The sequence below is a fragment of the Actinacidiphila yanglinensis genome (assembly GCF_900107965.1).
GTDB lineage: Bacteria > Actinomycetota > Actinomycetes > Streptomycetales > Streptomycetaceae > Actinacidiphila > Actinacidiphila yanglinensis.
The window spans coordinates 1-229,414 of record NZ_FNVU01000009.1 but is presented as its reverse complement, the minus strand read 5'-3'; the positions used below and the strand labels follow the sequence as shown (position 1 = coordinate 229,414).

Sequence of the window (229,414 nt, the reverse complement as noted above, 5' to 3'; positions counted from 1 at the left end):
CCGGGCCGTCGACCAGGGCGCCGACCAGCACCGGCACGCCGACCGCCTGCACGGCCTCGGTGATCTTGTCGTACGCCTGCGGGTAGGTGAACGGGTCCAGGTCCGAGGAGTTCTCCGGCCACAGCACGATGTCGGGCTTGGCCACCTTGCCGGCCTTGATGTCGGCGGCGAGCTTGAGGGTGGCCTGCACGTGGTTGTCGAGGATCTTCATCGGGCGGCCGAGGAAGTGCAGGCCCGGCTGCTGGACGTTGCCCTGCACGATGGCGACCTTCAGGTGGCCGACCGCGTTGGTGTGGATCGGCACCAGCAGGCCGGAGAGCAGGACGGCCGCGGACAGCACGAGAGCGCCGGCCGCGGGCAGCGCGCCGCGCACGGTCCGGGTCCGGCCGCGCGGGCCCGCGGCGCGGGCGCGGTAGGCGCGGTGGGCGGCGAGCCCGGCCGCGGCCAGCAGGGTGCCGCTGAGCGCCACCGCGAAGCTCACCAGCGGGGCGCCGCCGAGCGCGGCGAGCGGTGTGAAGGGCGAGCCGGTGTTCGCGAACGCCAGCCGTCCCCACGGGAAACCGCCGAACGGCAGCCGGTCGCGCACCAGTTCCTGGGTCACCCACAGGCAGGCCGCCCACAGCGGCCACCACGGCAGCTTGCGGGCCACCACCATCAGGGCGGCCATCAGCACCACGTACAGCGCCTCGATCGCGGACAGGCCCACCACCGCGAGCCAGATCACCGAGCGCAGCCACACCAGCAGCCAGAGGAAGAACGGGAACGCGAAGGCGAAGCCGAGCCAGGCCCCTTGGCGGACCGTGCGGCCCTCCAGCACGAGCGCGAGGCCGGCCACGGCCACCACCGACAGCGGCCACACGCCGTACGGCGGGAACGAGGCGGCCATCATCAGCCCGAACGCGGCGGCCACCGCACTGCTCGGTGCCGCGGCCCTGGCGGTGGCCCTCCACCGGTCTCGGCGCCTCGCCGGCACGACCGGCACGACGGTCACTTCGGCGGCGGTCGTGTCCCCGGTGGGCGCCGCGGGGGCGTTCGGCGGACGCAGGCGCACAGGCGTGGCCTTCCTGCAGGTCGGGACATTTGACGAAGGTGACGGTACCTCCTGTTCCTGGGCCTGCGCCGAGTGCGGGTCCGCCCGGGCCGCTCGAAGCCCCCGGGTTCCCGGACCTCACGGCCGGCGACGGGCTTGTCAGGCCCTCCGGCGGAAGGAGCCGCACACGTCCAGGGGCGCCGGGAGTACCGGAACGCAACGTCCCCTACGGCGCTCAGCGGGCACCCCGGAGAATCGGGGGCAGCAACGGGAGCGGGCCCGGACACCCTTCGGGCCGACCTGGGAACCGCTGGCTGCGGCTCGGCACCGAGGCCGTTGTCTACTGGGCGTCCGGGCCCTTCCCGGGTCGCACCTGCCGATCGGGCGGCACTCCCCCCGCGTTCCGCGCCGCGAACGCTGGACCTGGCTGCCAGTTGCACCGCGCGTGCGGCGCGGCGCCCCATGGCCCAGCGGCGGTCGACGCAACCGCGGAGAGCCCCCGGTCCGACGTCCTTTGGTGGACGTGGCCGAACCTACTCGCCCCCGACCAGCCACTGTCAACAGCCCCGTGACCTGCGGACTTTCGACAAATCAGCAGGTCAGTGGCGAGGCGTCCGCGCGGCGGCGACACGCCGCCGCGGTGTGTCCGCACACCGTTCGGCCGCATCGACGAAAGTGCAGGTCACCCGTTCGGCGGCCGATGGATCGTTCGCCCGCCGACGACCGTGCGCAATGCGGTGGGCAGCGGCTCACCCGGGGTGAGATCGGGCAGCCCGGGCGTGCCGGAGCGGGGGTCGGTGGACCAGTTGGCGACCCGCTCGTCAGGGGTCTGGACCACGAGGTCGCCCACCTGCCAGACGGCGTAGTCGGCGGGCGCCCCGGGGACGAGCACGCCGGCGTCGTCCCGGCCGATCGCGCGCCAGCCGCCGCGGGTGTGGGCGTGGAAGGCGGCGCGCGCGGAGATCCGGTGCGCGGGGGTGCGGTGGAAGGCGGCCGCGCGGACGGTCCCCCACGGGTCGAGGGGGGTGACGGGACTGTCGGAGCCCAGCACCAGGGGCACCCCGGCGCGGGTCATCGCGGCGTACGGGTTCAGGGTGCGGGCCCGCTCGCGGCCGAGCCGCGCGGCGTACATGCCGTCGTCGCCGCCCCAGGCCGCGTCGAAGGCGGGCTGCACGGACGCGATCAGGCCGAACTCGGCGAACGCGGCGATCGACTCCTCGGTCATCAACTCGGCGTGCTCCACACGGTGCCGCAGGGCCCGTACGCGGTCCAGGCCGGCCGTGGAGGCCGCCGCGCGCACTCCTTGGACCACGGCGTCCACCGCGGCGTCCCCGATGGCGTGGAAGCCCGCCTGGACCCCCGCCAGGGTGCAGACGGTCAGATGGCGGGCGATGGTGTCCGCGTCGAGGTAGGTGACGCCGAGATGGCCGCCGCCGGCGTCGTCGGAGTAGGGGGCGTGCAGCGCCGCGGTGCGGGAGCCGAGCGAGCCGTCGACGAAGAGGTCGCCGCCGGCGCCGATCGCGCCCAGGTCGCGCAGCCGCTCCAGATCGGCGGGGCCGGTCGCGGCCTCGGCCCAGTAGGCGTGCACGCGGGGGCCGGGTTCGGCGGCGGCCAGGGCGAGCAGCCCGGTGAGGTCGTCCTGCGAGGAGATGTCGGGGCCGGCGCACTCGTGCACGCTGCCGATGCCGCGGGCGGCGGCGTGCCGCAGCGCGGCCCGCTGGGCGGCGGCGCGCTGGGCGGGGGTCACCGCGGCGTAGGCGGCCGCACGGGCGGCGTGGTGGGCGTCGCGGGTGACCGGGCCGGTCGGGTGGTGGCCGGGCAGGCCGGCCGCGCCGGGGACCAGGTCCAGCAGAGCGGTGGTGACGGCGGCGGAGTGCACGTCGGTGCGGGCGAGGTAGAGCGGGCGGCCGCCGACGGCCCGGTCCAGCTCGGCGCGGGTCGGCGGGCGGCCCTCGGACCAGCGGGTGTCGTCCCAGCCGTGGCCGAGCAGCACCCGGTCGGCGGGGTGCGCGGCCGCGTACGCCGCGGTGCGGGCCAGCGCGTCCGCCAGGCTGTCCGCGGCGCCGAGGTCCAGGCCGGTCAGGGCGAGGCCGGTGGAGGTGGTGTGCACGTGGGCGTCGACGAAGGCGGGGGTGACCAGCGCGCCCTCCAGCCGGACCACCTGGTCCACGCCGTCCGCGAAGGAGTCCGCGGCGCCCTCCGAGCCGACCCAGGCCACCGTGTCGCCGTCGACGACCATGGCGGTCGCGAAGGGGTCGGCGGGGCTGTAGACGAACCCGCCGCGCAGCAGCACGGTGCGGCCGGCGCGGTCGTCGGCCGGGTCGTGCGGGGGGTTCGGGTCGGGCATCTCGGATACCGCTGCGGCGGGGGGCTGGTGCATACCGCCAGTCTCCCCCGGGGCGGACCGTGCTCAGATCCGGGGGGGCCTGGACTCGTAGGCGGTGGACAGGACCACGGTGGTGCGGGTCGAGACGCCCGCCAGCGAGCGGATGCGGGAGAGCAGGTGCTCCAGCTCGATGGGCGTGGACACCCGCACCTTGAGGATGTAGTTCTCGTCGCCGGCCACGCTGTGGCAGGCCTCGATCTCGGGCACCTCGGCGAGCCGGTCGGCGATGTCGTCGGGGGCGCTGGGGTCGAACGGCTTGACCGAGATGAACGCGGTCAGCGACAGGCCGACCGCCTCGGGGTCGATGACGGCCGCGTAGCCGCGGATGACGCCGCGCTGCTCCAGCCGCCGCACCCGCTGGTGCACGGCCGAGGTGGACAGGCCGGTGGCCTTGCCCAGGTCGGTGTAGCTCATCCGCCCGTCGGCGACGAGCAGCTCCACGATGTGCCGGTCCAGCTCCTCCACAGCCGATGACCTTACCGGCACGAACGGGGTCGCGGTCACGGGACCGCCGGTCACGGGACCAGCAACCGGCGCAGGAAGGCGTTGCCGAAGGTGCCGCCGGGGTCGGTGGCCGCGACCAGCTCCTGGAAGTCGGCCATCCGCGGGTAGAGGCCGCGGACGGTGTCGGGGTCGGTCGTGGAGAGCTTGCCCCAGTGCGGGCGGGCCTCGTACGGGGCGAGGGCGGCCTCGATCAGGCCGAGCACCGGGGTGACGGCGGCCGGGTCCTTGTGCCAGGTGAAGTGCAGGGCGACGGTGTCGTGCCCGTACGCGGGGCTGAGCCACAGCCGGTCGGCGGCGACGGTGCGGACCTCGCAGATCTGCAGGACGGGCGCGACGTGCTCGCGCAGGGCCGCGACGGCGCTGAGGGCGGCGGTGGCGTGGGCGCGCGGCACGAGGTACTCGGACTGGAGCTCCTCGCCGCTGCTGGGGGTGAAGTCGGGGCGGAAGTGCGGCAGCCGCTCGTGCCAGGGCCCGGCGCTGCCGTCCTGCGGGGTGCAGTGCACCGGGTCGACGCCGGGCACCGGGTGCAGCGGGCCGGGCGCGGGGACGGTCCAGGGCAGTTCGGGCTCCGGCGTGCCGTCGAGGCGCTTGATCCAGACCTGCGTGAAGCGGTCGGCGCGCCAGTCGGTGAAGAGGCTGACGCTGTGCGCGGCGCCGGTGAGGGTGTCGAAGTGGGCCAGCGCGTCGGGGAGTTCGAGGCCGGTGCGGACGGTCTGCCGGACCCGGAAGGCAGGCAGCAGGTCGAGCGTGAGGTGGGTGACGATGCCGAGCGCGCCGAGCGCGACGACGGCCCCCTCGAAGCGGTCCCCGTCGTTGTCGCGGCTGAGGGTGAGGGTGTCCCCGCCGGCCGTGACCAGGTCGAGGGCGGCCACGGAGGTGGCGAGCGAACCGTTGGCGTCGCCCGAGCCGTGGGTGCCGGTGGCGACCGAGCCGCCCACCGAGATGTGCGGCAGGGAGGCGAGGTTGGGCAGCGCGAAGCCGTGCGCGTACAGCTCCGCGGCCAGCTCGGCGTAGCGCACGCCGGCGGCGACGCGGACGGTGCCGGCGGCGCTGTCGATGTCGATCTCGGCGGGCAGCGCGGTCAGCTCGACGAGGTAGCCGTCGGTGTCGGCGACGTCGTTGAAGGAATGGCCGCTGCCGAGCGCCTTGACCCGGCGGCCGCCGGAGACGAGCGCGCGCAGCTCGTCGAGCGTGGCCGGGCGGTGTACCCGCTCGGCGGCGAAGGTGAGGTTGCCCGCCCAGTTGGTCCGCATGCCGTGCCACTCCTGCCCGCCGGCTCTCCCGCCGGCACAACCCTGCTGGTCCTGCCCTTTCGCCACCCTATAAGGCGTCGGTCCGCCGACCGCCCGGGGGCGCTTCGGAGGCGTCACGGGGGCGTGGGGGCGCACCGCGGGGGCGCATGGACCGGCCCGGCGATGGATGTGACGAAGGCCACACCGCGACCGCGCGGAGCACTCCGGGTGGCGCGATTACCCGCGTAGCGCGGCGGGAAGTGCTCGCTATGGCCGCGTGCGTGAAGCCGGGCCGGCCCAACGGAGGGCATCACCCAAGGGGGAACGCAGCATGCGGAACCATGTGCGCCACAGTCGCAGCGTGCGGATGTCGCCGGCCGTCGAGCGGCCCGACCGCGACCTGGTGCTCGCCCCGGCCGGCATCGCGCCGGAAGCCACCGAGAACGCCGGGTACGCCGGGTACGCCGGAGACACAGCGGACACCGAAGGCGTGGAGACCGCCGAGGCGGCCGAGGACACTGCCGGGCGGATCGGCCCCGAGTACCTCGACGGCATCGAGGACGACGGCATCGAGGAGGACCTGGCCGACGTCGTCCGCCTGGCCTGCCCGGACTGCGGCCGGCCGATCGCGGTGACCGGCGACGACGTCGTGCTGCCCTCGCACGCGGTGTGCCCGAACCCGTGGCAGCCGTTCGGCCTGACCGTCTGCGGCGGTTCCGGTCGCGCGGTCGCCGACGCGGGGCCGCTGGAGCCGCTGGTGGTCGCCGCCGCGGGCGAGCCGCCGGCTGCCGTGCTCCCGAAGCTGCCCACCGGGCTCGACTGGCGTACGCAGCCGTTCTCCCACGTGGGGGGACCCGGCTCGCAGCCGATCCGCGTCCCCCTCCCGCGCGAGGCCGGCCCGCTGGCGGCGTAGCCACCGGAACCGGCGGCGGGCGGGGCGGCCCAGCGTGCAGCCCGCCCCTGCCGGGCCGCCGCACCCGGGACTACGGCATCAGTCGTGGATCTCCGGGCCCACCAGGTGACGGGCGATCACCAGCCGCTGGATCTGGTTGGTGCCCTCCACGATCTGGAGCACCTTCGCCTCGCGCATGTACCGCTCGACCGGGAAGTCCGCGGTGTAGCCGTAGCCGCCGAGCAGTTGCACCGCGTCGGTCGCCACCTGCATCGCGCTGTCGGTGCAGAACAGCTTCGCCATGGCCGCGTGCGCGCTGAACTCCTCGCCCGCGTCCCGCAGTCGGGCCGCCGTCAGGTACAGCGCGCGGCCCGCCTCGACCCGGCTGGCCATGTCGGCGAGCATGAACCGCAGCCCCTGGAAGTCGGCGATCGGCCGGCCGAACTGGCGCCGCTGCCCCATGTAGCCGACCGCCGCGTCCAGTGCCGCCTGCGCCACGCCGATCGCGCACGCGGCGATACCGAGCCGCCCGGCGTCCAGCGCGGCCAGCGCGATGGCGAAGCCCTGGCCCTCCTCGCCGATCCGCCGGTCGTCGGACACTTCGACCCCGTCGAAGTGCATCTGCGCGGTCGGCGAGCCCTTCATGCCCATCTTCCGCTCGGGCGGCCCGGCGCTGAGGCCCGGCGCGTCACCGGGGACGAGGTAGGCGGAGATACCGTGCGCCCCCTCGCCGCCGCTGCGGGCCAGCACCGTGTAGAAGTCGGCGACGCCGCCGTGCGTGATCCAGGCCTTGGTGCCGTCGATCGTCCAGGTGTCGCCGTGGCGCACCGCCTTCGTGCGCAGGCTCGCCGCGTCCGATCCGGAGGTCGGCTCGGACAGGCAGTACGCGCCGAGCAGGTCGCCGCCGAGCATCGCGGGCAGGTGGTCGGCGCGCTGCTGCTTGCTGCCGAACGTGGCGACGGCGTGGCTGGCCAGCGTGTGCACGCTGACGCCGAGCCCCACCGTCAGCCGGGCGGCGGCGAGTTCCTCGAGCACCTGGAGGTAGACCTCGTAGGGCTGGCCGCCCCCGCCGTACTCCTCGGGGTAGGGCAGGCCGAGCAGGCCGGAGGCGCCGATCAGGGCGAAGGTCTCCCGCGGGAAGCGACCAGCCTCCTCCTCGTCGCCGGCGGCGGGCGCGATCTCGCGCCGGGCCAGGTCACGGGTCAGATCGAGCAGGAAGCGGGCCTCGTCGGTGGGCAACTGCCGAACGACCGGCGGCGGGCCTTGCTGGGGCATGGCGGCACATCCTCCCTGTGGGGTGGCGGCGGCCCCTCGCCTGGGTGTGGTGGAGCCGTCCGGTGAGAACTACCCCGTTCCCGTCGGTATCTCCCACGCCGGATTGCGGCAACGGTGATCAACGGGTCCGGCGGATGGAGTATGCCGCATGCGGGCGCGTCCGTCACGGGAGAATCCGCGCCGGGCGCACCCTCCGGACATCCGTCGGCACCCGGTCCGCGGCGCCCTCCGGTTCGACGGGTCCGGCGGCCGGCCGGCGGGAGCGCCGAAAACGTTCGTCGTTCATGGACGGCGTATCGCGGCGTATTCCTATTCCACCGGTCGGCGACGGGTATTGGCCGCGGAACGGAATTCACCGGGCGGTGCGCTCGACGCCATCGAGTTCACCGGTCGCGGGTTGCATTCATGGACCATGCGCATGCTCGAATGGCGTATCGGTGTACCAGGCCACCATCCCGCCGGCCGTGGCCGGGAGGCGTGGGGCCGGCGGCGAGGAGGCGTTCAGCTCACGGGGGGACGCGTTCAGCTCGCGTCGGCGAGCATGAGGGTGCCCAGCTGCTCGGGCGGGGCCGGGCGGCCGTAGAACCAGCCCTGGCCGATGTCGCAGCCGAGTTCGCGCAGGTGCTCGGCCTGGGCACTGGTCTCGACGCCCTCGACGGTGACGGACAGGCCGAGGCCGTGCGCCAGGGAGACGATGCCCTCGACGATCTTCAGGTCGACCGGGTCGGCGGGGTGGTGGCTCATCCCCCGGGAGAAGGCGCGGTCGAGCTTGAGCACGCTGACCGGCAGCCAGCGCAGCGAGGACAGGTTGGAGTAGCCGGTGCCGAAGTCGTCCAGGGCGATGTCGACGCCGAGGTCGGCGATCCGCCGCAGCGGCTTCAACGCGTCCTGGTCCGCGCCGATCAGCGCGGACTCGGTGACCTCCAGGCAGAGCGACTCCGGGGCGAGCCCGGTCTCGTCCAGCACCCGGGTCACCTCGGCGACCAGGTCGGGGTGGTGGAGCTGGATCGGCGAGAGGTTGACGTTGACCCGGGGCGCGCGCGAGCCGTGGTGGTGGCGCTGCCAGACCTCGGCCTGCCGGACGGCCTGTTCCAGCACCCAGCGGCCGAGCGGCACGATCTGCCCGGTGTGCTCGGCGAGCGGTATGAACTGGTCCGGTCCCAGCACGCCGTGCACCGGGTGGCCCCAGCGAACGAGTGCCTCCGCGCCGTGCACGGCGCCGTCGCTGAGCCCGATCAGCGGCTGGTACTCGACGAAGAACTCGCCGCGCTCCAGCGCGCCGGGCAGCCGGTTGGTGAGGCCGTGCCGGGTGATCACGCGGGCGTCGGCGTCGGGGTCGGCCACCTCGTAGCGGTTGCCGCCCAGCTCCTTGGCCCGGTACATGGTGATGTCGGCGCTGCGCAGTACGTCCGCGGCGGCGTGCGAGGCGGTCGGGCTGTACACGATGCCGATGCTGCCGTGGACGGGCAGTTCGCGGCCTTCGAGCATCACCGGGGCGGACAGCGCGTCCAGGATGCGGCCGGCCAGGTCGGTGACCGCGGTGAGGCCCGGCGGGTCGGCGTGGAGGGCGACGAACTCGTCCCCGCCGATCCTGGCCATCAGCTGGTCGGGAGAGGTCAGGCAGCCGCGCAGCCGGTCCGCGACGGCGACCAGCAGCTGGTCGCCCACGGCGTGGCCGAGGCTGTCGTTGACGGTCTTGAAGCCGTCGAGGTCGAGGTAGCACAGCCCGATCCGGCGGCCGTCGCCCGTCCCGCCGTCGCTGCCGGAAGGGGCCGTCGCGGCGAGCGCCTGCTCCAGCCGCTCGAAGAACAGGGCCCGGTTGGGCAGGCCGGTGAGGGCGTCGTGGGTGGCCTCGTGGCGCAGCCGGCTCAGCAGCTGGCGGCGCTCGGTGATGTCCTCCAGCAGCGCGAGCTGGTACTGCGGGCAGCCGGTGGCGTCGCGGAGCAGCGAGACCTGGAGGTTGGCCCACAGGACAGAGCCGTCAGCCCGGGGGTACGCCTTCTCGATGTGGTAGCTGTCGCGCTCGCCGCGGACGAGCTCGCGGTTGAGCCCGCCGATGGCGTCGGTGTTCTCGGGGTGGGTCCACTCCGAGACGGTGCGCTTCATGATGTGGGACTCGCCGCCGAGCATCCGGCTGAGCGCCTCGTTGACCTCCAAAACGTGGCCGCCGAGGTCGGCGATGCCGATACCGATGGCCGCCCCCTCGAAGACCGCGCGGAAGCGGGCCTCGCTGGCGGCGAGCGCGCGTTCGGCGTCGGCCTGGGCGGCCAGCGCGGCCCGGGAGATCGACTCCTGCTCGGTGAGGGTGCGTTCGCGCAGCGCCTGGGAGAAGCCGACCGCGACGGCGTGCTGGAGCCGGGAGCACCGGGCGCGCGCCTCGTCGGCGGGCAGGCCGTCGCCGGGCGGGCAGTACAGCGCGAGGTAGTTGTCGATGATGCCGAGGATGCTGGGCAGTGCCTCGGGGTCGGTGCAATGCGCGTCGACCATGGCGGCGCCCACCGGGACGGCGGCCCGCGGATCGAACCGGTCGGCGCGCAGCGCCTCGCCGAGCACCCGGGCCAACGGCAGGAGGTAGGACTCCAGTTCGGCGCGGGTCATCGAGGTGGCGGTCGACGGGTAGACCGCGCGGCTCCATATGGCGGCGAAGCGGCGCAGGCTGTCCTCGGCCTCCGACTCGGGCTCGGGCTCGGGCTCGGCCACGGTCTCGGCCCGGGGTGCCTCCCCGGCATCGGGCACGCTCCCGGCCCGGGGCGCGAACTCGGGCACGGTCCCGGGCGCGGGCGCGGCCGGCGCGAGGAGCTCGGCGGCGTCCGCCCCGGTCCCGGACTGCCGCGCCCCGCCCCCGGCCGTGCCGGGCTCGGTGGTCACGCCTTCAACCCGACACCGGCGAGCCCGAGCATCACCACGGGGTCGTCGTCGGCGGCGGGCGGGGTCTCCGGCCGCCAGTACGGCAGGGGGACGATGCCCGGTTCGACGATCTCGAACCCGTCGAAGAACGGGGCGAGTTGCTCGGCGGTGCGGTGCACCAGCGGGCTGGTGGTGCGCTGGTACATCGTCACGATGTCGCGCTGCGCCGCGGAGTGGTCCGTCGCCTGGGCCGGGGTGGCGTGCGTCACGACCAGGACGCTGCCGGGGGCGAGGGCGTCGCGCAGGGTGGCGATCAGCTCGGCCGGGCGGTCGGCGTCGGTGAGGAAGTGCAGGACGGCGACGAGCATCAGCGCGACCGGCCGGTCCAGGTCGAGCAGCCGCCTGGTCTCGGGCGCGTCCAGGATCGCCTGCGGGTCGCGCAGGTCGGCGGCTGCGATCGCCGCGTCGGGGTTGCCCTCCAGGACCGCGCGGCTGTGCGTGACGGCGACCGGGTCGTTGTCGACGTAGACGACGCGGGCGCCGGGGCGGGCGGCCTGGGCGACCTCGTGCACGTTGCCGAACGTAGGGATGCCGGAGCCGATGTCCAGGAACTGGGTGATGCCCTGATCGACCGCGAACCCGATCGCGCGCCGCATCACGGCGCGGTTGGCCTGGCCGAGCTTGGGCATGCCGGGCAGGACCTTCATCGTGACCCGGGCCGCTTCCCGGTCGACCTCGAAATTGTGCGAGCCGCCCAGGTAGTAGTCGTAGATCCGGGACACGCTCGGCACGTTGATGTCGATGTTCTGCGGGGCCCAGGAGGGTCGCTCGGTCACGGTCGGAATCTCCAGGGTCGGGGGAGGGGGGCGCGGCAGGCGGGCGGGGCCGGAGCGGTCGGACTCCCGGGTGCTCGAACGAGGTTACTGATCACTTGTTCGGAGTGAAGCACATCACCGGAAATGCGTGGTCCGTTTTGGTCAGCAACCACCGGCATGTGCATATGCGAAAACGCGCACGTGCGGAGACGCGCACTCGCGCGGAAGGGCCCGCGGTGCAATTACACCGCGGGCCCGACCTTAGCGTGCGGAATTGATCGGATCAGTGGTTCCGCAAGGGTGGTTGACCTTCCGAGCGGATCAACAGGCCCCCTCGTCCTTCCACACCCCCCACTCGCCGGTGGTGCCGGGCTGCTCGTTCGTGGTCCACCACTGGGCCAGCCACTTGTGGCCGTTGTAGGAGACCTCGTTGCCGCCGGTGTAGACGGCGGAGGCGCTCCAGGCGGGCACGCTCGCGCATCCGCTGCCGGTCGGGGGCGAGGTCGGAGGTGTGGTGGGCGGGGAGCTGGGCGGGGTGGCGCCGGCGAACTCCACGGAGTACTTGGCGAAGTCCCAGGCGCCCTGCGTCACCGAGCTGCAGGTGCCGGAGGTGGTGCCGTTGTTGTCCGGCGGGCTGCACTGGCGGTCGCGGTTGAGCGACCAGAAGGTGAAGCGGCCCATGCCGTGACTGGTGGCGTAGTCCAGCACGGTCTGGAAGTCCGCCTGGTAGAAGTACTCGCCGGAGTCACTGCGGCCGTTCATGCCGGAGAAGCCCTCGTGCGCGTAGGCGGTGGCGGCGTCCCAGCCGAAGGTGGTCTGGAGCAGGCCGTTGAACGCGGTCAGCGCGGCGGTCTGGGAGGCGGCGCCGTTGAAGCCGCCGTCGAAGGGCATGATGGAGAAGTTGTTCGGGGTGAAGCCGATCGACTTGGCCTCGTCGAGCATCTGCTGGCCGAACCAGCCGGTGCCGGCCGCGGTGCCCGCGGTGGTGACCGAGATGTAGATGCCGGGGTTGTTCTGCTGGAGGATCTTGGCGGCGCCGAGTTCGTTGGCGACGGCCGCGGTGTTCTCGTACTCCGGCTCCTCCAGGTCGAAGTCGATCGCCTTGAGCTGGTACTTGGTGACGACCTGCTGGTACGCCGCGGCGGTGGAGGCCGCGTCGGAGCAGGCCTGGCCGAGCTTGGTGCCGCCGTAGCCGCCGATGGACACCGAGACGTCGCCGCCCTTGGCGCGGATCGCGGCGATGGTGCCCGCGACCGAGGTGTCCGAGGAGACCGCGCTGGTGCCGCCCCATGTCGGGCTGCACCCGCCGCCGTTGGGGGCGAGGATGAAGGCGAGCTGGAACGCCTTGAGCCCGGTGGCGTCCATGATGGCGGTGGCGTCCGGCGGGTTGTTGTCCAGCGGCATCAGATAGGGCGCCGCCGCGTACCAGTTGCTGCTGAGCGCGCTCGCCGCGGGTTCGGCGCCGTTGGCCTGACCGGTGCCGAGGGCGGCGGCGGTGCCCAGCCCGGCGACGGCGAGGGCGGCGGCGGCCACGCCCGTGCCGAGGGCTTTGAGACGGTTCACGTCGGACCTCCTGTGGGGGAACGTGGCAGCAGAGTCCTGCGATGATCGGAACACGTCAATAGTTTGGTCCAGACCTTTGGGTCAACCCACAAATTGGTCTCTACCACTAGACCGTTGGGCGCACGGCACGCGAACGGGCCCGGCCCCCGCACGAAGTGCGGGGGCCGGGCCCGTGACGGCGCGCGGTCGGGCGGAGGTCAGACCGCCACGCCGACGGAGGCGAGCGCGCGGCGCTGGCCCGGGCTCGGCTTCGCCGGGAAGTACAGGTACACCACGCCGCCGGATCCGGAGCCGGTCGAACCGCTGGCGAGGATCCGCTTCGTGCGCAGCCAGACCGTCTCGAACTGGGCGCGCTTGTAGACGTTGCGCACCGCGTCGTCGTCGGAGCTGGCCGGGTCGTTCATGACGACGTCGCCCTCGGCGGTGAAGCCGACCATGCACATCAGGTGGCCCGAGGTGCTGTAGTTCGACCCGTCCAGCTCGCTGGCCAGGAAGGACTGGGACGTTATCACCGGGATTCCGGCCTTCACCAGGCGCTCCGCGTCGTTGAGCGAGCGGAGCTGGGTGACGACGCCCTGGAGGTCCTTGTAGGTGGCCGCGTAGGCCGCGTTGAACGGCCAGTTGCCGCAGCCCTCGTACTGGTAGTCGTACGTGTAGCGGGCGCCCTGGTCGACCTGCGGGTCGGCGTAGGACGGGTCCACCCAGGCCATGGCGGCGGCGGTCGGACCGCGGCCCCAGTACTCGATGCACATGGTGGACGAGGTGGGGCTGCACCACGCCTCGCCGCCGTTGTCGTACTGCGGGTACTGGCCCTTGTGGATGTCCTGCGAGTAGCGCGGCACCGACAGTTCGACGGCGCCGTCCAGGCTGTACACCGACGCGGGGACGGTGAAGCGGTCCGGGACGTTGGAGGCGAACGCACCGACCCGCCACACGGTCGGGGTGTCCTTGCTGCCGGGCTTGCGGTAGAGGGTGACCCGCAGCCGGTAGGAGGCCAGCAGCTTGCCCGCGCTGGGGTCGTCGACGGCGAAGGTGTCGGTGTAGATGCTGCTGGTGTCGTCGCCCTGGTCGTCGACGGAGGTGCGGCGGATGTCCTCGTCGCCGTCGCCCGAGGTCCAACGGCCCATCACGTAAGCGGGCGTGGCGGTGCCGTCGGTGTAGGTGCCCAGCAGCTCGACCTGGATCCAGGTGCCCGCGGGGGTCTGCGCGTTCCACGACGACACCAGCTCGGTGGCCGGGTACGGGGGCTTGCGCACGGGCGAGGTCCAGGAGGCGTACTCGTACGTGGCGGTGGTGCCGGTGTGCGGGTCCGTGTAGTCCAGCGTGCCGACCGGGCGGGCGATCCGCACGCCGGGACGCGACCCGGGCACCGGGAGGGTGCCCTTGTGCTCGCCGAACAGCCAGTCGGGGTAGGTGCTCCAGCCGTGGTAGTCGACCGGTGCGGGGTCGACCGCGGGGGTGCCGCCCTTGCCGCCGCTCTTCGCGGGCAGCCCGGCGGCGCCGGTGCCGGCCGGGGCGGTGGCCGGGGCGGCGGAGGCGGTCTGCGCGTTCGAGGCGGCGACGGCGGCAGCGGCGGCGAGCGCTGCGGTCAGCACGGCCCGTCGGGGCGCGTTTCTGGTCATGTGGGTGGTACCTCGGTTCCCCTCGACGTGAACGGGAGATGGCCCGACCGGGCCTGACTCGGGCACGGCGGGTGTCGACCACTATTGCCGCTCACCTGGCCTTTCCACCAGGGGTGATGTGTTCCCAGCAGGATCAATATTGGTCTACACCACTGGCGGTCAGGCGGGAAGCACCACGAGGTCGCGCCCCGTCAGATTCAGCCGCTCGCCGCCGTCCTCGGTGCACACCGCGATGTCCTCGATGCGCGCGCCGAACCTGCCGGGCAGGTAGATTCCCGGCTCCACCGAGAACGCCATGCCCGGCTCCAGCGGGCGGGCGCTGCCGGACACGATGTACGGCTCCTCGTGCGTCTCCAGCCCGATGCCGTGGCCGGTGCGGTGGATGAAGTGCTCCCCGTACCCCGCCGCGGCGATCCGGTCGCGGCCCACGGCGTCCAGTTCCTCCGCGGTGATTCCGGGACGTACCGCGTCGGTCTGCGCCCCCTGCGCGACACGCAGCACCTCGTACAACTCGCGGAACGCGGCCGGTGGTTCGCCGACGGCGTAGGTGCGGGTGGAGTCCGAGCAGTAGCCCTCGGGGGTGGTGCCGCCGATGTCGACGACCACCGGGTCACCGGCCTTCACCACCCGGTCGGAGACCTCGTGGTGCGGGCTGGCGCCGTTGGGACCGGACCCGACGATGACGAAGTCGACGGTGGCGTGCCCGGCCGCGAGGATGGCGTCGGCGATGTCCCGGGCGATCTCCCGCTCGGTGCGGCCCGGCCGCAGCCACTCGCCCATCCTGCGGTGCACCCGGTCGATGGCGGCGCCGGCCCGGCGCAGCGCCTCCACCTCGGCCGGGCTCTTGCGCATCCGCAGCACCGACAGCACGTCCCCGGCCAGCCCGGCCTGGGCGGCGGGCAGCGCGGCCTGGAAGGCGAGCAGCTTCTCGGCCCACATCTGGTTGTCGACCGAGAACAGGGTGACGTGCGGCGGCAGGCGCCGGGCGATCAGGGCGTACGCGTCGTCGGTCTCGCCGAAGCCCACGATCTCCACCCCGAGGGCCCCGGCCGGGGAGGCTTCGGCCGCGGCCTTCTCCAGCGCGGGCACCACGAGGAAGGGATCCGCGGCCGCCGGGACCACCAGGCAGGTCAGCCGCTCCAGCGGCAGCGCCTGATAGCCCGTCAGGTAGCGCAGGTCGGCGCCGGGCGACACCAGGAGCGCGTCGAGCCCGGCGTCCTCCGCGGCCCGCCGGGCCCGGGCCAGCCGCTCGGGCGGGAAGAGTTCGGCTGCGCCGGTCGTGCCGGTGGATTCGCTCACGCCCCTACGGTAGACGGCTCCCCCGCGCAGCGCCGGGAGGTCGCCCCCACCGGGCACCCGCGGTGCCGTCGGCCCCTGCGGGCGCCCGGCGTCGTAAGGTCGTGCCGTGGCGGACATGACGCTGGCCGAGGTGGCCTCGGGAATGGACGGCCTGCCCCCGTCGTGCGGGCGGACCCGGCTCATCGCGGTGGACGGGCACGCGGGCGCGGGCAAGACCACGCTCGCCCGGGAACTGGCGGAACTGCTGGGCGGGGCCCAGGTGGTGCACACCGACGACCTGGCCACGCACGAGGAGCCGTTCGGGTGGACGGCCCGGCTTGGCGCGCAGGTGCTCGGGCCGCTCGGCGCCGGCCGCTCCGCGGTGCACCAGGTGTACGACTGGCGGTTGCGGCGGTTCGCGAGCGAGCGGGCGGTCGCCCCGAAGCCGTACCTCGTGCTGGAGGGGGTGGGCGCGGGCCGCGCGGCGATCCGGCCGCACCTCGCGCTGCTGCTGTGGCTGGAGGTGCCGGCGGCGGAGGCCAGGCGCCGCGGACTGCGCCGGGACGGCCCGGAGTTGGCCCGGTTCTGGACCGGCTGGACGGCCGCGGAGGACGCCCACTTCGCCGCCGACCCCACCCGCCCCTACGCCGACCTGCTGGTCCACCAGGAGGAGGGCGGCGGTTACCGGTTCGCGCCCGGCCCCGCCGCGCGCGAGCGGCGGCACGAACCCGCTCGTCCGTGACGGACGGTGACCGTCCGGCGGCGGCCTGCTGCCGCCTCGTACGGCCGTTCGGACGATGATCGGATGTGACCGGTGGGCGGCGGCGCGCGATCGTCGACCGATCGCCATCTTGTCGGGAACGGTCCCCCGTGATCGCTTGACCGGCCGGGTCCTTAGCAATTACGTTTTCAACCAGCGGCGCAAAGCGGCCGCTCAGCAGACGCGGAGCCCCCGATTGTTCCCCCGTGATCGGGGGCTCTGCTCTGCTCCCGCGCGCCCCTCACCGCCGCGCGGAGCACCCCGGCGCATCACCCACCGTGACGGACGGACACCGCTGGGTCCTCTCCCCCGCCACGGCGCCCTCGCACGTCCCGCTTGCCTCGGTACCCTACGGTGATCGGACCATCGCGGGTACGATGCGCGAAGGGGTCGGCGCGGTGCCTGGGGGGCATCGCGGCCTGCTCAACTCACGCCCGTCGGCCACGGGTTGGGGTGCGCGTGCCGGCGAGGCGGGGGGACGGAGTGGTGGGGACTTGATGGACTTCGACGCCGAACGTCCGGGTGCCCCGGCCGACCTGGCATGGCTGCGCGGCGTGGACGCCTACACGATGGGCGCGTACGTCCACGCCGAGGAGGAGTTCAGGTCCGCGGTCCGGATGGACCCGGGAATGGCGGACGCCTGGCTGGGCCTGCACGCGCTGCGCGCCGACACCTCCACCGCGCTGCTCCAGATGTACCGCCACCGGGACCGCTTCGGCGAGCAGCGCGCCGCCCATCGCCGCACCCTCAACTCCTGGTACTGGCTGGGCTGGTGGGTGCAGCCGGTGCTGGAGACCAGCCGCGACCTGCTGCTCGCGCACGCCTCGCACTGGCTGGACGGCCGCCATGTCGCCGAGCTCGACCGGGCGCTGGCCGACTGCCCACCGGTCGACACCGACCCGCAGGTGCGCTTCCTGCACGCCTGCCGCGCCTACCTCGTCAAGGACTGGGAACGCCTGGTCCGGCACACCGAGCCGCTGCTCGGCGACCCCGTACTCGGCATCGAGGCAGGGCTGTTCGGCGGGATGGCCCGGGTCCGGCTGGAGATGTGCGGCCAGGCCGAACCGCTGCTCGCCGCCGCCCTGATGCGCTGCCGCAGCGAGCAGCCGCAGCGCAAGGAGCTGCGCTACTGGCTCGCCCGCGCCTACGAGGGGACCGGCCGCAGCGCCGCCGCCGTGCCGCTCTACCGCGCCGTGCACCGGGTCGACCCGGCCTTCATGGACACCTCCGCCCGGCTGGCCGCGATCCACGAGTCGGACGACGGCCTCGACGAGGGCACCGGCCTGGCGGCGGTGTCGCTCGCCGGAGGCGGCGGCCAGGCCGTGCCCGAGGGCGGCGACGGCGACGGCTACCCCGCCGACTTCCCGCCCGACCCCTCCGCGGCCACCGGGCCGGGCCCCGACGCCGAGCTGGACGAGTCGCTGCTGATCACCGGGCCGCTGGACGACGCGGTACGCGACCGGACCACGCAGCCGCCCGCCGCCGGAGCGCCCGGGGCCGCCGGGCTGCCGCTCGGCGGCTCCGACCCGGTGCTGCTCGCCGAGGCACTGGCCGCGCTGGACCGGATGGTCGGCCTGGAGCCGGTCAAGCGCCAGGTGCTGGCGCTGTCCGCACAGTTGCGGATGGCCCGGTTGCGCGCGGCCCAGGGCCTGCCGGTCCAGCCGCCCAAGCGCCACTTCGTCTTCTCCGGCCCGTCCGGCACCGGCAAGACCACCGTGGCCCGCATCCTCGGCCGCGTCTTCTACGCCCTCGGCCTGCTCGGCGGCGACCACCTGGTGGAGGCCCAACGCTCCGACCTGGTCGGCGAGTTCCTCGGCCAGACCGCCGTGAAGGCGAACGAACTGATCGATTCCGCGCTCGGCGGCGTGCTGTTCGTGGACGAGGCGTACGCCCTGTCCAACTCCGGGTACAGCAAAGGGGACGCCTACGGCGACGAGGCGCTCCAGGTGCTCCTCAAGCGCGCCGAGGACAACCGGGACCGGCTCGTGGTCATCCTCGCCGGCTACCCCGAGGGAATGGACCGGCTGCTCGCCGCCAACCCCGGGCTCAGCTCGCGGTTCACCACCCGCGTGGACTTCCCCAGTTACCGGCCGGCCGAGCTGACCCGGATCGGCGAGGTGCTCGCCGGGGAGAACGGCGACGGCTGGGACGACGAGGCGCTGGAGGAACTCCACGCGATCAGCGGGCACGTCGTCGACCAGGGCTGGGTCGACGAGCTCGGCAACGGGCGGCTGCTGCGCACGCTGTACGAGAAGAGCTGCGCGTACCGGGACCTGCGGCTGTCGGAGTACCCGACGACGCCCGCCCGCGAGGATCTGGCGACGCTGCGGCTGCCGGACCTCATGCAGGCGTACGGCGAGGTGCTGTCCGGGCGGGGCCCGGGCACCCCGCCCCCCGAGCCGTCGGAGTAGCCGCGCCGCGGGCGTGCCCGGGCGGGGCCACCCGCCCGGGCCGCCGCCCTACCGGACCAGCTCCCCCGATGCCGTACCGCCCGCCGCCGGACCGGGAACCGACGCGCCGTTCTTCCGGGCGGAGGCCCGGTGCGCGGGGTAGCGGACCTCGCCGACGAGCATTTCGAGGACGTCCTCCAGGGCGACGAGGCCGAGCGTGACACCGTCGGCGTCCGTGACGGACGCGAGGTGGGTGGCGGCGCGGCGCATCGCGGTGAGGGCGTCGTCCAGCGGCAGGTCGGCGCGCAGCGTGGCCATCGGCCGCCAGAGCCGCGCGGGCACCGGCCGGTCGGGGTCCTCCACGTCGAGGATGTCCTTGACGTGCAGGTAGCCGAGGTAGCCCGAGCCGTCGGCGGCGATCGGGAACCGGGAGAAGCCGGTGCGCACCGTCAGTTCCTCGACCTCGCGGGCGGTGGCCGCGGGGCCGAGCGTGACCAACTCGTCCGGCGTGAGCAGGACTTCGGTCACCGGGCGGGTGCCCAGCTCCAGGGCGTCGGCCAGCCGCTCCTGCTCGTCGGAGTCGAGCAGCCCGGCCGCGCGGGCGTCCTCCACCAGGACGGTCAGCTCCGCGCTGGTGAAGACCGCGTCCACCTCGTCCTTCGGCTCGACCCGGAAGGCGCGCAGGGTGATCCGGGCGCAGGACCCGAGGACCGCGATCACCGGCCGGAACACCCGGGCGAAGCCGACCAGCCCGGGGGCGAGCCGCAGTGCGGCCTTCTCCGGATCGGACATCGCCAGGTTCTTCGGCACCAGCTCGCCGATCACCAGGTGCAGCGAGACCACGACGAACAGCGCCAGCACGTACCCGATGGGGTGCACCAGGTCGTCGGGTACGTGGGCCGCGGAGAAGACCGGCTCCAGCAGGTGGGCCACGGTGGGTTCGGCGACCGCGCCGAGCGTCAGCGAGCAGACGGTGACGCCGAACTGCGCGGCGGCCATCATCTGCGGCAGGTGCTCCAGCCCGTACAGGACCGTACGGGCGGCGCGCTGCGTGGCCGCGTGCGGCTCGATCTGGCTGCGGCGGACGGAGACGAGCGCGAACTCGGCGCCGACGAAGAAGCCGTTGCCGAGCACCAGCAGGACCGCGAAGAGGAGTTGGAGTGCGCTCATCGCCCGCCGACCCCCTCGGCCCGCTCCAGGTCGGCGGACTCCCCGGCCCGGCCGCGGTACCCGGAGTCGGCCCCCTCGGCCGGTTCCGGCCCCTCGGCCCCGCACTCGTCGGGTCCGGCCGGTGCGGTCCGTACGATCCGGACCCGCTCCGCCCGGTGGTGGTCGACCTCCTCGACCCGGAGCACCCAGCCGGGCAGGTCGGCGCTGTCGCCGACCTCCGGGATGCGGCCGAGCAGGTCGGCGACGAGCCCCGCGACGGTCTCGTACGGGCCCTCGGGGGCGGTCAATCCGATCCGGGCGAGGGTGTCGATCCGGCAGCCGCCGTCCGCGGCCCAGGCCGGATGGCCGTCCTCGGGCGCCGCCTGGGCGAGTTCGGGCAGGTCGACGGCGTCGTGCTCGTCGCGGACCTCGCCGACCAGTTCCTCGACGATGTCCTCCAGGGTGACCACGCCCGCGGTGCCGCCGTACTCGTCGACGACCACCGCGATCGGCTGCTCGCTGCGCAGCAGTTCCAGCAGATGCTGCACCGGCAGCGTCTCGGGCACCAGCAGCGGGGCGACGGCGATACGGGCCACGGGAGTGCGGGAGCGGGCGTCGGCGGACACCGCGAGGGCGTCCTTGAGGTGGACCATGCCGGTGGTGTCGTCCAGCCGCTCGCTGTAGACGGGGAACCGGGACAGGCCGGTGGCACGGGTGAGGTTGAGGACGTCCGCGGCGGTCGCGGTGTCCTCCAGCGCGCTGACCCGCACCCGGGGGGTCATCACGTTCTCCGCGGTGAGGTCGCCGAGCGACAGGGTGCGGACGAACAGGTCGGCGGTGTCCGCCTCCAGGGCGCCGGCGCGGGCGGAGTGCCGGGCCAGCGAGACCAGCTCGCCCGGGGTGCGGGCGGAGGCCAGCTCGTCGGTGGGCTCCACGCCGAGCATCCGCACCAGGCGGTTCGCGGCGCGGTTGAGCAGTTCGATCACGGGGCGGAACGCGCGCGAGAAGGCCCGCTGCGGGCCCGCGACCATCCGCGCGACGGCGAGCGGCCGGGACACCGCCCAGTTCTTCGGCACGAGTTCGCCGATCACCATCTGCACGCCGGAGGCGACCATCAGGCCGATCACCACAGCGAAGCCCGGGGCGGCGCCGTCCGGTATCCCGGCGGCCCGTACCGGCCCGTCGAGCAGGCGGCCGAGCGCCGGTTCGGCGAGCATGCCGACGACCAGCGAGGTGATGGTGATGCCGAGCTGGGTGCCGGAGAGCTGGAAGGAGAGCTTCCGCAGAGCGGCGACCACGCTGCGGGCTCGGCGGTCCCCGCCGGCGGCGGCCCGCTCGGCGGCGGGCCGCTCCACCGTCACCAGGCCGAACTCGGCGGCGACGAAGAAGCCGTTGGCGAGGATCAGGACAAAGGCCGCCGCGAGCAGCAGCAACGAGGTGATCATGAGGCCGCCGCCCCGCGTTTCCGGTGAGAGTTCCGGGCGGGAGGGGCGGCGCATGTACTACCGGACGGTGCGTCCATCGGGGTGTGGGTGTCACTCCTCGGTCGGGCACGGCGCGGGGCTGCGCCGGGGTGGTGTGAGGGCGCGGTGCGTGCGCTTGCTGAACCAGCGTAGTCATTGCGGGCGCCCCCGCGAAGCGACGGCGCCCACCGGGTGGCGCGGGGCACCGCCCGGCGCGGACCGCGGCCGCCCCCGCGAACCGCCGTGCCGTGCACGGCCGCGGGCGCCGCGCTCACCGCGCGGGGGCTTCGCCCAGCGCCTCGACCAGAGCGCGCAGCCGGCGCGCGTCGCGCAGCGCCTGCTGCGGGGCGATCCCGGGCTGGATCCCCATCACCGCCAGCGTGGTGCCGTCGGCCAGGTCGAGGCGGACCCAGGCGTCGCCGTGTCCGAGGGTGACCCGCAGCACCTGCGGCCAGGCCAGCCGCCGGCTCACCGTGAGGTTCACCACGGTGAGCCCGTCGGCGTCGGCGACGGCCTTGGGCCGGCTCAGCAGCGTCAGCCCCGCGCCGATCAGCACGGCGGTGCCGACCACGGTGCCCCGCTCGGCGGTGCTCCAGGGCGAGTCCCCGTCGTGCGGCATCAGCAGCGCCACGGTGGTCAGCACCGTGACGAGCGTCACGGCGAGCGTGAGCAGCACCACCCGGGTGGCCAGCGGCCGGAAGGTCACCGGCAACCCGCCGGGCACCGCGGCCGCGACGGCGGCGGACCGGGCGTCCGGCGGACCGTCCGGCGTGGGCCCGGCCGCCGCGCCGGGCGGCGTCACAGCCGGGCGGCGTGGATGCCGGTGGTCAGGATGGCGCGGGCGCCCAGGTCGTAGAGCTGGTCCATGATGAGCTGGGCCTCGGCGGTGGGCACCATCGCGCGGACCGCGACCCAGCCCTCGTGGTGCAGCGGGGAGACGGTGGGCGACTCCAGGCCGGGGGTCAGCGCGACGGCCTTCTCCACCTGCTCGACACGGATGTCGTAGTCCATCATCACGTAGCGCCGGGCGACCAGGACGCCCTGCAGGCGGCGCAGGAACTTCCGTACGTTGGCGTCCTCGGGGTCCGCTCCGGTACGGCGGATGACGACCGCCTCGGACTCCATGATCGGCTCGCCGAACGCCTCCAGGCCGGCGTTGCGCAGCGAGGTGCCGGTCTCCACCACGTCCGCGATCACCTGCGCCACGCCGAGCTGGATCGCGGTCTCCACGGCGCCGTCGAGGTGCACGAGGGACGCGGCCACGCCGCTGTCGGCCAGGTGCTTGCCGACCACGCCCTCGTAGGAGGTCGCCACGGTCAGCCCGGCCAGCTCCGCCACGCTGTTCGCGGTGCCGGGCTTGGCCGCGTACCGGAACGTCGAGCGGGCGAAGCCGAGTTGCAGGATCTCCTCGGCGCTCGCTCCGGAGTCCAGCAGCAGGTCGCGGCCGGTGATGCCGATGTCGAGCCGGCCGGAGCTGACGTAGATCGCGATGTCGCGCGGGCGCAGGTAGAAGAACTCGACGTCGTTCGCGTTGTCGAACAGGACGAGTTCCTTCGACTCCTTGCGCTGGCGGTACCCGGCCTCATGGAGCATGGCCGCCGCGGGTCCGGAGAGTGCACCCTTGTTCGGTACGGCGATGCGGAGCATGGGGTCGGGTTCCTTTTCCTCGTGGAGTGGTGCGGGGGACGTGCGGACCTGCGGGCTGTACGGGGTCGTCCGGCTCACAGATGGGCGTAGACGTCCTCCAGGGAGATCCCGCGCGCCACCATCATCACCTGGACGTGGTAGAGCAGCTGCGAGATCTCCTCGGCGGTCGCGTCGGGCCCTTCGTACTCGGCCGCCATCCACACCTCGGCGGCCTCCTCGACCACCTTCTTGCCGATCGCGTGCACGCCCTTCCCGACGAGTTCGGCGGTGCGGGACGTGCTGGGGTCGCCGGTGGCGGCCTTCTGCCGGAGCTCGCTGAACAGCTCCTCGAATGTCTTGTCAGCCATGGTGGTCCTAGCCTACGGGGAAGTGCCCGCGGGTCAGCGCCACGGTTCGGATACTGAACGCAGGATCGCCGCGGTGGCGACCGCCGCGGTCACCGCCTCGTGTCCCTTGTCCTCGTTGGAGCCGGGCAGTCCGGCCCGGTCCAGCGCCTGCTCCTCGTTGTCACAGGTGAGGATGCCGAAGCCGACCGGCACCCCGGTCTCCACCGCGACCTGGGTGAGGCCGTTGGTGACGCCCTGCGAGACGTACTCGAAGTGCGGGGTGCCGCCGCGGATGATCACGCCGAGCGCGACGATCGCGTCGTAGCCGCGGCCGGCCAGCACCTTGGCCACCACGGGCAGTTCGAAGCTGCCCGGCACCCGCAGCAGGGTGGGCTCCTCGATCCCGAGGTCGCGCAGGGCGCGGACCGCCCCGTCGACGAGGCCGTCCATCACCTGGGTGTGCCACTGCGCCGCGATGACGGCGACCCGCAGGTCCCCGCAGTTCTTCACGGTCAGTTCGGGGGCGCCCTTGCCGCTCACTTCTCTCCTCGGTTGGTGCTGGGGGTGGTACGGGGAATGGTGCTGGAGTTGCTGCTGGGGTTGGTGCTGGGAGGGGTCGACTCGCCGTCGAGCCACGGCAGTTCGTGGCCCATCCGGTCGCGCTTGGTGCGCAGGTACCTTACGTTGTGCTCGCCCGCCGCCACCGGCATGGGCACCCGGGCCAGCACCTCGATGCCGTGCCGGGCCAGCGCCGTGGACTTCGCGGGGTTGTTGGTCATCAGCCGCAGCGAGCGCACCCCGAGGTCGGCCAGGATGTGCGCGGCCGCCGCGTAGTCGCGCGCGTCCGCCGGCAGGCCGAGTTCGAGGTTGGCGTCGAGGGTGTCGCGACCGCGCTCCTGGAGCTCGTACGCCCGCAGTTTCGACATCAAGCCGATGCCGCGCCCCTCGTGGCCGCGCAGGTAGAGCACCACGCCGCGGCCCGCGGCGGCCACCTCGCGCAGCGCGGTCTGGAGCTGCGGGCCGCAGTCGCAGCGCAGCGAGCCGAAGACGTCGCCGGTCAGGCACTCGGAGTGCACCCGGACCAGGACGTCGGTGCCGTCGCCGAGGTCGCCGGCGACCAGCGCGACGTGCTCGCCGCCGTCGTCGGTGCCGCGGTAGCCGTACGCCCTGAACTCACCGTAGGCGGTGGGCAGCCGGGTGCTGGCCTCGCGGCGCACCTCGGTCTGCGCCGAGCGGCGGTAGGCGATCAGGTCCTCGATCGAGATGATCGCCAGACCGTGCTTGCGGGCGAAGGGGACGAGTTCGGGGAGCCGGGCCATGGTGCCGTCCTCGCGGGCGATCTCCACGATCGCCGCGGCCGGCCGCAGCCCGGCGAGCCGGGCCAGGTCGACGCCGGCCTCGGTGTGGCCTGCGCGCACCAGCACCCCGCCGGGACGGGCGGCGAGCGGGAAGACGTGGCCGGGCCGGACGAAGTCGCCGGCCGCGGCGGCCGGGTCGGCCAGCAGCCGGATGGTGGCGGCCCGGTCCGCGGCGGAGATCCCGGTGGTCACGCCGTGCGCGGCGCTCGCGTCCACCGAGACGGTGAACGCCGTGCGCATCGACTCGGTGTTGGACTGCACCATCTGCGGCAGTTCCAGCCGGTCCAGTTCCTGGCTCTCCATGGGCACGCAGATCAGCCCGCGGCACTCGTTCATCATGAAGGCGACGATCTGCGGGGTGATCCGCTCGGCCGCCACGATGAGGTCGCCCTCGTTCTCCCGGTCCTCGTCGTCGACGACCACGACCGGGCGGCCGGCGGCGATGTCGGCGATGGCCCGCTCGACCGTGTCGAGCACGAGATCTTCGGTGCCGCCGTCACCGTCCGTGTCGAGGGCGCGGGTGCCGAGACCGGCGCCGGCGAGGCCGTCCTGCCGGGGGTCGTGCGGTGCGGTCATGGTGGTCATGCCGTCGCTCCTTCCGCGGTGGTGGCGGGCCGCAGCGGCTGCGTGCCGTCCCGTTCCGGGACGGTGCGCCGCGTCTGCTGCCACCAGGCGTACATCCCGGCGATCACCAGGACGAAGTAGATGATGTAGACCAGGCCCGAGAACGGCAGCCCGCTGTGGAAGTTCAGCGGCACGCCGACCAGGTCGACGGCCAGCCAGGCGAACCAGAACTCGACCCAGCCGCGGGCCTGCGCGTACATCGCGGCGAGCGTGCCGACGAAGATGTACGCGTCCGGCCACGGGTTCCACGAGAGCTTCGGGTAGGCGAGGAAGAGCGAGGCGACCGCGACGGTGCCCAGGCCGGTGGCCGCCACCAGCACGGCCCGTTCCCGCCAGCTCGCGAAGCGGATCGTCACCCGGCCGGTGCCGCCGCCGCGCCGCCACTGGTACCAGCCCCACACGGCGACGGTGATCACCACGAACTGCTTGCCGACACCCCCGCCGAGGTGCGCGCCCCAGAAGGCGGCCACCAGCACGACGCCGGACAGCAGTTGGACCGGCCAGGTCAGCATGGCCCGCCGCCAGCCGAGCGCGAGCGCGGCCAGCCCGAGCAGGTTGCCGATCATGTCGGACCACATGACGTGCTGGTCGAAGGCGGTGAACGCCTCGCTGTTCAGCCAGTGCACGACGCTCATCGGGCTGTCTCCGCGGGACGGCCGCCGTCGTCCAGCATCCGCTCGACGTACTTGGCGATCACGTCGACCTCCAGGTTGACCGGGTCGCCGGGCTGCTTGATGCCGAGCGTGGTCAGCGCGAGGGTGGTCGGGATGAGGCTGACGGTGAAGTGGTCCCGGGCGGCCTCGACCACGGTGAGGCTGATCCCGTCGACGGTGATGGAGCCCTTCTCGACCACGTAGCGGGACAGTTCGGCGGGCAGCGCGATCGTCACGATCTCCCAGTTCTCGCCGGGGGTGCGCGCCAGCACCGTGCCGGTGCCGTCGACGTGGCCCTGCACGAGGTGCCCGCCGAGCCGGCCGCCGAGCGCCATCGGCCGCTCCAGGTTGACCCGGGAGCCGGGCGCCAGGGCGCCGAGGCTGGAGCGCTTCAGGGTCTCCGCCATCACATCGGCGGTGAAGGCGCCGTCGGGCAGGTCCACCACGGTCAGGCAGACCCCGTTGACGGCGATGGAGTCGCCGTGCTTGGCGCCCTCGGTCACGACGGGGCCGCTCACGGTGAAGCGGGAGGCGTCGCCCAGGTCCTCGACGGCGGTGATCTCGCCCAGCTCTTCCACGATTCCGGTGAACACGTCAGCTCTCCTGGGATGTTGAGGGGACGGCGGTGGCGGCCGCGGGGACGGCGGAGACCCTGAGGTCGGGGCCGATCCGGTCGACGGCGGTCACATCGAGCCGCAACGCCTGCGTGAGGGTGGTGATTCCTGCGCCTTCGAGTACGGCCGGGCCGGCACCGAGCAGCGTGGGGGCGAGGTAGGCGGTGACGATGTCGACGCTCCCGGCGGCCACGAACGCCCCCGCGAGCGTCGGCCCGCCTTCGAGCAGCACGGCGCGCACCCCGCGGGCGAGCAGTTCGGCGAGCAGCGCGCGCACGTCGACGCCGCGGCCCTCGGGGGCGTACGGCAGCCGGACGACGTCCACGCCGCGCAGGTGGGAGGTGTCGGCGTCCTTGCCGACGGCGATCAGGGTGGGCGCGGCGTCGTCCAGCACGCGCGCGCCCGCGGTGGTACGTGCCCGGGTGTCGACGACCACCCGCAGCGGCTGGGTGGCGCCGTCGATGCCGCGCACCGCGAGGTGGGGGTTGTCGGCGGTCAGGGTGCCCGAGCCGACCACGACGGCGTCGGCCTCGGCGCGCAGCCGGTGCACGTCGGCGCGGGCCTCGGGCGAGGTGATCCAGCGGCTGGTGCCGTCGGCAGCGGCGATCCGGCCGTCGAGGGTGGCGGCGTACTTCCAGCGCACGAACGGGCGGCTCTTGCGGACGGACGTGAGCCAGGCCGCGTTGACCGTCTCGGCCTCCTCGGCGAGCAGGCCCTCGCTCACGTCGATACCCGCGGCCCGCAGGGTCTGCGCACCGCCGGACGCCGTCGGGCTGGGGTCGGCCACCGCGAACACGACCCGGGCCACACCGGCCTCGATCAGCGCCTTCGCGCAGGGGCCGGTACGGCCGGTGTGGTTACAGGGTTCCAGGGTGACCAGCGCGGTGCCGCCGCGGGCCCGTTCGCCGGCCGCGAGCAGCGCGTGCACCTCGGCGTGCGGTCCGCCTGCCCGCTGGTGCCAGCCCTCCCCCGCGACCTGTCCGGCCGCGTCGAGGATCACACAGCCCACCACGGGGTTCGGCGCGGTCGCGCCGAGGGCGCGCGCGGACAGCGCTACTGCCCGACGCATCGCGTGGGTCTCTGCACTGGTGGCCACCGGGTCCTCCTGCCTCATCAGGCACGGACTCCGGGGCGAGGGAACTGACGGACCTCCACTCGCCGGAACGCCGCTCTCGCACCCGCGGACCCGCACCTGCGCACGGACCCGCACCTACGGCGGCCTTCTCGAGTGAACGCCCGCCGCGCACTGCCTCCCATCCGGACTTTCACCGTCGGTCCAGGAATTTCACCTGGTCAACCGGCCGCTGGCTGCGGCCGGGTCGCGGACTGTAACCGCCGGTTCGGAATTACACCGACCCCGGAGTGCGCGAACGTCACTACTGCAGTCAAGTCTGCCACGCCGGCGTCCCGGTGATCCACCCCCTCTCTGCGTGCGGTCCCTCACAGGGGTGACCCGCACCCCCCGGGGTGCCCCGGCCCGCCGGTTGAGGGACCACCTCCCGGTGGAGGGTTGGGGGTACCTCCCAGGCGAAGCACTGGGGGAGCGCAGTTCCCCACGCCCCTGGGTGGTTGCCCTCTTTTCGCGGAGGGACCCGCACCAACCGGGGGCGCGGGGAACTGCGCGAACAACCACAGCCGGACCGCAAGGTCCCGAGACGGGCAGGACGGGGCAGCCCGGGGGGACAGGGGCGCGGGGAACTGCGCGACAAGCCACCGCGGACCGCAAGGTCCCGGAACCGGCAGGACGGGGCACCCTGGGGGGTCACCGCACCCACAGCGCACGCTGAGCCGCATCCATGGCCGTGATGACGGCCCCCCGCAGGATCGGCCCGCCGCGGACCGCGGTGACCTCGAACGACGTACGCAAGGGGGAGAGCCGATCGAAGGCCACCTCGACCAGCTCGGCAAGGACGCCCCCTCCGGCCTCCCCGACCTCCCCCGCAAGGACCACCCGTCCAGGGTCCAGCACCGCGCAGATGGACGCGGCCCCCAGGGCGATCCGCTCGGCGAGCTCCGCGAGGAACCCGTCCGCCCCGCCGTCGACCGCGGCCCGAACCGCCGCGGCCGCGGACTCCGCGTCCGACCCCGCCCCGGGCGACAGCCCGTGCGATCGGGCCAGCGCGCAGACCGCCCGGCTGCCCACCCACCCGTGGTACCCGTTGTCGCAGTCCTCCGCGCTGGGCAACTCGCCGTCCCGCGACAGCGGCAGGAACCCCACCTCGCCGGCGCCCCCGGACACCCCGCGCCGCAGCCGGCCGTCGAGCATGACGCCCGCCCCGACTCCCCCGCCGATCCACAGCAGGACGAACGTCGCGTCGTCCGACCCGGCGGACGCGCGCTGCTCGGCGACGGCCGCGAGGTTCGCCTCGTTCTCCAGCAGGACGGGCACGCCGATCCGGCGCCGTACCTCGTCCACGAAGTCCGCGTGCCAGGCCGGCAGCGCCCCGGACGAGCTGAGCCGCCCGGTGACGGGATCGACCAGCCCGGGCGCGCCGAACGCGATGGTGTGCAACCGGGCCGCGCCGGCCTGCCGCGCGGTGCCGAGCAGCAGCGCGATCCCGTCCTCGACGATGCGCGCCGGATCGGTGCCGGGCGCGACCGGCTGCTCGGCGCGCGCGACGCTCCGCCCGAGCAGATCCGCGATCTCCACGCCGATGCTCTCGATCCGGACATCGAGCCCGGCGACATGCGCGCGGTCGGCGACGATGCCGTAGACCCGGGCGTTCGGCCCGCGCCGGTCCGCGCCGGACTCGCCGACCACCTCGATCAGGCCGGAGTCCTGGAGTCGCTCGACGAGGTCGGCGACGCTGGGCCGGGACATCCCGATCAGCTCTTTCAACTGCCCGGCGGTGAGCGGCCCTTCGTCCTGGAGCAGGCGCAGGGCGAGCCGGTCGTTGATGGCCCGGGCGGTGCGGGGCGACGCACCGCGCCCGGGGTGCGCGCTGGTGACGGTCATGGCGGCGATCCTTCCAGACCTGCCTCTGGTGCGGCCGAAAATGCGTTAACCATCAGGCAGGCTTCCTGATAGTTTACTCGCCATGACGACCGCCGCGCCGAGCGAACAGTGGTCCCCCGCCCGGGTCCGCCGCGCCCACCTGACGATGCGCGCGGCCTTCGCCGTGCACGGTGCGGCGTCCGGCACCTTCGCCACCCGCATCCCCTGGATCAAGGACCATCTCGGCCTGAGCGCGGGCACGTTGGGGCTCGCGCTGGTCTGCCCCGCGATCGGCTCCTCGCTGCTGATGCCGCTGGCCGGGCGGCTCATGCACCGCTTCGGCTCGCGGGCGGCCCTGCGGCTGCTGCTGTGCCTGTGGTGCGCGGCCCTCGCGCTGCCCGCGCTCGCGCCCGGGCTGCCCTGGCTGTGCCTGGCGCTGCTCGCGTTCGGCGCGAGCGCGGGCATGGCCGACGTGGTGATGAACGCGCTCGGCATCGCCGTGGAGGAACACAAGGGCAAGTCGATCATGTCCGGGCTGCATGGCATGTGGAGCACGGGCACGCTGATCGGGGCCGCGATCGGTGTGCCCGCGGTGCACGCGGGCCTGGACGGCCGGGTGCACCTGCTGCTGATGGCGGCCCTGCTGGTCACGGCGGCGCTGCTGATCACCGCGCACGCACCGGACACCCGGCCGGACGCCGGCGAGGAGGCCCCGCCGCACTTCTCGCTGCCCCCCAGGGCCGCGCTGGTGATCGGGGCGATCGGGTTCTGCGGGGTGTTCGCGGAGGGCGGCAGCTCGGACTGGTGCGCGGTCTACCTGCGGGACATCGCGCACGCGTCCCCGGCGGTGGCGGCGCTGGCCTACACCGCCTTCTCCTGCACGATGGCCGGCTCCCGGTTGGTCGGCGACGTCGTGGTCCGGCGGCTCGGCGCGGTGCGCACGCTGCGGATCGGCGGAGCGGTCTCCACCCTCGGCGGCGCCCTGGTGGTGGCCTCGCGCCATCCGGGGCCGGCGATCGCCGGTTTCGCCATGATCGGGGTGGGCATATCGGTGACGGTGCCCCTGTGCTTCGCGGCCGCGGGGCGGCGCGGGCCCGTGCCGAGCCAGGCGATCGCGGGCGTCGCCACGGTCACCTACACGTCGGGGCTGGTCGCCCCGGCGGCGATCGGCGGGATCGCCGCGGCGAGTTCGCTCACCGTGTCCTTCGCGCTCATCACCGTCCTCACCCTGGGCCTCGTGCTCGGCGCGGGGGTGGTCCGCCCGACACCCGTGCTGGCGAAGGTCTCCTCCCCCGGCCCTGTGCCCGAGCGCGCTCCCGCGGGCACGGCCACCGAGTAGCCCGCCGCCGGGCGGCATCCCGCCCGGCCCTCCGACCCTCCGGGCCGGGGCACCGCCGACTCAGGGACGGCGGTGTTCCCGGCCCGGAGGTCTTTCCGTCACCGGGGCGCGGGCGCTGCCCGAGATCGGGTCGAGCTGTTCCGGGGCCGGACGCAGCGGCCACAGGTCGCCGCCGGGCGGGGCCTGGAGGTCCGGTACCGCCTCGGCCGCCGCCGGGTCGCCCGCCTCGGCCGCCGCCCGGACCACGTCGCTCGCCGCGAACCGCTGGAAGTCCAGCTCCGGGTGCGGCCAGGGTGCGCGACCGGTGGCAGCGGGCAGAAGATGGCGGACCGCGTCGGGGATGCCCGCGCCGGCGGGGTTGCGGTACGCCCACAGGTCGACGCCCACCTGGCGGCCGACGAGGGCGAGCCGGGTGAAAGCGACCAGGCAGAAGGTCGAGTAGTGCCAGCTGCGGGTGCGGGCCAGTTCCCTGGGCAGGCTGCCGTCCGCCGCGATCTGCGGGTCGATCCGGGCGGTGCGCGCGGCGAGCACGGTGCGCCGGGCCGACTCGGGCTGCCCGATGGCGAGTTGGAGCGCGGCGAGCTGCATGTCGTAGAAGGTGCCGTGGTTGTTGGCGGTGGCGGCCTCCTCGGCCGCGAAGGTGCCGCCGAGCCAGCGGGTGAAGTCCGCGTACCAGGCGTGCATTCCGTCCCGGTCGGCCGCGCTCCAGCCCGGGGCGCCGGTGTCCAGCAGCGCGGTGGCGTCGAGCAGCGAGGTGAACTGCTGGGAGAAGTCGATGATGCCGATCGGGCGGCCGTCGGTGATGCCGGGGATGGCCTGGGCGTGCGCGAGGTGCGGGTTCATCCGGGTGGCCGGGTCGAGGAACCAGGTGCGCAGCACATGGGCGGCCCGCTCGGCGTAGTCGGGGCGGCCGGTGTGGTACCAGGCCAGGGCGAGCGTCTGCACGGCGTCGAACATCGCCCTGCGCCCGCGGTGGTCGGTGATCAGGTCGACCTCGGGGTTGCGCAGCCCGTCCCGCTGCTCGTACGGCAGGCCCTCGGGGTCGGCGGCGGTGCGGGGCCGGCCGGGCCACCAGTACGGGGCCTGGCTGAGGTAGTCGTGGCGGTCCCCGCTCGGCGGGGTCTGCGGTTTGTCCGTCACGGACCACGGCCCCCGGGTCAGCCGGCGGTCGGCGCGGGCGGTGAGGACCTCCAGCGCGGCGGCGGCCTCCGGATCGCCGGCCCGCAGCAGTTCGCGGGCCTGCCGCAGCCGGCCGCCGTCGAGCACCACGGTCAGCGGGACCGCTTCGGCACCGGGTCCCGGCCTCGTGGCCCGTCCCGCCACCGTGTCCGCACCCGGCGTCGGCGCCGCCTCGTTCTCCGCCTCGGGCAGATCCGGCACGACAACCTCCTCGATCACGTCCATGAACAGAGTTCATCCCTGCGACCGTTGGAGCGTAGAGTCCTGCCCTCTTCCCGGCAATGGGGCGGCCGCCGGCGCGCGGCGGTCGGCGCCGCGACGGTAAGCGCGGGACGGACGGGACGCGAGGGATGGGCGGAACGAGCGCGAAGGGGCACGGCGGAACCGGCCGCACCGGAGAAGGGCGACGCCACCGCGAGCAGACGTGGGGACGGCAGCCGCCACGAGAAGAAGGTCCGGCGGGCGCGCACGGGGGAATCGAACCCGCCGGACCGTGCCTCCACGTTAGCGGCCCCTCACGGACCGTTGGAGGCGGAGTCGGACAAATACTGTCGCGCAAACACGCCATGGCACAGGCTCGCGTCATCTCCTGTTCCCCGTAAGGACGTTGAGCCGGTCCGAGGGCCCGCCGCGGACCGCTCGTCCGTCAGCCGACGCTCAGGTCCTGGAGGCCCACCACCTGGAGCAGCCGCAGCCGTTCGCACGAGCCGGACCCGGGGCGGGCGGTGAGCACCACCAGCCGCTGCTCCCCGTCGGGGCTCAGCATCTCCTCGCAGTCCAGCACCAGTTCCCCGACCACGGGGTGCAGGAGGCGCTTCACGTCCGTGCGCCGCACCGCCACCTCGTGCTCGGCCCACATCCGGGCGAACAGTGGGCTGGCGGAGCGCAGTTCGGCGGCCAGCGCGGCCGGGCGGACGTCCTTCGGCCGGGCCGCGACGACCGCGCGCAGCTGCGCCACATGGCTCCGGGCCAGGGGCTCGTAGTCCTCCGCGGGTACCGCCGCGCGCGCCCCGGGATCGGTGAACACCCGCCGCACGAGGTTGCGCCGTCCCGGCGGCCGGTCGGAGACGTCGCCGAACAGCGCGGCGGACATCGCGTTCTGCGCGAGCACGTCGCCGATGTCGTTGACCACCATCGCGGGGGTGTCGTGCAGCCGGTCCAGGATGAGCAGCAGCCCGGGACGGACGTACTCCTCGTCGGCCGGCTCCCGCGGCGGCCGCCCGCCCGCGAGGTGGACGAGGTGGTCGCGCTCGCCCGGCGTCAGCCGCAGCGCCCGCGCGAGCGCCGCCAGCATCTGCCGGCTCGGGCGGGCGCCGCGGGCCTGCTCCAGCCGCGCGTAGTAGTCGACCGACATGCCCGCGAGCCGCGCGACCTCCTCCCGCCGCAATCCGGGCGTGCGGCGCCGCGCGCCCGCGGCCAGTCCCACGTCCGCGGGGGTGAGGCGGAGGCGGCATCGGCGCAGGAAGTCGGCGAGTTCTGGTCGGTCCACCCCACCAGCATGCGGCGGCCGCGCGCGGCTATCCAGGGAGTGGCACTGCCAGGATCACCCGGCCCGCCCGCGGGCCGGCCCGTCGCGTCCGCCGTCACGGGGACACCGCCGCGCGGCGCGGGCGGGCGCCGCTGCCGCGTGCCGAAGCTGGGGGGATGACGACGACGGCGCGATGGACGGCCCCGGGGGACGTGGCGCAGGTGGTGGCACGGATGCGGGCGCTGGCGGCGGGGCTGCCGCCCGGCGACGGGGTGGCGGTGTTCAACCGCGTCTACCTTGCGGTCACCGATGAGGTCACCCGGCGGCTGGCGGACGGGGGATTCTCGGACGGGCCCGAGGCGGCGGCGCTGGCCGTGGTGTTCGCCGGGCGCTACCTGGCCGCCGTCGAGGACGCGGGCGGCCGGGAGCCGGGTGCGGACGGGACGGCAGGGGCGCCCGGATGCTGGCGGCCCCTGCTGGAGGCGCGGGCCGATCCCGGCGTCCACCCGCTCCAGTTCGCCCTCGCCGGGATCACCGCCCACGTCGGGCACGACCTCGCGCTCGCCGTGGTCGACACCTGCCGGTCCACCGGGCGGGCGCCCGCCGAGGTCGCCGCGGACTACGCGGAGGTCGGCGGCGTCCTGCGCGCGATCGAGGTCCGGGTCAGGGAGGAGCTGATGCCCGGCCCCGACCTGCTGGAGCGGCTGGACCCGCTCACCCACGCCGTCGGGTCCTGGTCCCTGGCCCGGGCCCGGGACGGCGCCTGGGCGGCGGCCCGCCTGCTGTGGGCGGTGCGGGACCGGCCGGAGGCGTACGAGGAGTGCGCCGCGGGACTGGACGCGGCCGTGGGCCTGATGGCCCGCGCGCTGCTCGACCCGCCCGGTCCGCTCGGTCCGCGGCCCGCTCAGTCCTCCGGCAGCAGCACGGGCGCGATCTCGTCGTAGCGGTCGCCCGGCCCCGGGTTGAGCGGGTCGGTCCCGCCGTCGAGGTGGTGCATGACGCCCCACACGGCGTTCAGCGCGGTCTGCACCGCGCCCTCGGCCCACCCGGCCGTCCAGGACACGTCGTCCCCCGCGAGGAAGATGCCGCGCTGGTCGGCGGGCAGCAGGTCCTGCACGAAGTGGGTGAACAGCCGCCGCTGGTAGCGGTAGTGGCCGGGCAGGTTCGCCTTGAACGCGCCCATGAAGTAGGGCTCGTCCTCCCAGGAGACGGTGACCGGGTTGCCGATGACGTGCTTCCTGATGTCGACGCCGGGATAGATCTCGCCGAGCGACTTGAGCATGACCTCCATCCGCTCGTGCGCGCTCAGCGGCAGCCACTTCGAGCTGTCGTCGCACCAGGTGTAGGACAGGCAGATCACCGCCGGCCGGTCCGGGCCGTCGTCCAGCAGGTAGGTGCCGCGGGTCATCCGGTCGGTGAGCGTCATGGACATCGTGTCGCGGCCGGTGCGCGGGTCCGGGTCGAGCCAGAACGGCCGGTCGACCGGCACGAAGAGCTTGCTGGACTCCATGTAGTGGGTGCGCTCGATCGCGGTCCAGTGGTCGATCGGGAAGAGCGAGTCGTCGCAGGCGATCTTCGACAGCAGCATCCAGCTCTGCGCGGTGAACACCGCGGCCCGGTAGCTCCGGATGTCACCACTGGCGTCGGTGACGGTGATCCGGTTGCCGGCGGTGCGGTGCAGGCCGGTCACCGCCGGGCGCGGGGTGCCGCCGTGCAGGGAGCTCAGCGAGGTGCCGCGCGGAAAGTGCAGCAGCTTGTCCGGCTCGTGCTCCCACAGCCGCAGCGGGAGCTGCCGGCTGCCGCCGACGATGCTGAAGTGGTCGTCGTCGGCGCCGGTGTAGACGACCCGGAGGATCTCCAGGATCGAGTTGGGGAAGTCGGTGTCCCAGCCGCCGGTGCCGAAGCCGACCTGGCCGAAGATCTCCCGGTGCCGGAAGGACGCGAACGCCGGTGAGGCGCAGAGGAATCCGTAGAAGGTCTGGTTGTCGAGCCGGTCGACCAGCGGGGACCAGAGCTCCCTGATCCTCGCCACGTCCCTGGTGCGCAGAGCGTCCTGCATCGCGGAGAAGTCGGCGCCCTCCTCCAGGCAGCTGTTCCAGGCGCGCATCACCTGGTGGTAGACCTCGGGCAGGTCGTCCACCGATGTGGCGTAGTGGGACTCGCCCTTGAGGTCGACCACGGTCGAAGGGGTGCAGGGCGCCAGCGGGTTGGGGAACGGCTTGGTGTCCAGGCCGACCAGGTCGATGTAGTGGCGCAGCGCGGTGGAGGACGGCGGGAACCGCATCGCGCCCATCTCCGCGGTGAGTTCCGGTTCGCAGCCGTCGAAGCCGACGGTCCGCAGTCGCCCGCCGATCCGGTCCGCCTCGTACACCACCGGACGCAGGCCCATCCGCATCAGCTCGTAGGCGGTCACGATCCCGGACAGGCCGCCACCGATCACCGCGACCTCGGTGCCGTGCGCGGTGGGCGGCACCGCGCCGAGACCGGCCGGGTGCGCGAGGAAGTCGTCGTACGGGAAGGGGAAGTCGGGTCCGACCATGGTGATCGGCGGCTGGGACTGCGCGCGGGCATGCCCTTCGTCGTGAACGGCGGTGGGCACGGACGTCATGGGGTGGTTCTCCTGGCGGCGAGGGAGCCGTACAGCTCGGGGCGGCGGTCGGTCAGGTAGGGGTTCTGCTCGCGGGTGGCGCGCAGCAGTTCCATGTCGGCGTCGGCGACGAGGAGTTCGGGGCCGGCTCCGGCCCGGGCGCGCACCACGCCGTCCGGGCCCGCCAGGCAGCTCCCCCCGACGAAGTCGTACTCGCCCTCCGGGCCGCAGCGGTTGACGTAGGCGATGTGCATGCCGTTCTCGAACGCGCGCGCGGGCAGCAGCGTGTCCGCGACGAACTCGTACGGGCGCATCAACGCGGTCGGTACGGCGAGGAGTTCGGTGCCCGCCAGGGCGTGCGCGCGCACCGCTTCGGGGAACTCCACGTCGTAGCAGATCAGCAGGCCGATCCGGACGCCGTCGAGGGTGGCCTGGACCAGCGGGCGGTCGCCCGGGGTGAACACCGAGCGCTCGTAGTCGCCGAACAGGTGGGCCTTGCGGTACTCGGCGAGCGGCATGCCGTCGGGGCCGGTGAGGCGCGCGGAGTTGTGGACGCGGTCGCCGTCCCGCTCGGGATAGCCGTGCACGATGGCGAGGGAGTACCGGGCGGCGATCCCGGCGATGTGCTGCGCCGCGGCTCCCCCGGCCGGCTCGGCCAGGTCGGCCACGGCGTCGCCGAGCGCGTATCCGGTCAGGAACATCTCGCCCGTCACCAGCAGCCGCGCGCCCCGCCCGGCCGCGTCGGCGGCCGCCGCGTCGAGGGCCGCCAGGCTGGCCGCCGTGCTCGCGGGCACCCCGACGGGCCCCTGCAGCAGCGCTGTCCGCAACGCTCCCACCGCTCCCTCGCTCTCCGCGGCTCCTTGCGGCCCTGCGCCGCCGTCCGCGGATTCCCGCAGCTCACCGCTCCTCCCGGGACGCTACGTGGCGCTCCTACGCCGCAACAAGCCCCGAACATTGCGCCCAGGGCCCCGATCCGTTGCGTCTTTCGGCGGCGAAACGGCGATCCGTTGCGCGACCGGGCGCCCGCCCCCCTGGTGGGGGTGGGCGCCCGGTCGGAACGCGGGGGTCGGGGTCAGCCCCGGCCCTCCTCGTCGCTGGACTTCGCGGAGCGCTCGGTGCCGGGCTCGCTCGCCATGTCGGTCTCGACCCGCTCCTTGCGGACCCTGCCGTGCACGGTCTGCTGCTCGGTGTGCTCCTCGACCTGCATCCGCACCCGCTCCTTGGGCACGACCTCGGTCTCGACGACGGCCTTGTCCTCGTGGAGGGTGACCACCCGCTCCGCCTCGCTGATGTCGCCGGCACGGCTCGCGCGGTCCGCCTCGCTGATCGGTTCGCGGACCAGCCGGACCTCCTCGCGGCGGATCGGTACGACCTCCTCGACCTCCTCGACGTCGACGTACTTGTGCATCCGCGCCTGACCGGTGGCCTGGCGCTCGACCCTGACGTGCATCTCCTCCTCGGAGCGGGTCACCGCCTCGTCCATGCCGGCGGAGGCGGAACGCGACTCGTCGGTGCCGAGCCGCTCGGCGGCGCCGGTCGGTCCCGCCGCGTACGCGGCGGTGCCGGTGCCGGCCTCGCTGCCGGACATCTCCGTGTCGGTGGCCTTCGCGGACGCGGCGCCTGAGTCCGCCATGCCCGCGCTCTCGCCGCGGCCCTGCCGCCCGCGTCCCGCGGCCCCGGCCGCGCCCGCAGCGCCGGCCGCGCCACCGGCCGCCGCGGCCTTCTCCCCGGTGTCCGAGCCGCCGGTCGCCTCCAGGCCGTAGTAGCGGTACAGGTGCCGCTCCTCCTCCGCGGACAGATGCCCCCCGGAGTCCACGTCGACGTTCGGCGCGCCCTTGATCTTGTCCTTCTCGTACGGCACCTCGACGTGGTCCTGCACGATCTTCGCGGCGCGCGTCGGCACGAACGTCTCGTTGTTGCCGAAGAAGCCGGTTTTGACCGTCACCCATTCCGGAAGGCCGGTGGCATCGTCCAGGTACATGTGCTTGGCATCGCCGATCTTCTTCCCCTGTGTGTCGTGGACGGGATGGCCCACAACCTGGGGTATCTGCTCGCGCGTGATCATGTCGCCTCCTCGGGCTGCCGGGGCCGTTTCCCGGCCTCACCTCACCGCGTTACCCCATTGAGGCGGGCAAAACATCTCCAATCGACCCAAGATGGACATTCCATCCGGCGGAAAGGCTCGCCCGAGGGCTCAGGACGGGCCCGCGGCCCCGTACCGGCGCAGCAGCGGGGAGAGCACCAGAACCGAGCGGGTACGGCTCACGAACGGCTCCCCCGCGATGCGTTCCAGCACCTGCTCGAAGTGGCGCACGTCGGCGGCGAAGACCTGCACGACCGCGTCCGCGTCGCCCGTCACCGTCGAAGCGGACGCCACCTCCGGGTAGTGCGCCAGCCCGCGCCGGATGTCCGCGGGCGAGGTGTTGTGCCGGCAGTACAGCTCGACCAGCGCCTCGGTCTGCCAGCCGAGCGCCACCGGATCCACCCGCACGGTGAACCCCGTGATGGCGCCCGCCGCCAGCAGCCGGTCGACCCGCCGTTTCACCGCCGGCGCGGACAGCCCCACCTCGGACCCGATGTCCGCGTAGGAGCGTCGCGCGTCCGCGGCCAGCGCGTGCACGATGCGTTCGTCGATCTCGTTGAGCGCCACAGCCGGAGTGTGCCACGCCGCGGGCCGCACCCCGGGCATCCGGGGTGCGGCCCGGGTCGGCTACTGCCAGCTCGCGTACAGCGGCTTGCCCTCCGCGTAGCCGGCCGCGCTCTGCACGCCGACGACGGACCGCTCCGCGAACTCCTCCAGGGAGCCGGCGCCCGCGTACGTGCAGGAGCTGCGCACGCCGGAGATGATCGAGTCGATCAGGTCCTCCACGCCGGGCCGGACCGGGTCGAGGAACATCCGCGAGGTGGAGATGCCCTCCTCGAACAGCGCCTTGCGCGCCCGGTCGTACGCCGACTCCTCGCTGGTGCGGTTGCGCACCGCGCGGGCGGAGGCCATGCCGAACGACTCCTTGTACAGCCGGCCGTCGGCCGCCTGCTGGAGGTCGCCCGGGGACTCGTGCGTCCCGGCGAACCAGGAACCGATCATGACATTGGACGCGCCCGCCGCCAGCGCCATCGCGACATCGCGCGGGTGCCGGACACCGCCGTCGGCCCACACGTGCTTGCCGTGCCGCCGCGCCTCCGCCGCGCACTCCAGCACCGCCGAGAACTGGGGCCGCCCGACCCCGGTCATCATGCGGGTCGTGCACATCGCGCCGGGGCCGACCCCGACCTTGACGATGTCCGCACCGGCCTCGATCAGGTCGCGCGTCCCGTCCGCGGCCACCACGTTCCCGGCCACGACCGGCACCTGGGGGTCGAGGGCGCGCACCGCGCGCACCGCCGCCAGCATCGACTCCTGGTGGCCGTGCGCGGTGTCCACGACGAGCGTGTCCACGCCCGCGTCGAGGAGCTGCTTCGCCTTGCCCGCCACATCGCCGTTGATGCCGACGGCGGCGGCGATCCGCAGCCGCCCGTCGCCGTCCACGGCCGGGTCGTACAGGGTGGCGCGCAGCGCGCCGGTGCGGGAGAGGATGCCGGCCAGCCGGCCGTCGGCGTCGACGGCGGGAGCGATCCTGCGGTGGGCGTCGTCCAGGCGGTGGAAGGCCTCCCGGGGGTCGATCCCCGCGTCGAGGAGCAGCAGGTCGCGGGACATCACCACGGAGAGCTGGGTGAAGCGGTCCACGCCCGACAGGTCCGACTCGGTGACCACACCGACCGGCCGGCCGTCCTCCACCACCACGCCGGCGCCGTGCGCGCGCTTGGGAAGCAGCGAGAGCGCGTCGGCGACGGTCTGCGACGGGGCGAGGGTGATCGGCGTGTCCAGCACCAGATGGCGCCGCTTGACCCAGCCGATGACCTCGGTGACCACCTCGATCGGGATGTCCTGCGGGATCACGACCAGCCCGCCCCGACGGGCGACCGTCTCGGCCATCCGCCGGCCCGCGATCGCGGTCATGTTGGACACGACCAGCGGGATGGTGGTGCCGGTGCCGTCGGGCGAGCGGAGGTCCACCGCCTGCCGCGAGCCCACGGCACTGCGGCCGGGCACCATGAAAACGTCGTCGTACGTCAGGTCGTACGGGGGCTGGACATCGTTGAGGAAACGCATACCGACTCTCTCACCTGCGGGTTCACCTGGGGGGCGGGCGGGGAGTCAGCACGGGCCGGGACTGGTCCGGCTGCGGCTCCTCGGCCCATCATCCCCGAAGTTCGCTGGTGACGGGACCCGGCGGGGGGCCCTTCGTGCGTTCGGCCGAGACCGCGCGCCCTCGTTCGTGTCTTCGACCAATCCTGCCGCGCCCGCCAAGCCCGCGAATTCCGCCGATCGTGCCGTTCTCCCCCGGGCCCCCGGATCCCGCGGAGGGACCGGGGGGACCGGGGGACCTCCTACTCGCCGCCGGACCGCCGCTTGCCCACCCACAGGCAGACGCCGACGACGACCGCGAGGACCACCAGCAGGATGATCAGCGCCGACGGGCTCGACGAGCCCCCGCCGCTCCCGCTGGTGTGGTGGTGGATGTGGCTGTGTACGCGTGTCATGCCCCCGAAAATCATGGTGCTGATCGTAGGGACCGCGCCCGCCGCAGACCATCATGGTCGCGTCACAGCCGCGCCACAGGAACATCCCGGGAACCGGCCCGGGGCGCGTCACGGCGTCGTGGTGCCGCCGCCCGGGCCCGCGTCGGGTCCCGGGCCGTCGCCGAGGTCGGCGGCCGGGCCGTCGCCCTCCACGACCACGGTCAGCTCGCTGTCGGTGTGCCGCCAGAACAGTTCGGCGTCGCGCAGGATGTCCTTCACGATCCGCCACTCCCGGGGCAGCTCGGCGGCGAAGCCCTGCCAGTTGCGGACGTGCAGCCGCCGGCCGCCGGGCTCGACCGGCCACCAGGACAGGTCGGTGAGGCAGTCCGCCAGCGCGTCCCAGTTGCGCCCGAACCAGCCGGGCAGCCGCAGGTCGGCGGAGACCCGGTCCATGAACTGCTGCCGGTCGCCCACTCCGGCAAGATCGAGCACGAGCATGGGCCGATGCTGCCACAGCCCGGGGCAAAGTCCCTGGTGATCGGTGGTGCGCCGCGCCGGGTCCGTCAATACGGCGGCGGGCGCGCGGCCCGGTCCGGCTCAGCCCCCGGCGAGGGCGCCGTCCGGGTCCGCCCGGTCCAGGGCGGGCCGGGGCGCGGGCCCGGTGGAGTGCAGCAGATGATCGGCGGCGGCGGTGTCGGTGACGAGACTGGTCACCAGACCGGAGCGCAGCACCGCGTCGATCGCCGCGGCCTTCCGCATCCCGCCGGCGATGGCGAGGACCTCCGGGATGCGGCGCAGCCGGTCCGCGTCGATGGTGATGCACCGCTCGCGCAGGTCGCGGCCGACCCGGCGGCCGCGCGCGTCGAAGAGGTGCGAGGACATCTCCGCCGCGACCCCGAGGCTCGCGTAGTGCTCGCGCTCGGCGGCGGACACGGCGTCGTAGACGGTGGAGATCCCGGCCTCCCACGAGCCGATGGACACCACCGCGACGGTGACCTTCTCGAAGTAGCTCATCGCGGCGGCGATCTGGCTCTGGGCGCGCAGCGCGGAGGCCGTGGAGGGGTCGGCGAGCACCATGGGCGCGTACAGCGGGTGCGCCTCGCCGCCGGAGACGGCCGCCGCGGTGCGGACCGCCTCGACCGAGCCGCGCTCGGCGGTCCCGACGTCGTACACGCCGGTGAGCTGGACGACGGTGCAGGGCGCGAGCCGGTCCAGCGCGTTGGCCATGGTGATGATGGAGCGGCCCCAGGCGAGGCCGAGGACGTCGCCGTCGCTGACGAGCTCGCCCAGCAGGTCGGCCGCGACCGCGCCGAGGTTCTCCGGGTCGGGTGCGTCGGCCTGGTCGGCGGGGGTCTCCACGACCACGGCGTGCCGCAGTCCGTAGTGCGCGCGCAGGGCGTCGGAGCGCTCGGCGTCGAGTTCGGCGGGCACCCTGATCTCGATCCGGACCAGGTCGCGTTCGAGCGCGGTCTCCAGCACCCGGGCCACCTTGAAACGGCTGACCCCGAACTCCTCGGCGATCTGGATCTTGGACTTGCCCTCCAGGTAGAAGCGACGTGCCATCGCCGCGGCCTGGACCATCTCCCCTGGGCCCATGCGCACCTGTGCGCGGCCTGTGCTCACGTCGCCTCTCCCCGGTCACCCATCTGATCAGCTCCGCCTGCCATCCTCCCAGACGCCGGGGGTTACGGGCGCGTAGCACGGCCCGAGCAGGCCGCACGGGGCGATCCGTCCCCGGCCGTACGGCAGCCGTTCGGCCGCCGTACCGCGGACGGTCAGCGCGGCTCGGCGGCGGTGGCCTGCGCGCGCAGCGCCCGGATCGCCGCGGCCGGATCGTCGGTGCCGTAGACCGCGGAACCGGCCACGAAGACGTCGGCGCCGGCCTCGGCGCAGCGCTCGATGGTGTCGGCGGAGACCCCGCCGTCGACCTGGAGCCACATCTCGAGTCCGAACTTGTCGATCAGTGCCCGGGTGCGACGGATCTTGGGCAGCATGATGTCGAGGAACGCCTGCCCGCCGAAGCCGGGTTCGACCGTCATGATCAGCAGCATGTCCAGCTCGGGCAGCAGGTCCTCGTACGGCTCGATCGGGGTGGCCGGCTTCAGGGCCATCGAGGCGCGGGCGCCCTTGGCGCGGATCTCGCGGGCCAGCCGGACCGGCGCGGCGGCGGCCTCCACGTGGAAGGTGACCGAGCCGGCGCCGGCCTCGACGTAGGCGGGGGCCCAGCGGTCGGGCTGCTCGATCATCAGGTGGCAGTCCAGCGGGATGTCCGTGGCCCGGCCCAGCGCTTCGACCACCGGGACGCCCAGCGTCAGGTTCGGCACGAAGTGGTTGTCCATGACGTCGACATGGAGCCAGTCGGCGCCCTCCGCCGCCTCGGCCGCCTCGGCGAGCCGGGCGAAGTCGGCGGACAGGATGCTGGGGTTGATCTGCGCGGTCATGGGGCCCAGCAAACCAGATCCGGGCACATCATCACCAATGCGTCCGCCCGGGCGGGACAGCGGGCCGGGCGGGCGTGCGCTCCGGGCCGGCCGGGCGGGACAGCGGGCCGGCCGCGGGGGTCCGGGACGGATCGCCGGGCGGAGTGCCGGACGGGATCCCGTGCGGGCCGGCGGGTGCCCGCGAACCCCCATCTCGCACTCATGTCAGAACACTTGACGGAGTATCAACACAAGCCGACACTTCGACGTGCCAAGTTCCAACACCGCCGGTCATTTTGCAACATGCGGCGGTGGGCGCCGCCCGTTCCGCGCCCGTCGCGGCGCCCCCCGCGCGCCCCTCCCCCACCGAAGGAGACGGCACGATGCGCCCCACAGCACCCGCACGACCAGCGCTCCCCCCACTCCTCGCCATCCGCCCGCTGCGCAGATCGCTCGCGGCGGGCGTCGCGGCGCTGCTGATGCTCTCGCTGCTCGTCCTGCTCGGTTCGAGCCCCCGCGCGCACGCCCTCGACAACGGCCTGGCCCGTACACCCCCGATGGGCTTCAACGACTGGAACGCGTTCGGCTGCAACGTCAGCGAGCAGCTGATCGAGCAGACCGCCGACTACCTGGTCTCCTCGGGCCTGAGGGACGACGGCTACAACTACGTCAACATCGACGACTGCTGGATGACGAAGAACCGCGACTCCGCCGGCAACCTCGTGCCCGACCCGGCGAAGTTCCCCGACGGGATCAGCGGCACCGCGGCGTACGTCCACGCCAAGGGCCTCAAGCTGGGCATCTACGAGAGCGCGGGCACCGCCACCTGCGCCGGCTACCCCGGCAGCCTCAACCACGAGCAGCAGGACGCGAACAGCTTCGCGTCCTGGGGCGTGGACTACCTGAAGTACGACAACTGCAACAACCAGGGCGTGCCCTGGGAGACGCGCTACAACGCGATGCGCGACGCCCTGCACAACACCGGCCGGGCCATCGTCTTCAGCATGTGCGAGTGGGGCGAGGACAACGTGTGGACCTGGGGCGCCGGCACCGGCAACCTGTGGCGCACCACCGGTGACATCAACGCGTCGTTCGGCTCGATGCTGTCGATCTTCCACAGCAACGTGCAGCTCGCGCAGTACGCGGGCCCCGGTGCCTGGAACGACCCGGACATGCTGGAGGTCGGCAACGGCATGTCCTTCACCGAGGACCGCAGCGAGTTCAGCCTGTGGGCGGAGATGGCCGCGCCGCTGATCGCCGGCACCGACCTGCGCAGCGCGACCGCGGCCACGCTGTCGCTGTACGGCAACAAGTCGGTGATCGCGGTCGACCAGGACACGCTGGGCAAGCAGGGCACCGAGGTGTCGTCCTCCGGCGGCCTGGACGTGCTCACCAAGCCGCTCTCCAACGGCGACGTGTCCGTGGCGCTGTTCAACGAGAACTCCTCGACGGCCACCATCAGCACGACGGCCGCGGCGGTCAAGGCACCGTCCTCCTCGTCGTACAAGCTGACCAACCTGTGGACGAACGCGGTCAGCACCAGCAGCGGCGCCATCTCCGCCTCGGTGCCCGGCCACGGCACCGTGATGTTCCGGGTCTCGCCCGGCAGCGGCAGCAGCGTCGGCACCACCCACCCGCTGCTCGGCGCGTCCTCGCACCGCTGCCTGGACGCGGCCGGCGGCGCGACCGACCCGGGCACGGCCATCGAGATCTGGGACTGCAACGGCGGCACCAACCAGGCGGCCACCCTCACCTCGGCCGGCGAGCTGCGGCTGTACGGCGGGACCCAGTGCCTGGACGCCTACAACAACCAGACCACCACGGGCACCAAGGTCGAGCTCTGGTCGTGCAACGGCGGCGCCAACCAGAAATGGCAGCTGAACCCGGACGGCACCATCACCGGCACCCAGTCCGGCCTGTGCCTGGACGTCACCGGCGGCGACAAGCCGGCCGGCAACGTCAACGGCACCGCACTGGAACTGTGGACCTGCAACGGCGGCGCCAACCAGCAGTGGAGCCTGGCCTGACCCCCTCCCCAGGCCGGTGAACGGCGGCCCCCGGCGCGCGCGACCCACCGCGCGCCGGGGGCCGCCGCGCTGTCCGCGGGGGGCCGGTCAGGTGCGGCGGAGCAGCGCCAGGTACATCGCGTCGGTGCCGTGCAGGTGCGGCCAGAGCTGGACGTCCGGGCCGTCGCCGAGGGAGGGGACGCCGGGCAGCAGCGGCCGGGCGTCGAGCTGTTCGGCGGCGGGCGCGTTCGCGGCGCGCAGCACGTCCTCGACGACCGCGCGCGTCTCGGCCAGGTGCGGGGAGCAGGTCGCGTACGCGACGACGCCGCCCGGCCGTACCGCCGCCAGCGCTTCGGTGAGCAGGCCCCGCTGGAGCGGCCCGAAGCCGCCGACGTCCTCGGCACGGCGCCGCCAGCGCGCCTCCGGGCGGCGGCGCAGCGCGCCCAGACCGGTGCAGGGCACGTCGACCAGCACCCGGTCGAACGCCCCGGGCCGCCACACCGGACGGGTGCCGTCGGCGACCACCACCTGGTACGGGCCGGGGTTGCCGTGCAGCGCGCGGGAGACCAGCCGGGCGCGGTGCGGCTGCTTCTCCGCCGCGACCAGCACCGCACCGCGTTCGGCGGCCAGCGCCGCGAGCAGCGCGGCCTTCCCGCCCGGGCCCGCGCACCCGTCGAGCCAGCGCGCGTCCGGCCCCTCCAGCGGCGCCGCGGCGAGCGCGGCCGCCACGAGCTGGCTGCCCTCGTCCTGCACTCCGGCGTCGCCGTCCCGCACCGCCGGCACCGCGGCCGGATCGCCGCCCTCGGCCAGCCGCAGCGCGTACGGCGACCAGCGGCCCGGCTCGGTCGACTCCGGCGGCAGCGTGGCGGCGATCTCCTGCGGGGTGCTGCGGCCCGGGCGGGCCACCAGCGTCACCTCGGGCCGCTCGTTGTCGGCCTCCAGCAGGTCCTCGATGCCCGCCCGGCCGCCGCCGAGCGCGTCCCACAGGGCCGACACCACCCAGCGCGGGTGCGAGTGCACCACGGCCAGGTACTCCTCCGGGTCCTCGTCGTACTGCGGGGCGACCTGTGCCAGCCACGCGCCGAGGTCCTGCGCGGAGACCTTGCGGAGGACCGCGTTCACGAAGCGCGCCCGCCCGTCGCCCAGCACCACCCGGGCCAGCTCCACGGTGGCCGAGACCGCGGCGTGCGTCGGGATCCGGGTGCCGAGCAACTGGTGCGCGCCCAGCGCCAGCACGTCCAGCACCGGCGGGTCCACCTCGCGCAGCGGGCGGTCCACGCAGGCGGCGATCACCGCGTCGTACGTGCCCTGGTGGCGCAGCGTGCCGTACACCAGCTCCGTGGCCAGGGCCGCGTCCCGGCGGTCGAAGGTCCGCCCCTTCTTCACCGCGTCCTGCTCGGCCGCGCGCAGCAGCCCCGGCAGCACCAGGTTCGCGTAGGCGTCCCGCTCCCCCACCGCCCGCAACGCCTCGAAGGCCAGCACCCTGACGGGGTCCTTCTGCGGACGGCGGTACGGCTTGCCCTGCATGTTCTTCAAAGGTGCTCCGGTTTTTTCTTACGGGGACGGCTCGCCCTCCAGCGTAAGGCGCCCTACCGGCTACTCGCCGCGTCGGTCCCCTCCGCCCCCGGCCGCCCCGCCGTCGTGGTTGTTCGCGCAGTTCCCCGCGCCCCTGGGTAGGTGCGGCTCTTTCCGCGAAAAGACGGTCACCCACAAGGGGCGCTGGGGGCACCTCCCCGCCGCCAGGCTGGGGGAGGAACCGCGCGGGCAACCACAGCCGGACCGCAAGGTCCCGTGGCGCACAGGACGGGGCAGCCGGGCGGGTCAGGCGCCGAAACGTGTGCCCGGCTCGAGACGGAGGCCCCGCGCCCAGTCCGCCGCACCCATCAACCGCTTCCCGACCGCCTGGACCTCCCCCAGCCGGACCGGGTGGCTCCCCGTCCCCACGAACACCGCCTTCTTGGTGACCGTGATCTCGCCGGGCGCGAGCCCCTCCGCGTCGGGCGCGGGCACGACCGGGCCGAGCTTGACGCGCTCGCCACCGAGCAGCGTCCACGCGCCGGGCGCGGGCGTGCACCCGCGGATCAGCCGGTCGACGCGCAGCGCCGGCGCGGACCAGTCGACGGCCGCGTCCTCGACGGTGATCTTGGGGGCGACCGTGATCCCGTCGGCGGGCTGCGGCCGGCCGACGAGGTCCCCGCTGTCGATGCCGTCCATCGTGGCGACCAGCAGCCGCGCGCCGCTCTGCGAGAGCCGGCCGAGCAGGTCGCCGCTGGTGTCGCGGGGGCGGATCTCCTCGGTGACGACGCCGTACACCGGCCCGGAGTCCAGGCCCTGCTCGATGAGGAAGGTGGACGCGCCGGTCACCTCGTCCCCCGCCATGACCGCGTGCTGCACGGGTGCGGCGCCACGCCAGGCGGGCAGCAGCGAGAAGTGCAGGTTCACCCAGCCGCGGGCGGGCACGTCCAGCGCCACCTTCGGCAGCAGCGCGCCGTAGGCGACCACCGGGCAGCAGTCCGGGCCGATCTCCCGCAGCCGGGCGAGGAAGTCCTCGTCGCGCGGCCGGGCCGGCTTGAGGACCTCGATCCCGGCCTCTTCCGCGCGCTGCGCGACGGGGCTGGCCAGCAGCTTGCGGCCGCGCCCCGCGACGGCGTCGGGGCGGGTGACGACGGCGACGACCTCGTGCCGGTCGGAGGCGAGCAGGGCGTCCAGTGCGGGGACGGCGACCTCGGGGGTGCCGGCGAAGACGAGCTTCATGGGGCGGGGTGTACCTCTCGGTGGGCGGCGGTGGGGCTCACAGGGCGCGGCCGAACGTGTCGTGCGGCGAGATCCTCACCCGCGGAGCGCCCTGGGCGCCCCAGTCCGCCTCCCGGATCGCCTTCATCGCGGCTTTGCGCCGCTCGGTGTCGAGCCGGTCGACGAAGAGGATGCCGTCGAGATGGTCCGTCTCGTGCTGGATGCACCGGGCCAGCCGCTGGGTGCCGTCGAGGACGACGGGGTCGCCGTACATGGTGAGGCCCCGGGCGACGACACCGTAGGCGCGCGCGCAGTCGTAGGTGAGGCCGGGCATCGACAGGCAGCCCTCGGGGCCGTCCTGCCGCTCGTCGCTGAGGGTGAGTTCGGGGTTGATCAGGTGGCCGACCTCGCCGTCGACGTTGTACGTGAACACCCGCAACGACACCCCGAGCTGGGGCGCGGCCAGGCCCGCGCCCGGCGCCTCCAGCATGGTGTCCGTCAGGTCCTTGACCAGGGTGCGCAGTTCGAGGTCGAAGGTGGTGACCGGCTGCGCCACCATGCGCAGCACCGGGTCGCCGAACAGGCGGATGGGCTTGACGGACACGGGTGCGGTCTCCTGGGGCGGTCGGGGCGCCTGGCGCACCACTGGCGGTCGGCGGGCGGGGGTCAATTCTAGGGCGGCTCGCGACGGGGAGTGCACGCAGGCGGCGCGCGCCCCCGGGGTGGGCGCCGCGCCGGTCGGGCGTGACTCCATGGGGCGGTGGCGCGTTGGTCAAGAGAGATTGACCGAAATCGGGCCCGCACACGGCTGGAACGCGGCCCGATCCTTGTCACCGTCGGTTGGAGAGGCTTGTTGATGCCCGACCACGCAACTCCCGATGCCCAGGCACGGGCCAGCCTGCACCTGCTGGTGCGGGACATCGAACGGGTCCGCCGGCAGGTGGACGCGCTGCGGACGCTGACCGCCCAGCTCGGCAACGTCTACCGGCCGCGGCGCGGCGGGCCCTCGGCCGGCTTCGTGGTGTACGGGCGGGCGCCCGCGCCGACCGTGCGGCTCGCCCAGGAGTTGCGGGACAGCGTGGAGACCCTGGTGACGGCCGCGGTGGAGTTCGACCGGTCCCTGGGGTTCTCCTGGGACGCGGTCGGGTCCGCGCTCGGGGTGACCAAGCAGGCGGTGCACCGGCGTTACGGTGCGCGCCGCACCCCCGCCGACGGCACGACGGACACCGCGCCCACGGTGCCCGCCGCCCGGTCCGTCGAGGAGGAGCCCGCACCGGCGTTCCCCAGCCCGCGCAATCCGTAAGGGGCCCCGCCCCGGCTACGAGGCGCCCTGCTCCACGCCCCTGCCGCCGGCCCCGCCCAGCACCCGGTACCGGTGCTCCCGCGGGGGGACACCGAAGGCGGCGCGAAAGGCCCCGGGTGAAGTCGGCCGGCCGCGGGAACCCCCACCGGTCGGCGATGGCGTGGATGGGCGTGCCGGCCTGGGCCGCGGTGTCCTGCGTCAGCTGCACCCCGTACTGGGCGAGCAGCGCGCCGACGCCGTCCACCCCGGTCATGGGCAGGCCGACGGCGCGCTCGGCGATGCCTGCCGGCGGGGGGAGCACGGCCTTGGGGATGCGCCCGCCATGGCCACCCGGGCCGGTGGTCGGCCCGTACGGCTGGGAGGAGTCGCTGACGTTCGGCGGCGCGTGGTCGGCCCGGACCGCCACCCCGGCATGCCGGCCCGGCCCGGGAAAGCGGCGGCCGGAAGCCGGGGCCCGTGGTGGTGGGGTTGGTGGGGGTGGTGGGGGTGGTCAGCCGATGTCGGGGGGGTCCATCCGGAGCTGGAGGGGTGCCGTGTTGCCGCTGCGGGTCGCGCGCGCCACCTGCGCGGCCTTGAGCGCGGCGGCGAGCGCGGCCCCGCTGCCCGGGGGGACCCGGAACAGCAGGCGCTCCCAGGGATCGCTGCCCGCGGGGCGCTGCACCGGCACGGGCCCGAGCAGATCGGTCCCCATGGGGAGCCGGACCAGATCGGCGAACTCGGCCACCGCGGCGGGCGGACCGGCGACCGCCGCCATCCGCGCCACCGGCGGGAACCGCAGCTCGGCGCGCTCGGCGAGCTCCCGCACGGCATGCCCCGCCGGATCCCACCGCACCAGCGCCTGCACCGGCCGCAGGGTCGGCTCGGCCAGCACCACGACGGTGCCGCCCTCACCCGCCGGCCGGACCAGGGACGCGGCCAGCGCCCACCGCCGCAACGCGTCCTCGGCCGCCCGCAGGTCGGGGCGGCCCAGCAGTGCCCAGCCGTCCAGCAGCAGCGCCGCCGCGTAGCCCTCCTCCGCGACCGGCTCGGCCCCCGGCGTGGCGACCACCAGCGCGGGAGCGCCGCCGACCGTCGCGAGCACGGTGTCCCGCCCCGACGTCCGCACCGGCACCCGGGGGAAGGCCCGCCCCAGCTCCTCCGCCGTCCGCCGCGCCCCCACCACCCGCGCCCGCAGCCGGAATCCGCCGCATTCCTGGCAGTGCCAGTCCGCGGCCGGCCGCCCGCACCACCCGCAGGCGGGGGTGCCGCCCTCCTCGCGCACCTCCAGCGGCCCGGCGCAGGCCGCGCAGCGGGCAGGGGCCCGGCAGGTGTCGCAGCCGAGCCGGGGGACGTACCCGCGCCGGGGCACCTGGACCAGCACCGGGCCACGGGCGAGCGCCTCGCGGGTGACCTGCCAGGCCAGCGACGGGAGCCGGGCGGCGCGGGCGGCCTCGTCGCGTGCCTGGTCGAGGTCGCCGACCGTGCGGACCAGCGGCGCGGCGGCCCGCACCTGGTCGCGGGTGGCGGCCAGCGGCAGCGCCCACCCGCTGTCGACGAGCTGCGCGCCCTCGACGGTGGTGGTGACCCCGCCGAGCAGGAACGCGGTGCGCTCCTCGCGGGCCCGCAGCAGCAGCACGTCGCGGGCGTGCGGTTGCGGCGCGTGCGGTTCGGCGTGGCTGGAGTCGCCGTCGTCCCACAGCGCGACCAGGCCGAGGTCCGCGACGGGCGCGAACATCGCGGCGCGGGTGCCGACCACCACCTTGACGGTGCCGCGGCTGACCGCGAGCCAGCGCCGGTAGCGCTCCTCGGGGCCCGCGTCGGCGGTGAGCAGGACGTGGCGGCCGGCGCCGAGCAGCTCGGTGAGGGCCGCGTCGACCCGGGCGGCGCTGCGACCGTCGGGCAGCACGGCGAGCGCGCCCCGCCCCGAGGCGAGCGCGGTGGCCAGGGCGCTGGCCAGCTCGCGGGGCCAGTGCGGCCCGGGCAGTGCGAGCCAGACCGCGCGGGGGGTGTCACCGCGGGCGAGCGCCTGGAGATAGGCGGGTCCGGTGGCGTACCGGGACCAGGTGGCAGGCGGCGGCACCGCGGGATCGGGCCGGGGTTCGGGCGAGGGGTCCCGCTCGGCGCGGGCCATCCGGGGCGGCACCGCGAGCTGGACCACGTCGGCGAGCGCCCCCGCGTACCGGTCGGCGACCTGGCGGCACAGCCGCAGCAGCGGCGGGGTGAGGACGGGTTCGGTGGACAGCACCTGGGCGAGGGGGGCGAGCGGGCCCGCGTAGTCGCTGTCCGTGCGGCGCTCGACCACGAAGCCGTCGTGCAGGGTGCCGCCCTCGCGCCGGCCCTTGACCACGCGGGCGCCGAACCTGACCCGGACCCGCACCCCGGGCTGGGCCTCCTCGTCCATGGCGGCGGGCACGGCGTAGTCGAAGAACTGGTCGAGGTGGACCAGCCCCTTGTCCACCAGCACCCGCGCCACCGGCAGCCCCTCGGCGAGGGCCGCACCCCGCCAGGTACGGGGCTTGGCCCGCGGCTCCTTCGACTTGCGGACCGTCTCCCGGATCAACGCGAGCTGCTCTCCGCCGCCCGCCTCCGGCGGTTCGGCCGCCCCCTCCCGCTTGGGTCCCTCGTCGCCGCTCACCTTGTGATTCTTACCAGACGGCTGCGACACCGCTGCGTGCGCCGGCCGCCACCGAAACGAGGGGGCAGTTGCTCTCGCTGCCGGACCACCCGGCCGGTGGGGGCTTGTCGCGCAGTTCCCCGCGCCCCTGGAGAGTTGCCACACTTCGCGAAGCGGCCCGCCCCCAAAGAAAGGTCCGCCCGCCCCACCATCAAGGCGGGACGGGAGGACCCTCGTACGAAACCCCTGAGACCTACAGACCCGCGGCCGCGCGCAGCGCGTCCACCCGGTCCGTCTTCTCCCAGGTGAAATCATCCAGCTCACGGCCGAAGTGCCCGTACGCCGCGGTCTGCGCGTAGATCGGCCGCAGCAGATCCAGATCCCGGATGATCGCGGCCGGCCGGAGGTCGAACACCTCACCGATGGCCCGCTCGATCTTCTCGACCTCGACGTTCGCGGTGCCGAAGGTCTCCACGAACAGACCCACCGGCTCGGCCTTGCCGATCGCGTAGGCGACCTGGACCTCGCAGCGGGAGGCGAGCCGCGCCGCGACCACGTTCTTGGCGACCCAGCGCATCGCGTAGGCGGCCGAGCGGTCGACCTTGGACGGGTCCTTGCCGGAGAAGGCGCCGCCGCCGTGCCGGGCCATGCCGCCGTACGTGTCGATGATGATCTTGCGACCGGTCAGACCCGCGTCACCCATCGGGCCGCCGATCTCGAACCGCCCGGTCGGGTTGACCAGCAGCCGGTAGCCGTCGGTGTCGAGCTTGATGCCCTCGTCCAGCAGGGCCTTCAGCTCCACCTCCACCACGAACTCGCGGATGTCGGGGGCGAGCAGCGACTCCAGGTCGATGTCGGAGGCGTGCTGCGAGGAGACGACGACGGTGTCCAGCCGGACCGCCTTGTCCCCGTCGTACTCGATGGTGACCTGGGTCTTGCCGTCGGGACGCAGGTAGGGGATGGTGCCGTTCTTGCGGACCTCGGTCAGCCGCTTCGACAGGCGGTGCGCGAGGGTGATCGGCAGCGGCATCAGCTCGGGCGTCTCGTCCGAGGCGTAGCCGAACATCAGGCCCTGGTCGCCCGCGCCCTGCTTGTTCAGCTCGTCCTCGGCGGCGTCATCCGCACCGACGCGCTTCTCGTACGCGGTGTCGACGCCCTGGGCGATGTCCGGCGACTGCGCGCCGATCGACACGGACACGCCACAGGACGCGCCGTCGAAGCCCTTCTTCGAGGAGTCGTACCCGATCTCCAGGATCTTCGCCCGCACCAGCGAGGCGATGTCCGCGTAGGCGGTCGTGGTGACCTCGCCCGCGACGTGCACCTGGCCGGTGGTGATGAGCGTCTCCACGGCGACCCGCGAGGTGGGGTCCGCGGTCAGCAGGGCGTCGAGAATCGTGTCGCTGATCTGGTCAGCGATCTTGTCGGGGTGACCCTCGGTCACTGATTCCGAAGTGAACAGACGGCGGGACACATCGCTCCCTGGGGTTGCAGCGGCTGCTGGCTGAATCTGGTGGGAGATCGCGGGGCTGCGCCCGGCTCTCCGCGACCACCTTAGCGTGAGCACCGCGGAGAAGGCCCAGGCATCTCGTTCTTTGGATGTGCCACAAGCTGCACGCCGCGGACGGCCCGCGGCCCGCTCCCCTGCTGCTCACGCCCCTGCGAGGCCGTCCCGGGGCCGCGCCGGGACCGGCCGGACGCCGCGGACGGCGCACGATCCGGGCACGAACCGCGCACGATCAGCGATCCACGTCACTTCTGGGCGGTCCGGGTGAACCGGGCGGCGACCATGTCCCACACCTGGTCGGCCAGCGCCTCCTTCGGCCCGTACGGCACCGGTGTGGTGCTGCCGTCGGCGCCGAGGACCACCGCCTCGTTGTCCGCGGTGCCGAACGCCTTGCCGTCCCCGACCTCGTTGACGACCAGCAGGTCGCAGCCCTTGCGGGTGAGCTTCGCCCGGCCGTTGACCAGGACGTCGTCGGTCTCGGCGGCGAAGCCGACCACGATCTGCCCGGGACGGGCCCGGTGCGCGGACAGCTCGGCGAGGACGTCGGGGTTGCGGACCAGCTCGACCGGCGCGGGCCCGGTGCCGTCGTCGCTCTTCTTGATCTTGCCGGCGGCGTAGACGGCGGGGCGGAAGTCGGCCACCGCCGCGGCCATCACCACCGCGTCGGCGTCGGCGGCGGCCTTGAGGACGGCCTCGCGCAGCTGCTCGGCGGTCCCGACGGCCACCACGTCGGCGCCGGCCGGGTCCGGCAGCGTGCCGGTGTTGGCGGCCACCAGGGTCACCCGGGCACCGCGGGCGACGGCGGTGCGGGCGAAGGCGTAGCCCTGCTTGCCGGAGGAGCGGTTGCCGAGGTACCGCACGGGGTCGAGCGGCTCGCGGGTGCCGCCGGCGCTGACCACGACGTGCCGCCCGGCCAGGTCGGGGGCGGCGGCGCCCCGGGCGAGGGTGCGGCGGCAGACCTCGAAGATCTCGTCCGGGTCCGGCAGCCGGCCCTTGCCGGTGTCGACGCCGGTCAGGCGGCCGACGGCGGGCTCGATGACGACCGCGCCGCGGCGCCGGAGGGTGGCGACGTTCTCCTGGGTGGCGGGGTGCTCCCACATCTCGGTGTGCATGGCGGGCGCGAAGACCACCGGGCAGCGGGCGGTGAGCAGGGTGCTGGTGAGCAGGTCGTCGGCGAGGCCGTGCGCGGCCCTGGCGAGCAGGTCGGCGGTGGCGGGCGCGACCACGACCAGGTCGGCGTGCTGCCCGATCCGCACGTGCGGGACGTCCTGGACGCCGTCCCAGACCCGGGTGGAGACCGGCTTGCCGGACAGCGCCGCCCAGGTGGCCTCGCCGACGAAGTGCAGGGCGGCGTCGGTGGGGACGACCCGGACCTCGTGCCCGGACTCGGTGAGCCGGCGCAGCAGTTCGCAGACCTTGTACGCGGCGATGCCGCCGCCGACACCCAGTACGACCTGTGGCCTGCCCATGCCCGCTCCGCTCCGCCGCGCCGCCGTGTTGTGCTCACTCCATGACACACCACGGGCCCGGCGGTCGCGCCGCCGGGCCCGTGGTCGAGGTGCTGTGCTCACCTCGGTGTGCTCACCTCACTGGGTGGGCGGCGCCTCGACGGCCTCGGAGGTCAGCAGGCCGGCGTTGATCTCGCGCAGCGCGATGGAGAGCGGCTTCTCGTGGACGTGGGTGTCCACCAGCGGGCCGACGTACTCCAGCAGGCCCTCGCCGAGCTGGGAGTAGTACGCGTTGATCTGGCGGGCGCGCTTCGCCGCGTAGATCACCAGGCTGTACTTGGAGTCGGTGGCCTCGAGCAGCTCGTCGATCGGCGGGTTGATGATGCCCTCGGGCGTGGTGATGGAAGAGGACACGCTCTACCTACCCCTACTTGTGGAAGGACTTCGAAAACGGCGCCCCGGGACCGGGGGGCCGCTGCCGGGCGTGCCGCGGTGATACCGCGACGTCACCCGATTTTCATCAAGGCTAGCAGCTCACGCGCTACATCCTCGACGGAGGTGTTGACAAGCGTCTCGTCGAACTCGGATTCGGCGGCCAGTTCGATCCGGGCGACGGCCAGCCGCCGCTCGATCACCTCGGGCGACTCGGTGCCGCGGCCGGTGAGCCGGCGGACCAGCTCGTCCCAGCTGGGCGGCGCGAGGAAGACCAGGTGCGCGTCGGGCATGGAGTCCCGCACCAGCCGCGCGCCCTGCAGGTCGATCTCCAGCAGCACGGGCACGCCGTCGGCGAGCCGGTCGAGTACCGCGCGACGCGGGGTGCCGTACCGGTGGCCGGCGAACTCGGCCCATTCCAGGAGCTCGCCGTTGGCGACGAGTTTGTCGAACTCGTCGTCGTCGACGAAGCGGTACTGCACGCCGTCCTGCTCGCCAGGACGGGGTCTGCGGGTGGTCGCGGACACCGAGAGCCATACCTCGGGCTGCGCCGCACGCAGATGAGCGACGACCGTGCTCTTCCCGACCCCGGAGGGGCCGGAGAGCACGGTCAACCGCGGGTGTCTGACCGGGGCGGCCGGGGAAGCCCCCGGCGAGGCGAGGGGCTTGGCCGGCCCCGGTGAGGCTGGAGAACTCATAGAGCGATTATCCCCGGTTCCCGAGAGCGGCGGGACCCGGAGTCACCCTCAGGCGGGAGCGCCGCCGAACTCGCGTTCCAGGGAAGCGATCTGGTTGGAACCGAGCCCGCGCACACGGCGGCTCTCGGAGATGCCGAGCCGCTCCATGATCTGCTTGGCGCGGACCTTGCCGACGCCAGGAAGCGACTCAAGGAGTGCGGAGACCTTCATCTTGCCGATGACATCGTTCTCCTGGCCCTGCTTGATCACGTCGTGCAAGCTGGCGCCGGAGTGCTTGAGCCGGTTCTTGACCTCGGCGCGCTCCCGGCGAGCCGCGGCGGCCTTTTCGAGCGCGGCAGCGCGCTGTTCAGGGGTAAGGGGCGGAAGAGCCACGCCTACGTCACCTCGGATGTAGAGCAATCGGATAGGAAGTACGGACCGCCCGGGAGCACCGGGCGACCTGCGGCGCACCTGGGCGGCGCGCTCCTGTCGGAGACTAGCGGTCCGCGCGGCCCAAGTCAGCGAGAACAGATGAAAAGTCCTGGTCAGACTCGATCCGGCGGGATATTCGGGACAAACCGGAACAGGTTTTGCCGTCAATGCGGCCAGTGGTTGAAAGCGGCCCTTTTTTTGGCCGTTTTCTCGACGTATTACCGGCCGGTAATACCGCGGGATTCACCCGTTCCGGTCATCACCGCGCGCACGTGATCGACATAGTCTCGTACCGATTTCAACAAAGCACCGGCGTCCGGTCCGTGCCGCAGCACATCGCGGCTCACACTCGGCAGCACGTTCGGCAGTGCCGCACCGAAAACCGCCGGGAGATCGGCCGGCGTCGCGCCCTGGGCGCCGACGCCGGGGGCCAGCAGCGGGCCGTTGACCGCGAGGTCCGCGCCCACCTCGCCGAGCGTCGCGCCGACCACCGCGCCGACCGAGCCGAGCGGCCGTACCCCTTCGTTCTCGGCCGCGATCGCGTCCAGCATCACCTGCGCCACCGACCGGCCGCCCGCGGCGGTCGCACGCTGCACCTGGGCGCCCTCCGGGTTGGAGGTCAGTGCCAGGACGAACACCCCCGCGCCGGACACCGCGGCGGCGTCCAGCGCCGGCCGCAGCGACTCGAAACCGAGGTAGGGGCTGACCGTCACCGCGTCGCAGAACAACGGGGAGTCCTTGTCCAGGTACGTGGCCGCGTACGCCGCCATCGTCGAGCCGATGTCGCCGCGCTTGGCGTCCATCAGCACCAGGGCGCCCGCCGCGCGTGCCCGCGCCACCGCCTTCTCCAGCACCGCGACACCGCGCGAGCCGAACCGCTCGAAGAACGCGGACTGCGGCTTGAACACCGCGGTGTGCTCGGCCAGGGCGTCCACCACGGTCATCGTGAAGCGCTCCAGGCCGCCCGGGTCGTCGGGCAGCCCCCAGTCGGTCAGCAACCGCGCATGCGGGTCGATGCCGACGCACAGCTGGCCGCGGGTGTCCATCGCACGGCGCAGCCGGGCACCGAACGGCTCCTGCTGCCCGGACCCGGTGCCGGGTGCGCCCGCCCCGGTGGGCGTCGTGCCGCTGCTGCCGGTCATGAGGTCACCTTCCGGGAGTCCGCGCCGACGGCGTCGGCGAGGGTGGCGTACGGGCTCGCGGCCAGCCGGGCGGCCAGCCCCTTGTGCACGGCGCGCATCCAGAACGGGCCGCGGTAGATGAAGGCGGTGTACCCCTGGACGAGAGTGGCGCCGGCCAGGATGCGCTGCCAGGCGTCCTCCGCGTCCTCCACCCCGCCGACACCGACCAGGGTGACCCGGTCACCCACCCGCGCGTACAGCCGGCGCAGCACCTCCAGCGAGCGGGACTTGAGCGGCGCCCCGGACAGCCCGCCGGTCTCCGCGGTCAGTGCGGGGTCGGAGCGCAGGCCCGCGCGGCCGATCGTGGTGTTGGTGGCGATGATGCCGTCCAGGCCCAGTTCGAGGGCCAGGTCGGCGACGGCGTCGACGTCCTCGTCCGCGAGGTCGGGGGCGATCTTCACCAGCAGCGGCACCCGGCGGTCGGTGACGGTGCGGTCGGCGGCCTCGCGCACCGCCGCGAGCAGCGGGCGCAGCGCTTCGGTGGCCTGCAGGTTGCGCAGGCCGGGGGTGTTGGGCGAGGACACGTTGACCACGAGGTAGTCGGCGTACCGGGCCAGCCGCTCGGTCGAGGTCACGTAGTCCGCGACCGCGTCCTGCTCCGGGACCACCTTGGTCTTGCCGATGTTGACGCCGACGGTGGTCCGGAAGACCTCCCGACGGGCCCCGAGCCGGGCGGCCACGGCCGCCGACCCGTCGTTGTTGAAGCCCATCCGGTTGATCAGGGCCCGGTCGCGGACCAGCCGGAACAGCCGCTTCTTCGGGTTGCCGGGCTGGGCCTGCGCCGTGACGGTGCCGATCTCCACGTGCCCGAAGCCGAGCATCGCCATCCCGTCGATGGCGACCGCGTTCTTGTCGAAGCCGGCCGCCAGCCCGAACGGGCCGTGCATCCGCAGGCCCAGCGCCTGGGTGCGCAGTTCGGCGTACCGCGGTGCCAGCGCGGCCGCGAGGAACGTCCGCAGCACCGGCACCCGGGCGGCCAGCCGGATCCACCGGAAGGCCAGGTGGTGCGCCTTCTCGGCGTCCATCCGCCGGAAGACCAGCCTGAAGAAGAGGGCGTACATGGCTCGCTTTCGTTCGTCGAAGGGTGCGCCCCGGTGGTGACCGCCCCACCCCCGCAGGGGCGGGGCGGCCAGTGGTCAGGCCCGGGCCGCGATCAGGCGCTCCGCGTGTTCCTGCAGCGACCGCACCCCGATACCGCCGTGCGTCAGGGCGTCGATGCCCTGGACCGCGGCAGCCAGCGCCTGGACGGTGGTCAGGCACGGGATGCCCCGGGCGACGGCGGCGGTGCGGATGTCGTAGCCGTCGAGGCGTCCGCCGGTGCCGAAGGGCGTGTTGACGATCAGGTCGATCTCGCCCTCGTGGATGAGGGTGACCACGGTGGGCTCACCGTCGGGCCCGGTCCCCTCGCTCTGCTTGCGGACGACCCGCGCGTCGATGCCGTTGCGCCGCAGCACCTCGGCGGTGCCGGAGGTGGCCAGCAGCTCGAAGCCGTGCTCGATCAGCGCCCGCGCCGGGAAGATCAGCGCCCGCTTGTCGCGGTTGGCCACCGAGATGAACGCGCGGCCCTTGGTGGGCAGCGCGCCGTACGCGCCGGCCTGCGACTTGGCGTAGGCGGTGCCGAAGACCGCGTCGATGCCCATCACCTCGCCGGTGGAGCGCATCTCCGGGCCGAGGATGGTGTCCACCCCGCGGCCCTGCACGTCGCGGAAGCGGCTCCAGGGCAGCACGGCCTCCTTGACGGAGATCGGCGCGTCCAGCGGCAGGGTGCCGCCGTCGCCGGCGGCCGGCAGCAGCCCCTCCGCGCGCAGTTCGGCGACGGTCGCGCCGAGCGAGATCCGGGCCGCCGCCTTGGCGAGCGGCACGGCGGTCGCCTTGGAGGTGAACGGCACGGTGCGCGAGGCGCGCGGGTTGGCCTCCAGCACGTAGAGGATGTCCCCGGCCAGCGCGAACTGGATGTTGATCAGCCCGCGCACCCCGACTCCCGCGGCGATGGCCTCCGTGGAGGCCCGCAGCCGCTTGATGTCGTGGCCGCCCAGGGTGATCGGGGGCAGCGCGCACGCCGAGTCGCCGGAGTGGATGCCGGCCTCCTCGATGTGCTCCATGACCCCGCCGAGGTACAGCTCGTGACCGTCGTAGAGGGCGTCCACGTCGATCTCTATGGCGTCGTCCAGGAACCGGTCGACCAGCACCGGGCGGGTCGGGCTGATCTCGGTGGACTCCTCGATGTACGCGGCCAGCCGGGACTCGTCGTAGACGATCTCCATGCCGCGCCCGCCGAGCACGTAGGAGGGGCGGACCAGCACCGGGTAGCCGATCTCGTCGGCGATGGCCTTGGCGCCGGGGAAGGAGGTGGCGGTGCCGTGCTTGGGCGCGGGCAGGCCGGCCTCGGCGAGCACCTGGCCGAAGGCGCCGCGGTCCTCGGCGAGGTGGATCGCCTCGGGCGAGGTGCCCACGACCGGCACCCCGTTGTCCTTCAGCGCCTGGGCCAGGCCGAGCGGGGTCTGGCCGCCGAGCTGGACGATGACGCCGGCCAGCGGTCCGGCCAGTTGCTCGGCGTGCACGATCTCCAGCACGTCCTCCAGGGTGAGCGGCTCGAAGTAGAGCCGGTCGGAGGTGTCGTAGTCGGTGGAGACCGTCTCGGGGTTGCAGTTGACCATCACCGTCTCGTACCCGGCGTCGTGCAGCGCGAAGGACGCGTGCACGCAGGAGTAGTCGAACTCGATGCCCTGGCCGATCCGGTTGGGGCCCGAGCCGAGGATGATCACCGCGGGCCTGGTCCGGGGCGCGACCTCGGACTCCTCGTCGTAGGAGGAGTAGAAGTACGGCGTGCGGGCGGCGAACTCGGCGGCGCAGGTGTCGACCGTCTTGTAGACCGGGCGGATGCCGAGGGTGTGCCGGACCTCGCGGACGACGTCCTCGCGCAGGCCGCGGATCTCGGCGATCTGGGCGTCGGAGAAGCCGTGCCGCTTGGCTTCGGCCAGCAGCACCGGCTCGAGCCGGTCGGCGGCGGCCAGCTCGTCGGCGAGCTCCTTGATCAGGAAGAGCTGGTCCACGAACCACGGATCGATCCTCGTGGCGTCGAAGACCTCCTGCGCGGTCGCGCCGGCCCGGATCGCGGCCATGACGGTATTGATCCGGCCGTCGGTGGGCACGGCCGCCGTCGCCAGCAGCTCGTCCTTGGCGGCCGGGTCGGCCGGGCCGGCGAAGTCGAACTGCGAGCCCTTCTTCTCCAGCGAGCGCAGCGCCTTGTTCAGCGCCTCGGTGAAGTTGCGGCCGATCGCCATCGCCTCGCCCACCGACTTCATGGTGGTGGTGAGAGCGGCGTCGGCGGCCGGGAACTTCTCGAAGGCGAACCGCGGCACCTTCACCACCACGTAGTCCAGGGTGGGTTCGAAGGACGCCGGGGTCTGCTCGGTGATGTCGTTGGGGATCTCGTCCAGGGTGTAGCCGACCGCCAGGCGCGCGGCGATCTTCGCGATCGGGAAGCCGGTGGCCTTGGACGCGAGCGCGGAGGAGCGGGAGACCCGGGGGTTCATCTCGATGACGATGACCCGGCCGTCCTCGGGGTTCACCGCGAACTGGATGTTGCAGCCGCCGGTGTCGACGCCGACCTCGCGGATCACCTCGATGCCGATGTCGCGCAGGACCTGGTACTCGCGGTCGGTGAGCGTCATCGCGGGCGCGACGGTGATGGAGTCGCCGGTGTGCACGCCCATCGGGTCGAAGTTCTCGATGGAGCAGACGACCACCACGTTGTCGTGCTTGTCGCGCATCAGCTCCAGCTCGTACTCCTTCCAGCCGAGGATGGACTCCTCCAGGAGCACCTCGGTGGTCGGCGAGAGGGTCAGGCCCTGGCCGGCGATCCGGCGCAGCTCCGTCTCGTCGTGGGCGAAGCCGGAGCCGGCGCCGCCCATGGTGAAGGAGGGGCGGACCACGACCGGGTAGCCGCCGAGGGTCTCCACGCCGGCCAGCACGTCGTCCATGGTGCGGCAGATCACCGAGCGGGCGGACTCGCCGTGCCCGATCCTGCGGCGCACCGCCTCGACCACGCCCTTGAACAGGTCGCGGTCCTCGCCCTTGTGGATGGCCTCGACGTTGGCGCCGATCAGCTCCACCTCGTGCTTGGCCAGCACGCCGTTCTCGTGCAGCGCGATCGCGGTGTTCAGCGCGGTCTGGCCGCCGAGGGTGGGCAGCAGCGCGTCGGGGCGCTCCTTGGCGATGATCTTCTCGACGTACTCGGGGGTGATCGGCTCCACGTAGGTGGCGTCGGCGATCTCCGGGTCGGTCATGATCGTGGCCGGGTTGGAGTTGACCAGGATGACCCGCAGGCCCTCGGCCTTCAGGACGCGGCACGCCTGGGTGCCGGAGTAGTCGAACTCCGCTGCCTGGCCGATGACGATCGGGCCGGAGCCGATGACCAGGACGGACTGGATATCGGTGCGCTTAGGCACGCTGGCCCTCCATCAGGGAAACGAAGCGGTCGAACAGGTACGCGGCGTCGTGCGGGCCGGCGGCCGCCTCGGGGTGGTACTGGACGCTGAAGGCCGGCTTGTCGAGCAGCCGCAGCCCCTCCACGACGTTGTCGTTGAGGCAGACGTGGCTGACCTCGGCGCGCCCGTACGGGGTGTCGCTGACCCGGTCGAGCGGGGCGTCGACGGCGAACCCGTGGTTGTGCGCGGTGACCTCGACCTTGCCGGTGGAACGGTCCTGCACCGGCTGGTTGATGCCGCGGTGACCGTACTTGAGCTTGTACGTGCCGAAGCCGAGCGCCCGGCCGAGCAGCTGGTTGCCGAAGCAGATCCCGAACAGCGGGGTGCCGCGCTCCAGGACCGCCTGGATGACGCCGAGCTCGGCGGTGGCGGGGTCGCCGGGGCCGTTGGACAGGAACACCCCGTCGGGCGCGGTCGCGTACACCTCCTCCACGGTCGCGGTCGCGGGCAGGACGCGCACCTCGATGCCGCGCTGGGCCATCCGGTGCGGGGTCATCCCCTTGATGCCGAGGTCGAGAGCGGCCACGGTGAAGCGCTTGGCGCCGATGGCGGGGACGGTGTACGCCTCCTGGGTGGCGACCTCGGCGGACAGGTCCGCGCCGGCCATCTCGGGGGCCTGGCGGACCCGCGCCAGCAGCGCGGCGTCGTCGGGCGCCCCGTTGCCGGAGCCGCCGCCGAGGGCGGCGCCGGAGAAGATGCCGACCCGCATGGCGCCGCGCTCGCGCAGGTGCCGGGTCAGCGCGCGGGTGTCGATGCCGCTGATGCCGACCACGCCCTGGGCGGCCAGTTCCTCGTCGAGACCGCGGCGCGAGCGCCAGTTGGACGGGACGCGGGCGGGGTCGCGCACCACGTATCCGGCCACCCAGATCCGGCGGGACTCGGGGTCCTCGTCGTTGACGCCGGTGTTGCCGACGTGCGGGGCGGTCATGACGACGACCTGGCGGTGGTAGGAGGGGTCGGTCAGCGTCTCCTGGTAGCCGGTCATGCCGGTGGAGAACACGGCCTCGCCGAAGGTCTCCCCCACGGCCCCGTAGGCGCGGCCGCGAAAGGTGCGGCCGTCCTCCAGGACGAGTACGGCGGGCGCGGTGGCCGCCCGGGTGGAGGTCGTCATCGTGCGCCTTCCTTGTCGGTGGTGAACGCGACGGCTCGTTCGCCGCTCAGTTCGGTGATCGCCTCGGCCCAGGCGGGATGTTCGGCCGCGTGCTCCGAGCGGAAGCCGGAGTCGATGAGGGTGCCGCCGTGCTCCCAGGTGACCACGAGCAGGCCGCCCTCGGGCAGCACCTTGCCGGCGATGGCCTGGTCGAGCCGGGCACCGCGCAGGGCGCCGGCGGGCACGAGGAAGCCGGGGGCGCCGGTGCGCTCGACCAGCAGGCCGCGCGCGGTCAGGGTGAGCCGGGCCTTGCTGCGGACGCCGAGGCCGTGCGCGACGATCCGGTCGAGCCACTGCCCGGCGGTGGTGGAGCCGTGGTAGCGCGCGTCCGTGACCAGCAGCGGCTCGCCCAGCTCGGCCGGGTCCTCGGGCGGCTGCGGGAGCTCGGGCAGGCCGCCCTGGAGGGTGCGCCGCCACTGCCAGCCCTGCCGCATCAGCCAGTAGACCAGGCCGATCACCAGGATCAGCCCGACGATCCAGCCGAGCCGGTCCGACCAGTGGGTGACCTGCGCGGAGTGCTTGCCGCCGTCGGCGGTCGCGGCCGCCAGCGCTGTCAGAGGAGTCGTCACGTGAGCTTCCCGTCCATGACCGTCGCACGGCCCCGCAGGAAGGTCGCGATGACCCGGCCGGGCAGCTCGCGTCCCTCGTAGGGGGTGTTGCGGCTGCGGGAGGCGAAGTCCGCGGGGTTGACGGCTCCACGGTATGCGGGATCGAGGAGTACCAGGTTCGCGGGCTCGCCCGCGGCGATCGGCCGGCCGTGTCCGGCGAGCCGCCCGATCGCGGCGGGCCGGGCCGACATCCGGTCGGCGACGCCGCTCCAGTCCAGCAGGCCGGTGTCGACCATGGTGTGCTGCACCACGGACAGCGCGGTCTCCAGGCCGACCATGCCCATGGCGGCCGCGGGCCACTCGCAGTCCTTGTCCTCGGTCGGGTGCGGGGCGTGGTCGGTGGCGACGCAGTCGATGGTGCCGTCGGCGAGTGCCTCGCGCAGCGCCATCACGTCGGCCTCGGTGCGCAGCGGCGGGTTGACCTTGTAGACGGGGTTGTACGTCCGGACGAGCTCGTCGGTGAGCAGCAGGTGGTGCGGGGTGACCTCGGCGGTGACGTCCCAGCCCTTGGACTTCGCCCAGCGGACGATCTCCACCGAGCCCGCCGTGGACAGGTGGCAGATGTGCACCCGGGAGCCGACGTGCGCGGCCAGCAGCACGTCCCGCGCGATGATCGACTCCTCGGCGACCGCGGGCCAGCCGGTCAGGCCCAGCTCGCCGGAGACGATGCCCTCGTTCATCTGGGCGCCCTCGGTCAGCCGGGGCTCCTGCGCGTGCTGGGCGACGACCCCGCCGAACGCCTTCACGTACTCCAGCGCGCGGCGCATGATCACCGCGTCGTCCACGCACTTGCCGTCGTCGGAGAAGACCCGCACCCGCGCGGCGGAGTCGGCCATGGCGCCCAGCTCGGCGAGTTTGCGTCCCTCCAGCCCGACGGTGACGGCGCCGACCGGCTGCACGTCGCAGTAGCCCGACTCCTTGCCGAGCCGCCACACCTGCTCCACGACGCCGGCGGTGTCGGCGACCGGGAAGGTGTTCGCCATCGCGTGCACCGCGGTGTAGCCGCCGACGGCCGCGGCGCGGGTGCCGGTGAGCACCGTCTCGGAGTCCTCGCGGCCGGGCTCGCGCAGGTGGGTGTGCAGGTCGACCAGGCCGGGCAGCAGGATGCGGCCCTCGCCCTCGACGACGTCGGCGCCCTCGGCGGTGAGGCCGGTGCCGACCTCGGCGATGCGCTCGCCGTCGATCAGGACGTCCATCGGCTCGCCGCCGAGCAGCCGCGCACCGCGGATCAGGATCTTGCTCATCGTTACTTGCTCTCCTCGGTACGGGCGGCTTCGGGGGCTTCCGCGGCCGGGCGGCCGTCGGCGTCGGCGCTGTCGGTGCGGGTGCCGGTGATCGCGGGCTCGGAACCGCCGAGCAGCAGGTAGAGCACCGCCATCCGGGTGCTCACGCCGTTGGCGACCTGTTCCACCGCGGTGCAGCGCGGCGAGTCGGCGACCTCGGCGGTGATCTCCATGCCGCGGTTCATCGGGCCCGGGTGCATCACGATGGCGTGCTCGGGCAGCGCCGCCATCCGCAGCCCGTCCAGGCCGTAGCGGCGCGCGTACTCCCGCTCGGTGGGGAAAAACGCGGCGTTCATCCGTTCGCGCTGCACCCGCAGCATCATCACCGCGTCGGACTTGGCGAGCACCGCGTCCAGGTCGTACGACACCTTGCAGGGCCACTGCTCGACGCCGATCGGCAGCAGCGTCGGCGGGGCGACGAGGGTGACCTCGGCGCCCAGGGTGGTGAGCAGCAGCACGTTGGAGCGGGCCACCCGGCTGTGCAGCACGTCGCCGACGATGGTGATCCGCCGGCCCTCGAGGTCGCGGCCGACGCCGGACAGGTGGCGGCGCATCGTGAGGGCGTCGAGCAGGGCCTGGGTGGGGTGCTCGTGGGTGCCGTCGCCCGCGTTGACGACCGAGGCGTTGATCCAGCCGGAGGTGGCCAGCCGGTGCGGGGCGCCGGAGGAGTGGTGGCGGATGACGACCGCGTCGGCGCCCATCGCCTCCAGCGTGAGCGCGGTGTCCTTCAGGGACTCGCCCTTGGAGACCGAGGAGCCCTTCGCGGAGAAGTTGATGACGTCGGCGGACAGCCGCTTGGCGGCGGCCTCGAAGGAGATGCGGGTCCGGGTCGAGTCCTCGAAGAAGAGGTTCACGACGGTGCGGCCGCGCAGGGTGGGCAGCTTCTTGATCGGCCGGTCGGCGACGCGGGCCATCTCCTCGGCGGTGTCCAGTACGAGGAGGGCGTCGTCGCGGGTGAGGTCGGCGGCCGAGATCAGGTGGCGCTTCATGCGGGGTGAACTCCGGAGGGCTGGGCGGGCCGGCGGGCCGGGCTGGTGGGGGGTGTGCCGGGACGGCCGGGCGGGCATGCGGACGCGGGCGGCAGCGGGGCGCGCGCACCGGGCGGGGCGCGGCGCGTGCGGGTCGGCGGGCGTGACGGCCCGGCCGGGGGCGTGCGGGCGCCCGGGACCCGGTTGCGGGGTCCCGGTGGAGGCGCGCTAACCGTCCGCGGCGTGGCCCGCGCGCGGGCCCGGGTCCTTCTGGCCGAGCAGCACGCTGTCGCGGCCGTCCTCCTCCGCGAGCAGCACCTTGACGGTCTCGCGCAGCGAGGTGGGGAGGTTCTTGCCGACGTAGTCCGCCCGGATCGGCAGCTCCCGGTGGCCGCGGTCGACCAGCACGGCGAGCTGCACCGCGCGGGGGCGGCCGATGTCGTTGAGCGCGTCGAGGGCGGCGCGGATGGTGCGGCCGGAGAAGAGCACGTCGTCGACGAGGACGACCAGGCGGCCGTCGATGCCGTCGCCGGGGATCTCGGTGCGGGCGAGCGCGCGCGGCGGGTGCAGCCGCAGGTCGTCGCGGTACATCGTGATGTCCAGCGAGCCGACGGCGGCGGCCCGGCCGGTGATCTCGGCGAGCTTGGCGGCGAGCCGGTGGGCGAGGAACACCCCGCGGGTGGGGATCCCGAGCAGCACCACGTCGTCGGCGCCCTTGGCGCGTTCGACGATCTCGTGGGCGATACGGGTGAGGACCCGGGCGATGTCGGGGCCCTCCAGCACGGGGCGGGCGGCGATGCCCGGGGCGTCGGCCCGGCCGGTTGCGGCGGGGCTCGCACTCGTGCGGATACTGCGGTCGTCGACCATGGGTCGGGGACCTCCTTCCCCGCCTCACGGGACGGGTGTTAAAGGACGTCTGGGTGAACGCCCTCCACCGTATCAGGCAACCGGGACGGCCCAGGTCAGACGCCAGTCGGCCCCTTTCGGCTTGACGAGCCCGGATTACGCTGCGTAACCTCACAGTGAGTCACCGAGTTTCCGTCCGGGGAGCCATATGTCCAGCGATTACGCCAAGCAGCTCGGAGCAAAACTCCGGGCCATCCGCACGCAGCAGGGCCTGTCCCTGCACGGCGTCGAGGAGAAGTCCCAGGGCCGCTGGAAGGCAGTGGTCGTGGGGTCCTACGAGCGCGGCGACCGTGCCGTGACCGTGCAGCGCCTCGCCGAGCTCGCCGACTTCTACGGCGTCCCGGTGCAGGAACTGCTGCCCGGCACCACGCCCGGCGGCGCCGCCGAGCCGCCGCCGAAGCTGGTGCTCGACCTGGAGCGGCTGTCCCAGGTCCCGCCGGAGAAGGCCGGTCCCCTGCAGCGCTACGCGGCGACCATCCAGAGCCAGCGCGGCGACTACAACGGGAAGGTGCTGTCGATCCGCCAGGACGACCTGCGCACCCTCGCGGTCATCTACGACCAGTCGCCGTCGGTCCTCACCGAGCAGCTGATCTCGTGGGGCGTCCTCGACTCGGATGCGCGCCGCGCGGTCCAGCACGACGAGAGCTGAGCGCTCCGCGGGTTCAGCCGCTGCAGAAACGTACCCTCGCCCGGGGTGGTGGGCCCTCACGGGCCGGCCGCCCCGGGCGAGGGCGTTTCCGGGGTGCCCCCAGGGTGCCCTGACCCTCCGGGGTACGTGGTTCTGCCGGTAGAGGGACCACCTGTCGCTGGTGGGCTGGTCGCGCAGTTCCCCGCGCCCCCGGTTGGTGCAGGTTCCTCCGCGAAAAGAGCGCCACCACCAACGGGCGCGTGGGGGCACCTCCCAGCCGCCAGACTGGGGAAGACCTGCGCGACCAGCCCCCCCACCGGCCAGGTGGTCCCGAAACAGGCAGGACCACACACCCCGGAGGGATCAATCAGGGGCGCGGGGAACTGCGCGACAAGCCCCCCACCGGCCAGGTGGTCCCGAGACGGGCGGGACCACCCACCCCGGAGGGATCAATCAGGGGCGCGGGGAACTGCGCGACCAGCCCCCCACCGGGCAGATGGTCCCGAAACAGGCAGAACCACACACCCCGGAGGGAACAATCAGGGGCGCGGGGAACTGCGCGACCAGCCCCCCACCGGGCAGATGGTCCCGAGACGGGCGGGACCGCCTGCCCCGGGGGGTCCCGCCTAGCGACTCGCGGGGGCGTAGCCGGACGGGCGGGTGGTGAAGGTGCCGCGGCCCTGGGTGCGGCTGCGCAGCCTCGTCGCGTAGCCGAACAGCTCGACCAGCGGCACCGTCGCCGTGACCGCGGTCGTGCCGGCGCGCGCCGTGGATCCGGTGACGCGCCCGCGGCGGGCCGCGAGGTCGCCGAGGACGCCGCCGACGGCGTCCTCGGGTGCGGTGGCCGTGACCTCGACCACCGGCTCCAGCAGCACCATCGCACAGGCCCGCAGCGCCTCCCGGAGTGCGAACATCCCGGCGGTGCGGAACGCCATCTCCGACGAGTCGTTGGGGTGGGTCGACCCGTCGGTCAGCGTGACCCGCACGCCCGTGACCGGGTGGCCGCCGAGCGGACCCTCGGCGAGCGCGTCGCGGCAGCCGTGCTCGACCGCGCGGACGTACTCGCGCGGCACCCGGCCGCCGACCACCGTCGACGTGAACACGAACCCCTCTCCCTCCTCCGCGCCGTCGCCGGCCGCGAGCGGGGCGACATCGATGACGACATGGGCGAACTGCCCGGCGCCGCCGTCCTGTTTGACGTGCCGGTGGACGAACCCGGACACCCCGCGGGTGACCGTCTCGCGATAGGCGACCTGGGGCGCCCCGACGGCGATCTCCAGCCCGTGGGCGCGGCGGACCTTCTCCACCGCGACCTCCAGGTGGAGTTCGCCCATGCCGGACAGCACGGTCTGCCCGGTCTCGCGGTCGGTCCGCACGGCCAGCGACGGGTCCTCCTCGACCAGCCGGCCCAGCGCGGCGACCAGCCGTCCGGCGTCCGCGTTGCGGCGTGCCTCGACCGCGACGGACACCACCGGCTCGGCCACCGACGGCGGTTCGAGCACCAGCGGTGCCGACGCCGCGCACAGCGTCGCCCCGGCGCGGGACGCCTTCACCCCGATGACCGCGACGATGTCGCCGGCCACCGCCTGCTCCAGCTCGGTGTGCCGGTCGGCCCGCATCCGCAGGATCCGCCCGATCCGCTCGCTGCGCTTCGCACCCGCGTCCAGCACCGTGTCCCCCTTCCGGATCGTGCCCGAGTACACCCGCAGGAACGTCAGCCGCCCGGTGGCGGTCGAGGTCACCTTGAACACCAGCCCTGCGAACGGCGCCGCCGGATCCGCCGGCCGCTCGGCCGTACGGTCCTCCACGCCCTCCGCGTCCCGGTGCCGCCCGGTGACGCTGCCGCGGACCGGCGGCACGTCGAGCGGCGACGGCAGGTACGCCACGACCGCGTCGAGCAGCGGCTCGATCCCCCGGTTGCGGTACGCCGAGCCGCACAGCACCACGACGGCCTCCCCGCTCCGGGTGAGGTCGCGCAGCGCGGCCACCAGCGTCGGCTCCCGCAGCGCGGAGCGCGCGCAGAACTCCTCCAGCGCGGCCGGGTGCAGCTCGGCCACCGCCTCCTCCAGCAGGCGTCTGCGCCGCCGCGCCTCGTCCAGCAAGCCGCCCGGTACCTGCCCGTCCTGGACCTCGCCGCCGTCGGCCCAGGTCAGCGCGCGCATCGTGACCAGGTCCACGACGCCGGTGAAACCGTCCTCCCGTCCGATCGGCAGTTGCACCACCAGCGGCACGGTGTGCAGACGGCGCCGGATGGACGCCACGGCCGTGTCGAGGTCGGCGCCCGCCCGGTCGAGCTTGTTGACGAACGCGATCCTCGGCACGCCGTGCCGGTCGGCCTGCCGCCACACCGACTCGCTCTGCGGCTCCACCCCGGCGACCGCGTCGAACACCGCGATCGCGCCGTCGAGGACCCGCAGCGCGCGCTCGACCTCGTCGGCGAAGTCGACGTGCCCGGGGGTGTCGATCAGGTTGATCCGGTGGCCGGCCCAGTCGCAACTGGCGGCGGCCGCGAAGATGGTGATGCCGCGGTCGCGCTCCTGCGGGTCGAAGTCGGTGACGGTGGTGCCGTCGTGGACCTCGCCGCGCTTGTGGGTGGCGCCGGTGAGGAACAGGACGCGCTCGGTCACGGTGGTCTTGCCCGCGTCGACGTGGGCGAGGATGCCGAGGTTGCGTACGGTCGCGAGCGGGTCGGAGCCGCCGCGGGTACGGCGGACGGTGGGAAGGGTGCTGCGCATGGCCGGTGGCCTTTCGTGGCTGGTCCTGGTCAGGGCAGCGCGATGACGCGGCGGGAGTTGCGGAGCCGGGCCCGGCCCGGTCCTGAGCCGTGCCACGGCGGGCACGCGCTCGGTCGTTCGTGATGCCTTCGGCGCTCGGTCGCAGAGCGGTCAGGCGGTCGCCGCGGAGTTCCGGTGCCGGGCGCGCAGCGGGCACCGGACGGAAGGAGACACGAGAAGCACCTGGTGCCCGGCCGGGGGGACGACGACGGTGCGGTGACTGCGCACGATCGACTCCCCTCATTCGTCAACGGGCGCACCCCGCAAGGGGCGTGGGTGCGTGGCTTCGGCGTGATCGTAGCGAAGCGCGGACCGCTCGGCAGCCCCTTTTCCGTTCACCGCCCGGTGTGACGGGCCGTCACCGCGGCCCCCACCATGAGGGCGGCGGCGGCGAGGACGAGCGACAGCCGCAGACCGGGCAGGAAGTGGGAGGCGACGAGGGCGCCGAAGAGGGCCACCCCGACCGCGCCGCCGACCTGCCGGGCGGTGTTGAGGTGGGCGGAGGCGGTGCCCGCGTAGTCCGAGGGGACCGCGTCGAGGATCGCCCCGGTCATCGCGGGAACGGCGGCGCCGCCGCCGAGGCCGACAGGCACCGTGGCCAGGCAGATCGACCGGACGGAAGCGCTGGGCCCGGCCGCGAGCAGGGCCAGCAGGCCCGCGGCGAAAAGGAGTTGGCCGCCGACCAGCGGCAGCCGCGGCCCGAGCCGGGCGGCGAGGCGGCCGCCGTACACGTTGGCGAGCATGGCGGCGGCGCTCATCGGCAGGAACGCGAGACCGGTGGCGAGGGCGGAGTGCCCGCGCTCTTCCTGGAGGAACAGGCTGAGCAGGAAGACGATGCCGTAGTATGCGAAGTTCTGCGCGAAGCCGGCCACGCCCACCGCGGAGACCACCGGGTCGGCGAACAGCCGTGGCGGCAGCATCGGTTCGGGGGCCCGGCGCTCCCAGCCGGCGAACCCGGCGCCGCCGGCGACCGCCACGGCCAGGGCAGCGAGGACGGGGGCCGCGGTCCAGCCGAGGGTGCCGCCCTCGATCAGGCCGAAGGTGAGCCCGCTCAGCGCGAGCGTCACGGCCGCCTGACCCGGCAGGTCCAGGCGCCGCCGGGTGCCGGGCGGCGGCGCGTACGCACGGGCGGTGGCGACCAGGGCCACGGCTCCGAACAGCAGGTTCACCAGGAACAGCGAGCGCCACTCGAACCGTTCGAGCAGCAGGCCGCCCAGCACCGGCCCGGCGGCCACGGCCGCACCGCCGGACGCCGCCCACACGCCGACCGCCCGGGCGCGGGCGGCCGGAGCGGCGTAGGCGTGCCGGACCATCGCCAGCGACGCGGGCAACTGGACGGCCGCGCCCACGCCCTGGACGAAGCGCGCCGCCACGAGCATTCCCGGTGAGGCGGCCAGGCCGCAGGCGAGCGAGGCGAGGACGAACAGCGCCAGCCCGCAGCCGTAGGCCCGCCGGGCGCCGAGCCGGTCGCTCAGGGTGCCGCCGATGAGCTGGAGCGCGGCGAACATCAGGGTGTAGCCGTCGACCACCCATTGCAGGGACGTCAGCCCGGCTCCCCACTCGCGGCCGAGAGTGGGCAGCGCGACGTTCACGATGGTGGCGTCGAGGCCGACCATCAGGAAGCCGAGGGAGGCGGCGGTCAGGGTCCATCGCGCCCGGGGGGAGGCGGGGGGCGCGGCGCGGCCGGGGGCGGCGGTCAACTCGGTGTTCACCGCTCCAGGCTGGGGCGCCGGGCAGGCCGCGGACAACGGCCGAGGGTGCACCTGACAGGGCTACCCTGGCGGCACCGGAGACGGCGGAGAACCCGTACGCGGGGAGCCGGACGCAGGGAGGCGGGCGGTCGGGTGACCGGGCAGAGCGTGACGGCGGTCGAGCTGGGCGCGTTCCTGCGCTCGCGGCGGACCGCGCTGGCGCCGGGCCGGGTGGGCCTGCCCGAGCAGGGCGTGCGCCGCACCCCGGGGCTGCGCCGGGAGGAGCTGGCCCGGCTGGCGGGCGTCAGCGCGGGCTACTACGTCCGGCTGGAGCAGGGGCGGGCACGCTACCCCTCGGCAAGCGTGCTGGGCGCGCTGGCCGGCGCGCTGCGGCTGTCCGCCGAGGAGCGCGGCCACCTGTTCGCGCTGGCCGGCCGGCTGCGCCCGCAGCCCGAGCCCGCGGTGGCCGCACCGGCCGCCCGCCGGATGCTGGAGCTGCTCGCCCCGCCGACCGCCGCCTACGTGATCAGCCGGCACAGCGACGTCCTGACCTGGAACGACACGGCGGCCGCGCTGTTCGGGCACCTGGTGGACGGCGCCGCGCCGCCGAACAACGTGCGGTACGTCTTCACCGACCCGGACGCCAGGGACCTGTTCGTCGACTGGCCGGAGATCGCGGCGGACTCCGTGGCCCACCTGCGGGCCGCGACGGGTCACCACCCGGACGACGCCCGGCTCGCCGCGCTGGTGGCCGGGGTCGGCGAGCAGAGCACGGAGTTCCGCCGGCTGTGGTCCTGCCGGGAACTGCGCCACAAGGCCGAGGGGCGCAAGGAGCTGCGCCACCCGCTGGTGGGCCGGCTGACCCTGGACTACGCGGTGCTCGCCGCGCCCACGGCCTCGGGCCAGCGGCTGGTCGCCTACAGTGCCGAGCCGCACTCCCCGTCGTACGCCGCGCTGGCCCGGCTGCGGCAGGAGGCCGTGCCGAGCCGGACCTGAGGGCCCGTCAGGCGCCGCCGTACAGGCGGGAGACGACCTCGGGCAGCAGGCGTTCGGTGAGCGCGGGCGGCAGTTCCTGGAGGACGGCCAGGACGGGCGCCATCCGGGCCGGGAGCGCGCCGTCGGCGCCGACGCCCGCGGCGGCGAGGGCGAGCGCCGCCTCGTCGGGGGTGAGGGCGGCCGCGTCGAGGGTGCGGGCGAGCTCGATCAGCGCCGGATCGACCACGGGCGGCCCGAGGTCGCGGGCCCGCGGGACCGCGGCGGCGAGTTCGGTGAGCAGCTCGTCGATACGGTCCCCGCCGGCGACGGCAGCGGTGACCGTGAGGTGGAGGTTGGCCGGGGAATCGGCGAAGGCGGGTTGCGGCTGGAGGTACCACCCGCGCAGCCGCATCTCGTCGGCGACGACGAACGGGTGGAGCGCGGGATCGGTCGAGGCGACGGCCACCAGCGACGCGTCCGGCTCACCGAGCACCCGCAGGCCGTCGATCCGGCCGATGCCGTCGACCAGGCGCCGGGTCGCGAGGTGCACGCGCCGCGCCAGGTCGGTGTAGCCGTCGGTACCCACGTGCTGGATCACCGCCCACGCGGCGGCGAGCGGCCCCGCGGACTTGGTGCCCTGGAGGGTCGCGTTGACCACCGGGTAGCCCGGCCACGCGGCGTGCGCGAACCACCCGTGCCGGCGCAGCTCCGCGTCGCGGAAGAGCAGCACGGACGCGCCCTTGGGCGTGTACGCGTACTTGTGCAGGTCGACCGAGAGCGAGGTGACGCCGGGGACGCCCAGGTCGAAGGGCGGCGGCGCGGGCAGGTCGGCGGCCAGCCGCCGGTGGCCGAGGTACCAGCCGCCGATGCAGGCGTCCACGTGGCACAGCACGCCGCGGGCCGCGGCCGCGGCGGCCGCCTCCGGCACCGGGTCGACCACGCCGTGCGCGTACGACGGCGCGGACACCACCACCAGCGCGGTCCGCTCGGTCAGGGCCGCGGCGATGTCCCGCGCGGACACCCGGTAGGTGTCCGGGTCCACCGCGACATCGACCACGCGCAGCCCGAACAGGTGCGCGGCCTTGTGGAAGGCGGCGTGCGCGGTCGTCGGCAGCACGATCTCCGGTGCGGTGACGCCGCGGGTGCGGCGGGCGTGCTCCCGGGCCGTCAGGACGGCCAGCAGGCAGCTCTCGGTGCCTCCGCTGGTGAAGGTGCCCACGGTGCGGGCGCCGGGGCCGGTTCCGCCGAGCAGCTCGGCGGCCCGCGCCACCACCTCGTTCTCCAGGGTGACCACGCTGGGGAAGGCGGTCATGTCCAGGCCGTTCACCCCGGCGAGGGCCGCGTGCGCCCGCCCGGCCAGCTCCTCCAGCTCGTCCAGCCCGGCGTCGTACACGTACGCCATCGTCCGCCCGCCCCGCACCGCCAGGTCCCCCGCGCGGAGCTGCGCGAGCCGCTCGAGTATCCGGTCCCCACCATCCATGCGCAGACCTTACGGTGCTGCCCCGGTCCCCGGCGGGTGGTCCGGCAACACCGCCGCGGTCGCTCGGCCCGCGGGCTCCCGGCCGCGCCATCGTGGCTGCCCGCGCAGTTCCCCGCGCCCCTGTCGGACACCCTCCTGCCACAACGGCGCCCACTCCCCGTGGAGGGGTGCCCTTGCGGGCGACGTGCACACCGCGGGGGCTGGGCCCGCGGGCTCCCGGCCGCACCATCGTGGCTGGCCGCGCAGTTCCCCGCGCCCTGTCGGGCACCCCTCAGCCGTGAGGCCCCCCGGAGCGCTCCGGACGGGGAGACGTCCACCACCAAGGGGCGCGGGGAACTGCGCGAGCAACCCACCACCGGCCGGTGATCCGGACACTCGCCGCAGGGGCTGGGCCCGCGGGCCCGCAGCCGCGACGTCGTGGCTGGCCGCCCAGTCCCCCGCGCCCCTGTCGGGCACCCCTCAGCTCGCAAGGGCAGGCGCGGGGGACCCACCACCGGGAGGTGGTCCCGGAACCGGGGGACGGGGGGGACCCGGGGGTCCCGTTACCGCTTGAGCGTGGGCTTGAGCTCCATGAGGCGGCCGAGCAACCCGTTGATGAAAGAGGGCGACTCGTCCGTCGAGAACTCCTTCGCGAGCTGCACCGCCTCGTCGAGGACCACCGCGTCGGGCACGTCGTCCTCCCAGATCAACTCATACGCACCGAGCCGCAGGACGTTGCGGTCCACCGCCGGCATCCGGTCGAGTGTCCAGCCGACCGCGTACCCGGCGAGCAGCTCGTCGATCCGCTCGGCGTGCGCGACGCAGCCCTCGACGAGCTGCATCGTGTACGCGGTGACCGGCGGCTGCCGGTCGTCGGTCCGCGCGAGCCGGATCCAGTCCGCCATCACGACCGTGGGGACCGCACCCCGCTGCTCGGCCTCGAAGAGGATCTGGAAGGCGCGCTTACGGGCCTTGTTGCGAGCAGCCACGGTTAGCTGTTCACCCGGCCGAGGTAGTCGCCGGTACGGGTGTCGACCTTGACCTTCTCACCGGTGGTGATGAACAGCGGGACGCCGATCTCGTAGCCGGTCTCCAGGCGGGCGGGCTTGGAGCCGCCGGTGGAGCGGTCGCCCTGCACGCCGGGCTCGGTGTACTCGATGACCAGCTCGACGGACGCGGGCAGCTCGATGTAGAGCGGCGCGCCCTCGTACATGGCGACGACGGCCTCGAAGCCCTCGAGCAGGTAGTTCGCCGCGTCGCCGACCACCTCGGGGGTGACGGTGATCTGGTCGTACGTCTCGGTGTCCATGAAGACGAAGTCGGAGCCGTCCTTGTAGGAGAACTGCATGCCGCGCTTGTCGACGTTGGCGGTCTCGACCTTCAGTCCGGCGTTGAAGGTCTTGTCCACGACCTTCCCGCTGAGCACATGCTTCAGCTTGGTCCGCACGAAGGCGGGGCCCTTGCCGGGCTTGACGTGCTGGAACTCGACTACGGTCCAGAGCTGACCGCCGTCGAGCTTGAGCACGAGGCCGTTCTTGAGGTCGTTCGTGGTGGCCACGGTTGCGGAATCTCCTGAAAGTGCTGCTTCGGGACCGAGGATGAGCCCGGCCCGACCACCGGGGTGGTCACAGCGCGAGGAGTTCCTTGGTCGTGATGGTGAGTAGCTCGGGCCCGCCGTCCGCCACAGGGCGTACGACGAGTGTGTCGTCGATGCGGACACCGCCACGGCCCGGAAGGTGGACTCCCGGTTCGACGGTGACCGGCACGCAGGCGTCCAGTTTACCCACGGCCGCAGGTGACAACTGAGGGTCCTCGTCGATTTCGAGGCCGACACCGTGTCCGGTCCATGGCGCCAGGCCCTCGGTGTGGCCCGCGGCGTGCAGCGGTTCGCGGGTCGCCCGGTCGACATCACGGCAGGCCACACCGGGTGCGAGCGCCTCGCGGCCGGCCCGCTGGGCGGCGAAGACGAGGTCGTACAGCTCGATCTGCCAGGCCGCGGGAGCGCTGCCGATCACGAAAGTACGGCCCACTTCGCAGCGGTAGCCGTGGTAGCACGCGCCCAGCCGTACGGTGAGGAAGTCGCCCTCCTCGACCCGGCGGTCGGTGGGCACGTGGCGGGCCACCCCGGAGTGCGGTCCGGTGCCGATGCAGGTGGAGAAGGCGGGGCCGTCGGCGCCGTGGTCGACCAGGCGCCGCTCCAGCTCCAGGGCGAGGTGCCGCTCGGTACGGCCCACCAGGATCGACTCCAGCAGCTCGCCCAGTGCCTGGTCGGAGATCTCCGCGGCGATCCGCAGGCTGGCGATCTCGTGCTCGTCCTTGATCAGCCGGAGCTGCTCGACGGCTCCCGCCAGGTCTGTGAGGCGCACGCCCGGGGCGACCGAGCGCAGCGCGCGGTGGCGGGTGACGGTGAGGTGGTGCTCCTCCACGGCGAGGGCGTCGGCGCGGCGCTGGCGCGCGAGGTCCGCGGCGGCCACGGCGGCGTCCGCGTCCGGCGAGGGCAGCACCACGTTGCGCAGCTCGTCCGCGGGCCGCGGCGAGTCGTCCGGCGGCGGGCGCAGGTGCAGGAGGGTGTCGCCGGCGCCGGGGCCGACCAGCAGGGCCGCGCCCGGCGGGGCGCATCCGGTGAGGTACCGCACGTTCGCGGGCTGCGTGACCAGCGCGGCGGCCGCGCCCGCCGCGGCGCACCGCTCGCGCAGCCGTGCTCTGCGTACCGTATGCACCTCCGCCATGCGGCGAGCCTACGACGGGCCCGCCCGGTTGGCCTCTCCAAGCCTCCCACCGGGGGTACGGCCCCGCGGCTCCCCCGGTGCACGCGACCGACCTCCGGCGGGAGAGCCCGCGCCTGCCGGGAGACACGGGGGACGGTGTCGGCGATCACCGCGAACCGCGAGGTCAGGCACCGGGCAGGAGCCCGACCCGGTGTGTCACCTCCGCACCAGAACGAGGGTGAGAAGCGTGCCCACCCCGGCCGCGGCGAGCGCCGCCCCCGGCCCCACGGCCAGCGCGAGCGTCCCCGTCAGGGTGGGCGCGAGCCCCTGCAAGGTCATCGTGCCCGAGGAGAGCAGGCCGAAGGCGTGGCCGTGGGCGTCGGCGGAGGGGAGCGCGTCGAGGAAGGGCCGCTGGAGGCCGAGCCCGTAGGCGAAGCCGAATCCGGTCAGGAGCAGCAGGATCGCGCCGAGGGCGAGTCCGGGCTCGGCGGCGAAGAAGAGCAGGGGGACGCCCATGAGGGCGATGAGCGGGCCGACGAGCCGTTCCCGGGCGGGCGGCCGGAGCAGCCGCCCGACCACGACGTCACCGGCGAGCATGCCGATGGGGAGGCAGGCCATGAGCACGGCGTACCCCCCGGCGGGAAGGTGCCGGACCCCGGCGTAGGCGACCAGCAGTCCCTCGCCTCCGGCGACGCAGGCGCCGGGCAGCCACTGGGCGAGCAGGAGCCGGCGGGGGGCGCGGGCGCGCAGCAGGGCGGCGGTCGCGGCGAGGCTGGCCCGTACCGGGGACGTCGCGGCCCCCGGGGCGCGGATGGGGACGGGCAGGCGGGGCAGGCGGAGCCGGACGGCGGCCGCCACCGCCGCGTAGAGCACCGCGCCGCACAGGAGCGCGTGGCGGGCGCCGAGCAGGGAGACGGCGGCGCCGCCGAGGCCGAGCCCGGCGAGTTGGGCGGTCGAGGAGGCCATGTTGGTCAGGGAGCGGCCCAGCACGTAGGCGTCGCCGGTGAGCCACTCGGCCACCAGCCGGGTCGAGGCGCCGCCGAAGACCGGGGTGAGAAGCGCGACCAGGGCGACCAGCACCAGGCTCGACGCGATCGGCAGCGGGGTGAGCGCGAGCAGCAGCGCGGTCACGCAGTCCAGGAGGTAGCCGGCGCAGATCAGGGTGCGGGGCGGCAGCCGGTCGGCGAGGGAGCCGAGCAGCGTGGACCCCGCCGCCTGCGGAAGGAAGCCGGCGCCGAAGGCGACACCGCTGAGCAGCGGGGAGGCGGTGGTCGCGTAGATCAGTACCGAGAAGGTGGAGATACGCAGCGCGTCCGCGGTGATCGCGACCGCGCGGGTCGCGAACAGCACCCGGAAGCGCGGCTCGGCGAACACGTCGCGGTAGGTGGTGCGCGCCTGGAGCTGGGGCGGGCTGCCCGTGGTGGTCATGTCCGGCAGCCTCCCGGCAGCGCGCCGCGGGCCGCCATTGATTCGCCGTGGGACGTAAGGCCGTGCCGTAGGGTCGGTTCGTGCTTCGGATCGAGGTCGCCACGGAGGATCTGCTGCGCAGCCGCTTCGCGCTGTCGCCGTCCTTCGAGCTGTGCACGCTGCTGCGGGCGCTGCACCGCGGCGGCCGGCCGCTGCCGCGGGCCTGGGCGGCGCGACTGCGGCCGGGCTTCGAACGGCTGCGCCGGGAGACCGAGTTGGACGCGGTGCTCGCCCTGCACGCGCCGCGCTCGGGTGCGGACTTCATCGCGGTGCCGCCGCGCGGCCCCGCGCAGAGCTGGGCCGACGACCTCGCCGCGATCCGCGCCGCCCCGCGGGAGCAGGCCCGGGCGGAGATCGCCGAACTCACCGCGCTGCAGCCGGTGCGCGACCCGCGGGTCCGGGCGGTGCTGGACGCGCCGGACGTGGTCGAACGGGTCGCGGCCGCGCTCGACCTGGCCTGGCAGGAACTGCTGGCGCCGGACTGGCCGAGGCTGCGGGCACTGTGCGAGCGGGACGTGGTGCACCGGGTGGGGGTGATCGGCGAGCGCGGCTGGGCGGCGGCCATCGAGGAACTGCACGACAGCGTGCGCTGGTCCGACGGCGGGATCCGGCTCGGCGCGATCGACGGCGGCGACGGCGACGGCGACGGCGACGGCGACGGCGACGGCGACGGCGGGACGGTCCGGCTGGACGGCGAGGGCCTGCTGCTGATCCCCTCGGTGTTCGTGTGGCCGCGGATGGGCGCGCAGTTGCGGCCGCCCTGGCCCAGGACCCTCGTCTATCCCGCGCGCGGCACCGCGGTCCTGCACGAGACCCCCGCTCCCCCGCGGCCCGACGCGCTCGCCGCCCTGCTCGGCCGTTCCCGCGCGCGGCTGCTGGCCGCGCTGGACGGTCCGGCCAGTACGACGCAGCTCGCCCGCCAACTCTCCTTCGCGCCGGGCGCGGTGGGCGATCACCTCGCGGTGCTGCGCGAGGCGGGACTGGTCGTGCGGGCCCGTTCGGGACGCTCGGTGCTGTACCGGCGCACCGCGCTCGGGGACGCGCTCGCCGCGTCCCAGGCGCTGCCCGACGAGCGGGGGCCGACGCCGTGACGCGAGGGCTCGCTACCAGATCGGCGGGCCCTGGAGGCTGCGGATCACCACACGGTCGAGGGCGGCCGAGGCGGCCTCCACGTCGAGGTGGGAGTTGTCGATGATGGGCAGGCCGGAGCCGTACCAGCCGGCCATCCGGCCGTGGATACGGGCGACTTCCTCGTCCGAGAGGCGGCGGTTGCCGGAGCGCTCGGCGTTGCGGGTCAGCACGATGTCGAGGCCCGGCAGCAGGACGACGGGGAGCAGGCCGGGCCCGACGTGCCGCTTCCAGCCGCCGAGGCCGACGGTGGGGCGGTCCGGGAAGACCGCGTCGTCGATGATGCAGGAGACGCCGTTGGCAAGGAAGTTGCGGGCGGCGAAGCCGCAGGTGCGGCGGGCCAGGCGGTACTGCGCCTCGGAGTTCTCGTTCCAGCCGACCTGGGGGTCGGCGAAGCCGGAACGCACCCATTCGCGGACGTCGTCCAGGCTGATGTGGGCGGTGGGGACGCCGCGGTGATCGGCCCAGTGGCGCGCGATGGTGGTCTTGCCCGCGCCGGCGGCGCCGATCAGCAGGACGGCTATCGGGCCGTGCGCGGCACCCGGCAGCGAGCCGCTGCTGGGGGCGGTGGGCACCTGGACCGGGGCGGGGGCGGGCATCGGGAAGTGGCCGGTGGTGCCTGCCGCCATGTTCTGGGCGTGTTCCTGACCGTGCCCCGGGCGCGGCGGCTGGGGCCCGCCCACGGCGTGCTGCATGTCGGCCCACTCCTTCCCGTACCGGAGGTCGCGTGTGACCAGGGGTGGTCACCGGTCGAACGGTACCGCGCTCCCACCTTCCGGCCCAACCGCCCCTCTCCGCCGCGACGATCCCGTGCCGGGGTGCCCTCCCGCTCAACGGTTGCCCCTCCCCCGGGGCCGGGGTGCCCTCGCGGTCAACGGCCCCCAATCCCCGGGGCCGGGGATGCCCTTCGCGGGAAGAGGGTGCCAATCAGGGGCGCGGGGAACGGCGCGAGCAACCGGCCACCGGCCGGTGGTCCGGGGACTTCGCCGTGGGGGCTGGGCGTGTGGGTCCCCGGCTGCGCCGCGCCGGCTGAGCGCGCAGTTCCCCGCGCCCCTGGTGGTTGCCGCATCCCGCAAGGGCAACCCCGGCACGGGGAAGGGGAACCCATCGAACGCGAGGGCACCCGGCACGGGAAAGGCACCCGGGGGACGTCAGGAGGAGCCCTCTTCCGCGAGGGCGCGGAGGGCCAGACGGTAGGAACCGATACCAAATCCGGCAATCACGCCCGACGCCACCGCGGACAACACCGAGGTATGCCGAAACTCCTCACGGGCGTGCGGATTCGAGATGTGCACCTCGATGAGGGGAGCGGTGCGCTGCGCCGCGGCGTCCCGCATCGCGTAGGAGTAGTGCGTGAAGGCCCCCGGGTTGATGACGACCGGCACCCGCCCGTCCGCCGCCTCGTGCAACCACCGAATCATCTCGGCCTCGTCATTGGTCTCGCGCACCTCCACCTCGAACCCGAGCTCCGCACCGAGCTTCGTGCAGGTCTCGACGAGGCCCGCGTAGGACGTCGCACCGTAGACCTCGGGTTCGCGCGAGCCGAGGCGCCCGAGGTTGGGGCCGTTGAGGACCAGGACGGGGCGGGTCACTCCGTCACCTCACCGTAGGCGGCGAGGAGGACCGCGGGGTCGGGGCCCTCCAGGATCGTGGGCTTGGCCAGCCCGTCCAGGACGATGAAGCGCAGCAGGTCGCCGCGGGACTTCTTGTCGACCTTCATGTTCTCGACGAGCCGGGGCCACTGGTCGCCGCGGTAGGTCAGCGGCAGCCCGACCGAGCCGAGGACCGCGCGGTGCCGGTCGGCGGTGGCGTCGTCCAACCGCCCGGCGAGGCGGCCGAGTTCGGCGGCGAACACCATCCCGACGGAGACGGCCGCGCCGTGCCTCCAGTTGTAGCGCTCGTTCTTCTCGATGGCGTGCGCGAGGGTGTGGCCGTAGTTGAGGATCTCCCGCAGGCCGGACTCCTTGAGGTCGGCGGAGACCACCTCCGCCTTGACCCGGATGGCGCGTTCGATGAGTTCGGCGGTGTGCGGGCCTTCGGGGTCACGGGCTGCCGCCGGGTCGGACTCGACCAGTTCGAGGATGGCCGGGTCGGCGATGAAGCCGGCCTTGATCACCTCGGCGAGCCCGCTGACGTAGTCGTGGGGCGGGAGCGAGGCGAGGGCGGACAGGTCGCACAGCACGCCGGCCGGCGGGTGGAAGGCCCCGACGAGGTTCTTGCCCTCGGCGGTGTTGATGCCGGTCTTGCCGCCGACCGCCGCGTCGACCATGCCCAGCACCGTGGTGGGCACCGCGATCCAGCGCACGCCGCGCAGCCACGTCGCCGCGACGAACCCGGCCAGGTCCGTGGTGGCGCCGCCGCCGACGCCGACCACCACGTCGGTACGGGTGAAGCCGGTCTGGCCGAGGGCCTTCCAGCAGTAGGCGGCGACCTCGACGGTCTTCGCCTCCTCGGCGTTGGGGATCTGGATCGCGACGGCCTGGTAGCCCTGCTCGGCCAGATCCTCGCGGATCGCCTCGCCGGTGCCGGCCAGCGCCTCGGGGTGCAGTACGGCGACGCGCATCGCCTTCGGCCCGATCAACCCGGGCAGCTCGCCGAGGAGTTGGTGCCCGACGAGGACCTCGTACGGTTCGGTGCCGGCGGTGCCGCCGATCCGGATACGGGTGGGCGCGGCACCGGCGCTCCACCGGCCGTTCCCGGCTGCGTTCTCGGCGGTGCCGGCGTCGTCGGCCCGGCCCGCGGCCTCGTGTGCGTCGCTGCTCATGCGTCCTTCAGCTCCAGTGCGTCCAGTACGGCCACGGCCACCTCGTCCGGGGTGCGGTCGGTGGTGCTGACCACCGCGCGGGCCACCTCGGTGTACAACGGGCGGCGCTGCTCCATCAGTTCGCGCCAGCGCTGCCGCGGGTTGACCGCGAGCAGCGGGCGGGAGGCGTCGAGGCCGACCCGGTGCACCGCGTCGTGCAGGCTGACGTCGAGGAAGACCACCGGCAGCCCGGTGAGCAGGGCGCGGCTCGCGGGGTCCATGACGGCGCCGCCGCCGAGCGAGAGCACCCCGTCGTGCCCGGCGAGGGCGGCGGCGACCGCGGCCCGCTCCAGGTCGCGGAAGTGGGGCTCGCCCTCGTCGATGAAGATCTCGGAGATCGGCTTGCCCGCGGTCTGCTCGATGTCGTCGTCGGTGTCGCGGTAGCCGACGCCGAGGTGCGCGGCCAGGGCGCGGCCGACCGAGGTCTTGCCCGCACCGGGCGGGCCGACCAGCACCGCGACCGGGACGGGCGCGGGGGCCGTCACTGGATCGCCAGGTGGTCGAGGAAGTCCTGGACGTTGCGCCGGGTCTGCCCGACCGAGTCGCCGCCGAACTTCTCCGCGACGGCGTCGGCCAGCACCAGCGCGACCATCGCCTCGGCGACGATCCCGGCGGCCGGCACCGCGCACACGTCGGAGCGCTGGTGGTGGGCCTGGGCTACCTCGCCGGTGGCGACGTCGATGGTGGCCAGGGCCCGCGGCACGGTCGCGATCGGCTTCATCGCGGCCCGCACCCGGAGCACCTCGCCGGTGCTCATGCCGCCCTCGGTGCCGCCGGAACGGCCGGAGGCGCGGCGGATGCCGTCCGGGCCCGGCACGATCTCGTCGTGGGCCTGGGAGCCGGGCACCCGGGCGAGGTCGAAGCCGTCACCGAGTTCGACGCCCTTGATGGCCTGGATGCCCATCAGGGCTCCGGCCAGCCGCGCGTCCAGCCGCCGGTCCCAGTGCACATGGGAGCCGAGGCCGACCGGGGCACCGTAGACCAGCACCTCGACGACGCCGCCGAGGGTGTCGCCGTCCTTGTGGGCCTGGTCGATCTCGGCGACCATCGCCTTGCTCGCGTCGGCGTCCAGGCAGCGCACCGGGTCGGTGTCCAGGCGTTCCTCGTCGCCCGGCACCGGCACGACGCCGTACGGAGCCTTCGCGGCGCCGAGTTCGACCACGTGCGAGACGATCTCGATGCCCGCGGTCTCCTTGAGGTACGACCGGGCCACCGCGCCGAGCGCGACCCGGGCCGCGGTCTCCCGCGCGCTCGCCCGCTCCAGCACCGGGCGGGCCTCGTCCAGGTCGTACTTCTGCATCCCGGCGAGGTCGGCGTGGCCGGGGCGGGGCCGGGTCAGCGGGGCGTTGCGGGCCAGGCCGGCCAGGATCTCCGGGTCCACCGGGTCGGCCGCCATCACCTGCTCCCACTTGGGCCACTCGGTGTTGCCGACCATGATCGCGACCGGGCTGCCCATGGTCAGGCCGTGCCGTACGCCGCCGAGGAAGGTGACCTGGTCCTGCTCGAACTTCATCCGGGCACCGCGGCCGTAACCGAGCCGGCGCCTCGCCAGCGCGTCCGCCACCATCGCGGTGGTGACGGGCACCCCGGCGGGCAGTCCTTCCAGCGTCGCGACGAGTGCGGGTCCGTGCGACTCCCCCGCGGTCAGCCAGCGCAATCTGCTCAACGGTGCTCCCTGGAAAACGGCCGTGCCACTGTGCCCCGATCCTCCCACGTTTCCGGGGACCGCCCGGACCCGCGTCCAGGGAGCGGAACGGTCGTCTCAGCGATCGGCGAGCGCCGCCTCACCGGCGGCGCGCATCGCCGGCAGCGGGCCGGGGGCGCGGCCGGTGTGCTGCTCGACCTGCAGGACCGCCTGGTGGACGAGGAGGTCCAGCCCGCCGGCAACCAGGCCACCGCGGGCGGCCCAGGCCGCGGCCAGCGGGGTCGGCCAGGGCTCGTAGAGCACGTCGAAGAGGGTGCCGGGGGCGGTCGGGACCGCGGCGGCGAGGTGGTCGGCAGCGCCGGCCGGGGTGGTGGCGATCACCAGCGGCTCGGTGAGCGCGTCCGCTGCGGCACTCCAGTCGGCGGTGCGCACGGCCACGCCCAGCCGCTCGCCCCAGCGGGCCATCTCCTTGGCGCGGGCCCGGCCGCGGACGTACGCGGTGACCTCACCGGTGCAGATCCGGGCGAGCGCGGCCAGCGCGGACGACGCGGTGGCGCCCGCGCCGAGGACCGCGGCCGAGGGCACCGAGGTGACGCCGTGCTCGGCGAGCGCCGCGATCATCCCCGGGATGTCGGTGTTGTCGCCGCGCAGCCGCCCGTCGCGGTCGAGGACCACGGTGTTGACCGCCTCGACCGAGGCGGCGGTGTCGGTGACGTCGTCCAGCAGCGGGATCACCGCGCGCTTGAGCGGCATCGTCAGCGACAGCCCGGCCCACTGCACCGGGTCGAGGCCCGCCACGAAGCCGGGCAGCGCCACCTCGTCCACCTCGAAGCGGTCGTACCGCCAGTCGTCGAGGCCCAGCGCGGCGTACGCGGCGCGGTGCAGCACCGGGGAGAGCGAGTGCGCGATCGGGGAGCCGAGCACGGCGGCGCGGTACTGACCGGTCCCGGTCGGCTGCGGGCCGGTCATCCGCCGTGCGCCTTCTGGTACGCGTTGAAGTCCTGGACGTTCTTCTGGTGGACGGCGTAGCTGTCGGTGAAGCGGGTGTCACCGGGCTTGACCGTGACGAAGTAGAGCCAGTTCCCGGAGGTCGGGTCGAGCGCGGCCTCGATGGCGTTGTGGCCAGGGTTGTCGATCGGACCCGGCGGCAGGCCCGTGTGCAGGTAGGTGTTGTACGGCGACGCGAACTGGGTGTCCTTGTTCGACGTGTTGAGGGTGGAGCGGCCCATGGCGTAGTTGATGGTCGAGTCGAACTCGAGCTTCATGCCCTGGTCGAGCCGGTTGTATATCACCCGGGAGACCTTGCCGAAGTCCCCCTCCTGCTGCGCCTCGGCCTGCACCAGAGCAGCGATGGTCAGCACCTGCTCGGGTGTCTTGCCGATCTTCTTGGCGTTGCCGACCAGGTCGTCCTTCTGGTACTCCGACGATGCCTGGGCAACCATCTGCTTCAGCACGTCGACCGGCTTGGTGGACTTGCCGACGCTGTACTTCATCGGGAAGAGGAAGCCCTCGACGTTTCCGTGCGCCCAGGACGGCAGGCCGAGGTTGGCCCCCTTGGCGGCCGCCGCGGTGGTGCCGGTCTTGAGGTGGAGCTTCAGGTCGATCTGCTGGTAGATGCGAGTGGCCCGGTAGCCCTCCGGGATGATCATCGCGTCCTGCGACTTGGGGTCGAGCATCATCGTGACCGCGGACGCACCGGACATCTGCTTGTGCAGGTCGTAGACGCCGGCCTGGATGAAGTTGCCCTTGGGGTTCTTGTTCGCGGCGGCGGTGAAGGCGCCGACGCTCTTCACGACGCCGGCCTGCTTCAGGAGGTTGCCCATGGTGGTCGCGGAGGCGCCCGCGGGGATGGTCACCTGGACGTCGCCGCTGCCCTCGCCGGAGTAGTCGGGCGCGGGGCCGAAACGGCTCTCGTACATGTGGTAGCCGAAATAGCCGATGCCGCCGACACCGCCCACCAGGACGGCGAGCACGACCACGCAGGCGCAGCCGCTGCGGCGCTTCTTGCCCTGCTGCGGCTGGGACTTGCCGGACCTGCGGCCACCCGTCCTGGTCGGTTCGGGCGCGTGTGCGTCGTCGTCATCGTCGTCGCGGTTCGCGAAGAAGGCGTGCTCGGTGGGGTCGCCGCTCTGCTCGTCGTCCCACTCGCCGGTACGGGCCGGCGCGGGGCGCAGCGGGCGGCTCCCCGGTTCCTGCGGGTGCCCCTGGGGGGCGGCGCCGGGGCGGGCACCGGGCTGGCCGGACTGTCCGGGCTGTCCGGGCTGGCGCATGCCCTGCTGAAGGGGCTGGCCGGGCTGGCCCGGTTGCCCCATCCCCGGCTGACCCGGCTGGCCGGGTTGGCCCATGCCCTGCTGCCCCGGCTGACCGGGCTGCATGCCCTGCTGCCCGGGCTGGCCCTGGAAATGCGGCTGCTGGAGGTTCTGGGGCTGCTGCGGGTAGCCCTGCTGCGGCTGCTGGGGATACTGCTGATGCTGCTGCTGGCCGGTGGCGTACGGGTCCTGCGGCAGGCCGCCGCCGTACGGGTCCTGGGCGTAACCGCCGGCCTGGCCGGTCTGGTAGGAGCCGGTGTCATACCCCTCGTAGCCGGTCTGCTGGTAGCCCTGCTGCGACTGCGGCGACTGCTGCTGCTGGGGGTAGCCGTACCCCTGCTGCGGGTAACCCTGCTGGGGCTGCTGGGGGTACTGCTGATGCTGCTGCTGGCCGGTGGCGTACGGGTCCTGCCAGTCGCCCTGCTGCTGAGGGTTCTGGTGATGCTGCTGCGGGTACCCCTGGTCGTACACATCCCCGAAGAGCGGATCCTCGGGGTGCCACGGTTCGGAGCCGGAACCCCGGCCATAGTCAGTCATCGGCATCCATCAGTCGGTCTTCCTGCTCGCACCCTCCGTGGAAGACGTCGCTGCGGTCTTCCACTCCGGCTGCTCGGGCGTCCGCCCTCGGTCCCCTCGGTACGCGGTCGGCATCGGTCCGCCGACCTTGCGAAACGGGCGGCACCCGAGGGCGCCGCCGTGTCGCGGGGAACGTTACCGTATCGCGATCAGATGACTACTTCGACGTTCTCGCCAGGAGCAGTGCCCGACACCCGCTCGGTCTCCAACGCGCTCTGCAGAATAACGACAGCGGCGGCCTGATCGACCACGGAGCGTCCCTTTCTGGCCGTGACCCCGGACGCGCGCAGCCCCTGGGTCGCGGTGACCGTGCTCATCCGCTCGTCCACGAGCCGGACCGGGACCGGGGCGATGATTTTCGCCACAGCCTGCGCGAAGCCGCGCACCTTGGCGGCCGCGGGACCCTCGGTGCCGTTCAGCGACCGGGGCAGGCCGACGACGACCTCGATGGGTTCGTACTCGGCGACCAGGGCCGCCAACCGGCGCTGCGCGGCGGCCACATCGCGGCCGGGCACCGTCTCGACGGGGGTGGCGAGGATGCCGTCCGGGTCGCACGAGGCGACCCCGATCCGGGCGTCCCCGACGTCCACGGCCAGCCGCCGGCCGCGCCGGATCCCGCCGGGGGCCCGGGAGGTACCGGAACCCTCCGAGTCGCCCGCGCCGCCGGTTCCGCCTGCCGCGCCGTCGGCTCCCGCCGCGCCCGAGCGGTCGTCACCGGCCGCCGCCGGGCGCCCGGTTGCGTCCTCGGGGCCGCTCCCGTGGTCGGGTCGGTGCCCGTGCGCGGCGGAGCGCCGGGCGCGCGGCCGGTCCCGGCCGCGCTCCGCGCCCCGCCGTCGCTCGGTCATGTCACGCCTTCTCGGCGACGAGCCGCCGCACGGCCTCGATCGCATCGGGCACGGCCGCGGCCTGCTGGCCGCCGCCCTGGGCGACGTCGTCCTTGCCGCCGCCACCGCCGCCGAGCGTCTTGGCCGCGGTGCGGACGAGCTCGCCGGCCTTGAGGCCGCGCTCGCGCCCGGCCTCGTTGGTCGCGATGACGGTCAGCGGGCGGCCGCCGGCCACGGTGAACAGCGCGACGACGGCGGGCCGGCCGCCGCCGATCCGCTGCCGCACGTCGAGCACGAGCTTGCGCAGGTCGTCCGCGCCGGTGCCCTCCGGCACCGCGCCGGTGACCAGGGCGACGCCCTTGACGTCCTCGGCGGCCTCGGCGAGCCCGGCCGCGGCCTGGAGCACCTTCTCCGCGCGGAACCGCTCGATCTCCTTCTCGGCGTCCTTGAGCTTGGCGAGCATCCCGGAGATCTTGTCGGGCAGCTCCTCCGGCCGGCCCTTCACCAGGTCGGTGAGCTGGGCGACCACGGTGTGCTCGCGGGCCAGGAAGTTGTACGCGTCGACGCCGACCAGCGCCTCCACCCGGCGCACGCCGGAACCGATGGAGGACTCGCCGAGCAGCTTGACCAGGCCGAGTTGGGCGGTGTTGTGCACGTGGGTGCCGCCGCACAGCTCCTTGGAGAAGTCGCCGATGGTGACCACGCGGACGTGCTCGCCGTACTTCTCGCCGAACTCCGCGATGGCGCCCTGCCGCTTGGCCTCGGCGATCGGCATCACCTCGGCGGTGACGTCGAGTTCACGGGCCAGCACCTCGTTGATCTTCTGCTCGACGTCGGTCAGCACGGTGCCGGGTACGGCGGTCGGCGAGCCGAAGTCGAAGCGGAACCGGCCGGGCGAGTTCTCCGAGCCGGCCTGCGCGGCGGTGGGGCCGAGCGCGTCGCGCAGCGCCTGGTGGGTGAGGTGGGTGGCGCTGTGCGCGCGGGCGATGGCACGGCGCCGGGTCAGGTCGATCTGGGCGTGCGCGGCCGCGCCGAGGGTGACCTCGCCGACCTGGACGACGCCCTTGTGCACGCTGACGCCGGGCACCGGGCGCTGCACGTCGCGGATCTCCACGACGGCGCCGCTGTCCAGCCGGATGCGGCCGGTGTCGGCGAGCTGGCCGCCGCCCTCGGCGTAGAAGGGGGTGCGGTCGAGGACGACCTCGACCTCGTCGCCCTCGATGGCGGCCGGGGAGGGCAGGCCGTCGACGAGCAGGCCGACGACGGTGGCCTCGCCGTGGTCGTGGAGGTAGCCGGTGAACTCGGTGGCGCCGGAGCGGTCGGCGACCTCGCGGTAGGCCGACAGGTCGGCGTGCCCGGTCTTCTTCTTCTGCGCGTCCGCCTTCGCGCGGTCGCGCTGCTCCTTCATCAGCCGCCGGAAGCCGTCCTCGTCGACGCTCAGCCCCTGTTCGGAGGCCATCTCCAGGGTGAGGTCGATCGGGAAGCCCCAGGTGTCGTGCAGCAGGAAGGCCTGGTCGCCGGAGAGCACCTGGCCGCCCTTGGACTTGGTCTCCGTCACGGCGGTGTCGAGGATGTTGGTGCCGGCCGAGAGGGTCTTGAGGAAGCGGGACTCCTCGGCGAGCGCGACGGACTCGATCCGCTTGCGGTCGTTGAGCAGCTCCGGGTACTGCTCGCCCATGGTGCCGATCACCACGTCCACGAGTTCGGCGACCACCGGGCGGTCGGCGCCGAGCATCCGCATGTTGCGGATGGCGCGGCGCATGATCCGGCGCAGGACGTAGCCACGGCCCTCGTTGCCGGGGGTGACGCCGTCGCCGATCAGCATGACGGCGGTGCGCATGTGGTCGGCGACGACCCGCAGCGAGACGTCGGAGTCGTGCGCGTGGCCGTAGTGCACGCCGGTCAGGGCGGTGGCGATGTCGATCACGACCCGGAGGGTGTCGGTCTCGTACATGTTCTGCACGCCCTGCAGGATCATCGCGAGGCGTTCGAGGCCGAGACCGGTGTCGATGTTCTGCGCGGGCAGGTCGCCGAGGATGTCGAAGCCGTCCTTGCCGTGGCCGGGACCGCGCTCGTACTGCATGAAGACCAGGTTCCAGATCTCCACGTACCGCTCGTCGTTGACCGCGGGGCCGCCTTCTTCACCGAACTCGGGGCCGCGGTCGTAGTTGATCTCGGAGCACGGGCCGCAGGGGCCGGGGACGCCCATCGACCAGAAGTTGGGGCCCATGCCGAGCCGCTGGATGCGCTCGGCGGGGACTCCGACGACGTCGCGCCAGATCCGCTCGGCCTCGTCGTCCTTCTCGTAGACGGTGATCCACAGCTTCTCCGGCTCCAGGCCGTAGCCGCCGTCGGCCTGGGAACTGGTCAGCAGCTCCCAGGCGTACGTGATGGCGCCTTCCTTGAAGTAGTCGCCGAAGGAGAAGTTGCCGCACATCTGGAAGAACGTGCCGTGCCGGGTGGTCTTGCCGACCTCGTCGATGTCCGGGGTGCGCACGCACTTCTGGACGCTCGTGGCGCGGTCGAAGGGCGGCTTGACCTCACCGAGGAAATACGGCTTGAACGGGACCATTCCGGCCGGGACGAGCAGCAGCGTCGGGTCGTCCGCGATGAGGGAGGCCGACGGCACCACGGTGTGCCCGCGCTCCTCGAAGAAGCGCAGCCAGCGGCGGCGGATTTCTGCCGACTCCATCAGTGTTCGTCCTTCCGGTTCTTGTGCTTGCGGTCCCCGCCCTTGCCCCGGGCGGGCAGAGCGGAGGGGTCGCCGCTCGTCGCACTCCCGGGCAGGGTGGCCCGGGGGGACGGCAGCGGCTCGGGAGCGGGGGGTGCGCCCTGGGCGCGCAGTCCCAGGGCGTCGTGCAGTTCGGTCTCGCGCTGGGCCATGCCGACCCGGACGTCCTGGGCGAACAGCCGCAGCCGCGCACCGGTCTCCAGCGCGCGGTCGGCGGCGGTCACGGCGAGGCTGTCGGGGTTGAGACGGCGCACCGCGCGGCCCACCTTGACGGTGGCCCAGGCTCCGGTGGCGGCACCGGACAGGAACCAGAACAGACGGCGGAGCATGGCCTCAGTCTTCTTCCATCAGTCGGTCTTCCTGCGCGCGTCCTTCGCGGAGGCCCTCATGCCCCGGTCCTCCGCGCCGGCCGCGCCGGGCCTCGGCGTGCGGCGGTCGCGGCGGCCGCGCCGCGCGGCGGGGAGCACCTTGCCCGACAGGGTGCGGGCGCGGGCCTTGCCGGCGTCACCGGACTGCATGCCGACCGCGCGCCGCACGCCGTACCCGAACGCGGCGACCTTCACCAGCGGGCCGCCGAACGTCGAGGCGACGGTGGAGGACAGCGCCGAGGCGTTCGCGGTCACCTCGGCGACGTCGGAGGTGATGGTGTCGACCCGGTCGAGCTGCGCGTGCGCGCTGCGCAGCGCGTCGGACGCCTCGCCGAGCAGCGGCACGGCCTGCTGGGTGATGCCCGCGACCAGCTCCGTGGTGCGTCGCAGGGTCTGCGCGAGCCGGGCCAGCGCGACGGCCAGGAACGACACGAGGATCGCCCAGAACACCGCGACGATCAGGCCCGCCACCTCTCCACCGGACACGCTGCCGCACTCCCTTTGCCGACCACGCCACGTAATAGGGCGAGCCTATCGCGTCGTGCCGACAAGACCGTCCAGCCCGTCCGGCGCCGTCGGCCCCCGAACCGCCCGCCGGTGCGGGCCGCGCGCGGGAATCCCGGACCGGCGGGACCGGGCATCACGCGGGCCGCCCGGGCGGGTTGTACGGAGTGCCAGCGTCCGCGTACGCTCCGTGCATCATGGGATCCGCGGAGAGCCTGCCGGCCGAGCTGACCGGATTCGTCGGCCGTGACGGCGAACTGACCGAGCTGGACGTGCTGTTGGGGAGCGGCCGGCTGACCACCGTGACCGGCACCGGCGGTGTCGGCAAGACCAGGCTGGCCCTGCGGGCGGCCCGCCTGGCACAGGACCGTTTCCGGGACGGCGTCCACGCGGTGGACCTGTCGGCGCTGCGGGACGCCGGCCTGCTGGACCACACGGTCGCGGAGGCGCTGCGCGTCCCGGACCACACCACGCGGGGCCCGCGCACCGCGCTGGCCGAGCACGTGGCCGACCGCGAACTCCTGCTCGTGGTGGACGGCTTCGACCGGGTGCCGGCCGAATGCGCGGCGCTGGTCGGCGAGTTGCTGCGCCGGGCGCCGGGACTGCGGGTGCTCGCGGCCGGCCGCCGCCCGCTGGGCATCACCGGGGAGCGGCTGCTGGCGCTGGCGCCGCTGCCGGTACCGGGCGACGGGGTGCGGCTGTTCACGGAGCGGGCCGCCGAGGTGCTGCCGGACTTCGCGGTGTCGGGGGCGGACGCCGAGGCGGTCACCGAGCTGTGCGCGCGGCTGGACGGGCTGCCGTTGGCGCTGGAGCTGGCGGCGGTGCGGCTGCGCGCGCTGTCCGTGGGCGATGTGCTGCACCGGCTGGAGGACCGCTTCCGGCTGCTGACCGGTGGCGATCCGACCGCCCCGGTCCGGCACCGGGCGCTGCGTACGGCGATCGGCTGGAGCCACGAGCTGTGCACGCCGGCCGAACGCCTGCTGTGGGCCCGGCTGTCGGTCTTCGCCGGCGGCTTCGACCTGGAGGCGGTGGAGTACGTCTGCGCGGGCACCGACCTCGCCGAGGAGGACGTCGCCGACACGGTGGCCGGGCTGGTGGCGCAGTCAGTGATCAGCCGCGACGCGGACGCGGAGGAGGGCACTCGCTACCGGATGCTGGAGAGCGTGCGGGAGTACGGCGCCTCCTGGCTGGCCGCGCTCGGCGACGAGGAGCGGATGCGGCGCCGGCACCGCGACTGGTACCTGGGGCTGGCCACCTGGTGCGAGCTCGACTGGTTCAGCCCGCGGCAGGCGGAGGTCGCCGCGCTGGTGACCGCGGAGCTGCCCAACCTGCGGCTGGCGCTCGACTTCAGCCTCGACGGTCCCGCCGAGGACCCGGCGGTCGGCCAGTACCTCGCGGGCACCCTGTGGTTCTGCTGGGTCGGCTGCGGGCGGCTGGCCGAGGGCCGCCACTGGCTGGACCGGGCGCTGGACGCGTGTGCCGAACCCAGCGACGCGCGGGCGAAGGCGATGTGGGTGTGCGGCTACGTCGCCCTGCTCCAGGGCGACTCGACCGCGGCGCTGTCCGTGCTCCAGGAGTGCCGCGCCGAGGCGGACGAGAGCGGGAACGCCACCGCGGCCGCGTACGCCGTGCACCGGCTGGGCTGCCTGGCGCTGGTCTCGGACGACATGCCGGTCGCGGAGCGGGTGATCGGCGACGCGCTCGAGCGCTACCGGCGGATCGGCGAGCTGAACAGCAACGTGCTGATGGGCCAGGTGGAACTGGCCATGGCGGTGGCCTTCCAGGGCGACGTGCAGCAGGGGGAGCGGCTCGCCGAGGAGGTCCGCGACATCTGCGGGGACCACGGCGAGCGCTGGACGCTGGCCTACGCCCTCTACGTCCTCGGCTACACGGCCTGGCTGGGCGGGGACCCGGCGCGGGCCCGCCGCCTCGCGGAGGAGTCGCTCGCCATCGACCACACCTTCCACGACCTGGTGGGCGCGGTCCTCGCGCTGGAGCTGCTGGCCCTGGTCACGGAGCACGAAGGGGCGCCCCGCGAGGCGGCGGTGCTCCAGGGCGCCGCCGGGCGGCTGTGGGAGTCGGTGGGCCTGCGCCTCTTCGGCTCCCGCTACTTCAACGCCCCCCGCGCCGTGTGCGAACGCCGGTTGCGCGAGCAGCTGAGCGACCACGCGTACGCGGCGGCGCTGTACGAGGGCGCCCGGCTGTCCTTCGACGAGGCGGTGCTGCGCGCTCTGACGCACACCCGGCTGCCCGTGGGGCTCCCCCGGGTCGAGGGGGTGCCCCACCAGGGGCGCGGCGACCTGCGCGGGCAACCGCGGGCCACCGGCGATCAGCGGGCGTAGTACTCCACGACCAGTTGCTCGTCGCAGATCACCGGGATCTCGCCGCGGTTCGGGTCCCGGTCGAGCCGGAACGCGAGCGCCTGGAGGTTGACCTGGAGATAGCGGGGCGTCTCGCCGTCGGGGGCCCAACCACCCTCGCGGGCGACCAGGAACGGGGTCTTCTCGCGGGACCGCTCCCGCACCTGCACGACGTCCTCCGGGCGGACCCGGAACGACGGCTTGTCGACCTTGCGCCCGTTGACCTCGATGTGGCCGTGCACGACCATCTGCCGCGACTGGTAGATGGTGCGGGCCAGCCCGGACCGCAGCACCAGCGCGTCCAGCCGGCGCTCCAGCTCGACGATCAGCGCCTCGCCGGTCTTGCCTTCGACCTTCTTCGCGCGGTCGTACGCCCGCTGCATCTGGCGCTCGCTGATGTCGTACTGCGCGCGCAGCCGCTGCTTCTCCAGCAGACGGGTCTTGTAGTCGCTGTTCTGCTTGCGACCGCGGCCGTGCTCACCGGGCGGGTAGGGACGGGCCTCGAAGTACCGGACGGCCTTCGGGGTGAGCGCGATGCCGAGCGCCCGGGACTTCTTGACCTTGGGACGCGACTGATTCACGTGCGTCGAACCTCCGTGTAGATTAGGTAAGGCTTACCTTAGCTGAGGAGTACGCATGATTCGACCCGGGAACCCCGCACCCGAACTGCCGTCGCAGCAGCAGGAGAACGGTCAGCCGCGTCCCGAAGTGGAAAAGGCGCCCCGGCAGCCCTCGGCCGCCGAACGCGCGCGCACTCTGGTCGAGGGTAACCCGTCCCTCGCGCTGGCCATTCCCGCGCTGCGGCCGGCCCCGCCCGAACCGATGGTGCCGCTGCGCCGCTCCGTCGGGCCCGAGGGGGACGTGTTCCTGCTCTTCCCGCGGGACAGCGCCGCCGTGCGGGCGGTGCGGCACGCCACCGACGACGAGGTGCCGGCTGTGCTCGAAGTCACGGACGTGGCACCCGTCGCCGTCCCGCACCGCATCCGCGGCCGCGCCTGGGTCGCCGGGTGGCTCACCCACGTTCCCGGCGGCGGGTTCGAGTCCGACGCGGAACTGCTGCGGCTGGAACCCGGGGAGATCTCGCTGGACGACCTCTGGGGTACCGCACTGGTCGAGCCGGACGAGTTCGCCGCCGCCGCGCCCGACCCGCTGGCGCCGTTCGAGACCGAGGTCCTCCAGCACCTCGCCGCCGCTCATCCCGAGGAGGTGGCGCTGCTGTGCGGGATGCCGGCGGGGTCCTGCGGCGGCTCCGCCCCGACAGCGGTCATCCCGCTCGCCCTCGACCGGTTCGGGCTCCGGGTCCGTTGCAGCGGACCTGCCGGGACGTACGACGCCCGTTTCGATTTTCCCGCCCCGGTCGACGGTCCCGCGGCCGGCCGCCGCGCCCTCCGCCACCTCTTCGCCTCCGCCCGAACGTAGGCCCGTCCTTGGTGGTGACGCTCTTTTCGCGGAGGAGCCGCACAAACCAGGGGCGCCGGGAACTGCGCGACAAGCCACGGCGGACCGCAAGGCCCCTCAACCGGCAGGACGGGACACCCCGGAGGGTCAGGGGCACCCCGGAGGGTCACTCACCGCCGGAAAGCCTGCTCCGCACCCGCTCGAGGATGTCCGCGAACCGCGCCTCCGCGCCGTACCGGGTGGGCTCGTAATACCGCCGGTCGGCGATCCCGTCCGGCAGGTACTGCTGCGCGGCGATCGCCCCGGGCACGTCGTGCGGATAGACGTACCCCTGGGCGTGGCCGAGCTTGGCCGCGCCCTTGTAGTGGCCGTCCCGCAGATGCGCGGGCACCGACCCCGCGTTGCCCGCGCGGACATCCGCGAGCGCCGCCCCGATCGCGGTGGTCGCCGCGTTGGACTTCGGCGCGAGGGCCAGCGCGATCGTGGCGTGGCTGAGGATGAGGGACGCCTCGGGGAAGCCGATCATCGCGACCGCATGCGCGGCGGCGACCGCGGTGGGCAGGGCGGTCGGATCGGCCAGCCCGATGTCCTCGCTGGCCGAGATCATCAGCCGGCGGGCGATGAAGCGGGGGTCCTCCCCCGCCACGATCATCCGCGCCAGGTAGTGCAGCGCCGCGTCGACGTCGGAGCCGCGGATGGACTTGATCAGCGCGCTCGCCACGTCGTAGTGCTGGTCGCCGTCGCGGTCGTACACCACCGCGGCGCGGTCGACGGCCTCCTCGACGGTGGCGAGGGTGAGGGTGTCCTCGCCCTTGGCGAGCGCGGAACCGGCGCCGGCCTCCAGCGCGGTCAGCGCGCGGCGGGCGTCACCGCCGGAGATCCGCAGCAGGTGCTCCTCGGCGTCCTGCGCCAGCGTGACCGCGCCGCCCAGCCCCCGCTCCTCGGTGAGCGCGCGGTGCAGCACGCCGCGGATGTCGTCGTCGGTGAGGGATTCGAGGGTCAGCAGGAGGGAGCGGGACAGCAGCGGCGAGATCACCGAGAAGTACGGGTTCTCCGTGGTGGCGGCGATCAGCGTGACCCAGCGGTTCTCCACCGCGGGCAGCAGCGAGTCCTGCTGCGCCTTGCTGAAGCGGTGGATCTCGTCGAGGAACAGCACGGTCTCCCGGTCGTACCCGCCGGCCTGGCGCTTGGCGCTCTCGATGACCGCGCGGACCTCCTTCACGCCCGCGGTGATGGCCGACAGCTCCACGAAGCGCTTGTTCGTGGCCTTGCTGACGACGTAGGCGAGCGTGGTCTTCCCGGTGCCGGGCGGGCCCCACAGGATCACCGAGGAGGCGCCGGCCGGACCGCTGCCGTCCTCCCCCACCAGGCGGCGCAGCGGCGAGCCCGTGCGCAGCAGGTGCTGCTGGCCCACCACCTCCTCCAGGGTGCGCGGGCGCATCCGCACCGCGAGCGGGCTGCTGCCCGGGTCCCGCTCCCGCCGCTCCTCCGCGGCCGCGCTGAACAGATCTGGCTCCACCCGTGCAGCGTATGCCACCCCTGTGACACTCTCCGACCTCGCGGTTCGCTCCGTTTCAACGCGGACGGCGAAAGCCATACCTATGAGGACGAGAGCGCCGTGCACCCAGGCGCGCCCATCCGGCGAGGAGGCACCCGTGACGGACACCGACGACCCGGCCGAGCCGCCCGCCTGCCGGCGCCTGGTCGGGCGCACCGCGGTGGTCACCGGCGCGGGCAGCGGGATCGGCCGGGCCGCGGCCCGCCGGCTGGCGAGCGAGGGCGCGCGGGTGGTGGCCGCGGACGTGGACGTGGAGAGCGGCCGGGCCGTGGCCGAGCAGATCGGCGGGCTCTTCGTGCACACCGACGTCACCGACCCGGGCCAGGTCGAGGCGCTGTTCGCGGCCGCCCAGGACACCTACGGCTCGGTGGACGTCGCGTTCAACAACGCGGGCGTCTCACCGCCGGAGGACGGTTCGATCCTGACCACCGGCCTGGACGCCTGGAGCCGGGTGCAGGAGATCAACCTGACGTCGGTGTACCTGTGCTGCAAGGCGGTACTGCCGTACATGCAGCGGCAGGGCAGGGGGTCGATCATCAACACCGCGTCCTTCGCGGCGGTGCTGGGCGCGGCCACCTCGCAGATCTCCGGCACCGCCTCCAAGGGCGGGGTGCTGGCGATGACGCGCGAGCTGGGGGTGCAGTTCGCCCGCGAGGGGGTCCGGGTGAACGCCCTGTGCCCGGGTCCGGTGGACACCCCGCTGCTGCGCGAGCTGTTCGCGAAGGACCCCGAGCGAGCCGCCCGGCGGCTGAAGCACATCCCGATGGGACGGTTCGCGAGGGCCGAGGAGATCGCCGCCGCCGTGGCCTTCCTCGCGAGTGACGACGCGGGCTTCGTCACCGCGAGCCAGTTCCTGGTCGACGGCGGCGCCTCGGGAGCGTACGTGACACCGTTGTAGACGCCCGTGCAGAACGCCGTTGCAGACGGCGTTACAGCAGGTCGGACGGCCCCCGGACGATCAGATGACCGTCTTCCAGTAGTACCAGAAGTGGGTCAGGATCAGCATGCCGATCACCGCGTACCACACCACCGGCACCACCCAGTGGAACTCCAGCACCGCCCCGCGGACCTTGCCCGGCACCTTGATCAGGCCGTGCCGGATGTTGTGCACGGCGGTGTACCAGAAGATCAGGATGGTGACGATCCACGCCAGGCAGCACCACAGGCAGACCGCGTGGATGTTGTAGATCGTCTGGTACTGGAGCCAGGTGATGAAGCCGACCCCGAACAGGCTGCCGGCCTGCAGGCCGTACCAGAACCACGGCTTGTAGCGGCCGCCGGCGAAGATGCCCATCGCCAGGCAGATCACCACGCCGTACGCGACCAGGCCGATGATCGGGTTCTGGAAGCCGAAGGCGTGCGCCTGCTTGCTCTGCATCACGTCGCCGCAGGCGATGACCGGGTTCAGGCTGCACGAGAAGTGGCTGGGCTTGCCGTCGACGGTGTTCTGCAGCAGGACGAACTTGTCATTGGTGATGACGAAGGAGGCCCACAGGCCGAGCACGCCCGCGATGAGCAGCAGCCACGTGAACGCCTTGCTCGGCACGATCTCGCGCTGCAAGGGGGACTCGGGGTGTCCGTCGCCGTCCGTTCGCCTCTCGTCCAACGCGGAAGTCGTCATGATCGCCGATCTCTTAGGTCCGTGGGGGCGGGCACCCATATTGTGCACCAGGGCGGTGTGAATGGAGTAAGGTTCGCCCGCCCTGGTACACGGACGAGCGGTTCAAACCAGCCGTTCCTTGACGGTGTCCGCCACCTCGGACAGCGCGACCGGGCCCTGCTCGCCGCTGACCAGGTCCTTGAGCTGCACCACACCCTCCGCGAGGTCCCGGTCGCCCGCGACGACCGCGAAACGGGCGCCGGAGCGGTCCGCGGACTTCATGGCGTTCTTGATGCCCTTGCCGCCGAACGCGAAGTCCGCTGCGACCCCGGCCCGCCGCAACTCCGTGACCAGTGCGAACAGCGTCCGCCGTGCCTGGTCGCCGAGCGGCACCGCGTACACGTCGGTGGCCGCGGGCAGCGGGAGCTCCACGCCCTCCGCCTTGAGCGCCAGCACGGTGCGGTCCACGCCCAGCGCCCAGCCGACCGACGGCAGCGACGGGCCGCCGATCATCTCGGACAGGCCGTCGTACCGCCCGCCGCCGCCGACCGCGGACTGCGAACCGAGGGCGTCGTGCACGAACTCGAAGGTGGTGCGGGTGTAGTAGTCCAGGCCCCGGACCAGCCGCGGGTCGTCCTCGTAGGCCACCCCGGCCGCGGTCAGCAGCTCGCGGACCCGCTCGTGGTACTCCTTGCACGCCTCGCACAGGTGATCCACGATCAGCGGCGCGCCGGTGAGTTGACGCTGCACGGACTCGCGCTTGTCGTCCAGCACCCGCAGCGGGTTGATCTCGATCCGCTTGCGGGTGTCGTCGTCGAGGTCGAGGCCGCGCAGGAACTCCTGGAGCGCGGCGCGGTAGGCGGGACGGCACTCCTTGTCGCCCAGCGAGTTCAGCAGCAGCCGGAAGCCGGTCAGGCCGAGCGAGCGGTACGCGTCCGCCGCCAGGATGATCAACTCGGCGTCCAGCGCCGGGTCCTCGGCCCCGATCGCCTCGGCGCCCACCTGCGAGAAGTGCCGGTAGCGGCCGGCCTGCGGATTCTCGTAGCGGTAGTACGAGCCGGAGTACCAGAGCTTGACCGGCAGGTTGCCGGCGCGGTGCAGGTTGGCCTGGAGGGCGGCGCGCAGCACCGAGGCGGTCCCCTCGGGGCGCAGCGCCAGGTCGGTGCCGCCCTTGGTGGTGAAGGCGTACATCTCCTTGGTGACGATGTCGGTCGACTCGCCGACCCCGCGGGAGAACAGCTCGACGTGCTCGAAGCCGGGGGTCTCGACGTATCCGTAGCCGGCCCGGCGGACCGGGGCGGCGATCGCCTCGCGCACCGCGAGGAAGGTCGCGGAGTCGGGCGGCAGGAGGTCGTAGGTGCCCTTGGGGGCCTGGAACGTGCTCACGGCAGTGACAGTCACAATCCTCGTCGTGGAGCCGGTTGGCCGGCTCCTTGGCCGCGGGCCGCCTCGCCCAGGAAGGGGTTGGTGGCGCGCTCGCGGCCGATGGTCGTCTGGGGGCCGTGCCCGGAGAGCACCACCGTCGAGTCGTCGAGCGGCAGGCACACGCGGGCCAGCGACTCGTACAGCTCGGCGGGGTCGCCACCGGGCAGGTCGGAGCGTCCGACGGAGCCGGCGAACAGCAGGTCGCCCGAGAAGAACACCGACGGCACGTCGGCGCTCTCGGGCAGCCGGTAGGTCACCGACCCCTTGGTATGGCCGGGTGCGTGCGCGACGCCGAACTCCAGCCCGGCCAGCGCGAGGGTGTCCCCGTCGGCCAGTTCCCTCAGGTCGTCGGGTTCGCCGACGGCCAGCTCGCCCATCAACTGCGCGCCGACGGCCCGGCCCAGGGCCTTCTCCGGGTCGCTCATCATGTAGCGGTCGGAGGGGTGGATCCAGGCGGGCACGCCGTGCGCGCCGCAGACCGGCAGCACCGAGGCGACGTGGTCGATGTGGCCGTGGCTGAGAATCACCGCCACGGGCTTGAGCCGGTGCTTGGCGAGGAGGTCCTCGACGCCCTGGGCCGCGAGGTGGCCCGGGTCGATGATCACGCACTCCTCGCCGGCGGCCGGCGCGACCACGTAGCAGTTCGTGCCCCACGCCCCGGCGGGGAACCCGGCAATGAGCACGTTCGTCCTTCTGTCGTCCGCGGTCGGTGCCCTCTGAGCCTACCGGCGACCCGCGCACCGCTGCGAACCTGTTTGCCGCCGGTTCGCGGACTGGACGGCAGGTGCGCCGTGACGCGAAGATCTGCGGCACGTACATTCGCATACGGCACGTTCAGCACCGACTGTGTCCCCTTGGATACAGCCGGCGCACAGGAAACATACAACGCAATGCGTCGGTGCGCGGCACGGACGGACAACCGACACTCAACGACGGAGACGGCGAAGTGACCACCAAGGATCAGCGGCGGCGCCAGCTCGCCCGGGACAAGTTCGCGCGGCAGCAGGAGCGCCGGGTCGGCGCGCGCCGCAAGGCGCGGGTGCGCAACTCGGTGATCACCGTGGTGGTCGCCGTGGTGGTGGCCTCGCTCGGCGGCGCGTGGGCGGCCGGCGCCTTCGACGGCAGCAGCGGCAAGAAGAAGGACGACGCGGCCGCCTCCAGCCCCACCCCGTCCGCGGCGGCCCCCACCACCGCAGCGCCCAAGGGTCCCGACCCCTGCAAGAAGGCCGAGGCGGGCAAGCCCGGCACCAAGCAGTGGAAGAAGGAGCCGGCGATGACGATCGACAAGTCGGCCACGTACACCTTCAACCTGGACACCACCTGCGGCGCGATCCCGATCTCGCTGGAGGCGGCCAAGGCGCCGCACACCGCGAACTCGTTCAAGTTCCTGTCCGACCAGGGCTTCTTCGACCACACCAAGTGCCACCGGCTCACCACCACGGGCATCTACGTGCTGCAGTGCGGCGACCCGACCGGGCAGGGCTCCGGCGGCCCGGGCTACACCATCCCGGACGAGAACCTGACGGCGTTCGGCAAGGCCGACGCGACCTCCGGTTCGGTCACCTACCCCGCGGGCACCGTCGCGATGGCCAACACCGGCCAGGCGCACACCGGCGGCAGCCAGTTCTTCCTGGTCTACAAGGCCAGCCCGCTGCCCCCGCAGTACACGCCGTTCGGCACCATCTCCTCGTCCGGCATGAAGGTGCTGGACAAGATCGCCGCCGACGGTGAGAGCACCGGCCAGGGCGACGGCGCGCCGAACGCGACCGTGGTGATCAACAAGGCCACCGTCACCAAGTCCTGACCCCGGCGGCGGCACTGCCGCTACCTCGCCATGATCGGACCGAGTCCTGATCGGTATCCGAATTCGCGATTGGGCGCGCATCGGATGCGGACAGCCGGGGCGCCGGTCGCCTATGTTGGCGGTTGGGACCGGTCAGGGCGTGCGGCCCGGCCGGAGAGACACTGTGGACGATGCCCGCCGGCGGTGACCCGGTGGGCATCACATGAGGGAGGCGCTGTGAGCAGCGACCCGTGGGGCCGCGTCGACGAGACGGGGACCGTGTACGTGCGTACGGCCGACGGTGAGAAGGAGGTCGGTTCGTGGCAGGCGGGCTCCCCCGATGAGGCGCTCGCCTATTACGAGCGCAAGTACGAGGGGCTCGTCGTGGAGATCGGCCTCCTCGAACGGCGGGTGCAGACCACCGATCTGGCGCCCAAGGAAGCGCTGGCCGCGATCGAGCACCTGCGTACGGCGGTGACCGAGGCGCATGCGGTCGGCGACCTGGCGGCGCTCGGCACCCGGCTGGACGCCCTGGTGACGCTCGTGGACACCCGGCGCGAGGAGCGCAGGGCGGTCCGGGCCAAGCAGAGCGAGGAGGCCAAGGCCGCCAAGGAGAAACTGGTCGCCGAGGCCGAGGAGTTGGCCGAGAGCGAGCAGTGGCGCACCGCGGGTGAGCGGCTGCGGGCCCTGGTCGACACCTGGAAGGGCCTGCCGCGGCTGGACCGCAAGGCCGACGACGAGCTGTGGCACCGCTTCAGCCACGCCCGTTCGGTGTTCTCCAAGCGGCGCAAGGCGCACTTCGCGTCGCTGGACGCGCAGCGCGAGGAGGCCCGGCGGACCAAGGAGAAGCTGGTCACCGAGGCGCTGTCGCTGTCCGGTTCGACGGACTGGGGTCCGACCGCGGCCCGCTACCGCGACCTGATGACGGAGTGGAAGGCGGCCGGACGCGCGCAGCGCGAGGCCGAGGACGACCTGTGGAACCGCTTCCGCGGTGCGCAGGACGTCTTCTTCGCCGCGCGCGGCGAGGTCTTCGCCGAGCGGGACGGCGAGCAGCGGGACAACCTCGCGCGCAAGGAGGAGCTGGTCGCCGAGGCGGAGAAGCTGCTGCCGGTGACGGATCTCAAGTCCGCGCGGGGCGCCTTCCGTTCGATCAACGAGCGCTGGGAGGCGGTCGGCCACGTGCCGCGCGACGCCCGGCCGCGGATCGAGGCGCGGATGCACACCGTGGAGCGGGCTCTGCAGGAGTCCGAGGAAGCGGAGTGGCGCCGGACCAACCCGGAGGTGCGGGCGCGGGCGGCCGGCCTGACCGGCCAACTCCAGGCGGCCGTCGAGAAGTTGCAAGGGCAGATCGCGACGGCTCGCGCCGCGGGGAACTCGGCGAAGGCGGACAAGCTGCAGGCCGAGCTGGATGGGCGGCAGGCGTTGCTGGACGCGGCGCTCAAGGGTATGGGGGAGTTTCGGTAGTGAGGTGACCCCCCACCGGGGGTGGTCCTGTGTGTTCAGGGACCACCCCCGGTGGGGGGTTTCTCGCGCAGTTCCCCGCGCCCCTTGTTGGTGCGGGTGCCTCCGCTCGTGCGGCGCCCGTTGGTGCGGGTACTTCCGCTCGTGCGGCCCGTGTTGGTGCGGGTGCCTCCGGTCAGGGGGTGGTGGGGGTGGACATTTCGGTGAGGTCGAGGGCGTGTTTGAGGACCTCGCACGCCTGGATGTGGTTGCCGGACTCCTGGAGGAGGTCGGCGAGGCGGCGGCAGACCTGGACCGCCTCGGGCCCGAAGGACTTGTGGGTCTCCATGAACGCCTGCTCCAGGACCTCGACGGCCTCCCGGCTCCGTCCGGTGTCCGCGAGGAGTTCGGCCAGTTCGAGCTGGACCGCGAAGTTGTTCGCCCCGGTCTCGGGCGCCCCTTCCTGGAGGGCCAGCCGCAGGACCGGGAGGGCGTCCCTGCTGCGGCCGACGGAGCGCAGCAGGCGGGCGAGGTTGAGCCCGGCGGCGAGCATGGCCGCGCGGACCTCCTCGCGCAGCACCGGCCCCGCGGGTACGGGCTCGGTGGCCGCCGCGCGGTTGCGTACGAGGGGCAGGCGGCCGGTGTTGTTCTCCTGGTGCCGCTGCGGGCGCGGGCGGTTCTTGGCCCGCAGCCGGACGTCCAGGAGCTGGTAGATCGTCTCCAGGTCGATGAGTTCGGGGCCGTCGTCGATGCCCAGCCGCAGGATGTCCAGCAGTTCGCCGGTGAAGGCGGTGTACATCTCCCCGTCGGGGGCCAGCGCCACCCGGTCCCGGGGTGAGGCCGCCAGCACGTAGGCGCCGTCCACCGCGGTCTCGTCGGCGATGCCGCCGTCCAGGGCGCGCGCCGCGCGCCCGCTGAAGCAGCAGTCGAGGACGATGATCTTGCGGCGGGCCCGGGACTGGCGTACCGCCGTGCGCAGGTGCTGGTAGGCGACCGCGGTGTAGCCGGTGTTGGCGCGCGATCCGGTCAGGGCGAGGTAGAGGTCGGCGGACTCCGCGTCCCGCAGGCCGTGGCCCGCGTAGTAGACCAGCAGGGTGTCCTCGGCCTCGTCCCCGGCGCGGTGCACCGGGTCGAGCAGGGCCGAGGAGTCCTGCGGGTCGGCGATGATCACGCAGTTCCGGTCGGGCAGGCCCCACAGCATCGGGTCGCCGAGTGCCTGCGCGAGGTCGCGCAGATTGGCGTTGACGGCGGGCAGTTGCTCCAGCTGGAGATAGGCGGCGGTGCCGATGATCACGGCCCGCGAGGCCATCGGGTCAGGAAGGCGTTCCATCACCTTCCGGCTCTTCCGTGAGGGGTGCGGGGGCGTGTGCGGCGGCGGGCGGCACGGGCAGTGGTGCGGACGGCAGCGGCGGCACGGACGGCGGGGGTGTCCGCGCCAGGGGGACCAGCGGCAACGGCGGCGCGGGCGGCGGGGGCGCGGCGGCGGCCGGCACCATGACCGGCTCCCCCGCGAGCGGCCCTTCGGCCGGAGCCGCCTCCGCCGAAGCCTCGGCAGGGACCGCGTCCACCGGGACCGCCGCGAGGAGTTCGACGGCTCGGGTGAGAACCGCGGCGTTCACCTCCGAGGCCGACGGGATCTCCACCGTCATCCCGCCCCGGCGCAGCGTGATGGCCGGCTCCCGGTGCCGCGCGTCGCGCCACTGGAGGACGGACACCACCAGGGCCGCGGCGGACAGGCCCGAGCCGATGACGAGTTGGAGGATGTCGAAGGCGGTGCCCATCCGGCCGGGCTGCGGCGGGGTGCCGTCGCGGACCCGGCCGTCGGCACGGCCGGCCAGGTTCTCGTCCTCGCGCAGCCAGCGCAGCAGGGAGCGGAGGTCGTCCTCGGCACTGCCCCGCCGGCCGGCCGCCAGCGTGACGTCGATCTCAAGCACGTCCGGTGCCCCTTTCCGCTTCGCATCGCTCGCTCACCGCGGAGAACAGCGCCACGGCCTCGCCGCCCGCGCCCAGCCGGGACAGGCACATCGCCTGCCAGAACTGGGCGGCCAGCGTGGTGGGATGGTCGCGGCCCAGGGAGGTGGGGCAGACCCGGGCGAGCGTGCCCAGGATGCGTACCGCGTCCTGCAGGTCGCCGCGGTGCACGAGGGTGACGGCCTCCCGCAGCCGGGACGTCGCCTTCGGCTCGGTCATGCCGCTCATCACCATCTGCTGCGTGGTGCCGCTGAGCCCGAGCGGCTCGGAACCGGCCGCCGCCGTGGGCCACTGCGCCGCCGGCTGCTCCCCGGTGGCCGACGGCCGTACGAGGGTGACGTCCGTGTCGCGCAGGAGCTCGGGGTACCCGGTCCGCGTCTGCGCGTCGGGCACCGCGACGGTCCTGTCCTCCGGCGCGGGTGCGGGCATCGCGTGGTGCACGCTGGCCACCGCGTCGTCGCGCACGCATCGGGCGACCATGTCCCGCAGCAGTTGCGTGGTCTCCGGCGCGCTGCCGAACGGGAGCGTGCTGAGCACCTCCGCGGCGTTCCCCGGCCGGCGGGAGGGGTCCCGCTCGGTCAGCGAGTCGACGAGCGCCGCCAGCCGGTCGGGTATGCCCGCGGTGCCCGTCAGCCGGGGCACGCCGACGTCGACGACCTGGTAGACGATCCCCGCGATCTCCTCCTCGTCCGGGAACGGCTCGTGCCCGGTGAGCATGGTGAACATGCAGGTGCCCAGGCCGTACATGTCGGCGGTGGGACGGGGCGTCGCCCCGCGCATCGACTCCGGCGGCAGGTGGCGCGGGGTGCCCACGACGTCGCCGAGGCCGGTCACCGGCGTGGTGTCGAGCACCCGGGACAGCCCGAAGTCGTGGAGCACGACCCGGCCGGAGCGGGTGACCATCACGTTCGACGGTTTGACGTCGCGGTGCACCACGCCCGCCTCGTGCACGACCTCCAGGCCCGCGCAGATGCTCGCCGCGACGGTCTCCACGACCTCGACCGGTAACGCCCCCTCGCGCTCGACGAGGGTCAACAGCTCGACGCCGTCGAGGAGTTCCATCACCAGGAAAGGCGTGCTCGAGGAAGCGTCCACCCCCGCGTCCTGGACGCGGACCACCGCGGAGGAGCTGATCCTGGCCAGCGTCTCCGACTCGCGCCGGAAGCGTTCGAGGACCATCGGGTCGATCGTCAGCCCGTCCAGCAGCCGCAGCACCTTGACCGCCACCCGGCGGCCCAGCGTCAGGTCCTCGGCCTCGTAGACGCGGCTGCTCCCGCCCGCTCCGAGCGGGCGCAGTAACCGGTAGCGGTTGCCGAGCAGTCCCCCGGCGGCTGCCGTCATGCGCGTCCTCCCCCGTCGCCGACGTGGCCCACGACCGACGATCCTATGCCGCCGGGCGCGGTCAGCGCTGCTGGCGGCCGGAGGTCACCCGGTAGACGTCGTAGACGCCCTCCACGCCGCGCACGGCCTTGAGCACGTGGCCGAGGTGCTTGGGATCCCCCATCTCGAAGGTGAAGCGGGAGATGGCCACCCGGTCGCGGGAGGTCTGCACGGCGGCGGACAGGATGTTGACGTGCTGGTCGGACAGCACGCGGGTGACGTCGGACAGCAGGCGGGCCCGGTCCAGCGCCTCGACCTGGATGGCGACCAGGAAGACCGAGGACTGGGTGGGCGCCCACTCCACGTCGATGATCCGCTCGGGCTGCTGGGAGAGCGACTCGACGTTGACACAGTCGGCGCGGTGCACCGAGACGCCGTTGCCGCGCGTGACGAAGCCGATGATGGGGTCGCCGGGGACCGGGGTGCAGCAGCGGGAGAGCTTCACCCAGACGTCGGTCTCGCCCTTGACGATGACGCCCGGGTCGGCGTTGTTGCGCCGCTTGGTGCGCCCCTGGGTGGGCGTGGTGATCTCGGCGATGTCCTCGGTCGCGCCGTCCTCGCCGCCGAGCGCGTCGACCAGCTTCTGCACCACGGACTGCGCGGTGATGTGGCCCTCGCCGATCGCCGCGTAGAGCGCGGAGATGTCGGGATAGCGCATCTCGTGGGCGAGGGTGACCAGGGAGTCGCCGGTCAGCACCCGCTGGATGGGCAGGTTCTGCTTGCGCATCGCCCGCGCGATGGCCTCCTTGCCCTGCTCGACCGCCTCCTCGCGGCGCTCCTTGGAGAACCAGGCACGGATCTTGTTGCGGGCCCGGGGCGACTTGACGAAGCCCAGCCAGTCCTGCGACGGCCCGGCACCGGACGCCTTGGAGGTGAAGACCTCCACGGTGTCCCCGTTGTCGAGGGTGGACTCCAGCGGCACCAGGCGGCCGTTGACGCGGGCGCCGATGGTGCGGTGGCCGACCTCGGTGTGCACCGCGTAGGCGAAGTCCACGGGGGTGGCGCCGGCCGGCAGCGCTATCACGTCGCCCTTGGGGGTGAAGACGAAGACCTCGCTCTGCGAGAGGTCGAAGCGCAGCGACTCCAGGAACTCGCCCGGGTCCTCGGTCTCCTTCTGCCAGTCCAGGAGTTGCCGCAGCCACGCCATGTCGTTGACCGCGTCGTCCTTCTTGTCCGAACGCGGGCTGTCGGTGCGGACCTTGGAGGCGCCGGCCACCGCCTCCTGCTTGTACTTCCAGTGCGCGGCGATGCCGTACTCGGCGCGGCGGTGCATGTCGAAGGTACGGATCTGCAGCTCGACGGGCTTGCCGCTGGGACCGATCACCGTGGTGTGCAGCGACTGGTACATGTTGAACTTCGGCATCGCGATGTAGTCCTTGAACCGGCCGGGGACCGGGTTCCATCGCGCGTGGATGGTGCCGAGGGCCGCGTAGCAGTCCCGGACGGTGTCGACCAGCACCCGGATGCCGACCAGGTCGTAGATCTCCGCGAAGTCCCGGCCGCGGACGATCATCTTCTGGTACACGCTGTAGTAGTGCTTCGGGCGCCCGGTGACGGTGGCCTTGATCCGGGCCGCGCGCAGGTCCTGCTGCACCTGGTCGGTGACCACGGCCAGGTACTCGTCGCGCTTGGGAGCGCGCTCGGCCACCAGGCGGACGATCTCGTCGTACATCTTCGGGTAGAGGATCGCGAAGGCGAGGTCCTCCAGCTCCCACTTGATGGTGTTCATGCCCAGCCGGTGGGCCAGCGGGGCGTAGATCTCCAGGGTCTCGCGGGCCTTCTTCTCCTGCTTCTCCCGCTTGAGGTAGCGCATGGTGCGCATGTTGTGCAGCCGGTCGGCGAGCTTGATCACCAGGACCCGGGGGTCCTTGGCCATCGCGACGACCATCTTGCGCACCGTCTCGGCCTGCGCGGCCTCGCCGAACTTGACCTTGTCCAGCTTGGTGACGCCGTCGACGAGCAGGGCGACCTGGTCGCCGAAGTCGCGGCGCAGCTGCTCCAGGCCGTACTCGGTGTCCTCGACGGTGTCGTGCAGCAGCCCGGCCATCAGGGTGGCCGGGTCCATGCCGAGCTCGGCGAGGATGGTGGTGACCGCCAGCGGGTGGGTGATGTACGGGTCGCCGCTCTTGCGCTTCTGGCCGCGGTGCCAGCGCTCGGCGACCTGGTAGGCGGCCTCGATCTGCCGCATCTGCGCGCTGTCGCCCTTGGGGTCGTTGCCCCGGACGATCCGCAGCAGGGGTTCCAGCACCGGGTTGTAGGCACTGGAGCGCTGCACGCCGAGCCGGGCGAGCCGGGCGCGGACCCGGCTGGAGGAGGGCCCTGGCCGGGTCGGGGCCACGCTGCCCGGGGTACGGACCGGCCGGACCGCGGCCGGACCGGGCTTGGGCGCGAGGGTGGCGCCGTCGGTGTCGCTGCCGGTCTCGGCGGATTCGGGCGCACCGGCTCCGCCGTCGGCCGGTCCCGTCACCTCGGCGGTCCCGTCAGCGGCGTCCAGCGGCTGGGCCTGGTCTGGCAACGGCACTCCTCACGCGGTCGAAGTCCCATGGTAACGAGCGGCGGCCGCCAGCGGGCGGCCGTCGGGGGCAAGGAGGCCCCGCCGACCGCCGTACACGGCGCCCGGGCGCTCGCGGGGAGCGCCCGGAACCCGGCGAACCCGGCGCGGTGCGCGCCGCGACCGGGGCGGCTCAGACCGCGACGAGCGCGTCGAGCGGGACGCCCTTCAGCACCGGGGCCAGCCGCTCCCGCCCGCCGAGCGCGGTCAGCTCCATCAGCATGGCCACGCCCACCACGGTGGCGCCGGTACGCCCGATCAGGTCGAGCGCGGCCTCGGCGGTGCCGCCGGTGGCGAGCACGTCGTCGATGACGATCACCCGGTCCCCGGGCCCGAAGGCGTCGGCGTGCACCTCGATCTCGGCGGTGCCGTACTCCAGGGCGTACCCCTGTGCGAGGGTCGGCCCGGGCAGCTTGCCGGCCTTGCGGACCGGGACGAAGCCGAGGCGGGCCCGGGCGGCGGCGGGCGCGGCCAGGATGAAACCGCGCGCCTCCAGCCCGACGACCTGCGTGGCGGCGTGCCGGGCGCACAGCCCGGCGAGCGCGTCGACCAGGGCGTTGAACGCCACCGGGTCGGCCAGCAGCGGGGTGATGTCCTTGAACATCACCCCGGGCTGCGGGTAGTCCGCCACATCGCGGATCCGGGACAGCAGCAGGTCGCGCAGCTCGGTGGAGGCGGCTTCCGTCGAGGTCATGGCACTTCTTTCGGTACGGGTGGTACGAGGCCGGCGCGCGGGGCCCCCGGGGGGGCGCCGGGCGGTGGGCGGACGGCGGTGGGAAGACGTGCAAACGCCCGCCGCCGCCCGGTGTCGTACTCCCGGGCGGCGGCGGGCGGCGGATCAGCGGCGCTTGCCGGAGGGGCGGTTGCGGCCGCGGCTGCCGCGGTTGGCGGGCTGGTTGCGGGTCGGGCGGCCACTGCTCGCGGTGCTGCCGGAGCCGGTGCCGCGCGGGCCGACGACCGCGGGGGCGGCGCCGTCCTCGTCGTCCTCGTCACCGTCGAGCACGGCGTCCTCGAGGTCGTCGGGGTCGACCGGGGGCTCCCCGGCCGCGACCCTGGCCTTCGCCTTGGCCGCGTCGGAGACCCGCTTGGCCAGCACCCGCTTGCGCAGCGACTTCATCTGCGGCTCGCGCTCCTTCAGCTCCGCCACGATCGGGGTGGCGATGAAGATGGAGGAGTACGCGCCGGCGGTGAGGCCGACGAACAGCGCGAGCGCGATGTCGTTGAGCATGCCGGCGCCGAGGATGCCGCCACCGATGAACAGCAGCGCGGCGACCGGCAGCAGCGCCACCACGGTGGTGTTGATCGACCGGACCAGGGTGCTGTTGAGGCTGCGGTTGGCGACCTCGCTGTAGGTGGAGGTGTTCTTCTTGGTGATGTCCTTGCTGGCTTCCTTCAGCCCGTCGAACACCACGACCGTGTCGTAGAGCGAGTAACCGAGGATGGTCAGCAGGCCGATCACCGTACCGGGCGAGACCTCGAAGCCGACGATCGCGTAGACGCCGACGGTGATCGTCAGGTCGTGCAGCAGGGCGACGAGGGCGGCCACGGCCATCCGCCACTCGAAGGCGATGGCCAGATAGATGACCACCAGCACCAGGAAGATGATCAGACCTTCGAGCGCCTTGTGGGTGATCTCCTTGCCCCAGCTGGGGCCGACGATCTCCGCGTCGATCTTCGACGTGGGGATGTTCAGGTCCTTGGCGATCTCCTGCTGGACCTTCTTGGACTGGTCCGTGGACAGGTCGGCGACCTGGATGCGCATGCTGCCGTTGCCGAGCTTCTGCACGGTCGCGGAGCGGCCGCCGGTGTCGCCGGAGATCTTGTCCTGCACGTCGGAGACGGACATCGACGTCTTCGGCGTGTTGAAGACCGCGCCGCCGGAGAAGTCGATGCTCTCCTTCAGGCCGTTCACCACCAGGCCGACGATCGCGACGATCGTCACCAGGATGGAGATCGAGTACCAGATCTTCCGCTTGCCGACGAAGTCGTAGCTGACCTCACCGCGATGCAGCCGGTGACCGAGGGTGCCGAGCTTGGACATCAGGCTTCCTTCGTCTCGGAGGAGGACTGGCGGCGGATGCGGCGCAGGGGCGCGCGAACGCCCAGGCTCTCCGGGTTGAGACCGGACCACTTGTGGCCCCTGGCGTAGAAGGCCTTGCGGGCCAGGATCGTCATCAGCGGCTTGGTGAACAGGAACACCACCGCGACGTCGAGCAGCGTGGTCAGGCCGAGGGTGAAGGCGAAGCCCCGGACCTTGCCGACCGAGACGATGTAGAGCACCGCCGCGGCCAGGAAGGACACGAAGTCCGACACCAGGATGGTGCGCCGCGCCCTGGGCCAGCCGCGGGCCACCGCGGGTTGCAGCGACCTGCCGTCGCGTAGCTCGTCCCGGATTCTCTCGAAGAACACGATGAACGAGTCCGCGGTGATGCCGATCGCGACGATGGCACCGCAGACCGCGGGCAGGTTCAGCGCGAATCCGACCGCCTCACCCAGCAGGCACATGATCGTGTAGGTCAGCGCGGCCGAGACGACGAGGCTGAGCACGGCCACGAAGCTCAGGCCGCGGTAGTACGCCAGCAGGTACAGCACGACCAGCGCGAGGCCGACCGCGCCGGCGATCATGCCGCCGCGCAGCTGCTGGCCGCCGAGTGCGGCCGAGACGGTGGTCTTGTCGGAGATGTTGAAGGCCAGCGGCAGCGAGCCGTACTTCAGCACGTTCGCCAGGTCGGTGGCGGACTGCTGGGTGAAGCTGCCGGAGATCTGGGCACTGCCGCCGGTCAGCGTCGAGGAGACCGAGGGGGCGGACACCACGTCACCGTCGAGGTCGATGGCGAACTGGTTGTTCGGCTGGGTCTGCGCGGACAGCGTCTTGGTGATCGAGGTGAACTGCGACGAGCCCTTGCTGTCGAAGTTCAGGTTGACGACCCAGCCGTTGCCGCTCTGGGTGTCGAAGACGGCGTTGGCACTGGTGACGTGCTTGCCGTCGATCTGGGACGGGCCGAGCAGGTACTTGACCCACTGCCCGCTCTCCTGGCCGCAGGCGGCCACCTGATCGGTGGGCTTGGTGCCCTCGGCGGCCTTGGCGCGGGCCGTGGCGTTGGTGCAGTCCAGCGCCTCGAACTTGGCCTGCAGGGCGGCGGGCACGTTCGCCGTCGGGTCGGTCGTCGCGCCGCTGGTGTCCGTGGAGCTGGGCGCGGTGCTGGTGGCCGCCGGGGTGGTCGGGACCGGTGTCGGGTCCTTCTCGGGGGCGGACTTCAGCGCGTCGGTGACCGCGCGGCCCTGCGGGCTCGCGCTGGACGACGGGGTACTGGTCGACTTCGAGGTGCTGGTCGACTTGGGTGTGGCCGTCGACTTCGGGGTCGACGTGGACTTCGGGGTGGCGGAGCCGGACGGCGTGGGCGTGGCGCTGCCGGAAGGCGTCGGCTTCGCGGGGGCACCGTTGTCTTCGGCGAGGACCTGGCGGAAGTAGAGCTGGGCGGTGGTGCCCACCTGCTTCTCGGCCTGGTCGGCGTTGGTGCTCTTGGGGATGTCGACGATGATGTTGTCGCTCCCCTGGGTCTGCACCTCCGCCTCGGAGACGCCCAGGCCGTTGACGCGGTCGTTGATGATGTTGACCGCGGTGTTCATGTTCGCCTTGGTGACGGTCCCCTTCGGCTGGTCGGGCTTGGCCGTCAGCGTGATCTCCACGCCGCCGGCCAGGTCGATGCCGAGTCGGGGGGTCTTGTGACCGGAGAGGAAGATTCCTCCGGTCAGTGCCACCAGAGCGATGAGGATCACGGCCAGCGCGCGTCCCGGGTACCCCTGGCTGCCCGCGGACCTGCGGCCCTTCTTGGCTGCTGCCACCTTCTTGTTTCTCCCTGTCCTACCGCCCCTGGGCCTGCGCGCCCAAGGGTGGCCACGAGTGGATGAAGCCGGGTCGCTTACTTGGACGCGGAGCCGTTCGGCTCCTTGACGGGCTCGTCCTGCGCGGCGGAGTCGTCCTGCTCCGCGGCCGCGCCGGACTTGTCGAGGCTGATGTGCTCCTCGGTGCCGTCGTGTGCCTCATCCGCGTCCGCCACGCCGTCGGCCGGCTCGGTGTCCTCCGCGGCCGCCTCGGCGCCGTCCTCGGCCGGCTCCTCGGGCTCGATGCCGTGCACGATCCGGTTGAAGTCCTCCTCGGAGAGCACGGTGCCGATGGCGCTCTTGGCGAAGTGGGCGTGAACACCGTCCGTGATCTCCAGCAGGACGGTCTCGTCGTTCACCTCCTTGACCACGGCGTACATGCCACCGATGGTGCGCACGCCGGTGCCGGGCTCCATCTTGTTGCGCATCTCCAACGCCTGGCGCTGCTTGGTCTTCTGCGACCGGGTCATCATGAACATGACGCCGACGATCAGGATCAGGGGGAGGAGAATTCCGATGCTCACGGTGTGGACATTCCTTCGCACGGCCAACGTGGGGGATGGCCTGGATTTCGGGATGTGGGTGCCGATCCAGAGGAAGGGCGTCGGCGGAGTCTAAGCGCTGGCTCGCCGATGGAACAACGCCCAGCATTGCATGGGGGTTCCTAATCGGAAGAGTCTAACCGAGGTCAGGTTCCGAACAGGCCGGTCTGTCCTGATCCGCCCGGACTCGTCCCACCGGCCTGCGGAGGCGGTACGAGGCCCAGGTGGGACCAGGCCGCGGGGGTCGCCACCCGGCCCCTGGGAGTGCGTGCGAGCAGTCCCTCACGCACCAGGAAGGGCTCGGCGACCTCCTCGACCGTCTCCCGCTCCTCCCCCACCGCGACGGCGAGCGTGGACAGGCCGACCGGGCCGCCGCCGAAGAGCTTCAGCAGGGCGTGCAGCACCGCCCGGTCCAGCCGGTCCAGGCCGCGGGCGTCGACCTCGTAGACCTCCAGGGCACTGGCGGCGATCTCCCGGGTGATCACCCCGTCCGCCCGCACCTGGGCGTAGTCGCGGACCCGGCGCAGCAGCCGGTTGGCGATCCGGGGGGTGCCGCGGGAGCGGCCGGCGATCTCGGCGGCGCCGTCGGCGTCGATCCGCACGTCCAGCAGCCCGGCCGAGCGGTGGATCACCCGCTCCAGCTCGGCGGGGGCGTAGAACTCCATGTGGCCGGTGAAGCCGAAGCGGTCGCGCAGCGGCGGCGGCAGCAGCCCGGCCCTGGTGGTGGCGCCGACCAGGGTGAACGGGGGCAGCTCCAGCGGGATGGCGGTGGCCCCCGGCCCCTTGCCGACGATCACGTCGACCCGGAAGTCCTCCATCGCCATGTAGAGCATCTCCTCGGCGGGGCGGGACATCCGGTGGATCTCGTCGAGGAAGAGCACCTCACCCTCGGTGAGCGACGACAGAATCGCCGCGAGGTCCCCCGCGTGCTGGATGGCCGGGCCGGAGGTGATCCGGATCGGCGCGGACATCTCGGCCGCGATGATCATGGACAGGGTGGTCTTGCCCAGGCCGGGAGCGCCCGAGAGCAGGACGTGGTCGGCGGTGGCGTTGCGCTGCCGGGCGGCCTTGAGCACCAGGTCGAGCTGCTGGCGGACCCGCTCCTGCCCGATGAACTCGTCCAGCTCCTTGGGGCGCAGCGCCGCCTCCACCGCCTGGTCCTCGCGGTCGGCGGCCGACCCGACCAGCCGGTCGGGTGTGTCGGCGGGGGCGTCGTCCCAGTTCATGGCAGGTCTCTCGGGTCGGGCGGGCGGTCGGCGGGGCTCGGACGGGGTCGGTGGGCGGCTGTTCAGTGGGCGGTGGCGGGCGCCGGCGGCGGGGCGGTCAGCGGGTGCGGTTGAGGGTCTGCAGGGCCGCCCGCAGCAGGGTGCCGACATGCGGCTCGGCGGCGGCCTCGGCCTGCGGGGTGACGGCGGCCACTGCCTCCTCGGCCTCCCGCGGCGCGTAGCCGAGCCCGACGAGCGCGGTGAGCAGCTGCTCGGACCAGGACGGCGGCGTCACGGCCCGGGCCGGGCCCGCCGGGGCGGCCGCGGTGCCCAGCGGCGCCCCCAGCCGGTCCTTCAGCTCCAGCAGCAGCCGCTGTGCGCCCTTCTTGCCGATCCCGGGCACGGCGGTGAGCGCCTTCTCGTCCCCGGCCGCCACCGCGGCGCGCAGGGCGTCCGGGGCGTGCACGGCGAGCATCGTCTGGGCCAGCCGCGGGCCGACCCCGCTGACGGTCTGCAGCAGCTCGAAGACCTGCCGCTCGTCGTCGTCGGCGAAGCCGTAGAGGGTGAGGGAATCCTCACGCACCACCAGGGAGGTGGCCAGCCGGGCGGGCTCGCCGATCCGCAGGGTGGCCAGGGTTCCGGGCGCGCACTGCACGGCCATCCCGATCCCGCCGACCTCGATGACCGCGGTGTCGGGGGCGAGCGCGGCCACCGGGCCACTGACGAAGGCGATCACGGGGCGGGCTCCTGGGTGGGTACGGGCGAGCGGGCGGTGCGATGGGCGGCGACGGCCTGCTGGAGGCGGTTGGTGGCCGGGGCGCGCCAGATGTGGCAGATGGCCAGCGCCAGCGCGTCGGCGGCGTCGGCGGGCTTGGGCGGGGCGTCCAGCCGCAGCAGCCTGGTGACCATGGCGCCGACCTGGTCCTTCCCGGCCCGGCCGCTGCCGGTGACGGCCGCCTTGACTTCGCTGGGGGTGTGCAAGTGCACCGGGAGGCCCCGCCGGGACGCGCACAGGATCGCGACCGCGCTGGCCTGGGCGGTGCCCATCACGGTGCGGACGTTGTGCTGGCTGAAGACGCGCTCGACGGCGACGGCCTCGGGGCGGTGCTCGTCCAGCCACGCCTCCAGGCCCCGCTCGATCAGCACGAGCCGATGGCCGATGTCGGCGTCCGCCGGGGTGCGGATCACGCCGACCCCGGACATCGTCAGCGCCCGGCCGGGCACGCCGTCGACCACGCCGACGCCGCACCGGGTCAGCCCCGGGTCCACGCCGAGCACCCGCATGCCACCCCTTCCCCGCGCACGTCCGCCGCCGGCCGGCTTCGCCAACCTGTTCGTGCAGGTTATCGGTTGGCACCGACAAACAGCGGAGGGGCCGACGGGGTGTGTCCCGTCGGCCCCTCCCTGACAGCCCGTCAGGCATGGTCACGCGTCATCCGCGCGGTCAGGCGTCGACCTTCTCCATGACCTCGTCGGAGACGTCGAAGTTGGCGAAGACGTTCTGCACGTCGTCGCTGTCCTCCAGCGCGTCGATCAGCTTGAAGATCTTGCGCGCCCCGTCCTCGTCCAACTCGACCTGCATGGTGGGCAGGAAGTTGGCGTCGGCGGAGTCGTAGTCGATGCCGGCGTCCTGGAGGGCCTTGCGGACCGGCACCAGGTCGGTGGCCTCGCTGATCACCTCGTAGGACTCGCCGAGGTCGTTGACCTCCTCGGCGCCCGCGTCCAGCACCGCGCCGAGCACGTCGTCCTCGCCCAGCCCGCCCTTGGGGACGATCACCACGCCCTTGCGGTTGAACAGGTACGACACGGAGCCGGGGTCGGCCATCGAGCCGCCGTTGCGGGTCATCGCCACCCGCACGTCGGACGCCGCACGGTTGCGGTTGTCGGTCAGGCACTCGATGAGGACGGCGACGCCGTTCGGCCCGTAGCCCTCGTACATGATCGTCTGGTAGTCCGCGCCACCGGCCTCGAGACCGGCGCCGCGCTTGACCGCACTGTCGATGTTCTTGTTCGGGACCGAGCTCTTCTTGGCCTTCTGGATGGCGTCGAAGAGGGTCGGGTTGCCGTCGGGGTCGGCGCCGCCGGTACGCGCCGCGACCTCGATGTTCTTGATCAGCTTCGCGAAGAGCTTGCCGCGCTTGGCATCGATCACGGCCTTCTTGTGCTTCGTCGTAGCCCATTTAGAGTGGCCGGACATCCGACAGTCTCCTTCGCGTCACCAGTGCTGTTCTTCGTCGCGCGCTCGATCCTACCGGGAGACGGTCAGCTCCCCGCGCGCACTGCGGACACGAAGAGTTCATGCACCCGGTGGTCACCGGTCAGCTCCGGGTGGAACGACGTGGCGAGCACGCTGCCCTGCCGCACGGCGACGATGTGACCGTCGTACTCGGCGAGCACCTCGGTGTTCGCGCCGACCGACTCCACCCACGGCGCGCGGATGAAGACGCCCTCGACCGGGCCGCCGGGCACGCCCTCGACCTCGACGAACGCCTCGAAGGACTCGTTCTGCCGGCCGAAGGCGTTGCGGCGCACGATCATGTCGATGCCGCCGAAGGTCTCCTGCCCCGACCTGGGGTCGAGGATCTTGTCGGCGAGCATGATCAGGCCCGCGCAGGTGCCGTAGACCGGCAGCCCGTCCCTGATCGCGGCGCGCAGCGGCTCGGTCAGCCCGAACAGCGCGGCGAGCTTGGAGATGGTGGTGGACTCGCCGCCGGGTATCACCAAGCCGTCCAGACCGGCCAGTTCCTCGGGGCGCCGGACGGCCGTGGCCGCGGCGTCCGCCGCGGCCAGGGCTGCCAGGTGCTCCCGGACGTCACCCTGGAGGGCCAGGACGCCGATGGTGGGAGAGCTCGTCATCGTCGCCTTACCAGCCGCGGTTCGCGTAGTGCTCGGACTCCGGCAGGGTGTCGATGTTGATCCCGACCATCGCCTCGCCGAGGTTGCGGGAGGCGTCCGCGATGACCTTCGGGTCGTCGAAGAAGGTGGTGGCGCGGACGATGGCCGCGGCACGCTTGGCCGGGTCGCCGGACTTGAAGATGCCCGACCCGACGAAGACGCCCTCGGCGCCGAGCTGACGCATCAGCGCGGCGTCGGCGGGGGTGGCCACGCCGCCCGCGGAGAAGAGCACGACCGGCAGCTTGCCCAGCTCGGCGACCTCACGGACCAGCTCGTACGGGGCGCGCAGCTCCTTCGCGGCGGCGAACAGCTCGTTGTTGTCCAGGCCGCGCAGCCGGGAGATCTCGCCCTTGATCTGGCGCAGGTGGCGGACGGCCTCGACCACGTTGCCGGTGCCGGCCTCGCCCTTGGAGCGGATCATCGCCGCGCCCTCGGCGATCCGCCGCAGCGCCTCGCCCAGGTTGGTCGCACCGCAGACGAACGGGGTGGTGAAGGCCCACTTGTCGGAGTGGTTGACCTCGTCCGCGGGGGTCAGCACCTCGGACTCGTCGATGTAGTCGACACCGAGCGCCTGGAGCACCTGGGCCTCGACGAAGTGGCCGATCCGGGACTTGGCCATCACCGGGATGGACACGGCGCCGATGATGCCGTCGATCATGTCCGGGTCGGACATGCGGGCCACGCCGCCGTCCTTGCGGATGTCGGCGGGCACCCGCTCCAGCGCCATGACGGCGACGGCGCCCGCGTCCTCGGCGATCTTCGCCTGCTCGGGGGTGACGACGTCCATGATCACGCCGCCCTTGAGCTGCTCTGCCATGCCGCGCTTGACGCGGGCGGTGCCGGTCTCGGGGGACGCTGCTGCGGACGGGGAAGCGGTGGACACGGTGACCTCACTCCAGGTGACGGGGCAATTTCCTCCATCGTCCGGCTGGTGCCGGATCACCGGAAAGGGCCAATTCGGCGCAGGTGGCTCCCCTGGCACGCCTACTGGGCGGTGGCGCCGCCCTCGGTGGTCAGCACCGCGGGCGGCTCGTCGTCCATCTCGAAGGCGAGCGGGAACGGGGCGTGGCCGGCCAGTCGCAGCCACCGCACCACCCGGTGCCGGCGGACCGCGCGGGCGGCGCGGACGGCGTCGTTGTGGAACCGCCGGGCCATCGGCACGCGGCGTACCGCCTGGGTCATCTCGCCGACCGCCTCGGTACCGCCCGGCGCGGCGTCGATCTCCACGACCGCGTCGCGCTCCGCGAACACCACCCGCAGCGCCTGGCTCAACTCGCTCTCGGCCACCTCGCGTTGGTCCGGTTCCGCCTGGCGGGCGGCGTGCGCGGCCTCGTAGAGCACGATGGAGGCGGCCGGGTCCAGGATGCCGGAGGTGGCGAGTTCCTGGGCGACCGAGGCGCGGCGCAGCAGTTGCGCGTCCAGCGCGGCGCGGGCCGCGTCGATCCGCGCGTGCAGGCGGTCCAGGCGACCCGCGGTCCAGCTCAGGTAGAGCCCCAGCAGGGCCAGCACCACGACAACGCAAATCAGGGTGGTCACGAGAGCTCACCCTATTCCGCGGGTGGACCCGCGGACTCCCGCCGCGGTGCCTCACGCCCGCTGCCCTCTTTTCGCGGAGGGACCCGCACAAACCAGGGGCGCGGGGAACTGCGCGACAAGCCACGGCGGACCGCAAGGTCCCTGAACCGACAGGACGGGGCGCCCTGAGGGGTCAGGGCACCCCGGAGGGTCACCGCGCGGGCCGCACCGCCTCCGCTCCGGCCGTGACCGTCTCGTAAACGGACAAGATCTCCGCGGCGACCACGGACCAGTCGAACCGCCGCACATGCGCGGACGCCCGCGTCCGGAGCCGGTCGCGCCGCTCGGGATCCCCCAGAATCCGCAGCGCCGCCGCGGCAAGGGCATCCGCGTCCCCGTTGGGAAACATCTCCCCCGCGTCACCCTGATCCAGCACCTGGGCGAACGCGTCGAGATCGGTGGCCAGCACCGTCGCCCCCGCGGACATCGCCTCGACGAGGATCACCCCGAAGCTCTCCCCGCCGAGGTTCGGCGCGACGTACAGGTCGACGCTGCGCAGCAACCTCGCCTTGTCCTCGTCGCTGACCATCCCCAGGAACTCGACCCGGTCGCGGAGTTCGGCCGGCAGCGGCTCCAGGGCCTCCTGCTCGTCACCGCGCCCGGCCACCAGCAGGCGGGCGCCGGGCCGCTCCCGGAGGATCCCGGGCAGCGCCCGCATCAGCACCTGCAGGCCCTTGCGCGGCTCGTCGATGCGCCCGATGAAGCCGATCGTGTCGCCCTGCCACTCGGGGCGCGGTTCGGCGCCCGAGAAGAAGCCGACGTCGACACCGTTGGGGATGACCACGGCGTCGCCGCCGAGGTGCTCGACCAGGGTGCGCCGGGCGTACTCGCTGACCGCGATCCGCGCGCTGATCTTCTCCAGGGCGGGCTGCAGGATCGGGTAGGCCGCGATCATCGCCCGCGAGCGGGGGTTGGAGGTGTGGAAGGTCGCCACGATCGGGCCGCGGGCCGCCCAGCAGGCGAGCAGCCCGAGGGACGGCGAGGTCGGCTCGTGGATGTGGATGACGTCGAAGCCGCCGTCGTGCAGCCAGCGGCGGACCCGCGCGGCCGACAGGAAGCCGAAGTTCAGCCGCGCCACGGAGCCGTTGTACGGCACCGGGACGGCCCGGCCGGCGGAGACCGCGTACGGCGGCAGCGGGGTCTCGTCGTCGGCCGGCGCGAGCACGGACACGTGGTGGCCGCGCGCGATCAGGTGCTCGGCGAGATCCCTGATGTGGAACTGGACGCCACCGGGGACGTCCCAGGAGTACGGGCAGACGATCCCGATCCTCAAGTTCTCTCCGTCCCGGGGCGCTCGGTGGGCGCGGTGGAGCCGGCGGACGGCGGTGCGTCGCCGGACGGCGGCTCCGCGGAGGCATCGGCCGGAGCCGCCTCCGCCGGCCGGGGCGCCCGCGCGGGCAGGTCGCTCAGCCAGAGCCGTTGCAGCATGTGCCAGTCCTGCGGGTGCTCGGCGATGCCCGAGGCGTACGCGTCGGCGAGCGCCTGGGTCATCACCGCGGTGCGCCGGGTCCGGTCGCCCTCGGCCGGGACCTCGACCGGCGGGTGCACCAGGCCCTGCATGACGGGCGACGCGTCGTACCAGAGGGTGACCGGCAGCAGCAGGGCGCCGGTCTGCTGGGCGAGTATCGCCGGGCCCGCGGGCATCCGGGTCCGCTCGCCGAAGAAGTCGACCTCCACGCCGTTGCTGGACAGGTCACGGTCGGCGACCAGGCAGACCAGGCCGCCCGCGCGCAGCCGCCGCGCCAGGGTGCCGAAGGCCGAGCCGCCGGTGTGCGGCAGGACCTCCATCCCCAGGCTCTCGCGGTAGGCGACGAACCGGTCGTAGAGCGTCTCGGGCTTCAGCCGCTCGGCGACGGTCGCGAACGGCGTCTCCAGCTTGGTGGTGACCCATGCGCCCGCGAGGTCGTAGTTGCCCATGTGCGGCAGGGCGAGGATGACGCCGCGGCCGGCGGCGAGCCCGTCGGTGAGCCAGTGCACGTCCTGCGGGGCGAACCCGCCGCGGATCCGGTCCTTGCTCCAGGCCGGCAGCCGGAAGGACTCCATCCAGTAGCGCAGGTAGGAGCGCATGCCCTCGCGGGACAGCTCGCGCAGCCGCTCGGGTCCCGCGCCGGGTACGACGCGGGCGAGGTTCGCCTCCAGCCGCTGGACGCCCTTGCCGCGCTGCCGCCAGGCCGCGTCGGCGACGGTCCGGCCGAGCGCCTTGGCCGCGGGCTCCGGCAGCGTCTTCACCGCGCTCCAGCCGAGACCGTACAGGCCGTCGGTGAGGCGTTCCTTCACACGCCGCTCCCCTGGCCGACCGGCTGTTCGGCGGCCTCGGCCTCGGCGGCCTCGCGGTGCACCGTGACGACCCGCTGGATCAGGGTGATGAGGCTGCCGACGGCGACCACCCACAGCGCGATCGGCAGCAGCCACTGGATGCCGGGCACGCCGAAGGTGCGGTGGAATCCGGCCAGGCCGCACAGCACCAGGGTGATGACGAGCCGCTCGGAGCGCTCGACCAGGCCGTTGACGGCGACCTTGAGGCCGATCGCCTCGCCGCGCGCCTTGGTGTACGACACCACCTGGCCGCTGGCCAGGCAGAAGATGGTGACCGCGCAGAGCGTGAGGTTGTCCCCGCCGCCCGCGTACCACAGCGCGAGCCCGCCGAAGACGGCTCCGTCGGCGACGCGGTCGAGGGTGGAGTCCAGGAACGCGCCCCAGCGGCTGGAACGGCCGGCCTGGCGGGCCATGTTGCCGTCGACCAGGTCGGAGAACACGAACAGCGTGATGACGACAGTGCCCCAGAAGAACTCCCCCCTGGGGTAGAAGGCCAGCGCGCCGGCGACGACACCGGCGGTGCCGATCAGGGTCACCGTGTCCGGTGACACCCCCTTGCGCAGGAGGAATCCGGCGAACGGCGTGAGAACACGCGTGAAGAACGCACGCGCGTACTTGTTCAGCATGGCCTTCCCGACAGGTCGGTGGGGTTCGGAGCGAGATGTTCGAAGGTGTCCGAACACGGCGGCCGGATCGGCCGCCGGATGGCCCATCGTAGCCAGCCCTTTTCCCGCGCGCCCCCGACCCTCCGGGCTGCCGCGTCCCGTCCGCCCCGGGACGGCCCGCCGGTGGCGCGCCCGTCGCGCCCCCGGCGGGTGCGGCGCGCGCACAAGGCGCGCTCCCTGGGGGGTCAGGGCACCCGATTGGGCGTACCGTCGAAGAGGACCTGTACGCACCCGCGGAGCGACCCCCGGGAGGCGGGACTGATGAGCGGTGGCGGTAAGAAGGACGCGGCCTCCGGGGCCGCCGGAGGCGTATCGGCGGCGGCTCCCGCCGGGAGTCGCCCCGAGACGGTGCGCAACGTGGTGCTGGTCGGACACAGCGGCGCGGGCAAGACCACGCTGGTGGAGGCGCTGGCGCTGGCCACCGGGGCGGTGGGCCGGGCCGGCCGGGTCGAGGACGGCGGCTCGCTGTCCGACCACGACGAGATCGAGCAGCGCCAGCAGCGCTCCGTGCAACTCTCACTCGTCCCCGTGGAGTGGGGCGGAGTCCGGGTCAACGTGCTGGACACCCCCGGATACGCCGACTTCGTCGGGGAGTTGAGGGCCGGTCTGCGAGCAGCGGACGCGGCCCTCTTCGTCGTCTCGGCCGCGCAGGACGGCGAGGGCATCGGCGGCGCGACGCGGATGGTGTGGGACGAGTGCGCCGCGGTCGGCATGCCGCGGGCCGTGGTGGTCACGCACCTGGAGTCCGCGCGGGCCGGCTTCGAGGAGACCGCCGCGCAGTGCGCGAGCGAGCTCGGCGGCGACGACCCGGACGCGGTGCTGCCGCTGTACCTGCCGCTGCACGGCCCGGCCGGACCCGACGGCCACGCCCCGGTCACCGGCCTGGTGGGGCTGCTCACGGGCCGGGTCTACGACTACTCCTCCGGCGAGCGGGTCGAGGCCGAGCCCGGCCCGGACCTCGCGCCCCAGCTGGCCGAGGACCGCAACCGGCTGATCGAGGGGATCATCGCCGAGAGCGAGGACGAGACGCTGATGGACCGCTACCTCGGCGGCGAGTCGATCGACGTCGGGACCCTGGTCGCGGACCTGGAGCGGGCCGTGGCGCGGGGCACCTTCCACCCGGTGCTGGCCGCCGCGCCCGCCGCCGAAGGCGCCCGGCAGGGACTGGGCACCGTGGAACTCCTCGAACTGGTCACCGGCGGCTTCCCCACCCCGCTGGAGCGCACGGCGCCGCCGGTCACCGACCTCGACGGGCACCCCCGGCCGCAGCTGGCGTGCGACCCGGAGGGCCCGCTGGCCGCCGAGGTCGTCAAGACCACCTCCGACCCCTACGTCGGCCGGCTCAGCCTGGTCCGGGTCTTCTCCGGCACGCTGCGGCCCGACGAGACCGTGCACGTCTCCGGGCACGGCATGGAGGACCGCGGGCACGAGGACCACGACGTCGACGAGCGGATCGGCGCCCTGTCCTCGCCGTTCGGCAAGCAGCAGCGCCCGGTGCCGTCCGCCGCGGCGGGCGACCTGGTGTGCGTGGCGAAGCTGACCCGGGCCGAGACCGGCGACACCCTCTCCGGCCAGGACCACCCGCTGCTGATGGCGCCCTGGCAGATGCCCGACCCGCTGCTGCCGGTCGCGATCGAGGCGCACAGCAAGGCCGACGAGGACAAGCTCTCGCAGGGCCTTTCCCGGCTGGTCGCCGAGGATCCCACGATGCGGCTGGAGCAGAACCCCGACACCCACCAGGTGGTGCTGTGGTGCCTGGGCGAGGCGCATGCCGACGTGGCCCTGGAGCGGCTGCGCAGCCGCTACGGGGTGCAGGTCGACGCCGTCGCCCACAAGGTGCCGCTGCGCGAGACGTTCGGGCAGCCCGCCACGGCGCGCGGCCGGCACGTCAAGCAGTCCGGCGGGCACGGGCAGTTCGCGATCTGCGAGATCGAGGTGGAGCCGCTGCCGGTGGGCTCGGGCGTCGAGTTCGTCGACAAGGTGGTCGGCGGTGCGGTGCCACGCCAGTTCATCCCGTCGGTGGAGAAGGGCATCCGCGCCCAGGCCGCCCGCGGGGTCGCGCTGGGCTTCCCGGTGGTCGACATCCGGGTCACCCTGTCCGACGGCAAGGCGCACTCGGTGGACTCCTCCGACGCCGCCTTCCAGACCGCGGGCGCGCTGGCGCTGCGCGAGGCCGCCACGGAGTGCCCGATCCACCTGCTCGAACCCGTCGACGAGATCGGGGTGCTGGTGCCCGACGCGTACGTGGGTCCGGTGATGAGCGACCTGTCCGGCCGGCGCGGCCGGGTCCTGGGCTCCGAACCGGCCGGCCAGGGCCACTCGATGGTGCGCGCCGAGGTCCCGGAGATCGAGATCGGCCGGTACGCCGTCGACCTGCGCTCCCTGTCGCACGGCACCGGCAGGTTCAGCCGCCACTACGCCCGGCACGAACCGATGCCGGCACAACTGGCCGCGAAGCTGCGCCACTTGGAGGAGGAGGAACAGCAGACGGCGCGCGCCAGGTGACGCCGCGCCGGTAATGTGGAGACTGCTCCGAACGTGTGACGCGCCCCCGCACGGGGAATGGGCTGGTCGGAGCGGAGAAACAGCGTGGGAACACGTGTGCCGGTGCTGGACTGGTGCGGGTCGGACGGCGAGTGGGGGCTGCGGTGACAGACGGGTTCGACTTCAGCCCGGGGGCGCAGGTCCCGCTGCTGGGGACCGACGGCGAGACGGCGGCCACCCAGGCGCTGGCCTCCGCCGCGTACCGGGACTCGACCATGCAGGAACTGGTCGACATCAGCGACGGCGCCAAGATCACCCCACCCCGGCTGTCGCTGTTCGAGCCCAACCTCGGCGAGGCGTTCGCCCGCGCCGTCCAGGTCCGGATGCTCGGCGCCGCCCGCGGTGAGCTCGTGCAGTCCTTCGGCATCGAACCGCAGACCGTGGTCGAGCACTGCCTGGCCGCCACCCGGATCCGGCAGGAGCGCGACACCCGGCTGGCCGCCGTCATGGGCGTGTGCGGGGTGCTCTTCCTGCCGGGCACCCTGGCCTGGCTCGGCGCGTTCCAGCTGCGCCGCTCGCTGACCGGGCTGAAGGAGAAGGGCAACCGGGCCGGCGCGCTGGGCGGCGCGGTGCTCGCCGTCGCGGCCGTGCTCGCGATCCTGCTGGCGATCCGGCCGCCGTTCACCGGCTTCTGGCGGGAGTACTTCCGGCTGGTGATGATCGTCCCGGTGATCGGCTGGTTCCTGGCGCGCCGGATGTGCGAGCGCACCGCCAAGGACCTGCGGGACCGCTGGGGCGGCCTGGCCGGCGGCTCCGGGGTCGGCGCGAAGATCCCCGAGGCGGTGCCGCGCAACCCCAACCAGCTCCGCGCGGAGACCCTGCGGCAGAGCCTGGCCAAGCTCGCCGCCGAGCAGAGCAGCAACGTCGTCTTCTACGCGGGCCCCAAGGGGATACTCGGCATGGGCAGCCGCTGGGGAAGCTGGCAGATGGCCGAGGAGCTGGTCCCGCGCGAGGACATGAAGGAGATCAACCCGTTCCGCAGCTGGGACGTGGTCCGGGCGATCCACGACCGGCTGCGGATGCTGGAGCGCGGGCCCCTGCACACCGGCGGTTTCCCCCGGCCGTCGATACGGCACTGGGTGGTGGCGCCGATCGGCGAGGGCGCCGGCAGCATCAGCCGGCCCACCGGCACCGAGGTCGAGGCGTACACCGTCAAGGACTTCGAGATCCAGCGGATCTGCAACAACCAGCAGTTCGGCAAGGGCAACCGGCACTACCTGGGCGTCCAGTTCGTGCTGTGGGACGGCAACCTGGTGATCACCCTCATGACCACCGTGACCGTCCTCGCGCAGACCCTGCGGGTGGAGGTCACCGGGCACGCGCTCGGCCCGATCAAGGGGCTGTTCAGCAGCAAGCCCAGCGCGCCGACCAAGACGGTCAACAAGTCCTTCAAGTTCTGGGAGACCAAGAAGATCTCGCTGCCGGTCGTCACGCCCGCGGAGGTGGTGCGGCTCACCGCCCGCGCGCCGTTCACCCGCTTCCCGGCGGTCCTCGACTACCTCGGCGGCTCCTTCAAGCTCCCCGAGCCGTTCGGCCTGCGCCACACCTGGGCCGACAAGCCCTGGCAGCACCGTTTCATGGCGGATGACGCGCTGCGCGCCGCGACCCCCGTGCTGCGCGCGGTGCACGCCGCCGCGATCCAGGTGATGGACGAGAACGGGGTCGACATCAGCCAGTTCACCAGCCGCTCCATGGCGCTGAGCGGCCTCGTCCAGGGCGTGGAGCCCAAGAAGGCCGACGCGTACGACGCGTAAGGGCCCCCCGGGTGCCCCTGACCCTCCAGGGTGCCCCTGACCGCCGGTCGAGGGACCACCTGCCGGTGGTGGGCTTCTCGCGCAGTTCCCCGCGCCCCTGGTTTGTGCGGCTCTTTCCGCGAAAAGAGGGCAACCACCAAGGGGCGCGTGGGGCACCCACACCCAGCCGCCAGGCTGGGGGGAGAACTGCGCGGACAATCACCGCGGACCGCAAAGTCCCGTGACTACAGGACGGGGCACCCCGGAGGATCAGCTCGGCCAGGCGTCCGCGAGCAACTTACGGGTGTCGGCGAGAAGTTGCGGCAGCACCTTCGTATTGCCGACCACCGGCATGAAGTTGACGTCGCCACCCCAGCGCGGCACCACATGCTGGTGAAGATGCGCCGCGATCCCCGCGCCTGCCACGTCCCCCTGGTTCATCCCGATGTTGAACCCCTGCGCCCCGGAAGCCGCGCGCAAAGCGCTCATCGCCCGCTTGGTGAGGAGCGCGACCTCCGCGGTCTCCCCCGCGTCCAGGTCGGTGTAGTCCGCCACGTGCCGGTAGGGCACCAGCATGAGGTGCCCGCTGTTGTACGGGTAGAGGTTGAGCACGGCGTACGCCCGCTCCCCGCGGGCGATGATCAGCCCGTCCTCGTCGGACTTCGCGGGGATCGCGCAGAAGGGACAGCCGTCGCCCGCACCGGGCCCGGTCGGCTTGTTCTCCCCCTGGATGTACGCCATCCGGTGCGGAGTCCACAGCCGCTGGAACGCGTCCGGACCCCCCGCCCCACCCCGCTGCTCCGGCTCACTCGTCATGCCGTTCAGCATATGGCCAACCCCCTGCCCCGCGTGTCGCCGGGGCTGCCACCGGGTACCTCCCGCGATCCTGACCGGATGGCCGCCGACCCCCGCCTCGTCCGCTGGGAGACCCGCAGTGAGGGACCCCTCTTCGCCGTCTCGCTGCTCTTCCTCGCCGCGTACGCCGTGCACGTGCTCGCCCGTGGCATGCCCGCCTACGGGCACGACATCTGCCTGGGTGTGATCTACGCGGCCTGGGGGGTGTTCCTGGTCGACTACGTGGTCCGCTGGCGGCTGGGCGACTACTCCTCGTCGCTGCTCGCCCACGTGCGCCACCACGTCCTCGACACCGTCGTCCTGGTGCTGCCGCTGATGCGCCCGCTGCGCTTCGTCTCGATGTACCAGGTGATCCAGCGGCGCCGGGAGAAGCCGCGGCTGAGCCTGTACGCGCGGGTGATCGCGTACTCGGGGATGTCCGCGGTGCTGCTCGGCTTCACCGGCGCGCTCGCGGTCTACCAGCAGGAGCGGGACGCGAAGGGCGCCTCGATCCGCACCTTCGGCGACTCGATGTGGTGGATGTCCTCCACGATCACCACGGTCGGCTACGGCGACATCACCCCGATCACGCCGCTCGGCCGCACCATCGCGGTGGGGCTGATGATCGGCGGTCTGGCGCTGCTGGGCGCGGTGACCGGCTCGTTCTCCTCGTGGCTGCTCCAGGTGTTCTCGCGCGAGGGCGACGAGAAGCCCCCGGCCCGCTGAACGGCGGCGGGCCGGGGGCTTCGTCGGGTCGCGGCGCCCGGCTCAGACCTGGACGCGGCGCTCGACGACGTCGACGAGCTTGGCGAGCGCCTGGTCGCGCGGGATGTTGTTCTCCTGCGAGCCGTCGCGGTAGCGGAAGGACACCGTGCCGTGCGACATGTCCTCGTCGCCGACGATGATCATGAACGGCACCTTGAGCTTCTGGTGGTTCCTGATCTTCTTCTGCATCCGGTCGGAGGAGGCGTCCACCTCGACGCGCAGCCCCTTGCGCTTGGCCTCCTCCGCGAACTCCTGGAGGTAGGGGACGTGGGAGTCGCCGACCGGGATACCGACCGCCTGGACGGGGGCCAGCCAGGCCGGGAAGGCGCCCGCGTAGTGCTCCAGCAGCACCGCGAAGAAGCGCTCGATCGACCCGAACAGCGCCCGGTGGATCATGACCGGCTGCTGCCGGGAGCCGTCGGCAGCGGTGTACTCCAGCTTGAACCGGGCCGGCTGCTGGAAGTCGACCTGGATGGTGGACATCTGCCAGGTCCGGCCGATCGCGTCCCGCGCCTGGACGGAGATCTTCGGGCCGTAGAAGGCCGCGCCGCCCGGGTCCATCACCAGTTCCAGGCCCTGCTTCTCGGCGGCCTGCCGCAACTGCTCGGTGGCCTCCTCCCACTCGCCGTCCGAGCCGATGAACTTGTCGGAGTCACCGCGGGTGGACAGCTCCAGGTAGAAGTCGCTCAGACCGTAGTCCCGCAGCAGGTTCAGCACGAAGGTGAGCAGGGAGTCCAGTTCCTCGGGCACCTGCTCCCTGGTGCAGTAGATGTGCGCGTCGTCCTGGGTGAAGCCGCGGGCGCGGGTCAGGCCGTGCACCACGCCGGACTTCTCGTACCGGTACACCGTCCCGAACTCGAAGAGGCGCAGCGGCAGTTCGCGGTAGGAACGGCCACGCGCGTCGAAGATCAGGTTGTGCATCGGGCAGTTCATGGCCTTGAGGTAGTACTCCTGCCCCTCGAACTCCATGGGGGGGAACATGCCCTCGGCGTAGTGCGGCAGGTGACCGGAGGTCTCGTAGAGCTTCGCCTTGGTGATGTGCGGGGTGTTGACGAACTCGTACCCGGACTCCTCGTGGCGCTTGCGCGAGTACGCCTCCATCTCCTTGCGGATCACCCCGCCCCGCGGGTGGAACACCGCAAGGCCCGAGCCGAGCTCGTCGGGGAAGGAGAAGAGGTCGAGTTCGGAGCCGAGCTTGCGGTGGTCGCGCTTCTCGGCCTCGGCGAGGAACTCCAGGTGGGCCTTCAGCTCGTCCCTGGTCGGCCATGCGGTGCCGTAGATCCGCTGCAGCTGCGGATTCTTCTCGCTGCCGCGCCAGTACGCCGCGGCGTTGCGCATCAGCTTGAAGGCGGGGATGGCGCGGGTGCTGGGCAGGTGCGGGCCGCGGCACAGATCCTTCCAGCACAGCTCGCCGGTCTTGGCGTCGAGGTTGTCGTAGATGGTCAGCTCGCCGCCGCCCACCTCGACGTCCGCGCCGTCCTCGGCGTTCGCCGCCGAGCCCTTGAGGCCGATCAGCTCCAGCTTGTACGGCTCGTCGGCCAGCTCCTCGCGGGCCGCCTCGTCGGTGACCACGCGCCGGGAGAAGCGCTGGCCGCGCTTCTGGATCTCCTGCATCCGCTTCTCGACGGCCTTGAGGTCGTCGGGGGTGAAGGGCTGCGGCACGTCGAAGTCGTAGTAGAAGCCGTCCTTGATCGGCGGGCCGATGCCGAGCTTGGCCTCGGGGAAGATGTCCTGCACTGCCTGCGCCATCACGTGGGCGGTGGAGTGCCGGAGGATGTTCAGCCCGTCGGGGCTGGTGATGTCCACCGCCTCGACGACGTCGCCGTCGGCCACCGCGTACGCGAGGTCCTTGAGGGCGCCGCCGATCCGGGCGGCGACCACGGAGCGCTCGCCCTCGAACAGATCGGCTGCGGTCGTGCCCGTCGTGACCACCCGCTCTTCCGGTTCGGCGGAATCGCGTTTGATGATCACACGGAGGTCTGACACCGGTCTGCTCCTGACTCGAATACCACGGGCGCGGGCGGCTCGTCCGCCGCCGTTGCGCTGAATCGTACCGAGCCCGGGCGGGCAATCGCGAAGCCGCGGGTACGACCGCCGCCACGGCACCTCGCAGCGCGTGCCCCGAGGGGGACCGGCGTTGCTACGGCACCGCCTGCGACACGTCCCCGCCGGACCCGCCCCGCTCGCGCAGCACCGCGACGGTGCGCTCGTACCACGCGTGGTTGCCGCGCTCGAAGGCGAGGCCGCGCAGGCAGGTGAGGTAAGGGCCGATCCGGGCGCCGTGCCGCAGGTACTCCTCCTCGGTGGCGTCGCCGCGCATCGTGCGCAGCAGCTTGTCGAAGAGCTCGATCCGGGCCTGCGCCAGGGCGGCCCGCTCGGTGAGGCGGGCGATGAGGATGCCGGTGTCGACGTGGTCGGCCGCCTGCACCTTGACCATGAGGTCGTCTCGGATGACGGACGGCTTGTCGGTGGCGGCGGCGAACCGCTCCAGTTCGGCGAGGCCGAGGTCGGTGACCCGGTAGACGCGCTTGTCCGGCCGGCCCTCCTGCACCACCTTGCGGCCGGCGACGAGTCCCTCCCGCTCCAGCTTGGGCAGTTCGGCGTAGAGCTGCTGCGGCACGGCCTGCCAGAAGTTGGCGACGCCGAGACCGAAGGACTTCGCGAGCTGGTAGCCGCTCAGCTCCTCGTCCAGCAGCGCCGCGAGTACGGCGTGGCGCAGCGCCATCCGCGCGGCCCCCTTTCCTTTCCGGCGCCCGGGGTTGTCCTCGGGCTCGTACCCGGGCACGATACTCAAGATACTCAAGGAACTGACTACTCAATTCACTGACTATCCGCCGGGGCCGCGAGGCCCGGCCCCGAGAACCAGGAGCGCCGCCGCCATGACCGCGACCGACACCGCCGTGGACCGTTTCCGCACCGCCGTCGAGCGGCGCGAACTCGACGCGCTCGGCGAGCTGTTCACCGAGGACGTCCGCCTCTGGAGCCCGGTGAAGTTCCGCCCCTTCGAGGGCCGTGCCCAGGTGCTGGGCCTGTTCGGGGTGCTGCTGCGCACGTTCGAGGACTTCCGGTACGTCGGCCGCCTCGACGGCGCCGCGCTGACCCTGGCCGACGACGCCGAGACCCCGGCCGCGGTCCTGCTGTTCCGGGCCACCGTGAACGGCCGCGAGATCAACGGCATCGACCTGATCCACCTCGACCCGGCCGGCCGCATCCGCGAGTTCACCGTCATGGTGCGGCCGCAGTCCGCGGTCCAGGTGCTGGGCGAGGCGGTGCTCGCCGGGCTGGTGGCGGACGGCCTGGCGCCCGCACCGCGGTAGCCCGCCGTCCGCCCGGCCCGTCCACTACGCTGCCGGGCATGGCCACCGCCGAGGACCCCGCCGGAGCCGGCCCGCTGCTCGTGCTGTGGGACGTCGACCGCACCCTCGTCGCCATCGGCGGCGGCGTCAGCCAGGAGACCTGGGCCCTGGCGTTCCACCGGGTGACCGGGCGGCGGCCCACCGAGTTCCCCGACATGAGCGGCCGGACCGACCGGGCGATCGTGGCGGACGTGCTGCGGCTGAACGGCATCGCCTCGTCCGAGCCGCTGGTCGCGGCGGTGTACACGGCGCTGGCCGACGCGGCCGAGGAGTACGCCCCGCGGATGCGGGAGGTCGGTACGGTCCTGCCGGGCGCGCGCGAGACCGTCGCCGCGCTGGCCGCGGGCGGCACCGTCCAGACGCTGGTGACCGGCAACCTGCGCCCGATCGCCCGCGCCAAGCTCGCCGCCTGCGACCTCACCGCGCACCTCGACCTCTCCGTCGGCGGGTATGGCGCCGACGGCACCGACCGCGCCGACCTGGTCCGGCGGGCCCGCGAACGGGCCACCGCCGCCTACGGCGCCCCCTTCGCCGGCTCCCGCACGATCGTCATCGGCGACACCCCGCACGACATCCGGGGCGCCCACGACGCCGGCGCCCTCGCGATAGCCGTCGCCACCGGCCGCTCCCCCGCCCCGGAGCTCGCCGCCGCCGATCTCGTCCTCCCCGACCTGACCCACCACGCGGCGGCCTGGCCCGGCTTCCTGGCGGCCCGGGGCCTCGCGCACCTCGCCTGAACCGTGCCCGTACCCTGCGGGCCCTGATCGCCGGGGTCGGGCCGGTCAGCTGCCGGCGGCGCTCTCCCGCGCGCGGGCGTGGATCGCGGCCAGGCGCTCCTGGAGGTGGGCGCGGCGGGCCGGCCACTCGTCGGCGGTGATGGAGAAGATCGCCGAATCGCGGAGGCGGCCCTCCTCGCCCGGCGCCCAGGAACGGGACCAGTTGCGCAGCACGCCCTCGAAGGTGGCACCGACGGCCTCGATGGCGGCGCGCGAACGCAGGTTGCGGGCATCGGTCTTGAGGTCGACGCGCCCCACCTGCCAGGACTCGAAGGCATGCCGGAACAGCAGGAACTTGGACTCGGTGTTGAGTCCGGTGCCCTGCGCCGAACGCGCCAGCCAGGTGAAGCCGACCTCGATCGCGGACAGGGCGTCCGGCGAGACGGCGAACCGCGGGTCCCAGAAGGAGGTGGCGCCGACCGCCCGCCCCGACGACCTGAGCACCTGGGCGTACGGCGCGAGCCGGCCCGAGGCCGCGCGCGCGAGCTGCCCGTCGATGTAGCCGCGCACCTCGTCCCCCTTGGGCACCCAGGTGAAGCCGTACGACCCGCGGTCCTCCTCCGCGGCCACGGCCAGGTCGGGTATGTGCCGGTGCTCCAGCGGCTCCAGGCGGACCAGGTCGCCCTCGAGTACCGGCCCGTTCAACGTGAAGGTCATGGCCATCCGTGTTTCTCGTCGTTCTCGTCGTTCTCGTCGTTCTCGTCGTGCGGGTCGTGCGGGTCGTGCACAGGCGGCACCGCGCACCGCGCATCGTGCCATCCGCGCCGCACGTTGTCGTACGGATATCCCCCGGCAGCGACCCGGGGAGGCCGCCGCGCCCGGTCGCCGCACGCCCACTCCGCACCGACAATGAGGAGCAATGGGGAGAATGACGAAAATGGTGTGAGGGCACCCTTTTCCGGCCGGCAAGGTGGCGATGATGCCGACGTGGCGACTGCGCGACTTCCACGACGACGACCTGGACCGGGCGATCCAGATCTGGGACCAGGACCGGCCGGCGGACGACGCCCACCCGGTGTTCCCGGTCTCCGAGGTGATGTCCGCGGCCCGGACCGGCGAGCCGGCGGTGGTGGCCGTGGTCGGCGAGGAGATCGTGGGCATGGCCGTGGCGAGCACGCAGGGCGAGCGGGCCTGGATCACGCTGGTCGCGCTCGCCTCGAACTGGCGCAACCGCGGCATCGGCTCGGCCCTGATCGCCGAGCTGGAGCGGCGGTTGCGCGGCCGGGGGGTGCGCAGGATCGGCGCGCTGCTCGCCCCGGGCGCCACCGGCACCACCGCCCTGGAGAACTCCGGCTACCACGCCCGTACCGGTCTGGCCTTCTACGAGAAGGTGGAGCACCTCGGCTCCGCCGACGCGGGCCTGCTCGCGGAGCTCGGCGGGCGGGTCCAGCCGCCGGGCCTGTGGGACGCGCTCGCGGGCATGGTCCGCGAGAAGGCGGCCATCGAGCGCCGGGTCGTCCTCCCGCTGGCCGAGCCCGCCCTCGCCGAGCGCTACGGCGTCTCGCCGCCGAAGGCGGTGATCCTCTTCGGTCCGCCCGGCACCGGGAAGACCAGCTTCGCGAAGGCCGTCGCGTCCCGCCTGGACTGGCCGTTCGTCGAGCTGTTCCCGTCCCGTCTCGCCGCGGGTGACGCCGGCGGGCTGGCCGCCTCGCTCCGGGACGCCTTCGCCGACCTCGCCGACCTGGAGACGGTGGTGCTCTTCGTGGACGAGGTCGAGGAGATCGCGGGCGTGCGGTCCGGCCTGGCCGCGGACCCCGGACACGGCGTCACCAACGAACTGCTCAAGCTGATCCCGGGCTTCCGCGACCACGACGACCGGCTGCTGATCTGCGCCACCAACTCCGTCCGCTCGCTGGACCCGGCGTTCCTGCGCCCGGGCCGGTTCGACTACGTGATCCCGGTCGGTCCTCCCGACCCGGTGGCGCGCGAGGCGATCTGGCGCCGCTACCTCGGCGCGGCGGCGGGCACGGTGGAGTTGCCGCGACTGGTCGACGCCAGCGAGATGTTCACCCCCGCGGACATCGAGTTCGCGGCCCGCAAGGGCTCGCACGCCGCCTTCGAGCGCGAGGTCACCCACCGCCGCGGCACGCCCGCCGGCACGGACGACTACCTCGCGGCGATCGCCGACGTCCGCCCCACCCTCACCGACCGCGCGCTGGCCGACTTCGAGGAGGACATCTCCCACCACGCCCGCCTCTGACCGCCTGCCCCGCCGCGTCGACCCCCGCGAACCGAGCCTCCCCGTAGGACGCCCACCGGCCCCCCGGCCACCGGGATCCGATGGCGCCCCGGCGCACCGGCGCCCTCCACCCCGCGCGTGGCTGCCGAGCCGCTGTCGTGCGGCGGCGGGCGGCCTCTTGACACGTCGTCAGCAGATTGAGTTAATCGGGCTCATGTTTCCTGCCGTCCGTGCGGGCAAGGCATGACGACCGACCGGCCGGAACGCCGCAACGCCGTTGCCTACCTGGTCGGTCTCGGCCTGTCGCTGCTCGGCGACAACGCCATGTCGCTGGTGGCGGGGATCTGGATCAAGACCCTCACGGGCAGCAGCGCCGCCGCCGCGCTGGCGTCGGTGTGCGTCTACGCCCCCGTGCTGCTCGGGCCGTTGGGCGGGGCGATCGCCGACCGGTACCGGCTGAAGCCGCTGCTGACCGGCATCAACCTCACCGCTGCGGCGGTCGTCCTCGCCATGGTGCTGGTGCGCTCGCGCGACGACGTCTGGCTGATCTACGCGGCCATGTTCGGCTACGGCTGCGCGATGACGCTCACCGGTCCCGCGGAGAGCGCGCTGTTCGCGCGGATCTTCACGCCGGAGACCCGGGAGCGCCTGAACGGGGCGTCGCTGGCGTTGCAGGAGGCCGGCCGCCTGGTCGCGCCGCTGGCCGGCGCGGGGTTGTTCGCCCTGGCCGGCGGCGGTGCCGTCGCCGCCCTGGACGCGGGCACCTTCGCCGTCGCAGCAGGGGCGACCGCGCTGGTGCGCTACGCGCAACCCCGGCCGGCACGCAGGCCCTTCGACTGGCGCGCCGACCTGACCTCGGGCCTGCGCCGGCTCGGCCGCATCCGCGAACTGCGCCTCGCCGTCGTCCTGTCCGGCACGGCGATCGGGATGTCGGGCGTCGCGGTCGCCGCGCAGTACAGCCTGGTGGCGGCCCTGCACCGCCCGCCGGGCTTCCTCGGGGTGCTGTCCGCGCTGCTCGGCGCCGGTTCCGTCGCGGGCGGGCTGCTGGCCGGCCCGATGATCCGCCGCGTCGGCGAACGCCGGCTGATCCTGCTCGGAGTGCTCGACCTCGCCCTCGGCTCCGGTCTGCGCGCCACCGGCGCCCTGGTCCCCGCTCTGCTCGGCTCCGTGGTGCTCGGGTTCGCCCTCCCTTGGTGCCTGGTGGCCACGATCACCCTGACCCAGCGGCTGGTCCCGCTCGAGAGCCAGGGCCGCGCCTCGGCCGCCGTCGGCCTCCTGCTCTTCGCCCCGCAGCCGCTGACCCAGGCCGCCGGCGCGGGACTTGTCACCGCTGTCGACTACCGCCTCGTCTTCGTGCTCGTCGCGGTCGTGCCGCTGGCCGTGGCCGCCGCCGCGCTCCGCCCGGTCCACCGGACCGGGCCCGCGGCGGGCGGACAGCCGGGGCCGGGCTCGGTGTGACGGGAGCGGCAACGACAACGGCCGCCCGGGGGGCGGCCGTTGTGGTGCGCTGACACGCGGTCAGCGCTGATGGGGTGGGCGATACTGGGATCGAACCAGTGACCCCTTCGGTGTGAACGAAGTGCTCTCCCGCTGAGCTAATCGCCCGGGACGACCTGAACCATACAGCGGTGATCGGGGCGGGTTCAAACGGAAAGCCGTGCGGCGGCGAGACGGCCGCTCAACCCTCGGCGGCAGGACCGCATCATGGCGGCGTGGTTGGCGCGGAAGAGCGGCCGGCAGGGCACCGCGAGCACCCGCATCAGGCGCTTGCGGACCCTGACCTCCTGCTCGAAGAGGAGCCGGGTGGCACCGGCCGGCGCGGGCTGGACGGTCCAGCGGACCCAGCCGTCGAGGTCGCCGGTCATGGCGACTTCGAGCACCCGGGCCTCGGGGTCGTGCCGCGTCGAGCGGGCGGTGACGACGAGGTCGTAGGGCAGCGCCGAACGGAAGCGCAGCACCCCGCTGGTCTCGCCGGTCTGCCGGACCTCGCGGACCTGGGGCCACCACTCCGGGTACTGGTCGGGGCGCTCCAGCAGGCGGTAGACGGTGTCGGGTTCGGCGTCGAGCCGCCAGGAGCTGCGGAATCGGTAGTGGCTCCAGTCCATGGTCCCAGTGTGCGCCGCGAGTTGGGCCGTGGGAGCACCCGGGAGGGCGGGGAACCGCGCGGCCGGGCAACCCGCGGGGGCGCGCGGCCGGGCGCATGCGAAAGGTCCCGGGTCATCCGATGACGGACGACCCGGGACCTTCTCCGGGTGGGCGATACTGGGATCGAACCAGTGACCCCTTCGGTGTGAACGAAGTGCTCTCCCGCTGAGCTAATCGCCCCGGCGCGTGAACAACTTTACCGCACCCGGCAGACCCTTCCGACCACCCCGTGGCACGCGCCCCGCCCCCGCCCGGACCCCGCCCGGACCCGGCCCGGACCCGCCGCGCGGCCGGCGCGGAATCCCGACCGGAATCCACCGGGGCACCAATGCCCCCCGAAGCGTCACTCTCCGTAGCGGATGCGCCACATCACCAGCCCGCCCCAACCGTCATGAAACGGCTCCGATCGGGTCTTCGTGCAGGGCCGGACGAGCTACCAGAACCCCCACAAACACCTCAGAGGGGTTTACAACGTCCCCGCAGGTGGCATGTCGATTTCGCCGACGTGCGAATCCCCGAGCGCACACTGAGCGAAAGGCCCTGGCGCTTATGAACACCACGGTCAGCTGCGAGCTGCACCTGCGCCTCGTTGTGTCGAGCGAATCCTCACTGCCTGTACCCGCGGGCTTGCGGTACGACACGGCCGATCCGTATGCCGTGCACGCCACCTTCCACACCGGAGCCGAAGAGACGGTCGAATGGGTGTTCGCCCGCGACCTGCTCGCCGAGGGGCTGCACCGCCCCACCGGCACCGGCGACGTCAGAGTCTGGCCGTCCCGCAGCCACGGTCAGGGCGTCGTGTGCATCGCCCTCAGCTCCCCCGAGGGCGAAGCCCTGCTCGAAGCCCCGGCGCGGGCCCTGGAGTCCTTCCTGAAGCGGACGGACGCCGCGGTCCCACCGGGCACCGAGCACCGCCATTTCGATCTGGACACGGAGCTCTCGCACATCCTCGCGGAGAGCTGAGCCCCGTATCCCATACCGTCCGCGGTCGTCCTACTCGGGGGGACGCCCGGACCACCAGCCGCGCCGGACCACCACCAGCGGTCCGGCGCCGCAGGCAACGGAGCCGCCGCCGTGGGAGTGGACCCCCACGGCGGCGGCTCCCGCGCTACAGTCACCGGAACGCAGCCGCACATACGCCGGCAGGAGCGATCCCGTGCTGATCAACCACGACATCAGGTGCGCGCTCGATCGCGTGGTGCACCTGGTCAACTCCGCGCCGCAGATCCAGGGCCGCGAGCGCCTGGGCGACGTCGCCGCCCTGCGGGGCTTCGTGGCGCAGCACAAGGTCAGCGAGGTCGCCGGGCTCGACCAGGGCGACGTCGGCGCGGTCCAGGCGATCCGCGCCCGCTTCACCGAGGTGTTCACCGCGCCCGACGACGCCACCGCCGTGTCCGTGCTCAACGCGATGATCGCCGAGGCCGGCACCACGCCCCGGCTCACCGACCACGACGGCTACGCGTGGCACGTGCACTACTTCTCGCCCGGCGCTTCACTGGCCGCCCACCTCGCCGCGGACTGCGGCATGGCGGTCGCCTTCCTGGTCATCACCGGCGAGCGGGAGCGGCTGCGCCGCTGCGAGGCCCCGACCTGCCGCCGCGCCTTCGTGGACCTGTCCCGCAACCGCTCCCGCCGCTACTGCGACAGCCGCACCTGCGGGAACCGCCTGCACGTCGCCGCGTACCGGGCGCGCAGGCGCGAGGCGGAGGGGGCGGGACAGCCGGAGCAGCAGGAGCAGCAGGAGCAGGCGGAACGGACGGCGCGCGGCCCGGAGCCCGCGGAGGCCTGAGACGGCACGCGGGGCCCGTACGGCCGGAGAAGCCGCCGGAGGGCCGCCCGCGGGCTAGAGGAAGAGCAGGTCCCACCCCGCGCCCGCGCCGAGCAGTCCGCCGATCACGCACAGGAAGAGCATCAGCGGTGGCTGCGAGAGCGCGTACAGGCATCCCCGGGGCTCGATGAACTCGCCGCGGCGCCGCGCCGCCCGCCGGGCCGCACGCCCGGCAGGATCCGCGGGAGCGGCAGGAGCGGTCCGCGGCCCGGCGGGGCGCCGGCCGGGCCCCACCGGTACGACGGGCAGCACGGGAACGGTGGTCACCGACGGCACGCCGGGCAGGCCGGGTCGTACCGGGAAACCGGTCCGTACCGGCGGGACGGGTTTCCCGGTACGACCCGGGAGCTGCGGGCGCGGCGGCGCGGGGGGCAGCGCCGCGCGGACGGGCGCGGCGGTCAGTACGGGCCTGACGACGAGCACCGGTCGGGCGCAGCCGGCGGCGGTGAGGGTGATGAGGGCGGCGAGGGCGGAAACGGGCGGTCCGGCACGCTCCGGCCGCGGAGGGGCGATGACGTCCCCGTGGGTGGGCAGCACACCGCGATGATCGCGCAGCGCGGCACCCCGCGCGGCCCAACACGCAGACTTTACAAGGGCGTTTACCTGTGTCTCGGATGCCGGGACCGACTTGCGCGGAGGGCCTGCGATGGGCTCAGATACCGCGCCGCTTCAAGATCTCCTCGATGTCCGCGAAGTCCGACAGACCGCTGTCCGAGGAGCCTCGGGAGCGCCGCTTGGCGGCGCCGAGCGCGGGGGCCGGCTCGGCCGCGGGGCCCGCCGCCCGGGCGCCGCCGGCCACCGCCGCGGGACCGGTCCCGGCGGAGTCGCCGCCGCGCCGCCGGCGACGGCCGGAGAACAGCCGGGTCACGCCGAAGAGCAGCGCGGAGCAGGCGATGACGCCGAAGCCGAGCCAGACGGTCGGCTTGAAGACGAGGTCGACGGCCCAGTCTCCGGTGGCGGTGCCGACCTTGCGGCCGAGGGTGACCAGGCCGGCCAGCGCCAGGCCGAAGGGAAGCAGCGAGAACGCCGCGATCCGGGTCGCGGCCAGGAATCTGCGGCGGTAGGCGGTCACGATCGCGATGGCCAGGCCGCCCGCGGTCAGGGCGGCGCACAGCGTGTCGGTCAGCATCCTGCGGCTCCTGCGGCGGCGGGGCGGCCCGCGGGTCCGGCCGGGCCCCGCGGGAGTGGTCCCCTCCATCCTGCCTCGCCCGGGGCCCCGGCGGCCATGACGCAGCGGTCGGTTCCGCGGAGTTGGGGGGGATCTCAGGGATGCCTCCTCCGTCAGCGGTACGTCGCGAGGGGGAGGCGGCGTACGGCGGGCGGCCTTCCGCCCAGGTGGGAGACTGGCGGTATGAGCGAAACCCCCTCCCCCGTCGTGCTCGACATCTGGTGCGAGCTGCAGTGCCCGGACTGCCACACCGCCCTGGCCGACGTGCGGGCGCTGCGCGAGCGTTACGGCGCCGCGCTCGACATCCAGTTGCGGCACTTCCCGCTGGTCAAGCACGAGCACGCGCAGGCCGCGGCGCAGGCGTACGAGGAGGCGCACGCGCAGGGCCGCGGCTGGCCGTACGCCGAGGCGGTGCTGGCGCGGGTGGAGGAGTTCGCCCGGCGCGGCGAGCCGGTCCTGGTCGAGGTGGCGGCCGAACTGGGGCTGGACGCCGAGGAGGTGGACACCGCGCTGATCGACGGCCGGCACCTGCTGGTGGTCGACGCCGACGTGGCCGAGGGCAAGGCGATCGGGGTGACCGGCACGCCGACGTACGTCATCGACGGCGAGATGCTCGACGGTTCCAAGGCCCAGGAGGGGCTGCGCGAGCGGATCGAGCAGATCGCGGACCGCCTGCTGGCCTGAGTGCCCCGACGGCACCCGGCCGCGCCCGAACCCGCTGGGGGGAGGGCGTGGCCGCTGCCGTCACGCCGTGCCCGACGGATGCGGCTCAGAGCAGCGGCTTGCCGAAGTGGTGGTCGGTCGGGCGGTAGCCCAGGGACTCGTAGAGGCGGACCGCGGGGGTGTTCGCCGCGAAGACGTTGAGCGCGAGGGCGGAGGCGCCGCCGTCCCGGGTGAGGTCCTCGGCGACGTGCATCAGGGCGCGGCCGAGCCCCTGGCCGCGGTGGGCGGGGTCGATCTCCACGGAGGCCACCCAGGACGGGTCGGCCAGCCGTATCCACGCGAGGTGCCCGACAGGGGCGCCGTCACGTTCGAGGACGAGGATCGCGACGCCGGGGGTGGCCAGGCCGGCGGGGAAGGCCTGGTCGAAGCCGGCGGCCTCCTCGCTCGCGGCCTGGTCGGGGGGAAGGCCGGCGCCGGTGAGGGTGGCGATGTAGGTGTCCCGCTCGTGCGCGCGCCACGCGTCGTACTCCTCCTCGCGCATCGGGCGCAGGGTGGTGCCCTGGGGCAGGGCGTGCCGGGCGGCTTCGGGCGCGTCGGGCAGCGGGAGCCGCATGGTGCGGTTGCGCTCGGTGTAGCCGAGGGCGGCCGCCATCCGCAGGGCGTGCGGCATGTCGGCGCCGACGGTGGTCTCGACCCGGGTGCACCCCCACTGCCGCAGCACCTCCTCCGCGGCGAGCGCGGCCACGGTGCCGCGGCCTCGGTGCCGCTCGGGCTCGTCGATCGCCAGGGCGTTGATCCGGCCGACGGCGGGCCCGTGACGGCGGTGGGTGGAGAGCGTGACGGCGCCGACGGGGCGGCTGTTGACGCACACCGTGTAGAGCGCCGAACGCGAGCCGTCGGCCTCGTCACGCACCGGCCGGGCCGGGCGGAGGGTGGTGGTCACGGCGCACGCTCCTACGGGTTGGTGTCGGCGGCGGCCCGCTCGGCGAAGACCCGCATCGCCTTGGCGGTGACCGGCCCCGGGGCAGCGGGCAGCACGCGGTCGTCGACCCGCTGCACGGCCTGCACGTCGCGCAGGGTCGAGGTCAGGAACACCTCGTCGGCCTCGGCGAGGACGTCCAGCGGCAGTTCGGCCTCCTCGGCGCCGGTCCACTCGGCGACGAGCGCGCGGGTGATGCCGGCCAGGCAGCCCGACTCCAGCGGCGGGGTGACCAGGCGGCCGTCGAGGACCACGAACACGTTGGAGCCGGTGCCCTCGCACAACTGCCCGCGGGTGTTGGCGAACAGCGCCTCGGAGGCGCCGGCGGCGTGCGCGCGGCCCAGGGCGACCACGTTCTCCCCGTAGGAGGTGGTCTTCAGACCGGCCAGCGCGCTGGTCTCGTTGCGCGTCCAGGGCACGGTGACCGCGGCGGTGGCGTCCGGGCGGCGGCTCGCCTCGCCGAGGGCGACCACGAGGGTGGGGCCGGCGTCGCCGCGTTCCGAGCCGAGCGGGGAGGTGCCGCCGGTGTAGGTGACGCGCAGCCGGCCGAGCGGCATCGGGTTCGCGGCGAGCACCGCCTCGCAGGCACGGGCCACCTCGTCGAGGTCGGGCTCGGGCAGGCCGAGTCCGCGGGCGGAACGGGCCAGCCGCTTCAGGTGGCGGGTGGTCGCGAAGGCCCGGCCGTCGGTGGCCTTGAGGGTCTCGAAGACGCCGTCGCCGACCGTCAGGCCGTGGTCGAGCACCGACACCGTGGCGTCGGCCGCGTCCCGCAGCCCGCCGTCCACCCAGATCCTCACCGCACTGTCCTTTCGCCGCCGCTCGGCTCCCCGGCCGGGAACCGCTCCGCCGTGTCGCGCGGGCCTGCGGGTGCTGGCCGCTCCGTAGGGGCGTCGTGCTCCCCGCCGTGCTCACCCGCGGACCCGCTCGCGTACCCGCCCCGGTCCTCAGCCGGGTACGCACCCGTGTACTCCCCCGACGCTACCGCCAGAAGGCGTGCGGCCTTCAACTCGGTCTCGGCCCACTCGCCGGCCGGGTCGGAGCCCCAGGTGATCCCGGCGCCGGCGCCGAAGCGCAGCACCGGACCGCCGGGAAGGTCCCGGTCGATCCAGAACGTGCGGATGCCGACCGCGAGTTCGGCGGTGCCGCGGTCGGCGTCGACCCAGCCGATCGCGCCGCAGTACGGCCCGCGCGGGGCCGTCTCCAGCTCGCCGATGATCCGCAGCGCGCTGGACTTGGGGGCGCCGGTGACCGAGCCGGGCGGGAACGCGGCGGCGAACAGCTCGGGCCAGCCCGCGCCGGGCCGCAACTCGCCGCGCACGGTGGAGACCAGGTGCACCAGCCCCGGGTGCGGCTCGACCGCGCACAGGGCGGGCACGGTGACCGAGCCGGTGGCGCAGACCCGCCCCAGGTCGTTGCGCACCAGGTCGACGATCATCACGTTCTCGGCATGGTCCTTGGCGAGGAAGTCCTCGGCGGTGCGGGCGGTGCCCTTGATCGGGCCGGACTCCACGACCGGGCCGCGGCGGCGCAGGAAGAGCTCCGGGGACGCGGTGGCGATCTCCACGCCGTGCGCGGGCAGCCGGATGGTGCCGGCGTACGGGGCGGGGTTGCCCTGCGCGAGGACCGCGCCGAGCGCGTCGATGTCCGCGTCGCCCGGGGCCGCCGCGTCCGCCGGGGCCACCGCGGGGTCGGAGTCGGGGGGCAGCGGCGCGGTCAGCACCCGGCAGAGGTTGACCTGGTAGACGTCCCCGGTCGCGATCCTGGCCCGGATCTCCCGCACGCCCCGCTCGTACGCCGCCCGGTCCATGGAGGAGGTCCAGGCGCGCGGGTCCGGGCCGCGCCAGCCCGCCGGCCCGGGCCGCGGAGCCGGGCGGGGCTCGCGGCGGACGTCGCCGAACCGGGCACACACCGTACGGCCGTCGAAGTCCGCCGCGACCGCCCAGAAGCCGGCGGAGTCGAGCGCGGCCAGGTCGTCGGTGACGTCGCGGAGGTCGGTGGCGACGAGCGGGCCGAAACGGGCCATCGGGGGCAGGGCAACGGGGTCGCGCACGGCGGTTCCTGGTGGTCGGGCGGGGACGGGGGACGGGGTCGGACCGCGCAGGTGAGGGGCCTGTCCGGCGGGGCGATCGAGCTGTCGCCGAGCGGGTGCCGCCGGCCGTCTGGCCGTCAACAGCTTGTCATTGGCCCGGCACGCTGCGGAAACCGGTTTTTGAGCTGGACCGGGAATCCGCTAGAGTTCAACTCGTCGCCGAGGAGTCTACGGTGGCGGCACCTGCGGACGTGGCTCAGTTGGTAGAGCATCACCTTGCCAAGGTGAGGGTCGCGAGTTCGAATCTCGTCGTCCGCTCGATGTGGGGGAACACCCGAGCCCCTGCTGTTGGTGGAGTGGCCGAGAGGCGAGGCAACGGCCTGCAAAGCCGTCTACACGGGTTCAAATCCCGTCTCCACCTCCAAGGACGATTAGCTCAGCGGGAGAGCGCTTCCCTGACACGGAAGAGGTCACTGGTTCAATCCCAGTATCGCGCACGCGTATCCCCGGACGATTAGCTCAGCGGGAGAGCGCTTCCCTGACACGGAAGAGGTCACTGGTTCAATCCCAGTATCGTCCACGGGCCCCTGATCGGGGCCTTTGCCACACCCCTGCTGGACCCCCGCGCGATTAGCTCAGCGGGAGAGCGCTTCCCTGACACGGAAGAGGTCACTGGTTCAATCCCAGTATCGCGCACGCGTATCCCCGGACGATTAGCTCAGCGGGAGAGCGCTTCCCTGACACGGAAGAGGTCACTGGTTCAATCCCAGTATCGTCCACGCACGAAGAGGGTCGGAGACGGAAGCGTCTCCGGCCCTTTCGCGTTGTCCCGGTGCGGGCTGGGCCCCGGGCCCGGCTTCGCGGGTGCGGCGGCGGGGGTGGGCCCTCACAGGGCCTCGCCGCGCGCAACGACCCCGAACAGCGCTGTGCCCGGGTATCGGCTGATACCCGGGCAACCGCTGCCGTCCGCCCTACCCCCGTCCCCACGGGGTTGAGACCGGTGGTCCCTGGCCCGGACCGCTCTTCCGGACCTGAAGCGTGGTGTGACGCCCCAACAGGCCGGTCACGGACGACGTCTGTGGCGATCGCGCCGCGGAATGCGGCGGCGATCGGAACTGTGGTGGTGCTGATCCGTGGTGGTGCCGATCTTCGGTGTGCACGTAGGGCGGCGAACGCTTGACCTCGGGGGACGAGTGCGTCGTCCGCCGCTTGACCTCAAATCTATGGGGCGCGGGAGGCCGGGTCGTCATGCCTTCGGACCCCTTTTCCGGCCTCCCGGAGGATGACCCTCCACCCTCCCGGCTACTCCCCTGGGTGGATGCGGGCGGGCAGGTCAGGCGGCTCCCGGGGCCGCGGCCGGGGTCGGGTCCTCGCGGGGCACGGGGTGCTCGACGAGCGCGAGCACCCGGGTGGCCATGAAGCGGGCGGTACGCACCGCGGTGCCGCTGCGGGTGACCTCGCTCACCTCCACCACCCCGCGCCGCACCGCGGTCTCGACCCGGCGGCCGGCACGGGTCGCGGTCACCTCATAGGTGCGGGTGGTGTCACCCGCGTCGACGACTATCTCCACACGATCACCTTTCACGGCGTCACTCCCCCTCGGTGGACTGCCCGTTGGCGTCATCACGGAGCGCGGCCCCGGCCCGGGCCCGGACGGCGGGCACCGCTCTTCCGTACCTTCAGAATGCCACCGGGCACTGACAATTCACCGCCCGTCGCCTGCGAGGCTTCAGCGCGCGGGGGGACTTGAGTACGTAAGCTGTGGACGGCCGACCGGCCAGCGACGCGGAGTGGGGCCCTCTCCCCCACCACCGGAGGGTAGGGGACGGGAAGACATGGCGATGATGCGGCTCCGGCGCGAGGACCCGCGAGTCGTCGGCTCGTTCCGGCTGCACCGGCGGCTGGGCGCGGGCGGCATGGGCGTGGTGTACCTGGGCGCGGACAAGCGCGGGCAGCGGGTGGCGCTGAAGGTGATCCGGCCGGAGCTGGCCGAGGACCAGGAGTTCCGGTCCCGGTTCGCCCGCGAGGTGTCGGCGGCGCGGCGGATCAGGGGCGGCTGCACCGCCCGGCTGGTCGCCGCGGACCTGGAGGCCGAGCGCCCCTGGTTCGCCACGCAGTACGTCCCCGGGCCGTCCCTGCACGACAAGGTCGCCGAGGACGGCATCCTGCCGGCCGCCGAGGTGGCCGCGATCGGCGCGGCCCTGGCGGAGGGGCTGGTCGCCGTGCACGAGGCGGGCGTCGTCCACCGCGACCTGAAGCCGTCGAACATCCTGCTGTCGCCCAAGGGACCGCGCATCATCGACTTCGGCATCGCCTGGGCGACCGGGGCGAGCACGCTGACCCACGTCGGGACGGCGGTCGGCTCGCCCGGGTTCCTCGCGCCGGAGCAGGTGCGCGGCGCGGCGGTCACCCCGGCGACGGACGTGTTCGCCTTCGGGGCGACGCTGGCGTACGCGGCGACCGCGGACTCGCCCTTCGGGCAGGGCAGCTCCGAGGTGATGCTCTACCGGGTGGTGCACGAGGAGCCCGATCTCATCGGGGTCCCGGATGCGCTCGCCCCGCTGGTGTACGCGTGCCTGGCGAAGGATCCGGAGGAGCGGCCGAGCACCGTCCAGCTCTCCGACCGGCTGGCGGAGATCGCGACGCGTGAGGCGCGCGGGCTGGCGACGATCCGGCAGCCGCGGCCGGAGCGGCCGACCGGGCGGCGCGCGGAGGAGTACGCGCAGCAGCGCACGGAGCGGGGGGCGGTGGCGTCCAACGGGGGGCGGCCGGCCACCGGTTCCTCCGGGGGGGCCGCGTCTGCCACCGGCGGGGGTGCCGGTGCCGGTGCCGCCGGCGGGGGCACGGGTGAGCGGGTGGGGCGGCCGGCGGGCCGGACGCCTTCGGGGCGGGGCGCGGCGGCGCGGACCCCGGCGGCTCGTACCCCTGCGGGGCGTACTCCCACCGGGCGGACGCCTGCCGGGCGCACCCCCGCGAATCGGCGGCCGGTCGCGCCCGATCCGCGGCGCAGGCTGCTCCGGCAACGGGTCTTCGTGTTCGTCATCGTCACCCTTCTTGCGGCGATCTGTATCGCGGTGCTCCAGGCTGTGTGACGGTCCGCCCGGGTTGCCTGGTGCCGCCCTCTCCCGGACCACCTGCCGGTGGGTGGCTGATCGCGCCGTTTCCCGCGCCCCTGAGGGGCTACTCGCCGCTGTCGGCTGCGGGCTGCCGGGCCGGGCAAGCGAGGCCGGTCTCGCGGAAGACGCCCACCACCCAGGGGCGCGGGGAACTGCGCGACCAGCCACCACGGCGCGCAAGCAGACCACGCACCGCACAGGGGCACCGCCCAGGGGCGCGGGGAACTGCGCGACCAACCACCACGGCGCGCAAGCAGGCCACACACCGCACGGGGCACCGCCCAAGGGGCGCGTGGGGGCCTCCCAGCCGCCAGGCTGGGGGAGAACTGCGCGACCAGAGCTCCGCCTGGGGGACCCCCACACGCCACCCACCGGCAGGTGGTCCGGGGGCAGGCGGCACCCGGCAGGACGGGTGGGCCGGCGGCCCTAGGCAGCGCAGGGGGTGGTCGGGTACGTTAACAAGCGCTTGCTTAGGGTCGGGACGGGTGAGGGAAGGACGGCAGCGGGATGGCGAAACCCCGTGGAACGGAACGCACCGTCGACGCGGCGGAGCTGCACACGAGGGTGAGCGAGCTGCTCGCCGCGCACCCGCCGGGAGACAGCCCCCCGGACGGCTTCCTGCGCGCCCGCTTCGACGCGGGCCTCGCGTGGGTGCACTTCCCGGAGGGCCTCGGCGGCCTCGGCGCCCCGCGATCGCTCCAGCCCGTGGTGGACGCGGAACTCGCGGCCGCGGCCGCGCCGGACAACGACCCGCGCCGCATAGGCATCGGCCTGGGCATGGCCGCGCCGACCATCCTCCGCTACGGCACCGAGGAGCAGAAGCACCGCTTCCTGCGCCCGCTGTGGACCGGCGAGGAGGTCTGGTGCCAGCTGTTCTCGGAGCCGGGCGCCGGATCGGACCTGGCCGGCCTGCGTACCCGGGCGGTGCGCGAACCGGGCGGCGGCGACTGGATCGTGGACGGCCAGAAGGTGTGGACCTCCAGCGCCCACACCGCGCGCTGGGCGATCCTCATCGCCCGTACCGACCCGGACGTCCCCAAGCACCAAGGCATCACCTACTTCGTGTGCGACATGACCGACCCGGGCGTGGAGGTCAGGCCGCTGCGCCAGATCACCGGCGAGGCGGAGTTCAACGAGGTGTTCCTGACCGGGGTGCGGATCCCCGACGCGCACCGGCTGGGCGAGATCGGCGACGGCTGGCGGGTCGCGCAGGCCACCTTGATGAACGAGCGGGTCGCGATAGGTGGCATGGTGCTGCCCCGCGAGGCGGGCATGGTCGCCGGGCCCGCGGCGGCCTGGCGGGAGCGGCCGGAGCTGCGTACCCCCGAACTGCACGACCGGTTGCTGACCGCGTGGGTCGACGCGGAGGTGGCGAGGCTGACGGCGGAACGGGTGCGGCAGCAGCTCGCGGTGGGATCGCCCGGGCCGGAGGGCGCGGGCCTGAAGCTCACCTTCGCCCGGCTCAACCAGCGGATCAGCGGTCTTGAGGTCGAGCTCCTCGGCGAGGAGGGCCTGCGCTACGGCAACTGGACGATGGTCCGGCCGCGCAGCGTCGACTTCTACGGTCGCGACGCGGGCTACCGCTACCTGCGGGCGAAGGGCAACTCCATCGAGGGCGGCACCTCGGAGATCCTGCGCAACATCATCGCCGAGCGGGTGCTGGGCCTGCCGGCGGAGCCCCGTACCGACAAGGACGCCGCCTGGAAGGACCTGCCCCGATGAGCGCGCCGAACCTGCTGTACTCCGACGTCGAGGACGACCTGCGCGCGGCCGTGCGCGACCTGCTCGCCGACCGCTGCCCGCCGGACGCGGTGCTCGCCCGGGTCGAGGGCGAGCAGCCGTACGATCCGCGGCTGTGGCGCACGCTGGCGGCCGAACTCGGGCTGGCCGGGCTGCTGGTGCCCGAGAAGCTCGGCGGCCAGGGCGCCTCCGCGCGGGAAGCGGCCGTCGTACTCGAGGAGTTGGGCGGCGCGGTGGCACCGTCGCCGTTCCTCGGCAGCGCGGTGCTGGCCACCACGGCGCTGCTCGGCTGCGACCTCGCGGACGGCGGTGCGGCGGACCTGTTGCGGCGGCTGGCGACGGGCGAACAGGCCGCGGCGCTGGCGGTCCCCCTGTCGGCGACACCCGGCAGTGGTTTCCCGGCGGGCGTGCGGGCGGACGGCGAGGGCCGGTTGACCGGGCGGGTGACCAGCGTCGCGGACGTGGTCGGCGCCGACGTGCTGGTGGTGCCCGCGGTCGGCCCGCAGGGCGCCGGCCTGTACGAGGTGGCCGTGACCGGCGCGACGGTCGAACGCTTCAGCTCGCTGGACCTGACCCGGCCGCTGGCGGACGTGTCCTTCGACGGCTGCGCGGCGCGGCCGCTGCCCGGCGACGACGCGGCCGCCGCGCTCGACGCGGCGCTGCTGGCCGGCGCCGGCCTGCTCGCGTCCGAGCAGGTGGGCGTGGCGCAGTGGTGCCTCGACGAGACGGTCCGCTACCTCGGGCAGCGGCACCAGTTCGGGCGGGTGGTCGGCTCGTTCCAGTCGCTCAAGCACCGGCTGGCCGACCTGTGGCTGGAGGTCGTCTCGGCCCGCGCGGCGGCCCGGGCCGCGGCCGACGCGCTCGCGACCGGCTCCCCCGACGCACCGGTGGCCGTCGCGGTCGCCCAGTCGTACGCGGCCGTCGTCGCGGTGCACGCGGCCGAGGAGGCGGTGCAGTTGCACGGCGGGATCGGGATGACGTGGGAGCACCCCGCGCACCTCTACCTCAAGCGGGCGAAGGCCGACGAGATCGCCCTGGGCACCCCGGGCCGCCACCGCGCCGCCCTGGCCGAACTGGTGAACCTGCCCGCACCCGTCAACTGACCCCGACCCGCCCGACCATCGGGCCCGGCCCGCCCTCCCCTCGCCCCCTCACCGTATCCTCACGCGCTGTTGCGTGACTGTGACACCCCGTCCGGGTGCCGGGGCGCTCGCCTTGGCAGGATGTCAGGGTCATGCTTGCGAGTCGGCCTCCGTGGCCGGCAGGGGGGAGGGCCCTGTGGTCGAGCCGGGCGGAGGCGGCGACTTCAGCGGGATAGATCCGCAGCAGCTCTGGGACATGATCAGCTCGATCAAGAACAGGACGGGCTGGGACGGCAACGGGAGTAGCGCTCGGCTGGTCGCCAGTTGGATGAGCCAGGCGGACCGGGTCGGTCTGGACGCCACCCGGCTGAACACGATCAACAAGCACTTCTCGTGGGCCCAGGACCAGTTACCGATGTTACGGCGCCGGCACAGCCTCGCGGTGGCCGAGGCCAAGGAGGAGGGCGACTTCGGACAGACCGGGATGGTCGGGGCCGGCTCCGGGGACCTGGGCAAATACAAGACGCAGGAGGCCGCACAGAAGGCCGGCAAGGACGCCGCGAAGAAGTACAAGGACGGCGACATCACCATGCAGCAGTACCTGCAGTTGATGCAGCAGAACGAGGACGACCCGGACTTCGCGGCCGCCTCCTGCAAAGAGCTCGGACAGGCGCGGCTGGCCCAGATGGCCCCCTACTCCAGCCAGTTCGACAGCGACAATCCGGATGCCGGGCGCTCCGTGTTCGCCACCTTCGTCGCCACCTCGATGCGCGGGGGCATGCAGTACAAGGACTCGGCGGGGCACGACGACATCAGCTTCCTCGCACCGCTCGTCACCGAGGCGAACTTCCCCGCCGACGTCCTGACCGACCTGGGCACCCAGGCGCTCGCCCCGGGCAACGCCTCGTCCTCCGACCAGATCTGGAAGGCGCTGGCCGCCGACCCCAAGGCGGCCACCCAGTTCGTGCACGACAACATCGGCGTCCTGCCCACCTTCATGAAATCGGACTCCAACAACCGGGGTGGCCTGCTCGACGCGAACGCGAAGGACTTCGCGGCGGTCGTCGAAGCGGGCACCATTCCCGGTCCTGGAGCCAACGCGAACATGGCCGCGGACAACACCACCAAGTTGGTGCAGTACTACGCCAACCACCAGGAGGAGCACGCGCACCCGGAAGTGGAGCAGGTCTTCGCCGACGACATCGAGTACTACTGGTCCGACGTGCAGGCGTCGCTGACCGACCCCGCACCGGCTCCGCTCGGCCCCGGGCACGTCGATGTCGCCAGCGCCGACTGGGAGGGCTTCATCCACGAGTCGATGCAGGACCCGAAAGCCACGGCCGAGTTGCTGTCGTACAGTCAGGAGATGGCCGACCAGCTCGCCGACAGCGACCCGGACAATCCGTGGGTGGAAAATGCGTCCGGCACCCTTGAGGGCACCTTCGGTTTCGAGGCGACCACGGTCTACCAGGAGAAGAAGGCCGCCGGCGACGCGGATGCCGAGGAATGGCAGGAAACCGTGAGCGATCAGCTGGGCAAGGCCGCTGAGACAGGTGTCGAGATCGCCTTCGAACCCGGCGAAGCCGGCACGGCCGTCTCCAAGGCGGTCATCAACGACGTCCTGGAAACGCTCAACAAGCGGATCGTGAAAGTCGACCCCAAGGACATGGGCTCACCGCCGTCCACGGCAACCTGGCAGCACGCCTGGAATGAGGGTGCGAGCCAGCAGTACGCGAAGAACCACACTCTAGGCGATCCGCAGCGGTACGCGGACATGTACACGGGAGGCAAACCGTTCCTCACCGATGACGGCCACCTCATCGCCCATGCCACCGCAGCTCAGAAACAGGCGTACAACGAATGGCTGAAGGATCCCGCAGTGGGCAACGCGCTGGACAAGGACTTCCTCAACCGCAACGGCTCGCGTGCCGATGCCCTGACCGGAGTTGGGTGAACATGATCCGGCGCATGCCTCTGCTTGCTCTCGCCCTTGTACCCCTCCTCGGCGTCACCGCCTGCAGCGACGGCGATTCAGGCCCATCGGGTGACCCCCAGTCGATCCGGACCTCGCTCGCCAAGACCTATTGGAAGGTCAACGGGGCGATCCCGTCGGGCATAGACATGGATATCGGGAGGGGAAAGTTCATCAAGTGCTCGGCCGACAAACCGAAACTTGCCGTCTACCAGGTGGAGAACGAGCTCAACGCCAAAGACGGCTCGATGACCGCGGCCCAGTTCCTGTCCACGTTCCGAACCGTGCTAGCCCCCCAGGGGTGGAAGTTCACGCTGGACAAGGTGCAGCCGAGTCCCACCGAGACCGCGACCATGTCCAAGACAACAGGCTACGTGGCGAACAAGGACGGGATGCAGCTGCAACTGCTGATCCAGGAGCGGACCTCCGATGTCCCGGCGGGCGGTTTCATGGACCTGTACAGCAGTTGCGTCCACCTCGGAAAGGACCAGAAGGACATTCTGGCCAAGTACGCTCCAGGCGCATCTGTGGACATCTTTCAGCCGACGAGCGCCAACCCGCACCCCGTCCCGACCGGCCCGACCATGGCACCGTAGACAAGCGGCCGTCACCCACGCTCACGGGCCCACGAAACACCCGCATCACCAACGGGAGGAAATCACCATGGCGGGCAAGAAAGTTCCCAGCCCCATGTGGCAGGCGCTCAGCGATCTGAACACCGAGGTGCAGAAGGACCTCGCGACCGTGAACGGGTCGCTGAAGGACGCCGACAAGCGGATGGCCGGCGGCAAAGGCGCGGTGTGGGTCGGTCCCACGGCGCGCACCTGGGCGGCTGACCTGACCGGGGCGGCCAACGACGTCACCACGCAGGCCAATGCCTTCGCGGCGTACGTCAGCAGCGAACTGGCCGCCCACCCGAAGGAAGTCACGCAGGCTGAGGCCGACAGCGAGCGGCGGGTGCTGTCCGGTCGGATGCGCTGACCGGCCCGACCCAGGCGCCGTAGTCCGGAGCACGGACCGCGCGGGGTACTCCGCCGGGCCCCTGCGGAAACCGAGGACGTATGAAGCTCCCCCGCCACGTTGCCCTGGCCGCGCCCGTGCTGCCCGTCGTCTGCGTCCTGGGTGCGTGCGGGAGCAGTATGAGCTCGGCGGACGGGATGAAGCAGGCCGACTGCCGCGACGGGCAGAGCGAGGACCGGTACCGGCCGTCCACCGCCGACCCCACCCCCGTACCCACCGGGTTCCCGACTCCCATGTGAGCCCGCCGGGCAGAACTCCGGAGCCTCATGGGCGGGTGGCGTAGAAGGCTACCGCTGAGGCCGCGGCGACGTTGAGGGAGTCGACGCCCGCGGCCATCGGGATGGTGACACGGGTGTCGGCGGCGCGCAGCGCTGCGGGGGTCAGGCCGTCGCCCTCGGTGCCCAGCATCAGGGCGAGCCGGGGGTGGCCGGCGGCGGCCAGCTCGTCGAGGGGGACGGCGTCCTCCGCCAGGCAGAGCGCGGCGAGCCGGAAGCCGTGCGCGCGCAGCCGCTCCAGGTCGCCCGGCCAGTCGGTGAGCCGGGTCCAGGGCACGGAGAGCACCGCGCCCATGGAGACCTTCACGGCCCGCCGGTAGAACGGGTCGGCGCAGCGCGGGCTGAGCACCACCGCATCCACGCCGAGCGCCGCGGCGGAGCGGAACCCGGCGCCGAGGTTGGCGTGGTCGACGGTGTCCTCGAAGACGGCGACCCGGCGTGGCCCGGGGCCGAGCCCGTCGAGCAGCGCGTCCAGGGAGGGCAGCGGGGTACGGGCCATCGCGGCGAGCGCGCCGCGATGCACGTGGTAGCCCGTGACCTGCTCGGCGAGCGCGGGCGTCACCTCGTACACCGGCGCGGTCGCCGCGTCGATCACGTCCCCCATCGGGCCGAGCCACTTCGCGGACAGCAGCATCGACCGCATGGGGTAACCGGCCGCCAGGGCGCGCCGGATGACCTTCTCGCCCTCGGCGATGAACAGGCCCTCCGCGGGCTCGCGGCGCCGTCGCAGCTCCACGTCGGTGAGGGAGGTGTAGTCGGCCAGCCGCGGGTCGGCGGGGTCGGTGACGGGGACCGGCCGGGTCACGTCCGGTGCCGGTCGGCCGCGGCACGGGCGGTCTCCGCCACGGCGCCGCCCACGCTCACCACGTCGCCGATCACGATCACCGCGGGCGGGCGCACCGCCTCCTCGACGACCCGCCGGCCGACGGTGCCGAGGGTGGCGTCCACGCGGCGCTGGGCGGCGGTGGTGCCCTCCTGGATGACGGCGACCGGGGTGTCGGCGGGACGGCCGTGCGCGACCAGGGCCGCCGCGATCGGCTCGATCCGTTCCACCGCCATCAGCAGCACCAGGGTGCCGCGCAGCTTCGCCAGCGCCGCCCAGTCCACCAGCGAGCGCGGGTCCTCCGGGGCGACGTGCCCGCTGACCACGGTGAACTCGTGCGCCACGCCGCGGTGGGTGACCGGGATCCCGACCGCCGCCGGCACGCTGATCGAGCTGGAGATGCCGGGCACCACCGTCACCGGGACGCCCTCGCGGGCCAGCGCCTCGGCCTCCTCCATGCCGCGCCCGAAGACGTACGGGTCGCCGCCCTTGAGCCGGACCACGGCCTTGCCCGCCTTCGCGTGCTCGACCAGCGCCGCGTTGATCGCCTCCTGCGCCATCGCCCGGCCGTACGGGATCTTCGCGGCGTCGATCACCTCGACGTGCGGGCCGAGTTCGTCGAGCAGGTCGCGCGGGCCGAGCCGGTCCGCGACCACCACGTCGGCCTCCGCGAGGAGCCGGCGGCCGCGCACCGTGATCAGGTCGGGGTCGCCGGGGCCGCCGCCGACCAGGGCGACGCCCGCGGTACGGGCCCGGTGGTGCGGCGCGACCAGCGTGCCGTCCCGCAGCCCCGCGACCACCGCGTCGCGCACCGCCGCCGAGCGCCGGGGGTCGTGACCGGTCAGCACCGCCACGGTGACGCCTTCGCTGCGGCCGGTCGCCGGGGTCCACGCGGTCGCCGCGTCGGCGTCGTCGCTGCGGACGCACCACACCCGGCGCTCCTCCGCCTCCGCGCTGGCCGCGGCGTTCGCCGCCGGGTCCGTGCTCGCGATCAGCGCGTACCAGGCGTCCGCGAGGTCGCCCGCGCGGTACTTCCTGCGCTCCCAGCGGAGTTCGCCCGCGGTGGCCATCGCCTCGACCGAGGCGGTCGCCGACGGCGAGACGAGGACGATGTCGGCGCCGGCCGACACCAGCGCGGGCAGCCGCCGCTGGGCGACCTGGCCGCCGCCGACCACCACCACCCGCCTCCCGGCGAGCCGCAGCCCTACGGGGTACGCGGGGGCGTCGTGCGGCATGAGGGCTCCTTCATCTGCGGGATGGTCCTACTTTACGATGCGGCGCCACCACGTTCCGTTGCACGGCCCCCCGCCGCCACGGTTCCGGTCCGTTCCCGGCACACCCGTTGCACGATTCCCCGCCGTCGAGCTTCCGGCCCGTACCCGGCGCACCGACCGGTGGGGGGTTGCTCGCGCCGTTCTCCCCCAGCCTGGCGGCTGGGTGGGGGTGCTCCCGGCGAAGCCAGGGGGCACACCCCCACACGCCCCTGGTTCGTGCGGGTCCCTCCGCGAAAAGAGGGTCACCAACAAGGGGCGCGGGGAACTGCTCCCCCAGAGCTTCGCCACCGCGAACCGCGAGGTCCGGGAAGAGCCGGGGCCGGGCAACCCGGGGGGTCCCGTTACCGGCTACCCCTTCTCGGTGACGCCGGCCGCGTCGAACGTGGCCACCTCGTGCATGACCCGGGCCGCACTCTGGACCAGCGGAAGAGCCAGCAGCGCCCCGGTCCCCTCGCCCAACCTCAGATCGAGGTCGACCAGGGGCCGCAACCCGAGCGTGGTGAGCGCGGCGACATGCCCCGGCTCGGCGCTGCGGTGCCCGGCGATGCAGGCGGCCAGCACTTCCGGGGCGATCGCCCGGGCGACCAGCGCGGCCGCGCCAGCGCTGACGCCGTCGAGGATGACCGGCGTGCGCAGCGCGGCGGCGCCGAGCAGGAGCCCGACCATCGCGGCGTGTTCGAGCCCGCCGATCGCGGCGAGGACCTGGATCGGCTCGTCCGGGTCGGGCCGGTGCAGGTCCAGCGCCCGCCGGACCACCTCGACCTTGCGGGCGTGCATCTCGTCGTTGATGCCGGTGCCGCGGCCGGTGACCTCCGAGGGGTCCGCGCCGGTGTAGACGGCCACGATCGCCGCGGACGCGGTGGTGTTGGCGATGCCCATCTCCCCGGTGAGCAGCGCCTTGTTGCCCGCCGCGACCAGGTCGCGGGCGGTCTCGATGCCGACCTCGATCGCCTTGAGCACGTCCTCGCGGCTCATCGCGGGCTCCACGGTGAAGTCCGCGGTGCCCGGCCGTACCTTGCGGGGCAGCAGTCCAGGGGTGGCGGGCAGTTCGGAGGCCACCCCGACGTCGACGACGCACACCTCCGCGCCGACCTGGTTGGCGAAGGCGTTGCAGACCGCCCCGCCGCCGAGGATGTTGGCCACCATCTGGCCGGTGACCTCCTGCGGCCAGGCGGTGACGCCCTGGGCGTGCACTCCGTGGTCCCCGGCGAACACCGCGACCGCGGCGGGCTCGGGGATCGGCGGCGGGCACTGCCGGGACAACCCGCTGAGCTGCGCGGAGATGATCTCCAGCATGCCGAGCGCGCCGGCCGGCTTGGTCATCCGCTTCTGCCGCTCCCACGCCTCCCCGAGCGCCTTCGCGTCCAGCGGGCGGATCCCGCGCAGGGTCTCCTCCAGCAGGTCGTGCGGCTCCTCGCCGGGCAGCGCGCGGTTGCCGTACTCCTCCTCGTGGACGACCCACGACAGCGGGCGCCGCTGCGACCAGCCCGCCTGCATCAGCTCGGGCTCCTCGGGGAACTCGTCGACGTACCCGACGCACAGGTAGGCGACGACCTCCAGGTGCTCGGGCAGGCCGAGTTCGGTGACCATCTGGCGCTCGTCGAAGAAGCTGACCCAGCCGACGCCGAGGCCCTCCGCGCGGGCGGCGAGCCAGAGGTTCTCCACGGCGAGCGCGGACGAGTACGGCGCCATCTGCGGCTGGGTGTGCCGGCCGAGGGTGTGCCGGCCTCCCCGCGTCGGATCGGCCGTGACCACGATGTTCACCGGGGTGTCGAGGATCGCCTCGATCTTCAGCTCGCGGAACTGCCGGGCCCGCGCCTTGGGCAGCGACTTGGCGTACGCCTCGCGCTGACGCATCGCCAGCTCGTGCATCTTCTCGCGGGTCTTCTCCGAGCGGATCACCACGAAGTCCCACGGCTGGGAGTGGCCGACGCTCGGCGCGGTGTGCGCCGCCTCCAGCACGCGCAGCAGCACGTCGTGCGGGATCGGGTCGGACCGGAAGCCGTTGCGGATGTCGCGCCGCTCGCGGATCACCCGGTGCACGGCGTCCCGCACGGCCGGTTCGTACGGCTCGGCGGCGGGGCCCTGCGCGACGCGCTCGGCGACGGCCGGTGCCTCGTTCGTGGCGATCGTGCCGGGGGCGTCGGCCGTCATGGCGGTGTCCTCCGGCTCGGCAGGGCCGTCCGGCGCGCTCGCGGGGACGGCCGGCTCGGGCGCCGCTACGGGCGCGGGCGCGGCGTCCGCTGCGGGGTCGGCGGGCTGCTGGGACTGCTCGGGCAGCTCGGATTCCGGACGCTGGAACGTCTCGGCCTCCTCCGCGGCGGGCCCGGCGCGGCGCCTGCCGCGGCGGCCCCGGGCCGGGGTGGCCGCGGCGGGCTGCTCCGCGGCGGCCTGGTCGGGCGTGACCGTGGCGGGCTCGGCCGCCGGCTCGACGGGGTCGGCAGCGGCGGGCAAGGACTGCGGCGGGGCGACGGCGGCCACGGCGTCGGACCCGGCTTCGACCACGGTCTCGGAGACGGTTTCGGCGGCGGCCTCGGCAACGGGAGCTGCTGCCGGGGCGGGTTCGGGCGCGGGCAGCTCGGCCGGGACCGGCTCCACCTCGACGGCCGGCTCGGCAGCGGCCGGAGCCGCGGGTGTCACCGGTACCGGGCCCGCTGTCTGCTCCGGTGTCTGGGGTACCGCGAAACCGCCGCCCTGCGAGGCGACCGGGCCGCCCTGTGCGGGCACGACGGCCTCGGGTACCACCGGTTGGGCCGCCGCAGGTTCGGGCGCGGACGGCATCGAGGGCGCGGGCGGCACGGGCGCGGCCGGCTGAGCCGCGGGCTGCTGCTCAGCGGCGGCGGGCGAGGGTGCGACCGGCGCGGCCGGAGCGGGGCCGGCCTGCGGCGTCGCGAGCTGCACACCAGCCGCACCGACGCCCGCACCGACGGGAACGGCCGCTCCCTGCTCCTGCTCCTGCCCGTGCGGATGTGCGGCCTGTACCGGCGCGGCCTCCGCCTGGGCTGCCACCACCGTGGGTCCCTGCGGGGCGGCCGCCTGCTCGGCCGGGCGCGGCACGCTGTCCGCGCGCGGGATCAGCGACTGCTGCGAGGCGCCACCGGGCGCGGACGGCCAGGTGCTGCCCGGCGCGGCGACCGCGCCCGGGCCGGGCTCGCCGGTCTGCTGCGCGGGAATGCCGTTGACGTCGTCGCGCGGCACGTCCAGGTACTCGGGCCCGGAGGTCGGCGGCCCTTGCACGTGCACCGCGGGTCCCCGGTCGGCCAGGGAACGAACCGAGACACCCCCGCTGGGCGTGTCGGCCACGGGCGGGCCCATGTGCAGAGGGCGCCGCGACACCGGGGCCTGCTGCGGCACCGGCGACGGCTCGGCCGGCGCGTTCCACACCGGCGCGGCGGGCTGCGCCGCGGCGCTTCCGGCCGCATCAGCGGCACCATCAGCGGAAGCAGCCTGCTCGGCGGCGCCCGCGGGTTCGCCGGCCGCCGCCACGGCGGGCACCTGGTCCTGCGCGGCCACGGGTTCGGCCTGCGTCGCGCCGGGGTGCGCGGGCGCCTCCGCGAGCCCGAGCTGCGCCGGCGCCGCCGGGACGGCCTGCTGCGGCGGGAATTGCCGGGCCTGCGGCGCCTGCGGCTCGTGGATCTGCTGGAGTTGCTGCGGCTGCTGCGCGACGAAGACCTGCGCGCCGTTCCCGAGGACGGGCGCCGCGATCGTCTCCAGGGGCACCTCGACCGGGACCTCGACGGAGATCGGCAGGTCGACCGGCTGCTGCCGCAGGGAGGCCGGCTGCGGGTGCGGCTGCACCTGCACCGGGCCGACCCTGTGCTGCTGCGGCTGCTGCCCGTTCTGGACGTACGGGGGCTGCTGCTGCGCGGGGACGGACGCGGGGGACGGCACGGGCTGCGGGTCGCTCCAGGACCCCTGCGGGCCGGGCATCAGCAGCACGTCGTCCTCGTCGTCCAGTCCGGCGCCGGGCGGCGCGGGCTGCTCGAGGTAGGCGTAACCGGGCGCGGGCTGCTCGCTCACGGGTGCGGTTCCCCAATCCGGCTGCTGCGGCGCGCCATTGCCGGGAAAGGCGGTGTGCGGCGGGAGAAGCGCGTCGGCGCCCGCGTCCGCGCCCGCGTTCTCCGGCAGCCCCTCGCCGGGGATCTGACCGGTGTCCGTCATGCGTGCCCCTCGCCCATCGGTTTCGCTCCTTCCGACCGCTGCGCCCTGCCCGCCCCGACCCCCTGCAACAACAACGAGCGGGCCCGGGATGCGGCACGTCGGACAGGGACGCCCGCACAGCTCGACGGCCCGTCAACGTGTGATGACGGCACAACGATCCGTCAGCCTACCCCGGGCACGACCGGGCTCAGGCCGCTGGTCCGCACCTCGGGACGTATCTCACATCTGCCTGGTAAGTACCGCTGCCACCAGCAGAAACGCCTTTCGCACCGGTCCCGTTGACCGTGGATCGGGGATGGCGGCGAGCCGCCTCCGGGCGGCTTTCTGGCGGCTTCCGGTCAGCGCCGGGTGCCACTCAGGGCGAAGTTGACCGATCGCTCACGCTCGGCCCATTCGCTGTCCAGTTCGACGGATTGGAGCAGCGCGCACTCCACGTCGTAACCGCCCTCGGTCAGCGCTCTGCTGATCGCCTCGGCCTCGTCCCGGTTGCCGGCCGCGGTGACGATCCGCTCCGGCCGGCGGGCCGCGCAGGCGGCGGCGACCTCCGGGTCGGCGGTGCCGATCCGGACCACGTCGGGTTCGGGCAGGTCCTCCAGCGCGGCCGGCGCGGGGCCGTGCACGACCTGGAGTTGCACCCCGGTGCGGCGCGCGGTCGCGGTGATCCAGTCGCAGGCGTCGCCGTCGCGGTCCACCGCGATGACCGCGGCGCCGAAGCCGGCCGCCTCCACCGCGAGCGAGCCGTCGGCGGCGCCGATGTCCCACACCAGGTCCCCGGGTCTCGGGCCGAGCCGGGCGAGTTGGAAGGCGCGTAGTTCCGCCGGGAGGTGGCCGCCGTACTCCGCCGCGGGCAGCGCCCAGCCGCGGGTCCGGCCGGGGAAGCCGGGGTCGCGGCCGGCGATCCAGCCGCCGCCGGAGTGGGTGGCGGGGCCGCCGAGGGCGGCGACGCCGTGCCCGCGGGCGGAGATGCCTCCCACCACCAGCACGACGTTCGGGTCGCGCCATATGTGGTCGGCGACCTTGTCGGAGGTGAGCACGGTCACCTCCTCCTGCTCGGTGCCGAGCGCCTCGCAGATCACGAAGGTACGGTGCACCCCGTTGAGCATCAGCGCGAGTTCGGCCGGGCCGGCGCCCGGCGCGGTGAGCACGGCGACCTTCGCGTTCGCGCGGCAGACGTTCACCGCGCGTCGCAGGGTGCGGCCGGTGGCCACGACCACGCGGGCGTCGTCCCAGGGCATCCCGGCGCGGGAGAAGGCCCGCGCGACCGCGGAGACGGCGGGCACGACCTCGACCTCCAGGCCGAGTTCGGGTGCCCGCAGCGCGCGGACGACGCCGAAGAAGCCGGGGTCGCCGTCGGCCAGCACGACCGCGGTGCCGCGGTGCCCGGCGATCCGGCGCGCGGCGATGTCGATGCTGCCCAGCACGATCTGCTCGGCCCCGCCGGGCACGTACGGCAGTGCCAGGTGGTGCCGGGTGCCGGCCACGAGCGTGGCGGCGTCCAGGGCGGCCCGTGCCGCACCGGACAGCGGAGATCCGTCCCATCCGATCACGGTGACGCGGTCGGCCATCGTCGTGTGCCTCCATGGCGTGTGAGCGTCCCGGCTACGAACCCTAACCTCCCGGTCGGGTCAGGCCATCCGCAAGGCTCCCGCACCGAAGGGGTCGGCCGGGTAGTCGAGGTCCTCGCGCAGCAGGCTCCACACGAGCAGGTCGGCACGGATGTCGGTCCAGGCGCCTGCGGGGTCGCCGTCGGGGCGGGTACGGACGATCCCGGCGCTGCGCAGCACCCCCTCGCTGACACAGCCGATCTTCTGGGCGACCTGCTGCGAGGCGGTGTTGTCGGCGGCGGTGCGCAGCTCGACCCGTTCGAAGCCCTGTTCACGGAAGAGCCAGCGGCATACGGCGAGCGCGGACTCGCAGGCGTATCCCTCGCCGCGGGCCCAGTTGGCGGTGAGGTAGCCGGCCTCGGTGCCGCGGATGCGCCAGTCGGTGTGCTGGAGGGTGACGGTGCCGACCAGCCGCTGGGTGAGCATCTCGGTGACGGCCAGCACCAGGCCGCGGCCCTGCTCGCGCTCGGCGGGCGCGGTCCGGGTGACGAAGTCGAGCGCGTCGGCCTCGGCGTAGGGCTGGGGCACGTTCGTCCACGCCGCGATCAGGTCGTCGTTCATCATCTCCACGAGAGAGGGGATGTCGTCCTCGTCGTACGGGCGCAGCACCAGCCGGTCCGTACTGAGTGAGATGTCCGGAAAGGTGGAGATCATTCGTGCTCCGTAACCAGGGCATGGGTGGATTGCACAGCATGCAGTATCCCGTCCCGGGTGGACCGGGCAGGGTCGGCGCGTGCGGCGGCGCGGCGCGGGCGGACGCACCGGGGCGCGGGTGAACTCGCCCCCAGCGTACGGGGAATGGCCGGGGAACAAGGTGTCCCACCGTTCGGTCCTGGTATCCGTGAACGTCATCCGATCCTGCTACCGTCAGCCCGCGTGAGAGTGCACCACGCAGCAGGAGTCGGCTATCAGCGGGCCGCGGGGGTCTACGAGCGCTCCCGGCCCTCCTATCCGCTCGCGACCCTTGCCGCCATCGCGGACGCCCTGCCGCTGGAGCGTGGCCGCACCGTGGTCGACCTGGGCGCCGGCACCGGCAAGTTCACCCGGCTGCTGGCGCTGACCGGGGCCGAGGTGCTCGCGGTGGAGCCGGTGGCGGAGATGCGGGAGCGGCTGGCGGAGCTACTGCCGGGGGTGGCGGTGTCGGCGGGTACCGCGGAGGACACCGGGCTGCCGGCGGGGTGCGCGGACGCGGTGGTGGCGGCGCAGTCCTGGCACTGGTTCGAGGCGGACCGGGCGCTGGCGGAGGTGGAGCGGCTGCTGCGGCCCGGCGGGGCGCTGGTACTGGTGTGGAACACGTACGACACGTCGGTGCCGTGGGTGCGGGACTACCAGGACATCTACTTCCGGCTGGCGCCGCGCGACCTGCCGAGCCCGCCGCTGACCTCCGGCCCGGGCCGGGCGGGCGACGCGGGAACGGCGGCGGACACGGCGGTCGACCTGGCGGCGGACGCGGCGGCGGACGCCGGGCCGGGCAACGGGTGGCGCGAGGTGTTCGCCGCCCGCCCGGGCTGGGGCGCGATCGAGGAGCGGCACTGGCCGAACCCGCACTCGACCACCGTCGCGGACGTGGTGGAGCGGATGATGTCCTCGAGCCACATAGCCGTGCTCGACCCGGCCCGGCAGGAGCGGGTGCGGGCGGAGCTCCAGGAGGTGCTGGGCTCGCACGACGCGACGCGGGGCAGCGGGGCGATCGACATGCCGTACACCACGGACGTCTACTGGGCCCGGCGCGTCTGAAGCGGAGCCGGCGGCCGTCCGCACCCCGCCACCCCGTGACCTTGTGCCGTCGCGTCGTGGCGTCGCGGTCGTGGCTGCCGCCCGGGAACCCGGCGGCGGGGGCGGGTCGGCGCCCGTAATACAGTCATCGCATGCTCGATTGGCTCATCTGGACGGTCGCCGTGCCGGCGCTGGCGCTCGCGGCGTGGTGCGGCTGGGCGGCGTACCGCGACTCGGCGACCAAGGACTGGCACTTCGCGGGGATGGCCGTGGTCACCCTGCTGGTGGTGGTCCAGCTGGTGGTGTCGATCGCGCAGCTCGCCCGGGGGGACCGGCCGGAGCACGGGATGGCGGTGTTCCTCCCCTACCTGATCGGCGCGGTCTGCGCGATACCCGCCGCCGCGCTCATGTCGCTGGAGGAGCGGACGCGTTGGGGCTCGGCGATCGTCGCGGCCGGCGGGGTGATCCTGGCGGTGCTCGAACTGCGGCTGCACCAGATCTGGGGAGCGGGACATGGCTGAGGGCAGTACCGAGAACGCGAGTGAGGGCACGAACGTGACGACATCCCGGCAGGCGCCGGCCGCGGCGCCCCGCTCCGCGCAGGCCCGCACGGAGCACACCGGCTCCGAGGCGGCCCCGGCCGCCGGTGAACCCGAGGCCGCACCGTCCGCGAAGGCGAGGATCGGGACCGGGCCCGGGCGGCTGCTGCTGTCGCTGTACGGGGTGTTCACGGTGGCGGCGCTGTCCCGCTCGATCGTGCAGCTGAGCACGAAGTACCACGAGGCGCCGCTGGCGTACGTGCTGTCCGGGGTGGCCGGAGTGGTCTACGCGGTGATCACGCTCGCGCTGTGGCGGGGCGGGGAGACGGCCCGCAGGGTGGCCCTGGTGTCCTGCTCGGCGGAACTGCTCGGGGTGATCACCGTGGGCATCTGGACCGTCGTCGACTCGTCGGCGTTCCCCGACGCGACGGTGTGGTCCGACTTCGGCATCGGCTACGTGTTCCTGCCGATCGTGCTGCCGGTCACCGGCCTGCTGTGGCTGCGCCGCTCCGCCCGGCAGGGGGCGGAGACGGCTCGGTCGCAGCAGACCGGGACCGGAGGCGCGTAGCTCAGGCGGTGGCCGCGTAGTTGCCGGCCCGGGCCGGCGGCTCGGGCGCCGACTTCTCCATGTACACCAGGCTGAGCCGGCGGTTGACCGGCTCCGCGGCGCCCACCTGCTCGTAGCCGAGCTTGCGGTACATCCGCAGGTTCACCTGGCTGCGGTGGCCGGTGAACAGGCGGTAGCGCTTGGCCTCGGCTTCGGCGGCGAGGCGGTCCTCGAGTGCGGCGAGCAGCCGGCCGCCGAGGCCGTGCCGCTGCATCCGGGGGTGGACTATGAGCTTGCCGATGCGGGCGGTGCCGTCGTCGTCGACGGCGCCGCGTACGGAACCGACGACCTCCTCGCCGAGCCGCGCCACGAGGACGGTGCCTCCGGCGAGTTCGGCGCGCAGGTCGTCCAGGGTCTGGGTGAGCGGTTCGATGGTGTAGTCGCCGTAGAGCTCGGCTTCGCCCTGATAGCACAGGTACTGGAGTTTCAGGATCTTCTCGGCGTCGCTGTGGTTCGCCGTAGAGATGGTCACGCTCATGCCCATGTCGCGCGGGCCTCCCCTTCGAAATCCGTCCGGGCAGGTGAGGGTGTGGTACGCGCCCGGAACGTGTGCCTGTGCGGAGTTGATACGAATGTGCGCTCGATGTCGCCTCCGCTGGCGCCGATGATCGCACAAACGAACCGATCGGGTACCGCTGCCGCGGCGCCCGTCCCAGTGCCGCCGGGGCGGGCCGGAGCCACACCGGGACGTCGACTGTTTACCGTGCATTACCCCGTCCCACCGGGGATTCAACCCTCGAATTCAGCACCGTTCGGGGGGAGTACGGGCGGCACCCGGAAGGACGGCGGCCGCACAGCGCTGTGAGATTCCCAACTCCCGCCCGTTCCGCGGGAAGCGGCGGGGTCCGACGGGACCCCGCGGCACCCGTCGCGGCCTGCGCCAACGCGTGGTGTCGGGTGGGTGAACCCGGCGTGCGCCGGCGCCGCCCGCGGAAGTATCGTCGAAGCGTACGGGCCGGTAGGGTCGGTCCGGCAGGTAGTCGTCCGTACGAGCCCGGAGGGGTCCGTTGTCCCGCATGTCCCGCAGCGTGCTGAAGGCGATTCTGCTGGTCCTGATGCGTGTGCTGTACCGCCCGGTGGTGGAGGGCGTGGAGCACATCCCGGCCGAGGGGCCGGTGATCCTGGCGGGCAACCACGTCACCTTCATCGACTCGCTGTTCCTGTCGCTGGTGGTGGACCGGCAGGTCTACTTCATCGGCAAGGACGAGTACGTCACCGGCAAGGGCTTCAAGGGCCGGCTGATGGCGTGGTTCTTCACCACCTGCGGCATGATCCCGGTCGACCGCGACGGCGGCCACGGCGGTGTGGCGGCCCTGATGACCGGGCGCCGGGTGCTGGAGGAGGGCAGGATCTTCGGCATCTACCCCGAGGGCACCCGCTCCCCCGACGGCCGCCTCTACCGCGGCCGCACCGGCATCGCCCGGCTCGCGCTGATGACCGGCGCCCCGGTGATCCCCTTCGCGATGATCGGCACCGACAAGGTGCAGCCCGGCGGCACCGGCATGCCGCGGCTGGCCCCGGTGAAGGTCCGCTTCGGCACCCCGCTGGACTTCTCCCGGTACGAGGGCATGGACCGCGACCGGTACGTGCTGCGCGCGGTCACCGACGAGGTGATGTCGCAGGTGATGCACCTCGGCGGCCAGGAGTACGTCGACATCTACGCCACGAAGGCCAAGGCCGCCTGACCACGGCCCCGCTGCCGGCACCGGGCGCCCCCGTGAAGCCCTGGCTCTTCCTCGACGTCGACGGCCCGCTCAACCCGTATGCCGGTGAGGCGCCGGACCTGCTGCCCCGCGGCTACGCCCTGCACCGCCTGCGGCCGGCCCACTGGCCCGCGGAACTCCCGCCCCTGCCGGTCTGGCTCAACCCCGGACACGGCGGGCAACTGGCCGAGCTGGCCGACCTGTTCACCCTGGCGTGGGCGACCACCTGGGAGGACGAGGCGAACACGCTGATCGGCCCGCTGATCGGGCTGCCCGAACTGCCGGTGGTGCACTGGCCGGAGCTGCGCGAGGCGCCCGCGGGCGGGATGTTCTGGAAGACGGAGTCGCTGGTGCGGTTCGCCGGCGGGCGGCCCTTCGCCTGGGTGGACGACGAGATCGGCGCCGCCGACGACGCGTGGGTGCGCCGGCACCACCCGGCGCGGGCACTGCTGCGGTGGATCGACCCCCGGGAGGGCCTGAGCGCCGCCGATGTCGCGACGCTCGGCGAGTGGGCGCTCACCCTCGGCTGACATCGCGGCCGTTTTCCGGGAACTGGCGGGCGGGCCCCGACGTCACTTGGGCAAAGGGCGCGCGACGGAGGAGGTCCGGTGGTCGTAGGTGCGATGCGGCGCGGAAGATGGGCGGCCGCGACCGCGGGGCTGGTGGTGGCGGCCGTACTCGGCACGGGCGGCTGCGCAGCACCCTCGGGCACGGACCACGGCGGCGGCCGGGAGCCCGGCCCGCACGGCGCGTTACCCCAGGCGGCTCCGGCCGGCCTGCCCGGCAGCGCGCCCGCGGACGACGAGTCCTGCCACCCGCTGGAGAGCTACCGGCCGCAGGGCTCGATGCCGCAACCCGGGCACATGCCGTCCGGCAGCACCATGGCCGCGATCGTCAAGCGCGGCCGGCTGATCGCCGGGGTGGACCAGAACTCCTACCTCTTCGGCTACCGCAACCCGCTCACCGGGGAGTTGGACGGTTTCGAGATCGAGCTGCTCAAGCGGATCTCGACCGCGCTGTTCGGCTCGCCCGACCGGATCCAGTTCAAGACGATCTCCTCCAACGCCCGGCTCGCGGTGCTCCAGCCCGACAAGACGACCCACCGGTCGTCCGTGGACATCGTCATCGACTCGATGACGATCAACTGCGACCGCTGGAAGTCGGTGGCGTTCTCGACCGACTACATGGACGCCGGCCAGCGGGTGCTGGTGCCCAAGTCCTCGACCGCGACGTCCATCGACGACCTCGGCGGCAAGCGGGTGTGCGCCGCCTCCGGCACCACGTCCATCGACACCCTCAAGGGACTGAAGAAGCATCCGGTGGTGCCCGTGGCGGTCAAGGACTGGACGGACTGCCTGATGCTGATGCAGGTCGGCAAGGTCGACGCGGTCTCCACCGACGACACGATCCTGATCGGGCTGGCCGCGCAGGACCCGAACACCAAGCTGATCGGCCCGCGCTTCACCAAGGAGCCGCACGGCATCGCGATGCGCAAGGACCAGACCGACCTCGTCCGCTTCGTCAACGGGGTGCTGCAGCAGATGCGGCAGGACGGCACGCTGACCGGCCTGGAGAAGCAGTGGCTGGGGGCGGACGCGAAGTCCTTCGTGCCGCCCCCCGGCCCTTCCTACAAACCGGAGTGACCCGGTCTACTGCCCGGCACCGCCGGGACCGGTGCCGCGCTTGGCCGTCGCCCAGGCGTGCTGGGCGGCCAGGTCGGCCTTGACCTCGGCGAGTTGCACGGCCACGGCCGAGGGCGCGGTGCCGCCGCGCCCGTCGCGGGCGGCGAGCGATCCCCGCACGTTGAGCACCTCGCGGACCTCCGGGGTCAGATGCGCGGAGATCTTCGCGAACTGCTCGTCGGTGAGCTGGTCGAGCTCGATGCCCTCGGCCTCGCACACCTTGACGCACTCGCCGGCCACCTCGTGCGCGACCCGGAAGGGCACGCCCCGGCGGACCAGCCACTCGGCGATGTCGGTGGCCAGCGAGAAGCCGGCCGGGGCCAGCTCCGCCATCCGCTCCTCGTGCACCGTGAGGGTGGCCATCATGCCGGTGAACGCCGGGAGCAGCACCTCCAGCTGGTCGCAGGAGTCGAAGACCGGCTCCTTGTCCTCCTGGAGGTCCCGGTTGTAGGCCAGTGGGAGCGCCTTGAGGGTCGCCATCAGGCCGGTGAGGTTGCCGATCAGGCGGCCGGACTTGCCGCGGGCCAGCTCGGCGATGTCCGGGTTCTTCTTCTGCGGCATGATCGAGGAGCCGGTGGAGAAGGCGTCGTGCAGGGTCACGAAGGAGAACTCCTTCGTGTTCCAGATGATGATCTCCTCGGCGATCCGGGACACGTTGACCCCGATCATCGCGGTGATGAAGGCGAACTCGGCGACGAAGTCCCGCGCGGCGGTGCCGTCGATGGAGTTGCCGGCGCTGCCGTGCTCGAAGCCGAGGTCGCGGGCGACCGCCTCCGGGTCCAGACCGAGCGACGACCCGGCCAGCGCGCCGGAGCCGTACGGCGAGACCGCGGTGCGCTCGTCCCACTGCCGCAGCCGCTCCGCGTCCCGGGACAGCGCCTGGGCGTGGGCGAGGACGTGGTGGGCGAAGAGCACCGGCTGCGCGTGCTGCAGGTGGGTGCGGCCGGGCATCGCCGCGTCCGGGTGCGCCTCGGCGAGGCCGACCAGCGCGTCCTGGAGCTCGGCGATCAGGCCGCCGATGATCCGGGCGTGGTCGCGCAGGTACATCCGGAAGAGCGTGGCGATCTGGTCGTTCCGGGACCGGCCGGCCCGCAGCTTGCCGCCGAGGTCCGGACCGATCCGCTCCAGCAGCCCGCGCTCCAGCGCGGTGTGCACGTCCTCGTCGGCGATGGTGCCGGTGAAGGTGCCCGCGGCCACGTCGGCCTCGAGGGTGTCCAGCCCGGCGATCATCCGGTCCAGCTCGTCGGCGGTCAGCAGGTCCGCCCGGTTCAGCACCCGGGCGTGCGCCCGGGAACCGGCGATGTCGTACGGCGCGAGCCGGAAGTCGAAGTGCACGGACGCCGAGAGCTTCTCCAGCGCGGCCGACGGCCCGTCGGCGAACCGCGAGCTCCACAGCTTGCCGCTGCCGCTGCCGCCCGCGCTCACTGCTCGAGGTCCCGCTTGGCGGCGATCTTGCTGGACATGCCGAACAGCTCGATGAAGCCCTTCGACATCGACTGGTCGAAGCTGTCGCCGGTGTCGTAGGTGGCGAGGTTGAAGTCGTACAGCGACTCGTCCGACCGCCGGCCGCTGACGACGGCCCGGCCGCCGTGCAGGGTCATCCGGATGTCGCCGGACACGTGGCTGTTCGCCTCGGCGATGAAGCCGTCCAGCGCCCGCTTGAGCGGGGAGAACCACAGGCCGTCGTAGACCAGCTCGCCCCAGCGCTGCTCGACCTGCCGCTTGTAGCGGGCGAGCTCCCGCTCGACGGTGACGCTCTCCAGCTCCTGGTGGGCGGTGATCAGCGCGATCGCGCCGGGGGCCTCGTAGATCTCCCGGGACTTGATGCCGACCAGCCGGTCCTCGACCATGTCGATCCGGCCGATGCCCTGGGCGCCGGCCCGGGTGTTGAGCTGCTGGATCGCCTCCAGGACGGTCACCTCCTGGCCGTCGATCGCGACCGGGACACCCTGCTTGAAGGTGATGACGACCTCGTCGGCCTCCCGGGGGGCGGCCGGGTCCTGGGTGTACTCGTAGATGTCCTCGATCGGCGCGTTCCAGATGTCCTCCAGGAAGCCCGTCTCGACGGCCCGCCCGAAGACGTTCTGGTCGATGGAGTACGGGGACTTCTTGGTGGTCGCGATCGGGAGGTTGTTCGCCTCGCAGAAGGCGATGGCCTTGTCCCGGGTCATCGCGTAGTCGCGGACCGGGGCGATGCACCGCAGGCCGGGCGCGAGCGAGGAGATGCCGGCCTCGAAGCGGACCTGGTCGTTGCCCTTGCCGGTGCAGCCGTGGGCGACGGTGTCGGCGCCGTGCTTGCGGGCGGCGGCGACCAGGTGCTTGACGATGGCCGGCCGGGAGAGCGCGGAGACCAGCGGGTAGCGGTCCATGTACAGCGCGTTCGCCTGGATCGCCGGCAGGCAGTACTCCTCGGCGAACTCGTCCTTGGCATCCGCGACCTCGGCCTCGACCGCGCCGCACGCGATCGCGCGCTTGCGGATCACGTCCAGGTCCTCGCCGCCCTGGCCGACGTCGACCGCGACGGCGATGACCTCGGCGCCGGTCTCCTCGGCGATCCAGCCGATGGCGACGGAGGTGTCCAGGCCGCCTGAGTAGGCGAGTACGACGCGCTCGGTCACGGGTCTCTCCTTACGATGCATTCTCTGTCTGGCATAAGTATGCACTGCGGCGCATGAAACGTCAAAGGGGCAGGTCTGCGCGCTGTCGGGGGGGTGCGGGTCGTGCGCGGAAGGGGTTGCTAGCCCTCGCCCTGGGCGAGGCGGAGGAGGTGGTCCGCGAGCTTCTGGCCGCCCGTGGGGTCACGGGAGATGAGCATGACCGTGTCGTCGCCCGCGAGGGTGCCGAGGATGTCGTAGACCTCGGCCTGGTCGATGGCGGACGCCAGGAACTGGGCCGCGCCGGGCGGCGTGCGGACGACCACGAGGTTCGCCGACGCCTCCGCGGAGATCAGCAGCTCGGCGGCGAGCCGCCGCATCCGCTCCTCCTTGACCGACTCCCCCAGCGGCGCCTGGGGGGTGCGGAACCCGCCCTCCGAGGGCACCGCGTAGATCAGCTCACCGTCGTTGGTGCGGATCTTGACCGCGCCGAGCTCGTCGAGATCCCGGCTGAGCGTCGCCTGGGTGACGCTCAGCCCGTCGTCGGCGAGCAGCTTCGCGAGCTGGCTCTGCGACCGCACCGGCTGCCGCCCCAGCAGGTCCACGATCCTGCGGTGACGTGCGGTACGGGTCTGCGGGACTGCCTGGCCCCCGCCTTGCGCTTGCGGCTCGCTCATCGCGTACGGATCTCCGTCATTCTCCCGGTCGGTCGGCCTGTGCGGCCCGGTACACCTCGTCGAGCACGCCCGGCAGCGCCTGGAGGAACGCGTCGGTCTCCGCGTCGCCGACGACGAGCGGAGGCGCCAGCCGCACCACGTCGGGCACGGCCGCGTTCACCAGGAAGCCGGCGTGCTGGGCCGCCCTCTCGACTGCGGCGGCCAGTGGCTCGGTGAGCACGATACCGATCAGCAGGCCCGCACCGCGCACATGATCGACCAGCGGGTGTTGCAGCGCCTCCACGCCCTGGCGCAGCTTCTCGCCCTGCCGCTTGGCCTGGTCGACCAGGCCCTCGGCCTCGATGGTGTCCAGCACGGCCAGCGCGGCGGCGCACGCGACCGGGTTGCCGCCGAAGGTGGTCCCGTGGGTGCCGGGCGTGATCAGGTCGGCAGCCGGGCCGAAGGCGACCGTCGCGCCGATCGGCAGCCCGCCGCCGAGCGCCTTGGCGAGGGTGACCACGTCGGGCTCCACGCCCTGCGCCTGGCACTCGAACCAGTGGCCGGTGCGGCCGATGCCGGTCTGCACCTCGTCCAGCACCAGCAGCGTGCCGGTGGCCGCGGTGATCTCCCGGGCCGCCCGGAGGTACCCGGCGGGCGGCACCACGACGCCGTACTCGCCCTGGATCGGTTCGAGCATCACCATCGCGGTGTCCGTGCTGACCGCGGCGCGCAGCGCGTCCACGTCGCCGAACGGCACGTGGGTGACGTCGCCGGGCAGCGGCGCGAACGGGTCGCGCTTGGCGGGCTGCCCGGTCAGCGCGAGGGAGCCCATGGTGCGGCCGTGGAAGGCGTTCTGCGCGGCGACCACATGGGTGCGGCCGGTGAGCCGGCCGATCTTGAACGCGGCCTCGTTGGCCTCGGCGCCGGAGTTGGCGAAGAACACCCGCCCGGGCCGGCCGAACAGCTTCAGCAGCCGCTCGGCGAGCGCCACGGTCGGCTCGGCGAAGAAGTGGTTGGAGATGTGGCCGAGCGACCCGATCTGCCGGGTGACCGCGTCGACCAGGGCCGGGTGGGCGGTGCCGAGCACGTTGGTGGCGATGCCGCCCAGGAAGTCGAGGTACTCCTTGCCGTCGGCGTCCCAGAACCGCACGCCCTCCCCGCGGACCAGCGGCAGCCGCGGCACGCCGTAGCTGTTCATCAGCGCGCCCTGCCAGCGCTGGGCGAGGTCCTCGTTGGCGGTCACAGTGCTCCCCCTTCTGCGGTGTCCGGAATGGCGACGGGGTCGGGGACGATCATGGTGCCGATGCCCTCGTCGGTGAAGATCTCCAGCAGGATCGAGTGCTGGACCCGCCCGTCGATGACGCGGGCGGTGGTCACGCCGTTGCGTACCGCGTGCAGGCAGCCCTCCATCTTCGGCACCATGCCGCTGGACAGGGCGGGCAGCAGCTTCTCCAGCTCCGTGGCGGTCAGTCTGCTGATCACGTCGTCGCTGTTCGGCCAGTCCTCGTACAGGCCCTCGACGTCGGTGAGCACCATCAGCGTCTCGGCGCCGAGCGCGGCGGCGAGCGCGGCCGCGGCGGTGTCGGCGTTGACGTTGTAGATGTGGCCGTCGTCGTCGGCGCGGGCGATGGAGGACACCACCGGGATCCGGCCGTCCGCGAGCAGCGCCTCGATCGCGCCGGTGTCGATCGCGGTGATCTCGCCGACCCGGCCGATGTCCACCGGTGCGCCGTCGATCGTCGGGTAGTGCTTGACCGCGCTGATCGTGTGGGCGTCCTCGCCGGTCAGGCCGACGGCCAGCGGGCCGTGCTGGTTGAGCAGGCCGACCAGTTCGCGCTGCACCTGCCCGGCCAGCACCATCCGGACCACGTCCATCGCCTCGGGCGTGGTGACCCGCAGCCCCGCCTTGAACTCGCTGACCAGGCCGTGCCGGTCGAGCTGCGCGCTGATCTGCGGGCCGCCGCCGTGCACCACCACCGGCTTCAGCCCGGCGTGCCGCAGGAACACCACGTCCTGCGCGAACGCCGCCTTCAGCGCGTCGTCCACCATGGCGTTGCCGCCGAACTTCACCACCACGGTCTTGCCGTGGTGCCGGGTCAGCCAGGGCAGCGCCTCGACCAGGACCTGGGCCTTGGGCAGCGCGGTGTGCTTGCGCGGGATGCCGCCGGGCCGGGAGTTCGGGTCCATGTCCGTCGTCGCTTCCGTGGTCGCGTCCGTGGTCGCGTCCGTCTCCGTGTGCGTGTCGGTCATGAGCTGTACGCGCTGTTCTCGTGGACGTAGTCGGCCGTGAGGTCGTTGGTCCAGATGACGGCGGAGGCGTCCCCGGCGGCGAGGTCGGCGGTGATGACGACCTCGCGGAAGCGCATGTCGACCAGGTCGCGATCCTCGCCGACCGAGCCGTTGCGGCACACCCACACCCCGTTGATGGCGACGTTCAGGGCGTCGGGCTCGAACGCGGCGGAGGTGGTGCCGATCGCGGACAGCACCCGGCCCCAGTTCGGGTCCTCCCCGTGCACCGCGCACTTGAGCAGGTTGTTGCGGGCGACGGAACGCCCCACCTCGACGGCGTCGTCCTCCGTCGCGGCGTTCACCACCTCGATCCGGATGTCCTTGGCCGCGCCCTCGGCGTCGCCGATCAGCTGCCGGGCCAGGTCCGCGCAGACCGCGCGCACCGCCTCGGCGAACGCGTCGTACTCCGGGACGACGCCGGACGCGCCCGAAGCGAGCAGCAGCACCGTGTCGTTGGTGGACATGCACCCGTCGGAGTCGATCCGGTCGAAGGTCTGCCGGGTCGACTCCCGCAGCGCCTTGTCCAGGGTGCCCGCGTCGAGATCGGCATCCGTGGTCAGCACCGCCAGCATCGTGGCCAGACCCGGCGCGAGCATCCCCGCGCCCTTGGCCATCCCACCGACGGTGAAGCCGGACGGGCCGGTCGCGACGGACGTCTTGTGCACGGTGTCGGTGGTCTTGATGGCGATGGCGGCCTTCTCGCCGCCGTACACGGACAGTTCGGCCGCGGCCGCGTCGATGCCCGGCAGCAGCTTGTCCATCGGCAGCGGCAGGCCGATCAGCCCGGTCGACGCGACCGCGACCTCGCCCGCGCTGTGCCCCAGCACCTCCGCGACCCGCTCCGCGGTCGCGTGCGTGTCCTGGAAGCCCTTCGGACCCGTACAGGCGTTGGCGCCACCGGAGTTGAGCACCACCGCGGTCACGGCGCCGCCCTTGACGACCTGCTCCGACCAGAGCACGGGAGCTGCCTTCACCCGGTTCGAGGTGAAGACGCCCGCGGCGGCGCGGCGCGGGCCGGCGTTGACCACGAGGGCCAGGTCCGCTCCGCCGCTCTCCTTGATCCCGGCGGCGACCCCCGCCGCCGTGAACCCTTTCGCTGCCGTCACACTCACGCCTTGCTCCTGTTCTCCACCGGGGCTTCCGCCCGGGAGACGACCTCGCTCACGGTGCCACTCCGATCGTGGACAGTCCGGTGCCCTCGGGCAGGCCGAGGGCGATGTTCATGCTCTGCACGGCGCCGCCGGCCGTGCCCTTCGCCAGGTTGTCGATCGCGCTGATCGCGATGACGCGGGCGGCGTCCTCGTCGTAGGCGACCTGGATCTGGACGGCGTTGGAGCCGTAGACCGAGGCGGTCGCCGGCCACTGGCCCTCGGGCAGCAGGTGGACGAACGGCTCGTCGGCGTACGCCTTCTCGTACGCGGCCCGCACGTCAGCCGCGCCCACCCCGGGCCGCGCCTTCGCGGAGCAGGTGGCGAGGATGCCGCGGGGCATGGGCGCGAGCATGGGCGTGAAGGACACGCCGACCCGGCGCCCGGCGACGGCGCTGAGGTTCTGGATCATCTCGGGGGTGTGCCGGTGGCCGCCGCCGACGCCGTACGGGGTCATGGACCCCATCACCTCGGAGCCGAGCAGGTGCGGCTTGGGTGCCTTGCCCGCGCCCGACGTGCCGGACGCGGCGACGATCACCGCCTCGGGCTCGACGAGCGCGGCGCCGTAGGCCGGGAAGAGCGCGAGCGACACGGCGGTCGGGTAGCAGCCGGGCACCGCGACGCGCTTGGACCCCTCCAGCGCGGCGCGGGCGCCCGGCAGCTCGGGCAGCCCGTACGGCCAGCTGCCCGCATGCTCCGACCCGTAGAACCGCTCCCAGTCGGCGGCGTCCGTGAGCCGGAAGTCGGCGCCCATGTCGACCACGAGCACGTCCTCGCCCAACTGCCGTGCCACGGCGGCGGACTGGCCGTGCGGCAGGGCGAGGAAGACCACGTCGTGCCCGGCCAGCACCTCCGCGGAGGTCGCGTCGAGCACCCGCTCGGCCAGGGGCACCAGGTGGGGCTGGAGCGATCCCAGCCGCTGCCCGGCGTTGCTGTTCCCCGTCAGCGCCCCGATCTCGACGTCGGGATGCCCGACGAGCAGCCTGAGCAATTCCCCGCCGGCATACCCACTGGCCCCGGCCACCGCCACCCGCACAGTCATCGACTCCTCCTTCGAGAGCATGACTATACGGCGGCCTGCACTTTTATGCAATGTTTCCCCGCCCGATGCCCTGCCCGCCCGAGCCCTACCCGCCCCCACCCCGAATACGCGGAGCGACCACGCGAAGGGACCCGCGCATACCACTGGCGCTGGGGGCACCTCCCAGCCGCCAGGCCGGAGGAGGAACTGCGCTCCCCCAGAGCTCCGCCCGGGAGGTGCCCCCGACCCACCACCGGCGGGTGGTCCCTCAACTGCCGGAACCGCCCACCCCGGCGGGTCGGGGCACCCCGCCCCGCGGCAAAAGCAGGGGCGTGCCCAGCAGCAGCACCCCGGCGAGCGCGACCGCCGCACGGGGCCCGGTGAGATCCGCCAGCAGACCCCACACCGCCGTCATCGCCGCGATGATCGCGCTGCTGCTGACCGACCACGCGGACAGCGTGCGCACGACCCGGTCCGGGTCGGTGAGGGTGAGCCGGTAGGTGGCCAGCAGCGGGTTGAAGACGCCGCAGCAGGTCACCAGCCCGAACTGGACGACGACGATGAGCACGATCCCCGGGACGCCGGGCCCGACGAAGGCGAGCCCGATCGGCCAGCACGCCCGCAGTGCTCCCGCGGCGACCATCACCCTGTGCTGCCCGAACCGCGCCGCGAGCGGGCGCGCCGCGCGCGAGCCGATGAGACCACCGGTGCAGGGAAGGGCGAACGCGAGGCCGTACTGCCACGGCGCGAACCCGAAGTGGCCGAGCAGCAGCACCGCGAGCAGCGGCTCGGACACCATGATCAGGCCGTTGACGGTGAGCGCGTTGAGGAACAGCGGGCGCAGCACGGGGTGGCCGAGGATGTGGCGCCATCCTTCGAGCAGGTCGCCGGCGCGCAGCCGCCGCGCGCCGGCCGGCCCCGGGTGCGGTTCGGTGCCGCCGATGGCGCGCAGGCCCAGCGCGGAGAGCAGGTAGCTCGCCGAGTCCGCGAGCACCGTCGTCAGCGGGCCGAACATCCCGATCGCGGCCCCTCCGAGCGGCGGCCCGACCACGCTGGAGGTCCACATCGTCGTCTCGAACCGGCCGTTGGCGACGATCAGGTCCTCCGCCGGCACGAGCGCATTGAGGTAGGCGCCGCCGGCCGAGGTGAAGGCGATGTTCGCCGCGGAGACGACCACGGAGACCGCGAGGAGCTGGGCGAAGCCGAGCCGGTCGAGCGCGTACGCGGCCGGGACGCTCGCCAGCGCCGCGCACCGGATCAAGTCCATCGCCACCATCACCGGCCGCTTGTGACGGAACTCCAGCCACGGACCGAGCGGGACCGCCAGCACCGCCCCGACCGCCCGCCCCACAGCGGCCAGCGCCGCCACCTGCGCGGGCCCGGAGTGCAGGACGAGGACCGCGATCAGCGGGAACGCGCCGTACCCGAGCCAGGTGCCGTACGAGCTGACCGCGAACGACGCCCACAGCCACCCGAACCGCCTCCCCAGCGTCCGCCCACCCGCCATACCGCACGCACCTCTCGCCGCACCGGACCCCCGTGCGCCGGCCAACCCGCACGCCGGCCACCGGCCACCGGCATCAAAGCGACCGGCGGGACGCGGCGGCAAACAACCGCCCCACCGGGGACGCACAACCGCCGGTTGTGCGCGGAGCTGGGCCCGGGTGCGGTCCGGCCCGCCCGGGAACCGTGAACCGGCACCAGGGACACGGGAGTCCGGAACCGGGAGGCGGGACAGGGCGGCGTGGCCGTCACGGCACCGCTCAGCGCATGCTGCCGCGGACCTCCTCCAACCGGCCGGCCAGGAAGACGCGTTCCACGTCGTTGCCGGCCAGCGCCAGCGCCTCCTCGTACGCCGCGGCCGCCGGTGCCCAGCGCTCCAGGCGGCGCAGGAAGTCCGCGCGGGCCGCGCTGAGGTAGCCGTAGGTGGCCAGCGCCGGCTCGTCCAGGAGCGGCGCGAGCGCGTCCAGGCCGGCCCGGGGTCCGTCGCGGAAGCCGACCGCGACCGCGCGGTTGAGCTCGACCACCGGCGAGGGCCACAGGCCGCGCAGCACCTCGTAGAGGCCGACGATCTCCGTCCAGTCGGTGTCCTCGGGGCCGGCGGCCTCGGCGTGCACCGCGGCGATGGCGGCCTGGACGGCGTGGCGCGACGGGGGATGGCGCCGCAGCGCCTCCCCGAGCAGTGCGGTGCCCTCGGCGATCTGCCGGCGGTCCCACCGCGTCCGGTCCTGGTCGGCGAGCAGCACCAGGTGCCCGCAGCCGGACAGCCGGGTGTCGCGGCGGGCGTCGGTGAGCAGCATCAGGGCGAGCAGGCCGGTGACCTCGCCGTCGTCGGGTGCCAGCAGCTTGCGCAGCGTGCGGGCGAGGCGGATCGCGCCGTCCACCAGGTCCCGGCGCACCAGGTGCTCGCCGACCGGCGCGGTGTGGCCGGCGGTGAACACCAGGTGCACCACGTCGAGCACCGCGCCGACCCGCTCGGGCAGGTCCCCGCGCGACGGCACCCGGTACGGGATACGGGCGGCGCTGATCTTCTTCTTCGCCCGGGTGATCCGGGCCGCCATTGCCGGCTCCTGGACCAGGAACGCCCGGGCCACCTCGGCCGTGGACAGGCCGCAGACCAGCCGCAGGGTCAGCGCCACCCGCGCGTCGTGGGACAGCGCCGGGTGGCAGCAGGTGAAGATCAGCCGCAGCCGGTCGTCGCCGACCACCGGCGGCTCGTCGCCCTCCTCCGGGCCGGCCACCGCGTCGTCCATGACGAGCAGCGGCAGCGCGGTCCGGAAGGCCGACTCGCGGCGCAGGACGTCCCGCGCGCGGTTGCGCGCCACCGTGGTCAGCCAGGCGCCGGGCCGGGCCGGCACACCGTCCGCGGCCCAGGTGCGCAGCGCCCGCGCGTAGGCGTCCTGGGTGCACTCCTCGGCCAGGTCGAGGTCGCGGGTCACGCGCACCGTCGCGGCGAGCACGTGGGCCCACTCGCGACGGTGCGCCTGCGCCACCGCCTCGCCGACGTCGGCGTTCGCGGTCAAACCGGCTCCACGACCGGCCGGATCTCGACCCCGCTGTGCGCGGCCGAGACCTCGGGCAGCAGCCCGGCGAGCGCGATCGCCGCGTCGAGGTCGGGGGCCTCGATCAGGTAGTAGCCGCCGAGGACCTCCTTCGACTCCAGGAACGGCCCGTCGGTCGGCGTCGGCTTCCCGGCGCTCGTCCGGCCGGCGCTGCCGCGCAGGGTGGTCGCCGTCGCGGTCGGCCGGAGCTCGTGGGTGCCGAGGACCGCGTCACCGGCGGCGGCGACGAACGCGGCGTGCCCCGCCTCCAGTTCCTTGCGGTCCTGCGCCGAGAACGCCTCCCAGGTCCGCTCGTCGCCGTAGATGAGGAACAGGTACTTCGCCATCGCGCACTTCCTCTCGCTGGGGCCCGTCCGGCCCGATCACCCGTACGACGAACGGGCCGGCCGCGGATCGACGCTCGCACGGTATCCGGGTCGGGGACGGCGGACGGTTCGGCGCCCGGCGCCGGGGTCAGTCACCGATCAGGGCCCACCGCCAGTGCTGGGTGTCGGAGTACTCCCGCATCTCGGCGATCCGGCCGTCCCGCACCGTGAAGACGCCGGAGTTCTTCTGGTCGTACGCCCGCCCGGTCAGGCCGGTGGCCCAGGAGTCCCACTCCACGAAGACCTGCTCGCCCTCGCCGAAGAGGTTCGTGACCCGGACGCCGATCTCCCGATCGGGGTCGAGGTGGGCGAAGGCCGTGCCGAGGAAGCCGTCGATCACCTGGTCACGGCCCTGCCAGGTGCCGGAGATCGGCAGGTCACCCGCGTACCAGCAGCTGCCGTCCTCGGCCCAGGAGTCGCGGACCGCGTCCTGGTCACCGGACGCGAGGGCGGCGAAGTAGCGGCGCACGACGTCCTTGGGCCCGGCGGTACGGGTCTCGGAGGTCCCGGGCTCGGGGATCAGGCGCTCGGTGGTCAGGGGGTCGTTGCCGGTCATGGTGGTGACGCCTCTCCGTCGGTCGGTCCGGGGGCGGTCCCTCCCCCGCCTTCACAGTCAACCGGCGGGCCCGCGGCCGACCAAGAAGCAGCTCGCACCAGCAGCGATCACGGATCGAGATCGCTGGAGTCCGGCCCGGGACCCGGCGGATCCGGGGGCTTGTTCGAGGAAGCGGCGGCCACGGGATATCTTGATATCAAGCAATGTTGGAGACTGGAACGGAGAGCAACCGGTGGCTGACTCGACCATCATCTACACGCACACCGACGAGGCCCCGGCCCTGGCGACGTACTCGTTCTTGCCCGTGATCCAGGCCTACGCCTCGACCGCGGGGGTCACCGTCGAGAGCCGGGACATCTCGCTGGCCGGTCGGATCATCGCCGGCTTCCCCGAGTACCTGGAGGAGGGCCAGCGGATCGACGACGCGCTGGCCGAACTCGGCGAGCTGGCGCAGCGGCCCGAGGCGAACATCATCAAGCTGCCGAACATCTCGGCCTCGATCCCGCAGCTCAAGGCGGCCGTCGCCGAGCTGCGCGAGCAGGGCTACGCGCTGCCGGACTACCCGGACGACCCGAAGACCGACGAGGAGCGCGACATCCGCGCCCGCTACGACCGGGTCAAGGGCAGCGCGGTCAACCCGGTGCTGCGCGAGGGCAACTCCGACCGGCGCGCCGCCGCCGCGGTGAAGAACTACGCGAAGGCCCACCCGCACCGGATGGGCGCCTGGACGTCCGAGTCGCAGACGAACGTGGCGAGCATGTCCGCCGACGACTTCCGCTCCACCGAGAAGTCCGCGGTGATCGGCGAGGCCGGCACGCTGCGGATCGAGCTGCACGGCGACGACGGCAGCACGAGCGTGCTGCGCGAGTCCGTCCCGGTGCTGGCCGGCGAGGTCGTGGACGCGTCGGTGATGCGGGTCGGCGCGCTGCGCGAGTTCCTGACCGCCCAGGTGGCCCGGGCCAAGGCCGAGGGCATCCTGTTCTCGGTGCACCTGAAGGCCACGATGATGAAGGTCTCCGACCCGATCATCTTCGGCCACGCGGTGCGCGCGTTCTTCCCCGACACCTTCGCGCAGTACGGCGCGGTGCTCGCCGCGGCGGGCCTGACCCCGAACGACGGCCTCGGCGCGATCCTGGCCGGCGTGCAGAAGCTGCCGGAGGGCGAGGCGATCAAGGCGTCGTTCGCCGCCGAGCTGGCCGCCGGCCCGGCGCTGGCGATGGTCGACTCCGACCGCGGCATCACCAACCTGCACGTGCCCAGCGACGTCATCGTGGACGCCTCGATGCCCGCGATGATCCGTACCTCCGGCCACATGTGGGGCCCGGAGGGGCAGGAGGCCGACACCCTCGCGGTGCTGCCGGACAGCAGCTACGCGGGCGTCTACCAGGTCGTCCTCGACGACTGCCGCGCGCACGGCGCCTTCGACCCGGCGACCATGGGCTCGGTGCCCAACGTCGGCCTGATGGCGCAGAAGGCGGAGGAGTACGGCAGCCACGACAAGACCTTCGAGATCGCCGCCACCGGTACGGTCCGGGTCGTCGACGGCAACGGCACCGCCGTGCTGGAGCAGGCCGTGGGCGCCGGCGACATCTTCCGGATGTGCCAGACCAAGGACCTGCCGATCCGGGACTGGGTGAAGCTCGCGGTCACCCGCGCCCGCGCCACTGGCGACCCGGCCGTCTTCTGGCTGGACGAGGACCGCGCGCACGACGCGCAGCTGATCCGCAAGGTCGAGGCGTACCTGCCCGAGCACGACACCGAGGGGCTCGACATCCGCGTGATGTCCCCGGTCGAGGCGACGAAGCTGTCGCTGGAGCGCATCCGGCGCGGCGAGAACACCATCTCGGTGACCGGCAACGTGCTGCGCGACTACCTCACCGACCTCTTCCCGATCCTGGAGCTGGGCACCAGCGCGAAGATGCTGTCGGTCGTGCCGCTGATCAACGGGGGCGGCCTCTTCGAGACGGGCGCGGGCGGCTCCGCGCCCAAGCACGTGCAGCAGCTGGTCAAGGAGGACTACCTGCGCTGGGACAGCCTCGGCGAGTTCCTGGCGCTGGCGGTCAGCTTCGAGCACCTCGCGCAGACCACCGGGAACGCGCGGGCGCAGATCCTCGCCGACACCCTCGACCGCGCGACCGGCACCTTCCTCAACGAGGACAAGTCGCCGTCCCGGCGGGTGGGCGGGATCGACAACCGCGGCAGCCACTTCTACCTGGCGCTCTACTGGGCCCAGGAGTTGGCTGCGCAGAGCGACGACGTGAAGCTGGCGGAGGCGTTCGCGCCGCTGGCGAAGACGCTGAGCGGGCAGGAGGAGACGATTGTCGCCGAGCTGCTGGCGGTTCAGGGCTCGCCGGTGGACATCGGTGGGTACTACCAGCCGGATGTGGAGAAGGCGACGACCGTGATGAGGCCTTCGGCGACGTTCAACGCCGCGGTGTCGTCCCTCGGCTGACCCGTCTCCCCGGACTGACGTCCACCTCCCAGCGGTCCGGGCCGCCGACACGGAAACGTCCACCCGTCGGCGGCCCGGGACACCCACACGGACACGGACGAACGTCCACCCTCAGGGGCGCGTGGGGGCACCTCCCAGCCGCCAGGCTGGGGGAGAACTGCGCGAGCAACCGGCCACCGGCCGGTGGACCGGGCACGACAGCAACAACCCCACCGGAGCGGCTACTTGGTGGCGCGGAGGAGGATGAACTTCGGGGTGGAGGCGACGACGTCGCACGCGCTGAAGAGGCGCCGCAGCCGCACGTGGTAGCCGAGATGACGATTGCCGACCACCCAGAGCTCGCCCCCCGGGCGCAACGCGGCCCTCGCCGCACCGAACATGCGGCGGGCCGCAGCCTCCGTGGTCGCACGGTGGGAGTGGAACGGCGGGTTGTTGAGCACGAGATCCACACTCTCGGGCGGCACATCCGACAGCACGTCCCCGACCGCGAACTCCCCCTTCACCCCCGGAGGGACGTTCACCGCGAACGTCTCCTCCGCCGAGGCCACCGCCTGGTACGACTCGTCGGTGAACAGCACCTCCGCCGCGGGGTTGGTCAGCGCCGCGGCGGTACCGACGACGCCGTTGCCGCAGCCGAGGTCGACCACCCGGTCAGGACCGGTGCGCCGCGGCAGATGGCCGAGCAGGAGCCGGGTGCCGAGGTCGAGCCGGTCCGCGCAGAACACCCCGGCGTGGTTGACCACGGTGCGCCCCGACATCACGCCGATGTCCTCGGGCAGCGCGTACCGCAGGGGCCACGGGTTCGGGCCGGGCGCGAGGCCGAGCGCGGGCGTGCAGAAGACCAGCCGGGCCTTGCGTACGGCCAGCGACGTGGTCGTGGGGCCGATGATCCGCTCGAAGAGCCTGAGCGTGGAGGTGTGGATCTCGCTGACCATACCGGTGCCGAGCACGGTCGTACCGGAGTGCACGGCGGGCGCGAGCCGGTGCAGCTGGTCCTCCAGCAGGGCCAGGCTCTTGGGCACCCGGACGATCAGCAGGTCGACCCGGGGCGGCGGTGCGTCGCGGGTGGTGAGCAGGGTGATCTGCGCGGCCGGGGCGTTGCGGCGCAGGTTCGCCTCGGTGGCCTGCCGCGCGAGGTAGGAGTCGGTGACGAGCGTGGGGCGGGTACCGCCGTGGGCGGCGAGCGCGGTGGTCAGGGCGCCCCAGCGGTCGCCGACCACGACGGTGGTAGCGGGGCCGCCGGGCCCCGTCGCGGTGACGGCGCCGGTCTCGGCCAGGTGCTGGAGCGCGTAGGCGTCGGCGGCGTCCCAGGCCCGCAGCTGCTCGCGCGGCTCGGCCGGGAATCGGGTCAGGTCGAGGTCGCCCCACGGCGAGCTGAATCGGTGCATCGTGCGCCCAGGGTAACCGGGAAAAGGAGCGGGACCCGGAGACGTGTCCAGTCTCCGGGCCCCTCGATGCCGCCACGTGCGCACGCCGGCACGCTTGAGGCCACAGGTCACCTTGATGTCGTCGCGCTCTGCCATTGAGCTACCGCCGCACGGTCCGCACCGCGCGTGGACCGCGCGGTGCGGGAGGAGAGCGGCGGACCGGAGTCGAACCGGCACCTGACGACGCAGCCCGTGGCCGGTCGATCCGGCGATCGGCGGCGAATGCTGAGTCTGGAGCGAGAGTCTGAGGTTTACCGCGGTCTGCCTCTGCCGGTTGGGCTACCCCGGCCGGTGGTGCCGGGAGAGGGATTCGAACCCCCACGGGAACCGCGTCGGTCACGACAAGCTTCAGCTTCAGCTTTGCGCTCCTCGCGCACCCTCCGCACTGGGCGGAGGGAGTCTGTGGTCCGTTAGGACCCGAAGAGGTAGCCGAACACCGCGTCACCCACCCGCTGGTCGGTCACCTCGGCGCCGTTCGCCTCCTCGCGGGCGAACTTCACGGCCTGCTGGAGCTTCTCGACCCGCTCCAGCAGTTCGTTGACGCGCCGGGCGGGCAGCGCGCCGGAGAACTTCACGGTGGTCCAGTAACCGACCGCCACGTCCTCGTAGTACACCTCCACCTGCGCGGGGTGCTTCTCGGTCGCCTCGGCCTTCACGTGGTTGCGGGGCACCTTGCGGGTGCGGTTGGTCCGCACCGGCTCGGTCTTCCACGCATCGGTGGAGGCGTCCAGGTTCCACGCCTCGGCGGCGTCCAGCACCGGCAGCTTGCGGATGAAGGTGTGCAGGTCGGTGAGTTGCTTCTCCAGGAAGAGCAGGTAGGACACCGGCACGTCGCGGACGAGTTCCCGGCCGTCGACGGTGACGTGGGCGCGCGCCTCGCAGTTGGCCCAGTCCTTGGTGGCGGTCACGTCGAACAGCCGCGTCAGCACGGCCGCGGTGGACTTCAGCACCTGCTCCGCCTGCAACTGCACCCGGGTCGACTCGGGCGGCAGTTGCTCGCCCTCCTCGTCCTTGGGCTGGTAGGTCCGGGCGATGCCGGAGAGCAGTGCGGGCTTCTGGAGGTCGTGATGGGCCGCGGTCAGTTCCTGCTGCGCCTTGGACTTGACGCCCTTCTCGACCGCGATGATCTGGTTGAGTTTCGCCACCCGCAGAACGTAACAGCGCGGCCGGTGGTCGTTCGAGCGGATTATCGGGCCGCTACCGGGCCGTGACCGGGCCAGGACCGGGCCGGGACATCCCGTGCGCGGCACGCGGCCGCGCACGGGAGGTGAGGGACCGTCAGCTCACGGCGTGCGCACCCGGGTCGGGTAGTGGTCGGCGACCACCTCGGTCATCGCGCCCAGCGGGTCCGCGGTGACCTGCGTGGCGGAGAAGTAGATGTTGCCGCGCACCTCAGGGTGATCGGCGTCGAAGGTGAGGTGCCGGGACAGCTCGGCCGGGTCCTGCCACTGGGCGGGCTGGCCCGCGACGCCGACCTTGTAGAGCGCCTCCCCCACGTAGAGCTTCGCCCGGGTGCCGGCCACCACGTCCGACCACCAGGGCACCAGGATCCCGTAGTCGGCGGCGGCGAAGCCGATGTTCCAGTAGATCTGCGGGGCGATGTAGTCCAGCCAGCCGCGCTTGATCCAGCCGCGGGTGTCGGCGTGCAGGTCGTCGTAGGTCTGCACGCCCGCCTGGGTGGCCGAGCCGAGCGGGTCGTTGGCCGCGTTGCGCCACACCCCGAACGGGCTGATGCCGTACTGGGTACGGGGCCGGATCAGCTTGATCCTGGCGGCCATCTCGCTGACCAGCAGGTCGGTGTTGTGCCGCCGCCAGGAGTCGCGGTCGGGGAAGCCGGCGCCGTAGCGGGCGAAGCTCGCATCGTCCGCGAAGGTCTGACCGGCCACCGGGTACGGATAGAAGTAGTCGTCCCAGTGCACCGCGTCGATCGGGTAGCGGCGTACGGCGTCGAGCATCGCGTCCTCGACGAAGCGGCGGACCTCGGGCAGCCCGGGGTCGTAGTACAGCTTGCCGCCGTAGGGCAGCACCCAGTCCGGGTGCAGCCGGGCCGGGTGGGTCGGGACCAGCGTGCTCGGGTCCTCGGTCATCGCGACCCGGTACGGGTTGAACCAGGCGTGCAGTTCGAGTCCCCGGCGGTGTGCCTCGTGCACGGCGGTGCCCAGCGGATCCCAGCCCGGGTCGCGGCCCTGGGTGCCCGTGAGATATTGCGACCACGGCTCGTACGGCGACGGCCAGAACGCGTCGGCGGTCGGGCGGACCTGGAACATCACCGCGTTCAGGCGGCGCTCGACGGCGATGTCGAGCAGGTCGATCAGCTCGGCGCGCTGCTCCGCCGGGGACAGCCCGGGGGCGGACGGCCAGTCGGTGTTGGTGACGGTGGCGATCCACATGCCGCGCAGCTCGCGGCGCGCGGTGGCCGGCCGGTGCGCGCCGGTCCGGCCGCCCGGCACGGCCACGCCGGACCCGGCCCGGGGCGCCGCCCCCGGAGCGGCCGCCTGCGCGGTGCCGGCCGCCGCGGCCGAGGCGAGCGTGCCGGCCGCCGCCACCGTGAAGGTCCTGCGGGAGAGTGGGTCCATTCCGTCCTCCTGATCTGCCAGAGCCGCCCGGGCCGCCGAATCGCCGCAGCCCGCAAGGCGCCTGAAGCACCGTTCAGATCCGCCGATGATGGTGCGCGGCGGCCATGGCGGCAACCGCGAAATGGTCTAGTCCACTGGAGGGGCAGGGCGCCGGGTTCCGGCACCCCGGTGGGCGGTAACGTCTGTCCGGTACGTGATCAGGTGGACGCAGCGGCAGGGCCGGCACGGCCCGCGGTCGGGAGGCTGACGAGTGAGTGACATCCAGCGCGTCGGAGTGGTGGGCGCGGGCCAGATGGGTTCGGGCATCGCCGAGGTGTGCGCGAAGGCCGGGCTCGACGTCCGCGTCGCCGAGACCACCGGCGAGGCGCTGGAGCTGGGCCGCGCCCGGCTGGCGAACTCCCTCGGCAAGGCCGCCGAACGGGGCAAGCTCACCGAGGCCGAGCGGGACGCGGCGCTGGACCGGCTCACCTTCACCACCGACCTGGCCGAGTTCGCCGACCGCGACCTCGTGATCGAGGCGGTCGTGGAGAACGAGCAGGTCAAGCTGGACATCTTCAAGACGCTCGACCAGGTCGTCACCCGCCCCGACGCCATCCTCGCCTCGAACACCTCCTCCATCCCGCTGGTCCGGCTCGCCGTGGCGACCTCCCGCCCGGACCAGGTGCTGGGCATCCACTTCTTCAACCCGGCGCCCGTGCAGCGCCTGGTCGAGCTGATCCCGGCCCTCACCACCGGCAGCGACACCCTCAAGCGCGCCGAGGCCCTGGTCACCGATGTGCTCGGCAAGCACCCCATCCGCGCGCAGGACCGCTCCGGTTTCGTGGTGAACGCGCTCCTGGTGCCCTACCTGCTCTCGGCGATCCGGATGTACGAGTCCGGCATCGCCACCCGCGAGGACATCGACAACGGCATGGAGATGGGCTGCGCCCACCCGATGGGCCCGCTCAAGCTCTCCGACCTGATCGGCCTGGACACGGTCGCGGCCATCGCGGACTCGATGTACGCGGAGTACAAGGAGCCCCTGTACGCGGCTCCGCCGATCCTCCAGCGCATGGTGGACGCGGGCCGCATGGGCCGGAAGTCCGGCGCGGGGTTCTACACGTACTGAGGTGCACCCGAGGCGGGCCCGGCGGCAGCTGCCGCCGGGCCCGTCGTCGCATATACGCCGAGGTCGGACGACGTGCGGGCGGTCCAGTGCTGCGTCGTCCACTCCCGGTGACGGCGCCTGAGCGCCCCGCCGAGCAGCTCGCCACGCAGCTGGCGCGCCGTCGCCCGGAGCCTTTCCGCGCCGTCCGAGCCTTCCCTGCTTGCACGGCGCGAAGTCCCTCGGATGTCCCTCCGACAGAACTGAAAGTCCCTGAAAAGTCCCTGGCGCACCCACCGCGGGCGACACTGCCCCCTTCGGTGGTCACGTGCCTGCGCCGGCCGGTGAGGGGGCTCAGCCACCATGGCCTCAGCACGAACCTCAAAGTCGCTCAGGGCGCGACCGGACCTACGGATCACGGCCGGGGCCGAGCTGGCGGAGTGGCATACACCCTGAACCACCGCGGCGGACAGGACGATCAGGACAGAGGCGCCGAAACCGTGAGTTCCCTTGGCCGGGCAGCGGCAGATGTGCGCACTCCTCGGTCGCTACGCCAGGGCTGCCGTGAAGGGGAATTTCCGAGATGGTGTCGTATCAGGGCGCAGCCGTTCGTGGAATTGGTGTGCGGCGGCCCGTCGGGCGGCCGGACACGAGGAGCCGGAACAGGCCCTCGCCCCCGAGGACCAGGAGGAGACGAGCATGCCGGAGTATCTGATCACCTTCAACGACGAATGGGTGCCTGACCATACGGCGGAGGAACTGCGTGCGAAGGGTACGGCCGTCCGGGCCGTGTGCGAGGAGATGCTGGCTGCAGATGTCCTGATCTTCACCAACGGCGGGCTCGACCGGTCCACCGCGGTGTGCAGTGTCGAACTGGTCGGCGGCAAGCCCGTCTTCACCGACGGGCCGTACGCCGAGACCAAGGAGCACCTCGGCGGCTTCGCCGTCGTGGACGTGCCCGACGACGATGCGGCGCGATACTGGGCCGGCCGGTTCGCGACCGTCCTCGACTGGCCGCAGGAGGTACACCGGTTCCGCGGTTCCGGATCGGCCCGGCGTGACGGCTCCGGGCAGACGTGAGCCCGGTGCCCAGGTACCTGCTGTCCGTCCACGGGCCGGCCGAGCGCACCGAGTCGGGCACCCACCCCTCTCAGGAGGCAATGCTGCGGGTGTTCGCCGACACCGGCGCCTTCAACGGGAGGCTTCGAAGGGACGGTCACTTCGTCTTCGCCGGCGGCCTGGAGCCCGCGACGACCGCCACCACCGTCGACGGGCAGGGTGAGAGGCCGGCCTTCACCGACGGGCCCTATCTGGAGACGCAGGAGTACCTGGGCGGCTTCTGGGTCGTCGAGGCGGCCGACCTCGACGTGGCACTGGCGCTCGCCGCCGAGGGGTCGAAAGCGTGCCGCTGCGCGGTCGAGGCGCGCCCCTTCCGAACCGAGGTACCGGTACGAGAGCTGCCGGAGCCGTGATCGGTCCCACCGTCGAGCAGGCGATCACCCGTGCCCACCACAAGGAGTGGGCGCGGGTGGTCGCCTTCCTCGCACGCCGTTTCGGCGATCTCGACATCGCCGAGGAAGCGACGGCCGAGGCGTTCGCAGCGGCCGCGGAGCGGTGGCCGCGCCACGGCGTACCGCCCAATCCTGGCGGTTGGCTCGCCACCACCGCGACCCGCAAGGCGATCGATTGGCTCCGTCGCGAGTCCCAGCGCGACGCCAGGCACCAGGCGGCTCGAATCGTGTATGACGACACTCCTCCGGAGCCGACCGGCCCGGTCGAGGACGACCGACTCAGGCTGGTCTTCACCTGCTGCCACCCCGCGCTCGCGATGGAGGCCCGGGTGGCGCTCACCCTGCGCCTGCTCGGCGGCCTCTCCGTCCCCGAGATCGCCCGCGCCTTTCTGCTGCAGGAGACCACGATGGCGCGACGGATCACCCGTGCCAAGGCGAAGATCAAGGCGGCACACATTCCCTACCGGGTTCCCTCGGCCGACGACCTTCGCGAGCGGCTCGCCGGTGTGCTCGCGGTCGTCTACCTCGTCTTCAACGAGGGCTATCTGGCCGGCGAGGGGGACGACCCGGTGCGCGTCGACCTCACCGACGAGGCGATCCACCTCGGCCGCCTGCTCCGGACGCTCCTCCCGGACGACGGTGAGGTAGCCGGCCTGCTCGCCTTGATGCTCTTCACCGACGCCCGGCGACCGGCACGCGTGTCCCGCACCGGGGAACTGGTGACGCTCGGCGAGCAGGACCGGGGCGTATGGGACCGCACCCTCATCGCCGAGGGCAACGCCCTCGTCCGGGAGCGGATCGAGGCGGTGGCGGCGGGCGGTGGCCCACCCGGGCGCTACCAGCTGCAGGCCGCGATCAACGCGGTCCACACGGCGGCCCCGTCCGCCCGCGACACCAACTGGTCCGCGATCGTCGCCCTCTACGACCACATGGCACTGATCGACCCCTCCCCGATCGTGTGGCTCAACCGCGCGGTCGCGGTCGCCGAGGTCGACGGCTGCGGGGTCGGGCTCACCGAGATCGACCGGCTCGGCGATGTCCTCGGCGGCTACCACGCCTTCCACGCCGCGCGCGCCGACCTGTTGCGTCGACTCGGGCGCGGCGACGAGTCGCGGGCGGCGTACGACCGGGCCATCGGTCTCGCCGGCAACCCCGCGGAACGGGCCTACCTCACCCGCCGCCGCGACCAGCTCGCCGACTGACCGACACGTCTCACCAGCCCGCTCCGGCCACCGTTCACAGGGGGCGCAGGCACTTCCATATGCAGATCAGGCACAGCAGGCCGGTGTCGCGCGGCTCCGCGAAGGGGCGGGGGTCAGCACCGGGCAGCGGTGCGGCGGCGCCGGCCACGGGCGGTGCTGCGCGCTGGACGTCGAAGGACACCGACACCCCGGTCTTCTATGACGCTGGGTGATTCTCGTCAACGGCCAAATGAGAGGCCGCCGCCGCACCCGGGTCCTGTACGCCCCGGCGACCGGCACGGTCAGGGTGCCATCACATTCTTCGCCGTCCGCCGCGTTTCCCGTCGGTGCGGCGAGCAGGGTCCCCGCGCCGGCCGCCACGAGCGCCAGGCCGGGAATCAGGTGACGTCCGGCCGGTCGCGTCGTGCTGCTCCTCGGCGTTCCGGTCACTGAAGCACGGTCCGGTCGTAAGCACCGTGGTACACCTCCGGTCGCGTACACGTCAACCAAATGGTCCGATGAATCAACGCTTCAAGTTGAACCAATAGGTAACACAATCAAACTCTGCGCTCTTCCTTGACGACTCTTGTGAGCCGGGTCTAGCGTCCGACCGCCGATAGATCGGATGGATGCGGTGAGCGCCTGCAGGCAAGCACAGCGCGTGAACACGGGCGGATGAACGCAAGCCGGATGCTCGGGAGGCGGTATGGGCAGCAGAAGCGGTGTGTCCCGGCGTACGGTGCTGGGCGGACCTGTGGCCGGTGCGGCGGTGGGCACCGGCGTGGCGGACACGGCGGCGGCAGCGGCGCCGCCCGTGTCGGGATCGCCGGCCACGCCGGAGGCCGCGCGGTACAAGGTCGCCTCGGCGGCCCGCAGGGACGCCCCCGTCATGGCCACCACCGGTCCCTGGCTGGAGCCGACCCCGTGGCCCGCCTCCTGGTGGAACCTCAACGTCCAGCTCGAGTACTGGCTCATCCACGGCTCCAACCACCTCGAACTCGACGGCCTGACACGGTCGTTGAGCGAGTTCCGGGAGAACGTCAGAACGCAGACCGCGCCGGCCTACCGCTCCGACTCGCTGGTCATCGCCCGCTCCAACGACACCACGCTCAGCCACGGCGCGGACGCCGGGCCCGACGGCACCGGCGGCGGCATCCCCGGCCAGGACGCACCCACTCCCGAGGTCGGCAACCTCACCTGGGCGCTGCACAACGTATGGCTCTCCTACCGCCACACCATGGACGAGTCGATCCTGCGGGACGTCGTCTTCCCGCTGCTGCGCCAGTCGATCAACTACTACCTGCACTTCCTCGAGCCCGGCAGCGACGGCAGGCTGCACCTGCCGACGACCTTCTCGCCCGAGTACGGCGTCAACACCCCCGACACCAACTACGACCTGGCGCTGATCCGTTGGGGCTGCACCACGCTGCTGGAGTCCGCGCGGATCCTCGGCGTCGACGACCCGCTGGCGCCGCGCTGGCGCGACGTGCTGCTGCGGCTGGTGGCACCACCGACCGACACCAACGGGTTCATGTTGTACAGCGAGGCGGGGGCGCCCTGCGTGGTGCGCACCGACCTGGCCGGGCCCCTTGAGGTACGCGACGGCGCGGGCCGCGCGCTGCCCTACACCGACCTCGGGGGCGGCACCTTGCGTGTCGAACTGGACCGCGGCCAGGAGGCGTGGCTCTACCCCCGGGGCAGCCGTCCCTCCACCGGGTTGGCTCCCGTGGCAGCCAACGCGCCGGCCCACGCTGGGGCCTGCCCACCTCCTGACCGCGAGTTCCGTCCCGGTCCCTGGCCGGGCCGACCCGCCCGCCGGCGCCCCGCAACCCTCGCACCGATACCGATACCGACTCCGGGAGGACGTTGATCGTGTCCGGAAAACCGCTCCTGCCGTCCTTGGCGGCTCTCGCCCTGGCGCTCACCGGGCTGGCCGTCGCACCCACGGCGAATGCCTCGCCGCCGTCCCACGACGTGTACGTCTCGCCGTACGGCAACGACCACGCGCAGGGCGACGCCCGCCACCCCGTCCGCACCCTGGAACGCGCCCAGGACCTCGTCCGGGACAGCGACCGGAACCTCACCGCGGACCTCACCGTCCGTATTGCGAGCGGCACCTACCGGTTGTCGAAGCCGCTCACCCTCGACTCCCGGGACTCGGGCTCGAACGGCCACCGAGTGGTCTGGCAGGGCACCGGGGACACCGTGATCAGCGGCGGCAAGCAGGTCACCGGCTGGCACCAGGTCCCCGGCCACTCCGGCCTGTGGGCCGCCCCGGCGCCCCAAGGACTGTCCAACACACGCCAGTTGTACGTCGACGGGGTGCGCGCCGACCGTGCCGCGGGCGAGGTGCCCGTCACCCTCACCAAGACCGCGACCGGTTACACCGCAGCCGACGGCACCCTCGCCGGTTGGCCCGACATCGCCGGCGCCGAATTCGTCTACACCAGCGGTGAGTCGCTGTGGAACTTCGTACGCGACGGCCTCGGCCAGTGGACGCAGCCACGCTGCGACATCGCCTCCGCCTCCGGCACGTCCGTCACGATGGTCCAGCCCTGCTGGGACAACTCCACCAAGCGGGTGGAGTTCCCTGACATCCCGGGCCGCACCGTGAGCATGGTCGGCCCCGGCGCGCTGACCAACGGCGCCCACGTGACGTACATGGAGAACGCCAGGGAACTTCTGGACACCCCCGGCGAGTGGTATCTGGACCGCGCCTCGCACACCGTCTACTACATGCCCCGAAAGGGCGAGGACCTGCGCCGTGCCGACGTCGAGGCACCCGCGCTCGAGAAACTGGTGGACGGACTGGGCACGGCCGCCGCACCCCTGCACGACATCGCCTTCCGAGGGCTTCAGTTCTCCTATGCCACCTGGCTGACGCCCTCCTCCGACGAGGGCTTCTCCGAGATCCAGGCCGGCTACACCATCTCAGGGCCGACCGGTTACGCCACCGAGGGCCTGTGCGGCTTCAGTCCGGGCGGTGACTGCCCCTTCGGTGCGTGGACCAAGGAGCCCGGCAACGTCGCGATCGACCACGGCCGCGATCTCGACTTCAGTGACGACGCCTTCGTCCATCTCGGCGCCGCTGGACTGGAGTTGGGCGACGGCGCACAGAACGCCACCGTGCGCGGCAGTGTCTTCACCGACATCTCGGGCAACGGCGTGGAGGTCGGAGGCGTCGACAAGCCGCTGCCCACCGACGACGCCGACGTCACCCGCAACGTCCAGGTCACCGACAACCACCTCTACGACCTGCCAAGGGAGTTCAGCGGCGGCGTCCCCATCGTCAACGGCTACACGCAGCACGACCTGATCTCCCACAACCAGATCGACCACGTCGGCTACTCGGCGATCTCCATGGGCTGGGGCGGCTGGCCGGACAAGATCGGCTCGCCCGCCACCCCCAACGACAGCCACGACAACACCGTCAGCGACAACCTGATCACCGACTACATGCAGGGCCTCGACGACGGCGGCGGCATCTACACCCAGGGCCTGACCGGCACGTCGATGGCCGCCGGTGAGAAGGTCACCGGCAACGTCATCCACGGCCAGTTCGGCCTCGGCAAGAGCGTCTACACCGACAACGGCTGCACCTACGAGACGGTCTCGGGGAACGTGCTGTACGGGGCGTCGTACGCCAACGTCTTCAGCACCCACGTCGATTACCGCGACACCCTCCACAACAACGACCCGACGCTCATCTCCGGCAACTGGTGGGAGCAGGGCGACGCCAACGGCAGCAACAAGGGCGTGGTGACCCAGGACAACCACATCATCGCCTCCCCCTCCGACGCCCCCGCCGACGTGGTCGCGGCCGCGGGCCTGGAGCCGGTCTACCGCGGCATCCTCGGCCGGCGGTTCACCCCCGCCTCGGTACCGGTGGCGCCCAGCCGGGTCGCCACCGCGGCCGGCGAGGACGGCACGCTGATGGTCGCCTTCAACCCGACGTGGGTGGACGGCGGTTCACCGCTGCTGGGTTACCGGGCGACGGCCGTCGACCCCGCGGGCCGCACCGCCGCGACCACCTTCGTCTCCGCCGCCGACTTCACGTCCGCGGCCCTGGTGCGGCTCACCGGCCTCACCGACGGCGTCCCCTACAAGGTCACCGTGACGGCGGTCAACTCCCATGGAAGCAGCGCGCCTTCCCTGCCCTCAGCGCCGCTCGCCCCGAAAGCCGCCACCGTGCTGCCGCCGGCGCCGACCGGACTGAAGCTGAAGGCCCAGCCCACCGCGGCGACGATCAACTGGACGCCGCCGACCACCACCGGCGACTCGCCGGTCATCGGCTACCGGATCGTCGTCACCGACACCTCGGGCAGCCGTACGGTCGACGTCTCCGGGCGCGACGTCCTGGTCACCCAGCCCTCCGCGCACCCGATGTTCCGCGTGCTCGGCGGTCTGACTCCGGCAACCACGTACACCGTCACCGTCGCCACCGTCACCCCGGCCGGCACCGGTCCCTCCGCCACGGTCACCGGCACGACCCCGGCGGCGTAAGCCCTTGCCCGACCGCGCCCCGCCCACGGTGGGCGGGGCGCAATGGCACATGCCCGGATCCCCAAGAATCGACGGCAGGATGATTGACGCCCTTTACGTCGATATGAGGTGGATACGGGTCAAGTTCGTGGCATGACCGCGGTCTCGATGGTGAGAACTATTGACATACAGAGAATCGCACGGTGATATCTGCTCGTTCACGTTGGATCGTGTGTGAAATCGCGAAGGTTCAGCGGTGGTTCGTCCCTTGGCCGCCACCCGCGCGAGCCGGGGCCGAGACGCCCCTCCGGACGGAAACCCACCCCACCCTGGCCGCCATGCTGTCGGGGTGCGGTCATCAAGGAGACCCCATGAAGAGACCCGTGCGCGGCCTGCTGGCCGCGCTCGTCGGAGCCGTGCTGCTCACCACGGGCATCGCGGCGACCAACGCTCCGGCGGCCGTCGCCGAGGGCAACGGCGTCGGGGCCACCCCTGCGCTGGGCTGGAGCAGTTGGAGCGCCGTCCGGCACAACCCGACGGCCGAGAACATCGAGGCCACCGCGAAGGCCATGAAGGACAGCGGCCTGGCAAAGGCCGGCTACCTCTACGTCAACATCGACGACTTCTGGTACCACTGCCCCGGCAGCCAGGGCCCGGACGTCGACCAGTACGGCCGCTGGGTCACCGACGAGACCAAGTTCCCGCCGAAGGGCGACGAGAACGGCATCCAGGTCGTCGCCGACTACGTGCACTCCCTCGGTCTGAAGTTCGGCCTCTACGTCACCCCGGGTATCTCCAAGCAGGCCGTCGCGCAGAACACGGCCATCGAGGGAACGCCATACCACGCGGCCGACATCGCGACCACGGCGACGGAGAAGAACTACAACTGCAAGGGCATGGTGGGAATCGACTACACCAAGCCCGGCGCCCAGGACTTCGTGAACTCCTGGGCCGACCAGTTCGCCGGCTGGGGGGTGGACTACGTCAAGATCGACGGCGTCGGCACCCCGGACGTCCCCGACGTGCAGGCCTGGTCGGACGCCCTGAAGCAGACCGGGCGCCCGGTCCACCTGGAGTTGTCCAACAGCCTCGACATCAACAACGCCTCGACCTGGGCGAAGTTGTCCAACGGATGGCGCACGGGCGGCGACATCGAGTGCTACAGCTGCGAGTCCAACGGCAGCAGCTTCCCGCTGACGGCGTGGTCGTCGGTGTCCTCGCGCTTCAACCAGGTCGCCAACTGGGCGCCCTACGGCAGTCCCGGCGCGTTCAACGACTACGACTCGCTGGAGGTCGGCAACGGGTCGGACGACGGCCTGACACTCGATGAGCGCAAGACCCAGATGAGCCTGTGGTCGCTGGCCGCCTCGCCCCTCATCCTCGGCACCGACCTGACCAGGCTCGACCCGACCGACCTCGCGCTGCTCAAGAACCGCTCCGTCCTCGCGGTCGACCAGGACGCCATCGACGCGAAGCGGATCAGCAGCGACGCGAACACCCAGGTCTTTGCGAAGACCGAGCAGAACGGCGACGTGGTCGTCGGCCTGTTCAACACCTCGGCGAACGGGCAGACGGTCTCCTCCACCGCGGCCGCCCTCGGCCTTCCCGCGTCCGCGGACTACTCGCTCCAGGACCTGTGGAGCCACCGCACCACCGAGACCTCCACCGGCACGGTCGCGGCCACCGTCCCTTCACACGGCGTGGCGCTCCTGCGCATCAGGCCGCTGCACCACGCCGCGGCCCTGCTCACCGCGCCCAGCACCACCGTGACCCTGGCCGGCCTTGCCGGGGCGTCCGACGGCGGGCAGAACACCGTCACCGAGACGTTCACCAACAACGGTGCGCTCGCGGCGACCGATGTTCGGCTGACCCTCACCGCGCCCGCGGGCGTCACCGTCGAGGCGACCTCGCAGACCAGATTCGCCGCGGTGCGGTCCGGCGCCGGCGTGTCGGCCACGTTCACGGTGAACACACCGGCCAGCACCGGACTGTTCGCGGCCGAGACGGTCGACGCGAGCGCGGCGTACGACTGGCTCCTGGTCGTCCCCGCGAAGGACACCGCCAGCGGTGTCCTCACCGTCAACCAGCCGGTCACGGCGCCTGACAAGACGTTCGCCTCGACGACCGCGAGCTTCAGCCAGGAGGGCACCCGGCTGGGCGTAAGGGCCCAGGGGTCCGACGTCTACGGCAGCACCAACCAGTACGGCGCCATCTACCAGGCGGGCGCCGAGCACGACGGCTCGACGACCGTCGTGAAGATCGACTCGCAGACGAACACCAACGCGTGGGCCAAGGCGGGCATCATGGTCCGCAACGACATCACCGGAACCAACACCTCGCCCGGATTCCTGATCCTGGTCGAGGCCCCCGGCAAGGGCTACGTCATCCAGTGGGACGCCAACGGTGACGGGCAGCTGGACTCCAACAGCGCCCCGAACAACACCGGCATCGGCACCGCCGCCTATCCCAGCTGGCTGAAACTGGTCCGCACCGGCACCACCTACACCGGCTACTACTCCACCGACGACGCCACGTGGACCGAAGTGGCCGCCGTCAGCGTCCCGTCGGCCACGGCCACCCAGGACGTGGGGGTCTTCGCCACCGCGCACCAGTCGGGCGCCACCAGCGAGGTCGACTTCGACGGCTTCGCCACCAGCTGACGCTCCTGCTCTCCGCCACCGCCCGTGTGCCCTGCCGTCCACCGGCAGGGCACACGGGCGGCCGACGGGCCGGACACTCTGCCGTGGCGGCACCCGGAGCCCCCGGCGACCGAACTGGAGAGGAACCAGCGCAAGCCGATCACCGTCCTGCTCGCGCTGAGCACCTCCCACGGGCTGCGGATCAACTCCGGAACCTGGAACAAGCGCGGCTGGAAGCCGGCGCTCGTGAAGGCAGGGGTACTCCGTCAGGTGGGCAAGTACGCGGCTCCGCCCATCCTCCAGCGCATGGGACGTGCGACAGGTCCGATTGGACCGCGGGTCGACCGGTACCACTCAGATCCCTCGACGAGACGCTGGTTCATGCCCACTCACAACGGGACCATAGAGTCCAGATGCAACTCAATCAGAAGCGCTCGTCGCGGACGGTGGCGGAGTGCGCACAGTGGAGGACGAGCCCTGGATCACCTCGTCAAGCCGCCTGTTTTCGGAGGCATCTCTCACCAAGGGACAGCCGGAGACCTGGAGCGAACGCCGCTTGCCGATCGACGCCAGGGCATCATAGAGTGGACGAATTAGTCCAGCCGTGTCGATGGCCCGCCGGATCGATGGAGGAGTTGATCACCATGGATGGCCAGGAGCTGCAGAAGGTCGCCGGCCGGCGTGCCGCGGAACTGCCGGACGCCGAGTTCGAGCCTCGCGTCGACCCCGACTGGGAGGTCTACAAGGTGCACGGGAAGGTGTTCATGCTCATGACCAGCATGCCGGGGCATCCGGTCGTGATCCTGAAGGCAGATCCGGATGAGGCCGCCGTTCTCCGCGAGCAGCACCCACACATCACCCCTGGCTATCACATGGACAAGCGGCACTGGATCACGTTGGCGGGCGGCGGGAGCATCGACGAGAAGCTGGTGAAGGAACTCGTCATCGACTCCTACCGTCTCGTGGTCGGCGGTCTCCCCACGTCCCAGCAGCCCGTGGATCCGCGCACCTACGACCGCCGCTCCTGACTTTCGACATGGCCGGCGGCGAGGCTCTCGATATGTGCCAGAGCCATGTCGATGGACGTTGCCATCGGCGTGACATCGCGCGCCGTCTGGGCCAGCAGATACCCGCCCTGAAGGGCGCCCATGAGCCCGGTCGCAAGCTGGTCGACCGCCACCTCGGGCGGAAGCGCACCACCGTCTTGAAGCCTGCGCAACACGCCGGTCAGGAGTTTCTGCCATTCAGTGAAGAGCTCAGCCAGCGCCCGACGGGCGAGGTCGTCGTGATCCGAGACCTCGGAGGCCAGCGAGCCGAGCGCACAGCCGTAGGCACCGTGCCGTAGGGAGTTGTTCTGTACCAGCGCGTCCCGCCAGCGTCGCAACCCGGCGATCGTCGAGACATGACCGAGAGCGTCGCGCTCACGCTGGATGACGTGCTCTCCGAAATGTGCGACGACGGCCCGTACGAGCGCGTCCTTGCCCGCGAAGTGGTGGTACAGCTGCGACTTGCTCACCCCACTCGCCGCCAGCACGTCGTCGAGCGTTGTCGCCCCGACTCCCTTGACGTACATCAGCTCGGCTGCCGCGGTGACGATCCTTGCCCGCGTCTTCGCACCGCGCGTCGTCAAGCGCCTGCCGTCGGGAGCTTCAGTGGTCGTCATCACGGCTCCATGTGCGTCTTGACGGGCTGCATGCTCCCGCACCGTTGGTGGCTCCAGCCGGGCGAGTACTTTCGCGCGCCACCGCACCCACGCGGCGCCCTCTCATCCAATGCTCCAGCCAGTCGTTGCCATCCTCGTATGCTATCACACTGGTTGGACTACATAGTCCATTTCATGGCCCTTTGCACCGCCCGGCACGCGTGGAGACGACCCGCGACCTGTGCCTACTTCTGCAGGAAGGATTGCAGGAGTTCCGTCACTTCCTGGGGCTTCTCCTCCGTCACGAAGTGCCCGGAATTCTTCAGGAGCCGTCCCTGGACGTTCTCCGCGTAGTCACGCCATTGGCTTTCGACCATTTCACCGAAGGCGCCCTGGGCGCCGATCGCGAGGATGGGCATCTTCAGTTTTCCCTGAGCCCGGAATTCCTGATTCTGCCGGATGTTCGTACGGAGCTCGCGATATACGTTCATCCAAGCCGTCGTGCGGCCAGGCTCCTTCAGGTAGTGTGCGTAGAAATCATAGTCCGACGCCGTGAACGGAGACGGGTTTCCCGCCAGGTACGAATCCATCATTTCCTCGATGAAGACACGCTCGTGACCGGCGATGAGATGTTCCGCGAGCGGCAGCTGGAACATACCGAAGTGCCATGGCGCAGGTTTGCCCGGATCAGCGCTGAGAGCGGGGAAGCTGTAGACGCTCTCGTTCGGAAGGGGAGCTTCCATCACCGCCATGCGCCGCACCTCTGAGGGCCATTGCGCCGCGTAGCTGTAGGCCACCCACACACCGATGTCGTGGGCGACTATCTGGACGCCCTCGTTGAGCCCCAGTTGCTTGAGCAGCTGATGCACGTCCCCCGCCAACTGCGCAGCATGGTAGCCCTCCTCGGTGACCTGGGAGTTACCGGTACCACGCAGGTCGACGGCGATCACCGTGTGATCCCTGGAGAGTGGGCCCATCTGTTTCCGCCACTCGGCCCAGCAGTGGGGGAATCCGTGGATCAGCACCACGGGTGATCCCGAGCCTCCGCGCAGATAGTGCATACGAAAGCCGTGTACTTCCGCATACTCGGAGTGAAAACCGTCGGGCGGATTCGACTGGGGGTAGGACGACGGTGAACGCGCCCCCTCCGAGTCGGCCTCGCCGCCCTTGTCCTCCGATGTGGAGTGCGACGTAGATGTCGCGGATACCATGTGGCGAGCCGCCAGAGCCGCCATGAGCATGAAAATCCTGCTTCCATTGCCCGCTCGGATGCTCATTTCTCTCCCACCTGGAGTCAGTATCTTGACATGTGTCACCAGACGATTGCGCACGGTGAAGCAACCCATTCACCGACATCTTCAAGCGTAGCCTCCATTAACTGGGTGTCCTGTTCGACTTTTGAGCAAAGAAGTGGACGGCGCCGCTGACCTGCGACGACGGGGGGCGTCTCGGACGTAATCCAGGGAGGTTGCAGGGATGCGCGGCCGGCGTGATAGTGGCAGTGACGAAGGTGGGGCCGGCCATCCACCCCATCGAGACGATTTTCGTGTCGATGGGGCGAAGCACGGATGTGCCGCGAGGCGTCCCATCGACCCTCACTGCGCTCCCCCGCGCGCAGGCTCGCCGGCTTGTGCGACGCAGCGCCGGGCGCCCACCGCTTGCCATGCGCGACGACGTCGCTAGACTGGACTAAAACGTCCAGTTGTGACGCCGCTACGCCGCACAGGTCGTGGCTCGGTGCAGGGAGGTCCCAGATGAAGGCGATTGTGGTGACGGATCAGGCCGCGGGGACGGCGGGGATGACCCTGGCCGATCGTCCCGAGCCGGAGCCTGCGGGGAACGACGTCCTCGTTGAGGTTCACGCCTCGGGATTCACCCCAGGCGAGCTGTCGTGGCCGTCGAACTGGACCGATCGCCTCGGCCGTGACCGCACGCCGTCGGTCCCCGGGCACGAACTGGCCGGTGTGGTCAGCGCACTCGGTTACGGAACGACGGGACTGTCGGTGGGCCAGCGGGTGTTCGGCCTCACCGACTGGACGCGCGACGGCACCCTCGCGGAGTACGCGGCGGTCGAGGCGCGGAACCTCGCTCCGCTGCCGGGCGACGTCGACTTCACGGTCGGCGCGAGCTTGCCGATCTCGGGCCTGACCGCGTGGCAGGGACTGTTCGAGCACGGCCGCCTTCAGCCGGGCCAGAGCGTCCTCGTGCACGGTGCCGCCGGCGGCGTCGGATCGGCGGTGACCCAACTCGCGAGTGAGGCCGGTGCCTACGTCATCGGCACCGGACGCGCCGCCGACCGGCAGACCGCAACTGACTTCGGGGCGAAGGAGTTCGTCGATCTCGACAACGACCCGCTGGAGGACGTCGGCGAGGTCGACCTGGTCTTCGACGTGATCGGCGGCGACATCCAGAAGCGGTCCGCCCAGCTGGTTCGGGCAGGAGGAACCCTGGTGACGATCGCCGGCCCGCCCGAGGCACGCCCCGCGGGCGGACTGGCGATCGACTTCGTCGTGGTGTCCGATCGCGCCCAACTGGGCGAGGTCGTCCAGCGGGTGCGGGACGGACGCCTGCGGACGGTCATCGGCAACGTCGCGACCCTCGACGACGCCGTTACGGCGTTCAATCCGACCGAGCGGGTCAAGGGAAAGACGATCATCCGCGTTCGCCCCTGACAGCTGATCGCCTTTCCCCTGACCCCTCAGGGCGCCAGGAAAGCGAAGAACCCTCCCCGCCGTTTCGCGATGGGAGTGGACAACCACTGTTGCAGTGAGAGGTAGTCAGATGAAGGCGATTGTGGTGACGGACCGGGACGCCGGGACGGCAGGGATGACGCTCGCGGAACGGCCCGGGCCGGATACGGCGAGGCTCGCCAGTGAGGAAGGCGCGAACTACGGCGATGTCGTCGTCGAGGTTCACGCCTCGGGCTTCACCGGGAACGAGCTGGAGTGGCCCTCGACCTGGACAGATCGCCTCGGCCGTGACCGGACCCCTTCGATCCCCGGCCACGAGGTGGCCGGAGTGGTCACCTCCCTCAGCTACGGCTCCACGGGGCTGTCGGTGGGACAGCGAGTATTCGGCCTTACGGACTGGACCCGTGACGGCACCCTGGCGGAGTACGTCGTCGTCGAGGCGCGCAACCTCGCTCCGCTGCCGGGCGACGTCGACTTCACGGTCGGCGCGGGCATCGCGATGACAGGCCTGACCGCCTGGCAGGGGCTGTTCGAGCACGGCCGCCTTCAGCCGGGCCAGAGCGTCCTCGTGCACGGCGCGGCCGGCGCGGTCGGTTCGGCGGTGACCCAGCTCGCACGCGAGCGGGGTGCCTACGTCATCGGTACCGGACGCTCCGCCCAGCGTCCGGCGGCCCTCGAATTCGGCGCGCAGGAGTTCGTCGCCCTTGACGACGACACCCTTGAGGATGTCGGCAAGGTCGATCTGGTATTCGACGTCTTCGGCGGTGACATCGGGAAGCGATCCGCGGGTCTGGTCCGGTCCGGCGGAACGCTGGTGAGCGTCGCCGGCCCCCCGGAGGTACCGCCGGCGGACGGCGTGGTGGTCGACTTCGTTGTCGTGTCCGACCGCGCACAGCTGGGTGAGCTCGCACGACGGGTGCGGGACGGCCGGCTCCGGACGCACATCGGCCAGGTCGCGACCCTCGACGATGCTGTCGCCGCCTTCAACCCGACCGAGCGGATCAAGGGGAAGACGGTCATCCGCGTGCGCGCCTGAAAGGACTCCGAGGGGTTCAAGGCGCAAAGCACGCCTCGATCAGGGACATCACGCGGTCCGCGAGGCGGCCGGCTGATACAGGTAGCGGAATGAGACGAGAGCATGGAAGCAACACCCCCGGACGTTACGGTGCGCAAGGATGAGACGACCCACCTCTACGAGGCACTGATCGGTGACCAGGTCGTCGGGACGCTGGCTTACGAGACCACCGGCGGACGTTTCTCACTCACCCACTCGTACGTGGACCGGGACCAGCGGCATCGGGGCATCGCGTCGGCAATCACACGCTACGCACTGGAAGACCTGAGTCACGGCACATCCAAGATCGCCGTCCACTGCGGTTTTGTTGCCGACTACGTTGAAGCCCACCCCGAGTGGCATGCGGCCGTCGACATCAACCGCTCGGCGTTCATCGCCACTCGCACCACGCGGGACACGGCCGGCGGGCACTGACACCACTCGCGGCCCGCACATCATCATCGTCTTGTGATGGCGGCTACGTGTCCGGGAGGATCTGCTCGGTCCAGACGGCCTTGCCTTCTTCCGTGTAGCGGGTGCCCCAGTTGTCGGCGACCTGGCCGACGATGAACAGCCCGCGCCCACCCTCGTCGACGGTATGGGCGTGATGCATGCGCGGCGCCGTGTCGTTGCTGTCATGCACCTCACAGGTGAGCACGTGGTCGCGGATGACGCGCAGTCGTCGTGGAGCGCGTCCGTATCGGACGGCGTTCGTGACGAGTTCGCTGACGATCAGTTCAGTGGAGTCCACGGTTTCGGCCGGTTGGTTCCAGTCGGTGAGTCGACGGCGAACCAGGGCGCGGGCGGTGGCTGCGGCCTCAAGTGAGTCCTGGAGTGGCCAGTCGGCTGTGACGGAAGCGGGGAAGGGGTGGATGCGGGCGAGAAGAAGAAGCGCGTCGGTGTGGGTGGTGCTGGCCCTCAGACGGTAAAGGGCGTCGTCACACAGGCCTTGCAGTGACCGGTCGGCGCCGGCAAGGGTCTGCCGGAGTATTTCCAGCGAGTGTGGCCGGGCCTCCAGGAGTGCAGGGGTGTAGAAACCCAGGACGCTTCCGTCGGCGAGGTTCAGGGTTGTGGCACTGAAAGGCAGCCCTTCGTCGGCACCCAACGGAGCCCGCTTCGGAAGATCGGGGATTTCCACGCTGCCGTCGGGATGTGCGATCACCGGAGAGGGATGGCCGGCTCGGGCGATCGTGCAGCTGCAGGTGAAGGGGTCGTAGATCGCGTACAGGCAGCTGGCGGTGAGTGCTTCGCGACGCAGCGGGTCGCCTGGCGGGAGGGCAGTGCGCTCCGCGGCCAGCTGGTTCACGGTGTCGTTGACGCGCGCGAGCAGTTCGTCGGGCTCCTGATCGAGCGCTGACAGGGAGCGGATGACGGTGCGCAGTTGCCCCATGGCTGCGGCCGTGTGGATGGTCTGACCGCTGACTTCGCCCACGACCAGCGCGGTGCGGCCCCCGGACAGACCGAAGACGTCGAACCAGCCCCCGCCGCCGCTCTCACCGAATTCCTGTGCGTGGGCGGTCTCCACGGTGGTCTGCGAGGCAGGGCGCTGAGGCAGTAGATGCTGGTGGATCGTGGTGGCGACGGTGTGCTCACGCGTGAAACGGCGGGCATTGTCGATCGAGAGCGCGCCGTGGGAGGCCACCAGGAGGGCCAGGTCGACGTCATCCTCGTCGAAGCCAGCGCCCCTTTCGGTCCGGTAGAGGCTGACCAGGCCGAGCACCATCCCGCGAAGGCTCAGCGGGGCGACGATGAGGGAGTGCGCGCCTCCCGCGCGAATGGCCTCGGCGCGCGCTGGATCAGCCTCCAGCCAGGGAGTCTGCGGGCCCAAGGCAACCAGGCGTGGTCGCAGGTCGGTAAGGGACTGAGAGTAGGGGGTGGGTGCCGGGAGACTACGGACATCACCCACTGGATGTGCGCGGACGTCGTACTGTCTGCTGCCGGAGCAGGCAGCCGCGCGGCGGAGCGGCACCCCGCGAGCCGCTGATCCGAGAGGGGGTTCCTCGCCGCGGACGACGGAATCAACCACTTCGACGACGGCGACGTCGGCGAAGGACGGCACCAGTGAGTCCGCCAGATCCTCGCAGGTGGCCACGACGTCGAGGGTTTGTCCGACCCTGTCCCGGACTGCTTCCAGAATCCGTGTCCGGTCGCGCGCCGCGTGGACCGCGGTGACGTCGCGTACGATCACCGCCGCTCCCAGGACGGTCCCCTGCGGATCTTGCAACCGGAAGGCGGACAGCGAGAGCATGCACCTCCGTCCCGGTCTGGCCTTCGAGTGGGCGGCCTCCGGACGCTCCGGAGCCGGTGCGCCACTCTCGAGTACCTCGCGGAGCATCGCATCCACGCGGGACGGGCTGAAGAGGTCGTACACGTCCGTGATGCGATGCCCGAGCAACCGCTCGGCGGGCTCCGCACACAGGGTCTGGGCGGCGGTGTTCGTCTGGATGATCCTGAGGTCGGCATCGAGAATATGCAGGCCGGCGGGCGACCGGGCGAACAGGGCCTCCAGGAGCGCCGTCCCATCGGTGGGGGAACCCTCGCTGTCCGCTGCCCGATGGACTGCCCAGAGGACAGAGGAATCAGGCCGCACCACCGGTCGCACCCGCAGCTCGGTCGCCACGGGGTGGCCGTCTCGATGGCGCAGCGCCGGAGCGTCCTGCCCGGGGTCCGGGTCCGTGTCGGTCACGAGGACAGCGGCCGGGCGGCCCACTACCTCTTCCCCGCTCCGGCCCAGCAGTTCCTCGGCCGGACGGCTCCACTCGACGACGAGCCCCATCCCGTCCACCATCATCAGGAGATCATCGGAAGGCACGTGACCACCTCCACTTCCAGCGTGCCCCACCATCCCCGTTGATGCCGGTCGGGAATCATCTGGTGAGGTCGGGGCCGCGCGTTTCGTCTTCGCAGGGCCGGACCACGCCACTGCTTGAGCCGATTGATGCACCGTTCAACGGCGTTGCGCTGCTTGTACGCCTCTAGCGTCGAAGCCGGGCGGGCGGCCACCGGCGCGGCCTCGCCGCAGTCGGTGACCGTTTTGGTCGGCGGGCTGCGGGATCACGGCGCGGATACCTCGCCGCCGGCGATGCTCACGGATCGCAGGGGACGGGTACGCGCGGTCTGCCAGGACGGCTTTCGTACTCAGGCCGCCGCGGGAACGTCCGAGCGCGTCGTCATCGGGATCAGCCCGAAAACGGTGCCCCTTTTTCCTGGCTCGGGGGTGTGCTGGTGAGCCCGACAGACGGTGGAGTCCACCGACTCGGTCCAACCGATGTCGTCAGCACCGTCAGCCGCCGCCAAGAGCGCGGCAAGGATCCGTTCCCAGGTTCCGTCCACAGCCCACCTGAGCAGCCGCTTGTGAGCGGTCCGGAACGAGCCCAGCCCGTCCGGCAGATCCCGCCAGGGCGAGCCAGTGGACATCGCACCACTGATCACCCACCGGACGGACACACCTGATCAACCGACGAGCAGATCAAGGAGACACCGCCCTAGGCAAGGCGCGGCGCGCGGCGCGCGCGGGGGCTGCGACGCGGCGCCAAGCGCGAGGTGAGTTCGAGGATGCGGACCACCCGGTAGCGGTGCGGCCGCCACTGCAGGTAGAACGACTCGATCTCCTGGTCGGCCAGCGGATGACCGAGCAAGGCCATGCCGGTCACACGGGCGAGGTGGAAGTCGCCGAGCGGAAGCGCGTCGGCATCGCCGAGGGCACGGTGTCCGACCTGTGCGGCGGTCCACACACCGACACCGGGCATCGCCGACATCAGGTCATAGGCACGGGCGGGGTCCGCGGCGGCACGATCGAGCTTTGCCGCATGCCGCGCCGCGGTGATGGCGGTCCTCGATCGGTGCAGGTCGACCCCGGCTCGTCGCCATTCCCAACTCGGGATCCGGGCCCACGCCGCGGGTGAGGGTAGGACGCGCATCGCAGCGGGCGCCGGACCCGGCGGCTGGGTACCGTGGGCGCCCACGAGGCGGGTCCAGGCCGCCTGGGCGTCCAGGCCGACCACGCGCTGTTCGAGAATCGCGGGGACGAGGGCCTCGAAGGGGCGCCCGGTACGCGGCACGCGGAGGCCGGGCAGTTGTCTCCACGCCCGCTCCAGTACGAAATGTGCGGGCCGGAAGTCCTCGGGGTGGTCGTGCTCGCCGAGCTCGGTGCGGATGTTCCCGATGAGCGCGTCGGAGCCCGGCCCCCAGGCGTCGATGTCCAGGTCGTCCAGGCGGTGTTGCCGAATCCGGTAGGTGACCGGCCCTGACGAGGTCAGGGCCGTCCGCCACAGGGTTCCGTCGGGTTCCAGCCGGTGGGTGGGGTCATGGCGGCCGCGCTGAAGGCTCTTGAGCGTCAGCTTCGCGTCCACGGGAAATCTGGGCTGCCAGTGCAGCGAGCGGTCCGGCGGCATTTCCATGTGTCCCCTCCCTCCGGGTCGGCGAGCACACAGACCTCTCGATGACAGATGGGCTCCGAGTGAAGCCCTACCATTGAAGTGGACTACTTCGTCCAACCAATGTCAATCGAGCGCAGCCGTCACCGTCCCTCTCGGGCGTCCCAAAGCTGCGGCTCCCCATCGATTCCGCAGCTCGACGAGGCCGTCACCCAGGGCTTTGAAATGGATGTTTGCCCATCCGGGACCACGCGGATCCGCATGCACCCTGCCTGGCCAGGACAGGACCTGCGGCGGGCGCTTGGTGTCGCCAGTTTTGGACTGTATAGTCTCATTACGGTGTTCCGCTGCAAGGCGATCCGAAACGGGCACCGACGGAGTCCCGGTCACGATGCGAGCCACCAGGCGCGGCCGGACCGAGGCCAACGCGATCACGCCCGCGGCAGGGCTCCAGAGGACCAAGGGCCCGACCTGGGCCCCACAACCGGCCACTCCCCCAACGGAGGCAGATCCGCCGTGTCACGACTGAACACTCCGGCCCCGGAAGATGTCCCCGACGGAGCGACCCGGAACCTGGACAGGCTGGGCGCACAGCTCGGCTTCGTCCCGAACATGTTCAAGACCATCGCCTCGAACCCGGCTGTTCTCGACGCCGTCGTGAACCTGCAGAGCACCATGAGTCGCGTGCTGGACGCGAAGACGCGACACACCATCGCGCTCGCGGTCTCGGAAGCCAACGGCTGCGCCTACTGCCTGGCGATGCACACATACGTGTCCTCGGAACTCGGCGGCATGTCGAGCCGCGACATCGAACTGTCGCGCGCAGGCGGCTCGGTCGACCGCAAGCGCGCCGCAGCAGCCCGCTTCGCCCAGCAGGTGGTCGCCAGCCGCGGGCGAGTCGGCGACGAGGACCTCGCGGCTGTCCGCGGCGCCGGCTACACGGACCCGGAGATCTTGGCGCTCGTCACGGTCGCCGTGCAGGCCCTGCTCACGAACTTCCTCAACAACGTCAACCAGACCGACATGGACATCCCCGACGTCGGGTCCCCCGGTGAGCCCGGTTGAGCGCCGAACCCCCGTCGAGGAGACGGACACAGCCGGTCGACTCCGCCCTGCTCCGGAACGATCACCAGGAAAGGTGCGACATGCCAGGCTCCGAGCTCTACGAGAAGTTCATGACGCTGCACACTCGCGAGGGTGGCTTCGTCATGCCGAACGCGTGGGACGGCCTCTCGGCATTGGTTCTGGCCGATGCCGGCTTCGAGGCGATCGGAACGTCGTCAGCTGCACTGGCCGCGACGCTGGGCCGCCTCGACGGACGCCACCACATCACCCGCGAGGAGCACCTCGAACACGCGCGGCTGCTCGGCCGCGTCGCCGGGCTCCCGGTCAACGGAGACTTCGAGGACGGGTACGGCCGCACGTCCGAGGACGTCGCCACGACCGTGGAAGCCGCCGTCGCATACGGCCTGGCGGGGATCGGGATCGAGGACACCTCGGGTCATCCCCATCAGCCGATCCGCGACTTCGACGAAGCAGTCAGGCGCGTACACAGCGCCGCCGACGCCGCCAAGGGACGCATCGTCGTCACCGGACGCACCGACAACTTCCTTCAGGGTCGGCCCGACCTCGAAGACACCATCCGCCGCCTGACGGCCTTCGCGGAGGCGGGCGCCGACGTGCTGTACGCGCCGCTCCTGCCGGACCTGGGTGCACTCGTGGCGGTCGTCACCGCGGTCGCCCCGAAACCGGTCAATGTCCTCATCTCGCCATCGGACCACGTCCTGACCGTCCCTGAGCTGCAGAAGGCCGGGGTCAAGCGCATCAGCCTGGGGCCGGCGCTCTACACCCACGCGGCGCAAGCACTCGAGAACGCCTCCCGAGCTCTCGTCGCAGGCGATCTCGCCTCCGCGACCACAGGCATGGGCTTCGACCGCATCAACGAACTGCTCAGCCGCACAACGAACCAGTGACCCCCACGATTCACCCGCTCCCCGTACGGAACGCACGAACAGGACAGATCGAAATGAATCTCGACAAGCTCATGAGCAAGCACCTCACCCGGTACTTCGACGGAGGGAGGACCATCCCGGAGGAGAAGCTCCAACAGCTGCTGGCGTTCCTCCGCTCGACGCCGTCGTCGACGAACATCCAGGCCAACCACTTCTATGTCCTCGCCACGCCCGAAGGCAAGCAGCGGCTCGCGGACAACCTGGGCGAACGGTTCCAGGACAACAGCGAGAAGATCCTCAACGCCTCACACACCGTCATCCTCACCACCAGGGCGGATCTTCCCGGGAGCCACCTCGACGCGGTGTTCGCCAAGGAAAGGGCCGACGGCCGGTTCCCCGACCCGGCCAAGCACGAGCTGTGGGAATCGATGACCCGCGACTTCCTCAACCTGCGGAACTACCAGTACAAGGACGTCTACCACTGGATGGAGAAGCAGACCTACCTGGCCCTGGGTCTGACCATGATGGCGGCCGCCGAACTCGGTATCGAGGCCATGCCGCTCGAAGGGTTCGACCCGACCAGCGTCGACCGGGCCTTCAAGATCCGCGAGACCGGCCACACCACGACCGTGCTCATGGCCCTCGGTTACCCCGACCCCGCGAAGGTGTACGCCAGCCCGGTCTCACGGTTCGATTCCGACCAGCTCTTCACCTTCCTGTAGACGAGGCCGAACATCGGCTGTTGGTTCCGGCAGTTCCGCGGTCGGGGGTCTCTTGGAGTTTCCCGCCAGGAGTCACCTCGATGCGGGTGCCGAGGGAGCGCTCGCCCGTCGCGCCGTTTCCGGCGCGAGCTTCGGGCGGCGCTTCGTATGGCTGTGAGGTGTTCGCGGGAGAAGACCCTTGACTGCGGGGAGAGGGTCTCAGCCATTGGTCCCGGCAAGCGCCGCCTCGGCGGCAGCACGATCGGAATACCCCGGGTGTCGAGCGTCGACCAGATCCGCATAGCCGGTCGTTCGGGAGAGATAACCCACCACGAAGGGACAGATCGCGGTGATCGTGCCCCCGCGCGTGCGGATCTCGTCGAGCACCCGCCGCACCAGTACGTCCCCCACGCCCTGGTGCTGGTGACTCGACTCGACCTCAGTGTGCCGCAGTGCGTACCGGTTGGGCCTCAGGTGGGTGTAGTAGAGCCACCCGATGAGGTCCCCGTCGCGGTAGAGCTCGAACCGGCCGTGATCGATGTTGTCGGTCAGCTGCTCAGCCACCCGGATCTGTTCGTCGTAGCTCATCGGCTCACGCTCCAACGTGTCGTTGCACCGTCCTGCTCAACAGCCCCGAATTTGGACCATCAAGTCCATCATGTCATCTCACTACAGCCAAGTGTGCCATGTCTTGGACTATAAGGTCCACTACAGTCTCCGCCACCACAGAAGGACCCAGGATCACCCCCGCGCGGTTGCCGCCGGGCAGTTTGCGCACACGCGCTGTGACGCTTTGGCGCAGCTCCCCCTCGGCGCAGCCCGGGGCGTGATGCCGGCACGGCATCACGATTCAACTTCACTGACCAATCCGGCACATTTTTCGGACAGCGGCGCCCAGCGGAGGGGAGTGATATGCGGTGGCGGTGCCTTCCAGCCACGCGTCGAGGTCGGGAGCTTCATTGCGGACACCCCCGAGCCGCCACACGGAGATCAGAAATAGACCCCCGGCGAGAATCAAGATCAATACGATCACTACTGCGATCTCAAATCCATGCTCGAAAGTCGACCGGGTGATCGCCAGATGCAGCACAACCGGACCGATCAAGAACGTGCCCTCGGCGCGGAGTAGCTCGACCAGGGCCAAAGCTGGGCCGAGTTGGGCTGCCGAGACCGCCAAGCCGGCCAGGAAGAGTCCGGGCACCACGCCTGCACCAGCGCCGTAACCCAGAAAGACGGAAACGATCGGAACGATTACCGAGCCATTTGTGGCGGACAGGAAAAGGAGGATGATGCCGCCGACCAGGAGACTGGCGAGACCCGATAGAGCAAGATAAGGAGTCCAGCGTGTAGGCAGGGACCGGCGGAACAGCAGAGCAGCCACCGCGACACCCAGAACCGCCGGAGTAAAAAGCGCACCAGTCCGCACGGGAGAATATCCGGATACCTGGAGGAGATGGACCTCCGTCAACTCCAGGAGAGTGGTGAAGGCGGCACCACCGAGCATCGATGTCGCGGTCCCCGTGACCGGCAAGGTGTTACTGAACGTGCGTACCGGCACGAGCGGGTTGGCTCTCCTGTATTGAGCCACGACGAGCAGAACCAACAGGAGAAGCCCGACTACGACTGGCACAATAAATTGTGGATCCGCAAAGGATCCCCGATCCAACCAGGAGACGCCGAAGAAGGGCAGGGCCGTGGCTCCGAATGCCAGCGGAATGGCCGACCAGTCAAACCGCGCCCCCTGCGCAGTCGGCTCATTGGATTCGAATGTCAGAGTGCCGATGATCAGGCCGACCCCTGCCAGAACGGCAATGCCACCGTACAGCGGACGCCAGCCACCGAGACTGCCGACCGTGCCGCCGACCAAGGGCCCGATGGCCCCCACGCCGAGCACGCCGACGGTGGCGATGGCACCCGTCGTAGGGAAACGTTCCGGTCCATGCCCTGAGAGCAGCGGAGGAAAGGCCGCGATCAGAAGAATTCCCGTAAAGAGCCCTTGCATGATGACACCCGCCGAGAACAAGCCGATCTCTCGTGCACTGAGCACGAGGATCGAACTCACTACGAATCCGACCTCGGACATCACATACACGCGTCGCGCCGAGAAACGCTGAAGGAGATCCGCGGTGACGATGGTCCCGAATGCATAGGCTGCATTCGATAGAATGTTCGTCAATTGCAGACCAAAAGGAGTCGCATGGAGGTCGTGAACAAGTTGAGGCGTCATCAACGAGAGAGCGGTGGTGACAATCAGAAACGGGCTCAGGGCCAGGAGCGCGAGGGCGGCCGCGGGCGGATATTTTCCCGCAAGTGGAATTCGCCCCAAGGAGGAGGCCATCGTGTGGAATTTCGGCCGCATAGTCGCCTCCTGGTTGCACCGCAAATCCCCTGTTCCGGCTCCGCCTCTGCGGCAACTCTAGGGCGTAGGCGAACGTTCGATCGGTTGACACGCTCTCGGGTGTTCGAAGGAACATTTCGACGCGACTCCCGGCGCCGAACTCAGTACGGGCGCCCACATGATCCCGGCTTCGGAAAGGAAGCCACCGCAGCCTGGCGCCGGCACGCCGATCACCGAATCGCATCATCCAGCAGCAGGTGGAACGAGATCGCGATTGCGGAATTCTCCCCACCGACGGCCTCCTGTCGGCCGGCGTCCGGTCCTGCACACTGGCGCATGTCGCTGCCGGTGGACGCCGCATGCTGGGCAGCAGATACTGATGAGGGACGACGAGGTCGCATCGCTCGACGATGGGTAGTGAGCGCGAATGGACGCCTCGGACGAGCTTCTCCAGATGGATGCGCCTTCGGCTCTTCTGGCCCCGGACGGAGTTGTCCGCAGCCTCAACGCGGCGATGGCCAGGACGCTCGGCAGGTCGGTGGAGCAGTGCGTTGCTCGTGGCTTCGGTGACCTGCTTCCCGCCGGCCAACTGACTGCGGCCGAGAGTCTGGTGGCCCACGCCGCGGCGACGAAGTCGGTTGCGATGAGGGTGCTGGAGTTCCCCGGGCCCGGTGCGGCATCGGTCATCTGCCTTGTCCAGGCGCGATCGGTCAACGACCCCGCGGGTGGCGGGCGTCTGGTGTGGGTGCACTCGCTGGATGCGGGAAATGACCGGGGCGGCCTGCTCATCCCGTTCCGTCTGGCGGCCAAGGCCGCCAACCTCGGTCTGTGCACGTATTCACCCCAGGCGCGCGAGCTGGAATGGCTGGGTGACGCCCCCGCCTTGGAGGCACTGTTCCCGCAGGCCTCCATGTCGATGGCCGAGGTGGTTCGACGAGTCCACCCCGATGACCGCGGAGCCCTACGGCGGCTGATGCGTGCGACGGCCTCCACAGCCCGGTCCCCCTGGACCAGGCTGCGATTTTCCACCGAGCGCGATGGCTGGCACCACCTGGTCTGCCGGGCCCGTCGGATCATCTTGGGCTATGGCGGCCCGGAGCGGGTTTTCGGCGCGATCCGCGACGACACCGCGGGAGAAGCCCGCCGACGCAGAGCGCTGGTCGCGCTCAGCGCGGAACGTCAGCGCGCTGACGAGATCGCGGCGTTCTCGTCCGCCATGATGACCGCGGTCACCGAGCAAGAAGTACAGCAGGTCGTCCTGACCCGGCTCGCCCCGACCTTCGGTGGTACCGGTGCCGCACTCGCGCTCGTCGCCGACGGTCGCCTGCGCGTCTCCTCCGATGCCGGCATCCCGATCCCGGTCGCCGCCGTGCACGACCTGCCACTGGACGCCTCCAGCGCGCTGCCCTATGTGATCCGCACCGGCGAACCGCAGTTCATCTCCAGCCAGGAGGACTACCTCCGCCGCTGGCCACGCGGGGTCATGCTGCCCTACTTGGACCAGCTCGACTCCGGCTTCGCCATTTCGATAGCCTCCCTCAGCCCGATCGGCGATCAGCCGCTCGGAGCCTGGTTGGTGACCTACAACGGCGAACACCGGTCGTCCCCCGATGAGCAGGCCCTCATGGATACTCTCGCCGATCTTGCCGGGCAGGCACTGAAACGCGTCAGCCTGCATGAGGCACGCATCGAACTGGCCGCGGTGCTCCAGCAGAACATGCTCCCCACACTCCCGGAACGCCTACCGGGCCTGGAGGTCGCCGCCCGCTACCGACCGAGCCGCGACGGACTCGACATCGGCGGGGACTGGTACGACGCCTTCGTCACGGCCGATGGAGCCATCGTCCTGGAGATCGGCGACGCCCAAGGCCACGATGTGGACGCCGCAGCAGCGATGGGACAGGTGCGCGCCTCCATGCGCGCGATCGCCGCCCATGAACCGGATCCCGCAACCGTGCTGACACGCACCAACGAACTGCTCGTCTCGATGGACGCAGCACGGTTCGCCAGCTGCACCATGCTGCGTATCGACCCGGGCGACGGACGGGTCACGGGTGCCAGTGCCGGCCACGTGCCACTGCTGTGCGCACACGGCGACGGCAGCCACGACATCCGCGAGCTGCCCGGCGGCCCGGTGCTCGGGGTCCTCCCCGACGCCGAGTACTCCGAAGAGACCTTCAGGCTGGACAAGGACACCGCGCTGATCATGGTCACCGACGGCGTGGTCGAAGGACCGGCGCTGACACTGGACGCCGGACTGGAGCGCGCGGGAATGCTGGCCGCCCACGCGGTCCACGACGGGCTGAGTGCCGAGGCGACCGCCGACCGCGTCCTCGACGCGGCGGCCGCGGTGAACCACCTCGACGACGTCGCCATGCTGATCATCAGACGCACATGACGGCGGCGGCTTCCTCCCCGCCTTCACGCCTCCCTCGCAAGCCTCTTTGCCGCTGCGGGCGCCACACGTGGAATCGAACGGACAATCGAACTAGATTGGAGGGGTGAGTAGCGAAGAGGATCAGGAGCCGCCGGCTCCCCTGCCGCCGGCCGACGGCCCGCTGGTCGACGTCATCCTCCCCGACGGGCAGCACCTGTACGCCGTAGTGAAAGCGCGCCGGAAAGAGCCGGACGGCACATGGTGGTACGACCTGCAGATACACCTGCCGTCCCAGGTCAGCGACCGGGGCCGGCTCCTCGCCGTTCCCGCCGCCATCGACTTCCGAGCCCCCGCCGACGCGTGCGCGCCGATCGACGGCCAGCACTACGACCGGATCCCCACAAGGCGCGCCGGCGCCACCCCGCCCTGGAAGATCGAAGAGCCCGTCTACTTCACCGGCCATATCGGCCCGGCCCGCATCGTGCACCGCGGTGACTGCCGCGCCATCCGCGACCTCGCCCGCCCCGCCACCACCGAACAAGCCCGCGCGGTCCTCGAGCGCGACAACGCCGGCCCATGCGAGGTCTGCCGACCCGACCTGCCTCTGAGCACCGCTGCGTAGGCGCAGACCGCTGAAACCCTTGGCGGCGATCGTGGAGTCCGGGCAGGTTCAGGCGCGTGCAAGGCGGCGCCCCGGTGTGAGTTGGGGCGGGGGTTATCCGCCGAGGCGCTCCCGTACGCGGAGGGGATCGCGCCGAACGAGGTCCGATGAGCTGGTGGGCCGGATCCGGGCCGAGCGCCTACGACTGACCGGTCACGGCGTTCCCCAACTGCACGCCGTCGAACTCTCCCGGCAACGGCAGGGAGTAGATGAGGAAGGGCTTTTCGGTCAGGTCCTTCGGGTTGCCGAAGAGCTGGGTCCGCTCCGTCTGCGGCGCGGGAACGTACAGTCGGCGCTCGGCGCTGAGGAACGATCCGTCGGGGCTCACGAGTCCGGTGTTCGCCGCCAGAACGGTCTTCCTGCCGGACGGCGGCATGAGCACGATCCGCTTGTTGTCGATGTCCGACAGGTAGAGATTGCCGAGCGTGTCCATCGCGCAACCGCCTGACAACGGTATGTCGGCCACGTGCTGGACGTGCGTGGCGAGTTGGGCGTCCGAAACGCTCGTGTCGCGCAGAACGTCGGTGGCGACCCGGTAGAACGGCCCGGTGGGTGCCGCCCAGTAGAGCCACTTGCCGTCCCGGGTGAGTTCGATCATGTCGCTCTTGGGAGTCTTGTGCTTGCTCTGGGTCTTTCCGGGCGCGGCCGTTGCCGGCGCCGGCGCCGTCACGCCCAGCATCTCTTTGTAGCCGGAAAGGCGGCGCGTCGTCTTTCCCGTCGAGAGGTCATGGACGATGAGGGCACCGAGCCCCGAATCCGTCACATACATGGTCGTACCGTGTATGCGCAGGTCGTTCATCTGCGCGCCGGGCGGGAGGATGTCGTCGCCGAACCGCAGCACCTGGAGCGCTTCCCCGCTCCGCGGATCGAACTGGACGATCTTCTGCGCACCCGGCTTCGGGGTGGAGAGTTCCTTCGGCGCAGAATCGGCGCGTAGACCGCCCTGATCGACACACCACACGGTGTCATCGGCGAAGATGTGCACGGAATTCACGTAGACAAAGGCGTTCCGCCCGTCATCTCCCGCTTTCCACTGGTTCCAGGTGTTGCCGGGGAATGCCGCCACGCTGCCATCGGACTCCCGGCGGGCGACCGAGGGAGTCGTCTCGTGGCCGGGGAAACGCGGCAGCCCGAGGAACAGAGTGTTCGCCCTGGTCAGAGCTACCTGATTCGCCATCCAGGGCGACCGGGCCGCGACCGTCAGCTTCAGTTCCGGGTCTTTGGCGTCGGACCTCGAAGCGGCGGCAGGCTTCTTGTCGGAACCGCAGCCGCTCATGGTTACGGCACCGGCCGCTCCCACCGCCACGGTGCTCGCTGCCGAAAGGAAACGGCGACGCGTGAATTCCATTGACTGCCTCGATTTCCACGGTGAACTCGAAGGAGGTTCTGCACATGGCCGGTCCGTCCGCGTAAGAGCAGGGGGACCCGCGTAATCATTTCCGCCTGCGCCGATGGAGACTGCCGGCCGTTTTTGTCCGCCGGAATACCTCGCACCGAAAAAACGTAGCCGTGTTTGCTGTACTCGGTCAAGACGCGATATCTTATCCCCATCTGGCGCCGGCCTTATCACCCTCCCTTCCGGCGCACGCAGGTCCTATCCGGGGTCGACATTCGGAAAACGCCGCTACCCCCCGGTACGACCGGGCGGACTCAGCGACCGCCCCGGAGGAGTCTGGTATGCGGGGGGTCAGGAGGGGCGGGGAAAGACAGTGCCGTCGACGGGCTTGCGCGCGGTGCGCACCGGGCTGGAGCGGCGCACGCGCGGGAGAGTGCCGTCGGTGTCGAGGCCGATCCGGACGAGGAGCCGCCCGCTGGGATGCTCGATGCCCATGGCGGCGCCTCCGGTGGGCACGTCGCGGCCGGATCGTGCCCGACGGCGCCCTCCAGGAGGCCGACGTTCGCCACCGTCACAGCGGCCAAGACGCCTCTCGACTCGTGACTACGCCAGCCCCTGTGTGTCTCCGAGTGGCAGGGTCACACCACGATCGCCGGAGCGGCGGGCGGCGCCGCGCCCCCGCCGACCTTCGTGTCGGTGGCCCACCGGAAGCCGGGCATCGACTTGTCGGTCGAGGCACGGCTGATGCGGACCAGCAGGTCGATGAACTCCTGGATGGCTGGGCGTCGTTCATCGCCCGGACGTACGGCGATCGCGGTCGCCCGTACCAGCGGCATGCCGTCGATGTCCGCGATGACCAGCCGGCCCTGCTTCAGCTCCTCGCCGATGCTCGTGTCCGGAAGCACGGTGAGCGCGGAGCCGCTGACGGCGGCCTGCTTCATCACATCCAGGCTCTGGGACTCGATCTCGACGCACAGCCGAGCACCGATCTTGAGAGACCAGCGCTCCACGAGCTGTCGTGAGCGCATGGACGAGATGTAGGTGGCGAACGGGTAGACACCCAGGGCGCCCGGTCGTTCCTCCACCGGGATGCGGAGGATCTCGTGGCCCGGGGCGGCCACCAGATGCAGCTGCTCGTCCATGAGCGCGACAACGGACAGCTCCGGATCGAGCGGCACGCGGTAGAACGCCACGTCCGCCGTGCCATTCCTCATCATCTGCAGGCTCTCGCCACGCGACCCGGACTGGGTGACCCGGATCTGCCGATCGGGGAAGCGCGCCCGCAGCAGCGGCAACAGCCGGATGATGAAGTACTGGATGCTGTCCGAGGGGGCGGTGATGCCAAGCGTGGTCTCGGCATCGCTGTCCTCGCTCTGCGCCATGTCGGCGCACAGACCGTCCAGGTCGAGCATCGCCCGGTCGCAGAAGGCCAGGAAGGTACGGCCGGCCTCGGTGAGGGTGACGCCGATACCGGAGTGCCGGTCGAAGATCGGTGATCCCAGGATGTGCTCGATGTGCTGGACCCTCTGCGAGATGGCCGGCTGGGTCAGGCAGAGGATCTTGCTCGCCTCACGGAACGACCCCGTGCTCGCGATCGTCCGGACGGCGAACAGCTGGTCGAACGTGAGGCCGCGCAGCAGTTGCTGGCGGTGGGGGCTCCGGTTCTCGGCCATCCTCACCTTCCTCACCACCGCCTGCCCGCTGCGGACCACGTCGTTCACACGAGACTGGTGTGCACAGTACGTTGCGGTGCACCGATGCACCATACCGACGGGACGTCGGGCGTCACGGTGTCAGAGCTTGATACGTCCGACACCGTTGTCGATGACAACCGTGGTACCGAAGTCCGCGGACAGCCGCTGATAGCGCTGCAGTATCTGCTCCGCGTCCGCGCCGGTCGCGGGCAGGGGGCGACCGTCGGTGAGCGAGCGCTCGCTGCCGCCGACCGGTCGGCGGAGCGGGGCCTGCTTGCTGACCTCCCGGCCGAGCTCCACCGGGTGCAGTTCGATCTCGCGCACCTCGCCGTCCTCCATCACGAGGTTGATCACCGCCGAGCTCCACCAGGTCTCGTTCCCAGCGGTGAGCCCGGGGTGCAACGGGTGCGCAGCAGGCGTGAGCGTGGGGAGCCGCTCGGTGTCATGGTTCCACGACTCATAGGCGTCGAAGGGCACGCGGCGCACGAACTCGGACTGTGCGAAGAAATTTCCGACGCCGTAGAAGATCGGCTTGCCCCGGTAGATCTCGATGCCGAGTGTCTTGTGCCAGCCGTGGCCGATGAATATGTCCGCGCCCGCGTCGACGGACGCGTGCGCGAAGTCCCGCATGAATGCCGGCGGTTTGTCGCCGCGTCCGCCTTCGGAGATGCTGCAGTGATGCGCGACCAGCACGAGATCGGCCATTACCCGTGCTTCCTCGATCACCCGTATATTGCCGGCGACATCCCGCTTGTCGCCGCTGGTGACAACGCCGAAGTGATCCGAGACCGTGAAGAGGTTGGATCCGGTCGTGGACTGGTCGCTCGGCATGGCCAGGCTGAACTCGCCCTCACCGGCCTTCATCAGCAGACCGCTGCTCCCCTCGACGTTCATCCCGGCCTCGCGCAGGATGCCGAGCTTTCCGCCGATGTCCCGCAGTTTGCCTGCCGCGTCCTTGTCGACGATGAAGCGGGTGATCGGGCGCAGCGAGTTCACCCCGGGGCGGCCCGGGATGCCGGCCTTGGGAAGGCTCGCCCACTCGTGGGACTTGTTACCCGAGCTCGTGGAGACGAGGGCCACCCGGCCGTTGCGCGTCTCCAGATAACCGGGCTCGCGTGCCTCCTCCAGGTCCCGGCCGGTTCCGGCGTGCGCGATACCAGCGGCCTCGCAGTGGCCGATGGTGGACAGCAGCCCCTTCGCCCCGAAGTCGAAGCTGTGGTTGTTCGCCAGCGATGCGATGTCCACGCCGGCCCATCGCAGGTCGTGGGCAACCTGCGGGTCGGTGAGGAAGTAGCTGCCGACCTGGTCGCCGCGCGACGGCGCGTCCACCTCGCTGAAGTGGCCGAAGTTGGTCTCCACATGGGCGTAGGTCACGTCGCTGGACCGGAGCTTCTCCACGACGGCCAGGAACTGGGGCTCGTCGTGCATGGCGAAGGGACGGGTCACCATGCACTCTCCGGCGAGCGCGACGGACCACTTGTTGCTGCGTGTCATCTGAGACCTCGTTGACCTCTAGGTGGAACGGCTCGAATATCTGCAACGCCGACGAGTCCCCGTTTCGGTGCTCGTAGGCCGGCTGCCTCATCAATCAACGGGCGTGCACCACGAGGAGGTCAAGCAGCGTTTGCTGATGAGGTGAAAGGCCACGCTGATCACCCCTCGGGTACGCGCATGTCAGACATCCAAGAACCGCTGCGGGCGGGATGCGGTGGGTCGCCTCAGCCTCGGGGTGATCAGCGCTGCTTCTCACCCCTTCGGTTTCTCTAAGTTGACTGCACCCGGAAACCGGCGGTTTCGTTCCTCGCATGCTCCGCCGAAACGTGGAGGGAACGCTCCCGAAACCTTGAGTGATGGGAAGTAGCGCACGTGACAACACTCTGTAGACGACGCGTCCTCACGGCTGTCGCGGTGGCCGTGTGCTCGGCGGTTCTTGCCGCATGCGGTGGCTCGGGGCTGTCCGCGGCGTCCTCGAAGGCCGCCAAGCAGACGTCCACGACAAACCTCGCCGCGCTGGTCAGGACTGCCAGGTCCGAGGGGACCCTCACCATCTACACGGCGGTCCAGGCGGACCAGATGAAGGGCTGGACGGAGGCGTTCACCAAGAAGTACGGCGTGAAGGTGAAGATCCTGCGCCTGTCCAGCGCCACGCTGGGTACGACGTTCCAGACCCAGCAACAGGCCGGCCGCAACAAGGCGGATCTGCTGGAGACCAGCAACCTCTCCCAGCTCCAGGACTTCCAGAAGCAGAAGTGGCTCGCCGAATACACCCCGCAAGCCGCGAACCTCTACCCCTCCGACCGTGTCGTCGCCGGCTACATGTACCCGCTCTACCAGTCCAACGGCGGCATCGCGTGGAACACCAAGGTCACCCCGGCCGCGGTGCAGCAGGAACTGGCCACCGATCCCTGGAACGCCCTGCTCGACCCCGCCCTCAAGGGCAAGATCGTGCTGATCTCCCCGTCCAACGGCGGCTCCGGCATGGCCTACTACGCCAACCTGGTCTACAACCTCGGAAATCAGTACGGCTGGCCGTACCTGCAGAAGCTGGCCGATCAGAAGCCCGCGATAACCGACAGCATCGCGTCGATCTCACAGCAGGTCTCGGCCGGCACCTATTACGCGACGAACTTCGGCGAGGAGTCCATCTTCGGCCCGCTCGCCGTCCAAGGCGCCCCCGTGCGGTTCTCGGCACTGTCCCGGATGAACGCGACGCAGTTCATGCAGGCCATACCCAAGGCCGCGCCGCATCCGGCCGCGGCCCGACTGTGGAGCGAATGGTCCGCCACGGTGGCCGGCCAGGAAGCGATGACGAAGTCCGCCGGCGGTGAGTCGTCAGCCAAGGGGTGGACGGAGAACGCCAGTTACGCCAACGAGTCCTGGTACAAGCCGGTGGCGCAGCCCTGGCTGGATTGGCGTACCGACCCGCGCCTGCAAGGCGACGAACTCCAGGCGTTCCTCGCCAAGTGGAACTCCGTTTTCGGGGTGAGTTCATGAGCTCGGTCACCGAACTCACCGGCCGGCGCACCCCCCAGGCATCGCCGCCGCAGGATCGCCCGCCCCCGGCGACGAGTGCCAAGCGCGCCGGTGTGTTCCTGCTGCCGGTGACCTGGGCCGTGCTCGCTGTGCTCGTACTGGCCCCTGTTGCCTACGTCCTGGTGGCATCGGTACTCAGCCGGCCCACCGACCTCGGGTCGGGGTTCGACTTCTCCGCGATCCGGGAGGTCTTCGCCACCTCCCACATGCTGACGCTGCTCGGCCGGACGATCGTGTTCGCGCTCGTCGTCGCGGCGTTGACCACGGTGATCGGCACCGCGCTCGCCTGGAGCACGACAAGGCTGCAGATGCGAGGATGCCGCGTCCGCGAAGTGCTCTGCATCGGGTCGCTGTTCGTCGCTCCCTTCGTCACCGCGGTGGCGTGGATCTGGCTGGCCACCCCGCAGACCGGCATCATGAACCGCTACCTGCACGACGCCCACGTCCCGGGCTGGCTGCAGCCGAACATCCTCACCGCGGGCGGCATGGTCTTCGTGCTCGTCACGCATTTCGTGCCCTACTCCTACCTGTTCATCTCGGCGGCGATGCGGGGGCTGGACCCCACGCTGGAGGAGGCCTCGCTCGTCAACGGCCGCAACATCCTCTCCACGAGCCTGCGCATCTCGATCCCGATGCTCCGCCCGTCGATCCTGTCGTCGGCGCTGTTCGTCGCGATCCTGTCGATGGGTGAGTTCACCGTGCCGAGCATCCTCGGGCAGGGCGGCGCCTTCCAGCCGCTGTCCGTCGAGGTCTACAAGGCTCTGTACGGCGATGTGCAGGACATCCCCCTCGGCGCCTCCATCAGCGCGGAACTCCTGATCACCTGCATGGTCGGGCTGTACCTCTACCAGCGGACCATCCGCAGCAGCGCCCGGTACGTCTCCGTCAGCGGCCGCGGTCACCGGGAGAACCGCATCCGCGTCAGGCGCGGCACGGCGGCGGTCGTCTGGGTCCTGACGATCGCCTACGGTCTGGTGGCCTTCGTCCTGCCCTTCGTGGCCCTGGTGCTGATGTCGCTCTCGAAGTACCTCGCGCCGTCCATCGGCGAGATGCACCTGTCGTTCGCCAACCTGTGGAACACCATCGACACCTCCGAGATTCGCACCGCCACGATCCACTCCCTGGTCCTGGCCGTGGCCGTGCCGATCATCTGCATCGTCATCGGCCTCGCGATCGTCTACCTCTCCGACCGCCTGCACATGCCGACCAGCGGCGCCATGTCGTACATCGCCACCGCGCCGCTCGCGCTTCCCGGGCTCGTCATGGGCATGGGCATCCTCCTGCTCTTCATCCGGACGCCCCTCTACCTGACGCTGCCGATCATCGGCATCGGGCTCGTGTCGATCTCGCTGACCCACGCCGTCCGGCTCATCTCCAACGGATTCCACCAGATCGACCCGACGCTGGAGGAGGCCTCGCTCGTCTGCGGCGCTTCGCGCCTGCGGACGGTCCGGTCGGTGCTGCTGCCGCTGATCCGGCCCTCGATCTTCTCGGCTTTCACCCTGATCTTCGTGCTGGCACTGCGCGAACTCAACGTCGCCGTCGTCCTGTACTCCCCCGACTCCAACGTCCTGTCGGTCGTCGCGTGGAACTACTCCGAGAGCGCACTGACCAAAGCCGCCTCCGTCGGCGTGCTGCAGGTCGTGGTCATGTTCGTCGGCATGGGCATCCTCCGGCTCGTCCTCAACCCCGACAGGAAGAAAGAGTCATGACGTCTCAGCACCTCGAGCCGGCGGTTCCGCCGGCATCAGCGAGTCCGCTGATCCTCGACGTCGACGGTCTCACCGCCGACCACGGCACCAACCGGGTCGTCAACGGGGTGTCCTTCCGGATCCAGGAAGGGGAGTTCGTCACCCTGCTCGGTCCGAGCGGCTGCGGGAAGACGACGACCCTGCGCTGCGTCGCGGGCCTGCATCGGGCCTCCGGCGGCTCGATCTCGATCGACGGCCGCCTCGTGGCCGACGCCAGGAGCCACGTCCGGCCGGAGCACCGATCGCTCAACATGGTGTTCCAGTCGTACGCCCTGTGGCCGCACATGACGGTGGCGCAGAACATCGCCTACGGGCTGAAGGCGCAGAAGGTCGACAAGCAGGAGATCGGCCCCCGCGTCGAGGAAGTCCTGCAACTCGTCGGTCTCGGTGGCTACGGCAAGCGCTCTGCCAGCCAGCTCAGCGGCGGCCAGCAGCAGCGCGTCGTACTCGCCCGAGGCCTGGCCACACGCCCGCGTCTGCTCCTGCTCGACGAACCGCTGAGCAACCTCGACTCCGAGTTGCGCAGCCGGATGCGCACCGAGATCCACACGCTGCAGCGCAGCCTCGGACTGACCACCCTCTACGTCACGCACGACCGCGCCGAGGCGCTGGCCCTGTCGGACCGGGTCATCGTGCTGCGGGAGGGCGTCGTGCAGCAGGTGGGCCCGCCCGGCACGCTCTACGACAAGCCGGCCAACCGCTTCGTCGCCGAAGCCCTCGGCCCGGTGAACGTGCTGCGCGCCGTCGTGACCGGCGCCGGCACCTCGCCGGCCGCACAGCTCACCGGCGTCGAGGGCGCGCCCACTTTCCCGATCGCGGCGGGCACGCACGAGGCGGTCGTCGGACGCGAGATCGAGGTCCTGGTCAGGCCCGAGGCACTGACCCTGGCCCCGGCCGGCCTGCCCGGCGCCGACGAGTTCCCCGCCACCGTCACGGTCGTGGAGTTCCTCGGCAACCGCACCGAGGTGACCTGTACCGCCGGCGGCAGCGAGTTCAAGATCGACCTCGACGGCCGTCCCGTCGGCATCGAACGCGGCGACATGGTGAACGTCTCCCTGCGCAAGGAGCGCGCCGCGTCGGCCCCCGGCTGGCAGCCGGTCGGCTGACCCGCCTCCGCCCCCGAGCCGTAGAGAGGGAAGACATGGACTACCACCTCAAGGACAGGACCGCGGTCGTCACGGGCGCGAGCGCGGGGATCGGCCGCGCCGTCGCCACGCTCCTGGCCTCCGAAGGCGTGCGGCTCGCGCTCGTCGCCCGCCGCCGCGAGTCGCTGGACCTGCTCGCCGACGAACTCGCGCAGCCGAGTGGCGTCCGTCCGGTCGTCATCGCCCAGGACGTCCTGGCCGGCGACGCCGCCGAGCGCATCGCACAGCAGGCGCGGCAGGGCCTGGGCGAGGTCGACATCGTGGTGAACAGCGCCGGCGGACACAAGCCGAGCAGCGGCCCCGCCACTGACGAGGACTGGGACCGCGCCATGCGGCTCAACTTCACCCAGCAGCGCCGGCTGGCCGCGCGGCTGGTGCCTGACATGACCGCTCGCGGCTGGGGCCGCGTCGTCAACGTCACCGGCAAGTCCGAACCACCCCGCATGAGCCCCGAGTTCTCCGCGAAGGCCGCGGTCCACGCCTGGTCCAAGGGACTGTCCCGCGACGTCGCCCCGCACGGCGTCACCGTGAACTGCATCGCGCCCGGCCGCATCCTCACCGAGCAGATGGCACGCAACTACACCCCCCAGGAGCGTGCCCTGCACGCGCAGGAGATCCCGGCCGGACGCTACGGGCGGCCGGATGAACTGGCCGCACTTGCGGTCTTCCTCTGCTCGCCACTCGCGTCCTACGTCACCGGCACGGTGATCGCCTGCGACGGCGGCCTGAGGCGCTACCAGTTCTGACCCGAACCGACGCCCGTACCCCTCGTCCGACCGACACGAAGAAGGTGCACAGACCGTGCAGACTCATGCCCAATCCATCTCTCGCGCTCTCACCGACCACGGCTGCACACATGTGTTCACCCTCATGGGCGACGGGAACATGCACCTCGTGCTCGCGCTGGCCGAGGCGGGCGTCGAGGCCGTCGAGGTGCGCCACGAGAGTGCCGCGGTCGCCATGGCCGAGGGGTACGGCTGGTCGTCAGGACGAGTAGGCATCTGCTCGGTGACCCACGGCCCCGGCTTGAGCCACACGGCCACGTCCCTGCTGGTCGCCTCCCGAAACCGCTCACCGCTCGTGCTGCTCGCCGGTGAGACCCCGACCGGCTACAAGGGAGCGCAGCGCTTCGACCAGCGTCGCCTGGTCGAGGCGTGCGAGGCACGCTACCGGGCGGTGAGCGCGGACGACGACGCCGGCGCGGTGGTGGCGGCGGCGATCGTCGAGGCTTCCCGCGACCGGCGGCCGGTCGTGGTCGGAATCCCTGCCGACCTGATCGAGTCGTCCGTGGAGGCGGCCGGCGCGGTCACGGCCCAAACCGTCTCCTCGCCCGTTCCCACCCTGCCCGACGGCGCCGAGGCGGCCGCCGCGTCGCAACTCCTGGACGAGTTGCGACGCGCGGAGCGCCCCATCCTGCTCGCCGGTCGAGGTGTGATGGTGAGCGGATCGGCCGCGCTCATGTCCGAGGTCGCCGAGCTGACCGGTGCGGCGCTGGCCACGACCCTTCCGGCCAAGGGTCTGTTCGACGGCCACCCCCTCGACCTCGGTATCGCCGGCGGGCTGTCCCACCCGGACGCGGAACCGGTCTTCCGCGACGCCGACCTCGTCGTCGCCCTCGGCAGCGGAGCCGGCGCGAGCACCACCCGTTCCGGCCGGCTCTTCCCGGACGCCCGCCTGGTGAGACTCGACATCATGCCCGGCGACGAAGGGGCCACCGACGACGGCCCCCTGCTGCGAGGCGAGGCCCGCGCGACCCTCACCGCGGTCGCCGAAGCGCTGCGCTCCGGACCGCCGACCGAGCCGTGGTTCCGTCCCGCGCGTCCGCTGCCCGACTGCTGGAACGCCGAACTGGCGGACTACCAGCCAGAGTTGGCGCCCGGAACCGTGGACCCGCGGTACGCCGTGCTCGCCCTCGACCGGCTGCTGCCCGACGACGCGGTGATCGTGGTGAGCAACGGCCACTGCTCCGGCTTCGCGTCGGCTCTGCTGAGCGCGGCCGCGCCGCGCAGCTTCCATCTGGCCCAGGGCTTCGGCTCGATCGGGCAGGGACTCACCACCGCGGTCGGCGTGGCGCTCGGCGCGCCCGACCGGCACGTGGTCCTCGTCGAGGGAGATGCCGGGTTCATGATGCACGCCCAGGACCTCGACACCGCGGTGCGGGCCGGGGCACACCTCACCGCGTTCGTCCTGAACGACGAGGCGCTGGGCACCGAGTACCACCGGCTGGGCCCGGGGCCGGGCCGAGGCGATCTCGCCGTCGTCCCGACTCCCCGGATCGCCGAGGTCGCCGCCGCGATGGGGGCGCTCGGCCACCAGGTGACCGAACTCGCCGAGTTGCCGGACGCCGCGCTCGACGCGCTCGCGGCCCGCACCGCCGTGGTCGAGATCCGCACCTCCCGCACCGTCCAGAGCCGGCACCTGCGCTGGCGCCGCATTCCGGTCCCGGCCGGTACCGGCCGCCGCTCCCCCGTCACCGAAGGAGGCACCCGTGCCCGTTGACCCGAACTCCTGGTCCACCGCCGACCTGTGCGACGAGCACGAGGGGTCGATCAGCGCCTGCGACATCCAGTTCACGCTGTACGGCGGGCACCGCGCGTTCCGCGGGATCGTCGCCACCGTGCGGTGCGACGGGGACAACGTTCTGGCACGCCGGGCGATGTCCGAACAGGGCGAGGGCCGCGTGCTCGTCGTCGACGGCAGCGGCTCGCTGCGCTGCGCACTCATGGGCGACCAGATGGCCGAGCTGGCGATCGACAACGGCTGGGCCGGGGTCGTCGTGAACGGCGCGATCCGCGACGTCGGCCCGCTGAGCCGGCTTCCCCTGGGTGTCGCAGCCCTGGGGTCCAACCCCCTCAGGAGCGGCAAACAAGGCACCGGCCGACGCGACGGCGAGGTCACCTTCGGCGGCGTCACGTTCCGGCCCGGCGACACCGTGTGCGTCGACGAGGACGGCATCGTCCTCCTGCCCTGACCGCGGCCGCCGGCACCGGGGGCAACGGTACGGACCGAGCCGGATCAGCAAGACGGGCCATCGGCACGCAACCGCCAAGCCGGTCGATCACCGATCCGCAGCATCTACGGCAGCGGACGCCCCGGAGACGCCGGCGTCCAGGCCCGTGCCCTCAGGTGGGCAAGAAGGCGGAGAGCTACGGCGCCCGTGCCCGGCTGCACCCCGTCCACGAGCGCTCACGGCCGGACATGTTCCACGTCCTGCGCCACACCCTCGCCAGCGCGCATTGGGAGGCCGGTGAGTCCATCGCCGGTCCAGCGCCGCCTCCTCCGGTCCCGGCCACGGCGCCTCAGCGCCATGGCCCGTCCACCGCTCCTGGGGACGGGCCGTCCCATCGGTCCTGGGAGTGACTGTTCGGCCCCACCCGTGGGTAGTGGTGGAAGGATCGGCGCCTCTCCCATTCTCGCAGGCAGCGGAGCAATCTTGCTTCAGCCAAGGCCGGAGCTACGGTCGCTGCGCGGTGTTTCCAGGCGGCGGGCGGGGCCGGGCAGACACGGGCTGCCCTCGGCCGTCGACGAGGGGGATCCGGATGGAGCTGTGGGGATGGGTCTGGTCCGAGGTCAACCCGCGAACCGGGGGCGTCAGGGTGGTCATGCGCTCTCCGCGGCCCCACTACTCAGGCGCGAGCGCGCGCGATCAGCTCGTCACGCGCCTCCGCATGGTCGGAGCCGGCAACCGCGCGTACGACGCGATCGCGCAGCTGATCGAGAGCGGAACACCGCCGCTCGCCGCGGCTGTCAGGACTGAATACTTCACCGTCCTCATGTACGACGACGACGGTTTCGCGTCACCGGCCGGGGACTTCGCGGCGAAGCACAACGCCGCAGTTCGGCGTGCCCTGCAGGACAGGAGTTCACCCAGACTCTGGTGAATGCGGGCCCACGTGACGATGCCGTCGAATCGCCAAGGTGTATCGGTGAAAGTCCAAGCGCCGGCCCGTCTCCCTCAGGCGACCCGTTGCAGCGCGACCATCGCGATGTCGTCGCCGAGCCCGGTCGGCGAGTACATGGTCAGGTCGTTGCGGACGTCCTCCAGCAGGACGGCGGGGGTGTCCCGGGTCCAGTACGCGAGACGGTCCGCGAGCGGGTAGAAGGCACCTTCGGCGTTGCGGGCCTCGATCACGCCGTCGGTGTAGAGCAGCAGGATGTCGCCGAGCGCCAGGTCGTAGCTGTCGACGTGGTGGCCGCCCCGGCACAGGTCGCCCAGGCCGAGCGGCAGCTCGGGCACGTCCGGCAGCAGCGGGATGACACGATCGCCACGGATGAGCAGCGGCGGGGGGTGCCCGCAGTTCGCGATACGCACCGTTCCCCCGTCGTCGACGATGTCCACCACGACGGCGGTCACGAACCGCTCCAGGAACTCGGTCTCGACCGGGCGGGAGTCGACCGTGCCCGGCGCGCCGTTCTCCTCCAGGTCGACCAGGTCCTCACGCAGGCCCTCGTCGAGGTAGCCCGGCAGCGACTCCAGCGGCACGCCGGAGCGCACCGCCCGGCGGTACGAGCTGAGCAGCAGTCCCACCACCTCCACAGCGGCCATGCCCTTGCCCTGGACGTCGCCGACGAGCACGCGGGTGTCGCTTCGTTCGTCGACCCCGGCGGCGTAGAGGTCCGCCGCCGATCGCCGCCTCCTCCTCCGCGGCCAGGTACATCGAGGAGATCGTCACCCGGCCGAGCCGGTCCGGCAGCGGGCGCAGCAGCGCCCGCTGGGTGGCCTCGGCGACCTTCCTGACCTTCGCCAGCTGGCGCTCGCGGCGCGCGCGGATGCGTGCGGCCAGCACGGACCCGGCGCCGACCAGCACCGCGGTCGCCAGCACCACGGGAAAGTTCGCCGTGCCGAGGATGTCGTTGTCCGCGGAGGCCCAGACGACCACACCGACGGTCAGGACGCTGAGCATCAGGACATCGAGCGGGCCGAGGAACACCGCGGCCAGCGCCGGCACCGCGACCATCAGACCGCCGATACGGATCCTGCCGCCGCCGATCAGGTCCACGCCGAGCAGCGCGGCGAGCGCCACGAGCGCGGCGGTGAGCAGGATCGGCCGGGACTTCAGCGCCCTCCAACCGACCGGCCGCCCGTCGGCGCCGCTCGACTTCATGGCTCAAACGTACCGCCGTGCCCCGCATCCTTCTCGTCTGCCGAGCGTGGCGCGGCGAGGATCGGCAGGGGCAGGTCGAGCACCCGAACGATGCCGGCCGCGCCGAACTGCCGGCCGGCGTGGCCACGAGACTGGCTGAGACGGTGGAACTGGCGGGCCGGCTGTCGAGCGCCCGGCGCCGAGGTTCCGGAAGGGCGCGGCCCCCGGACGAGCCGCCGGTTGCCGGGTCGAGCCGACGGACGCCGACGATTGAGCGGATTTTGGAGCTAGCCGGTTGGGGGTGGCTCGTCGGCGAGCTGGTTGTTGCGGTCGATCTCCGGCATGTGTGTCTCGGCCCAGACCCGCAGGGCGGAGAGCGGTCCTTCGAGGGACCGGCCGAGCTCGGTGAGCCGGTAGTGGACGGCGGGCGGCACGGTGGGCTCGACGCGGCGCGCGACCAGGCCGTCGCGGGCCAGGCTCTGCAGGGTGACGGACAGCATCTTCTGCGAGATGCCCGGGATACGGCGCCGCAGCTCCGCGAACCGGACCTCGCCCGGAGCCTGCTCGGCCAGCACCTTCACGGCCATCGACGTCCACTTGGTGCCGATGCGGTCGAGCAACTGGCGGGTCGGGCAGCGCGGATCCAGCAGGTCGCCGCGCTCACCGGGCGGCCGGTCACGTCCGCCGGGCCTCGATGTGGTCACCCGGGGCTCACCACCTGAAGGGAAAGTGCCGTCTTGGGCTGATCAGCCTAGTTCCCTAACGTGACCTCGTCACTTCCGCTCACCACCGCCCGGAGTCCCTCCATGCCCGAGCTGCGATGCATACCTGTCAACGGTGTCGAACTGAACGTCGCCCTCGCCGGATCCGGCCCGGCCGTCCTGCTGCTGCACGGCTTCCCGCACACCTGGGAGCTGTGGACGGACGTCATGGCCGACCTGTCCGGCCGCTACCGTGTGATCGCGCCGGACCTGCGCGGATTCGGCGCAAGCAGCCGGGCCGCCTCCGGGTACGACGCGAGCACTCTTGCCGACGACGCCGAAGCCCTTCTCGCCGCACTCGGCGTGTCCTCGGCCGCGGTCGTGGGCATCGACGCCGGCACCGCGCCGGCCTTCCTCCTCGCCCTGCGCCGTCCCGGTCTCGTTCGGCGCCTGGTCGTCATGGAGTCCCTGCTGGGCAGGCTGCCTGGCGCCGAGGACTTCCTTGCCGACGGGCCTCCATGGTGGTTCGGCTTCCATTCCGCTGCGGCCGGCCTCGCCGAGACCGTGCTGGAGGGACATGAAGGGACCTACGTCGACTGGTTTCTGCGCACCGGCACACTCGGCGACGGGGTGCACCCCGACGTCCGGGACGCCTTCGTCCGCGCCTACACCGGCCGTCCGGCGTTGAGCTGCGCCTTCTCGTACTACCGCTCGCTGCCCGAGAGCGCGGTACAGATCGGGCGGGCGGTCACCACGGCCCGCCTGACAGTGCCCACGATGGCGCTGGGCGCCCGTCCGGTCGGTGCCGCGCTGGAACGCCAACTCCGCCCCATCTCCGATGATCTCGTCGGACATGTCATCGAGGACTGCGGCCACATCATCCCGCTGCACCGGCCGCAGGCCCTGCTCGCGCTGCTGCTTCCGTTCCTGGCGGGTGAGGACGCCAGGGCGGCGTGACCGGGACCGGGGTACCTCGACGAGGAGGCAGTGAACTCTTTCCACCCTGCCGCACGAGCTCGGGAGTTGCCCGGACAAGGTGATGGAGCCGCGCGGTGCCCACGTGCTGTTCAGGAGGAGCCGGCGCACCGAGCGGGCTGGGCAGGTGCCCTGAAGCCCCGTCACCAACCCGTCGGATTCCGCTCCCGGTGTGTTCGGACCGCGATCGCGGGCAGGCGCTGTTGGACATACTCGGCGGCGTGAGGCGATCGCATGACGGTATCCACGTACGGGGCAAGGACAACCACAGGGCCGGCACAGGTCGGCCGCGACGTTCCGACCGTAGGTGGGCTGCCGTTCATCGAAGAGGCGCGGAAGACGCCCCCGAAGGACGCGCGGACACTGTCGAAGCTGTTCTTCGACCGGCTGCGGGACCTGGAGGAGGGCACCCGCGAATACTCGTACGCGCGGAGCACGTTGATCGAGATGAACATGTCGCTGGTGCAGTTCGCCGCCCGGCGGTTCCGCGGGCGGGGCCGGGACGAGCTGGAGGACATCCTCCAGGTCGGCACCCTCGGGCTGATCAAGGCGATCGACCGGTTCGACCTGAGCCGCGAGGTGGAGTTCACCACCTTCGCGGTGCCGTACATCGTCGGCGAGATGAAGCGGTTCTTCCGCGACACCAGCTGGGCCGTCCATGTACCGCGCCGGCTCCAGGAACTGCGGGTGGAGCTGGCCAAGGCCCGCGACCACCTCACCACGGTGCTGGACGCCCCGCCCACCGTGGCCGAACTCGCCGCGTATCTGGAGATCACCGA

At 72.4% G+C, this 229,414-nt stretch carries 197 protein-coding genes, 7 tRNA genes, 3 pseudogenes and 1 riboswitch (1 of these 208 cut by a window edge); of the genes and pseudogenes, 69 read left to right on the top strand and 138 right to left on the bottom strand.

Features of this window, described 5'->3' with window-relative positions; genetic code table 11:
- The 4 genes from lnt to C4U44_RS22120 form a co-directional block, all read right to left on the bottom strand.
- Positions 1-1,051, bottom strand: partial view of an apolipoprotein N-acyltransferase gene (gene lnt, locus C4U44_RS22135; protein ID WP_407642872.1) — the 5' portion only. The gene continues 635 nt to the left of window position 1, outside the view; 1,051 of the gene's 1,686 nt are visible here — the first part of the coding sequence; it begins with the start codon at positions 1,049-1,051; its stop codon lies beyond the left edge, outside the window.
- 661 nt (positions 1,052-1,712) lie between these two features.
- Complete coding sequence (locus C4U44_RS22130) at positions 1,713-3,377, bottom strand: amidohydrolase (RefSeq protein WP_103887799.1); 1,665 nt, start codon at positions 3,375-3,377, stop codon at positions 1,713-1,715.
- A gap of 63 nt (positions 3,378-3,440) precedes the next feature.
- On the bottom strand, positions 3,441-3,881 hold the full coding sequence (locus tag C4U44_RS22125) for an Lrp/AsnC family transcriptional regulator (protein ID WP_103887698.1): 441 nt from the start codon (positions 3,879-3,881) through the stop codon (positions 3,441-3,443).
- Between the two features lie 50 nt (positions 3,882-3,931).
- Positions 3,932-5,173 carry an FAD-binding protein gene (locus C4U44_RS22120; RefSeq protein ID WP_103887697.1) on the bottom strand — a complete coding sequence of 414 codons (1,242 nt, stop codon included), beginning with the start codon at positions 5,171-5,173 and terminating at the stop codon, positions 3,932-3,934.
- 310 nt (positions 5,174-5,483) lie between these two features.
- Here C4U44_RS22120 and C4U44_RS22115 point away from each other — a divergent pair, with 310 nt between their 5' ends.
- Positions 5,484-6,065, top strand: coding sequence for a hypothetical protein (locus C4U44_RS22115; RefSeq protein WP_235032250.1), 582 nt, complete (start codon positions 5,484-5,486; stop codon positions 6,063-6,065).
- Positions 6,066-6,143: 78 nt separating this feature from the next.
- On the opposite strand, the gene C4U44_RS22110 is transcribed toward C4U44_RS22115, so the two are convergent.
- The 6 genes from C4U44_RS22110 to C4U44_RS22085 all read right to left on the bottom strand — a co-directional run bounded on the left by C4U44_RS22110 (position 6,144) and on the right by C4U44_RS22085 (position 15,465).
- A complete protein-coding gene (locus C4U44_RS22110; RefSeq protein ID WP_103887696.1) occupies positions 6,144-7,319 on the bottom strand; it encodes an acyl-CoA dehydrogenase family protein in 1,176 nt (391 codons plus the stop codon).
- Between the two features lie 522 nt (positions 7,320-7,841).
- Entirely contained in the window at positions 7,842-10,019 is a 2,178-nt protein-coding gene (locus tag C4U44_RS22105; protein WP_235032265.1) for a putative bifunctional diguanylate cyclase/phosphodiesterase, read from the bottom strand.
- 164 nt (positions 10,020-10,183) lie between these two features.
- Positions 10,184-11,002, bottom strand: a complete 819-nt coding sequence (locus tag C4U44_RS22100; RefSeq protein WP_103887695.1) for an SAM-dependent methyltransferase — start codon at positions 11,000-11,002, stop codon at positions 10,184-10,186.
- 300 nt (positions 11,003-11,302) lie between these two features.
- Complete coding sequence (locus C4U44_RS22095) at positions 11,303-12,544, bottom strand: carbohydrate-binding protein (protein WP_200823347.1); 1,242 nt, start codon at positions 12,542-12,544, stop codon at positions 11,303-11,305.
- Between the two features lie 197 nt (positions 12,545-12,741).
- Entirely contained in the window at positions 12,742-14,166 is a 1,425-nt protein-coding gene (locus C4U44_RS22090; protein ID WP_103887694.1) for a C39 family peptidase, read from the bottom strand.
- 159 nt (positions 14,167-14,325) lie between these two features.
- Complete coding sequence (locus C4U44_RS22085) at positions 14,326-15,465, bottom strand: M24 family metallopeptidase (protein WP_235032249.1); 1,140 nt, start codon at positions 15,463-15,465, stop codon at positions 14,326-14,328.
- A gap of 115 nt (positions 15,466-15,580) precedes the next feature.
- Between C4U44_RS22085 and C4U44_RS22080 the strand changes: the two genes are divergently transcribed.
- Together C4U44_RS22080 and C4U44_RS22075 are read left to right on the top strand one after the other, a co-directional pair.
- The gene (locus C4U44_RS22080) at positions 15,581-16,186 is read left to right on the top strand and encodes a uridine kinase family protein (protein ID WP_103887692.1); all 606 of its coding nucleotides are present in this window, start codon (positions 15,581-15,583) and stop codon (positions 16,184-16,186) included.
- Positions 16,187-16,701: 515 nt separating this feature from the next.
- Positions 16,702-18,615, top strand: a complete 1,914-nt coding sequence (locus tag C4U44_RS22075) for an AAA family ATPase (RefSeq protein WP_103887691.1) — start codon at positions 16,702-16,704, stop codon at positions 18,613-18,615.
- Between the two features lie 48 nt (positions 18,616-18,663).
- On the opposite strand, the gene C4U44_RS22070 is transcribed toward C4U44_RS22075, so the two are convergent.
- The 11 genes from C4U44_RS22070 to C4U44_RS22020 all read right to left on the bottom strand — a co-directional run bounded on the left by C4U44_RS22070 (position 18,664) and on the right by C4U44_RS22020 (position 29,384).
- Positions 18,664-19,764: a hemolysin family protein gene (locus tag C4U44_RS22070; protein ID WP_103887690.1), complete on the bottom strand. Its 1,101-nt coding sequence runs from the start codon at positions 19,762-19,764 to the stop codon at positions 18,664-18,666.
- Entirely contained in the window at positions 19,761-21,188 is a 1,428-nt protein-coding gene (locus tag C4U44_RS22065; protein WP_103887689.1) for a hemolysin family protein, read from the bottom strand. The genes C4U44_RS22070 and C4U44_RS22065 overlap by 4 nt, the downstream gene beginning before the upstream one ends.
- A gap of 289 nt (positions 21,189-21,477) precedes the next feature.
- A complete protein-coding gene (locus C4U44_RS22060; RefSeq protein ID WP_200823346.1) occupies positions 21,478-22,008 on the bottom strand; it encodes a PH domain-containing protein in 531 nt (176 codons plus the stop codon).
- The gene (hisG, locus tag C4U44_RS22055) at positions 22,005-22,853 is read right to left on the bottom strand and encodes an ATP phosphoribosyltransferase (RefSeq protein ID WP_103887688.1); all 849 of its coding nucleotides are present in this window, start codon (positions 22,851-22,853) and stop codon (positions 22,005-22,007) included. Before hisG ends, C4U44_RS22060 begins: the two co-directional genes overlap by 4 nt.
- Positions 22,854-22,927: 74 nt before the next feature.
- On the bottom strand, positions 22,928-23,200 hold the full coding sequence (locus C4U44_RS22050; RefSeq protein ID WP_103887687.1) for a phosphoribosyl-ATP diphosphatase: 273 nt from the start codon (positions 23,198-23,200) through the stop codon (positions 22,928-22,930).
- Positions 23,201-23,233: 33 nt separating this feature from the next.
- The gene (gene ribH, locus C4U44_RS22045) at positions 23,234-23,719 is read right to left on the bottom strand and encodes a 6,7-dimethyl-8-ribityllumazine synthase (protein ID WP_103887686.1); all 486 of its coding nucleotides are present in this window, start codon (positions 23,717-23,719) and stop codon (positions 23,234-23,236) included.
- Positions 23,716-25,122 carry a bifunctional 3,4-dihydroxy-2-butanone-4-phosphate synthase/GTP cyclohydrolase II gene (locus C4U44_RS22040; RefSeq protein WP_322973648.1) on the bottom strand — a complete coding sequence of 469 codons (1,407 nt, stop codon included), beginning with the start codon at positions 25,120-25,122 and terminating at the stop codon, positions 23,716-23,718. Before C4U44_RS22040 ends, ribH begins: the two co-directional genes overlap by 4 nt.
- Complete coding sequence (locus tag C4U44_RS22035) at positions 25,119-25,796, bottom strand: nicotinamide mononucleotide transporter family protein (protein WP_103887685.1); 678 nt, start codon at positions 25,794-25,796, stop codon at positions 25,119-25,121. Before C4U44_RS22035 ends, C4U44_RS22040 begins: the two co-directional genes overlap by 4 nt.
- The gene (locus tag C4U44_RS22030) at positions 25,793-26,407 is read right to left on the bottom strand and encodes a riboflavin synthase (protein WP_103887684.1); all 615 of its coding nucleotides are present in this window, start codon (positions 26,405-26,407) and stop codon (positions 25,793-25,795) included. Before C4U44_RS22030 ends, C4U44_RS22035 begins: the two co-directional genes overlap by 4 nt.
- 1 nt (position 26,408) lies before the next feature.
- Entirely contained in the window at positions 26,409-27,524 is a 1,116-nt protein-coding gene (ribD, locus tag C4U44_RS22025) for a bifunctional diaminohydroxyphosphoribosylaminopyrimidine deaminase/5-amino-6-(5-phosphoribosylamino)uracil reductase RibD (protein ID WP_103887793.1), read from the bottom strand.
- A gap of 143 nt (positions 27,525-27,667) precedes the next feature.
- A riboswitch (FMN riboswitch) is annotated at positions 27,668-27,798 on the bottom strand.
- A 392-nt stretch (positions 27,799-28,190) separates the two neighbouring features.
- Entirely contained in the window at positions 28,191-29,384 is a 1,194-nt protein-coding gene (locus C4U44_RS22020) for an ROK family transcriptional regulator (protein WP_103887683.1), read from the bottom strand.
- A gap of 82 nt (positions 29,385-29,466) precedes the next feature.
- On the opposite strand from C4U44_RS22020, the gene C4U44_RS22015 reads away from it, so the two are divergent.
- Positions 29,467-30,702 (top strand): MFS transporter, encoded by a 1,236-nt coding sequence (locus C4U44_RS22015; protein WP_103887682.1) that lies wholly within the window; start codon positions 29,467-29,469, stop codon positions 30,700-30,702.
- Positions 30,703-30,762: 60 nt separating this feature from the next.
- On the opposite strand, the gene C4U44_RS22010 is transcribed toward C4U44_RS22015, so the two are convergent.
- Both C4U44_RS22010 and C4U44_RS22005 read right to left on the bottom strand, forming a co-directional pair.
- Entirely contained in the window at positions 30,763-32,106 is a 1,344-nt protein-coding gene (locus C4U44_RS22010; protein ID WP_103887681.1) for an alginate lyase family protein, read from the bottom strand.
- Between the two features lie 421 nt (positions 32,107-32,527).
- Positions 32,528-33,370 (bottom strand): helix-turn-helix transcriptional regulator, encoded by an 843-nt coding sequence (locus C4U44_RS22005; protein ID WP_103887680.1) that lies wholly within the window; start codon positions 33,368-33,370, stop codon positions 32,528-32,530.
- Between the two features lie 155 nt (positions 33,371-33,525).
- Here C4U44_RS22005 and C4U44_RS22000 point away from each other — a divergent pair, with 155 nt between their 5' ends.
- Positions 33,526-34,293 (top strand): DUF5995 family protein, encoded by a 768-nt coding sequence (locus tag C4U44_RS22000; protein WP_103887679.1) that lies wholly within the window; start codon positions 33,526-33,528, stop codon positions 34,291-34,293.
- Here the strand turns inward: C4U44_RS22000 and C4U44_RS21995 are convergent.
- The 9 genes from C4U44_RS21995 to rpe all read right to left on the bottom strand — a co-directional run bounded on the left by C4U44_RS21995 (position 34,254) and on the right by rpe (position 42,937).
- Complete coding sequence (locus C4U44_RS21995; RefSeq protein ID WP_103887678.1) at positions 34,254-35,957, bottom strand: flavin monoamine oxidase family protein; 1,704 nt, start codon at positions 35,955-35,957, stop codon at positions 34,254-34,256. The two genes, C4U44_RS22000 and C4U44_RS21995, sit on opposite strands and share 40 nt — an antisense overlap.
- Positions 35,954-36,772 carry a carbon-nitrogen hydrolase family protein gene (locus C4U44_RS21990; RefSeq protein WP_103887677.1) on the bottom strand — a complete coding sequence of 273 codons (819 nt, stop codon included), beginning with the start codon at positions 36,770-36,772 and terminating at the stop codon, positions 35,954-35,956. The genes C4U44_RS21995 and C4U44_RS21990 overlap by 4 nt, the downstream gene beginning before the upstream one ends.
- A gap of 236 nt (positions 36,773-37,008) precedes the next feature.
- Positions 37,009-38,001 (bottom strand): PRC and DUF2382 domain-containing protein, encoded by a 993-nt coding sequence (locus tag C4U44_RS21985; RefSeq protein WP_103887676.1) that lies wholly within the window; start codon positions 37,999-38,001, stop codon positions 37,009-37,011.
- A gap of 129 nt (positions 38,002-38,130) precedes the next feature.
- Positions 38,131-38,586: an Lrp/AsnC family transcriptional regulator gene (locus tag C4U44_RS21980; RefSeq protein ID WP_103887675.1), complete on the bottom strand. Its 456-nt coding sequence runs from the start codon at positions 38,584-38,586 to the stop codon at positions 38,131-38,133.
- Positions 38,587-38,646: 60 nt separating this feature from the next.
- Positions 38,647-40,086: a GuaB1 family IMP dehydrogenase-related protein gene (locus tag C4U44_RS21975; RefSeq protein ID WP_103887674.1), complete on the bottom strand. Its 1,440-nt coding sequence runs from the start codon at positions 40,084-40,086 to the stop codon at positions 38,647-38,649.
- Between the two features lie 278 nt (positions 40,087-40,364).
- Positions 40,365-40,517 (bottom strand): hypothetical protein, encoded by a 153-nt coding sequence (locus C4U44_RS41600; protein ID WP_160145082.1) that lies wholly within the window; start codon positions 40,515-40,517, stop codon positions 40,365-40,367.
- Between the two features lie 108 nt (positions 40,518-40,625).
- Positions 40,626-40,994, bottom strand: coding sequence for a barstar family protein (locus C4U44_RS21970; protein WP_103887673.1), 369 nt, complete (start codon positions 40,992-40,994; stop codon positions 40,626-40,628).
- A gap of 99 nt (positions 40,995-41,093) precedes the next feature.
- The gene (locus C4U44_RS21965; protein ID WP_200823354.1) at positions 41,094-42,092 is read right to left on the bottom strand and encodes a sugar-binding transcriptional regulator; all 999 of its coding nucleotides are present in this window, start codon (positions 42,090-42,092) and stop codon (positions 41,094-41,096) included.
- 179 nt (positions 42,093-42,271) lie between these two features.
- Entirely contained in the window at positions 42,272-42,937 is a 666-nt protein-coding gene (rpe, locus tag C4U44_RS21960) for a ribulose-phosphate 3-epimerase (protein WP_103887671.1), read from the bottom strand.
- A gap of 458 nt (positions 42,938-43,395) precedes the next feature.
- Between rpe and C4U44_RS21955 the strand changes: the two genes are divergently transcribed.
- A complete protein-coding gene (locus tag C4U44_RS21955) occupies positions 43,396-44,943 on the top strand; it encodes a glycoside hydrolase family 27 protein (RefSeq protein ID WP_235032263.1) in 1,548 nt (515 codons plus the stop codon).
- Between the two features lie 87 nt (positions 44,944-45,030).
- On the opposite strand, the gene C4U44_RS21950 is transcribed toward C4U44_RS21955, so the two are convergent.
- From C4U44_RS21950 to def, 3 genes are all read right to left on the bottom strand, one after another.
- Positions 45,031-46,449, bottom strand: coding sequence for an RsmB/NOP family class I SAM-dependent RNA methyltransferase (locus C4U44_RS21950; protein ID WP_103887792.1), 1,419 nt, complete (start codon positions 46,447-46,449; stop codon positions 45,031-45,033).
- A gap of 294 nt (positions 46,450-46,743) precedes the next feature.
- Complete coding sequence (fmt, locus tag C4U44_RS21945) at positions 46,744-47,676, bottom strand: methionyl-tRNA formyltransferase (RefSeq protein WP_103887669.1); 933 nt, start codon at positions 47,674-47,676, stop codon at positions 46,744-46,746.
- Positions 47,677-47,713: 37 nt separating this feature from the next.
- Positions 47,714-48,259 carry a peptide deformylase gene (gene def / locus C4U44_RS21940; protein ID WP_103887668.1) on the bottom strand — a complete coding sequence of 182 codons (546 nt, stop codon included), beginning with the start codon at positions 48,257-48,259 and terminating at the stop codon, positions 47,714-47,716.
- 252 nt (positions 48,260-48,511) lie between these two features.
- Here def and C4U44_RS21935 point away from each other — a divergent pair, with 252 nt between their 5' ends.
- Entirely contained in the window at positions 48,512-48,958 is a 447-nt protein-coding gene (locus C4U44_RS21935) for a hypothetical protein (protein WP_103887667.1), read from the top strand.
- A gap of 490 nt (positions 48,959-49,448) precedes the next feature.
- On the opposite strand, the gene C4U44_RS21930 is transcribed toward C4U44_RS21935, so the two are convergent.
- From C4U44_RS21930 to pyrR, 14 genes are all read right to left on the bottom strand, one after another.
- Positions 49,449-51,572, bottom strand: a complete 2,124-nt coding sequence (locus tag C4U44_RS21930; protein WP_235032248.1) for a primosomal protein N' — start codon at positions 51,570-51,572, stop codon at positions 49,449-49,451.
- 232 nt (positions 51,573-51,804) lie between these two features.
- A complete protein-coding gene (gene metK / locus C4U44_RS21925) occupies positions 51,805-53,022 on the bottom strand; it encodes a methionine adenosyltransferase (RefSeq protein ID WP_103887665.1) in 1,218 nt (405 codons plus the stop codon).
- A gap of 278 nt (positions 53,023-53,300) precedes the next feature.
- Complete coding sequence (gene coaBC / locus C4U44_RS21920) at positions 53,301-54,524, bottom strand: bifunctional phosphopantothenoylcysteine decarboxylase/phosphopantothenate--cysteine ligase CoaBC (protein ID WP_103887664.1); 1,224 nt, start codon at positions 54,522-54,524, stop codon at positions 53,301-53,303.
- 117 nt (positions 54,525-54,641) lie between these two features.
- Positions 54,642-54,917 carry a DNA-directed RNA polymerase subunit omega gene (rpoZ, locus tag C4U44_RS21915; protein WP_103887663.1) on the bottom strand — a complete coding sequence of 92 codons (276 nt, stop codon included), beginning with the start codon at positions 54,915-54,917 and terminating at the stop codon, positions 54,642-54,644.
- Positions 54,918-55,009: 92 nt separating this feature from the next.
- On the bottom strand, positions 55,010-55,633 hold the full coding sequence (gmk, locus tag C4U44_RS21910; RefSeq protein WP_103887662.1) for a guanylate kinase: 624 nt from the start codon (positions 55,631-55,633) through the stop codon (positions 55,010-55,012).
- Between the two features lie 48 nt (positions 55,634-55,681).
- Positions 55,682-56,005 carry an integration host factor gene (locus C4U44_RS21905; protein WP_103887661.1) on the bottom strand — a complete coding sequence of 108 codons (324 nt, stop codon included), beginning with the start codon at positions 56,003-56,005 and terminating at the stop codon, positions 55,682-55,684.
- 257 nt (positions 56,006-56,262) lie between these two features.
- Positions 56,263-57,090 carry an orotidine-5'-phosphate decarboxylase gene (gene pyrF / locus C4U44_RS21900; RefSeq protein WP_235032262.1) on the bottom strand — a complete coding sequence of 276 codons (828 nt, stop codon included), beginning with the start codon at positions 57,088-57,090 and terminating at the stop codon, positions 56,263-56,265.
- 92 nt (positions 57,091-57,182) lie between these two features.
- Positions 57,183-58,286, bottom strand: coding sequence for a quinone-dependent dihydroorotate dehydrogenase (locus C4U44_RS21895; RefSeq protein ID WP_103887659.1), 1,104 nt, complete (start codon positions 58,284-58,286; stop codon positions 57,183-57,185).
- A gap of 75 nt (positions 58,287-58,361) precedes the next feature.
- The gene (gene carB / locus C4U44_RS21890; protein WP_103887658.1) at positions 58,362-61,676 is read right to left on the bottom strand and encodes a carbamoyl-phosphate synthase large subunit; all 3,315 of its coding nucleotides are present in this window, start codon (positions 61,674-61,676) and stop codon (positions 58,362-58,364) included.
- Complete coding sequence (carA, locus tag C4U44_RS21885; protein ID WP_103887657.1) at positions 61,669-62,826, bottom strand: glutamine-hydrolyzing carbamoyl-phosphate synthase small subunit; 1,158 nt, start codon at positions 62,824-62,826, stop codon at positions 61,669-61,671. The genes carB and carA overlap by 8 nt, the downstream gene beginning before the upstream one ends.
- Positions 62,823-63,434 (bottom strand): PH-like domain-containing protein, encoded by a 612-nt coding sequence (locus C4U44_RS21880; protein WP_103887656.1) that lies wholly within the window; start codon positions 63,432-63,434, stop codon positions 62,823-62,825. Before C4U44_RS21880 ends, carA begins: the two co-directional genes overlap by 4 nt.
- Positions 63,431-64,717 carry a dihydroorotase gene (locus tag C4U44_RS21875; protein ID WP_103887655.1) on the bottom strand — a complete coding sequence of 429 codons (1,287 nt, stop codon included), beginning with the start codon at positions 64,715-64,717 and terminating at the stop codon, positions 63,431-63,433. Before C4U44_RS21875 ends, C4U44_RS21880 begins: the two co-directional genes overlap by 4 nt.
- A 2-nt stretch (positions 64,718-64,719) precedes the next feature.
- Positions 64,720-65,745, bottom strand: coding sequence for an aspartate carbamoyltransferase catalytic subunit (locus C4U44_RS21870; RefSeq protein ID WP_103887654.1), 1,026 nt, complete (start codon positions 65,743-65,745; stop codon positions 64,720-64,722).
- A 207-nt stretch (positions 65,746-65,952) separates the two neighbouring features.
- Positions 65,953-66,591 (bottom strand): bifunctional pyr operon transcriptional regulator/uracil phosphoribosyltransferase PyrR, encoded by a 639-nt coding sequence (gene pyrR / locus C4U44_RS21865; protein WP_235032247.1) that lies wholly within the window; start codon positions 66,589-66,591, stop codon positions 65,953-65,955.
- Positions 66,592-66,778: 187 nt separating this feature from the next.
- On the opposite strand from pyrR, the gene bldD reads away from it, so the two are divergent.
- On the top strand, positions 66,779-67,279 hold the full coding sequence (bldD, locus tag C4U44_RS21860; protein WP_103887653.1) for a transcriptional regulator BldD: 501 nt from the start codon (positions 66,779-66,781) through the stop codon (positions 67,277-67,279).
- Positions 67,280-67,884: 605 nt separating this feature from the next.
- Here bldD and fusA read toward each other — a convergent pair.
- Together fusA and C4U44_RS21850 are read right to left on the bottom strand one after the other, a co-directional pair.
- Positions 67,885-69,993, bottom strand: coding sequence for an elongation factor G (fusA, locus tag C4U44_RS21855; RefSeq protein ID WP_103887652.1), 2,109 nt, complete (start codon positions 69,991-69,993; stop codon positions 67,885-67,887).
- A gap of 374 nt (positions 69,994-70,367) precedes the next feature.
- Positions 70,368-71,744, bottom strand: a complete 1,377-nt coding sequence (locus C4U44_RS21850; protein WP_235032246.1) for an MFS transporter — start codon at positions 71,742-71,744, stop codon at positions 70,368-70,370.
- A 132-nt stretch (positions 71,745-71,876) separates the two neighbouring features.
- On the opposite strand from C4U44_RS21850, the gene C4U44_RS41160 reads away from it, so the two are divergent.
- Positions 71,877-72,719 carry a helix-turn-helix domain-containing protein gene (locus tag C4U44_RS41160; RefSeq protein ID WP_160145081.1) on the top strand — a complete coding sequence of 281 codons (843 nt, stop codon included), beginning with the start codon at positions 71,877-71,879 and terminating at the stop codon, positions 72,717-72,719.
- Positions 72,720-72,726: 7 nt separating this feature from the next.
- Here C4U44_RS41160 and C4U44_RS21840 read toward each other — a convergent pair whose 3' ends face one another.
- From C4U44_RS21840 to C4U44_RS21820, 5 genes are all read right to left on the bottom strand, one after another.
- The gene (locus C4U44_RS21840; protein WP_103887651.1) at positions 72,727-74,178 is read right to left on the bottom strand and encodes a pyridoxal phosphate-dependent decarboxylase family protein; all 1,452 of its coding nucleotides are present in this window, start codon (positions 74,176-74,178) and stop codon (positions 72,727-72,729) included.
- Positions 74,179-74,720: 542 nt separating this feature from the next.
- Complete coding sequence (gene nusB, locus C4U44_RS21835; RefSeq protein ID WP_103887650.1) at positions 74,721-75,146, bottom strand: transcription antitermination factor NusB; 426 nt, start codon at positions 75,144-75,146, stop codon at positions 74,721-74,723.
- Positions 75,147-75,148: 2 nt separating this feature from the next.
- Positions 75,149-75,715, bottom strand: coding sequence for an elongation factor P (gene efp, locus C4U44_RS21830; RefSeq protein ID WP_103887649.1), 567 nt, complete (start codon positions 75,713-75,715; stop codon positions 75,149-75,151).
- A 67-nt stretch (positions 75,716-75,782) separates the two neighbouring features.
- Positions 75,783-76,886 carry an aminopeptidase P family protein gene (locus C4U44_RS21825; protein WP_103887648.1) on the bottom strand — a complete coding sequence of 368 codons (1,104 nt, stop codon included), beginning with the start codon at positions 76,884-76,886 and terminating at the stop codon, positions 75,783-75,785.
- A 195-nt stretch (positions 76,887-77,081) separates the two neighbouring features.
- Positions 77,082-78,293 carry an MFS transporter gene (locus tag C4U44_RS21820; RefSeq protein WP_103887647.1) on the bottom strand — a complete coding sequence of 404 codons (1,212 nt, stop codon included), beginning with the start codon at positions 78,291-78,293 and terminating at the stop codon, positions 77,082-77,084.
- Between the two features lie 80 nt (positions 78,294-78,373).
- Between C4U44_RS21820 and C4U44_RS21815 the strand changes: the two genes are divergently transcribed.
- Positions 78,374-79,423, top strand: coding sequence for an ArsR/SmtB family transcription factor (locus tag C4U44_RS21815; protein WP_103887646.1), 1,050 nt, complete (start codon positions 78,374-78,376; stop codon positions 79,421-79,423).
- Between the two features lie 12 nt (positions 79,424-79,435).
- Here C4U44_RS21815 and C4U44_RS21810 read toward each other — a convergent pair whose 3' ends face one another.
- From C4U44_RS21810 to C4U44_RS21760, 11 genes and pseudogenes are all read right to left on the bottom strand, one after another.
- Complete coding sequence (locus tag C4U44_RS21810; RefSeq protein ID WP_103887645.1) at positions 79,436-80,155, bottom strand: AAA family ATPase; 720 nt, start codon at positions 80,153-80,155, stop codon at positions 79,436-79,438.
- 456 nt (positions 80,156-80,611) lie between these two features.
- The gene (gene aroQ / locus C4U44_RS21805) at positions 80,612-81,052 is read right to left on the bottom strand and encodes a type II 3-dehydroquinate dehydratase (RefSeq protein ID WP_103887644.1); all 441 of its coding nucleotides are present in this window, start codon (positions 81,050-81,052) and stop codon (positions 80,612-80,614) included.
- A complete protein-coding gene (gene aroB / locus C4U44_RS21800; RefSeq protein WP_103887643.1) occupies positions 81,049-82,224 on the bottom strand; it encodes a 3-dehydroquinate synthase in 1,176 nt (391 codons plus the stop codon). The genes aroQ and aroB overlap by 4 nt, the downstream gene beginning before the upstream one ends.
- The gene (locus C4U44_RS21795; RefSeq protein ID WP_103887642.1) at positions 82,221-82,748 is read right to left on the bottom strand and encodes a shikimate kinase; all 528 of its coding nucleotides are present in this window, start codon (positions 82,746-82,748) and stop codon (positions 82,221-82,223) included. Before C4U44_RS21795 ends, aroB begins: the two co-directional genes overlap by 4 nt.
- A complete protein-coding gene (aroC, locus tag C4U44_RS42615) occupies positions 82,745-83,929 on the bottom strand; it encodes a chorismate synthase (protein ID WP_103887641.1) in 1,185 nt (394 codons plus the stop codon). Before aroC ends, C4U44_RS21795 begins: the two co-directional genes overlap by 4 nt.
- Before the next feature lie 96 nt (positions 83,930-84,025).
- Positions 84,026-84,877, bottom strand: coding sequence for a shikimate dehydrogenase (locus tag C4U44_RS21785; protein ID WP_103887640.1), 852 nt, complete (start codon positions 84,875-84,877; stop codon positions 84,026-84,028).
- Complete coding sequence (mltG, locus tag C4U44_RS21780; RefSeq protein ID WP_103887789.1) at positions 84,874-86,754, bottom strand: endolytic transglycosylase MltG; 1,881 nt, start codon at positions 86,752-86,754, stop codon at positions 84,874-84,876. The genes C4U44_RS21785 and mltG overlap by 4 nt, the downstream gene beginning before the upstream one ends.
- A 188-nt stretch (positions 86,755-86,942) precedes the next feature.
- Entirely contained in the window at positions 86,943-87,407 is a 465-nt protein-coding gene (ruvX, locus tag C4U44_RS21775) for a Holliday junction resolvase RuvX (protein WP_103887788.1), read from the bottom strand.
- A 232-nt stretch (positions 87,408-87,639) separates the two neighbouring features.
- On the bottom strand, positions 87,640-90,309 hold the full coding sequence (alaS, locus tag C4U44_RS21770) for an alanine--tRNA ligase (RefSeq protein ID WP_103887639.1): 2,670 nt from the start codon (positions 90,307-90,309) through the stop codon (positions 87,640-87,642).
- Entirely contained in the window at positions 90,309-90,677 is a 369-nt protein-coding gene (locus tag C4U44_RS21765; RefSeq protein WP_103887638.1) for a DUF6167 family protein, read from the bottom strand. Before C4U44_RS21765 ends, alaS begins: the two co-directional genes overlap by 1 nt.
- Before the next feature lie 102 nt (positions 90,678-90,779).
- A pseudogene (locus C4U44_RS21760) lies at positions 90,780-91,202 on the bottom strand (DUF948 domain-containing protein); the annotation flags it as partial.
- A 215-nt stretch (positions 91,203-91,417) separates the two neighbouring features.
- Between C4U44_RS21760 and C4U44_RS21755 the strand changes: the two are divergent.
- On the top strand, positions 91,418-93,562 hold the full coding sequence (locus tag C4U44_RS21755; RefSeq protein WP_103887636.1) for an ATP-binding protein: 2,145 nt from the start codon (positions 91,418-91,420) through the stop codon (positions 93,560-93,562).
- Here the strand turns inward: C4U44_RS21755 and rpsD are convergent.
- Positions 93,550-94,161, bottom strand: coding sequence for a 30S ribosomal protein S4 (gene rpsD / locus C4U44_RS21750; protein ID WP_103887635.1), 612 nt, complete (start codon positions 94,159-94,161; stop codon positions 93,550-93,552). The two genes, C4U44_RS21755 and rpsD, sit on opposite strands and share 13 nt — an antisense overlap.
- Before the next feature lie 55 nt (positions 94,162-94,216).
- Here rpsD and C4U44_RS21745 point away from each other — a divergent pair, with 55 nt between their 5' ends.
- The gene (locus C4U44_RS21745) at positions 94,217-94,999 is read left to right on the top strand and encodes a DUF2470 domain-containing protein (RefSeq protein WP_235032245.1); all 783 of its coding nucleotides are present in this window, start codon (positions 94,217-94,219) and stop codon (positions 94,997-94,999) included.
- Positions 95,000-95,144: 145 nt separating this feature from the next.
- On the opposite strand, the gene C4U44_RS21740 is transcribed toward C4U44_RS21745, so the two are convergent.
- A complete protein-coding gene (locus C4U44_RS21740) occupies positions 95,145-96,497 on the bottom strand; it encodes a replication-associated recombination protein A (RefSeq protein ID WP_103887633.1) in 1,353 nt (450 codons plus the stop codon).
- Between the two features lie 136 nt (positions 96,498-96,633).
- Here C4U44_RS21740 and C4U44_RS21735 point away from each other — a divergent pair, with 136 nt between their 5' ends.
- Entirely contained in the window at positions 96,634-97,434 is an 801-nt protein-coding gene (locus tag C4U44_RS21735; protein WP_235032244.1) for a 3-oxoacyl-ACP reductase, read from the top strand.
- 60 nt (positions 97,435-97,494) lie between these two features.
- Here C4U44_RS21735 and C4U44_RS21730 read toward each other — a convergent pair whose 3' ends face one another.
- The 3 genes from C4U44_RS21730 to C4U44_RS21720 form a co-directional block, all read right to left on the bottom strand.
- Complete coding sequence (locus C4U44_RS21730) at positions 97,495-98,157, bottom strand: vitamin K epoxide reductase family protein (RefSeq protein WP_103887631.1); 663 nt, start codon at positions 98,155-98,157, stop codon at positions 97,495-97,497.
- 102 nt (positions 98,158-98,259) lie between these two features.
- A complete protein-coding gene (gene hisS / locus C4U44_RS21725) occupies positions 98,260-99,522 on the bottom strand; it encodes a histidine--tRNA ligase (protein WP_103887630.1) in 1,263 nt (420 codons plus the stop codon).
- 11 nt (positions 99,523-99,533) lie between these two features.
- A complete protein-coding gene (locus tag C4U44_RS21720; RefSeq protein WP_103887629.1) occupies positions 99,534-100,244 on the bottom strand; it encodes an MBL fold metallo-hydrolase in 711 nt (236 codons plus the stop codon).
- 263 nt (positions 100,245-100,507) lie between these two features.
- Here C4U44_RS21720 and C4U44_RS21715 point away from each other — a divergent pair, with 263 nt between their 5' ends.
- Together C4U44_RS21715 and C4U44_RS21710 are read left to right on the top strand one after the other, a co-directional pair.
- Positions 100,508-101,365 (top strand): peptidylprolyl isomerase, encoded by an 858-nt coding sequence (locus C4U44_RS21715; RefSeq protein WP_103887787.1) that lies wholly within the window; start codon positions 100,508-100,510, stop codon positions 101,363-101,365.
- Between the two features lie 216 nt (positions 101,366-101,581).
- Positions 101,582-102,808, top strand: coding sequence for a DUF349 domain-containing protein (locus C4U44_RS21710; protein WP_103887628.1), 1,227 nt, complete (start codon positions 101,582-101,584; stop codon positions 102,806-102,808).
- Positions 102,809-102,980: 172 nt separating this feature from the next.
- Here C4U44_RS21710 and C4U44_RS21705 read toward each other — a convergent pair whose 3' ends face one another.
- The 18 genes from C4U44_RS21705 to pgsA form a co-directional block, all read right to left on the bottom strand.
- A complete protein-coding gene (locus tag C4U44_RS21705) occupies positions 102,981-104,114 on the bottom strand; it encodes a caspase, EACC1-associated type (protein ID WP_103887627.1) in 1,134 nt (377 codons plus the stop codon).
- Positions 104,098-104,718, bottom strand: a complete 621-nt coding sequence (locus C4U44_RS21700; RefSeq protein WP_103887626.1) for an effector-associated constant component EACC1 — start codon at positions 104,716-104,718, stop codon at positions 104,098-104,100. Before C4U44_RS21700 ends, C4U44_RS21705 begins: the two co-directional genes overlap by 17 nt.
- A complete protein-coding gene (locus C4U44_RS21695) occupies positions 104,711-106,096 on the bottom strand; it encodes a serine/threonine-protein kinase (RefSeq protein ID WP_103887625.1) in 1,386 nt (461 codons plus the stop codon). Before C4U44_RS21695 ends, C4U44_RS21700 begins: the two co-directional genes overlap by 8 nt.
- A 61-nt stretch (positions 106,097-106,157) precedes the next feature.
- Positions 106,158-108,473: a RelA/SpoT family protein gene (locus C4U44_RS21690; RefSeq protein WP_235032261.1), complete on the bottom strand. Its 2,316-nt coding sequence runs from the start codon at positions 108,471-108,473 to the stop codon at positions 106,158-106,160.
- 346 nt (positions 108,474-108,819) lie between these two features.
- The gene (locus C4U44_RS21685; RefSeq protein ID WP_103887623.1) at positions 108,820-109,380 is read right to left on the bottom strand and encodes an adenine phosphoribosyltransferase; all 561 of its coding nucleotides are present in this window, start codon (positions 109,378-109,380) and stop codon (positions 108,820-108,822) included.
- A gap of 144 nt (positions 109,381-109,524) precedes the next feature.
- A complete protein-coding gene (gene secF, locus C4U44_RS21680; RefSeq protein WP_103887622.1) occupies positions 109,525-110,727 on the bottom strand; it encodes a protein translocase subunit SecF in 1,203 nt (400 codons plus the stop codon).
- Positions 110,727-112,532, bottom strand: coding sequence for a protein translocase subunit SecD (gene secD / locus C4U44_RS21675; protein ID WP_103887621.1), 1,806 nt, complete (start codon positions 112,530-112,532; stop codon positions 110,727-110,729). Before secD ends, secF begins: the two co-directional genes overlap by 1 nt.
- A 77-nt stretch (positions 112,533-112,609) precedes the next feature.
- The gene (yajC, locus tag C4U44_RS21670; RefSeq protein ID WP_103887620.1) at positions 112,610-113,095 is read right to left on the bottom strand and encodes a preprotein translocase subunit YajC; all 486 of its coding nucleotides are present in this window, start codon (positions 113,093-113,095) and stop codon (positions 112,610-112,612) included.
- Between the two features lie 164 nt (positions 113,096-113,259).
- Complete coding sequence (gene ruvB, locus C4U44_RS21665; RefSeq protein ID WP_103887619.1) at positions 113,260-114,339, bottom strand: Holliday junction branch migration DNA helicase RuvB; 1,080 nt, start codon at positions 114,337-114,339, stop codon at positions 113,260-113,262.
- A gap of 97 nt (positions 114,340-114,436) precedes the next feature.
- Positions 114,437-115,054 carry a Holliday junction branch migration protein RuvA gene (gene ruvA / locus C4U44_RS21660; protein ID WP_103887618.1) on the bottom strand — a complete coding sequence of 206 codons (618 nt, stop codon included), beginning with the start codon at positions 115,052-115,054 and terminating at the stop codon, positions 114,437-114,439.
- A complete protein-coding gene (gene ruvC, locus C4U44_RS21655) occupies positions 115,051-115,602 on the bottom strand; it encodes a crossover junction endodeoxyribonuclease RuvC (protein ID WP_103887617.1) in 552 nt (183 codons plus the stop codon). The genes ruvA and ruvC overlap by 4 nt, the downstream gene beginning before the upstream one ends.
- A gap of 160 nt (positions 115,603-115,762) precedes the next feature.
- The gene (locus C4U44_RS21650; protein WP_103887616.1) at positions 115,763-116,515 is read right to left on the bottom strand and encodes a YebC/PmpR family DNA-binding transcriptional regulator; all 753 of its coding nucleotides are present in this window, start codon (positions 116,513-116,515) and stop codon (positions 115,763-115,765) included.
- 65 nt (positions 116,516-116,580) lie between these two features.
- Positions 116,581-117,174 (bottom strand): pyridoxal 5'-phosphate synthase glutaminase subunit PdxT, encoded by a 594-nt coding sequence (gene pdxT / locus C4U44_RS21645; RefSeq protein WP_103887615.1) that lies wholly within the window; start codon positions 117,172-117,174, stop codon positions 116,581-116,583.
- A gap of 7 nt (positions 117,175-117,181) precedes the next feature.
- Positions 117,182-118,096, bottom strand: coding sequence for a pyridoxal 5'-phosphate synthase lyase subunit PdxS (pdxS, locus tag C4U44_RS21640; RefSeq protein ID WP_103887614.1), 915 nt, complete (start codon positions 118,094-118,096; stop codon positions 117,182-117,184).
- Positions 118,097-118,197: 101 nt separating this feature from the next.
- Positions 118,198-118,749: a hypothetical protein gene (locus C4U44_RS21635; RefSeq protein WP_103887613.1), complete on the bottom strand. Its 552-nt coding sequence runs from the start codon at positions 118,747-118,749 to the stop codon at positions 118,198-118,200.
- A gap of 190 nt (positions 118,750-118,939) precedes the next feature.
- Positions 118,940-120,061, bottom strand: a complete 1,122-nt coding sequence (locus C4U44_RS21630; protein WP_103887612.1) for a glycosyltransferase family 4 protein — start codon at positions 120,059-120,061, stop codon at positions 118,940-118,942.
- Positions 120,058-121,065: a phosphatidylinositol mannoside acyltransferase gene (locus C4U44_RS21625; protein WP_103887611.1), complete on the bottom strand. Its 1,008-nt coding sequence runs from the start codon at positions 121,063-121,065 to the stop codon at positions 120,058-120,060. The genes C4U44_RS21630 and C4U44_RS21625 overlap by 4 nt, the downstream gene beginning before the upstream one ends.
- Complete coding sequence (gene pgsA, locus C4U44_RS21620; protein ID WP_200823344.1) at positions 121,062-121,730, bottom strand: phosphatidylinositol phosphate synthase; 669 nt, start codon at positions 121,728-121,730, stop codon at positions 121,062-121,064. Before pgsA ends, C4U44_RS21625 begins: the two co-directional genes overlap by 4 nt.
- A gap of 300 nt (positions 121,731-122,030) precedes the next feature.
- Here pgsA and C4U44_RS21615 point away from each other — a divergent pair, with 300 nt between their 5' ends.
- Both C4U44_RS21615 and C4U44_RS21610 read left to right on the top strand, forming a co-directional pair.
- Positions 122,031-124,274: an elongation factor G-like protein EF-G2 gene (locus C4U44_RS21615; protein WP_103887609.1), complete on the top strand. Its 2,244-nt coding sequence runs from the start codon at positions 122,031-122,033 to the stop codon at positions 124,272-124,274.
- Positions 124,275-124,417: 143 nt separating this feature from the next.
- Positions 124,418-126,067, top strand: coding sequence for a hypothetical protein (locus C4U44_RS21610; RefSeq protein WP_103887608.1), 1,650 nt, complete (start codon positions 124,418-124,420; stop codon positions 126,065-126,067).
- A 249-nt stretch (positions 126,068-126,316) separates the two neighbouring features.
- On the opposite strand, the gene C4U44_RS21605 is transcribed toward C4U44_RS21610, so the two are convergent.
- Positions 126,317-126,874 (bottom strand): HIT family protein, encoded by a 558-nt coding sequence (locus tag C4U44_RS21605; protein WP_103887607.1) that lies wholly within the window; start codon positions 126,872-126,874, stop codon positions 126,317-126,319.
- Between the two features lie 66 nt (positions 126,875-126,940).
- On the opposite strand from C4U44_RS21605, the gene C4U44_RS21600 reads away from it, so the two are divergent.
- Entirely contained in the window at positions 126,941-127,606 is a 666-nt protein-coding gene (locus tag C4U44_RS21600; RefSeq protein WP_103887606.1) for an ion channel, read from the top strand.
- 42 nt (positions 127,607-127,648) lie between these two features.
- On the opposite strand, the gene thrS is transcribed toward C4U44_RS21600, so the two are convergent.
- Both thrS and C4U44_RS21590 read right to left on the bottom strand, forming a co-directional pair.
- Positions 127,649-129,631 (bottom strand): threonine--tRNA ligase, encoded by a 1,983-nt coding sequence (gene thrS, locus C4U44_RS21595; RefSeq protein WP_103887605.1) that lies wholly within the window; start codon positions 129,629-129,631, stop codon positions 127,649-127,651.
- 154 nt (positions 129,632-129,785) lie between these two features.
- Positions 129,786-130,370, bottom strand: a complete 585-nt coding sequence (locus C4U44_RS21590; protein ID WP_103887604.1) for a PadR family transcriptional regulator — start codon at positions 130,368-130,370, stop codon at positions 129,786-129,788.
- Between the two features lie 154 nt (positions 130,371-130,524).
- Between C4U44_RS21590 and C4U44_RS21585 the strand changes: the two genes are divergently transcribed.
- Positions 130,525-130,962, top strand: a complete 438-nt coding sequence (locus C4U44_RS21585; RefSeq protein WP_103887603.1) for a nuclear transport factor 2 family protein — start codon at positions 130,525-130,527, stop codon at positions 130,960-130,962.
- Between the two features lie 38 nt (positions 130,963-131,000).
- Positions 131,001-131,738 carry a haloacid dehalogenase-like hydrolase gene (locus tag C4U44_RS21580; RefSeq protein ID WP_103887602.1) on the top strand — a complete coding sequence of 246 codons (738 nt, stop codon included), beginning with the start codon at positions 131,001-131,003 and terminating at the stop codon, positions 131,736-131,738.
- 45 nt (positions 131,739-131,783) lie between these two features.
- Here C4U44_RS21580 and C4U44_RS21575 read toward each other — a convergent pair whose 3' ends face one another.
- Complete coding sequence (locus C4U44_RS21575) at positions 131,784-132,434, bottom strand: GNAT family N-acetyltransferase (RefSeq protein WP_103887786.1); 651 nt, start codon at positions 132,432-132,434, stop codon at positions 131,784-131,786.
- A gap of 262 nt (positions 132,435-132,696) precedes the next feature.
- Between C4U44_RS21575 and C4U44_RS21570 the strand changes: the two genes are divergently transcribed.
- Both C4U44_RS21570 and C4U44_RS21565 read left to right on the top strand, forming a co-directional pair.
- Positions 132,697-133,977 carry an ATP-binding protein gene (locus C4U44_RS21570; RefSeq protein WP_103887601.1) on the top strand — a complete coding sequence of 427 codons (1,281 nt, stop codon included), beginning with the start codon at positions 132,697-132,699 and terminating at the stop codon, positions 133,975-133,977.
- Between the two features lie 222 nt (positions 133,978-134,199).
- Positions 134,200-135,414 carry an MFS transporter gene (locus tag C4U44_RS21565; RefSeq protein WP_103887600.1) on the top strand — a complete coding sequence of 405 codons (1,215 nt, stop codon included), beginning with the start codon at positions 134,200-134,202 and terminating at the stop codon, positions 135,412-135,414.
- Between the two features lie 75 nt (positions 135,415-135,489).
- Here the strand turns inward: C4U44_RS21565 and C4U44_RS21560 are convergent.
- The 3 genes from C4U44_RS21560 to C4U44_RS21550 all read right to left on the bottom strand — a co-directional run bounded on the left by C4U44_RS21560 (position 135,490) and on the right by C4U44_RS21550 (position 136,281).
- Positions 135,490-135,561: transfer RNA gene (locus tag C4U44_RS21560), tRNA-Val, on the bottom strand.
- Positions 135,562-135,599: 38 nt separating this feature from the next.
- Positions 135,600-136,061 carry an SRPBCC family protein gene (locus tag C4U44_RS21555; RefSeq protein WP_103887598.1) on the bottom strand — a complete coding sequence of 154 codons (462 nt, stop codon included), beginning with the start codon at positions 136,059-136,061 and terminating at the stop codon, positions 135,600-135,602.
- 148 nt (positions 136,062-136,209) lie between these two features.
- Positions 136,210-136,281 (bottom strand) — tRNA-Val (locus C4U44_RS21550).
- 369 nt (positions 136,282-136,650) lie between these two features.
- Here C4U44_RS21550 and C4U44_RS21545 point away from each other — a divergent pair.
- Together C4U44_RS21545 and C4U44_RS21540 are read left to right on the top strand one after the other, a co-directional pair.
- Positions 136,651-137,064, top strand: coding sequence for an SsgA family sporulation/cell division regulator (locus C4U44_RS21545; RefSeq protein ID WP_003959770.1), 414 nt, complete (start codon positions 136,651-136,653; stop codon positions 137,062-137,064).
- Positions 137,065-137,257: 193 nt separating this feature from the next.
- On the top strand, positions 137,258-137,890 hold the full coding sequence (locus C4U44_RS21540) for a CGNR zinc finger domain-containing protein (RefSeq protein ID WP_103887597.1): 633 nt from the start codon (positions 137,258-137,260) through the stop codon (positions 137,888-137,890).
- A 54-nt stretch (positions 137,891-137,944) separates the two neighbouring features.
- On the opposite strand, the gene C4U44_RS21535 is transcribed toward C4U44_RS21540, so the two are convergent.
- Positions 137,945-138,466: a hypothetical protein gene (locus tag C4U44_RS21535; RefSeq protein ID WP_103887595.1), complete on the bottom strand. Its 522-nt coding sequence runs from the start codon at positions 138,464-138,466 to the stop codon at positions 137,945-137,947.
- A 115-nt stretch (positions 138,467-138,581) separates the two neighbouring features.
- Complete coding sequence (locus C4U44_RS21530) at positions 138,582-139,058, bottom strand: hypothetical protein (RefSeq protein WP_103887594.1); 477 nt, start codon at positions 139,056-139,058, stop codon at positions 138,582-138,584.
- A 222-nt stretch (positions 139,059-139,280) separates the two neighbouring features.
- Between C4U44_RS21530 and C4U44_RS21525 the strand changes: the two genes are divergently transcribed.
- Positions 139,281-139,781 (top strand): DsbA family protein, encoded by a 501-nt coding sequence (locus C4U44_RS21525; protein WP_103887592.1) that lies wholly within the window; start codon positions 139,281-139,283, stop codon positions 139,779-139,781.
- Positions 139,782-139,866: 85 nt separating this feature from the next.
- Here C4U44_RS21525 and C4U44_RS21520 read toward each other — a convergent pair whose 3' ends face one another.
- The 3 genes from C4U44_RS21520 to C4U44_RS21510 are packed head-to-tail and all read right to left on the bottom strand — an operon-like array spanning position 139,867 to position 142,762.
- A complete protein-coding gene (locus C4U44_RS21520) occupies positions 139,867-140,703 on the bottom strand; it encodes a GNAT family N-acetyltransferase (RefSeq protein WP_103887590.1) in 837 nt (278 codons plus the stop codon).
- A gap of 11 nt (positions 140,704-140,714) precedes the next feature.
- Complete coding sequence (locus C4U44_RS21515) at positions 140,715-141,536, bottom strand: aminotransferase class IV (protein ID WP_103887588.1); 822 nt, start codon at positions 141,534-141,536, stop codon at positions 140,715-140,717.
- Complete coding sequence (locus C4U44_RS21510) at positions 141,533-142,762, bottom strand: chorismate-binding protein (RefSeq protein WP_103887586.1); 1,230 nt, start codon at positions 142,760-142,762, stop codon at positions 141,533-141,535. The genes C4U44_RS21515 and C4U44_RS21510 overlap by 4 nt, the downstream gene beginning before the upstream one ends.
- 251 nt (positions 142,763-143,013) lie before the next feature.
- On the opposite strand from C4U44_RS21510, the gene C4U44_RS21505 reads away from it, so the two are divergent.
- The 5 genes from C4U44_RS21505 (at position 143,014) to C4U44_RS21480 (ending at position 143,547) form a co-directional block, all read left to right on the top strand.
- Positions 143,014-143,086 (top strand) — tRNA-Gly (locus C4U44_RS21505).
- A gap of 32 nt (positions 143,087-143,118) precedes the next feature.
- Positions 143,119-143,192 (top strand) — tRNA-Cys (locus C4U44_RS21500).
- 84 nt (positions 143,193-143,276) lie between these two features.
- Positions 143,277-143,348, top strand: a tRNA-Val gene (locus C4U44_RS21490).
- A 44-nt stretch (positions 143,349-143,392) separates the two neighbouring features.
- Positions 143,393-143,464: transfer RNA gene (locus C4U44_RS21485), tRNA-Val, on the top strand.
- An 11-nt stretch (positions 143,465-143,475) separates the two neighbouring features.
- Positions 143,476-143,547: transfer RNA gene (locus tag C4U44_RS21480), tRNA-Val, on the top strand.
- A gap of 554 nt (positions 143,548-144,101) precedes the next feature.
- Here the strand turns inward: C4U44_RS21480 and C4U44_RS21475 are convergent.
- Positions 144,102-144,353 carry a hypothetical protein gene (locus C4U44_RS21475; RefSeq protein ID WP_103887584.1) on the bottom strand — a complete coding sequence of 84 codons (252 nt, stop codon included), beginning with the start codon at positions 144,351-144,353 and terminating at the stop codon, positions 144,102-144,104.
- A 250-nt stretch (positions 144,354-144,603) separates the two neighbouring features.
- Here C4U44_RS21475 and C4U44_RS21470 point away from each other — a divergent pair, with 250 nt between their 5' ends.
- From C4U44_RS21470 to C4U44_RS21440, 7 genes are all read left to right on the top strand, one after another.
- Positions 144,604-145,860 (top strand): serine/threonine-protein kinase, encoded by a 1,257-nt coding sequence (locus C4U44_RS21470; protein WP_103887582.1) that lies wholly within the window; start codon positions 144,604-144,606, stop codon positions 145,858-145,860.
- Positions 145,861-146,391: 531 nt separating this feature from the next.
- The gene (locus tag C4U44_RS21465) at positions 146,392-147,606 is read left to right on the top strand and encodes an acyl-CoA dehydrogenase family protein (protein WP_103887580.1); all 1,215 of its coding nucleotides are present in this window, start codon (positions 146,392-146,394) and stop codon (positions 147,604-147,606) included.
- A complete protein-coding gene (locus C4U44_RS21460) occupies positions 147,603-148,727 on the top strand; it encodes an acyl-CoA dehydrogenase family protein (protein ID WP_103887578.1) in 1,125 nt (374 codons plus the stop codon). The genes C4U44_RS21465 and C4U44_RS21460 overlap by 4 nt, the downstream gene beginning before the upstream one ends.
- Before the next feature lie 175 nt (positions 148,728-148,902).
- A complete protein-coding gene (locus C4U44_RS21455; RefSeq protein WP_103887576.1) occupies positions 148,903-150,660 on the top strand; it encodes a hypothetical protein in 1,758 nt (585 codons plus the stop codon).
- Positions 150,661-150,674: 14 nt separating this feature from the next.
- Positions 150,675-151,274 carry a hypothetical protein gene (locus tag C4U44_RS21450; RefSeq protein ID WP_146088311.1) on the top strand — a complete coding sequence of 200 codons (600 nt, stop codon included), beginning with the start codon at positions 150,675-150,677 and terminating at the stop codon, positions 151,272-151,274.
- 67 nt (positions 151,275-151,341) lie between these two features.
- Positions 151,342-151,659 (top strand): hypothetical protein, encoded by a 318-nt coding sequence (locus C4U44_RS21445; protein WP_146088310.1) that lies wholly within the window; start codon positions 151,342-151,344, stop codon positions 151,657-151,659.
- Positions 151,660-151,739: 80 nt separating this feature from the next.
- Positions 151,740-151,937, top strand: a complete 198-nt coding sequence (locus C4U44_RS21440) for a hypothetical protein (protein ID WP_103887571.1) — start codon at positions 151,740-151,742, stop codon at positions 151,935-151,937.
- A gap of 25 nt (positions 151,938-151,962) precedes the next feature.
- Here C4U44_RS21440 and C4U44_RS21435 read toward each other — a convergent pair whose 3' ends face one another.
- From C4U44_RS21435 to C4U44_RS21415, 5 genes are all read right to left on the bottom strand, one after another.
- Positions 151,963-152,778, bottom strand: a complete 816-nt coding sequence (locus C4U44_RS21435) for a TrmH family RNA methyltransferase (RefSeq protein ID WP_103887569.1) — start codon at positions 152,776-152,778, stop codon at positions 151,963-151,965.
- Positions 152,775-154,031, bottom strand: a complete 1,257-nt coding sequence (gene cobA, locus C4U44_RS21430) for a uroporphyrinogen-III C-methyltransferase (RefSeq protein ID WP_103887567.1) — start codon at positions 154,029-154,031, stop codon at positions 152,775-152,777. The genes C4U44_RS21435 and cobA overlap by 4 nt, the downstream gene beginning before the upstream one ends.
- A gap of 387 nt (positions 154,032-154,418) precedes the next feature.
- Positions 154,419-158,231, bottom strand: coding sequence for a nicotinate-nucleotide--dimethylbenzimidazole phosphoribosyltransferase (gene cobT, locus C4U44_RS21425; protein WP_103887565.1), 3,813 nt, complete (start codon positions 158,229-158,231; stop codon positions 154,419-154,421).
- A 338-nt stretch (positions 158,232-158,569) separates the two neighbouring features.
- Positions 158,570-159,796, bottom strand: a complete 1,227-nt coding sequence (gene cbiE / locus C4U44_RS21420) for a precorrin-6y C5,15-methyltransferase (decarboxylating) subunit CbiE (protein WP_103887563.1) — start codon at positions 159,794-159,796, stop codon at positions 158,570-158,572.
- A gap of 60 nt (positions 159,797-159,856) precedes the next feature.
- On the bottom strand, positions 159,857-160,489 hold the full coding sequence (locus C4U44_RS21415) for a GNAT family N-acetyltransferase (RefSeq protein WP_103887561.1): 633 nt from the start codon (positions 160,487-160,489) through the stop codon (positions 159,857-159,859).
- A gap of 222 nt (positions 160,490-160,711) precedes the next feature.
- On the opposite strand from C4U44_RS21415, the gene C4U44_RS21410 reads away from it, so the two are divergent.
- The 3 genes from C4U44_RS21410 to C4U44_RS21400 all read left to right on the top strand — a co-directional run bounded on the left by C4U44_RS21410 (position 160,712) and on the right by C4U44_RS21400 (position 162,658).
- A complete protein-coding gene (locus tag C4U44_RS21410; RefSeq protein ID WP_235032243.1) occupies positions 160,712-161,572 on the top strand; it encodes a class I SAM-dependent methyltransferase in 861 nt (286 codons plus the stop codon).
- Between the two features lie 131 nt (positions 161,573-161,703).
- Complete coding sequence (locus C4U44_RS21405; RefSeq protein WP_103887557.1) at positions 161,704-162,072, top strand: hypothetical protein; 369 nt, start codon at positions 161,704-161,706, stop codon at positions 162,070-162,072.
- Positions 162,065-162,658 carry a hypothetical protein gene (locus C4U44_RS21400; RefSeq protein ID WP_407642871.1) on the top strand — a complete coding sequence of 198 codons (594 nt, stop codon included), beginning with the start codon at positions 162,065-162,067 and terminating at the stop codon, positions 162,656-162,658. Before C4U44_RS21405 ends, C4U44_RS21400 begins: the two co-directional genes overlap by 8 nt.
- Position 162,659: 1 nt before the next feature.
- On the opposite strand, the gene C4U44_RS21395 is transcribed toward C4U44_RS21400, so the two are convergent.
- Positions 162,660-163,181, bottom strand: coding sequence for a GNAT family N-acetyltransferase (locus tag C4U44_RS21395; RefSeq protein WP_103887555.1), 522 nt, complete (start codon positions 163,179-163,181; stop codon positions 162,660-162,662).
- Positions 163,182-163,713: 532 nt separating this feature from the next.
- Between C4U44_RS21395 and C4U44_RS21390 the strand changes: the two genes are divergently transcribed.
- The 3 genes from C4U44_RS21390 to C4U44_RS21380 all read left to right on the top strand — a co-directional run bounded on the left by C4U44_RS21390 (position 163,714) and on the right by C4U44_RS21380 (position 166,043).
- A complete protein-coding gene (locus C4U44_RS21390; RefSeq protein ID WP_103887554.1) occupies positions 163,714-164,382 on the top strand; it encodes a lysophospholipid acyltransferase family protein in 669 nt (222 codons plus the stop codon).
- Positions 164,383-164,414: 32 nt separating this feature from the next.
- Positions 164,415-164,930 (top strand): hypothetical protein, encoded by a 516-nt coding sequence (locus C4U44_RS21385; RefSeq protein WP_103887552.1) that lies wholly within the window; start codon positions 164,415-164,417, stop codon positions 164,928-164,930.
- A gap of 93 nt (positions 164,931-165,023) precedes the next feature.
- On the top strand, positions 165,024-166,043 hold the full coding sequence (locus C4U44_RS21380; protein ID WP_235032242.1) for a glutamate ABC transporter substrate-binding protein: 1,020 nt from the start codon (positions 165,024-165,026) through the stop codon (positions 166,041-166,043).
- Positions 166,044-166,049: 6 nt separating this feature from the next.
- Here C4U44_RS21380 and argH read toward each other — a convergent pair whose 3' ends face one another.
- The 11 genes from argH to C4U44_RS21325 form a co-directional block, all read right to left on the bottom strand.
- Positions 166,050-167,507 carry an argininosuccinate lyase gene (argH, locus tag C4U44_RS21375; protein WP_103887550.1) on the bottom strand — a complete coding sequence of 486 codons (1,458 nt, stop codon included), beginning with the start codon at positions 167,505-167,507 and terminating at the stop codon, positions 166,050-166,052.
- The gene (locus tag C4U44_RS21370) at positions 167,504-168,700 is read right to left on the bottom strand and encodes an argininosuccinate synthase (RefSeq protein ID WP_103887548.1); all 1,197 of its coding nucleotides are present in this window, start codon (positions 168,698-168,700) and stop codon (positions 167,504-167,506) included. Before C4U44_RS21370 ends, argH begins: the two co-directional genes overlap by 4 nt.
- A 119-nt stretch (positions 168,701-168,819) precedes the next feature.
- Positions 168,820-169,353 carry an arginine repressor gene (locus C4U44_RS21365; protein WP_103887546.1) on the bottom strand — a complete coding sequence of 178 codons (534 nt, stop codon included), beginning with the start codon at positions 169,351-169,353 and terminating at the stop codon, positions 168,820-168,822.
- Between the two features lie 16 nt (positions 169,354-169,369).
- Positions 169,370-170,530 carry an acetylornithine transaminase gene (locus tag C4U44_RS21360; protein WP_235032259.1) on the bottom strand — a complete coding sequence of 387 codons (1,161 nt, stop codon included), beginning with the start codon at positions 170,528-170,530 and terminating at the stop codon, positions 169,370-169,372.
- Positions 170,531-170,571: 41 nt separating this feature from the next.
- The gene (gene argB, locus C4U44_RS21355; protein WP_103887783.1) at positions 170,572-171,519 is read right to left on the bottom strand and encodes an acetylglutamate kinase; all 948 of its coding nucleotides are present in this window, start codon (positions 171,517-171,519) and stop codon (positions 170,572-170,574) included.
- Between the two features lie 59 nt (positions 171,520-171,578).
- Positions 171,579-172,733 (bottom strand): bifunctional glutamate N-acetyltransferase/amino-acid acetyltransferase ArgJ, encoded by a 1,155-nt coding sequence (argJ, locus tag C4U44_RS21350; protein WP_103887542.1) that lies wholly within the window; start codon positions 172,731-172,733, stop codon positions 171,579-171,581.
- A 49-nt stretch (positions 172,734-172,782) separates the two neighbouring features.
- Positions 172,783-173,811, bottom strand: coding sequence for an N-acetyl-gamma-glutamyl-phosphate reductase (gene argC, locus C4U44_RS21345; protein ID WP_103887782.1), 1,029 nt, complete (start codon positions 173,809-173,811; stop codon positions 172,783-172,785).
- A 247-nt stretch (positions 173,812-174,058) separates the two neighbouring features.
- The gene (locus C4U44_RS21340) at positions 174,059-175,297 is read right to left on the bottom strand and encodes an MFS transporter (protein WP_103887540.1); all 1,239 of its coding nucleotides are present in this window, start codon (positions 175,295-175,297) and stop codon (positions 174,059-174,061) included.
- A 256-nt stretch (positions 175,298-175,553) separates the two neighbouring features.
- Positions 175,554-176,813 (bottom strand): RNA polymerase sigma factor, encoded by a 1,260-nt coding sequence (locus C4U44_RS21335; RefSeq protein WP_103887538.1) that lies wholly within the window; start codon positions 176,811-176,813, stop codon positions 175,554-175,556.
- The gene (locus C4U44_RS21330; protein ID WP_103887536.1) at positions 176,810-177,178 is read right to left on the bottom strand and encodes a YciI family protein; all 369 of its coding nucleotides are present in this window, start codon (positions 177,176-177,178) and stop codon (positions 176,810-176,812) included. The genes C4U44_RS21335 and C4U44_RS21330 overlap by 4 nt, the downstream gene beginning before the upstream one ends.
- A gap of 127 nt (positions 177,179-177,305) precedes the next feature.
- Complete coding sequence (locus C4U44_RS21325) at positions 177,306-177,773, bottom strand: nuclear transport factor 2 family protein (protein ID WP_103887534.1); 468 nt, start codon at positions 177,771-177,773, stop codon at positions 177,306-177,308.
- Positions 177,774-178,005: 232 nt separating this feature from the next.
- Here C4U44_RS21325 and C4U44_RS21320 point away from each other — a divergent pair, with 232 nt between their 5' ends.
- Positions 178,006-180,225 (top strand): NADP-dependent isocitrate dehydrogenase, encoded by a 2,220-nt coding sequence (locus tag C4U44_RS21320; RefSeq protein WP_103887532.1) that lies wholly within the window; start codon positions 178,006-178,008, stop codon positions 180,223-180,225.
- Positions 180,226-180,446: 221 nt separating this feature from the next.
- Here C4U44_RS21320 and C4U44_RS21315 read toward each other — a convergent pair whose 3' ends face one another.
- From C4U44_RS21315 to C4U44_RS21305, 3 genes are all read right to left on the bottom strand, one after another.
- On the bottom strand, positions 180,447-181,613 hold the full coding sequence (locus C4U44_RS21315; protein ID WP_103887530.1) for a methyltransferase: 1,167 nt from the start codon (positions 181,611-181,613) through the stop codon (positions 180,447-180,449).
- 449 nt (positions 181,614-182,062) lie between these two features.
- Positions 182,063-182,797, bottom strand: a complete 735-nt coding sequence (locus C4U44_RS21310) for a DUF7873 family protein (protein ID WP_103887528.1) — start codon at positions 182,795-182,797, stop codon at positions 182,063-182,065.
- A gap of 138 nt (positions 182,798-182,935) precedes the next feature.
- Complete coding sequence (locus C4U44_RS21305) at positions 182,936-184,228, bottom strand: glycoside hydrolase family 10 protein (protein WP_103887526.1); 1,293 nt, start codon at positions 184,226-184,228, stop codon at positions 182,936-182,938.
- Between the two features lie 250 nt (positions 184,229-184,478).
- Between C4U44_RS21305 and C4U44_RS21300 the strand changes: the two genes are divergently transcribed.
- The 4 genes from C4U44_RS21300 (at position 184,479) to C4U44_RS21285 (ending at position 188,025) form a co-directional block, all read left to right on the top strand.
- On the top strand, positions 184,479-185,336 hold the full coding sequence (locus C4U44_RS21300) for a 3-hydroxybutyryl-CoA dehydrogenase (protein WP_103887525.1): 858 nt from the start codon (positions 184,479-184,481) through the stop codon (positions 185,334-185,336).
- 675 nt (positions 185,337-186,011) lie between these two features.
- Positions 186,012-186,392 carry a YciI family protein gene (locus C4U44_RS21295; RefSeq protein ID WP_103887523.1) on the top strand — a complete coding sequence of 127 codons (381 nt, stop codon included), beginning with the start codon at positions 186,012-186,014 and terminating at the stop codon, positions 186,390-186,392.
- A 5-nt stretch (positions 186,393-186,397) separates the two neighbouring features.
- Positions 186,398-186,784 carry a YciI family protein gene (locus C4U44_RS21290; protein ID WP_235032241.1) on the top strand — a complete coding sequence of 129 codons (387 nt, stop codon included), beginning with the start codon at positions 186,398-186,400 and terminating at the stop codon, positions 186,782-186,784.
- Positions 186,781-188,025, top strand: a complete 1,245-nt coding sequence (locus C4U44_RS21285; RefSeq protein WP_103887519.1) for an RNA polymerase sigma factor — start codon at positions 186,781-186,783, stop codon at positions 188,023-188,025. The genes C4U44_RS21290 and C4U44_RS21285 overlap by 4 nt, the downstream gene beginning before the upstream one ends.
- 34 nt (positions 188,026-188,059) lie before the next feature.
- Here the strand turns inward: C4U44_RS21285 and C4U44_RS41595 are convergent, their stop codons facing one another.
- Positions 188,060-188,212, bottom strand: coding sequence for a hypothetical protein (locus C4U44_RS41595; protein WP_160145080.1), 153 nt, complete (start codon positions 188,210-188,212; stop codon positions 188,060-188,062).
- 642 nt (positions 188,213-188,854) lie between these two features.
- Here C4U44_RS41595 and C4U44_RS21280 point away from each other — a divergent pair.
- The 4 genes and pseudogenes from C4U44_RS21280 to C4U44_RS21265 form a co-directional block, all read left to right on the top strand.
- Positions 188,855-189,541 (top strand): annotated as a pseudogene (locus C4U44_RS21280) (glycosyl hydrolase family 95 catalytic domain-containing protein); the annotation flags it as partial.
- Between the two features lie 335 nt (positions 189,542-189,876).
- Complete coding sequence (locus C4U44_RS21275; RefSeq protein ID WP_235032240.1) at positions 189,877-192,507, top strand: right-handed parallel beta-helix repeat-containing protein; 2,631 nt, start codon at positions 189,877-189,879, stop codon at positions 192,505-192,507.
- Between the two features lie 350 nt (positions 192,508-192,857).
- Positions 192,858-195,146: an NEW3 domain-containing protein gene (locus C4U44_RS21270; RefSeq protein WP_103887515.1), complete on the top strand. Its 2,289-nt coding sequence runs from the start codon at positions 192,858-192,860 to the stop codon at positions 195,144-195,146.
- A 623-nt stretch (positions 195,147-195,769) separates the two neighbouring features.
- Positions 195,770-196,153 (top strand): MmcQ/YjbR family DNA-binding protein, encoded by a 384-nt coding sequence (locus C4U44_RS21265; protein WP_103887781.1) that lies wholly within the window; start codon positions 195,770-195,772, stop codon positions 196,151-196,153.
- Here the strand turns inward: C4U44_RS21265 and C4U44_RS21260 are convergent.
- Positions 196,135-196,788: a TetR/AcrR family transcriptional regulator gene (locus C4U44_RS21260; RefSeq protein ID WP_103887513.1), complete on the bottom strand. Its 654-nt coding sequence runs from the start codon at positions 196,786-196,788 to the stop codon at positions 196,135-196,137. The two genes, C4U44_RS21265 and C4U44_RS21260, sit on opposite strands and share 19 nt — an antisense overlap.
- Positions 196,789-197,012: 224 nt before the next feature.
- Complete coding sequence (locus C4U44_RS21255; protein WP_103887511.1) at positions 197,013-198,044, bottom strand: alpha/beta fold hydrolase; 1,032 nt, start codon at positions 198,042-198,044, stop codon at positions 197,013-197,015.
- Between the two features lie 477 nt (positions 198,045-198,521).
- Here C4U44_RS21255 and C4U44_RS21250 point away from each other — a divergent pair, with 477 nt between their 5' ends.
- The 3 genes from C4U44_RS21250 to C4U44_RS21240 all read left to right on the top strand — a co-directional run bounded on the left by C4U44_RS21250 (position 198,522) and on the right by C4U44_RS21240 (position 200,946).
- Positions 198,522-199,439, top strand: coding sequence for an NADP-dependent oxidoreductase (locus C4U44_RS21250; RefSeq protein ID WP_103887509.1), 918 nt, complete (start codon positions 198,522-198,524; stop codon positions 199,437-199,439).
- Between the two features lie 109 nt (positions 199,440-199,548).
- Positions 199,549-200,493, top strand: a complete 945-nt coding sequence (locus tag C4U44_RS21245; RefSeq protein ID WP_103887508.1) for an NADP-dependent oxidoreductase — start codon at positions 199,549-199,551, stop codon at positions 200,491-200,493.
- A gap of 102 nt (positions 200,494-200,595) precedes the next feature.
- Positions 200,596-200,946: a GNAT family N-acetyltransferase gene (locus C4U44_RS21240; RefSeq protein ID WP_103887506.1), complete on the top strand. Its 351-nt coding sequence runs from the start codon at positions 200,596-200,598 to the stop codon at positions 200,944-200,946.
- Between the two features lie 43 nt (positions 200,947-200,989).
- On the opposite strand, the gene C4U44_RS21235 is transcribed toward C4U44_RS21240, so the two are convergent.
- The 3 genes and pseudogenes from C4U44_RS21235 to C4U44_RS21225 all read right to left on the bottom strand — a co-directional run bounded on the left by C4U44_RS21235 (position 200,990) and on the right by C4U44_RS21225 (position 204,911).
- A complete protein-coding gene (locus tag C4U44_RS21235) occupies positions 200,990-203,323 on the bottom strand; it encodes a SpoIIE family protein phosphatase (protein WP_160145079.1) in 2,334 nt (777 codons plus the stop codon).
- 89 nt (positions 203,324-203,412) lie between these two features.
- Positions 203,413-203,922 (bottom strand): annotated as a pseudogene (locus tag C4U44_RS21230) (transposase); the annotation flags it as partial.
- A 74-nt stretch (positions 203,923-203,996) separates the two neighbouring features.
- On the bottom strand, positions 203,997-204,911 hold the full coding sequence (locus C4U44_RS21225) for a DNA-3-methyladenine glycosylase family protein (RefSeq protein ID WP_103887503.1): 915 nt from the start codon (positions 204,909-204,911) through the stop codon (positions 203,997-203,999).
- 588 nt (positions 204,912-205,499) lie between these two features.
- Here C4U44_RS21225 and C4U44_RS21220 point away from each other — a divergent pair.
- The 3 genes from C4U44_RS21220 (at position 205,500) to C4U44_RS21210 (ending at position 207,561) form a co-directional block, all read left to right on the top strand.
- Positions 205,500-205,952 (top strand): carboxymuconolactone decarboxylase family protein, encoded by a 453-nt coding sequence (locus tag C4U44_RS21220; protein ID WP_235032239.1) that lies wholly within the window; start codon positions 205,500-205,502, stop codon positions 205,950-205,952.
- Positions 205,953-206,032: 80 nt separating this feature from the next.
- Positions 206,033-206,860 carry an isocitrate lyase/PEP mutase family protein gene (locus tag C4U44_RS21215; protein WP_103887500.1) on the top strand — a complete coding sequence of 276 codons (828 nt, stop codon included), beginning with the start codon at positions 206,033-206,035 and terminating at the stop codon, positions 206,858-206,860.
- A 53-nt stretch (positions 206,861-206,913) separates the two neighbouring features.
- On the top strand, positions 206,914-207,561 hold the full coding sequence (locus C4U44_RS21210; RefSeq protein WP_103887499.1) for a nitroreductase family protein: 648 nt from the start codon (positions 206,914-206,916) through the stop codon (positions 207,559-207,561).
- A gap of 198 nt (positions 207,562-207,759) precedes the next feature.
- Here C4U44_RS21210 and C4U44_RS21205 read toward each other — a convergent pair whose 3' ends face one another.
- Both C4U44_RS21205 and C4U44_RS21200 read right to left on the bottom strand, forming a co-directional pair.
- Positions 207,760-208,128, bottom strand: coding sequence for a GNAT family N-acetyltransferase (locus tag C4U44_RS21205; RefSeq protein WP_103887497.1), 369 nt, complete (start codon positions 208,126-208,128; stop codon positions 207,760-207,762).
- Between the two features lie 268 nt (positions 208,129-208,396).
- Positions 208,397-209,899: an MFS transporter gene (locus tag C4U44_RS21200; protein ID WP_103887496.1), complete on the bottom strand. Its 1,503-nt coding sequence runs from the start codon at positions 209,897-209,899 to the stop codon at positions 208,397-208,399.
- Between the two features lie 406 nt (positions 209,900-210,305).
- Between C4U44_RS21200 and C4U44_RS21195 the strand changes: the two genes are divergently transcribed.
- Complete coding sequence (locus C4U44_RS21195) at positions 210,306-212,276, top strand: SpoIIE family protein phosphatase (RefSeq protein WP_103887494.1); 1,971 nt, start codon at positions 210,306-210,308, stop codon at positions 212,274-212,276.
- A 103-nt stretch (positions 212,277-212,379) separates the two neighbouring features.
- The gene (locus tag C4U44_RS21190; protein WP_103887492.1) at positions 212,380-212,877 is read left to right on the top strand and encodes a DUF6233 domain-containing protein; all 498 of its coding nucleotides are present in this window, start codon (positions 212,380-212,382) and stop codon (positions 212,875-212,877) included.
- Positions 212,878-213,055: 178 nt separating this feature from the next.
- Here the strand turns inward: C4U44_RS21190 and C4U44_RS21185 are convergent, their stop codons facing one another.
- The 4 genes from C4U44_RS21185 to C4U44_RS21175 all read right to left on the bottom strand — a co-directional run bounded on the left by C4U44_RS21185 (position 213,056) and on the right by C4U44_RS21175 (position 217,440).
- Positions 213,056-214,264 (bottom strand): L-dopachrome tautomerase-related protein, encoded by a 1,209-nt coding sequence (locus C4U44_RS21185; protein ID WP_103887490.1) that lies wholly within the window; start codon positions 214,262-214,264, stop codon positions 213,056-213,058.
- Positions 214,265-214,603: 339 nt separating this feature from the next.
- Positions 214,604-214,747, bottom strand: a complete 144-nt coding sequence (locus C4U44_RS41590) for a hypothetical protein (protein ID WP_160145078.1) — start codon at positions 214,745-214,747, stop codon at positions 214,604-214,606.
- 143 nt (positions 214,748-214,890) lie between these two features.
- Positions 214,891-215,925, bottom strand: coding sequence for a LysR family transcriptional regulator (locus C4U44_RS21180; RefSeq protein ID WP_160145077.1), 1,035 nt, complete (start codon positions 215,923-215,925; stop codon positions 214,891-214,893).
- Positions 215,926-216,045: 120 nt separating this feature from the next.
- On the bottom strand, positions 216,046-217,440 hold the full coding sequence (locus C4U44_RS21175) for a CapA family protein (protein ID WP_103887486.1): 1,395 nt from the start codon (positions 217,438-217,440) through the stop codon (positions 216,046-216,048).
- 372 nt (positions 217,441-217,812) lie between these two features.
- On the opposite strand from C4U44_RS21175, the gene C4U44_RS21170 reads away from it, so the two are divergent.
- The 7 genes from C4U44_RS21170 (at position 217,813) to C4U44_RS21140 (ending at position 225,756) form a co-directional block, all read left to right on the top strand.
- Positions 217,813-218,940, top strand: a complete 1,128-nt coding sequence (locus tag C4U44_RS21170) for an ABC transporter substrate-binding protein (protein WP_146088309.1) — start codon at positions 217,813-217,815, stop codon at positions 218,938-218,940.
- Positions 218,937-220,691 carry an ABC transporter permease gene (locus tag C4U44_RS21165; RefSeq protein WP_103887483.1) on the top strand — a complete coding sequence of 585 codons (1,755 nt, stop codon included), beginning with the start codon at positions 218,937-218,939 and terminating at the stop codon, positions 220,689-220,691. The genes C4U44_RS21170 and C4U44_RS21165 overlap by 4 nt, the downstream gene beginning before the upstream one ends.
- On the top strand, positions 220,688-221,836 hold the full coding sequence (locus C4U44_RS21160; RefSeq protein WP_103887481.1) for an ABC transporter ATP-binding protein: 1,149 nt from the start codon (positions 220,688-220,690) through the stop codon (positions 221,834-221,836). Before C4U44_RS21165 ends, C4U44_RS21160 begins: the two co-directional genes overlap by 4 nt.
- A gap of 35 nt (positions 221,837-221,871) precedes the next feature.
- Entirely contained in the window at positions 221,872-222,621 is a 750-nt protein-coding gene (locus C4U44_RS21155; RefSeq protein WP_103887480.1) for an SDR family oxidoreductase, read from the top strand.
- 55 nt (positions 222,622-222,676) lie between these two features.
- Positions 222,677-224,374, top strand: coding sequence for a thiamine pyrophosphate-binding protein (locus C4U44_RS21150; RefSeq protein WP_103887479.1), 1,698 nt, complete (start codon positions 222,677-222,679; stop codon positions 224,372-224,374).
- Complete coding sequence (gene rraA, locus C4U44_RS21145) at positions 224,364-224,846, top strand: ribonuclease E activity regulator RraA (protein ID WP_103887477.1); 483 nt, start codon at positions 224,364-224,366, stop codon at positions 224,844-224,846. Before C4U44_RS21150 ends, rraA begins: the two co-directional genes overlap by 11 nt.
- Positions 224,847-225,414: 568 nt before the next feature.
- Entirely contained in the window at positions 225,415-225,756 is a 342-nt protein-coding gene (locus C4U44_RS21140) for a hypothetical protein (RefSeq protein WP_103887475.1), read from the top strand.
- A gap of 74 nt (positions 225,757-225,830) precedes the next feature.
- On the opposite strand, the gene C4U44_RS21135 is transcribed toward C4U44_RS21140, so the two are convergent.
- From C4U44_RS21135 to C4U44_RS21130, 3 genes are all read right to left on the bottom strand, one after another.
- Complete coding sequence (locus C4U44_RS21135; protein WP_146088308.1) at positions 225,831-226,421, bottom strand: PP2C family protein-serine/threonine phosphatase; 591 nt, start codon at positions 226,419-226,421, stop codon at positions 225,831-225,833.
- Complete coding sequence (locus C4U44_RS42610) at positions 226,312-226,980, bottom strand: hypothetical protein (protein ID WP_146088307.1); 669 nt, start codon at positions 226,978-226,980, stop codon at positions 226,312-226,314. Before C4U44_RS42610 ends, C4U44_RS21135 begins: the two co-directional genes overlap by 110 nt.
- Positions 226,981-227,246: 266 nt before the next feature.
- On the bottom strand, positions 227,247-227,663 hold the full coding sequence (locus tag C4U44_RS21130; protein WP_103887471.1) for a winged helix-turn-helix transcriptional regulator: 417 nt from the start codon (positions 227,661-227,663) through the stop codon (positions 227,247-227,249).
- A 102-nt stretch (positions 227,664-227,765) separates the two neighbouring features.
- Here C4U44_RS21130 and C4U44_RS21125 point away from each other — a divergent pair, with 102 nt between their 5' ends.
- The gene (locus C4U44_RS21125; RefSeq protein ID WP_103887469.1) at positions 227,766-228,617 is read left to right on the top strand and encodes an alpha/beta fold hydrolase; all 852 of its coding nucleotides are present in this window, start codon (positions 227,766-227,768) and stop codon (positions 228,615-228,617) included.
- Between the two features lie 252 nt (positions 228,618-228,869).
- A partial coding sequence (locus tag C4U44_RS21120; protein WP_146088306.1) for a sigma-70 family RNA polymerase sigma factor occupies positions 228,870-229,414 on the top strand: 545 nt, incomplete at its 3' end.

Excerpts from the sequence above, each read along its gene's own strand:
- C4U44_RS21165 (WP_103887483.1), top strand. The coding sequence starts at position 218,937 with ATGAGCTCGGTCACCGAACTCACCGGCCGGCGCACCCCCCAGGCATCG.
- C4U44_RS21820 (WP_103887647.1), bottom strand. The coding sequence starts at position 78,293 with ATGACCACCACGGGCAGCCCGCCCCAGCTCCAGGCGCGCACCACCTAC.
- C4U44_RS21530 (WP_103887594.1), bottom strand. The coding sequence starts at position 139,058 with ATGCTGACCGACACGCTGTGCGCCGCCCTGACCGCGGGCGGCCTGGCC.
- C4U44_RS21445 (WP_146088310.1), top strand. The coding sequence starts at position 151,342 with ATGGCGGGCAAGAAAGTTCCCAGCCCCATGTGGCAGGCGCTCAGCGAT.
- C4U44_RS22120 (WP_103887697.1), bottom strand. The coding sequence starts at position 5,173 with ATGCGGACCAACTGGGCGGGCAACCTCACCTTCGCCGCCGAGCGGGTA.
- C4U44_RS21340 (WP_103887540.1), bottom strand. The coding sequence starts at position 175,297 with ATGGCGGGTGGGCGGACGCTGGGGAGGCGGTTCGGGTGGCTGTGGGCG.
- fmt (WP_103887669.1), bottom strand. The coding sequence starts at position 47,676 with ATGAAGCTCGTCTTCGCCGGCACCCCCGAGGTCGCCGTCCCCGCACTG.
- C4U44_RS42610 (WP_146088307.1), bottom strand. The coding sequence starts at position 226,980 with ATGAAGTCGAGCGGCGCCGACGGGCGGCCGGTCGGTTGGAGGGCGCTG.
- pyrF (WP_235032262.1), bottom strand. The coding sequence starts at position 57,090 with ATGGACACCCGCGGCCAGCTGTGCGTCGGCATCGACCCGCATGCGCGG.
- C4U44_RS21175 (WP_103887486.1), bottom strand. The coding sequence starts at position 217,440 with ATGACACGCAGCAACAAGTGGTCCGTCGCGCTCGCCGGAGAGTGCATG.
- C4U44_RS21840 (WP_103887651.1), bottom strand. The coding sequence starts at position 74,178 with ATGGATGGTGGGGACCGGATACTCGAGCGGCTCGCGCAGCTCCGCGCG.
- C4U44_RS21605 (WP_103887607.1), bottom strand. The coding sequence starts at position 126,874 with ATGCTGAACGGCATGACGAGTGAGCCGGAGCAGCGGGGTGGGGCGGGG.
- C4U44_RS22130 (WP_103887799.1), bottom strand. The coding sequence starts at position 3,377 with ATGCCCGACCCGAACCCCCCGCACGACCCGGCCGACGACCGCGCCGGC.
- C4U44_RS21950 (WP_103887792.1), bottom strand. The coding sequence starts at position 46,449 with ATGCAGGGCAAGCCGTACCGCCGTCCGCAGAAGGACCCCGTCAGGGTG.
- C4U44_RS21575 (WP_103887786.1), bottom strand. The coding sequence starts at position 132,434 with ATGACCTTCACGTTGAACGGGCCGGTACTCGAGGGCGACCTGGTCCGC.
- secF (WP_103887622.1), bottom strand. The coding sequence starts at position 110,727 with ATGTCCAAGCTCGGCACCCTCGGTCACCGGCTGCATCGCGGTGAGGTC.
- C4U44_RS21395 (WP_103887555.1), bottom strand. The coding sequence starts at position 163,181 with ATGGGCATGAGCGTGACCATCTCTACGGCGAACCACAGCGACGCCGAG.
- C4U44_RS21825 (WP_103887648.1), bottom strand. The coding sequence starts at position 76,886 with ATGGCGGAGGTGCATACGGTACGCAGAGCACGGCTGCGCGAGCGGTGC.
- C4U44_RS21220 (WP_235032239.1), top strand. The coding sequence starts at position 205,500 with ATGTTCAAGACCATCGCCTCGAACCCGGCTGTTCTCGACGCCGTCGTG.
- C4U44_RS21365 (WP_103887546.1), bottom strand. The coding sequence starts at position 169,353 with ATGAGCGAGCCGCAAGCGCAAGGCGGGGGCCAGGCAGTCCCGCAGACC.
- hisG (WP_103887688.1), bottom strand. The coding sequence starts at position 22,853 with ATGCTCCGCATCGCCGTACCGAACAAGGGTGCACTCTCCGGACCCGCG.
- C4U44_RS21295 (WP_103887523.1), top strand. The coding sequence starts at position 186,012 with ATGCCGGAGTATCTGATCACCTTCAACGACGAATGGGTGCCTGACCAT.
- C4U44_RS21895 (WP_103887659.1), bottom strand. The coding sequence starts at position 58,286 with ATGTACGCCCTCTTCTTCAGGCTGGTCTTCCGGCGGATGGACGCCGAG.
- pgsA (WP_200823344.1), bottom strand. The coding sequence starts at position 121,730 with ATGCTGAACAAGTACGCGCGTGCGTTCTTCACGCGTGTTCTCACGCCG.
- C4U44_RS21555 (WP_103887598.1), bottom strand. The coding sequence starts at position 136,061 with ATGGACTGGAGCCACTACCGATTCCGCAGCTCCTGGCGGCTCGACGCC.
- C4U44_RS22050 (WP_103887687.1), bottom strand. The coding sequence starts at position 23,200 with ATGGCTGACAAGACATTCGAGGAGCTGTTCAGCGAGCTCCGGCAGAAG.
- C4U44_RS21985 (WP_103887676.1), bottom strand. The coding sequence starts at position 38,001 with ATGATCACGCGCGAGCAGATACCCCAGGTTGTGGGCCATCCCGTCCAC.
- C4U44_RS22065 (WP_103887689.1), bottom strand. The coding sequence starts at position 21,188 with ATGATCACCTCGTTGCTGCTGCTCGCGGCGGCCTTTGTCCTGATCCTC.
- C4U44_RS21330 (WP_103887536.1), bottom strand. The coding sequence starts at position 177,178 with ATGGCGAAGTACCTGTTCCTCATCTACGGCGACGAGCGGACCTGGGAG.
- C4U44_RS21325 (WP_103887534.1), bottom strand. The coding sequence starts at position 177,773 with ATGACCGGCAACGACCCCCTGACCACCGAGCGCCTGATCCCCGAGCCC.
- C4U44_RS21745 (WP_235032245.1), top strand. The coding sequence starts at position 94,217 with ATGATTCGACCCGGGAACCCCGCACCCGAACTGCCGTCGCAGCAGCAG.
- argB (WP_103887783.1), bottom strand. The coding sequence starts at position 171,519 with ATGGACCCGAACTCCCGGCCCGGCGGCATCCCGCGCAAGCACACCGCG.
- C4U44_RS21695 (WP_103887625.1), bottom strand. The coding sequence starts at position 106,096 with ATGACGGCAGCCGCCGGGGGACTGCTCGGCAACCGCTACCGGTTACTG.
- C4U44_RS21585 (WP_103887603.1), top strand. The coding sequence starts at position 130,525 with ATGACCGCGACCGACACCGCCGTGGACCGTTTCCGCACCGCCGTCGAG.
- C4U44_RS21315 (WP_103887530.1), bottom strand. The coding sequence starts at position 181,613 with ATGCACCGATTCAGCTCGCCGTGGGGCGACCTCGACCTGACCCGATTC.
- cobT (WP_103887565.1), bottom strand. The coding sequence starts at position 158,231 with ATGACGGACACCGGTCAGATCCCCGGCGAGGGGCTGCCGGAGAACGCG.
- C4U44_RS21565 (WP_103887600.1), top strand. The coding sequence starts at position 134,200 with ATGACGACCGACCGGCCGGAACGCCGCAACGCCGTTGCCTACCTGGTC.
- C4U44_RS21135 (WP_146088308.1), bottom strand. The coding sequence starts at position 226,421 with ATGGCCGCTGTGGAGGTGGTGGGACTGCTGCTCAGCTCGTACCGCCGG.
- C4U44_RS22035 (WP_103887685.1), bottom strand. The coding sequence starts at position 25,796 with ATGAGCGTCGTGCACTGGCTGAACAGCGAGGCGTTCACCGCCTTCGAC.
- C4U44_RS21240 (WP_103887506.1), top strand. The coding sequence starts at position 200,596 with ATGGAAGCAACACCCCCGGACGTTACGGTGCGCAAGGATGAGACGACC.
- C4U44_RS22075 (WP_103887691.1), top strand. The coding sequence starts at position 16,702 with ATGGACTTCGACGCCGAACGTCCGGGTGCCCCGGCCGACCTGGCATGG.
- C4U44_RS21390 (WP_103887554.1), top strand. The coding sequence starts at position 163,714 with ATGTCCCGCAGCGTGCTGAAGGCGATTCTGCTGGTCCTGATGCGTGTG.
- C4U44_RS21185 (WP_103887490.1), bottom strand. The coding sequence starts at position 214,264 with ATGGAATTCACGCGTCGCCGTTTCCTTTCGGCAGCGAGCACCGTGGCG.
- C4U44_RS21810 (WP_103887645.1), bottom strand. The coding sequence starts at position 80,155 with ATGCAGCACGCCGTGGGCGGGCCCCAGCCGCCGCGCCCGGGGCACGGT.
- C4U44_RS21255 (WP_103887511.1), bottom strand. The coding sequence starts at position 198,044 with ATGAGCATCCGAGCGGGCAATGGAAGCAGGATTTTCATGCTCATGGCG.
- C4U44_RS21210 (WP_103887499.1), top strand. The coding sequence starts at position 206,914 with ATGAATCTCGACAAGCTCATGAGCAAGCACCTCACCCGGTACTTCGAC.
- C4U44_RS21970 (WP_103887673.1), bottom strand. The coding sequence starts at position 40,994 with ATGCTCGTGCTCGATCTTGCCGGAGTGGGCGACCGGCAGCAGTTCATG.
- C4U44_RS22110 (WP_103887696.1), bottom strand. The coding sequence starts at position 7,319 with ATGCCCCAGCAAGGCCCGCCGCCGGTCGTTCGGCAGTTGCCCACCGAC.
- C4U44_RS21270 (WP_103887515.1), top strand. The coding sequence starts at position 192,858 with ATGAAGAGACCCGTGCGCGGCCTGCTGGCCGCGCTCGTCGGAGCCGTG.
- C4U44_RS21785 (WP_103887640.1), bottom strand. The coding sequence starts at position 84,877 with ATGACCGGCCCGCAGCCGACCGGGACCGGTCAGTACCGCGCCGCCGTG.
- C4U44_RS22040 (WP_322973648.1), bottom strand. The coding sequence starts at position 25,122 with ATGACCACCATGACCGCACCGCACGACCCCCGGCAGGACGGCCTCGCC.
- C4U44_RS21200 (WP_103887496.1), bottom strand. The coding sequence starts at position 209,899 with ATGCGGCCGAAATTCCACACGATGGCCTCCTCCTTGGGGCGAATTCCA.
- C4U44_RS22115 (WP_235032250.1), top strand. The coding sequence starts at position 5,484 with ATGCGGAACCATGTGCGCCACAGTCGCAGCGTGCGGATGTCGCCGGCC.
- pyrR (WP_235032247.1), bottom strand. The coding sequence starts at position 66,591 with ATGGTCGACGACCGCAGTATCCGCACGAGTGCGAGCCCCGCCGCAACC.
- C4U44_RS21525 (WP_103887592.1), top strand. The coding sequence starts at position 139,281 with ATGAGCGAAACCCCCTCCCCCGTCGTGCTCGACATCTGGTGCGAGCTG.
- C4U44_RS21955 (WP_235032263.1), top strand. The coding sequence starts at position 43,396 with ATGCTCTCGCTGCTCGTCCTGCTCGGTTCGAGCCCCCGCGCGCACGCC.
- C4U44_RS21125 (WP_103887469.1), top strand. The coding sequence starts at position 227,766 with ATGCCCGAGCTGCGATGCATACCTGTCAACGGTGTCGAACTGAACGTC.
- C4U44_RS21965 (WP_200823354.1), bottom strand. The coding sequence starts at position 42,092 with ATGGGCCCAGGGGAGATGGTCCAGGCCGCGGCGATGGCACGTCGCTTC.
- gmk (WP_103887662.1), bottom strand. The coding sequence starts at position 55,633 with ATGAGTTCTCCAGCCTCACCGGGGCCGGCCAAGCCCCTCGCCTCGCCG.
- C4U44_RS21765 (WP_103887638.1), bottom strand. The coding sequence starts at position 90,677 with ATGCTCCGCCGTCTGTTCTGGTTCCTGTCCGGTGCCGCCACCGGAGCC.
- C4U44_RS21260 (WP_103887513.1), bottom strand. The coding sequence starts at position 196,788 with ATGACGACCACTGAAGCTCCCGACGGCAGGCGCTTGACGACGCGCGGT.
- C4U44_RS21650 (WP_103887616.1), bottom strand. The coding sequence starts at position 116,515 with ATGTCCGGCCACTCTAAATGGGCTACGACGAAGCACAAGAAGGCCGTG.
- C4U44_RS22080 (WP_103887692.1), top strand. The coding sequence starts at position 15,581 with ATGACGCTGGCCGAGGTGGCCTCGGGAATGGACGGCCTGCCCCCGTCG.
- C4U44_RS22090 (WP_103887694.1), bottom strand. The coding sequence starts at position 14,166 with ATGACCAGAAACGCGCCCCGACGGGCCGTGCTGACCGCAGCGCTCGCC.
- C4U44_RS21755 (WP_103887636.1), top strand. The coding sequence starts at position 91,418 with ATGGGATCCGCGGAGAGCCTGCCGGCCGAGCTGACCGGATTCGTCGGC.
- C4U44_RS21245 (WP_103887508.1), top strand. The coding sequence starts at position 199,549 with ATGAAGGCGATTGTGGTGACGGACCGGGACGCCGGGACGGCAGGGATG.
- C4U44_RS21380 (WP_235032242.1), top strand. The coding sequence starts at position 165,024 with ATGCGGCGCGGAAGATGGGCGGCCGCGACCGCGGGGCTGGTGGTGGCG.
- cobA (WP_103887567.1), bottom strand. The coding sequence starts at position 154,031 with ATGCCGCACGACGCCCCCGCGTACCCCGTAGGGCTGCGGCTCGCCGGG.
- C4U44_RS21995 (WP_103887678.1), bottom strand. The coding sequence starts at position 35,957 with ATGACGTCCGTGCCCACCGCCGTTCACGACGAAGGGCATGCCCGCGCG.
- C4U44_RS22010 (WP_103887681.1), bottom strand. The coding sequence starts at position 32,106 with ATGGACGTGATCGAGGAGGTTGTCGTGCCGGATCTGCCCGAGGCGGAG.
- C4U44_RS21405 (WP_103887557.1), top strand. The coding sequence starts at position 161,704 with ATGCTCGATTGGCTCATCTGGACGGTCGCCGTGCCGGCGCTGGCGCTC.
- C4U44_RS22015 (WP_103887682.1), top strand. The coding sequence starts at position 29,467 with ATGACGACCGCCGCGCCGAGCGAACAGTGGTCCCCCGCCCGGGTCCGC.
- C4U44_RS21205 (WP_103887497.1), bottom strand. The coding sequence starts at position 208,128 with ATGAGCTACGACGAACAGATCCGGGTGGCTGAGCAGCTGACCGACAAC.
- C4U44_RS21160 (WP_103887481.1), top strand. The coding sequence starts at position 220,688 with ATGACGTCTCAGCACCTCGAGCCGGCGGTTCCGCCGGCATCAGCGAGT.
- C4U44_RS21180 (WP_160145077.1), bottom strand. The coding sequence starts at position 215,925 with ATGGCCGAGAACCGGAGCCCCCACCGCCAGCAACTGCTGCGCGGCCTC.
- C4U44_RS21440 (WP_103887571.1), top strand. The coding sequence starts at position 151,740 with ATGAAGCTCCCCCGCCACGTTGCCCTGGCCGCGCCCGTGCTGCCCGTC.
- C4U44_RS21590 (WP_103887604.1), bottom strand. The coding sequence starts at position 130,370 with ATGGCGCTGCGCCACGCCGTACTCGCGGCGCTGCTGGACGAGGAGCTG.
- rpe (WP_103887671.1), bottom strand. The coding sequence starts at position 42,937 with ATGACCGCGCAGATCAACCCCAGCATCCTGTCCGCCGACTTCGCCCGG.
- C4U44_RS21195 (WP_103887494.1), top strand. The coding sequence starts at position 210,306 with ATGGACGCCTCGGACGAGCTTCTCCAGATGGATGCGCCTTCGGCTCTT.
- C4U44_RS21510 (WP_103887586.1), bottom strand. The coding sequence starts at position 142,762 with ATGGCCCGTTTCGGCCCGCTCGTCGCCACCGACCTCCGCGACGTCACC.
- C4U44_RS21225 (WP_103887503.1), bottom strand. The coding sequence starts at position 204,911 with ATGGAAATGCCGCCGGACCGCTCGCTGCACTGGCAGCCCAGATTTCCC.
- C4U44_RS21875 (WP_103887655.1), bottom strand. The coding sequence starts at position 64,717 with ATGAGCAAGATCCTGATCCGCGGTGCGCGGCTGCTCGGCGGCGAGCCG.
- C4U44_RS21250 (WP_103887509.1), top strand. The coding sequence starts at position 198,522 with ATGAAGGCGATTGTGGTGACGGATCAGGCCGCGGGGACGGCGGGGATG.
- C4U44_RS21600 (WP_103887606.1), top strand. The coding sequence starts at position 126,941 with ATGGCCGCCGACCCCCGCCTCGTCCGCTGGGAGACCCGCAGTGAGGGA.
- C4U44_RS21975 (WP_103887674.1), bottom strand. The coding sequence starts at position 40,086 with ATGCGTTTCCTCAACGATGTCCAGCCCCCGTACGACCTGACGTACGAC.
- C4U44_RS21580 (WP_103887602.1), top strand. The coding sequence starts at position 131,001 with ATGGCCACCGCCGAGGACCCCGCCGGAGCCGGCCCGCTGCTCGTGCTG.
- fusA (WP_103887652.1), bottom strand. The coding sequence starts at position 69,993 with ATGCGCAGCACCCTTCCCACCGTCCGCCGTACCCGCGGCGGCTCCGAC.
- C4U44_RS21570 (WP_103887601.1), top strand. The coding sequence starts at position 132,697 with ATGCCGACGTGGCGACTGCGCGACTTCCACGACGACGACCTGGACCGG.
- C4U44_RS21415 (WP_103887561.1), bottom strand. The coding sequence starts at position 160,489 with ATGATCTCCACCTTTCCGGACATCTCACTCAGTACGGACCGGCTGGTG.
- alaS (WP_103887639.1), bottom strand. The coding sequence starts at position 90,309 with ATGGAGTCGGCAGAAATCCGCCGCCGCTGGCTGCGCTTCTTCGAGGAG.
- C4U44_RS41600 (WP_160145082.1), bottom strand. The coding sequence starts at position 40,517 with ATGACACGCGTACACAGCCACATCCACCACCACACCAGCGGGAGCGGC.
- C4U44_RS21705 (WP_103887627.1), bottom strand. The coding sequence starts at position 104,114 with ATGGAACGCCTTCCTGACCCGATGGCCTCGCGGGCCGTGATCATCGGC.
- C4U44_RS21215 (WP_103887500.1), top strand. The coding sequence starts at position 206,033 with ATGCCAGGCTCCGAGCTCTACGAGAAGTTCATGACGCTGCACACTCGC.
- C4U44_RS21450 (WP_146088311.1), top strand. The coding sequence starts at position 150,675 with ATGCCTCTGCTTGCTCTCGCCCTTGTACCCCTCCTCGGCGTCACCGCC.
- C4U44_RS21935 (WP_103887667.1), top strand. The coding sequence starts at position 48,512 with ATGCCCGACCACGCAACTCCCGATGCCCAGGCACGGGCCAGCCTGCAC.
- C4U44_RS22000 (WP_103887679.1), top strand. The coding sequence starts at position 33,526 with ATGACGACGACGGCGCGATGGACGGCCCCGGGGGACGTGGCGCAGGTG.
- C4U44_RS22020 (WP_103887683.1), bottom strand. The coding sequence starts at position 29,384 with ATGACCGTCACCAGCGCGCACCCCGGGCGCGGTGCGTCGCCCCGCACC.
- C4U44_RS21155 (WP_103887480.1), top strand. The coding sequence starts at position 221,872 with ATGGACTACCACCTCAAGGACAGGACCGCGGTCGTCACGGGCGCGAGC.
- C4U44_RS21400 (WP_407642871.1), top strand. The coding sequence starts at position 162,065 with ATGGCTGAGGGCAGTACCGAGAACGCGAGTGAGGGCACGAACGTGACG.
- pdxT (WP_103887615.1), bottom strand. The coding sequence starts at position 117,174 with ATGACGAGCTCTCCCACCATCGGCGTCCTGGCCCTCCAGGGTGACGTC.
- C4U44_RS41590 (WP_160145078.1), bottom strand. The coding sequence starts at position 214,747 with ATGGGCATCGAGCATCCCAGCGGGCGGCTCCTCGTCCGGATCGGCCTC.
- C4U44_RS21545 (WP_003959770.1), top strand. The coding sequence starts at position 136,651 with ATGAACACCACGGTCAGCTGCGAGCTGCACCTGCGCCTCGTTGTGTCG.
- argC (WP_103887782.1), bottom strand. The coding sequence starts at position 173,811 with ATGACTGTGCGGGTGGCGGTGGCCGGGGCCAGTGGGTATGCCGGCGGG.
- coaBC (WP_103887664.1), bottom strand. The coding sequence starts at position 54,524 with ATGGGCAGGCCACAGGTCGTACTGGGTGTCGGCGGCGGCATCGCCGCG.
- ruvC (WP_103887617.1), bottom strand. The coding sequence starts at position 115,602 with ATGCGGGTGCTCGGCGTGGACCCGGGGCTGACCCGGTGCGGCGTCGGC.
- C4U44_RS21465 (WP_103887580.1), top strand. The coding sequence starts at position 146,392 with ATGGCGAAACCCCGTGGAACGGAACGCACCGTCGACGCGGCGGAGCTG.
- ruvB (WP_103887619.1), bottom strand. The coding sequence starts at position 114,339 with ATGAACTGGGACGACGCCCCCGCCGACACACCCGACCGGCTGGTCGGG.
- C4U44_RS21685 (WP_103887623.1), bottom strand. The coding sequence starts at position 109,380 with ATGACCTCGACGGAAGCCGCCTCCACCGAGCTGCGCGACCTGCTGCTG.
- C4U44_RS21265 (WP_103887781.1), top strand. The coding sequence starts at position 195,770 with ATGGATGGCCAGGAGCTGCAGAAGGTCGCCGGCCGGCGTGCCGCGGAA.
- carA (WP_103887657.1), bottom strand. The coding sequence starts at position 62,826 with ATGACGACCTCCACCCGGGCGGCCACCGCGCCCGCCGTACTCGTCCTG.
- mltG (WP_103887789.1), bottom strand. The coding sequence starts at position 86,754 with ATGACTGACTATGGCCGGGGTTCCGGCTCCGAACCGTGGCACCCCGAG.
- C4U44_RS21460 (WP_103887578.1), top strand. The coding sequence starts at position 147,603 with ATGAGCGCGCCGAACCTGCTGTACTCCGACGTCGAGGACGACCTGCGC.
- C4U44_RS21870 (WP_103887654.1), bottom strand. The coding sequence starts at position 65,745 with ATGAAGCGCCACCTGATCTCGGCCGCCGACCTCACCCGCGACGACGCC.
- C4U44_RS21140 (WP_103887475.1), top strand. The coding sequence starts at position 225,415 with ATGGAGCTGTGGGGATGGGTCTGGTCCGAGGTCAACCCGCGAACCGGG.
- C4U44_RS21730 (WP_103887631.1), bottom strand. The coding sequence starts at position 98,157 with ATGACGACTTCCGCGTTGGACGAGAGGCGAACGGACGGCGACGGACAC.
- C4U44_RS21615 (WP_103887609.1), top strand. The coding sequence starts at position 122,031 with ATGAGCGGTGGCGGTAAGAAGGACGCGGCCTCCGGGGCCGCCGGAGGC.
- aroB (WP_103887643.1), bottom strand. The coding sequence starts at position 82,224 with ATGAGCAGCGACGCACACGAGGCCGCGGGCCGGGCCGACGACGCCGGC.
- C4U44_RS21305 (WP_103887526.1), bottom strand. The coding sequence starts at position 184,228 with ATGGACCCACTCTCCCGCAGGACCTTCACGGTGGCGGCGGCCGGCACG.
- C4U44_RS21470 (WP_103887582.1), top strand. The coding sequence starts at position 144,604 with ATGGCGATGATGCGGCTCCGGCGCGAGGACCCGCGAGTCGTCGGCTCG.
- bldD (WP_103887653.1), top strand. The coding sequence starts at position 66,779 with ATGTCCAGCGATTACGCCAAGCAGCTCGGAGCAAAACTCCGGGCCATC.
- C4U44_RS22070 (WP_103887690.1), bottom strand. The coding sequence starts at position 19,764 with ATGAGCGCACTCCAACTCCTCTTCGCGGTCCTGCTGGTGCTCGGCAAC.
- C4U44_RS21360 (WP_235032259.1), bottom strand. The coding sequence starts at position 170,530 with ATGAACAGCTACGGCGTGCCGCGGCTGCCGCTGGTCCGCGGGGAGGGC.
- cbiE (WP_103887563.1), bottom strand. The coding sequence starts at position 159,796 with ATGGCCGACCGCGTCACCGTGATCGGATGGGACGGATCTCCGCTGTCC.